Source organism: Actinoplanes sp. NPDC049668, assembly GCF_044465445.1.
GTDB lineage: Bacteria > Actinomycetota > Actinomycetes > Mycobacteriales > Micromonosporaceae > Actinoplanes.
On record NZ_JBITLR010000009.1, the window covers coordinates 1 to 225,066 of the forward strand.

Annotated in this window: 207 protein-coding genes, 1 pseudogene and 2 riboswitches (1 of these 210 only partly in view); of the genes and pseudogenes, 109 read left to right on the top strand and 99 right to left on the bottom strand. The window is 72.1% G+C overall.

All coding sequences use genetic code 11. From position 1 onward, the window contains the following. Window positions 1–799: alkaline phosphatase PhoX (locus tag ACIBSW_RS33420; protein ID WP_354728890.1), on the top strand; the 799-nt coding region annotated here is incomplete at its 5' end. Window positions 800–841: 42 nt separating this feature from the next. On the opposite strand, the gene ACIBSW_RS33425 is transcribed toward ACIBSW_RS33420, so the two are convergent. The 3 genes from ACIBSW_RS33425 to ACIBSW_RS33435 are packed head-to-tail and all read right to left on the bottom strand — an operon-like array spanning window position 842 to window position 3,650. Continuing rightward, window positions 842–1,924, bottom strand: coding sequence for a hypothetical protein (locus tag ACIBSW_RS33425; RefSeq protein WP_354728888.1), 1,083 nt, complete (start codon window positions 1,922–1,924; stop codon window positions 842–844). Continuing rightward, window positions 1,921–2,631, bottom strand: a complete 711-nt coding sequence (locus ACIBSW_RS33430; RefSeq protein WP_354728886.1) for a TIGR03943 family putative permease subunit — start codon at window positions 2,629–2,631, stop codon at window positions 1,921–1,923. Before ACIBSW_RS33430 ends, ACIBSW_RS33425 begins: the two co-directional genes overlap by 4 nt. Continuing rightward, on the bottom strand, window positions 2,628–3,650 hold the full coding sequence (locus tag ACIBSW_RS33435) for a permease (RefSeq protein WP_404799534.1): 1,023 nt from the start codon (window positions 3,648–3,650) through the stop codon (window positions 2,628–2,630). Before ACIBSW_RS33435 ends, ACIBSW_RS33430 begins: the two co-directional genes overlap by 4 nt. Before the next feature lie 156 nt (window positions 3,651–3,806). Here ACIBSW_RS33435 and ACIBSW_RS33440 point away from each other — a divergent pair, with 156 nt between their 5' ends. From ACIBSW_RS33440 to ACIBSW_RS33450, 3 genes are all read left to right on the top strand, one after another. After that, window positions 3,807–4,982, top strand: coding sequence for an acyl-CoA dehydrogenase family protein (locus tag ACIBSW_RS33440; RefSeq protein ID WP_354728885.1), 1,176 nt, complete (start codon window positions 3,807–3,809; stop codon window positions 4,980–4,982). 241 nt (window positions 4,983–5,223) lie between these two features. Next, window positions 5,224–6,240: a serine hydrolase domain-containing protein gene (locus tag ACIBSW_RS33445; RefSeq protein WP_404799535.1), complete on the top strand. Its 1,017-nt coding sequence runs from the start codon at window positions 5,224–5,226 to the stop codon at window positions 6,238–6,240. Window positions 6,241–6,471: 231 nt separating this feature from the next. Continuing rightward, a complete protein-coding gene (locus ACIBSW_RS33450) occupies window positions 6,472–6,642 on the top strand; it encodes a transposase (RefSeq protein WP_354728881.1) in 171 nt (56 codons plus the stop codon). A gap of 68 nt (window positions 6,643–6,710) precedes the next feature. Here ACIBSW_RS33450 and ACIBSW_RS33455 read toward each other — a convergent pair whose 3' ends face one another. Then, window positions 6,711–7,382, bottom strand: a complete 672-nt coding sequence (locus ACIBSW_RS33455; protein WP_354728879.1) for a GNAT family N-acetyltransferase — start codon at window positions 7,380–7,382, stop codon at window positions 6,711–6,713. A gap of 157 nt (window positions 7,383–7,539) precedes the next feature. On the opposite strand from ACIBSW_RS33455, the gene ACIBSW_RS33460 reads away from it, so the two are divergent. The 4 genes from ACIBSW_RS33460 to ACIBSW_RS33475 all read left to right on the top strand — a co-directional run bounded on the left by ACIBSW_RS33460 (window position 7,540) and on the right by ACIBSW_RS33475 (window position 12,319). Then, entirely contained in the window at window positions 7,540–9,483 is a 1,944-nt protein-coding gene (locus ACIBSW_RS33460; RefSeq protein ID WP_354728877.1) for a translation factor GTPase family protein, read from the top strand. Window positions 9,484–9,739: 256 nt separating this feature from the next. Further along, entirely contained in the window at window positions 9,740–10,765 is a 1,026-nt protein-coding gene (locus tag ACIBSW_RS33465) for an HIRAN domain-containing protein (RefSeq protein ID WP_354728875.1), read from the top strand. A 52-nt stretch (window positions 10,766–10,817) separates the two neighbouring features. Then, the gene (locus tag ACIBSW_RS33470) at window positions 10,818–11,672 is read left to right on the top strand and encodes a DUF4041 domain-containing protein (protein WP_354728873.1); all 855 of its coding nucleotides are present in this window, start codon (window positions 10,818–10,820) and stop codon (window positions 11,670–11,672) included. An 86-nt stretch (window positions 11,673–11,758) separates the two neighbouring features. Beyond that, the gene (locus ACIBSW_RS33475) at window positions 11,759–12,319 is read left to right on the top strand and encodes a GIY-YIG nuclease family protein (RefSeq protein WP_354728871.1); all 561 of its coding nucleotides are present in this window, start codon (window positions 11,759–11,761) and stop codon (window positions 12,317–12,319) included. A 28-nt stretch (window positions 12,320–12,347) separates the two neighbouring features. On the opposite strand, the gene ACIBSW_RS33480 is transcribed toward ACIBSW_RS33475, so the two are convergent. From ACIBSW_RS33480 to ACIBSW_RS33495, 4 genes are all read right to left on the bottom strand, one after another. After that, entirely contained in the window at window positions 12,348–12,980 is a 633-nt protein-coding gene (locus ACIBSW_RS33480) for a hypothetical protein (protein ID WP_354728869.1), read from the bottom strand. Between the two features lie 188 nt (window positions 12,981–13,168). After that, window positions 13,169–16,189 carry a bifunctional diguanylate cyclase/phosphodiesterase gene (locus tag ACIBSW_RS33485; protein WP_354728867.1) on the bottom strand — a complete coding sequence of 1,007 codons (3,021 nt, stop codon included), beginning with the start codon at window positions 16,187–16,189 and terminating at the stop codon, window positions 13,169–13,171. 83 nt (window positions 16,190–16,272) lie between these two features. Next, the gene (locus tag ACIBSW_RS33490; RefSeq protein WP_354728865.1) at window positions 16,273–17,319 is read right to left on the bottom strand and encodes a Gfo/Idh/MocA family oxidoreductase; all 1,047 of its coding nucleotides are present in this window, start codon (window positions 17,317–17,319) and stop codon (window positions 16,273–16,275) included. Further along, window positions 17,316–18,347 (bottom strand): substrate-binding domain-containing protein, encoded by a 1,032-nt coding sequence (locus tag ACIBSW_RS33495; protein WP_354728863.1) that lies wholly within the window; start codon window positions 18,345–18,347, stop codon window positions 17,316–17,318. The genes ACIBSW_RS33490 and ACIBSW_RS33495 overlap by 4 nt, the downstream gene beginning before the upstream one ends. A gap of 109 nt (window positions 18,348–18,456) precedes the next feature. Here ACIBSW_RS33495 and ACIBSW_RS33500 point away from each other — a divergent pair, with 109 nt between their 5' ends. Beyond that, window positions 18,457–20,361 carry a discoidin domain-containing protein gene (locus ACIBSW_RS33500; protein WP_404799536.1) on the top strand — a complete coding sequence of 635 codons (1,905 nt, stop codon included), beginning with the start codon at window positions 18,457–18,459 and terminating at the stop codon, window positions 20,359–20,361. A gap of 64 nt (window positions 20,362–20,425) precedes the next feature. Next, entirely contained in the window at window positions 20,426–21,112 is a 687-nt protein-coding gene (locus tag ACIBSW_RS33505; protein ID WP_354725976.1) for a DUF1775 domain-containing protein, read from the top strand. Here the strand turns inward: ACIBSW_RS33505 and ACIBSW_RS33510 are convergent. After that, the gene (locus ACIBSW_RS33510) at window positions 21,109–22,251 is read right to left on the bottom strand and encodes a helix-turn-helix domain-containing protein (RefSeq protein ID WP_354725974.1); all 1,143 of its coding nucleotides are present in this window, start codon (window positions 22,249–22,251) and stop codon (window positions 21,109–21,111) included. The two genes, ACIBSW_RS33505 and ACIBSW_RS33510, sit on opposite strands and share 4 nt — an antisense overlap. Before the next feature lie 85 nt (window positions 22,252–22,336). Here ACIBSW_RS33510 and ACIBSW_RS33515 point away from each other — a divergent pair, with 85 nt between their 5' ends. The 3 genes from ACIBSW_RS33515 (at window position 22,337) to ACIBSW_RS33525 (ending at window position 26,870) form a co-directional block, all read left to right on the top strand. After that, complete coding sequence (locus ACIBSW_RS33515; RefSeq protein WP_354725972.1) at window positions 22,337–23,995, top strand: FAD-binding dehydrogenase; 1,659 nt, start codon at window positions 22,337–22,339, stop codon at window positions 23,993–23,995. A 76-nt stretch (window positions 23,996–24,071) separates the two neighbouring features. Beyond that, on the top strand, window positions 24,072–25,703 hold the full coding sequence (gene pgi, locus ACIBSW_RS33520) for a glucose-6-phosphate isomerase (RefSeq protein ID WP_354725970.1): 1,632 nt from the start codon (window positions 24,072–24,074) through the stop codon (window positions 25,701–25,703). Window positions 25,704–25,775: 72 nt separating this feature from the next. Next, complete coding sequence (locus tag ACIBSW_RS33525; RefSeq protein ID WP_404799537.1) at window positions 25,776–26,870, top strand: winged helix DNA-binding domain-containing protein; 1,095 nt, start codon at window positions 25,776–25,778, stop codon at window positions 26,868–26,870. 4 nt (window positions 26,871–26,874) lie between these two features. Here the strand turns inward: ACIBSW_RS33525 and ACIBSW_RS33530 are convergent, their stop codons facing one another. After that, the gene (locus ACIBSW_RS33530) at window positions 26,875–27,828 is read right to left on the bottom strand and encodes an FAD-dependent oxidoreductase (protein ID WP_354725968.1); all 954 of its coding nucleotides are present in this window, start codon (window positions 27,826–27,828) and stop codon (window positions 26,875–26,877) included. 284 nt (window positions 27,829–28,112) lie between these two features. Between ACIBSW_RS33530 and ACIBSW_RS33535 the strand changes: the two genes are divergently transcribed. Next, window positions 28,113–29,054, top strand: coding sequence for an SCO2521 family protein (locus ACIBSW_RS33535; RefSeq protein WP_354725967.1), 942 nt, complete (start codon window positions 28,113–28,115; stop codon window positions 29,052–29,054). Further along, a complete protein-coding gene (locus ACIBSW_RS33540; RefSeq protein ID WP_354725965.1) occupies window positions 29,051–30,028 on the top strand; it encodes a DUF6879 family protein in 978 nt (325 codons plus the stop codon). Before ACIBSW_RS33535 ends, ACIBSW_RS33540 begins: the two co-directional genes overlap by 4 nt. Here the strand turns inward: ACIBSW_RS33540 and ACIBSW_RS33545 are convergent. From ACIBSW_RS33545 to ACIBSW_RS33560, 4 genes are read right to left on the bottom strand one after another with little or no spacing between them, the layout of a single operon-like run. After that, window positions 30,013–30,972 (bottom strand): SCO2522 family protein, encoded by a 960-nt coding sequence (locus tag ACIBSW_RS33545; RefSeq protein WP_354725963.1) that lies wholly within the window; start codon window positions 30,970–30,972, stop codon window positions 30,013–30,015. The genes ACIBSW_RS33540 and ACIBSW_RS33545 overlap by 16 nt on opposite strands. After that, on the bottom strand, window positions 30,969–31,886 hold the full coding sequence (locus ACIBSW_RS33550; protein ID WP_354725961.1) for an SCO2523 family variant P-loop protein: 918 nt from the start codon (window positions 31,884–31,886) through the stop codon (window positions 30,969–30,971). The genes ACIBSW_RS33545 and ACIBSW_RS33550 overlap by 4 nt, the downstream gene beginning before the upstream one ends. A gap of 2 nt (window positions 31,887–31,888) precedes the next feature. After that, on the bottom strand, window positions 31,889–33,736 hold the full coding sequence (locus tag ACIBSW_RS33555) for an SCO2524 family protein (RefSeq protein WP_354725959.1): 1,848 nt from the start codon (window positions 33,734–33,736) through the stop codon (window positions 31,889–31,891). Between the two features lie 33 nt (window positions 33,737–33,769). Beyond that, a complete protein-coding gene (locus tag ACIBSW_RS33560) occupies window positions 33,770–34,543 on the bottom strand; it encodes an SCO2525 family SAM-dependent methyltransferase (RefSeq protein ID WP_354725957.1) in 774 nt (257 codons plus the stop codon). Window positions 34,544–34,874: 331 nt separating this feature from the next. On the opposite strand from ACIBSW_RS33560, the gene ACIBSW_RS33565 reads away from it, so the two are divergent. Next, window positions 34,875–36,215, top strand: a complete 1,341-nt coding sequence (locus ACIBSW_RS33565; protein WP_354725955.1) for a carbohydrate-binding protein — start codon at window positions 34,875–34,877, stop codon at window positions 36,213–36,215. Window positions 36,216–36,266: 51 nt separating this feature from the next. On the opposite strand, the gene ACIBSW_RS33570 is transcribed toward ACIBSW_RS33565, so the two are convergent. Beyond that, complete coding sequence (locus ACIBSW_RS33570) at window positions 36,267–37,370, bottom strand: NADAR family protein (RefSeq protein WP_354725953.1); 1,104 nt, start codon at window positions 37,368–37,370, stop codon at window positions 36,267–36,269. Between the two features lie 139 nt (window positions 37,371–37,509). Here ACIBSW_RS33570 and ACIBSW_RS33575 point away from each other — a divergent pair, with 139 nt between their 5' ends. The 5 genes from ACIBSW_RS33575 (at window position 37,510) to ACIBSW_RS33595 (ending at window position 42,005) form a co-directional block, all read left to right on the top strand. Further along, a complete protein-coding gene (locus ACIBSW_RS33575; protein WP_354725951.1) occupies window positions 37,510–37,710 on the top strand; it encodes a hypothetical protein in 201 nt (66 codons plus the stop codon). Between the two features lie 43 nt (window positions 37,711–37,753). Then, window positions 37,754–39,580 (top strand): glycoside hydrolase family 76 protein, encoded by a 1,827-nt coding sequence (locus tag ACIBSW_RS33580; protein ID WP_354725949.1) that lies wholly within the window; start codon window positions 37,754–37,756, stop codon window positions 39,578–39,580. 110 nt (window positions 39,581–39,690) lie between these two features. Further along, complete coding sequence (locus ACIBSW_RS33585; RefSeq protein WP_354725947.1) at window positions 39,691–40,797, top strand: LLM class flavin-dependent oxidoreductase; 1,107 nt, start codon at window positions 39,691–39,693, stop codon at window positions 40,795–40,797. Next, a complete protein-coding gene (locus tag ACIBSW_RS33590) occupies window positions 40,794–41,405 on the top strand; it encodes an FMN reductase (RefSeq protein ID WP_354725945.1) in 612 nt (203 codons plus the stop codon). The genes ACIBSW_RS33585 and ACIBSW_RS33590 overlap by 4 nt, the downstream gene beginning before the upstream one ends. 36 nt (window positions 41,406–41,441) lie before the next feature. Further along, window positions 41,442–42,005, top strand: coding sequence for a histidine phosphatase family protein (locus ACIBSW_RS33595; protein WP_354725944.1), 564 nt, complete (start codon window positions 41,442–41,444; stop codon window positions 42,003–42,005). A gap of 4 nt (window positions 42,006–42,009) precedes the next feature. Here ACIBSW_RS33595 and ACIBSW_RS33600 read toward each other — a convergent pair whose 3' ends face one another. Next, entirely contained in the window at window positions 42,010–43,686 is a 1,677-nt protein-coding gene (locus ACIBSW_RS33600; protein WP_354725943.1) for a hypothetical protein, read from the bottom strand. Between the two features lie 162 nt (window positions 43,687–43,848). On the opposite strand from ACIBSW_RS33600, the gene ACIBSW_RS33605 reads away from it, so the two are divergent. Both ACIBSW_RS33605 and ACIBSW_RS33610 read left to right on the top strand, forming a co-directional pair. Continuing rightward, window positions 43,849–44,040, top strand: a complete 192-nt coding sequence (locus ACIBSW_RS33605; protein ID WP_354725941.1) for a hypothetical protein — start codon at window positions 43,849–43,851, stop codon at window positions 44,038–44,040. A gap of 28 nt (window positions 44,041–44,068) precedes the next feature. Further along, window positions 44,069–44,512 carry a hypothetical protein gene (locus tag ACIBSW_RS33610; protein WP_354725939.1) on the top strand — a complete coding sequence of 148 codons (444 nt, stop codon included), beginning with the start codon at window positions 44,069–44,071 and terminating at the stop codon, window positions 44,510–44,512. Here the strand turns inward: ACIBSW_RS33610 and ACIBSW_RS33615 are convergent. The 7 genes from ACIBSW_RS33615 to ACIBSW_RS33645 form a co-directional block, all read right to left on the bottom strand. Continuing rightward, window positions 44,509–46,083 carry a methyl-accepting chemotaxis protein gene (locus ACIBSW_RS33615; RefSeq protein WP_354725937.1) on the bottom strand — a complete coding sequence of 525 codons (1,575 nt, stop codon included), beginning with the start codon at window positions 46,081–46,083 and terminating at the stop codon, window positions 44,509–44,511. The genes ACIBSW_RS33610 and ACIBSW_RS33615 overlap by 4 nt on opposite strands. A 130-nt stretch (window positions 46,084–46,213) precedes the next feature. Then, window positions 46,214–47,422 (bottom strand): D-mannonate dehydratase ManD, encoded by a 1,209-nt coding sequence (gene manD / locus ACIBSW_RS33620; protein ID WP_354725935.1) that lies wholly within the window; start codon window positions 47,420–47,422, stop codon window positions 46,214–46,216. A gap of 1 nt (window position 47,423) precedes the next feature. Further along, window positions 47,424–48,263, bottom strand: coding sequence for an ABC transporter permease subunit (locus ACIBSW_RS33625; protein ID WP_354725933.1), 840 nt, complete (start codon window positions 48,261–48,263; stop codon window positions 47,424–47,426). Beyond that, window positions 48,263–49,156 (bottom strand): sugar ABC transporter permease, encoded by an 894-nt coding sequence (locus ACIBSW_RS33630; RefSeq protein ID WP_354725931.1) that lies wholly within the window; start codon window positions 49,154–49,156, stop codon window positions 48,263–48,265. The genes ACIBSW_RS33625 and ACIBSW_RS33630 overlap by 1 nt, the downstream gene beginning before the upstream one ends. Beyond that, window positions 49,153–50,220, bottom strand: coding sequence for an ABC transporter ATP-binding protein (locus tag ACIBSW_RS33635; RefSeq protein ID WP_354725930.1), 1,068 nt, complete (start codon window positions 50,218–50,220; stop codon window positions 49,153–49,155). Before ACIBSW_RS33635 ends, ACIBSW_RS33630 begins: the two co-directional genes overlap by 4 nt. Further along, window positions 50,217–51,431: an extracellular solute-binding protein gene (locus tag ACIBSW_RS33640; protein ID WP_354725928.1), complete on the bottom strand. Its 1,215-nt coding sequence runs from the start codon at window positions 51,429–51,431 to the stop codon at window positions 50,217–50,219. The genes ACIBSW_RS33635 and ACIBSW_RS33640 overlap by 4 nt, the downstream gene beginning before the upstream one ends. A gap of 27 nt (window positions 51,432–51,458) precedes the next feature. Beyond that, complete coding sequence (locus ACIBSW_RS33645; RefSeq protein WP_354725927.1) at window positions 51,459–52,448, bottom strand: LacI family DNA-binding transcriptional regulator; 990 nt, start codon at window positions 52,446–52,448, stop codon at window positions 51,459–51,461. Window positions 52,449–52,701: 253 nt separating this feature from the next. Here ACIBSW_RS33645 and ACIBSW_RS33650 point away from each other — a divergent pair, with 253 nt between their 5' ends. Beyond that, the gene (locus tag ACIBSW_RS33650; RefSeq protein ID WP_354725926.1) at window positions 52,702–53,187 is read left to right on the top strand and encodes a hypothetical protein; all 486 of its coding nucleotides are present in this window, start codon (window positions 52,702–52,704) and stop codon (window positions 53,185–53,187) included. Between the two features lie 23 nt (window positions 53,188–53,210). Here the strand turns inward: ACIBSW_RS33650 and ACIBSW_RS33655 are convergent, their stop codons facing one another. Further along, complete coding sequence (locus tag ACIBSW_RS33655) at window positions 53,211–53,777, bottom strand: hypothetical protein (RefSeq protein ID WP_354725925.1); 567 nt, start codon at window positions 53,775–53,777, stop codon at window positions 53,211–53,213. 157 nt (window positions 53,778–53,934) lie between these two features. Between ACIBSW_RS33655 and ACIBSW_RS33660 the strand changes: the two genes are divergently transcribed. The 9 genes from ACIBSW_RS33660 (at window position 53,935) to ACIBSW_RS33700 (ending at window position 66,490) form a co-directional block, all read left to right on the top strand. Then, window positions 53,935–55,179, top strand: coding sequence for an efflux RND transporter periplasmic adaptor subunit (locus ACIBSW_RS33660; RefSeq protein WP_354725923.1), 1,245 nt, complete (start codon window positions 53,935–53,937; stop codon window positions 55,177–55,179). A gap of 64 nt (window positions 55,180–55,243) precedes the next feature. After that, window positions 55,244–56,002 carry a response regulator transcription factor gene (locus ACIBSW_RS33665; RefSeq protein ID WP_354725921.1) on the top strand — a complete coding sequence of 253 codons (759 nt, stop codon included), beginning with the start codon at window positions 55,244–55,246 and terminating at the stop codon, window positions 56,000–56,002. Further along, a complete protein-coding gene (locus ACIBSW_RS33670; protein ID WP_354725919.1) occupies window positions 55,999–57,531 on the top strand; it encodes a HAMP domain-containing sensor histidine kinase in 1,533 nt (510 codons plus the stop codon). The genes ACIBSW_RS33665 and ACIBSW_RS33670 overlap by 4 nt, the downstream gene beginning before the upstream one ends. A 65-nt stretch (window positions 57,532–57,596) precedes the next feature. Continuing rightward, window positions 57,597–58,793: an efflux RND transporter periplasmic adaptor subunit gene (locus ACIBSW_RS33675; RefSeq protein WP_354725917.1), complete on the top strand. Its 1,197-nt coding sequence runs from the start codon at window positions 57,597–57,599 to the stop codon at window positions 58,791–58,793. Then, window positions 58,790–59,530, top strand: coding sequence for an ABC transporter ATP-binding protein (locus ACIBSW_RS33680; protein ID WP_354725916.1), 741 nt, complete (start codon window positions 58,790–58,792; stop codon window positions 59,528–59,530). The genes ACIBSW_RS33675 and ACIBSW_RS33680 overlap by 4 nt, the downstream gene beginning before the upstream one ends. Next, window positions 59,527–60,726 carry an ABC transporter permease gene (locus ACIBSW_RS33685; RefSeq protein ID WP_354725914.1) on the top strand — a complete coding sequence of 400 codons (1,200 nt, stop codon included), beginning with the start codon at window positions 59,527–59,529 and terminating at the stop codon, window positions 60,724–60,726. The genes ACIBSW_RS33680 and ACIBSW_RS33685 overlap by 4 nt, the downstream gene beginning before the upstream one ends. A gap of 8 nt (window positions 60,727–60,734) precedes the next feature. Further along, a complete protein-coding gene (locus ACIBSW_RS33690) occupies window positions 60,735–61,268 on the top strand; it encodes a hypothetical protein (protein ID WP_354725912.1) in 534 nt (177 codons plus the stop codon). A gap of 120 nt (window positions 61,269–61,388) precedes the next feature. Next, the gene (locus ACIBSW_RS33695; protein WP_404799538.1) at window positions 61,389–64,175 is read left to right on the top strand and encodes an AAA family ATPase; all 2,787 of its coding nucleotides are present in this window, start codon (window positions 61,389–61,391) and stop codon (window positions 64,173–64,175) included. Window positions 64,176–64,264: 89 nt separating this feature from the next. Then, on the top strand, window positions 64,265–66,490 hold the full coding sequence (locus ACIBSW_RS33700) for a M4 family metallopeptidase (RefSeq protein WP_354723791.1): 2,226 nt from the start codon (window positions 64,265–64,267) through the stop codon (window positions 66,488–66,490). A 57-nt stretch (window positions 66,491–66,547) separates the two neighbouring features. Here ACIBSW_RS33700 and ACIBSW_RS33705 read toward each other — a convergent pair whose 3' ends face one another. Further along, window positions 66,548–67,552, bottom strand: a complete 1,005-nt coding sequence (locus ACIBSW_RS33705; protein ID WP_354723789.1) for a TerC/Alx family metal homeostasis membrane protein — start codon at window positions 67,550–67,552, stop codon at window positions 66,548–66,550. Window positions 67,553–67,669: 117 nt separating this feature from the next. Then, entirely contained in the window at window positions 67,670–68,440 is a 771-nt protein-coding gene (locus ACIBSW_RS33710) for a class III extradiol ring-cleavage dioxygenase (protein WP_354723787.1), read from the bottom strand. A gap of 392 nt (window positions 68,441–68,832) precedes the next feature. On the opposite strand from ACIBSW_RS33710, the gene ACIBSW_RS33715 reads away from it, so the two are divergent. The 4 genes from ACIBSW_RS33715 to ACIBSW_RS33730 all read left to right on the top strand — a co-directional run bounded on the left by ACIBSW_RS33715 (window position 68,833) and on the right by ACIBSW_RS33730 (window position 75,596). Next, complete coding sequence (locus tag ACIBSW_RS33715; RefSeq protein WP_354723786.1) at window positions 68,833–69,480, top strand: GPP34 family phosphoprotein; 648 nt, start codon at window positions 68,833–68,835, stop codon at window positions 69,478–69,480. A 21-nt stretch (window positions 69,481–69,501) separates the two neighbouring features. Further along, on the top strand, window positions 69,502–71,007 hold the full coding sequence (locus tag ACIBSW_RS33720; RefSeq protein ID WP_354723784.1) for an APC family permease: 1,506 nt from the start codon (window positions 69,502–69,504) through the stop codon (window positions 71,005–71,007). Continuing rightward, window positions 71,004–71,594, top strand: a complete 591-nt coding sequence (locus ACIBSW_RS33725; protein ID WP_354723782.1) for a GNAT family N-acetyltransferase — start codon at window positions 71,004–71,006, stop codon at window positions 71,592–71,594. Before ACIBSW_RS33720 ends, ACIBSW_RS33725 begins: the two co-directional genes overlap by 4 nt. Before the next feature lie 297 nt (window positions 71,595–71,891). Then, entirely contained in the window at window positions 71,892–75,596 is a 3,705-nt protein-coding gene (locus ACIBSW_RS33730) for a CHAT domain-containing protein (protein WP_354723780.1), read from the top strand. Window positions 75,597–75,661: 65 nt separating this feature from the next. Here the strand turns inward: ACIBSW_RS33730 and ACIBSW_RS33735 are convergent, their stop codons facing one another. Further along, complete coding sequence (locus ACIBSW_RS33735) at window positions 75,662–76,240, bottom strand: DinB family protein (protein WP_354723778.1); 579 nt, start codon at window positions 76,238–76,240, stop codon at window positions 75,662–75,664. Between the two features lie 137 nt (window positions 76,241–76,377). Next, window positions 76,378–77,124 (bottom strand): GntR family transcriptional regulator, encoded by a 747-nt coding sequence (locus tag ACIBSW_RS33740; protein WP_354723776.1) that lies wholly within the window; start codon window positions 77,122–77,124, stop codon window positions 76,378–76,380. A gap of 165 nt (window positions 77,125–77,289) precedes the next feature. Here ACIBSW_RS33740 and iolC point away from each other — a divergent pair, with 165 nt between their 5' ends. The 14 genes from iolC to ACIBSW_RS33810 all read left to right on the top strand — a co-directional run bounded on the left by iolC (window position 77,290) and on the right by ACIBSW_RS33810 (window position 91,676). Beyond that, the gene (gene iolC, locus ACIBSW_RS33745) at window positions 77,290–78,225 is read left to right on the top strand and encodes a 5-dehydro-2-deoxygluconokinase (RefSeq protein ID WP_354723774.1); all 936 of its coding nucleotides are present in this window, start codon (window positions 77,290–77,292) and stop codon (window positions 78,223–78,225) included. Then, a complete protein-coding gene (locus ACIBSW_RS33750; RefSeq protein ID WP_354723772.1) occupies window positions 78,218–79,087 on the top strand; it encodes an aldolase in 870 nt (289 codons plus the stop codon). Before iolC ends, ACIBSW_RS33750 begins: the two co-directional genes overlap by 8 nt. After that, entirely contained in the window at window positions 79,084–79,959 is an 876-nt protein-coding gene (gene iolB, locus ACIBSW_RS33755) for a 5-deoxy-glucuronate isomerase (protein WP_354723770.1), read from the top strand. The genes ACIBSW_RS33750 and iolB overlap by 4 nt, the downstream gene beginning before the upstream one ends. Then, on the top strand, window positions 79,956–81,815 hold the full coding sequence (iolD, locus tag ACIBSW_RS33760) for a 3D-(3,5/4)-trihydroxycyclohexane-1,2-dione acylhydrolase (decyclizing) (protein WP_354723768.1): 1,860 nt from the start codon (window positions 79,956–79,958) through the stop codon (window positions 81,813–81,815). Before iolB ends, iolD begins: the two co-directional genes overlap by 4 nt. Window positions 81,816–81,827: 12 nt before the next feature. After that, window positions 81,828–83,324, top strand: a complete 1,497-nt coding sequence (locus tag ACIBSW_RS33765) for a CoA-acylating methylmalonate-semialdehyde dehydrogenase (RefSeq protein ID WP_354723766.1) — start codon at window positions 81,828–81,830, stop codon at window positions 83,322–83,324. A 30-nt stretch (window positions 83,325–83,354) separates the two neighbouring features. Further along, on the top strand, window positions 83,355–84,353 hold the full coding sequence (locus ACIBSW_RS33770) for a substrate-binding domain-containing protein (RefSeq protein ID WP_354723764.1): 999 nt from the start codon (window positions 83,355–83,357) through the stop codon (window positions 84,351–84,353). Beyond that, on the top strand, window positions 84,350–85,405 hold the full coding sequence (locus tag ACIBSW_RS33775) for an ABC transporter permease (RefSeq protein ID WP_354723763.1): 1,056 nt from the start codon (window positions 84,350–84,352) through the stop codon (window positions 85,403–85,405). Before ACIBSW_RS33770 ends, ACIBSW_RS33775 begins: the two co-directional genes overlap by 4 nt. Next, window positions 85,402–86,268: an ATP-binding cassette domain-containing protein gene (locus tag ACIBSW_RS33780; protein ID WP_354723761.1), complete on the top strand. Its 867-nt coding sequence runs from the start codon at window positions 85,402–85,404 to the stop codon at window positions 86,266–86,268. Before ACIBSW_RS33775 ends, ACIBSW_RS33780 begins: the two co-directional genes overlap by 4 nt. Further along, window positions 86,265–87,173, top strand: coding sequence for a TIM barrel protein (locus ACIBSW_RS33785; protein WP_354723759.1), 909 nt, complete (start codon window positions 86,265–86,267; stop codon window positions 87,171–87,173). Before ACIBSW_RS33780 ends, ACIBSW_RS33785 begins: the two co-directional genes overlap by 4 nt. After that, window positions 87,170–88,198, top strand: coding sequence for a Gfo/Idh/MocA family oxidoreductase (locus ACIBSW_RS33790; RefSeq protein WP_354723757.1), 1,029 nt, complete (start codon window positions 87,170–87,172; stop codon window positions 88,196–88,198). The genes ACIBSW_RS33785 and ACIBSW_RS33790 overlap by 4 nt, the downstream gene beginning before the upstream one ends. Then, complete coding sequence (locus ACIBSW_RS33795) at window positions 88,195–89,052, top strand: sugar phosphate isomerase/epimerase (RefSeq protein WP_354723755.1); 858 nt, start codon at window positions 88,195–88,197, stop codon at window positions 89,050–89,052. Before ACIBSW_RS33790 ends, ACIBSW_RS33795 begins: the two co-directional genes overlap by 4 nt. Before the next feature lie 343 nt (window positions 89,053–89,395). Continuing rightward, window positions 89,396–89,647, top strand: coding sequence for a hypothetical protein (locus ACIBSW_RS33800; protein ID WP_354723753.1), 252 nt, complete (start codon window positions 89,396–89,398; stop codon window positions 89,645–89,647). 892 nt (window positions 89,648–90,539) lie between these two features. Further along, window positions 90,540–90,848, top strand: a complete 309-nt coding sequence (locus ACIBSW_RS33805) for a hypothetical protein (protein ID WP_354723751.1) — start codon at window positions 90,540–90,542, stop codon at window positions 90,846–90,848. A 603-nt stretch (window positions 90,849–91,451) separates the two neighbouring features. Then, the gene (locus tag ACIBSW_RS33810) at window positions 91,452–91,676 is read left to right on the top strand and encodes a hypothetical protein (RefSeq protein ID WP_354723749.1); all 225 of its coding nucleotides are present in this window, start codon (window positions 91,452–91,454) and stop codon (window positions 91,674–91,676) included. A 758-nt stretch (window positions 91,677–92,434) separates the two neighbouring features. Here ACIBSW_RS33810 and ACIBSW_RS33815 read toward each other — a convergent pair. The 5 genes from ACIBSW_RS33815 to ACIBSW_RS33835 all read right to left on the bottom strand — a co-directional run bounded on the left by ACIBSW_RS33815 (window position 92,435) and on the right by ACIBSW_RS33835 (window position 99,329). Further along, window positions 92,435–93,229 (bottom strand): hypothetical protein, encoded by a 795-nt coding sequence (locus ACIBSW_RS33815; protein ID WP_354723747.1) that lies wholly within the window; start codon window positions 93,227–93,229, stop codon window positions 92,435–92,437. A 273-nt stretch (window positions 93,230–93,502) separates the two neighbouring features. After that, entirely contained in the window at window positions 93,503–95,059 is a 1,557-nt protein-coding gene (locus tag ACIBSW_RS33820; protein WP_404799539.1) for an OmpA family protein, read from the bottom strand. Between the two features lie 22 nt (window positions 95,060–95,081). Beyond that, window positions 95,082–95,942: a phosphotransferase gene (locus tag ACIBSW_RS33825; protein WP_354723796.1), complete on the bottom strand. Its 861-nt coding sequence runs from the start codon at window positions 95,940–95,942 to the stop codon at window positions 95,082–95,084. Between the two features lie 1,194 nt (window positions 95,943–97,136). Continuing rightward, window positions 97,137–98,141, bottom strand: coding sequence for a sugar phosphate isomerase/epimerase (locus ACIBSW_RS33830; protein ID WP_354723743.1), 1,005 nt, complete (start codon window positions 98,139–98,141; stop codon window positions 97,137–97,139). Window positions 98,142–98,162: 21 nt separating this feature from the next. Next, window positions 98,163–99,329, bottom strand: coding sequence for a Gfo/Idh/MocA family oxidoreductase (locus ACIBSW_RS33835; protein ID WP_354723741.1), 1,167 nt, complete (start codon window positions 99,327–99,329; stop codon window positions 98,163–98,165). Window positions 99,330–99,417: 88 nt separating this feature from the next. On the opposite strand from ACIBSW_RS33835, the gene ACIBSW_RS33840 reads away from it, so the two are divergent. The 3 genes from ACIBSW_RS33840 to ACIBSW_RS33850 all read left to right on the top strand — a co-directional run bounded on the left by ACIBSW_RS33840 (window position 99,418) and on the right by ACIBSW_RS33850 (window position 102,128). Beyond that, window positions 99,418–100,410 (top strand): LacI family DNA-binding transcriptional regulator, encoded by a 993-nt coding sequence (locus ACIBSW_RS33840; RefSeq protein ID WP_354723739.1) that lies wholly within the window; start codon window positions 99,418–99,420, stop codon window positions 100,408–100,410. A 69-nt stretch (window positions 100,411–100,479) separates the two neighbouring features. Continuing rightward, entirely contained in the window at window positions 100,480–101,274 is a 795-nt protein-coding gene (locus ACIBSW_RS33845) for a L,D-transpeptidase (protein ID WP_354723737.1), read from the top strand. Window positions 101,275–101,411: 137 nt separating this feature from the next. Further along, window positions 101,412–102,128 carry a YcnI family protein gene (locus ACIBSW_RS33850; protein ID WP_354723735.1) on the top strand — a complete coding sequence of 239 codons (717 nt, stop codon included), beginning with the start codon at window positions 101,412–101,414 and terminating at the stop codon, window positions 102,126–102,128. A 28-nt stretch (window positions 102,129–102,156) separates the two neighbouring features. Here the strand turns inward: ACIBSW_RS33850 and ACIBSW_RS33855 are convergent, their stop codons facing one another. Genes ACIBSW_RS33855 through ACIBSW_RS33870 form a run of 4 tightly spaced genes read right to left on the bottom strand, consistent with a single transcriptional unit; the run spans window position 102,157 to window position 104,381 of the window. After that, the gene (locus tag ACIBSW_RS33855; RefSeq protein ID WP_354723733.1) at window positions 102,157–103,062 is read right to left on the bottom strand and encodes an alpha/beta hydrolase; all 906 of its coding nucleotides are present in this window, start codon (window positions 103,060–103,062) and stop codon (window positions 102,157–102,159) included. Window positions 103,063–103,064: 2 nt separating this feature from the next. Then, window positions 103,065–103,697 (bottom strand): SRPBCC family protein, encoded by a 633-nt coding sequence (locus tag ACIBSW_RS33860; protein WP_354723731.1) that lies wholly within the window; start codon window positions 103,695–103,697, stop codon window positions 103,065–103,067. Further along, window positions 103,690–104,064 carry a metalloregulator ArsR/SmtB family transcription factor gene (locus ACIBSW_RS33865; protein WP_354723729.1) on the bottom strand — a complete coding sequence of 125 codons (375 nt, stop codon included), beginning with the start codon at window positions 104,062–104,064 and terminating at the stop codon, window positions 103,690–103,692. The genes ACIBSW_RS33860 and ACIBSW_RS33865 overlap by 8 nt, the downstream gene beginning before the upstream one ends. Window positions 104,065–104,111: 47 nt before the next feature. Further along, window positions 104,112–104,381, bottom strand: coding sequence for a DUF2277 domain-containing protein (locus tag ACIBSW_RS33870; protein WP_354723727.1), 270 nt, complete (start codon window positions 104,379–104,381; stop codon window positions 104,112–104,114). Between the two features lie 50 nt (window positions 104,382–104,431). Between ACIBSW_RS33870 and ACIBSW_RS33875 the strand changes: the two genes are divergently transcribed. Beyond that, window positions 104,432–106,051, top strand: coding sequence for a phospholipid carrier-dependent glycosyltransferase (locus tag ACIBSW_RS33875; protein WP_354723725.1), 1,620 nt, complete (start codon window positions 104,432–104,434; stop codon window positions 106,049–106,051). Window positions 106,052–106,057: 6 nt separating this feature from the next. On the opposite strand, the gene ACIBSW_RS33880 is transcribed toward ACIBSW_RS33875, so the two are convergent. Beyond that, the gene (locus tag ACIBSW_RS33880) at window positions 106,058–107,182 is read right to left on the bottom strand and encodes a branched-chain amino acid ABC transporter substrate-binding protein (protein WP_354723723.1); all 1,125 of its coding nucleotides are present in this window, start codon (window positions 107,180–107,182) and stop codon (window positions 106,058–106,060) included. Between the two features lie 161 nt (window positions 107,183–107,343). On the opposite strand from ACIBSW_RS33880, the gene ACIBSW_RS33885 reads away from it, so the two are divergent. Next, window positions 107,344–109,302, top strand: a complete 1,959-nt coding sequence (locus tag ACIBSW_RS33885; RefSeq protein WP_354723722.1) for an EAL domain-containing protein — start codon at window positions 107,344–107,346, stop codon at window positions 109,300–109,302. On the opposite strand, the gene ACIBSW_RS33890 is transcribed toward ACIBSW_RS33885, so the two are convergent. Beyond that, on the bottom strand, window positions 109,292–110,077 hold the full coding sequence (locus ACIBSW_RS33890) for a TylF/MycF/NovP-related O-methyltransferase (RefSeq protein WP_354723720.1): 786 nt from the start codon (window positions 110,075–110,077) through the stop codon (window positions 109,292–109,294). The two genes, ACIBSW_RS33885 and ACIBSW_RS33890, sit on opposite strands and share 11 nt — an antisense overlap. Window positions 110,078–110,145: 68 nt before the next feature. Beyond that, entirely contained in the window at window positions 110,146–111,435 is a 1,290-nt protein-coding gene (locus tag ACIBSW_RS33895) for an aminotransferase class V-fold PLP-dependent enzyme (RefSeq protein WP_354723718.1), read from the bottom strand. Window positions 111,436–111,466: 31 nt separating this feature from the next. Beyond that, a riboswitch (SAM riboswitch) is annotated at window positions 111,467–111,583 on the bottom strand. Window positions 111,584–111,714: 131 nt separating this feature from the next. On the opposite strand from ACIBSW_RS33895, the gene ACIBSW_RS33900 reads away from it, so the two are divergent. Genes ACIBSW_RS33900 through ACIBSW_RS33910 form a run of 3 tightly spaced genes read left to right on the top strand, consistent with a single transcriptional unit; the run spans window position 111,715 to window position 114,198 of the window. Continuing rightward, on the top strand, window positions 111,715–112,698 hold the full coding sequence (locus tag ACIBSW_RS33900) for an ATP-binding cassette domain-containing protein (protein ID WP_354723716.1): 984 nt from the start codon (window positions 111,715–111,717) through the stop codon (window positions 112,696–112,698). A gap of 53 nt (window positions 112,699–112,751) precedes the next feature. After that, window positions 112,752–113,351 carry a methionine ABC transporter permease gene (locus ACIBSW_RS33905; protein ID WP_354723794.1) on the top strand — a complete coding sequence of 200 codons (600 nt, stop codon included), beginning with the start codon at window positions 112,752–112,754 and terminating at the stop codon, window positions 113,349–113,351. Window positions 113,352–113,373: 22 nt separating this feature from the next. Then, the gene (locus ACIBSW_RS33910) at window positions 113,374–114,198 is read left to right on the top strand and encodes a MetQ/NlpA family ABC transporter substrate-binding protein (protein WP_354723714.1); all 825 of its coding nucleotides are present in this window, start codon (window positions 113,374–113,376) and stop codon (window positions 114,196–114,198) included. Window positions 114,199–114,247: 49 nt separating this feature from the next. On the opposite strand, the gene ACIBSW_RS33915 is transcribed toward ACIBSW_RS33910, so the two are convergent. Then, window positions 114,248–114,739: a carbonic anhydrase gene (locus ACIBSW_RS33915; RefSeq protein ID WP_354723712.1), complete on the bottom strand. Its 492-nt coding sequence runs from the start codon at window positions 114,737–114,739 to the stop codon at window positions 114,248–114,250. Between the two features lie 130 nt (window positions 114,740–114,869). Here ACIBSW_RS33915 and ACIBSW_RS33920 point away from each other — a divergent pair, with 130 nt between their 5' ends. Continuing rightward, entirely contained in the window at window positions 114,870–115,484 is a 615-nt protein-coding gene (locus ACIBSW_RS33920) for a redoxin domain-containing protein (protein WP_354723710.1), read from the top strand. Here ACIBSW_RS33920 and ACIBSW_RS33925 read toward each other — a convergent pair. Next, window positions 115,438–116,964, bottom strand: a complete 1,527-nt coding sequence (locus tag ACIBSW_RS33925) for a PAS domain S-box protein (RefSeq protein ID WP_354723708.1) — start codon at window positions 116,962–116,964, stop codon at window positions 115,438–115,440. The genes ACIBSW_RS33920 and ACIBSW_RS33925 overlap by 47 nt on opposite strands. Before the next feature lie 87 nt (window positions 116,965–117,051). On the opposite strand from ACIBSW_RS33925, the gene ACIBSW_RS33930 reads away from it, so the two are divergent. Both ACIBSW_RS33930 and ACIBSW_RS33935 read left to right on the top strand, forming a co-directional pair. Continuing rightward, a complete protein-coding gene (locus ACIBSW_RS33930; RefSeq protein WP_354723706.1) occupies window positions 117,052–117,537 on the top strand; it encodes a MarR family transcriptional regulator in 486 nt (161 codons plus the stop codon). After that, on the top strand, window positions 117,534–118,784 hold the full coding sequence (locus ACIBSW_RS33935) for an MFS transporter (RefSeq protein ID WP_354723704.1): 1,251 nt from the start codon (window positions 117,534–117,536) through the stop codon (window positions 118,782–118,784). The genes ACIBSW_RS33930 and ACIBSW_RS33935 overlap by 4 nt, the downstream gene beginning before the upstream one ends. 15 nt (window positions 118,785–118,799) lie before the next feature. Here ACIBSW_RS33935 and ACIBSW_RS33940 read toward each other — a convergent pair whose 3' ends face one another. After that, window positions 118,800–120,302, bottom strand: coding sequence for an IMP dehydrogenase (locus tag ACIBSW_RS33940; RefSeq protein ID WP_354723702.1), 1,503 nt, complete (start codon window positions 120,300–120,302; stop codon window positions 118,800–118,802). Between the two features lie 43 nt (window positions 120,303–120,345). Next, complete coding sequence (locus tag ACIBSW_RS33945) at window positions 120,346–121,449, bottom strand: glutamate-cysteine ligase family protein (RefSeq protein ID WP_354723701.1); 1,104 nt, start codon at window positions 121,447–121,449, stop codon at window positions 120,346–120,348. 180 nt (window positions 121,450–121,629) lie between these two features. Between ACIBSW_RS33945 and ACIBSW_RS33950 the strand changes: the two genes are divergently transcribed. Both ACIBSW_RS33950 and ACIBSW_RS33955 read left to right on the top strand, forming a co-directional pair. Beyond that, window positions 121,630–122,721, top strand: coding sequence for a substrate-binding domain-containing protein (locus tag ACIBSW_RS33950; RefSeq protein ID WP_354723700.1), 1,092 nt, complete (start codon window positions 121,630–121,632; stop codon window positions 122,719–122,721). A 2-nt stretch (window positions 122,722–122,723) separates the two neighbouring features. After that, window positions 122,724–123,407, top strand: a complete 684-nt coding sequence (locus ACIBSW_RS33955) for a hypothetical protein (protein ID WP_354723699.1) — start codon at window positions 122,724–122,726, stop codon at window positions 123,405–123,407. Window positions 123,408–123,513: 106 nt separating this feature from the next. On the opposite strand, the gene ACIBSW_RS33960 is transcribed toward ACIBSW_RS33955, so the two are convergent. From ACIBSW_RS33960 to ACIBSW_RS33970, 3 genes are all read right to left on the bottom strand, one after another. Further along, the gene (locus tag ACIBSW_RS33960) at window positions 123,514–124,581 is read right to left on the bottom strand and encodes a type III PLP-dependent enzyme (protein ID WP_354723698.1); all 1,068 of its coding nucleotides are present in this window, start codon (window positions 124,579–124,581) and stop codon (window positions 123,514–123,516) included. 358 nt (window positions 124,582–124,939) lie between these two features. Then, window positions 124,940–125,155 (bottom strand): DUF397 domain-containing protein, encoded by a 216-nt coding sequence (locus ACIBSW_RS33965; RefSeq protein WP_354730248.1) that lies wholly within the window; start codon window positions 125,153–125,155, stop codon window positions 124,940–124,942. Window positions 125,156–125,214: 59 nt separating this feature from the next. Further along, window positions 125,215–126,105: a helix-turn-helix transcriptional regulator gene (locus ACIBSW_RS33970; protein WP_354730250.1), complete on the bottom strand. Its 891-nt coding sequence runs from the start codon at window positions 126,103–126,105 to the stop codon at window positions 125,215–125,217. A 171-nt stretch (window positions 126,106–126,276) separates the two neighbouring features. Here ACIBSW_RS33970 and ACIBSW_RS33975 point away from each other — a divergent pair, with 171 nt between their 5' ends. From ACIBSW_RS33975 to ACIBSW_RS33985, 3 genes are all read left to right on the top strand, one after another. After that, complete coding sequence (locus ACIBSW_RS33975; RefSeq protein ID WP_184994006.1) at window positions 126,277–126,915, top strand: GPP34 family phosphoprotein; 639 nt, start codon at window positions 126,277–126,279, stop codon at window positions 126,913–126,915. A gap of 62 nt (window positions 126,916–126,977) precedes the next feature. After that, window positions 126,978–128,510: an APC family permease gene (locus ACIBSW_RS33980; RefSeq protein ID WP_354730253.1), complete on the top strand. Its 1,533-nt coding sequence runs from the start codon at window positions 126,978–126,980 to the stop codon at window positions 128,508–128,510. Window positions 128,511–128,542: 32 nt separating this feature from the next. After that, complete coding sequence (locus tag ACIBSW_RS33985; RefSeq protein WP_354730255.1) at window positions 128,543–128,989, top strand: hypothetical protein; 447 nt, start codon at window positions 128,543–128,545, stop codon at window positions 128,987–128,989. Between the two features lie 14 nt (window positions 128,990–129,003). Here the strand turns inward: ACIBSW_RS33985 and ACIBSW_RS33990 are convergent, their stop codons facing one another. Beyond that, entirely contained in the window at window positions 129,004–129,561 is a 558-nt protein-coding gene (locus ACIBSW_RS33990) for a hypothetical protein (RefSeq protein WP_354730257.1), read from the bottom strand. A 647-nt stretch (window positions 129,562–130,208) separates the two neighbouring features. On the opposite strand from ACIBSW_RS33990, the gene ACIBSW_RS33995 reads away from it, so the two are divergent. The 3 genes from ACIBSW_RS33995 (at window position 130,209) to ACIBSW_RS34005 (ending at window position 132,326) form a co-directional block, all read left to right on the top strand. After that, a complete protein-coding gene (locus ACIBSW_RS33995; protein WP_354730269.1) occupies window positions 130,209–130,985 on the top strand; it encodes an SAM-dependent methyltransferase in 777 nt (258 codons plus the stop codon). A gap of 17 nt (window positions 130,986–131,002) precedes the next feature. Next, window positions 131,003–131,881: a helix-turn-helix transcriptional regulator gene (locus tag ACIBSW_RS34000; protein WP_354730259.1), complete on the top strand. Its 879-nt coding sequence runs from the start codon at window positions 131,003–131,005 to the stop codon at window positions 131,879–131,881. A 103-nt stretch (window positions 131,882–131,984) separates the two neighbouring features. After that, entirely contained in the window at window positions 131,985–132,326 is a 342-nt protein-coding gene (locus ACIBSW_RS34005) for an Imm51 family immunity protein (RefSeq protein ID WP_354730261.1), read from the top strand. Between the two features lie 56 nt (window positions 132,327–132,382). Here ACIBSW_RS34005 and ACIBSW_RS34010 read toward each other — a convergent pair whose 3' ends face one another. Both ACIBSW_RS34010 and ACIBSW_RS34015 read right to left on the bottom strand, forming a co-directional pair. Beyond that, window positions 132,383–132,835 carry a hypothetical protein gene (locus ACIBSW_RS34010; protein ID WP_354730263.1) on the bottom strand — a complete coding sequence of 151 codons (453 nt, stop codon included), beginning with the start codon at window positions 132,833–132,835 and terminating at the stop codon, window positions 132,383–132,385. A 3-nt stretch (window positions 132,836–132,838) separates the two neighbouring features. Further along, on the bottom strand, window positions 132,839–133,366 hold the full coding sequence (locus ACIBSW_RS34015; protein ID WP_354730265.1) for a hypothetical protein: 528 nt from the start codon (window positions 133,364–133,366) through the stop codon (window positions 132,839–132,841). Between the two features lie 347 nt (window positions 133,367–133,713). Between ACIBSW_RS34015 and ACIBSW_RS34020 the strand changes: the two genes are divergently transcribed. Next, window positions 133,714–134,949, top strand: coding sequence for a trypsin-like peptidase domain-containing protein (locus tag ACIBSW_RS34020; protein WP_354730267.1), 1,236 nt, complete (start codon window positions 133,714–133,716; stop codon window positions 134,947–134,949). A 145-nt stretch (window positions 134,950–135,094) separates the two neighbouring features. Here ACIBSW_RS34020 and ACIBSW_RS34025 read toward each other — a convergent pair whose 3' ends face one another. Next, complete coding sequence (locus tag ACIBSW_RS34025; RefSeq protein ID WP_354730614.1) at window positions 135,095–135,463, bottom strand: RidA family protein; 369 nt, start codon at window positions 135,461–135,463, stop codon at window positions 135,095–135,097. 217 nt (window positions 135,464–135,680) lie between these two features. On the opposite strand from ACIBSW_RS34025, the gene ACIBSW_RS34030 reads away from it, so the two are divergent. Further along, window positions 135,681–136,283 (top strand): hypothetical protein, encoded by a 603-nt coding sequence (locus ACIBSW_RS34030; RefSeq protein WP_354730616.1) that lies wholly within the window; start codon window positions 135,681–135,683, stop codon window positions 136,281–136,283. 206 nt (window positions 136,284–136,489) lie between these two features. Then, window positions 136,490–136,921: a hypothetical protein gene (locus ACIBSW_RS34035; RefSeq protein WP_354730618.1), complete on the top strand. Its 432-nt coding sequence runs from the start codon at window positions 136,490–136,492 to the stop codon at window positions 136,919–136,921. Window positions 136,922–136,953: 32 nt separating this feature from the next. On the opposite strand, the gene ACIBSW_RS34040 is transcribed toward ACIBSW_RS34035, so the two are convergent. Continuing rightward, the gene (locus tag ACIBSW_RS34040; protein WP_354730620.1) at window positions 136,954–139,155 is read right to left on the bottom strand and encodes a carbohydrate-binding protein; all 2,202 of its coding nucleotides are present in this window, start codon (window positions 139,153–139,155) and stop codon (window positions 136,954–136,956) included. A gap of 103 nt (window positions 139,156–139,258) precedes the next feature. Here ACIBSW_RS34040 and ACIBSW_RS34045 point away from each other — a divergent pair, with 103 nt between their 5' ends. Together ACIBSW_RS34045 and ACIBSW_RS34050 are read left to right on the top strand one after the other, a co-directional pair. Beyond that, the gene (locus tag ACIBSW_RS34045; RefSeq protein ID WP_354730622.1) at window positions 139,259–140,035 is read left to right on the top strand and encodes an isocitrate lyase/phosphoenolpyruvate mutase family protein; all 777 of its coding nucleotides are present in this window, start codon (window positions 139,259–139,261) and stop codon (window positions 140,033–140,035) included. A 10-nt stretch (window positions 140,036–140,045) separates the two neighbouring features. Next, window positions 140,046–140,435 carry a DUF1992 domain-containing protein gene (locus tag ACIBSW_RS34050; protein WP_354730624.1) on the top strand — a complete coding sequence of 130 codons (390 nt, stop codon included), beginning with the start codon at window positions 140,046–140,048 and terminating at the stop codon, window positions 140,433–140,435. Window positions 140,436–140,459: 24 nt separating this feature from the next. Here ACIBSW_RS34050 and ACIBSW_RS34055 read toward each other — a convergent pair whose 3' ends face one another. Continuing rightward, window positions 140,460–142,010 (bottom strand): DUF6114 domain-containing protein, encoded by a 1,551-nt coding sequence (locus ACIBSW_RS34055; RefSeq protein WP_404799540.1) that lies wholly within the window; start codon window positions 142,008–142,010, stop codon window positions 140,460–140,462. Between the two features lie 82 nt (window positions 142,011–142,092). Next, window positions 142,093–142,725 (bottom strand): DUF6230 family protein, encoded by a 633-nt coding sequence (locus ACIBSW_RS34060; RefSeq protein WP_404799541.1) that lies wholly within the window; start codon window positions 142,723–142,725, stop codon window positions 142,093–142,095. A 415-nt stretch (window positions 142,726–143,140) separates the two neighbouring features. On the opposite strand from ACIBSW_RS34060, the gene ACIBSW_RS34065 reads away from it, so the two are divergent. The 4 genes from ACIBSW_RS34065 to ACIBSW_RS34080 all read left to right on the top strand — a co-directional run bounded on the left by ACIBSW_RS34065 (window position 143,141) and on the right by ACIBSW_RS34080 (window position 148,375). Then, window positions 143,141–143,752 carry a hypothetical protein gene (locus tag ACIBSW_RS34065; protein ID WP_354730573.1) on the top strand — a complete coding sequence of 204 codons (612 nt, stop codon included), beginning with the start codon at window positions 143,141–143,143 and terminating at the stop codon, window positions 143,750–143,752. An 89-nt stretch (window positions 143,753–143,841) separates the two neighbouring features. After that, complete coding sequence (locus tag ACIBSW_RS34070; protein WP_354730571.1) at window positions 143,842–145,026, top strand: ATP-binding protein; 1,185 nt, start codon at window positions 143,842–143,844, stop codon at window positions 145,024–145,026. A gap of 1 nt (window position 145,027) precedes the next feature. After that, the gene (locus ACIBSW_RS34075) at window positions 145,028–145,780 is read left to right on the top strand and encodes a HAMP domain-containing sensor histidine kinase (RefSeq protein ID WP_354730569.1); all 753 of its coding nucleotides are present in this window, start codon (window positions 145,028–145,030) and stop codon (window positions 145,778–145,780) included. A 168-nt stretch (window positions 145,781–145,948) separates the two neighbouring features. Continuing rightward, window positions 145,949–148,375: a glycogen/starch/alpha-glucan phosphorylase gene (locus ACIBSW_RS34080; protein WP_354730567.1), complete on the top strand. Its 2,427-nt coding sequence runs from the start codon at window positions 145,949–145,951 to the stop codon at window positions 148,373–148,375. A gap of 40 nt (window positions 148,376–148,415) precedes the next feature. Here ACIBSW_RS34080 and ACIBSW_RS34085 read toward each other — a convergent pair whose 3' ends face one another. The 3 genes from ACIBSW_RS34085 to ACIBSW_RS34095 all read right to left on the bottom strand — a co-directional run bounded on the left by ACIBSW_RS34085 (window position 148,416) and on the right by ACIBSW_RS34095 (window position 151,737). Then, the gene (locus ACIBSW_RS34085) at window positions 148,416–149,330 is read right to left on the bottom strand and encodes a carbohydrate ABC transporter permease (RefSeq protein ID WP_354730795.1); all 915 of its coding nucleotides are present in this window, start codon (window positions 149,328–149,330) and stop codon (window positions 148,416–148,418) included. Then, a complete protein-coding gene (locus tag ACIBSW_RS34090) occupies window positions 149,327–150,268 on the bottom strand; it encodes a sugar ABC transporter permease (RefSeq protein WP_354730797.1) in 942 nt (313 codons plus the stop codon). The genes ACIBSW_RS34085 and ACIBSW_RS34090 overlap by 4 nt, the downstream gene beginning before the upstream one ends. A gap of 116 nt (window positions 150,269–150,384) precedes the next feature. Continuing rightward, window positions 150,385–151,737 (bottom strand): ABC transporter substrate-binding protein, encoded by a 1,353-nt coding sequence (locus tag ACIBSW_RS34095; protein ID WP_354728010.1) that lies wholly within the window; start codon window positions 151,735–151,737, stop codon window positions 150,385–150,387. A gap of 314 nt (window positions 151,738–152,051) precedes the next feature. Here ACIBSW_RS34095 and ACIBSW_RS34100 point away from each other — a divergent pair, with 314 nt between their 5' ends. Continuing rightward, on the top strand, window positions 152,052–153,878 hold the full coding sequence (locus ACIBSW_RS34100; protein WP_354728012.1) for a sensor domain-containing diguanylate cyclase: 1,827 nt from the start codon (window positions 152,052–152,054) through the stop codon (window positions 153,876–153,878). Between the two features lie 21 nt (window positions 153,879–153,899). On the opposite strand, the gene ACIBSW_RS34105 is transcribed toward ACIBSW_RS34100, so the two are convergent. The 4 genes from ACIBSW_RS34105 to ACIBSW_RS34120 form a co-directional block, all read right to left on the bottom strand. Next, a complete protein-coding gene (locus ACIBSW_RS34105) occupies window positions 153,900–154,568 on the bottom strand; it encodes a response regulator transcription factor (RefSeq protein WP_354728014.1) in 669 nt (222 codons plus the stop codon). A 95-nt stretch (window positions 154,569–154,663) separates the two neighbouring features. Further along, window positions 154,664–155,875 (bottom strand): APC family permease, encoded by a 1,212-nt coding sequence (locus ACIBSW_RS34110; RefSeq protein WP_354728055.1) that lies wholly within the window; start codon window positions 155,873–155,875, stop codon window positions 154,664–154,666. Beyond that, the gene (locus ACIBSW_RS34115) at window positions 155,872–156,825 is read right to left on the bottom strand and encodes an alpha/beta hydrolase (protein WP_354728016.1); all 954 of its coding nucleotides are present in this window, start codon (window positions 156,823–156,825) and stop codon (window positions 155,872–155,874) included. The genes ACIBSW_RS34110 and ACIBSW_RS34115 overlap by 4 nt, the downstream gene beginning before the upstream one ends. Before the next feature lie 95 nt (window positions 156,826–156,920). Further along, a complete protein-coding gene (locus ACIBSW_RS34120) occupies window positions 156,921–158,069 on the bottom strand; it encodes a molybdopterin molybdotransferase MoeA (RefSeq protein WP_354728018.1) in 1,149 nt (382 codons plus the stop codon). A gap of 202 nt (window positions 158,070–158,271) precedes the next feature. Here ACIBSW_RS34120 and ACIBSW_RS34125 point away from each other — a divergent pair, with 202 nt between their 5' ends. Beyond that, window positions 158,272–158,718, top strand: a complete 447-nt coding sequence (locus ACIBSW_RS34125) for a hypothetical protein (RefSeq protein WP_354728020.1) — start codon at window positions 158,272–158,274, stop codon at window positions 158,716–158,718. A 3-nt stretch (window positions 158,719–158,721) separates the two neighbouring features. On the opposite strand, the gene ACIBSW_RS34130 is transcribed toward ACIBSW_RS34125, so the two are convergent. After that, the gene (locus tag ACIBSW_RS34130; RefSeq protein ID WP_354728021.1) at window positions 158,722–160,053 is read right to left on the bottom strand and encodes a UDP-glucose/GDP-mannose dehydrogenase family protein; all 1,332 of its coding nucleotides are present in this window, start codon (window positions 160,051–160,053) and stop codon (window positions 158,722–158,724) included. Between the two features lie 34 nt (window positions 160,054–160,087). Further along, a riboswitch (cyclic di-GMP riboswitch) is annotated at window positions 160,088–160,172 on the bottom strand. A 234-nt stretch (window positions 160,173–160,406) separates the two neighbouring features. Here ACIBSW_RS34130 and ACIBSW_RS34135 point away from each other — a divergent pair. Continuing rightward, window positions 160,407–161,207, top strand: a complete 801-nt coding sequence (locus ACIBSW_RS34135) for a hypothetical protein (RefSeq protein ID WP_354728023.1) — start codon at window positions 160,407–160,409, stop codon at window positions 161,205–161,207. Between the two features lie 73 nt (window positions 161,208–161,280). On the opposite strand, the gene ACIBSW_RS34140 is transcribed toward ACIBSW_RS34135, so the two are convergent. After that, on the bottom strand, window positions 161,281–161,406 hold the full coding sequence (locus ACIBSW_RS34140) for a hypothetical protein (protein WP_354728025.1): 126 nt from the start codon (window positions 161,404–161,406) through the stop codon (window positions 161,281–161,283). Window positions 161,407–161,552: 146 nt separating this feature from the next. On the opposite strand from ACIBSW_RS34140, the gene ACIBSW_RS34145 reads away from it, so the two are divergent. Next, window positions 161,553–162,506: a helix-turn-helix domain-containing protein gene (locus tag ACIBSW_RS34145; protein ID WP_354728027.1), complete on the top strand. Its 954-nt coding sequence runs from the start codon at window positions 161,553–161,555 to the stop codon at window positions 162,504–162,506. On the opposite strand, the gene ACIBSW_RS34150 is transcribed toward ACIBSW_RS34145, so the two are convergent. Then, window positions 162,473–163,324 (bottom strand): metallophosphoesterase, encoded by an 852-nt coding sequence (locus ACIBSW_RS34150; RefSeq protein ID WP_354728029.1) that lies wholly within the window; start codon window positions 163,322–163,324, stop codon window positions 162,473–162,475. The two genes, ACIBSW_RS34145 and ACIBSW_RS34150, sit on opposite strands and share 34 nt — an antisense overlap. An 83-nt stretch (window positions 163,325–163,407) precedes the next feature. Here ACIBSW_RS34150 and ACIBSW_RS34155 point away from each other — a divergent pair, with 83 nt between their 5' ends. From ACIBSW_RS34155 to ACIBSW_RS34170, 4 genes are all read left to right on the top strand, one after another. Further along, a complete protein-coding gene (locus ACIBSW_RS34155; protein WP_184994060.1) occupies window positions 163,408–163,716 on the top strand; it encodes a hypothetical protein in 309 nt (102 codons plus the stop codon). An 89-nt stretch (window positions 163,717–163,805) separates the two neighbouring features. Beyond that, entirely contained in the window at window positions 163,806–164,408 is a 603-nt protein-coding gene (locus ACIBSW_RS34160; protein ID WP_354728031.1) for a sigma-70 family RNA polymerase sigma factor, read from the top strand. Then, a complete protein-coding gene (locus tag ACIBSW_RS34165; RefSeq protein WP_354728033.1) occupies window positions 164,408–166,468 on the top strand; it encodes an EAL domain-containing protein in 2,061 nt (686 codons plus the stop codon). The genes ACIBSW_RS34160 and ACIBSW_RS34165 overlap by 1 nt, the downstream gene beginning before the upstream one ends. Window positions 166,469–166,497: 29 nt before the next feature. Next, window positions 166,498–167,289, top strand: a complete 792-nt coding sequence (locus ACIBSW_RS34170; protein WP_354728035.1) for an SAM-dependent methyltransferase — start codon at window positions 166,498–166,500, stop codon at window positions 167,287–167,289. A 1-nt stretch (window position 167,290) separates the two neighbouring features. Here ACIBSW_RS34170 and ACIBSW_RS34175 read toward each other — a convergent pair whose 3' ends face one another. Next, window positions 167,291–168,343, bottom strand: coding sequence for an LLM class flavin-dependent oxidoreductase (locus tag ACIBSW_RS34175; protein WP_354728037.1), 1,053 nt, complete (start codon window positions 168,341–168,343; stop codon window positions 167,291–167,293). Window positions 168,344–168,482: 139 nt separating this feature from the next. On the opposite strand from ACIBSW_RS34175, the gene ACIBSW_RS34180 reads away from it, so the two are divergent. Genes ACIBSW_RS34180 through ACIBSW_RS34190 form a run of 3 tightly spaced genes read left to right on the top strand, consistent with a single transcriptional unit; the run spans window position 168,483 to window position 171,059 of the window. Next, window positions 168,483–169,220 carry a hypothetical protein gene (locus tag ACIBSW_RS34180; protein ID WP_354728039.1) on the top strand — a complete coding sequence of 246 codons (738 nt, stop codon included), beginning with the start codon at window positions 168,483–168,485 and terminating at the stop codon, window positions 169,218–169,220. A 14-nt stretch (window positions 169,221–169,234) separates the two neighbouring features. Beyond that, window positions 169,235–170,479 carry a primary-amine oxidase gene (locus tag ACIBSW_RS34185; RefSeq protein ID WP_354728041.1) on the top strand — a complete coding sequence of 415 codons (1,245 nt, stop codon included), beginning with the start codon at window positions 169,235–169,237 and terminating at the stop codon, window positions 170,477–170,479. Window positions 170,480–170,492: 13 nt separating this feature from the next. Next, a complete protein-coding gene (locus ACIBSW_RS34190; protein ID WP_354728043.1) occupies window positions 170,493–171,059 on the top strand; it encodes a DUF305 domain-containing protein in 567 nt (188 codons plus the stop codon). On the opposite strand, the gene ACIBSW_RS34195 is transcribed toward ACIBSW_RS34190, so the two are convergent. The 3 genes from ACIBSW_RS34195 to ACIBSW_RS34205 all read right to left on the bottom strand — a co-directional run bounded on the left by ACIBSW_RS34195 (window position 171,037) and on the right by ACIBSW_RS34205 (window position 175,211). After that, a complete protein-coding gene (locus ACIBSW_RS34195) occupies window positions 171,037–173,274 on the bottom strand; it encodes an EAL domain-containing protein (RefSeq protein WP_354728045.1) in 2,238 nt (745 codons plus the stop codon). The genes ACIBSW_RS34190 and ACIBSW_RS34195 overlap by 23 nt on opposite strands. Window positions 173,275–173,298: 24 nt before the next feature. Beyond that, window positions 173,299–174,183 carry a SemiSWEET transporter gene (locus ACIBSW_RS34200; RefSeq protein ID WP_354728047.1) on the bottom strand — a complete coding sequence of 295 codons (885 nt, stop codon included), beginning with the start codon at window positions 174,181–174,183 and terminating at the stop codon, window positions 173,299–173,301. 146 nt (window positions 174,184–174,329) lie between these two features. Further along, the gene (locus ACIBSW_RS34205) at window positions 174,330–175,211 is read right to left on the bottom strand and encodes a DMT family transporter (RefSeq protein ID WP_404799542.1); all 882 of its coding nucleotides are present in this window, start codon (window positions 175,209–175,211) and stop codon (window positions 174,330–174,332) included. A gap of 59 nt (window positions 175,212–175,270) precedes the next feature. Between ACIBSW_RS34205 and ACIBSW_RS34210 the strand changes: the two genes are divergently transcribed. Together ACIBSW_RS34210 and ACIBSW_RS34215 are read left to right on the top strand one after the other, a co-directional pair. Continuing rightward, window positions 175,271–176,713: a PLP-dependent aminotransferase family protein gene (locus tag ACIBSW_RS34210; RefSeq protein WP_354728051.1), complete on the top strand. Its 1,443-nt coding sequence runs from the start codon at window positions 175,271–175,273 to the stop codon at window positions 176,711–176,713. Window positions 176,714–176,801: 88 nt separating this feature from the next. Then, the gene (locus ACIBSW_RS34215) at window positions 176,802–177,857 is read left to right on the top strand and encodes a diguanylate cyclase domain-containing protein (protein WP_404799543.1); all 1,056 of its coding nucleotides are present in this window, start codon (window positions 176,802–176,804) and stop codon (window positions 177,855–177,857) included. Here the strand turns inward: ACIBSW_RS34215 and ACIBSW_RS34220 are convergent. The 9 genes from ACIBSW_RS34220 to ACIBSW_RS34260 are packed head-to-tail and all read right to left on the bottom strand — an operon-like array spanning window position 177,838 to window position 184,954. Further along, window positions 177,838–178,623, bottom strand: a complete 786-nt coding sequence (locus ACIBSW_RS34220) for an IclR family transcriptional regulator C-terminal domain-containing protein (protein ID WP_354721641.1) — start codon at window positions 178,621–178,623, stop codon at window positions 177,838–177,840. The genes ACIBSW_RS34215 and ACIBSW_RS34220 overlap by 20 nt on opposite strands. 16 nt (window positions 178,624–178,639) lie before the next feature. After that, on the bottom strand, window positions 178,640–179,020 hold the full coding sequence (pcaC, locus tag ACIBSW_RS34225) for a 4-carboxymuconolactone decarboxylase (RefSeq protein ID WP_354721642.1): 381 nt from the start codon (window positions 179,018–179,020) through the stop codon (window positions 178,640–178,642). Beyond that, window positions 179,013–179,771, bottom strand: a complete 759-nt coding sequence (gene pcaD, locus ACIBSW_RS34230) for a 3-oxoadipate enol-lactonase (protein ID WP_354721643.1) — start codon at window positions 179,769–179,771, stop codon at window positions 179,013–179,015. The genes pcaC and pcaD overlap by 8 nt, the downstream gene beginning before the upstream one ends. A gap of 8 nt (window positions 179,772–179,779) precedes the next feature. Further along, window positions 179,780–181,105 (bottom strand): 3-carboxy-cis,cis-muconate cycloisomerase, encoded by a 1,326-nt coding sequence (gene pcaB / locus ACIBSW_RS34235; RefSeq protein WP_354721644.1) that lies wholly within the window; start codon window positions 181,103–181,105, stop codon window positions 179,780–179,782. Beyond that, window positions 181,080–181,595 carry a protocatechuate 3,4-dioxygenase subunit alpha gene (gene pcaG / locus ACIBSW_RS34240; protein WP_354721645.1) on the bottom strand — a complete coding sequence of 172 codons (516 nt, stop codon included), beginning with the start codon at window positions 181,593–181,595 and terminating at the stop codon, window positions 181,080–181,082. Before pcaG ends, pcaB begins: the two co-directional genes overlap by 26 nt. Beyond that, window positions 181,592–182,263, bottom strand: coding sequence for a protocatechuate 3,4-dioxygenase subunit beta (gene pcaH, locus ACIBSW_RS34245; RefSeq protein ID WP_354721646.1), 672 nt, complete (start codon window positions 182,261–182,263; stop codon window positions 181,592–181,594). The genes pcaG and pcaH overlap by 4 nt, the downstream gene beginning before the upstream one ends. Then, complete coding sequence (locus ACIBSW_RS34250) at window positions 182,260–183,018, bottom strand: CoA-transferase (protein WP_354721647.1); 759 nt, start codon at window positions 183,016–183,018, stop codon at window positions 182,260–182,262. The genes pcaH and ACIBSW_RS34250 overlap by 4 nt, the downstream gene beginning before the upstream one ends. Beyond that, window positions 183,015–183,818 (bottom strand): CoA-transferase, encoded by an 804-nt coding sequence (locus ACIBSW_RS34255; RefSeq protein ID WP_354721648.1) that lies wholly within the window; start codon window positions 183,816–183,818, stop codon window positions 183,015–183,017. The genes ACIBSW_RS34250 and ACIBSW_RS34255 overlap by 4 nt, the downstream gene beginning before the upstream one ends. Continuing rightward, on the bottom strand, window positions 183,815–184,954 hold the full coding sequence (locus ACIBSW_RS34260; RefSeq protein WP_354721649.1) for a 4-hydroxybenzoate 3-monooxygenase: 1,140 nt from the start codon (window positions 184,952–184,954) through the stop codon (window positions 183,815–183,817). Before ACIBSW_RS34260 ends, ACIBSW_RS34255 begins: the two co-directional genes overlap by 4 nt. Window positions 184,955–185,094: 140 nt before the next feature. Between ACIBSW_RS34260 and ACIBSW_RS34265 the strand changes: the two genes are divergently transcribed. Genes ACIBSW_RS34265 through ACIBSW_RS34280 form a run of 4 tightly spaced genes read left to right on the top strand, consistent with a single transcriptional unit; the run spans window position 185,095 to window position 188,513 of the window. Further along, window positions 185,095–186,057, top strand: a complete 963-nt coding sequence (locus ACIBSW_RS34265; protein WP_354721650.1) for an ABC transporter substrate-binding protein — start codon at window positions 185,095–185,097, stop codon at window positions 186,055–186,057. After that, on the top strand, window positions 186,054–186,860 hold the full coding sequence (locus tag ACIBSW_RS34270) for an ABC transporter permease subunit (RefSeq protein ID WP_354721651.1): 807 nt from the start codon (window positions 186,054–186,056) through the stop codon (window positions 186,858–186,860). The genes ACIBSW_RS34265 and ACIBSW_RS34270 overlap by 4 nt, the downstream gene beginning before the upstream one ends. A gap of 55 nt (window positions 186,861–186,915) precedes the next feature. Beyond that, window positions 186,916–187,683, top strand: a complete 768-nt coding sequence (locus ACIBSW_RS34275; protein WP_354721652.1) for an ABC transporter permease — start codon at window positions 186,916–186,918, stop codon at window positions 187,681–187,683. 14 nt (window positions 187,684–187,697) lie between these two features. Then, window positions 187,698–188,513, top strand: a complete 816-nt coding sequence (locus ACIBSW_RS34280) for an ABC transporter ATP-binding protein (protein WP_354721653.1) — start codon at window positions 187,698–187,700, stop codon at window positions 188,511–188,513. Here the strand turns inward: ACIBSW_RS34280 and ACIBSW_RS34285 are convergent. From ACIBSW_RS34285 to ACIBSW_RS34305, 5 genes are all read right to left on the bottom strand, one after another. Beyond that, window positions 188,458–189,918: an aldehyde dehydrogenase family protein gene (locus ACIBSW_RS34285; protein ID WP_354721654.1), complete on the bottom strand. Its 1,461-nt coding sequence runs from the start codon at window positions 189,916–189,918 to the stop codon at window positions 188,458–188,460. The two genes, ACIBSW_RS34280 and ACIBSW_RS34285, sit on opposite strands and share 56 nt — an antisense overlap. Window positions 189,919–190,020: 102 nt before the next feature. After that, window positions 190,021–190,866: a carbohydrate ABC transporter permease gene (locus ACIBSW_RS34290; RefSeq protein ID WP_354721655.1), complete on the bottom strand. Its 846-nt coding sequence runs from the start codon at window positions 190,864–190,866 to the stop codon at window positions 190,021–190,023. After that, on the bottom strand, window positions 190,863–191,789 hold the full coding sequence (locus ACIBSW_RS34295; RefSeq protein WP_354721656.1) for a sugar ABC transporter permease: 927 nt from the start codon (window positions 191,787–191,789) through the stop codon (window positions 190,863–190,865). Before ACIBSW_RS34295 ends, ACIBSW_RS34290 begins: the two co-directional genes overlap by 4 nt. 63 nt (window positions 191,790–191,852) lie before the next feature. Further along, entirely contained in the window at window positions 191,853–193,157 is a 1,305-nt protein-coding gene (locus ACIBSW_RS34300) for an extracellular solute-binding protein (protein ID WP_354721657.1), read from the bottom strand. Between the two features lie 26 nt (window positions 193,158–193,183). Continuing rightward, complete coding sequence (locus tag ACIBSW_RS34305) at window positions 193,184–195,964, bottom strand: family 78 glycoside hydrolase catalytic domain (protein WP_354721658.1); 2,781 nt, start codon at window positions 195,962–195,964, stop codon at window positions 193,184–193,186. A 199-nt stretch (window positions 195,965–196,163) separates the two neighbouring features. Between ACIBSW_RS34305 and ACIBSW_RS34310 the strand changes: the two genes are divergently transcribed. Further along, window positions 196,164–197,126 (top strand): AraC family transcriptional regulator, encoded by a 963-nt coding sequence (locus ACIBSW_RS34310; protein WP_354721659.1) that lies wholly within the window; start codon window positions 196,164–196,166, stop codon window positions 197,124–197,126. Here ACIBSW_RS34310 and ACIBSW_RS34315 read toward each other — a convergent pair. Beyond that, window positions 197,081–198,121, bottom strand: a complete 1,041-nt coding sequence (locus ACIBSW_RS34315) for a BMP family ABC transporter substrate-binding protein (RefSeq protein WP_354721660.1) — start codon at window positions 198,119–198,121, stop codon at window positions 197,081–197,083. The genes ACIBSW_RS34310 and ACIBSW_RS34315 overlap by 46 nt on opposite strands. 9 nt (window positions 198,122–198,130) lie before the next feature. Then, window positions 198,131–199,735, bottom strand: coding sequence for a methyl-accepting chemotaxis protein (locus tag ACIBSW_RS34320; protein WP_354721661.1), 1,605 nt, complete (start codon window positions 199,733–199,735; stop codon window positions 198,131–198,133). Between the two features lie 135 nt (window positions 199,736–199,870). Between ACIBSW_RS34320 and ACIBSW_RS34325 the strand changes: the two genes are divergently transcribed. Continuing rightward, window positions 199,871–200,800, top strand: coding sequence for a 2-hydroxyacid dehydrogenase (locus tag ACIBSW_RS34325; RefSeq protein ID WP_354721662.1), 930 nt, complete (start codon window positions 199,871–199,873; stop codon window positions 200,798–200,800). Between the two features lie 28 nt (window positions 200,801–200,828). On the opposite strand, the gene ACIBSW_RS34330 is transcribed toward ACIBSW_RS34325, so the two are convergent. Then, window positions 200,829–202,619: a carbohydrate-binding module family 20 domain-containing protein gene (locus tag ACIBSW_RS34330; protein WP_354721663.1), complete on the bottom strand. Its 1,791-nt coding sequence runs from the start codon at window positions 202,617–202,619 to the stop codon at window positions 200,829–200,831. Between the two features lie 255 nt (window positions 202,620–202,874). Continuing rightward, on the bottom strand, window positions 202,875–203,927 hold the full coding sequence (locus ACIBSW_RS34335; RefSeq protein WP_354721664.1) for a LacI family DNA-binding transcriptional regulator: 1,053 nt from the start codon (window positions 203,925–203,927) through the stop codon (window positions 202,875–202,877). Window positions 203,928–204,110: 183 nt separating this feature from the next. Between ACIBSW_RS34335 and ACIBSW_RS34340 the strand changes: the two genes are divergently transcribed. From ACIBSW_RS34340 to ACIBSW_RS34350, 3 genes are read left to right on the top strand one after another with little or no spacing between them, the layout of a single operon-like run. After that, on the top strand, window positions 204,111–205,367 hold the full coding sequence (locus tag ACIBSW_RS34340; protein WP_354721665.1) for a maltose ABC transporter substrate-binding protein: 1,257 nt from the start codon (window positions 204,111–204,113) through the stop codon (window positions 205,365–205,367). Next, the gene (locus ACIBSW_RS34345) at window positions 205,367–206,956 is read left to right on the top strand and encodes an ABC transporter permease subunit (protein WP_354721666.1); all 1,590 of its coding nucleotides are present in this window, start codon (window positions 205,367–205,369) and stop codon (window positions 206,954–206,956) included. The genes ACIBSW_RS34340 and ACIBSW_RS34345 overlap by 1 nt, the downstream gene beginning before the upstream one ends. Next, window positions 206,953–207,798, top strand: a complete 846-nt coding sequence (locus tag ACIBSW_RS34350) for a sugar ABC transporter permease (RefSeq protein ID WP_354721667.1) — start codon at window positions 206,953–206,955, stop codon at window positions 207,796–207,798. The genes ACIBSW_RS34345 and ACIBSW_RS34350 overlap by 4 nt, the downstream gene beginning before the upstream one ends. On the opposite strand, the gene ACIBSW_RS34355 is transcribed toward ACIBSW_RS34350, so the two are convergent. The 6 genes from ACIBSW_RS34355 to ACIBSW_RS34380 all read right to left on the bottom strand — a co-directional run bounded on the left by ACIBSW_RS34355 (window position 207,788) and on the right by ACIBSW_RS34380 (window position 212,731). Further along, the gene (locus tag ACIBSW_RS34355; RefSeq protein ID WP_354721668.1) at window positions 207,788–208,753 is read right to left on the bottom strand and encodes an NAD(P)-dependent alcohol dehydrogenase; all 966 of its coding nucleotides are present in this window, start codon (window positions 208,751–208,753) and stop codon (window positions 207,788–207,790) included. The two genes, ACIBSW_RS34350 and ACIBSW_RS34355, sit on opposite strands and share 11 nt — an antisense overlap. Before the next feature lie 11 nt (window positions 208,754–208,764). Beyond that, window positions 208,765–209,706 carry a permease prefix domain 1-containing protein gene (locus ACIBSW_RS34360; protein ID WP_354721669.1) on the bottom strand — a complete coding sequence of 314 codons (942 nt, stop codon included), beginning with the start codon at window positions 209,704–209,706 and terminating at the stop codon, window positions 208,765–208,767. Beyond that, window positions 209,703–210,038, bottom strand: a complete 336-nt coding sequence (locus ACIBSW_RS34365) for a PadR family transcriptional regulator (RefSeq protein WP_354721670.1) — start codon at window positions 210,036–210,038, stop codon at window positions 209,703–209,705. The genes ACIBSW_RS34360 and ACIBSW_RS34365 overlap by 4 nt, the downstream gene beginning before the upstream one ends. Window positions 210,039–210,100: 62 nt before the next feature. Beyond that, window positions 210,101–211,276 (bottom strand): nickel pincer cofactor biosynthesis protein LarC, encoded by a 1,176-nt coding sequence (gene larC, locus ACIBSW_RS34370; protein WP_354721671.1) that lies wholly within the window; start codon window positions 211,274–211,276, stop codon window positions 210,101–210,103. Next, on the bottom strand, window positions 211,273–211,935 hold the full coding sequence (gene larB / locus ACIBSW_RS34375) for a nickel pincer cofactor biosynthesis protein LarB (protein WP_354721672.1): 663 nt from the start codon (window positions 211,933–211,935) through the stop codon (window positions 211,273–211,275). Before larB ends, larC begins: the two co-directional genes overlap by 4 nt. Next, a complete protein-coding gene (locus ACIBSW_RS34380) occupies window positions 211,928–212,731 on the bottom strand; it encodes an ATP-dependent sacrificial sulfur transferase LarE (RefSeq protein ID WP_354721673.1) in 804 nt (267 codons plus the stop codon). Before ACIBSW_RS34380 ends, larB begins: the two co-directional genes overlap by 8 nt. Before the next feature lie 298 nt (window positions 212,732–213,029). On the opposite strand from ACIBSW_RS34380, the gene ACIBSW_RS34385 reads away from it, so the two are divergent. Continuing rightward, window positions 213,030–213,770, top strand: a complete 741-nt coding sequence (locus ACIBSW_RS34385) for a hypothetical protein (RefSeq protein WP_354721674.1) — start codon at window positions 213,030–213,032, stop codon at window positions 213,768–213,770. A 77-nt stretch (window positions 213,771–213,847) separates the two neighbouring features. Here the strand turns inward: ACIBSW_RS34385 and ACIBSW_RS34390 are convergent, their stop codons facing one another. From ACIBSW_RS34390 to ACIBSW_RS34415, 6 genes are all read right to left on the bottom strand, one after another. After that, window positions 213,848–214,588: an ABC transporter ATP-binding protein gene (locus ACIBSW_RS34390; RefSeq protein WP_354721675.1), complete on the bottom strand. Its 741-nt coding sequence runs from the start codon at window positions 214,586–214,588 to the stop codon at window positions 213,848–213,850. Further along, window positions 214,585–215,346, bottom strand: coding sequence for a cobalt ECF transporter T component CbiQ (gene cbiQ / locus ACIBSW_RS34395; RefSeq protein WP_354721676.1), 762 nt, complete (start codon window positions 215,344–215,346; stop codon window positions 214,585–214,587). Before cbiQ ends, ACIBSW_RS34390 begins: the two co-directional genes overlap by 4 nt. Then, entirely contained in the window at window positions 215,346–215,693 is a 348-nt protein-coding gene (locus ACIBSW_RS34400; protein WP_354721677.1) for a PDGLE domain-containing protein, read from the bottom strand. The genes cbiQ and ACIBSW_RS34400 overlap by 1 nt, the downstream gene beginning before the upstream one ends. An 11-nt stretch (window positions 215,694–215,704) precedes the next feature. Beyond that, complete coding sequence (locus ACIBSW_RS34405) at window positions 215,705–216,418, bottom strand: energy-coupling factor ABC transporter permease (protein ID WP_354721678.1); 714 nt, start codon at window positions 216,416–216,418, stop codon at window positions 215,705–215,707. Window positions 216,419–216,518: 100 nt separating this feature from the next. After that, window positions 216,519–217,373 (bottom strand): SCO6745 family protein, encoded by an 855-nt coding sequence (locus ACIBSW_RS34410; RefSeq protein ID WP_354721679.1) that lies wholly within the window; start codon window positions 217,371–217,373, stop codon window positions 216,519–216,521. Between the two features lie 23 nt (window positions 217,374–217,396). After that, window positions 217,397–218,380, bottom strand: a complete 984-nt coding sequence (locus tag ACIBSW_RS34415) for a hypothetical protein (protein ID WP_354721680.1) — start codon at window positions 218,378–218,380, stop codon at window positions 217,397–217,399. A 117-nt stretch (window positions 218,381–218,497) separates the two neighbouring features. Between ACIBSW_RS34415 and ACIBSW_RS34420 the strand changes: the two genes are divergently transcribed. From ACIBSW_RS34420 to ACIBSW_RS34435, 4 genes are all read left to right on the top strand, one after another. Continuing rightward, window positions 218,498–219,106: a TetR family transcriptional regulator gene (locus ACIBSW_RS34420; protein WP_354721681.1), complete on the top strand. Its 609-nt coding sequence runs from the start codon at window positions 218,498–218,500 to the stop codon at window positions 219,104–219,106. 78 nt (window positions 219,107–219,184) lie between these two features. After that, on the top strand, window positions 219,185–220,642 hold the full coding sequence (locus ACIBSW_RS34425; RefSeq protein ID WP_354721682.1) for an FAD-dependent monooxygenase: 1,458 nt from the start codon (window positions 219,185–219,187) through the stop codon (window positions 220,640–220,642). Between the two features lie 35 nt (window positions 220,643–220,677). Then, window positions 220,678–221,172 carry a hypothetical protein gene (locus tag ACIBSW_RS34430; RefSeq protein ID WP_354721683.1) on the top strand — a complete coding sequence of 165 codons (495 nt, stop codon included), beginning with the start codon at window positions 220,678–220,680 and terminating at the stop codon, window positions 221,170–221,172. Window positions 221,173–221,252: 80 nt separating this feature from the next. After that, the gene (locus ACIBSW_RS34435) at window positions 221,253–221,588 is read left to right on the top strand and encodes a hypothetical protein (RefSeq protein ID WP_354721684.1); all 336 of its coding nucleotides are present in this window, start codon (window positions 221,253–221,255) and stop codon (window positions 221,586–221,588) included. A 12-nt stretch (window positions 221,589–221,600) separates the two neighbouring features. On the opposite strand, the pseudogene ACIBSW_RS34440 reads toward ACIBSW_RS34435, so the two are convergent. Then, window positions 221,601–221,738, bottom strand: a pseudogene (locus tag ACIBSW_RS34440) (SsrA-binding protein); the annotation flags it as partial. Between the two features lie 43 nt (window positions 221,739–221,781). Here ACIBSW_RS34440 and ACIBSW_RS34445 point away from each other — a divergent pair. The 3 genes from ACIBSW_RS34445 to ACIBSW_RS34455 form a co-directional block, all read left to right on the top strand. Further along, window positions 221,782–223,419, top strand: a complete 1,638-nt coding sequence (locus tag ACIBSW_RS34445; RefSeq protein ID WP_354721728.1) for a recombinase family protein — start codon at window positions 221,782–221,784, stop codon at window positions 223,417–223,419. 346 nt (window positions 223,420–223,765) lie between these two features. Further along, window positions 223,766–224,467, top strand: coding sequence for a hypothetical protein (locus tag ACIBSW_RS34450; RefSeq protein ID WP_404799544.1), 702 nt, complete (start codon window positions 223,766–223,768; stop codon window positions 224,465–224,467). 239 nt (window positions 224,468–224,706) lie between these two features. Next, a protein-coding gene (locus ACIBSW_RS34455; protein WP_354721686.1) for a hypothetical protein crosses the window boundary here: on the top strand, window positions 224,707–225,066 show its 5' portion. 186 nt of this gene lie beyond the right edge of the window; only the first 360 of its 546 coding nucleotides appear in the window; its start codon is at window positions 224,707–224,709; its stop codon lies beyond the right edge, outside the window.

Consider the following 225,066-nt stretch of genomic DNA (forward strand, 5'->3'; position numbering starts at 1 on the left):
GGTCACCGGCGACAGCCCGCCGTCCGAGATCGACGGGAGCGGCAGGCTGCCGTCCGACGGCGCCTTCGACGGCACCGGGCAGTGGATCAAGCTGGCGTCGGGGGAGCGGTCGTACGTGCCGGGCATGTCGGCGGTGGAGGTGCTGACGTTCACCCGGCTGGCCGGCGACGCCGTCGGCGCCACCAAGATGGACCGGCCGGAGGACGTGCAGCCCAGCCTGCTCACCGGCAAGGTCTACGCGGCGATGACCAACAACGTCAACCGCGGCGTCGGCACCAACGCCCGCGCGGACGAGGCCAACCCGCGCCACGAGAACAAGCACGGGCAGATCTTCGAGCTGGTCGAGGACCGCGGCGACAACACCGCCGAGACGTTCACCTGGTCGCTGCCGATCGTCTGCGGCGATCCCGCCGACCCGTCGACGTACTTCGCCGGCTACGACAAGTCCGCGGTCTCGCCGATCTCCTGCCCGGACAACGTGGCGTTCGACAGCGCGGGCAACCTGTGGATCGCCACCGACGGCAACCAGCTGGGCAGCAACGACGGCCTGTTCGCCACCGCGATCGAGGGCTCGGAGCGCGGGCATCTCAAGCAGTTCCTGACGGTGCCGCCGGGCGCGGAGACCTGCGGCCCGTTCATCACCGGCGACGACCGCTCGGTCTTCGTCGCCGTTCAGCACCCCGGCGAGATCACCGGGGCGACGCTGGACGATCCGGCCTCGACCTGGCCGGACGGCGACTTCGCCAAGCCGGCGGTCGTGGTCACCTGGCGCCTGGACGGCGGCCCGATCGGCAGCTGAGCCGTGCTCCCGGCGCCGCACCCGCGGCGCCGGGACGCGCCGTCAGACCGTGCGCAGGTCCACGGTGTGCCAGACCAGATTGTCCTGATCGCCGGTGGCCCACCACAGCACGCCGTTGCGGAAGAACGCGCCGTTGACCGCCGCGCCGACGCCGACCGTCCGGCCCGCCGCGATGTCGAAGATCAGCAGTGCCGCGTCGCCGGTCAGGTCCGAGTCCGGGCCGGGCTCGGAGAGGATCTCGAAACGGTCCAGCACCGCCACGTCGGCGATCGCCGCGGTCGTAGTGCCGCCCGCGATGCGCCGCCGGGCCGACCCGTCCGGGTGCATCACGTCGATGCGGGCGGGCCCGTCGCCGGTCATCACCAGCACCCGGCACCAGACCGGGCCGCACGTCGCCAGCTCGGCGCCGTTCGTCTTCACCTGGGTCTCGCGGTTGGCCGCCAGGTTGCGCAGCCGGGTCGTGCCGGAGCGGTCCTCGCCGCCGTTCTCGGCCAGCCACGGCCAGGCCGACAGCGCCCAGATGCCGGGCTCCTCGCGCCGCTTGACCGAGCCGCCGCCCAGCGCGACCGAACGAATCTCGGTGACTTCCTCGCCACCGGGTGCGGCCGCGGCCCAGTGCACCTCGCCGCCGTCGATCACCAGGTCCCACTGCGAGCCGAAGAACAGCGCGTTGCCGGTGTCCGTGGTCAGCCGCCGCGCCGGGCCGCCGGCGATCCGGGCGGTCCAGAGCTGCACCGCGACGCCGTCCGCGGACTCGGTCCAGACCAGGTCGTCGCCGCCGGCCGTGAGATTGCCGAACTCCGGGTTCGACTCGAGCGGGCGGCGGCGCAACTCGCGGACGGAGCCGTCCGGCGCGCGCACGAGCAGGCGCACCGCGGTCCCGTCCGGCGTCGGCGCGGTCCCGACGGCGGTGCGGGCGTCGAGGAACACGCCCGGGTGGAAGACCGGCCCGTCGCTCAGGTTCCCGGGCAGGTCGGCGCGCTGCGCGCCGGGCCAGGCCGTGGCGAGCGGGACGGGGCCGGCCGGCGGCGCGGCCGGCCGGTCGTCGTCCGGGGAGAACGCGAGCAGCGCGGCGACGGCGGCGAGCGCGACCGCCGTGCCGGCGAGACCGCGGGCGGCCCTCACTCGTACTGCTGCTTCGGTGCGGTGATCTCCTGCCAGCCGGAGACCTGCAGGTACGGGACCTCGGCCTGGTTGACCGGGTCCTTGGCGACCCGGCTCGTCCAGACGCCGACGACCTGCACCCAGGTGTCCGGCGCGGCGGTGACCCGGGTGTCGCCGTCCAGGCCCACCTTGATCGGCCGGCCGTCGGCGGCGCAGCAGGACACCACCATGCGGGCCAGCATCGGCTCGCCGTCCGGCCCGGGGGTGACGAAGCCGGTCAGCCGCACGTTGCGGCCGGTCAGGCTGCGTCCGCCGTCGAAGACCGCCCGGGACGCGTAGTCGAGCAGCCCGACGTCGACCGGGTCGCCGGCCGGCAGGGCGGGATAGTCCGAGTCGCCGGGCGCGGTGAGCACCGTGCCCGACTGCCCGGCCGCGTACGAGCCGAGCGCGGGCGGCGCGACCAGCAGCAGGCCGAGCACCGGCAGCAGGAGCAGCCAGCCGACCCGGGGCTCGTGGTGGTGCCCGTGCCCGTCGTCGTGCTGGCCGGTCCGGCCCGTCAGCTCGTACCAGAGGGTCAGGACCGCGGCCGCGACCAGCAGGATCCCGGCGCCGATGAGGAAGGGCCGCAGGCCCTCCTTGACGTAGCGCAGGTAGAGGTCGGACAGGCTCGCCTTGAGGATGGCGCCGCCGAAGAGCAGCATGATCACGGCCTGGGCCTGCCGGTTCACAGCAGCACCGCCCCGACGCCGGCGCCGACCAGGACCGCCGCGACGAACGTCGCGGGCGCGAAGCGGACCGCGAACCGGCGGCCGAAGACGCCGGTCTGCATGGCGATCAGCTTGAGGTCGACCATCGGCCCGACCACCAGGAAGACCAGCCGCGAGGTCAGCGAGAACTGCGACAGCGACGCGGCGACGAACGCGTCCGCCTCGCTGCAGATCGACAGCAGCACGGCCAGCACCGCCAGCACGATGACCGACAGCACCGGGTTGTCGGCCACCCGCTGCAGCCAGGCCTCCGGGACCACCACGTTGATCGTGGCGGCGGCCGCGGCGCCGAGCACCAGGAAGCCGCCGGCGTGCATCACGTCGTGCCGGCACGCGGCGACGAACGCCTTCAGGCGCGACCCGTCCTCGTGCGGCCGGGGCGGCAGCTTGATCCACTCGGCCTTGCCCAGCCGCAGCCAGAGCCAGCCCATCGCCACCGCGACGATCAGGCTGGCGACGCCCCGGGCGACGACCATCTCCGGATTGCCCGGGAACGCGACCGCGGTGGCGGTCAGCACGATCGGGTTGATGGCGGGCGCCGCCAGCAGGAACGCGAGCGCGGCCGCCGGGGTGACCCCGCGGCGCATCAGCGATCCGGCGATCGGCACGCTGCCGCACTCGCAGCCGGGCAGCACCACCCCGGCCAGCCCGGCGGCGGGCACCGCGAGGGCCGGGTGTCTCGGCAGGGCCTTGGCCCAGAACGAACGCGGCACGTAGACGGCGATGATCGCGGAGAGCACCACGCCGAAGACGAGGAACGGCACCGCCTGCACCAGCACCGAGACGAAGACCGTCGTCCAGGTCTGCAGCCGCGGGTCGGAGATCAGCGCGGCGAGCGGGCCGCGGAAGACGACGAGCAGCACCAGCAGGACGGCGAGCAGTTCCACGGAGCCGAACCGGCGGCCCCGGGGCGGCACGGCGGGCTCGGTGCTCTCCTCCGGCCGGGTGCCGAGGTCGGTCAAGCCGTCGGTTGCGGTCAAGGGGGGTCACTCCGGGTCTCGGTCGGCGGGCGCGGCCAACCCTACCGGGTACGGCCGCCGCCGCGCCGCTGCGCCAACGGGTGATTTATCCATGGTGAGCTGCGCATATGCACATCTGATGATGGGTGTCGGTGGCCTGCCCTAAAGTATCTGCACGTGACCGTCATCGACTCGCACGAAGCCGCCCTCGCCGCCGCCGTGCGGGTCGCCGCGGCGCTCGCACCCGGCGTCGTCCAGCGCGACCGGGACGGCGCCGCCGCCGTACCGTCGCAGGCCCTCGCCGAGCTGGACGGCTCCGGCCTGCTCGCGCTCACCGTGCCGGCCGCCGACGGCGGGCCGGGCCTCGGGCCGCTGACGCTGGCCGAGGTCACCCGGACCATCGCCGCGGTCGACCCGGCGATCGCCCAGGTGCCGCAGGCGCACTACCTGCTGGTCGACGTGCTGACCCTGCACGGCGCCCCGGAGGTGCGCCGGCGGCTGTTCGCCGAGGTCCTGGCCGGCCGGCGGATCGGCAACGCGCTCGCCGAGCGCGGCGGCCGGCACGCGCAGGACCTCACCACCCGGATCGAGGACGGCCGGCTGAACGGCCGGAAGTACTACTGCACCGGCGCGCTGACCTCCGCCTGGATCGCGGTCAGCGCCCTCGACGGCGCCGGCCGGCTGGTGCTGGCGTTCGTGCCTCGCGACGCGCCCGGCGTAACGGTCGACACCGACTGGGACGTGATGGGCCAGCGCGCCACGATCAGCGGCACCACCACGTTCGTGGACGTCCCCGCCGAGCTGGTCATCGACTACGCGGGCGCGTTCGAGGTGCCGCAGCAGCTCGGGGCGCGCGCCCAGCTCGTGCACGCGGCGATCGAGGTCGGCATCGCCGAGGGCGCGCTGCGCGACGCCCGCGACTACCTGCGCGAGAAGGCCCGGCCGTCCACCGAGGCCGTCCGGGCGGGCGCGGCCACCGCGGCCGACGACCCACACGTCCTGCACCGGTACGGGCGGGCGGCGACCCGCGTCCGGGCCGCGGCCGCGCTGCTCCGCGAGGCGGCCGGGGTCCTCGACGAGGTGGGCCCGGTGCCCGCCGACGCCGCGGCCGCCGCGCGCGGGTCGCTTGCGGTGGCGGGCGCCAAGGCCTTCGCCGGCGAGGTCGCGGTCGAGACGGCGTCGGAGCTGTTCGCGATGTGCGGCACCAGCTCGACCGCGGCGAAGTACGACCTGGACCGGCACTGGCGCAACTCCCGCACGCACAGCGTGCACGACCCGGCGGACTGGAAGTACCACCACCTGGCGGCCTGGGAACTGGCCGACGTCCCGCCACCCAACCACGGCCAGCTCTAAGACCCTGGTAGATAAGGGTTTCCGGTGACCGGCGGGAGGGCGGCCATCGATGTCGGTACCCACGTTCGGCGTGGCGTCGTGACATGAGGAAGGGCCTTCGTGACGACTTGGCCGGTCGGCTTGAGGCGCCAGAGGCGTGTCGGCTGGGGTTCGGACGTCTGTCCGGCTAGCCTTCGTATGGTGACGATACATCGACTGATGTGGATGACTTACCCGGCGGCGGCGCATCATCGACGATTGCGTGTCATTTCACGGATCGCGTGATGTGATGCCGCCGAATCAGGAGCAGCTTCGTCACTTGACCGCCGCTTTGGTCGAGCCGGCAGGCTACGGCCCCACCGATCCGCTCGTGATTGGCGTGCGGCAGGGCAGCGCACCACCGGTCTTTCTGGCCAGTGGACGGACGGCGACCGGCGAGCCGTTGACGGCCGGCACGACCGTCTACACCGCATCACTGTCCAAACAGATCACCGCCGCCTGCGCGGCGCTGCTCGTCCGGGAAGGGCGCCTGGACACCGAGTCGCCCCTGGCACAGTGGATGCCCGAACTCCCCGGTTGGGCCGATGCCGTGCGGGTGCGCCACCTCATCCACCACACGAGTGGCCTGCCCGAGGGCGTCCACATCGACGAGCTCCTCCGCGCGGAGCCCGACCGCACCACCGCCGGCGTCATCCGCGCGCTCGCCCGGCTCGACGACCTCCCCGGCAAGCCGGGGACCGAATTTCGATACTGCAACGCCGGCTACGTCTGCCTGGCCGTGATTGTCGAACGCGCGGCGGGCCAGCCATTGCCTGACTTCGCCCGCGAGCATGTGTTCTTGCCGCTCGCGATGGTCACCACCCGGTACTGGTCCGGTCCGGCACCACATCCGCCCGGAGCTGCGCCGCTCGACCCACTCAGTCCCGCGCCGTTGTCCCTTGGTGACGGCGGAGTCTGGTCGACGGCCCAAGAGCTGATGCGCTGGAACGAGGCACTCGATCGCGACGAGCTCGGCGTCTCCGCGCTGCTGCACACGCCCGGCCACCTGGACGACGGCACCCCGCTCAGCTACGCGTGGGCCCTGGAAGTCCGCACGGAGGCATGTCGCCGGATCTACCGGCACGGCGGTAGCTGGCCCGGGCTCAGCACCCAACTCGTCCGTATCGCCGACCAGGATGCCAGCTTTGTCATCGTGGCGCTGGACGACGACACCGACCGCACCGTCACCCTGGCCATTGCCATGGTCGAGGAACTCGCACCATCATCTGAGCCCTGGTAAATGAGGGTTCCGGTGACCGACGGGAGGGCGGCCATCGATGTCGGTGCCCGCGTTCGGCGTGGCGTCGTGACATGACAAAGGGCCTTCGGTAGGAGCGAAGGCGACTAAACCAGCACGACCGAAGGCCCAGCCCTGTCTGTATACCTGGTCGCCGGGGTCGCCGCATCAGCCATCCCCGGCCACCTTCGCCGAGCATCTGCCGACCGCCCGGCCCCGGAATTACCGTCCGACATGAGCGACCCCGAATGGGCCGTGCTCGCCCCGCACGTCGCGGCAGGGACCGGCCACGGCCGGCCGATCATCTATCCGCGCCGCGACATCGTCGACGCGATCCGTTACCTCGACCGGACCGGCTGCCAGTGGGACGCGTTGCCCGCTGACTTCCCGCACCGAAACTCGTAAACCACTACTTCGCGACCTGGGCTGCCGACGGCACCCTCAATCGGATGCGCAACCTTATTTGCGAGGGTCTAAGGCACGCGGTACGCGGCGAACTCCATGTCGGTGCGGAGCGCGAAGCCCAGCTGCTCGTAGAGGCGGATCGCGCCCGTGTTCTGCGCGGCCGTGTGCAGGAAGGGCACCGCGCCGCTCTGCTGGATGCCGGCCGACACGGCCCGGATCAGGCGTGAGGCCAGGCCGGCGCCGCGGAAGGCCGGGTCGGTGCAGACCGCGGAGATCTCGGTGTAGCCGGGCAGCCGCATCCGCTCGCCGGCCATCGCGATCAGCGCGCCGTCGCGGCGGATGCCGAGGTAGGTGCCGAGGTCGATGGTCCGCTTGCGGAACGGGCCGGGCTGGGTGCGCTCGACCAGGTCGAGGATCTCCGGCACGTCGGCGCCGGTCAGCACGACCGCCTCCGGGTCCGGCGCCGCCGCGACGGACGCCGCGACCAGCTGCACGCCCGGCACGCCGCCGGTCCAGGTCCAGCCGGGCGGCGGCGTCTGCGTCGGCGCCGCGACCAGCACCTCGCCGCCGGGCCCGGCCAGTCTGCCCAGGTCGTGCCACGCCTCCGGGTCCGCCGGGTCGTCCAGCGCCGCGAACATGCTCACGTCGGCGGGGAAGCGGGCGCTGCGGCCGTACCGGTCGGCGAAGGCCGCCTGCGGCCCGGTGAGCGCGGCCCACGCCGGGTTGTCCAGGATCTGCACCCCGGAATTCTTTCAGGGCCGTCGACCGAAATTCGGTGGCCGGCCTGTGACTCCCGCCCTACGGTGGCGGTGACTGCTCGGACCAGGGAAAGGACGGACATGCGAAACCTCGGTGTGTTCAGGCCGACCATCCGTTCCCTGATCTCCGAGGACTCCCTTGACCGTCCGAACTCTCAATCTCGGCATCCTGGCGCACGTCGACGCCGGTAAGACCAGCCTCACCGAGCGCCTGCTCTTCGCGCACGGCGCCGTCGCCGAGCTCGGCAGCGTCGACGCCGGCAGCACCGCGACCGACAGCGGCGCGCTCGAACGCGAGCGGGGCATCACCATCCGCGCCGCGGTGGCGTCGCTGACCGTCGGTGACCTGCGGGTCAACCTCATCGACACCCCCGGCCACCCCGACTTCATCGCCGAGGTGGAGCGGGCCCTTGCCGTCCTCGACGGCGCGGTGCTGGTGCTCTCCGCCGTCGAGGGCGTGCAGGCGCAGACCCGGGTGCTCCTGCGCTCGCTGCGCCGCCTGCGCATCCCCACCCTGGTCTTCATCAACAAGATCGACCGGGCCGGCGCCCGGACGGACGCGCTGCTCCCCGAGGTCCGTGCCCGCCTCGGCGCCGGCGTCGTCGCGATGAACGCCGTACGCGACCAGGGCACCGCCGCGGCCCGCGTCGTATCCCGGCGGTGGGCGCCGGCGGCGGCGGAGACCCTCGCCGACCACGACGACGAGCTGCTCGCCCGGCTCGTCGACGGCGCCGAGCCCTCGCCCGCCGAGCTGCGCGCGCTGCTCGCCGAGCAGACCGCCGCCGGGCGGGTGCACCCCGTGTTCTACGGCTCGGCGACCACCGGCGCGGGCACCGGCGACCTGACCGGCGGCATCGTCTCGATGCTGCGCCCGCGCGAGGCCACCGGCGACGGGACCACCGGGCTGGTCTTCGCGATCGAGCGCGGCGCGGGCGGCGAGAAGGTCGCCTACCTGCGACTCTTCTCCGGCGCGCTGCGCGAACGGCAGCGCGTCGTCCTGCGCCACCCGGCCGGCGGCGACACCGTCTCCGGCCGCCTCACGAGCGTCGAGGTGGTCGGCGGCGGGCCCGGGGAACTCACGGCCGGCAGCATCGGCCGGGTGCGCGGCCTGCCCGGCATCCGGGTCGGCGACCGCCTCGGCGCGACCACCGAGGCCGTGACGCCGCAGTTCTCCCCGCCCGGCATCGAGTCCCTGGTCCGGGCGGCGCGGCCGGACGAGCAGGCCCGCCTGCACGCGGCGCTGAACATGCTCGCGGACGAGGACCCGCTCATCCGCACCCGCGCGGTCCCGGGCGGCGGCACCTCCGTGCTGCTGTACGGCGCGGTCCAGCGCGAGGTGCTCGCCGACCGCCTCGACCGCGACTTCGGGGTCGCGGCCGTCTTCGGCGAGATCCGGCCCGTCTACTTCGAACGGGTGACCGGCACCGGCGAGCACGTGGTCGCGTTCGACCCCCGCCGCCCCAACGACTTCTGGGCCACCGTCGGCCTGCGCGTCGAGCCGGGCCCGCCCGGATCGGGCCTGCGGTACGTCCGCGAGGTGCAGTGGGGCGCCGTCCCACCGGCGTTCCACCGGGCGACCGAGGAGGCGGTGCGCCGAACCGCCGAGCAGGGCCTGCACGGCTGGGAGATCCTCGACTGCACGGTGACGGTCATCCGCACCGGCTACCGCGCGCCGACCTCCTCGGCGGCGGACTTCCGCGGCCTGGCCCCGGTGGTCTTCCTGCGCGCGCTGCGGACGGCGGGCACGGTGACCTGCGAGCCCTGCGCGGCGTTCGAGCTGGAGGTGCCGGCGGACACCCTCAGCGCGGTCCTCGGCCTGCTGTCCGGCCTCGGCGCCGACGTCACGGGCTCGGACATGAGCGGGGCGGCCTGGACCGTCACGGGTCGCCTACCGGTGCGGCTGGTTCCCGAGCTCACCGCCGCCCTGCCCGGCCTGACCCGGGGCGAGGGCGCACTGTGGAGCCGGCCGGGCCCGGACCGCCCGGTGCGCGGAGCCGCCGTCGGTCGGCCCCGGCAGGACGGCAATCCGCTGAACTACAGCGAGTACCTACGCTTCCTCAGCTCCCGGCTGCCGGTCTCGTGATCCACGCCGACCCGAATCGTGAGTCATTGCGGTATCGGTTGAGTCGCAGGTCGAAATCGCCGGCAGCCCGTCACCCCAGAGCAATCGAACCTTTCACGAAAGGTCCCAACAATAGGAGGTGTCCTAGTACTCGTCATGAAGGCTATTGTCGACACCTGATCGGCTGGCCTTCGTCGCCTGCTGGACTACCACTGCGGGCGGTTTCGAGGAACATTTGTATGCGTGGCCGACGTGCTTCGCCAGTACGCTTTCGGCCATGTCGATACCGCTTGATTTGTGGGGCCGCGGTTGGTCCCGCGTGGACGTCGTCGGCGAATCGCACTATACGAGATCAATCCGCGGATTGTTGGGTGCGGACCTCAAGGCTGACGGAGCCGAGATTGTAACGACGGTGCAGCTTGTGCCTGATCCGCAGAACAAGTTCGACCGCAATGCCGTTGGTGTTTGGGCGGGCTCCCGTCAGCTTGGACATCTCTCCCGTGACGACGCGTCCCGATATGCCCCGGTGCTATCGGTGCTGGTGGCCGAAGGCTGGGCGCCGCAGGTACCAGCACGGATCTGGGCGTCACAGTGGTCGGACTACGGGGACCGTGACGGCTTCAGAGCATCTGTGCAGCTTGAACTCGCCGAACCGCACATGCTCGTGCCGGTCAACGCGGCGCCGAGTGGGGCGCATCGGATGCTGCCTGTCGGTTCGGCCATCCAGGTGACCGGCGAGGATCGGCATCTCGACGCGATCCTGCCGTGGCTACTTCCAGAGGGAGAATGCTGGGTACACGTGACGCTGCACGAGATGACGGAGCAGTTGGCGCGTAGCGCGCGCACCGTGGTGGAGGTGCGGATTGATGACGCCCGGGTAGGTCAACTCACACCCAAGATGAGCGGCGAACTTCTGGCCGCCATCCGACATCTCGGTGAGGGCGGTCAGCTCGCGGTTGCCAGGGCCGTCGTCAAGGGCAATCGGATCAAGGCGGAGGTAGTTCTCTACGCGGCGCGAGCCCACGAACTGCCCGACAGTTGGCTGTCCGCCGCCCCTGCCGCAACCGAAAGCGCAACGCAAGCGCCCGCTTCCGTAATGCCAGTGACCACCCCGTCGGCCGCAATGCCTGCGACCGTCGAGCATGGCCTGATCCCGACGCCGCCTACGGGGATCAAGTTCGTCGTGCCGCCGGATTGGCCCCAGCCGCCTGAGGGCTGGACTCCGCCACTTGGCTGGCGCCCCGATCCCGCGTGGCCTCCGGCTCCCTACGGCTGGCAGTGGTGGGTGCCGGTCTGGAACTGATCAGCGGAAGTCTGCGCGCAGGCCGTACCGGCGATCGATGATTGTTGTGGGGATGAGTTATGGGTTTTCGCTTCAACACACCACCGAATTGGCCAACACCCCCAGCTGGTTGGGTGCCGCCCGCCGGGTGGGTGCCCGACCCCGTATGGGGGCCGCCGCCCCGGGATGGCAGCTGTGGGTTGAGGAGGCTCCGGCAGCTCCGGCAGTGCCGCCGCCAGTGGTAGCGCCGGCGCCAACCTCGGCGGCGTCCGCCCCTGCACCGGCGCAGGACGCCGACATTCCGTTGTTCGGAGCACGCGGCAAGGCACGCGAGCTGGCAACGGAGGTGACGCAGCTACGCGCGGACCTGGAGCGGCTTCGCGCAGAGATGGGCAGGCTCGGCGTGCTCTCGGCGATCGAGCTCGAGCAGTACCGCGAGAAATTGGGACGTGAGGTCGCCGAACAGACAGCTCGGGCCCAGGCGGAGCAGGCCGCGCTGCAGCAGCGGCTCGGTGAGCTTCGCCAGCAGATCGTGGTGACCGAGGAAACGGCTTTGCTGCAGGAAGCCGGCGTGTATCAGTACCGGCATCCGCTCAGCGACGCTGTGGCCTACCAGGCAGAACTCGCGCGTTTGCAAGCGCAGATCAAGGCCATGGCCAAGTCTGACGGGGAAGCGGTCCTTGCCGCGAGCGGCTGGTCAGTCAACGGTTCCGAGGCGCAGGGGCGCACCATGCTGCGCGACTACTCCAAGCTGATGCTGCGGGCATACAACGCCGAGGCCGACAACGCGGTCAGAGGCTTGAAACCCTACAAGGTAGACGCGGCGATCGAGCGTCTCGACAAGGTAGCGTCGACCATCGCCCGTCTCGGTAAGACGATGGACATCCGCATAGCCGTGGACTACCACCGACTAGAGTTCGGGAGCTGACCCTCACGGCCGACTATCTGCAGAAGGTCGCCGAGGAGAAGGAACGCGAACGCGAGGAGAAGGTCAGGCTGCGCGAGGAACGACGCGTGCAGCAGGAGATCGACCGCGAACGCGCCCGGCTCGACAAGGAACGCCAGCACTACGCCAACGCGCTCGCCACTCTGCAGGCGAAGGGTGACGCCGAGGGAGCCGCGCAGATGCGGGAGCGGCTCACCCAGATCGACACAGCGATTCAGGACGTCGACTATCGAGCTGCCAACGTCCGGGCAGGTTACGTCTACGTCATCTCGAATCTCGGCGCATTCGGCGAAAGGATGATCAAGGTCGGAATGACGCGCCGCCTCGATCCGCTGGACCGGGTGCGCGAACTCAGCGACGCCTCAGTGCCGTTCAACTTCGACGTCCACGCGCTGTTCTTCTCAGACGATGCGGTCGGCATCGAGACCCAGATGCATGCCCGGTTCGCCGACCGGCGGGTAAACCTGATCAACCAACGACGCGAGTTCTTCTACGCCACACCGGCAGAAGCCAAGCAGCACCTGATGGAACTGACCGGCAGTCTCTTGCAGTACGAAGAGATTCCCGAAGCGCTGGAATATCGCCAAAGCCTCACTCAGGTGCAGCACCAGGGCCTGGCACAGGTCTGAACCGGTGTAGCCAGAGCGCGTCGATGGCTCACCCGGCAAGGTTCAGCACTCGCCCATAACCGATCCGGTGATACACCTCCGGTTCGAGCGTCCCGATCACGCAGCGGTAGTGCAGCGCCAGCAGTGCCGTGTGCATGGTGTCGAGACGTTCTCCGGTGTTCAGCTGTGTGATGACGTCGACCTGCCGGAACGTCAAAGGCGGCACGTCGACCACCGCCGGCGACGCCGGGGTCTCGTCCGCCGGCCGGTGCCGCAGTACCCGGTGGAGTCGCTGATCGGCGCCGCGGGCGGCCGCCAGCTGGTCGGCGATGTGCAGGTACGCGAGTGGTGAAGCGATGACCTGGCATGAGCTGTCCGCGACCGCGTCGATCAGCGCCGCACCGACGGTCCGGTTGTCCATTCGGGCGAACGACAGCAGCACGCTGCCGTCGATGACGAAGTTCGGCCAGGGCGTCACCGGGTCTCGGTAGTCGGCGAACCCGAGCCGGCTGATGTCCGCGAGCAGTTGTGCGTACTCCCTCGGTTGTGGATCCGCCTGTCGGTTCTCCCGCAGGTGGGTCAGCAGCATCTGGTAGATGCCGTCGAACCGGAGACCTGCCTGCTGGTACTGGCCGAGGATGTGCGCGGAAGCGAACTCACGGGGCGAAGGCTGTTGATCCACGACGGGAGACCCTAGACCGGCGCTCTCATTCGATCAAATGTATGAAACCGCAGGTCAGGCCGGTGTATTTCCGGCGACGCAGGTCAGCGCCGCTCGCTGTCGGTGAGGTTGCCACGATGCGGGAGAACCGATCTTTGAGATGGATCGGAGACGCGGCAGACAACCTGGAGAATCGGGCACGCGGGGTGTCAGGCCGCCACCGGTGTCGGGCGGTCGAGCAGTGCGGGGATTTCGGACGGCCAGAGGGGGGCGGCGAACAGGTAGCCCTGGCCGTACGGGCAGCCCATCATGTCGAGCAGTTCGCGTTGGGCGCCGTCCTCGATGCCCTCGGCCACGACCGTCAGGTCGAGGTTGTGTGCCAGGGTGACGATCGCGTCGACCAGGGCGCGTTGCTGGCGGCTGGCCAGGATGTCGTCGATGAAGGTCTTGTCGATCTTCAGGACGTCGACGGGCATGTGGCGCAGGTAGCCCAGCGAGGAGTAGCCGGTGCCGAAGTCGTCGATGGCGATGCGCACGCCGAGCGCGCGCAGCTCCTTCAAATCGGCCCAGACCTGGTCGGCGTCGTGGAGCACCAGGCTCTCGGTGATCTCCAGCAGCAGCCATTCGGGGCGGGCGCCGGCGTCGGCGAGGGCCCGGCGTACCTGGTCGACGAAGCCCGGCTGGCGGAACTGGCGGGGTGAGACGTTGACGCTGACGTAGCGCAGCGGGTGGTCCGGGTCCGCGGCGCGCCACGAGGCGAACTGTTGCAGCGCCTCGCGCAGTACCCAGGCGCCGAGGCGGACGACGGCGCCGCTCTCCTCGGCGAGTTCGATGAAGTGTGCCGGGCTCAGCGAGCCGCGCTCGGGGTGCTGCCAGCGCAGCAGCGACTCGACTCCGACGACTTCGCGGGTGCGCACGTCGACGATCGGCTGGTACTGGAGCACGAACTGCTCGTCGTCGATCGCCTCGAGCAGCGAGGTGCGCAGCTCCAGCCGCTCGACCATCTCCGTGTGCAGCTCGTTGCGGTAGCGCCGCCAGGTGGCCTTGCCGACGCCCTTGGCCAGGTAGAGGGCCAGGTCGGCGTGGCGCAGCAGCTCGGTCGGGCTGGCCGCCTCGTGGCTGGTGGCGACGCCGACGCTGCCCGCGCCGCCGAGCAGGTGTGTGCCGCCGAGGCCGTCGCTGACCTCGACCGGTTCGGACAGGGCCAGGACGATGCGCTCGGCGACCTCCTCGGCCGCGGCCGGGTCGGTGGCCTCCTCGATGAGGATGGCGAACTCGTCGCCGCCCATCCGGGCCGCCATGTTCGACGCGCCGATGGCGTTCGTGATCCGCTCGCCGATGGCGATCAGCAGCTGGTCGCCGACCGCGTGGCCGAGGGTGTCGTTGACGCCCTTGAAGTCGTCGAGGTCGATGAAGAGGACGCCGATCTTGGCCGCCTCCTGTTCGGAGCGGACGAACGACTGCTCGAGCCGGTCGCGGAACAGCACCCGGTTGGCGAGCCCGGTGAGCCCGTCGTGGAAGGCCTGGTGTGCCAGGTCGTTCTCCAGGCGCCGGCGTTCGGTGACGTCCCGGATGGTCAGGACGAGGCCGGCGACGGTCGGGTCGTCGCGCAGGTCGCGGCCGGCGCACTCGACCTGGCGCAGCCGGCGGTCGGCGCAGACCACGGTGAGGTCGACGGCGTCCGGCCCGCCGTTGCCCGAGCGGGCCAGGTCCAGCGTGCGGGCCAGGGCCGCGCGGTGGGTGTCGGCGATCAGGCCGGACAGGTGCTGGCCGGGCAGCTCGGTCCAGCCGAGGACGGTGGTCGCGGACGGGCTCGCGTACCGGATCCGGTCGTCGTCGCCGACGATCAGGATGACGTCGGACGCGCTCTGGATCAGGGTCCGGAAGTAGGCCTCGCCGTCGCGCCGGCTGATCTCGCCGGCCAGACCGATCCGCTCGATCACCATGGCGACCTGGTCGAACAGGGCCCGTACCGCGGGCATCACGGCGTGCAGGACCGAGTCCGGCGCCGACAGGTGCATCGAGGCCAGCCGCGGCGGGCCGCCCGAAATGATCACCCCGGCGCGCAGGGCGTGGCCGGAGCCGCCACCGGGCGCGGGCACCAGGCTGATGCCCACCTCGGCCGCCGCCGCGGGCTCGAGCGGCACCGGCTCGTCGGCGGTCAGGCGGTAGCGCCGTCCGGGCGGCATCAGCTCGCCGATCGCGGTCCCTATCGCCGTCCGGATGTCGTCCTCGGTCGTGGCGGCCGAGAGCGCGGCGTTGGCGCGGCGCAGGGCGCTCTCGCGCAGGTTGGTCTGGCGCTGGTCGGTGAGCAGCCCGTAGACCCGGCCCATCACCAGCAGGAAGATCAGCGCGGAGACGGCCGCGATGACGGGCGCGTTGGTGACGCCGCCGTCGAGGTGCTCCGCGAGCAGGACGGCCGGGGCGATCAGCGCGGCGGCCGCCAGCAGGACCAGGCGGCGGCCGCCGGTCTCGACGGTGTCCACGCTGGGCGCGGTGTGCTCGGTGAGCCGGGTCATCGACGGGTGCAGCGCGGCGTATCCGGCGGCGCTGTAGAAGGCGATCCAGCCGAGGTAGACGGGGCCGCCGACGGCCCAGTCGCCGTCGAGGCGGGCCATGCCGTAGACGACGTCGGAGACCAGCGCGCCGAGGATGCTCACCGACAGCAGGCGCATCGCGAGCGGCTTGCGGCCCGGTGCGGTGAGCAGGCGCAGCATCAGGGCGAGGGCCAGCACGTCGCCGAGCGGGTACCCGATGGCGATCGCCTTCTCCTGCAGGGTCAGGTCGGCGACCTTGACGTAGGGCACGATCAGGTAGATCCAGGCGAGCAGGCCGAGGCTGACCGTGGGCAGGAGCGCGTCGAGCAGCGCGGCGCGGTTCGCGTTGCCCGAGCGGGTCCGGATGAAGATCGTCAGCGCGGCCGCGAGCGGCGGGTAGACCAGCAGGTAGCAGATGTCGGACGGTCCCGGGAACGGGGTGACCAGGCCCAGCGCGTCCTGGAGGTAGGAGAGCGTGTCGCCGAAGATGTAGCAGGCCACGGCGACGGCGAGTAGATACCAGGGCAGGCGGCGGGCGGGCCGGTTGACCCGTACGCCGACGACGATCGCCGCGGCGCCGGAGAGCCCGATCAGGCCCCACGTGAAGGCGTGCCCGGCCGGCCAGGCGTAGTTGACGGCGGTCAGCACCGCCATCCACGCCGTGAAGCATGCGCGAGCGGGTCGCGTGGTCATCTGGGGCTCCGATCGGAAGGTGACAGCCTTCCGTTCGGTGTGTCGTCAACCCGGCTGAACGCGAGACCTTCTTCGCAACCGGACTACGCCCAGGGCTCGGTGCCGGTGGTGACGGTGCGGTCGGTGTCGGCGGCCTCCTCGACGGCGAGCGCGAGCAGGTGGTCCTGCGCGCCGTCGGCCAGCGGGTACGGCGCCTCGGCCTCGCCGCGCACCCAGGCGGCGGTGGCGTCGAGCAGCGTCGCGATGGCGATCTCCTCGTCGCTCCAGCGCCGCCCCGGGTACGGGTTGCGGTAGAGCACGTCGCCGCCGTACGTGATCGTGTCGGTGTCGAAGCCGTCCAGGTCCAGGTCGTAGCCCGTCTGGCGGCGTACCAGAGGCGTGCGCACGACCGTGCGCGGCGCGGGCAGCCGGACCACCTCGTCGTCGCGGAGCTCCCCGTGGCTGCCGCGGACCAGGAGGCGGCGGAAGCGCAGCTGGTTGTGCCACTGGTTGGTGGTGAAGTCGTAGAGCCCGGAGCGCCCGTCGCCGAAGTCGAGGGTGGCGATGGTGGTGGTCGCGGGTCTCGGGCCGGGGTCGTCGGTCCAGCCGTCGCGGGTCAGCGGGTCGAGCAGCGGCGCGGTGGTGCGACTGGCCCGCACGCTCACCGGTCCGCGGCCGGCGCCGAGTATCCCGCGGATCAGCGAGACGGCGTGGTACTGGTGTGTCGAGGAGACCTGCACCTGGGCCGGCGCGCCGATGAGCCCGGCGCGCACCGCCGCGAGCCGGGCGGCGTGCGCGGGCATCAGCAGGTACTGCTCGGCCACCTGCACCAGCCCGGACCCGCCGACGGCGGCCCACAGCTCGCGCAGCCCGGCGACGTCCGGCGCCGGGGGAGTCTCGGCCAGCACGGGCAGCCCGCGCTCGGCCGCCTCGACGATCAGCGCGGGTCCGGCCTGCCAGGTCACGGCCGTCACCACGAAGTCCGGCGCGGCGCCGGCCACGCACTCGGCCAGCGAGCGATAGGTCGGCACGGGCAGGTCGCGCGGGCTGCGGACCACCGCGCCCACACACTCCAGGCCGGGCAGGCCGGCCGCGATCCGCCAGAACATCTCGGCGCGCCAGCCGGCGCCCACCACCGCGAACGAGGTCACCCGGGCACCCTATCGGTGGAGTCCCGCACCACCAGCTCGGTGGCGAGCTCGACGTGCAGCGCCTCGAGCTCGTGCCGTTCGAGTAGGCGGGCCAGCAGGGAGACCGCCATCCGGCCGAGCTCGGCGAGCGGCTGGCGCACGGTGGTCAGCGTGGGGCTGGTGGCCCGGCTCAGGTCGATGTCGTCGAAGCCCGCGATCGAGACGTCCTGCGGCACCCGCAGCCCGCGGGCGCCGGCCGCCTGCAGCGCGCCGACGGCGGCCTTGTCGTTGAAGCCGACCAGCGCGGTGGGGCGTTCGGGCAGGTCGAGCAGCTCGCCGGCGGCCCGCCTGCCGCGCTCGACGGTCGGCTCGACGTGCCGGATCAGGCCGGGCGCGCTCAGGACGCCGGCGTCGGCGAGGGCGGCGTTGTGCCCGGCCAGCCGGGCGTCGCTGGCCAGCCACTCGCGCGGGCCCGCCACCACCCCGATCCGGCGGTGGCCGAGCCCGGTGAGGTGCGCGGTGAGGCTGCGCGCCCCGGCGGCGTGCGCGGCGGACACGGCGACGACGTCACGTGGCGGCGGCAGCCGGGGATCGACCACGACGAAGGGGAAGCGGTGTGCGCGCAGCGCCTCGATGTCCGCGGCGGGCTCCGGCGGCAGGATCAGCACCGCGCCGGCCAGGCCCGAGCGGCCGGGCAGCTTCGCCAGCACGGGGGAGCGCTGGGCGGACTCGCCGGCGTCGAGCACGAGCGGGCGGCCGTACAGCAGCAGGGTCTCGGCGATCGAGGAGACGATCACGCCGAAGTAGTCCGTCAGCACGTACGGGCAGCGCACGAAGACCGAGCCCGCGATCGGCCGGGCCGGGCCGCGGGGTCTCGGCCCGGGGCCGTTCAGCCGGGCCACGGTGCTCTCCACCAGCTCGCGGGTCTCGGGTGCGACGTTGCCGCGGCCGTTGAGGACGCGCGAGACGGTGGCGATCGATACGCCCGCCGCGGCGGCGACATCCCGGACGGTGTTGCGCCCAGAGTTTGTTACATCGCCTTGTTTCACAAAAGTGCAGCTTACCGGCGTGCAGAACATCTTGACAGAGACGATTCGAGATTGTTTCCTATCGATGTAGATGGAGCAGTTTGTTTCATTTGTTTCAAGGGAGTGGACCATGCGGAAACTCGGTGCGGCGGTCGGTGCCACCCTGCTGATCCTGACGACCGCGCCCGCGCAGGCGCACCCCCGATCCCGCGCGCCGCAGGCCCGGGTCTGGGTCACCACCCCGGACCGGGCCGAGCAGCTGCACGAGCGGGCACCCGTGACGTTCACCCGCGGCGCCAGCCCCGAGACCACCATCACGGTCGACCCCGGCACCCGTTACCAGAGCATGGACGGCTTCGGCGCGTCCCTGACCGACTCGGCCGCGAGCGTGCTCCACCGCCTCGACCCGGCGGCCCGCGACCGGGCGATGCGCTCGCTGTTCGACCCGCGCGAGGGCATCGGCGTCGGCTTCCTGCGCCAGCCGATCGGCTCCTCCGACTTCACCGCGGCCGGCGCGCACTACAGCTACGACGACGTGCCGGCCGGCGAGACGGACTTCGCGCTGCGGCACTTCAGCATCGACCACGACCGGGCGCAGATCCTGCCGCTGCTGCGCCGGGCGCGGCAGCTCAACCCGCAACTGAAGATCATGGGTACGCCGTGGAGCCCGCCGGCGTGGATGAAGACCAGCGACTCGCTGATCGGCGGCCACCTCAAGGACGACCCGCGGATCTACGACGCGTACGCCCGCTACCTGGTCCGCTACGTGCTCCAGTACGCCGAGGCGGGCGTGCCGATCGACTACCTGACCGTCCAGAACGAGCCGCAGAACCGCCACGACGGCGGCTACCCGGGCGCCGCGGTGCCGGTCGGGCAGGCGGCGAAGGTGATCGAGGCGCTCGGCCCGCTGCTGCGCCGGCACAGCCCGCGCACCCGGATCCTCGGCTACGACCACAACTGGGCCACGCATCCCGGCGACGTCGCCACCACCCCGCCGGGCGAGGATCCGGAGACCGACTACCCGTACCGGCTGCTGGACTCGCCGGCCGGGCGGTGGCTCGCCGGCACCGCCTACCACTGCTACTCGGGCGAACCGAGCGCGCAGACCGCGCTGCACGAGGCGTACCCGGAGAAGGGCATCTGGTTCACCGAGTGCTCCGGCTCGCACGGCGAGCAGGACACCCCCGAGCAGATCTTCCGGGGCACGCTCACCTGGCACGCCCGGACCCTGGCCATCGGCACCACCCGCAACTGGGCGAAGTCCGTGGTGAACTGGAACATCGCCCTGGACAGCACCGGCGGACCGCACCTGGGCGGCTGCGGCACCTGCACCGGACTGCTGACCCTGCACCCGGACGGCTCGGTCAGCCGCGACGCCGAGTACTTCACGATCGGGCACCTGGCGAAGTTCGTGCGGCCGGGCGCGTACCGGATCGCCAGCACGTCGTTCGGCACCACCGGCTGGAACGGCCAGATCATGGACGTGGCGTTCCGCAACCCGGACGGCTCGACCGCCCTGGTGGTGCACAACGAGAACGACGACCCGCGCACGTTCGCGGTCGCCGTCGGCGACCGCTCGTTCGAGTACACGCTGCCCGGCGGCGCCCTGGCCACGTTCACCTGGCCCCGCGGCCTGGACACCGACCTCGACCTCGTCGACCTCGAGGGCGCGACGGCCACCGCCGCGCCGGCGGGCGGGGACCCGGCCGCCGCGATCGACGGCGACGGCTCGACCCGCTGGTCCAGCGGCGCGGCGCAGGAGCCGGGGCAGTACCTCCAGGTCGACCTCGGCGCCGCCCGCCGGCTGCGCCGGGTGGCGATCGACAGCGGCGGCAACACCGGGGACTACGCCCGCGGCTGGGCGCTGTCCGTCAGCAGCGACGGCGTCGCCTGGCGCACCCTCGCGCGGGGCGAGGGCGCCGGCCAGCTGACCAACGTCGACCTGCCGCCCACCCGGGCCCGCTTCCTGCGGGTCACGTCGACCGGCACGAGCGGCAGTTGGTGGAGCGTCGCGGATCTGCGCGTCTACCGGTGAGGATTTCCGGCATGTCGCGGAAATTCCTGGCCCCGTGGGCGATTGTGGGGGAATGGTTCCAGGCGTGCGTAACAGGTCCCGGTTGACGACGATCGGCGCGCTCGCCGCGCTGGGCGTCCTGGCGCTCGCCGTGCCCGCGGCCGCCCACGTCGAGGTCAGCGCGGACAAGGCGCACGCCGGCGCGACGGACGTGACGCTGAGCTTCCGCGGCGAGGCGGAGAACCCGTCCGGCATCGTCAGCGAGCGGGTGGTGCTGCCCGCGGGCATCGCGCCGGCCGACGTCACACCGGTGACGATGCCGGCGGGCTGGGAGTTCGCGACGACCTCCGACGGCTTCACCGTCGGCGGCAAGGCGCTCGCCAAGGACCAGGACGCCGAGTGGAGCGTCAAGGTCGCGGCGCTGCCCGCCGACGAGACCCGGCTGTCGTTCAAGACCGTGGAGACGTACGCGGACGGCGAGGTCTCCCGCTGGATCGAGATTCAGCAGGAGGGCGCCGCGGAGCCGGCGGACCCGGCGCCGCTGCTCGTCCTGCAGCCCGGCCCGCCGGTCGCCTCGGCGCCCGCCGCCGAGTCGTCCGCGCCGGAGATCTCCGGGGCGCCGACGCCGGAGTACGTCGGGCCCGTGAACACCGACAGCGGCGACGGCCCGAACCCGGTCTGGATGTGGTGGATGTGGGCCGTCTTCGCCGTCGTGCTGGTCGGCGGCGTCGCGTTCGGGTGGCGGTACTTCCACCGCAACTCCCGCCGTTAGCCCAGCCGGTGCCGCAGAGCCAGCTCCAGCGCCAGCCGCTGGTCCGGGTCGTCGAGGGCGGCGCCGAACAGGCGCCTGATCTTGCGCATCCGGTACCGCACGGTCTGCGGGTGCGCGTGCAGGGCCGCGGCGGCCGGGATGACCTGGCCCTGCGCCCGCAGCCAGGCCAGCAGCGTCGGGCCGAGCACGTCGCCCTCCGCCGCGCCGAGCGGCGCGAGGTGGCGGGCCGCGAGCCGGTCGCCGAGCCCCGGCTCCCAGGCGGTCACCAGCGTGACCAGGTGCTCGTCGCAGCGCAGCGGCGCACCCGCGGGCAGCACGCCGTCCTGCTGCAGCAGCAGCGCGCGCCGCGACAGCCGGAACGACAGCCGGGCCGCGGCCAGCTGCACCGACGGCCCGATCGCCGCCCGCCGCCCCGACAGCGCCGAGGCCAGGTGCGCGAGCCGGCCCGGGGTGTCCGGCTCCGGAACGACCAGCCGGGTGGCGTCGTCGATGACCGTGGCGATGGTGCCGCTGCCGGCGAGCCGGGCCACGTGCTCGCCGTCGGTGCCCTCGACGCTGACCACCGCGACGGTCTCCGGCAGCGGCCAGCGGGCGGCGGCCGCGGCCGCCCGGATCGCGGCGGCGCCGGGGTCCGGCTGCACCAGCAGGGTGATCAGCCGGCGCCGGGTGGTGTCCCAGTCCCGGGCGTGGCGGCGCTGCTCGTCCAGGTACCCCTCGGCCGCCGCGCCGGCCAGCATGTCGGTGAAGCCGAACAGCGCCGACGCGAGCACGTAGAGCACGTCCGGCGGCAGGTCCCGGTCGACCAGGTACGCCCACATGTCGCGGCCGCCGAGCATGAGGATCGAGCGCAGCGCGTCGACGGTGTGCCCCTCGCGGTACTCGGTGCGGCCGAGCCGGACGAACACGTCCCGGGTCGGCGCCAGGTCGGCGCCGGGCTCGGCCACCGCCTCCGCGAACGCGTCGACGGCGGTACGCACCCCGAGGGCCAGCCCCCGCCCCTGCCCGCCGCCCAGCGGCCGGCCCTGCGCGCCCATGGCCGCCTGGACGGTCGCCAGCACCCGGTCGAGGAGCTCGCCCCGGACGGCCCGGACCTGCTCGCCGACGTCCGCCGGCAGGGATGCGAGTCGGGGTTCCAGCAAGCCTTGTCACCTCGGTGATAAATCAACGGAGAAAGTCCGCGCTTCGGGACCACCATGTTGGCATGATCATGCCTACCGTGGGGGCATGGACGCAGATGTGATCGTCGTGGGCGCGGGACTGGCCGGCCTGGCGGCGACAGCCGAACTGGCCGACGCGGGACGAAAGGTGCTGCTGCTCGACCAGGAGCCCGAGCAGAGCCTCGGCGGGCAGGCGTTCTGGTCGTTCGGCGGGCTCTTCCTGGTCGACTCGCCCGAGCAGCGCCGGATGGGCGTGCGCGACAGCGTCGACCTCGCCTGGCAGGACTGGCTCGGCAGCGCCGCCTTCGACCGCGACGAGGACCACTGGCCGCGCAAGTGGGCCGAGGCGTACGTGCAGTTCGCGGCCGGCGAGAAGCGGTCCTGGCTGAGGGCCATGGGCCACCGGCTGTTCCCGGTGGTCGGCTGGGCCGAGCGCGGCGGGGGCGCCGCGGACGGCCACGGCAACTCCGTGCCGCGCTTCCACCTGACCTGGGGCACCGGCCCCGGCCTGGTCGAGGTGTTCGAGCGGCGGGTCCGGGCCGCCGCCGAGCGGGGCCTGGTGACCTTCGGCTTCCGGCACCGGGTCGACGGCCTGGTCAAGACCGGCGGCGTGGTCACCGGGGTGCGGGGGCGCACCCTGGCGGCCAGCGACATCCGCCGCGGCGAGTCCAGCTCGCGGGAGGAGACCGGCGACTTCTCGTACGCGGCGCAGGCGGTGATCGTCACCTCGGGCGGCATCGGCGGCGACCACGACCTGGTCCGTGCGGCCTGGCCGGAGCGCCTGGGCGCGCCGCCGAAGCGGATGGTCTCCGGGGTGCCCGCGCACGTTGACGGCCGGATGCTCGGCATCACCGAGGCCGCCGGCGGCCAGATCATCAATCCGGACCGGATGTGGCACTACACCGAGGGCCTGCGCAACTGGGACCCGATCTGGCCCGGCCACGGCATCCGGATCCTGCCCGGCCCGTCGTCGCTGTGGCTGGACGCCACCGGCCGGCGGCTGCCGGCGCCGCTCTTCCCCGGCTTCGACACGCTCGGGACGCTCAAGCACCTGATGGCGACCGGCTACGACTACAGCTGGTTCGTGCTCACCCAGAAGATCATCGAGAAGGAGTTCGCCCTGTCGGGCTCCGAGCAGAACCCGGACCTGACGAACAAGAGCATCCGCCAGGTGCTGGGCCGGATCCGGCCGGGCGCGACCCCGCCGGTGGAGGCCTTCAAGCGCAACGGCGCCGACTTCGTCGTCGCGCCGACCCTGCCCGAGCTGGTGGCCGGCATGAACAAGATGGCCGCGCAGGAGGGCGGCCCGGAGCTCGACCTCGATTCGGTACGCCGGACGATCGAGTACCGCGACCGCGAGCTGGCCAACCCGTTCAGCAAGGACGCCCAGATCACGGCCATACACGGGGCCCGCCGGTACCGGGGCGACAAGCTGATCCGGGTCGCCACGCCGCACCGCCTGCTCGACCCCGCCGCGGGCCCGCTGATCGCGGTCCGCCTGAACATCCTCACCCGCAAGACCCTGGGCGGCCTGCACACGGACCTCTCCGGCCGGGTGCTCACCGCCGCGGGCGAGCCGCTGCCCGGCGTCTACGCCGCCGGCGAGGTCGCCGGGTTCGGCGGCGGCGGCATGCACGGCTACAACGCGCTGGAGGGCACCTTCCTGGGCGGCTGCCTCTTCTCCGGCCGGGTCGCCGGGCGCAGCGCCGCCGCGGCCACCGCCTGAGGTGTCCAGCGGCGGGCGGATTCGATCCATGCCACGATGAACGCGGAATCTCAGGTCCAGGCGGGAGTCAAGGCAGATGAGCGAACACGTTTCCGACAGCGCCGAATGGCAGACCGTGCAGGTGCACGCCGAGAAGTTCGCCGGCGTGCACCTGCGCGAGCTGTTCGACAGTGATCCGCGGCGCGGCGAGCGGCTCACCGCGGCGATGGCGGACCTGCACGTGGACTACAGCAAGAACCTGGTCACCGACGAGGTGCTCGCCGCGCTGTTCGCCCTCGCGGAGCGGGCCCGGCTGCGCGAGCGGATCGAGGCGATGTTCTCGGGCGAGCACATCAACGTCACCGAGGACCGGGCGGTGCTGCACACGGCGCTGCGGCTGCCGCGCGACGCCGCCCTCGTGGTCGACGGGCAGGACATCGTCCACGATGTGCACGAGGTGCTCGACCGGATGGGTGATTTCACCGACCGGGTGCGCTCCGGCGACTGGCGCGGCGCCACCGGCGAGCGGATCAAGACGATCGTCAACATCGGCATCGGCGGGTCCGACCTCGGGCCGGTGATGGCGTACGAGGCGCTCAAGGCGTACGCGGATCCGGGTCTGACCTGCCGCTTCATCTCCAACATCGACCCGACCGACCTGTACGAGAAGACGCACGACCTCGACCCGGCGTCGACGCTGTTCGTGGTCGTCTCGAAGACGTTCGGCACCCAGGAGACGCTGACCAACGCCACCGAGGCGCGCAACTGGCTGGTGGCCGGGCTGGGCGGCGACCCCGCCGCGGTGGCCCGGCACTTCGTCGCGGTCAGCACGAACGCCGCCCGGGTCGCCGACTTCGGCATCGACACCGAGAACATGTTCGGCTTCTGGGACTGGGTCGGCGGCCGCTACTCGCTGCCGTCCGCGGTCGGGCTCTCGGTGATGCTGGCGATCGGCCGGCAGCGCTTCGGCGAGCTGCTGGCCGGCTACCACGCCGTCGACGAGCACTACCGCACCGCGCCGCTGGAGCAGAACGTCCCGGTCCTGATGGGCCTGCTGAACGTCTGGTACGACACGTTCCTGGGCGCGCAGTCGCACGCGGTGCTGCCGTACTCGCAGTACCTGCACCGCTTCGCCGCCTACCTGCAGCAGCTCACCATGGAGAGCAACGGCAAGCGGGTGCGCCTGGACGGCGCGGCCGTGGACTACCAGACCGGCGAGGTCTTCTGGGGCGAGCCGGGCACCAACGGCCAGCACGCCTTCTACCAGCTGATCCACCAGGGCACGAAGCTGATCCCGGCGGACTTCATCGGCTTCAGCGTGCCCAACCACGACACCGGCGAGATGCACGACCTGTTCATGTCGAACTTCTTCGCGCAGACCGGCGCGCTCGCCTTCGGCCGCACCGCCGAGCAGATCGAGGCCGAGGGCGTCGCGGCGGCGATCGTGCCGCACAAGGTGATGCCGGGCAACCACCCGACCACCACCATCCTGGCCGAGAAGCTCACCCCGGGCGTGCTGGGCCAGCTCATCGCCCTGTACGAGCACATCACGTTCACCCAGGGCGTGATCTGGGAGATCAACCCGTTCGACCAGTGGGGCGTCGAGCTGGGCAAGGTCATGGCCAACCAGCTCGCGCCGCTGCTCACCGCCGCCGAGGCGCCGGCGGCGTCGATCGACTCGTCGACGGACGCCCTGATCGCCCGGTACCGCGCGCAGCGCGGCCGCTGATCGTCTGATCCGGATGGGGTGGCCCGAGCGGGCCACCCCATTTCTGTCGGTGCCCCGGCATAGGCTGCCGAGGTGGACTTGACCGACTCGCAGGCGCTGGCCCTGCGGATGCGCAGCCTGCTGCTGGAACCCGGCGCCGGACCGGACTCGGTGGCGGGCGTCGTGGAGTGGTTCGGCGCGATGCAGGCGCAGGACATGGCGAGCGGCCTGTGGTCGCTGGGCGTGCGGCTGCCCGCGTTCACCCTCGACGACGTGAACGCGGCGCTGGAGCGCCGCGAGGCGATCCGCACCTGGCCGATGCGCGGCACCGTCCACCTGGTCCCGCCCGCCGACGCGCACTGGATGCTCGAGCTGACCGGCGTGCGCATGCTGGCCGGCGCGGCGAAACGCCGCGCGGTCATCGGCCTGACGGAGCGGGACGCCGACCGCGGCGTGGAGGTCCTCGGCACCGTCCTGAAGGGCCGCCGGCTCACCCGCTCGGAGTGCCTGGCCGCCCTGGCCGACGCGGGCATCGAGCTCGCCGGCCAGAAGGGCTACCACCTGATGTGGTATTCGAGCCAGAAGGGCGTCACCTGCATCGCGCCGCACGTCGGCAAGGAGCAGACGTTCGTGCTGCTGGACGAGTGGGTCCCCGAGCCGAACCGGCCCTCCCGCGAGGAGGCGCTGGGCATCATCGCGCTCCGCTTCTTCCGCGCACACGGCCCGGCCACCCGGGCGGACCTGGCGCGCTGGACCGGCCTGACGATGACCGACGTCAAGGCGGGCGTCGCCGCGGCGGGCGAGGGCCTGACCACGGTCCGGGTCGACGGCACCGAGATGCTGGTCGCGCCGGAGCTGCTGGACGCACCCGCGGCGCCGCCGGCCGGGCGGTGGACGGCGCTGCCGGGCTTCGACGAATACATGCTGGGCTACAAGGACCGCCGCCTGATGATGGACGACGCGCACCTGCAGGCGGTCGTGCCGGGCGGCAACGGGGTGTTCCAGTCCACGATCGTGCGCGACGGGCGGGTGGTCGGCACCTGGAAGCGCACCCTCGGCGCGAAGGCGGTGACCATCGACGTGTTCCCGCTGGTGCCGCTCGGGCCCGCCGAGCGCGAGCAGGCCGAGGCGGCGCTGCTGCCGTTCTCGCGGTTCGTCGGGCTGCCACCGCGGATCCGCTGGCCGTAGCCCGCTAGACCAGGGCGCGGACGAGCTCCAGCACGCTGTCGGCGCAGCCCCAGGAGAGGCTGACCCCCGCGCCGCTGTGCCCGTAGTTGTGCACCAGGTGCCGGCCGCCCAGGTCCTCGTGCTCCAGCCGGATCTGCGGCCGGTCCGGGCGGATCCCGGTGCGGTGCCCGAGCACCCGCGCGGTGGCGATCGCCGGCACGATGCCGGTGCAGCGTTCGATGATCCCCTTGGCCACGGCGAGGTCGGGCTCCGGGTCGAACTGGCCCTTCTCGGCGCTGCCGCCGAGCAGCAGGACCTCGCCCTGCGGCAGCAGGTAGGTCATCTCGTCGAGCTGGGCGGTGTGCTCGGCGAAGAACTCGGTGACCCCGGGATTGCGGACGGCCACCAGCTGCCCGCGGATGGGTTCCACCTCGGTGTCCGGCACCAGTTGGCGGGCGCCGATCCCGGTGCAGTTGACCACGACCGGCCCCGGCGCCTCGCTCAGGCTGCGCACCTCGGCGAGCTCCAGCTCGCCGCCGGCCGCCTTCAGCCGCCGCTCCAGGTAGCTCAGGTAGGGCGGCATGTCGATGATCGGCGCGATGTAGTGCCAGCCGCTGACGAATCCGCTCGGCAGCTCGCCGGGGTCGCACTCGCGGTAGCCGGGCAGGTGGTGCGCCCAGTCCGGCGACGGTATCGGCGTCCGGGAGGCCTCGACGCCGTCGACCAGCCGCACCTCCGGGCGTCCCGCCTCGGCCAGGCCGCGAAACACCTCGTAGGCGCGGGCGCTCCACTGTGGCACCTGTGGATGGTTGGCGTAGATGGGGTCCCAGATCGCGCCGGCCGCCGCCGAGGTGGTCTGCTCGGGTCTGCCGCGCGCCCGGACCCGGACGCGCATCCCCTCCTCGGCGAGCCGGACGGCCGTGGTCAGGCCTGATACACCGGCGCCGATGATGGTGACATCGGGTCGGGCAGAGGTCATCGTCCGACGCTAACCGCGCGTTCGCCGTAATCACGTAGAAGGACATAAATGTACGACGGCTGCGGACTATGGCACTCGCGGGTTGTCGGAGGCCCCAGGGAATGCTAGCAACGGTGCGTTCGGCCCCAGATACTGAGCGTGTTGCATTCCGGGATCGAATGCGGTGCAATCGACTGGCTGGCGACATGCGCGGCACGGGGCCGCGCCGCTGGGGAGTCATCGGTCACCGCTGACCCTTGCGTGTGCGCGTCTCCCCGGTTCGCGCAGCCGAGCATGGGGGGCCGATGCTGATCGCCGGTGAGGTGCACACCGGACTCCTGCGTGGACCGGATCCGGTCACGTCCGACCAGGCCCGGCGCCTCGTCGACCTGGTGGTCGGCGAGCCCGTCCTGGTCTCGGAGCGGCCGATCGCCTACGTGCGCTCGCCCGAGATACCCGTCGGGGTGGACTGCGGGCTCGGCGCGGCCGGCCCCGCCCGCCAGGTGCGGGGCGTCGGCACGGCGCTGCAACGGGCCGCGATCACCGGCGGGCACGTCGTGCAGGGCTCCGCGTACGCCGCCATCGTCCGCGGCACCGGCGGGGCCCGGCAGCCGTGGTCGCACTACCTCACCCGGCCGGGCGTCATCGAGACGCTCGGCCGGACCCGCTGGGACGAGACGGCGGCCGCGCTGGCGGCGCCGGAGCGGCCCGGCGCCGCGCTGGATCTCGGCGCGATGGCCGGCCGGGCGGCGGACCGGGTGCAGCGCGCGGTCGCCACCCGGGGCGCTGTGCGGCTCAGGTCGCCGCGGACCCGGCTGCGCTGGGTGGCCAGCGTGGCGGAGGACGCGGGGCCGGGCACGACCTGGGTCGGCTTCTCCGTCGGCGGCGGCGACCTGCGCGTGCTGCGGCTGACCGTCCCGGGCGTGGCGGCGGCCGAGCTCGCCGCGGTCTGCGAGGACGTCGCGATGCACGACTGGCTCCTGAGCGCGCTGCTGGAGATCATCGGCAAGAGCGCCATCGGCACCATCCCCCGGCAGCAGGCCCTCGAGCGTCTGCTGCCCGCCATCGATTACCTGCTGCACCTCTGGATGCCCGGCGCCCGCGGCGACGAGCTGACCGCGGACGTGTGGGAGGCGCTCGAGCGGCGCCCCGGCTTCAGCCGGCAGTGGGACACCCTGGTGCACCGGATCCGCGACCAGCTGTCGGTCGGTGCGGTGGCGGCGCTGGCGGCGGCGGGCGGCCGATGATGGGCTTCGGCGCGGGCGCGTCCGACCAGACCAGCGTCACCCGCAAGGCGCTGCTCGCGGTCGTCACCGGCGGGCTCACGTTCCTGATCACCAACGCCCTCGACCAGCCGCAGGCCGTGCAGATAACGCTGTCCATCCTGATCGGTGGCATCGCGCTGATCGTGCGCTTCCTGTACGACTTCGAGAAGCGGCTCGCCGCGGTGGAGAAGCTCGAGAAGGACGGCATGGCCGAGATGAAGCAGATGGTCGGCGACGTCTTCTCCGAGATCAGCGAGGCCACCGAGCTGTTCGGGCTGATCGAGGCGTCCGCGCTGCAGACCGACCTGGTCACCCAGCTGGTGCGCAACTCGACCCAGATCTCGCCGACGTCGCCGCCGATCGTCTACCACTTCGTCCAGGCCAAGATCAAAGAGACGTCGGAGTTCCTCAAGCAGCTCTCCGAGGGCGGCACCGTCACCTACTACGGCGAGGACCGCGACTGGCTGCTCGGCCTCACCCGCAACGCCACCAGCAGCATCGACGCGATCAGCCTCTCGGCCGTCGACCACGGCCTGTGGCACAGCGAGATCGGCCAGCGCTACCTCGACGCGCAGCGCCGGGCCGCCGGCAACGGCAAGCGGGTCCGGCGGATCTTCGTGCTCGACTCGCCCGAGATGGCGGACGACCCGGCGGTCCGGCAGGCCTGCGAGGAGCAGCGCCGGATGAGCATCGACGTCCGGCTGCTCGACCGCGAGGCGGTGCCGCCGCCGTTGCAGGTGCAGGTGCGCGACATGATCGTCTTCGACGACACCCTGGCGTACGAGACGAACCCGACCACCGCCGACCCGCAGCACGCCCAGATCGCCGAGACCCGCCTGGTGCTGACCGACTCGCGGGTCAAGGAGTGCGCGCGGCTCTTCCGCGAGCTGTGGGAGGTGTCCCGCGCCTTCGACGGCTCGCCGCACGAGCCGCCGCTGCACTACAGGAACGCGTAGCGGATCCGGTCGACCACCTCGGCCGGCAGGGTGAGCCCCTCGCCCTCGGCCCGCTCGCGCACCTGCGCCGAGACGGCGGCGTCGACCGCCACCTGACCCAGGATGGTGCGCACGGCCAGCTCGATCGGCAGGAAGCGCGCGTCCAGCGCGGAGAAGGTCCGGTACGCGCGGAACGGCGCGGCCCGGGGATTGAGCTGCACCACCGCGGGCATCCGGTCCCAGTCGTCGGCCAGGTCGTCCGCGGTACCCGGGCGCGGCTCGGCGACCGGCTCGCCGAGGTGCCGGAGCAGGCCGAGCCGCTGCAGCTGCCAGACGGCCGCGAGGAACGGGCACGACCAGAGCACCTCGGCGGTCGGGCCGTTCCACAGCTCGATGTCCACGAAGATCGAGTGGTTCTGCACGGCGCTCTGCCGCGGCGGCTGCCAGGGGCGCGGCGCCGCCATGGCCGCCGTGGCGCCGGTGCCGCCGGCGCGCTCGCCGTTGCTCAGCCAGCCGCTGACCGCCGTCGCGGGCCGGCCGCCGTTGTCGCCCTCGGGCGGCTCGGCCACCAGGTGCTGGCGCACCAGGGTCGCCAGGTCGACGCCGTCGGCCGCCGCGCACCCGGACTCCCGGGCCACGTAGTCGATCGTCAGGCCGCTCTCCTCGGCCGCCCCGACCAGGGCGCGCACGACCTCGGCCGGGGTGCCGAACCGGGTGAAGTAGTCGTCGACGAGGAAGCAGGTGCTCACCCGCGGGCGGCCCCGCGGCACCTCGGCGGTGCAGGCCTGCTCCGCGGTGCGCACCCAGGGCAGCACCCGCCGGAAGTGGTCCCGCAGCCGCTGCTCGCCGGCGCGGAAGTCGTCCATGTAGAGGTGGCCGAGCTCGATCGAGAGGTGGGACAGGGCCACCTTGCGCACCACCGGCGTGGCGCTCTCCTCGGTGAACACGCCGGGGTAGGCGGTCACAGTCCGATCCAGGCGGAGTCGTCCACGATCTTCTTGGCGAGATCGTCGAACGCGTCGACCGTGCGCTGGTTCGCCGTGCGGTGCAGCCACACGTCGTCGTTGGACAGCAGCTGCTCCTGCCACTGCAGCACCGGGTCGAGGGGGATCTCGGCCAGCACGTTGGTGCGCCCGACCTGCCGCCGGCTCGCCAGCTCCTGCAGCCGCTTGTTGCAGACGTCGAGCCAGGCGAGCTGCTCCGGGCGCAGGCCGGCCTGGCCGGGTGAGGCCACATCGAGCACCGCGGTACGCACGAAGCGGATGTTGTCGCGGACCGTCACCGGGTCGTGGCCGAGGTCGGTCGCGGTCTCCAGGATGCCGTGCTTGCCGTGCACGAGGCCGCTCGCCGCGACGATGTGCTGCCGGGTCCAGCGGTGGAACACCAGCCAGCGCGCCACCACGCCGTGCAGCGCGGCGGCGGCGGTGGCGGCGAGCACGATCTCGGTGGCGTACGAGCGGCCGGCGCTGAGGTCGACGATGACCAGGTCGAACTCCTCGTCGGCGCGCAGCAGCAGGTCCACGCAGCGCCCGACGATCTCGGGCGAGGAGCGGAACTCGCCGCCGCCCCGGTCACCGGGCAGCAGCGTCAGCCGCCCGGCGCCGGCCGGCCGGCCGCGCAGCACGTCACGCTCCGACTCGGCCCAGACGTCGATGCGACGGGGGTCGGGCGTGCCGTCCGTCAGATGGCTGTGCAGGCCGCCCTCCGCCACGCCGGCGACCGCGTCCGGCAGGTCGAAGATGGCGCCGGAGGTCGGCGAGCCGAAGTCGAAGTCCACATAGCAGCAGTCGCCGCCCTGCAGGGCGTGGCGGTAGGCCACGTTACTGCTGGTGACGGATCGTCCGGTGCCACCCTTGTCGGAGGTCGCAAAGACGATCATGGCTAGGTGAGCCCGCTGTCGGCGCGCCGGGCCGCCGACAGGCGGTCGAGCCGGCGCAGTACGTCCTCGGTGACGGCGACCGCGACGCCGGGACGCTCGCGGCGCACCGTCCTGGCCCGCTCCAGCTCGACGCCGATCTGCTTGAGCTCCTCCCGCAGCGTCTGACCACTGTAGGTGGACCCGTTGAGGCGCTCCCGGTCGTAGAGGTGCGCGGCCTCGTTGAGCAGCTCCGCGGCGACGTTGGCCAGCAGCTCGCTGCGCAGCGGCGGTTCGTTGATCACCCGGGCGGCGGTGACGAGGCAGTCGACGACCCGCTTGGTGTAATACCAGGAGGGCTCGTTGTACTTCACCTCCAGCTGGGGGAAGGCGCCCGCCGGCTGGTCCCAGATGCCGTGCGGGGTGCCGTCGGTGATGAGCCGCTGCCGCAGGTGCGTCCACAGGTCGTCGGAGAGGTCGAGCAGCCGGCTGCGGGACGTGCCGTCCGACAGCAGGCTGGCCAGGTTGAGCGTGCGCTTGAGCAGCAGCGGCGAGATGTCCGCGACCGTCCACGACAGCATCGGCCCGCCGACGTTCTCGCTGCCCTCGAGCGGGAAGCGCAGGCCTGGATGGTGCACGTTGTGCGCGGTCTCCAGGGCGGTCGAGCGCCGGGTGATGCGGCTGCGGTTGGCCAGCTCGTCCAGCACGCCGGCCACCCGGGTGAGGTCCGCGTTGGTCGCCCGGACGGCCACCATGTTCTGCACGACCATGCCGCTGACCAGCAGGCTGAAGTAGTCGAACTCGACGCCGTCGGTGGTGCGCCAGGGCAGGTCCTCCAGCGGCCACCGGCCGGAGCCGAACGTGGCGATGGTCGCCCAGTACGACCGGGTCAACTCGAAGCGCAGCTGCAGCGCGGACGCGAGCTTGAGCTGAGCCTCGTCCAGCAGACCGAGCAGCCGGGTGCGCTCGGACGACAGCGCCTGGATCGCCTCGAGCGCCACGGTGGTGAAGTACAGGTAGGGCGCGTTCTGCGCCATTCCCTCGCGTTGCAGGCCGACGTCGGCCGTCGTCTCGATCTGGGGCGCGTCGGTGACCAGCCCCCAGCTCCAGCCACACTCGAAGAGCCGGTTGGGCAGGTCGAGCTCGCTGCCCTCGGCGGCGCCGGAACCGATGGTGACGTCGTCGCGGAGCCGGGCGTTGATCTCGCGCAGCGCCTCGCGGAGCTCGTCGACGACCTGCCGGGCCGGGCGGCGCTCCTGGTTGACCGTCCGGACCAGCTCCCGGCCGTACGGCTCGTCGGCGGAGAAGACGTTGACGGAGAAGCTGCGCAGCAGGCCGACCATGGCGGCGGTGAGCCGCTGACCGGCCCGCTCCTCGAGCTCGTTCACCTGATCGAGCAGCCGCGGCCGGGTGACCACCTGCCGGAAGATCTTGGTGAAGCCGACGACGGCGAGCATCAGCGTGACGGAGATGGAGAACGAGTCGACCACGTCCAGCTCCTGCTGCGCGGTCTTGACCTCCTCGCCCTCCAGGTCGGGGCGGAAGTAGGTGCCGCCGGCGAAGCTGGGCGTCCCGTCCGGCGCCGTGTAGCGCTTGATGTAGCCGGTGAGCGCCTCCAGCAGCCGCTGCGGCACCTGGATGTCGTCGCCGAGCACGCCGAGCGCGTCCAGCACGTCCCGGTTGGCGGCGTCCGGGTTGTCCAGTCGGAAGATCGGTAGCTCGGTCGCCGGCGCCATCAGGACGAGCAGCTGCTCGGCGTCGCTGATGGAGTTGGCGCCGTCGCGGCCGCCGAACTGCCACGATCCGTCGATGTAGGAGAGACGCGCGGTGGTCCGCCAGATATCGAGGAGTTGTTGACGTGGCTGGATCTGCATCGGTGCGCCGTCACCTACCCGTCCGTGGGTCTGTTACATCCTCTTGTGGCCCGTGGCCACAATCATCCCGCAGTAGCCCTCGCGCAGGCCCTTGCTCTCCACTGTCTGAATTTTGACATCCGTGGCAACCGGGTCGAGCGCGTCGCGGATGTCGCCCTCGTCCACCGAACAGGCCGGAAAGCTGCGGCCGCCGACGCGGTAGCCGGAGGAGTCGCGCATGAAGGCCGCCGCGAAGGATCCGCGCGGCACCAGTGAGTTCACGAAGGACTGTGTGGCCCGGACGAACTCGTCGTTGCGGGTGGTGATGGACTCCGCGACGAAGAACATGGTGCCCATGTCGTACTGCCCGGGCTTGAGGCTGAAGATGTTGCCCTTCTCCACCTTGGCCCGCCGGCTGAGCAGATCGAACGGCTCCTTGATCGGCTGATACGCCGAGCGCCCCGCGTTCATGTGCGACCAGAACTGCCACCACGACGGGTAGGGGTCCTTGATCTGGGCCTGCAGCCACTCGCGGTTGGTGAACGCGCGCTCGAAGAGGATCACCTCGCCGGCGAACGGCAGCATGGCCAGGGCCGGGTAGAGGTTGGCGCCGGCGCCGACGTCGATGGCGCGCGTGCCCCAGGTTCGGCGGTCGGACTGGAAGAAGTCGGCGACGATCTCGATGATCCGCTCGTCGTCGCTGCGCAGGGTGCCGTAGTTGTGTTCGAAGTAGGCCGCCGAGTCGAAGGCGTCCCAGTTGAAATCGGCGTTGCCCACCCGCCGCGCTATGTCCATCGCGGAGTCGAGACGCTGGTCGGGTCGGGTCACGGATTCCTCCGGCGTCGTGGGAAGCGTCCGAGAACGGCCACTTCCTCCAGTTTAGGGGCTTGGTTCGGCCCATGCGGCTGGCCTGCAACTTACGACATCCTCGGCGCAGCAGAGGGCGCCGCGCCGCCAGGCATTCTCCCTGCATTGTTACGTAGCCCGCCAACCTCGTCCCCCGTATGAGGTAACTCCGTTGGCACGGAAGGGAAAGAGGGGATCACACCGAGCGCGCGGACGTCAATGAACCCCGATCTGTTAACAAGCCTTGATATTTAAGTTCACGAACGTGAAGATGTGGGGGACCGAGCCGGTCATCGATGCGTCAGGAGTGGCCATGAGAAGACGACGGACCGTATTCGCGCTGGTAGCCGGTGTCGCGATGACCGTGGCGACCGCCCTGGCCGCCGCTCCGGACGGCCTGGCCGCGGTGTCCGGTGCGCCGCTGCGGGCCGCCGTCGTCTGCTCGGCGCCGGGCTGGGCCGAGGGCAACACCTACACGGTCGGCACCCAGGTGACCTACGCCGGCCGGCTCTACTCGGCGCTGGTCACTCATACGGCGTACGCCGGCGCCGGCTGGAACCCGGCCGCCACCCCGTCGCTCTGGCGTGATCTCGGCGCCTGCACCGGCGGCACCACCCCGCCGACCACGCCGCCCACCACTCCACCGACGACACCGCCGACCACCCCGCCCACGACGCCGCCGACCACCCCGCCCGGGGGTGAGACCTGCGCCGTCAAGTCGCGGCCGGCCGGCAAGGTCCTCGTCGGATACTGGGAGAACTGGGACGGCGCGAGCAACGGCGTGCACCCCGGCTTCGGCTGGGTGCCGATCAACGACAGCCGGCTGCGGCAGCACGGCTACAACGTCATCAACGCCGCGTTCCCGGTGATCCGCTCGGACGGCACGGTGCTGTGGGAGAACGGCATGGATGCCACCGTGCGGGTGTCCACCCCGGCCGAGATGTGCTCGGCGAAGGCGGCGGGCTCGACGCTGCTGATGTCCATCGGCGGCGCGACGGCCGGCATCGACCTGAGCTCCAGCACGGTCGCCGACCGCTTCGTGGCGACGATCGTGCCGATCCTCAAGCGGTACAACTTCGACGGGATCGACATCGACATCGAGACCGGCCTGACCGGCAGCGGCAACATCAACACCCTGTCGGCGTCGCAGTCCAACCTGATCCGGATCATCGACGGCGTGCTCACGCAGATGCCGTCGAACTTCGGCCTGACGATGGCTCCGGAGACCGCGTACGTCACCGGCGGCAGCGTCACCTACGGCTCGATCTGGGGCTCCTACCTGCCGATCATCAAGAAGTACGCCGACAACGGCCGCCTCTGGTGGCTGAACATGCAGTACTACAACGGTTCGATGTACGGCTGCTCCGGCGACTCGTACTCGGCGGGCACGGTGCAGGGCTTCACCGTGCAGACCCAGTGCCTCAACAACGGCCTGACCATCCAGGGCACCACCATCCGGGTCCCGTACGACAAGCAGGTCCCGGGCCTGCCCGCCCAGTCCGGTGCCGGAGGCGGTTACATGACGCCGGCGCTGGTCAGCCAGGCGTACAACAGCGTCCCCGGCATCAAGGGCCTGATGACCTGGTCGGCCAACTGGGACGGCTCACGCAGCTGGACCTTCGGCGACAACGTGAAGGCCCTGCAGGGCCGCTGACCGAACACTCGAATCACCGGTCCGGGCACCTCCGGGCCGGTGATTCGCATTTCACCGCCCCGCGAGCTCCGACCGCACCAACTCCAGCAGCCGCCCCAGCCAGTTGGTGCCGTCCGAACTCCAGTACCGCGATCCCCAATCGCTGTAGAGCAGTCGAGCGTCGCCGGTCTCTCTCAGCTGTCGAGCCATCGCCGGATGCCGGTCGAACTTGTCCCGTATGAGCGCGGCCATCACACCGAGCCGGATTGCGGTCCAGTCGTCCCGCCGGGGTGCCTCCTCGGCGATGACCCGGGCGTCAATGCCGTGCTCAGCGGCGGCGATCCGGTCGTGCCAGGCGGCGTCGTCTGTGGACAGCGCCCAGTATGCGTGCGCGACGGTGGGGTACTCCCGCCCGCCGTGCACGACCAGCGCCGGATAGTCGGTCTGCAGCACTTCGGGACCCGGGGGCTCCGGCCAGCCGTTCGGGTAGACGTGTACGCCCATCCGCAGCGGAATCGCGATCGCGGTCTCCGGCCCGTCCGCCGCGCTCCGCTTCCGCGACTCGGCGATTGCGCGCTCGCTCCGGCGGAAGTACTCCAGCGCCCACTCTCGCTCCTCGGGCGTCACGGTGAGCGTGTGGTCCGGGTGCCGGGCCGGGACCGTCTCGCCCAGTTCGGCGAGCAGGGTCCGCACGGGTACGTCGTTCTGGTCCATGTCGCCGAGCATGTAGATCCGCCGGTGTTCGGGCACCGCGTGGTATCGCTCGCGGACGATCTCCAGGTTGGCAGGGGTCGGCTCGGCGGCGTAGGCGATCAGTGCGTCCCAGCAGCGTTCGGAGGAGTCCGGCCGGTCATTGAGCCGGTCCAACTCGTCGACGAGGTCGCCGATCACCAGTTCGACTGTCAGCCAGGACTCCAGCCATGCTGGGCCGGCGGCAGTACCGGCAACGATGATCTTCGCGTTCTCGGGCGGCGCCAGGGTCAATGTGCCGTCGTCGAACGCGGCACGGAGGCCGTCGAAGTCGGTCCACTTCCACCGCCAGGCGACGACGCCATCGGCGTAGACGCAGAGTGTGGTCAGGACGTAGTGCTCTCGTTCACGGACGAAGATCAGGCGTTGCCGCCCCCGCACGACATCGTCCTCGACGATGCGCCAGGTCGGAGTGGTGTCCGGCATGTGGCGACTCTAGTGGCCTTGGGCGCTCCGGTCGTATCGCTCTTATTCCCAGCTACCTCAATGCTGTGGCGGCTCAACATGCGGTACTACAACGGCTCGATGTACGGCTGCTCCGGCGACTCCTACTCGGCGGGGCACCGTGCAGGGCTTCGTCGCGCAGACGACCTGCCTCAACAACGGACTGGTCATCCAGGGCGCGACGATCCGCGTCCCCTACGACAAGCAGGTGCCGGGCCTGCCGGTGCAGCCCGGCGCGGGCGGCGGCTATCTGGCACCCGCGCTGGTGTCGCAGTCGTGGAACAGCTTCAACGGCAGCCTCAACGGGCCGTCGATCTGTTAACAACCATTGCCAAAATAAGTCGACGGCTATCAATATATGAAGCATGAAGCGAGCCGTCCTCGTCCTCACCCTCGCGCTCACCGGGCTGTTCGTGCCGGCGGCGCCCGCCGTCGCCGCCGCGCCGGCCGTCTGCTCGGTCTCCTGCGACACCCGGGACCCGTCGACCGCCCGGCAGGACACCTTCCCCGTGCCCGACCGGATCCAGAACGGGCGGCGGATCTCCCTGCATCTCTCCGCGGCCGACGCGATGGCCTGGGGCAGCATCGACCTCGGCGCCGTCGGCGACGCCGTCTGGCTGGACCGGACCTGGGACGGCGGCGCCACCTGGGACGGCCTGCTCGGCAAGGCCGCCGTCCCCGGCACCTGGACCGGCACCCGCACGCTCATGTACAACCTCGCCGACCCGGCGGGCCACCGGCGCGGCATGATCCGGGCCTGCGGCGACGCCGCCGGCATCCAGTGCACCGACTGGGTCCGGGTGCGCGCCTGCGACGTGGCCTGCGACGGCGAGGCCGGCAACTCCGGCGACACCCAGCCGGTCGGCCCGGCCGCCCTCGCCGGGCGGACCATCGCCCTGCACGTCGACGGCCGCGGCATGGCCTGGGCGACCATCGGCAACGGCGCCGCCGGCGACGAGATCTGGCTCGACCGGTCGTGGAACGAGGGCGCGAGCTGGCCCGGCGGCTCCTCGCTCGGCCGCACCACGACCCCGGCGGGCGCGAGCTCCGCGCGCACCGCGCTCTTCGCGGCCCGCGAACCCGGTTCCCTGCTGTACGGCGGCGCGCTGCGCGCCTGCGGCCGGGCGGTCACGGGCGCCAACGGCGCCTGCACGGCCTGGGCCCGGCCCGCGAACGACCGGGCGGCCGCGGCGGCCGACGCGCTGATGTACGCGTACCGGCCGGACACGGCGTGGTGGCCGTCGAGCTGGTGGAACTCGGCGGTGGCCGTCACGACGCTGATGGACTGGATGAAGCGCACCGGGCGCACCGACCACCGGTGGATCGTGGAGCGCACCTTCGAGGTCAACAAGGTCGCGTTCCCGGCCGGGGTGAAGAGCAGCGACCCGATCGAGGGCCACTTCATCAGCCGGGCGATCGACGACGCCGCCTGGTGGGGCCTGGCCTGGGTGCGGGCGTACGACCTGACCGGCGAGGCGAGGTACCGCGACGAGGCGGTGACGATCGCGAACTACGTGCACGGCTTCTGGGACACCTCCACCTGCGGCGGGGGAGTGTGGTGGGACCGCGAGCGCACGTACAAGAACGCGGTGACCGCCGGCCTGTACGTCCGCCTCGCCGCCGCGCTGCACAACCGGCTGCCGGGCGACACCGCCTGGCTTAACCGGGCGCGTACCGGCTGGAACTGGTTCGCGGCCAGCGGCATGATCAACTCTGCCGGGCTGGTGAACGACGGCCTCACCCGCGGCTGCGCGAACAACGGGCAGACCGTGCACACCTACAACCAAGGGCTGGCGATCGGCGCCTCGCTCGAGGTGTGGCGCGCCACCGGCGACGCGAACGTGCTCGCCGCGTCCCGGCGGCTGGCGGACGCCGCCATGGCGAGCCCGGTGCTCACCAGGAACGGGATCCTCACCGAGTCCTGCGACTCGCCGACGGCCACCTGCGACGACAACGGCAAGCAGTTCAAGGGCATCTTCATGCGCTACCTGGGCGACCTCGCCGACGCGACGGGCGTGGCGGGCTACCGTGCCTATGCGCGTACGCAGGCGGACAGCATCTGGGCCGCCGACCGGGACTCGCTCAACCGGCTCGGGCAGCGCTGGAACGGTCAGTCGCCCGCGGGATACCCGAACGCCCGGGACTGGCGCACCCAGGCCTCGGCGCTGGGTGCGCTGATCGCCGCGCTGTGATCCGGCCCTCGCTTCCTTACAACTCTCTGACTATGAAATAGTTGACGAGTCAAAGACGTTGTGCGGGTCAGTCCGGGCGCTCCAGCCCGGGCCGGAGCTCAGGAGCGGTCATGCAATTCGGGATCTTCACCGTCGGCGACGTCACGCCCGACCCCACGAACGGGCGGGCGCCGAGCGAGCAGGCGCGGATCAAGGCGATGGTGACGATCGCCAGGAAGGCGGAGGAGGTCGGCCTCGACGTCTTCGCGACGGGCGAGCACCACAACGAGCCCTTCGTGCCGTCCTCGCCGACCACGATGCTCGGCTACATCGCCGCGCAGACCGAGCGGCTGTTGCTCTCGACGTCCACGACGCTGATCACGACGAACGACCCGGTCAAGATCGCCGAGGACTACGCGATGCTCCAGCATCTCGCCGACGGCCGCGTCGACCTGATGATGGGCCGGGGCAACACCGGCCCGGTCTACCCGTGGTTCGGCAAGGACATCCGCGCCGGCATCCCCCTCGCGGTCGAGAACTACGCGCTGCTGCACCGCCTGTGGCGCGAGCACACCGTCGACTGGGAGGGCCGCTTCCGCACGCCGCTGCAGTCGTTCACCTCGACGCCGCGCCCGCTCGACGGCGTACCGCCGTTCGTCTGGCACGGCTCGATCCGCAGCCCCGAGATCGCCGAGCAGGCCGCGTTCTACGGCGACGGCTTCTTCGCCAACCACATCTTCTGGCCGGCCTCGCACACCCAGCGGATGGTCGAGCTCTACCGGGAGCGCTACGCGCACTACGGCCACGGCGGCGCGGACCAGGCGATCGTCGGCCTCGGCGGGCAGGTCTTCATGCGCCGCAACTCCCAGGACGCGGTGAACGAGTTCCGGCCCTACTTCGACAACGCGCCCGTGTACGGCCACGGCCCCTCGCTGGAGGACTTCAGTCGCGAGACCCCGCTGACGGTCGGCAGCCCGCAGCAGGTCATCGACCGCACCCTGGGCTTCCGCGACTACGTCGGCGACTACCAGCGCCAGCTGTTCCTGCTGGACCACGCCGGCCTGCCGCTCAAGACGGTGCTCGAACAGCTCGACCTGCTCGGCGAGGAGGTCGTCCCGGTGCTGCGCAAGGAGTTCGCGGCGCTGCGGCCCGCGCACGTGCCCGAGGCGCCGACTCACGCGTCGCTGCTCGCGGCGGCCCGGCGCAAGGAACAGCAGCAGGAGGGTGAGCAGGCATGAGGGAGCGCAACCTGGTAGTCGTGTCGGCGGGCCTGGGCCGGCCGTCGTCCACCCGGCTGCTCGCGGACCGGTTGTCCGCGGCGGCGGTGGGCGCGGCCGCCGGCCTCGGCGTGCGGCTGAACGTCCGCGTGGTCGAGCTGCGCGACCTCGCGCACGACCTGATGAACCACCTGCTGACCGGCTTCCCGCCGGCCGAGCTCGGCGCGGCGCTGGACGCCGTCCGGTCCGCCGACGCGCTGATCGCGGTGACCCCCGTCTTCAACGCCTCCTACAGCGGGCTGTTCAAGTCGTTCTTCGACGTGCTCGACGGCGACGACCTGGCCGACAAGCCGGTGCTGATCGCGGCGACCGGCGGCACGGAACGGCACTCGCTCGCGCTGGAGCACGCCATGCGGCCGATGTTCGCGTACCTGCGGGCGGTCACCGTGCCGACCTCGGTCTTCGCGGCCACCCAGGACTGGGGCGGCGAGGAGTCGCAGGTCCGGCTGCGCGGCCGGATCGACCGGGCGGCCGGCGAACTGGCCCGCGAGATCGACCGCCGGGAGCCGGCCACCGTCGCGGATCCCTTCGCGCTCACCACCTCGTTCGAGGACCTGCTGGCCGGCTGACACGGTACAACTGGACGGGAGCGAGAGGGGACCGTCATGGGGGAGATCGTGCTCATCCGGCACGGGCAGACCGAGTGGAGCGCGGTAGGGCGGCACACCTCGTACACGGATCTCGATTTGACCGGTGACGGCGAGCGCCAGGCGCGGGCCGCGGGACAGCGGCTCGCGGGCAGGTCGTTCGCGGCCGTGATCTCCAGCCCGCGCCGGCGGGCGCTGCGCACCGCCGAGCTCGCCGGGCTCGCCGTCACCGAGACCACCGAGGACCTCGCCGAGTGGAACTACGGCGAGTACGAGGGCATCACCACCGCGGTCATCCACGAGACCCGGCCCGGCTGGTCCCTGTGGACCGACGGCGCACCCGGCGGCGAGTCGCCGGAGCAGGTCGCCACCCGGGTCGACCGTGCGCTGGCCCGGGCCCGGACCTTCCTGGACGGCGGCGACGTCGCCCTGGTCGCCCACGGCCACTCGCTGCGGGTGACCGGCGCCCGCTGGATCGGCCTGCCCGCGAGCGGCGGCGGCCTGCTCAAGCTCGGCACCGCGACGCTGTCCACGCTCGGCTTCGAGCACGGCAACGAGGTCATCGACGCCTGGAACGCCTGAACGGTTACCGGAGCCCGACCAGGACGTTGCCGGAGCCGTCCCGGCCGTCGATGCCGGACCAGACGATCACCGCGCCGTTGGCCGCGACCAGCTCCAGCGGGCGGTCGACGTCGCGCTTACTGCGTGGCCCGAGTTCCACCGGCAGGTCGACGGGCTGTTGCGTCGCCAGCGGGGTGAGCGTCAGGGTGGCCTTACCGGTGTCGAGGAACGTCGTGACCCAGCTGTAGTCGCCACGCAGCACGCACAGGACCATGCTCTCCAGCAGGACGCCGGAGAACGCACAGCTGCTGACCTCCTGCTGGTAGCGCACCTCGCCGGTCCGGGCGTCGCGCAGCAGGGGCGGTTTCGAGATCTTGCCGTCCGTCGCCAGGCCGTGCCCGATCAGTCTGTACAGCGGAACCGGCATCGGCAGGATCCGGTCACTCTCGCCGTCGAGCAGCTGGACGGCCTGTTCCGGTCGTACCGCCTCGTAGGCCTTCAGCAGCGCCAGGGACCGGTCCGGTGCGATGACCACCTCCGGCGGCAGGCTTCCCCGCTCCGAGATTGCGACGACATGCTCGGCGACCTGACGGCCGGTGGCGCTGTCGAGCACGACGAACCTCGACTCGGCGCCGCACTTCGCGGAGATGATGATCCGGTGGTGCAGCGCGCCCACCGCGCGGATCCCCTCGCCGCGACAGCCTTCCGGCCGGCGCCAGGTCCACGCCGTGCTGCCGTCACGCAGCGAGAACGCCGGGTAGTCGCGGTCGTTGTCCCACAGCCCTCGGCCCACCAGGACGTCGTCGGTGATCATCTCCTGGTGTGGGTTCGCGAGGTCGGCGGAGTAGCCGCCGGTGGACCGGACGGCACCGGTCACGGCGTCCAGGATCAGCATCGTGTCGGCGCCGCCGTCCCCCGGCGGGAGCATTCCCAGCACCACCGACCCGCCGTCGGGGCTGGCCACCATCCAGGCCGCCCGTGCGCCCAACCGCCGGTAGGACCAGCGGATCGCGCCGCTGAGGCCGTCGACGCCGACGACGCCGTCCGAGAGCAGCACGACCGCGCCCGCCCCGGCCGGGCGTACGTCGCGCACCGGTCCCGGCATCGGGGTGGTCCAGCCGACCCTGGACACCGTTGCTGGTACGGGCGGCACGGCCGCCGCGCTCGCGGTGGCCGACCTGACCGCCCAGCCGCCGGAGGTGAGCGCCACCGGCACGCACGCGGCCACGAGCAGCGCCGATACGCAGGCGACCGCGGCGAGCCGCCGGACGCTCCACCGCCGCCAGCGCCCATCGGCCGGCCGGACGGCGCCGAGCAGCAGGCCGGCGATGACCGCCACTCCGCCGACCACGCCGAGCGGGGCCACCACGCCCGGGTAGCCGTCACCGTAGCGGCGCAGCCCGTCGACGACGTGGAACGTGGTGGCCGCCAGCACGGCGAACACGGTGACCGCGGTGATCACCCAGCGGCGGCGAGTCGCCGTCCCGGGCGTCTCCTGGTGCCGCACCGCCGCGACTAGGGCGCACAGCAGCACCACGAGCACTCCCAGCCACCGGCCGGCGACCGGAGGCAGGCCGTGGTCTCCCACGCCCTCGTCGCGGACCCAGCCGATAAGCAGCAGTAGCGCTCCGATGGTCACCAGCGTGCCGGCCGCCGTGAGCCGCGTCTCCGGCCCGGAGGGGCCACCTTCGTCGTCCGGCATGCGACCTCCCCAGGTGCCATGAGCCGGACCGATGATCGCAGACAGCCCTCGCCGCACCGACCGGCACTCCAATCGATGGGACAGCCGTCACCAGCCGCGCAGCGTGCCGTCCAGTCGGTGCCGCCGTGTACAACCCTGTAGCGGCGGCGCTACCGTAGTCACATGAACAGCGACGCCGACCAGGGCCAGGGCCAGGGCCAGGAGCAGAGCGCCTCGCAACGGTTCGCGGCTCTCGCCGGCCTGGACTGGACCGGCCCGTCCCACCAACAGCGCACCGAGTTCGCCGCCTGGATCGCCGCCGGCAACGCCCTGCACGCCGCGACCACGGCCGGCCGCACCCCCCGCGCGGCCTGACCCTCCGGGGATCGGCGATCCTCGATCGGTGAGCGACTACAGCCCGCCCAGGGTCCTCGACGCCAGCGCCATCGTCGAGCTCTTCCACGGCCATCCGATGCTGATGCAGCTGCTGGACCGGGCCGCCGCCGGGCAGGTCGCCATCGGTGTGCCGACTGCTGCGATCGCCGAAGCGCAGGCCGTCCTCGGCGTCAACGCGGCCATGTGGGACCACATCCTGCGGTTGCGCGGCCTGGTCGAACTCCCGCTAGGAGCGCACGGCGCGCTCGAGGTCGGCCGGCTGGCCAGGCCGCGGATCATCAACCCGGTCGCGTACCGCCCGCTCACCAGCCCGTTGCAGGTCGCTCACGTGCTTCATGAGGCTCGCGGTCTGGCGGGGATCGTGGTCACGGGCATTCCCGAGGCGTACGGCGGTCATCCCGACATCACTGTCCACAGTCTCACCCCGCCGCCCGGCCCGGGTGCCGCCTAGATCTTGAACTCGGCGATGGCGGTGTGCAGGGCGTGGCTGGCCTGGGCGAGTTCGGTGGCGGCGCTGCCGGCCGACTCCACGTCGCGGGCGGTCTCGTCGGTGGTCTGGGCGAGGTGGGTCATGGCGTCGGCGATCCGCTCGCCGCTGCCGGCCGCCTCGTCGAGGCTGGCGCTGATGTTCGCCGACGCGACGGTCTGTTCGTCGATGGCGGCGCTGACGGTCTCCTGGAAGCCGTCGATGCGGCGGATGACCTCGCTGATGGTGTTGATCGCCTCGACGGCCGAGTCGGTGTCGGCCTGGATGGCCCGGACCTTCTCGGTGATGTCGCCGGTGGCGCGGGCGGTCTCCTGCGCGAGGTCCTTGACCTCGCCGGCGACGACCGCGAAGCCCTTGCCCTGCTCGCCGGCGCGGGCCGCCTCGATGGTGGCGTTGAGCGCCAGCAGGTTGGTCTGACCGGCGATGCCGTTGATCAGCCGGACGATGTTGCTGATCTCGGTGGACGAGGTGCCGAGCCGGCCGATCGTGTGGCCGGTGTCCTCGGCGGTGCTGACCGCCTCGCCGGCGACCTGCGCCGCCGCGTCGGCGCTGGTGGCCATCCGGGCGATCGCGCTGCCGACCTCGCCGCTGCCCGCGACGACGGTGCGCAGGTTGCCGAGCACGTTGTCGGCCTCCGCCGACACCTCGGTGGCGCGCAGGCGCGCCCGCTCGGCCGAGGTGGCCATGCGCTCCGCGACGCTGGACAGCTGCCCGGAGACGTCGCCGACGGCGCCGGCGCCGGACTGGACCTGCCGCATCGCCGTCTGCAGTGCCGAGGTGCTCCGGTCGACCGCTTCCGCGAGTTCGCCCAGCTCGTCGCGGCGGCGCAGGCCGACCCGGGCCCGCAGGTCGCCGTCCGCGAGCCGGGCGAGGGTGTCCATCACCGTGCGCAGGGGGCGCACGATGGAGCGGCTGACGGCCACGCCGGCGATCAGCGCCAGCAGCACCGCCGCGCCCAGCGTGCCGGCCAGGGCCAGGTTGCCGACGCGCCGGGCGGACTCCATGTCGGCGCGCAGGGCGACGCCCCGGGCCGCGCTGGCGGCCTGCAGCCGGTCGGTGATCTCGATGGTGTCCGTGTAGGCGTCGCTGGAGTCGCCCTCGTTGATCGACTTCAGCGCGGCGGCCCGCGCCGGCGCCGTCTCCTGGCGCAGCAGCGCCACGATCTCGTCGTCGGCGCGGAAGAAGCCGTCCCAGATCTCCCGCAGCGGCGCCGCGGCGGCGCGCTCGTCGGCCGGCATCGGCGCCGCGTCGAGCGCGTCCAGCGCCTGGTAGATGGTGGTCTTGGTGCTCAGCACGCCGGCCCGGTTGTAGGAGTCCGGCGCGGTCGCGGCCGCGCCGCCGATCACGCCGGCGTCGGCCACCACCAGGCCCTGCCAGCCGGTGACCTCGCCGACGTTGTACAGGAACCGCAGCACCGCCTCGCGGGACACGGTCAGGTCGGCGATCTCGCGCTCCACCCGGTCCTGGGTCCGCATGCCCCACCAGCCGGCCCCGGCGGTGACCGCCAGCAGCGCGATGAGCAGGCTGAACGACACGGCGAGGCGTGCTCCTACCCGAAGACGACCCAACATGCCCCGTGCCCCTAACAACGCTGATCGGAAACCCCCATTTCGGCTTCGGATCCCGCCGGTTGAGACTGGTTGACGCAGGACACACTCCGCGTCGTCACCAGCTGTGCAGCGTGCCGTCCTCGAGGCGGTTCAGCGGCAGCGACGCCGGGCGGTACGGGTACCGCGCGGCGAGCTCCTCGTCGATGTCCACGCCGAGGCCGGGCTCCTGCGACGGGTGCAGGTAGCCGTCGGCGAAGCGGTAGCCGTGCGGGAACACCGCGTCGGTCTCGGCGGTGTGCGGCATGTACTCCTGCAGGCCGAAGTTGGGGATGGCGATATCGACGTGCAGCGCGGCGGCCAGGCACACCGGCGACAGGTCGGTCGCGCCGTGCGAGCCGCTGCGCACGTGGTAGAGGCTCGCCAGGTCGAAGATGCGGCGCAGGTGGCTGATCCCGCCGGCGTGCACGACGCTGGTCCGGATGTAGTCGATCAGCTGCTCCGTGATCAGCCGCCGGCAGTCCCAGATGCTGTTGAACACCTCCCCGACGGCCAGCGGCGTGGTGGTGTGCCGGCGGATCAGCCGGTAGCCCTCCTGCAGCTCCGCGGGTACCGGGTCCTCCAGCCAGGTCAGCCGGTACGGCTCGAGGTCGCGGCCGAGCGCGGCGGCCTCGATCGGGGTGAGCCGGTGGTGCGCGTCGTGCAGCAGGCGCAGGTCGGGGCCGAACTCGGCGCGGACCCGGGCCAGCACTCCCGGCACGTGCGCCAGGTAGCGCGGCGTCGACCACACCGCCTCGGCGGGCAGCGCCGAGCCGGCCGGCTCGTAGGTGCGCGGGTCCGCGCTCACCCCGTACGTGGTGGGCAGGCCGGGCACGGCGGTCTGCACGCGCACGGCCCGGTAGCCCGCGGCGGTCAGCCGGGCCACGTCGGCCAGCAGCCCGTCGACGGTCTCGGCGGCGGCGTGCCCGTACACGGTCACGCCGTCGCGGGACCGGCCGCCGAGTAGCTGGTAAACCGGCAGACCCGCGACCTTGCCCTTGATGTCCCAGAGCGCGGTGTCCACGGCCGCGATCGCGCTCATCGTGACCGGACCCCGCCGCCAGTACGCGCCCTTGTACAGCGCCTGCCAGGTGTCCTCGATCCGGGCCGGATCCCGGCCGATCAGGAACGGCACGACGTGCTCGGCCAGGTACGCGGCGACGGCCTGCTCGCGCCCGTTCAGGGTGGCGTCGCCGACCCCGGTCACGCCCTCGTCGGTGACGATCTTCAGCGTCACGAAGTTGCGGCCCGGGCACGTCACGATCACCCGCGCGGCGGCGATCCGCACCTCAGTCACCGTCCTCGCGGACCCGGGCGACCAGCTGGGTCGGGTTGACGAAGCGCAGCGCCAGCACGAGCAGCACCAGCATCATCGAGGTGTAGATGACCGCCATGGCGTCGATGGACTGCTGCGCGCGGATGCCGGCGGCGGACATCGAGTAGTAGAGGGCGACGACCAGCGTCTGCGAGTCCGGGCCCGCGGTGAGGAAGGTCAGCTCGAACATGCCGACGGTGCGGACCAGCACCAGGATCGAGGCGGCCAGGATGCCGGGCACCAGCAGCGGCGCCAGGATCCGGGTGAACACCTGCCGGGTGCCGGCGCCGCACATCCGGGCGGCCCGCTCGACCGCCGGGTCGATCTGCTCGATGAACGGCGTCATGGTCAGGATCACGAACGGCACCGACGGCACCAGGTTCGCCAGCACCACCCCGGAGAGGTTGCCGGCGAAGCCGTACTTGTAGAGCACCGTGGCCAGCGGGATGCCGTAGGTGATCGGCGGCATCAGGATGGGCAGCAGGAACAGCAGGTAGAGCAGCCGGCGGCCGGGGAACGCCCGCCGGGCCAGCACGTACGCGGCCGGCACGCCGATCAGCAGGGAGAGGCCGACCACCAGCGCCGACACTTCGAGCGTCACGATCAGCACCGGCAGCAGGGTGAACTCCTCCCAGGACTGCCCGTACCACCGGGTGGTCCAGCCGGCCGGCAGCCAGGTGTCGAACCACTGGGTGCCGAACGAGCTCACCACCACCGAGGAGATCACTCCGGCCAGGACGACGAAGAACGCGATGACCGCGCCCCACACCAGCCAGGCCGCCGGGGTCGCGACGATCGCGCGCCGGGCGGCCATCAGCCTTTGCCCCCGGCCGTCGATCCGGTGTAGAGCAGCGCGCGCCACCCGAGCACCGCCGCGATGACCAGCAGCTCCACCAGGCCCATCAGCACCGCGACCGCGGCCGCGAGGGGGTAGTCGTACCGGACGTACGCAGCGTCGTACGCGGCGATCGACATCACCCGGGTGGTGCCGGAGGGGTCGCCGACCAGCACCGCCGACGGGAACACGCTGAACGCCAGCACGAACGTCAGGCAGAACGTGGTGGCCAGGCCGGGCGCCAGCAGCGGCAGCGTGATCCGCCGGAAGCGCTGCCACGGCCCGGCGCCGAGGGTCGCCGCCGCCCGCTCCAGGCTGGGGTCGATGCCCGACAGGTACGACAGCACCAGCAGGAACGCGAACGGGAAGCCGGTGATGATCAGCGAGAGGAAGACGCCCCAGTAGTTGTTGGTCAGGCGCACGGGCGCGTCGACGAGGCCGGCGCTGAGCAGTGTCCGGTTGAACCAGCCGGTCGGGCCGAGGAAGTTCAGCAGGCCCTGCGCGGTCAGCACGGTGCCGAGGGTGATCGGCACGACCAGCACGGTGGTCAGCAGCCGCCGGCCCCGGAACCGGCCCCGCATCCGGTACGCGATCGGCACCGAGGCGAGCACGTTGAGCAGCGCCGCCGGCAGCGCCAGCCCCAGCGTCGTCGCGATGGTGTCCCGCAGGTACGCGTCGGTGAAGAACTCCCGGTACGCCCCCAGCGGCCCGCCCTCGACCGGCTGGAACGACAGGCCCAGGCCGTACAGGAAGGGGTAGATGAAGAGGGTGAGCACGAACAGCGCCGCCGGGATCAGCAGGAGCAGCTGCCGGTCGATGCCGCGCTCGGCGAGGCGGTGCCGCAGCGCCGGCCGGTCGGCGACGGCGGTCATCGATCGCCGCCGGCGGGGAAGACCAGCAGCCGCGCCGGCTCGACGGTGACGGTGATGCGGTCGCCGACCGCCGGGCGGTCGGCCGCGCGCAGGTTGAGCGGCACGCCGCCGTCGGTGCGCGCCTCGACGGCCACCTCGCGGCCCTGGTACTCGACCACCTCGACCACGGCCGGCACCCCCGTGCCGCCGGCCGGGCCGATCCGCAGGTCCTCCGGGCGTACCCCGGCGATCACGTCCGCGCCCGGCGCGGGATCGTCCACCGGGGTGCCGACCAGCTCGCGGCCCTCGAACTCCACGACGATGCCGGCGCCGCGGCGCGGCCCGGCGCGCAGCGGCAGCAGGTTGCGGTAGCCCATGAAGTCGGCGACGTGCCAGTTGGCCGGCTCGGTGTGCAGCTGCTCCGGGGTGCCGATCTGCTGCACGCGCCCCGCACGCAGCACCACGAGGCGGTCGGCGAGCGACAGCGCCTCCTCCTGGTCGTGGGTGACGTAGACGGTGGTCAGCCCGAGCGACTGGTGCAGGCGGCGGATCTCGGTGCGCATCTCCAGCCGCAGCTTGGCGTCGAGGTTGGACAGCGGCTCGTCCATCAGCACCAGCGACGGCTCGAGCACGACCGCCCGGGCGATGGCCACCCGCTGCTGCTGGCCGCCGGAGAGCTGGCCGGGCAGCTTCCCGGCCTGGTCCTCCAGGTGTACCAGGCGCAGCGCCTCGTCGACCCGGCGGCGGATCTCCGCGCGGGGCACCCGGCGCATCTGCAGGCCGAACGCGACGTTGCGGCGGACCGGCAGGTGCGGGAAGAGGGCGTAGTTCTGGAACACCATGCCGAAGCCGCGCCGCTCCGGCGGCAGCAGGTCGAGCCGCGCCTCGTCCTGCCAGATGCTGCCGCGGGTCAGCGGCAGCAGCCCGGCGAGGCAGTTCAGCGCCGTCGACTTGCCGCAGCCGGACGGGCCGAGCAGGGCGATGAACTCGCCCCGCTTGATCGTCAGGTCCAGCCCGGCGAGCGCCTCGTGGCCGCCGAAGCTGCGGCTGACGCCGTCCAGCCGCAGGGTGTTGAATCCGGTCACTTGGACACCTTCGCGCCGCCGATCTCGCGGTCCCACCGGTCGAACGCGGCTACGAGGTCCTTCGAGCCGAGCGGCACCTCGAGGGGGTTGCCGGCGATCAGGGCGGTGTACTCGGGCCGGCCGAACTCGTTGATGGCCGCCTGGCTCTCCGCCGGCGCCATCGACAGGTCGACGTCCTTGATCGCCGGGCCGGGGTAGAAGTAGCCCTTGTCGTACGCCTTGGCCTGCTGCTCCTTGGTGAGCATGTGGGCGAGCAGCAGCAGGATCGCCGCCTGCTTGTCGGTCGAGACGCCCTTGGGCACGACGGCGTAGTGCGCGTCGGTCACCCAGTGGAAACCCTCGAGGGTGCCGACGGCCGCCTCCTTCGGCACCGTGCCGAGCACCCGCGGGTTGATGTCCCAGCCGGTCGTCGAGGCGATGATCTTCGCCGAGCCGTTGGCCAGGTTCTTCATCGTCTCGCCGGTGCTGGACGGGTAGAGCGTGACGTACTTGTTCAGCTCGGCCAGGTAGGCCCAGGTCTTGGCCCAGCCGTTGACCGGGTCCTTGGGGTCGGAGTCGCCGAGCAGGTAGGGCAGGCCCATCAGCAGCGTGCGGCCCGGCCCGGAGTTCGACGGCCGCGCGTACTGCACGGCGCCGGGGTTGGCCTTGGCGTAGGCGAGCAGCTCGTCCGCGGTCCGCGGCGGATTCGGCACCTTGGCCGGCAGGAACTCGATCAGCGGGCCGGACGGATAGTAGGTGACGGTCACCCCGGAGTCCCCGGCCAGCTTCTGCATGGCCGCGGCGCCGGGCAGATAATCCCGTACGCCGGGCAGCCGGTCGCCGTACCGCGTCAGCAGCGGGTTCCACAGGCCCTGTTCGATGCCGGCGGAGAGCCCGTCGACGCCGGTCAGCACGAGGTCGATGTCGACCCGGCCGGCGTTCTGCTGCGCCTTGACCTTGCCGACCAGCTCCGGCGCCGGCGACTTGGAGTACGTCACCTTGCTGATCACACCGCCGTTCTTGCTCACGAAGTCGTCGATCATGGGCTGGGTGAGCTGCAGGTTGCCGGCGACGTCGAGGATGTTGAGGGTCACCGCCTTGCCGGGCTTGGCGGGTACCTCGCCGTCGGTGTCCAGGGCGGTTCCGCCGGAGTCGGGTGCGCCGCAGGCGGCGAGGAGCAGCAGGGCGGCGGTCGCGGCGGCGGCGGTGGCGCGGCGGGCGGATGTCGGCATGGGGAGGCCTCTCTTCCGGAGATGGGTTCAGGCGTTCGGCGGCGCTGCGGTCGAGCCGCGGACCATCAGCTGCGTGCCCAGCTCGCGGCGGGTGGCGCCGTACCGGTCCGGGTCCTGCAGCAGGCCGAGCAGCAGGTCGACGCCGGCCCGCCCGCAGCTCTCCATGGGCAGCCCGACGGTGGTGAGCGAGGGGTGCACCATCGCCGCCATGGGTATGTCGTCGAAGCCGATCACGCTGATCGCGGCGGGCACCGCGATCCCGCGCGCGTGCAGGCGGCTGAGCAGGCCCAGCGCGATGACGTCGTTGTAGGCGATGACGGCGGTGACGCCGGCGGCGAGCACCGGGTCTGCGGCGGCAACCCCGCCGTCGAACTGCGGCAGGACCGGGCCGATCTCGACGAGGGTGGCGCCGGCTGCGGCGGCCGCGGCCCGCAGGCCGCGCGCGCGTTCGCGGTTGGACCATGAGGTACGCGGCCCGGCGACGTACGCGATCCGCCGGTGGCCCAGCGCGGTGAGGTGGGTGACGGCCTGCCGCATGCCGTCCACGTTGGCGAAGGTGATCGCCGGCAGCCGGCCGACCCGGCGGTTGAGCATCACCAGCGGTGTCTCCGCCGCGAAGCCGCGCAGCTCCTGCTCGGTCATCCGCGGCGAGCACAGCACGAGGCCGTCGACCTGCTTGGCGAGCGTGCGGACCAGCTGGGTCTCGGCGGCCGGGTCCTCGTCGGTGTCGGCCAGGAAAACGGCGTAGTCGGCCTCGCGGGCCCGCGCCTGAATGCCCTTGACGACGCCGGGGAAGAACGGGTTGCCGAGGTCGGGCACGATCAGCCCGATGTTCGCGGTGCGCCCGGTGATCAGCCCGCGGGCCGCCCGGTTGGGGGAGTAGCCGAGCTCGGCCGCCGCGCGCCGGACCCGCTCGCAGGTCTCGTCGCGGACCAGGTTCGGCGTCGAGAGCGCGCGGCACACCGTGGACGGCGACACCCCGGCCACCCGGGCCACGTCCTTGATCGTTACCGCCATCGATGCCTCCGCGACGTCCGGAAAGGAGTCGGCGTGCTGCGGAGAGTGTGAAATCCATTGCGGACGGTTGTCAATAGATGGCGGTCGAATGCTCCTGACGTTTCCGGACGCGGATGAAATCGTTTGCGGCACGGCGTCGCGCCGCCGGAGCGCCGCCGCGCATTGCCAACAGACACACAGCCGGCGCCCATGGTGACCTCAGCCTGGCGGCGAAGGGTGGTGGGGTAACCAACCCGAACCGGGGGAAGCGGACATGCTACTGCAGCTGAACCTCAACGAGACGAACCGCTCGTTCCTGCCGAACTCCACGGCCGTGCCGGCGCTGGACCTGAACCCGGGGCCGAGCCGGCCGGTGGTCGCGGTGCTCGGGTACCAGGGCCGCGTCGCCGGGCTGGCCCAGCACCTGCCGCCCGGCTGGTCGGTGCGCCACCCCGTCGACGTGTGCGAGGCGCTGGACGCCGAGATCGTGGTCGTCAGCGGCGCCACCGCCGAGGAGATCGGCGCCGCGCGGGCCGCGCTGCCCGCCCGTACCCGGATCGTCGCGCTGGTCGACGACGCCGCCGGCGGCGCGCTGGTCGCCGGGGTGCTGACCGCGGGCGCGGACATCTGCGTCCGCGGCGGGCAGCCGGCGATCCTGGCCAGCCACCTGGTCGCCTGCCGGCGCCGCCAGCAGGCCGAGCGGCGCGGCGGCCGCCGGCACGAGGTGCGGGACACGCAGGACCTGCCGCCCCGGCCCTGAGCGGGAGCCGGGGCGCGCGGGGGTCAGCCGGCCGGCGGCGTGCTGGGCGCGAGCGCGCGGCAGGCCTCGACGGCCTCGGCCACCGCCGGGTCGTTCGTGGCCGGCGCGCCGCGGTCCAGCGTCACGCCGTGATCGCTCAGGCAGGTGCGGTAGGCCGCGCTCATCCCGCCCCGGTTGCCGCCGCCCGGCCGGTTGCCCGGCCCGCCGCTCGGCCGCAGCGAGGCGCACGCGGACTGCGCCTTCTCCCAGGTCGCGTCGTCGACGCCCGCGGGCCGGCCGAAACCGCCGCCGCCGGGGAAGCCGGCGCCGCCCGGCCCGGCGCTGCCCGAGGGCCGCGGCATGCCCGACGGGAACGCGCCGCCGGACGGCCGGTTCCTCGGCCCGCCGGACGGCATGGTGATCGTGACCCCGTTCTCCTTCAGGCATTCCGTGTACGCGGCGAACGCGGAGTTGCCGCCCCCGCCGTCGCCGGATTCCCCGGTGCCGGCGTCGTCCGATCCGCCGCAGGCGGTCGCGGTGAACAGCAGCGCAACGGCCGCGAGGCCCAGCCCCGCGATCCGGCGGGGTGACGTGTTCCTGAGTTTCGGCACGGTCTCTCCTGTCTCACGCGGATACGACCGACCACGCAAGCCCCCCGACCTCGCCGCAGCGTCGGACGTTGCTCGGAATCCGCTATGAACCGGCTCCGAGGCAACTCCGAGGTGGGACCGAGCCGGCGGCGAGGACGCCCGGCAACACTTCCCGACCATGGGTAACGGCCTGACCGCCTGGGGCGGGAGACACCGGCGGTGGCTATGGCCGGCGGCCGGGATCGTCGCGATCCTGCTGCTCGCCGCGGGTGCTGTTGGCGTGCTGACCGCGGGCTCCGACAAGAGGCCGGCCGCGGCGGCCGGCGTCGCGGTGGATCGCGGCGCGGTGACCACCGAGGTGGCGACCACCGGCACGGTGGAGCCGGCGCAGACGCGCGGCCTCTCGTTCGCGGTGGCGGGCACCGTCGACGCCGTCAAGGTCCGCGCGGGCACGATGGTGACGCCCGGCCAGGTGCTGGCGAGCATCGACGACACCGACGCCGCCGAGGCGGTCGACTCCGCCCGCGACGCCCTCGACGAGGCGCGGGACTCGCTCGCGAAGGCGGAGGACGACGACGCGTCACCGGCCTCGGCCGACTGCGGCGTGGCGGCCGCCGCGTACACGGTGCCCACGCCGACCGCCGCGTCCGCGTCGCCGAGCGTGGGCCCGAGTAGCCCGGCGCCGACCGCGACCATCGCACCCACCCGGACCACGGCGCCCGCCCGCGGCGGTGCGCCGGCGACCTCGCCCACCCGGGGCGGCGACGCCGGCGCGCCCTGCGCCGCCGGCGCCGGACCGGCGGGCGGCGCTCAGGGCTCCGGCGACGCGGTGCTCAACGCCCGGCAGCGGGTCAACCAGGCCGAGGTGGCCGTGCAGAAGGCCGAGGACCAGCTCGAGGGCGCCACTATCACCGCGCCGATCGCGGGCCGGATCCTGTCGGTCGCCGCCAAGGTCGGCAGCCAGGTCGGCGCCGGCAGCACCGTGGTCACCCTGGCCGACGTCTTCGACATGCAGATCAGCGCCGACTTCCCGGAGGCCGACGCGGACCGGCTCGCCGTCCGGCAGCAGGCGAGCGTCACGCTGGCCGACCGGGCCGGGGAGAGCTTCGGCGCCACCGTCGTGCAGGTCGACCCGGTCGGCACCGACGACGGCACCATGGTCCGCTTCGGCGCGCTGCTGTCGTTCGACGACGCGCCGCAGGAGCTGCTGGTCGGGCAGAGCGCGGCGGTCCGGGTGACCACCGGCTCGGCCGCCGACGTGCTGCGGGTGCCGAGCACGGCGGTGCACGACGTCGCGGGCGACACCGGGACCGTGCTACGCGGCGGCGTGCCGGTGGCCGTGGGCGTCGGCCTGCGCGGCGACCAGTACACGGAGATCACCTCCGGTCTGGCCGAGGGCGAGGCCGTCGCCCGGTCCTGGTGATCGGCACAGGCCGGTCCAAGAGGATTCATACGGAATTCAAAGGAAGCGCTGATATTTCTTCCGGGTGCAGACAGATATACGCGGCTCCGTCGCCCTCAGTGATCCGCCCTCGCCGGCCCGCCCGACCCGGGTCCTGGTGGTCGACGACGAGCCCAATATCTCCGCGCTGCTCTCCGCGACGCTGCGGCTGGTCGCGTTCGACGTCCGGGTCGCGGAGTCCGGGCACGGCGCGCTGATCGCGATCGAGGACTTCGAGCCCGACCTGGTCGTCCTCGACGTGATGCTGCCCGACCTGGACGGCTTCGACGTCGCCCGGCGGCTGCGCGCCTCCGGACGGAGCACGCCCGTGCTGTTCCTGACCGCGCGGGACGCCGTCGAGGACCGGGTCGCCGGGCTCACCGCCGGGGCCGACGACTACGTCACGAAGCCGTTCAGCCTCGAGGAGGTGGTGCTGCGGATCCGGGCCATCCTGCGGCGCAGCCAGCCGGAGCTGGACCTGCCGGACGCCGCCGGCGTGCTGCGCTACGCGGACCTGGAGCTCGACGAGGACGCGCACGAGGTGCGCCGGGCCGGCCGCCTGATCGACCTCTCGCCGACCGAGTTCAACCTGCTCAAGTACCTGATGATCAACGCGGGCCGGGTGGTCAGCAAGGCGCAGATCCTGGACCGGGTGTGGAAGTACGACTTCGGCGGCGACGGCCGCATCGTCGAGTCGTACGTGTACTACCTGCGCCGCAAGATCGACAAGACGGACCCGCCGCTGATCCACACCGTGCGCGGCGTCGGCTACGCCTTACGCCTGCCGCGGGGCGGCGAGGAGTGAGCCTTCTGAGGCCGCGGCGGTGGGGGCACTGGACGTTGCGCTCGCGCCTGGTCCTCGTCGTCGGTGCGCTCGCCGCGCTCGCGCTGATCGCCGCGAACGTCGCGGGCCTGCTGCTGATCCGCAGCTACCTGCGGGACCGCATCGACGACCAGCTCATCGCGATGTCGCGCCCGTTCGCCAACGCCGCACAGCGCGCCGAGCAGCCGCCCGGCGGCCTCCCGCCCCGGGCCCGGCAGTTCCGGGTCGGCGCCGACCAGGTCGCCTACGTCTACACCGCGGCCGGCACGCTGGATCCGTACCGAAGCTCGGCCGCCGACGCGACCCGGCCACCGGTCGCGCCGCTCGCCGAGGTGCTGGAGCACGCCGGGCGGGGGCGCCCGTACACGGTCGCGGCGGCCGACGGCAGCGCCGACTGGCGGCTGCTCGCGCTGGCCGTGCCGGACACCGGCACCGGAACCGGCGGGGCGGTGGTCCTCGGCTCCTCGCTGGACGAGGTGGCCAAGACCGGCGACCGGCTGCTGCTCATCGACGTCGGGGTGACCGTGCTGATGCTGGCGCTGCTCGGCGCCGGCTCCGCGTTCGTGGTACGGCTGGGGCTGCGCCCGCTGACCGAGATGGAACGCCTCGCCGCGGCCATCTCGGCGGGCAGCCTCTCCGGCCGGGTCGCCGACACCGACCCGCACACCGAGCCCGGCCGGCTCGGTGGCGCGCTCAACCTGATGCTGGACCGGATCGAGGCCGAGGTCTCCGCCCGGACCGCCTCCGAGCAGCGGCTGCGGCAGTTCGTCGCGGACGCCTCGCACGAGCTGCGCACCCCGCTGACCTCCATCCGCGGCTTCGCCGAGCTGTACCGCCGCGGCGGCGCACCGCCCGGGCCGCAGCTCGACGAGACGATGAGCCGGATCGAGGGCGAGGCCGGCCGGATGGGCGTGCTCGTCGAGGACCTGCTGCTGCTCGCCCGGCTCGACCTGCAGCGGCCGCCGGTGCTGCGGCCGGTCGACCTGCTCGAGATAGCCGCCGACACCATCCGCGACGCGCACGCCCGGGTGCCGGACCGGCCGGTACGGCTGGCGGCGCTCGACGACCACACCGACACCTTCGTGCCGCCGACCGTGCTCGGCGACGAGCACGGGCTGCGCCAGGTCGCCACCAACCTGGTCTCGAACGCGCTGCAGCACACCGCCGGCGGCGCCCGGGTCACCGTACGGGTCGGCCGGGTCGCCGGGCACCGGTCGCCGGCCGGCGCCGTGCGCTCCGGAACGGTGACCACCGGCGTACCGCTGGCCGTCCTCGAGGTCAGCGACGACGGCCCGGGCGTGCCCGCCGCGCACGCGCCCCGGGTCTTCGAACGGCTGTACCGGGCCGACTCCAGCCGGACCCGCGGGCGCGGCGGCGGCTCGGGCCTCGGGCTCTCCATCGTCGCGGCGATCGTGCACGGGCACGGCGGCTGGGTGGAGCTGGAACCCGGCGACGGCCGCGGCGCCACCTTCCGGGTGCTGCTGCCCGTCGAATCTCACGACGCGCCGTGAGGTTCCGAGGTGGCTCCCAGCAAGACCCGAAGCTTCTCCGAGGGCGTGTCGCCACAGTGTCCGTCATGCCTGTGCCCCACCCGCGTTCCCTGCTCCGAGGCTCGGCGGCGGTCAACGCCGCGCTCGGACTGCTGCTCGTCGCCGGCGCCTACTGGGCGTACGAGATCGTGTCCGGCCCGGACGCCGGCGCCGCGGCCGCGACGTCCACGCGCACGGTCGCGGTCCGGCAGGGCACCGTCACCGCGTCGGTCACCGCCGACGGCTCGGTGGCCAGCGCCGCGACGGCCGACGCGAGCTTCGTCACCGGCGGGACGGTCACCTCGATCTCGGTCCGGGTCGGCGACAAGGTCAAGAAGGGCCAGGTGCTGGCAAAGGTCGACCCCGCGGAGGCGAAGCGGACCCTCGCGGCCGCCGAGGCCGACCTGGACGCGGCCCGGGACGCGGTCACCCGCGCCGAGGACGCCGGCACCGACACCTCGTCCGCGGAGAACGAGGTCACCCAGGCCGGGCTCGCCGTCGACGAGGCCGAGGCGGCGGTCGCCGGCACCGTCCTCAAGGCGCCGATGGCCGGCACGGTGGTCGCGGTCAACGGCACCCTCGGCAGCTCGTCGTCCGGCAGTTCCTCGTCCGGCTCGTCGTCCGGCGCCGGGCCGTCCACGGGAGACTCGTCCTCGTCCTCCGGCGGTTTCATCGGCCTCGCCGACCTGAGCCGGCTGCAGGTCACCGCCGCGTTCGCCGAGGCCGACGCGACCCGGCTCAAGGAGGGCCAGGCCGCCACCGTCACCTGGAACGCGCTCAGCGGCACCACGCAGACCGGCAAGGTGGTCGCCGTCGACCCACAGGCCACCACCGCGAACAACGTGGTGACCTACGGCGTGACGCTGAGCCTGGACAAGGTGCCCACCGGCGCGAAGCCGGGCCAGACGGTCTCGGCGTCCGTCGTCACCGGCGAGGTCGCCGACGCCGTCTACGTCAACGCCGCCGCCGTGACCACCGTCGGCAACCGGCACAGCGTCACCGTGCTGACCGGCGGCGTCCAGGAGGTCCGCTCCGTCGAGATCGGGCTGGCGGGCGACCAGGCCGTCGAGATCACCTCCGGGCTGACCGCGGGGGAGCAGGTGGTGATCACCACGGCGAGCAGCACCACCGGCAGCGGCACCGGCGGCTTCCCCGGCGGCGGCCTGCCGGGCGGCGGCCTCACCGGCGGCGGCCCGCCCGGCGGCGGCTTCAACGGCGGCGGTACGGGCCGGGGCACCCGGTGACCCGCCCGGTCCTGGACGTCCGCGACCTCACCAAGGTGTACGGCGCGGGCGAGGCGACGGTGCACGCGCTGCGCGGCGTCTCGCTGACCGTGGCCCGCGGCGACTACGTGGCGATCATGGGGTCCTCGGGCTCCGGCAAGTCGACCCTGATGAACATCCTCGGCGCGCTCGACGCGCCGACCGCGGGTACCTACCTGCTGGACGGCGTCGACGTGAGCCGGCTCGCGGACCGGCAGCTCGCGCTGGCCCGCAACCGCCTCATCGGCTTCATCTTCCAGGCGTTCAACCTCATCCCGCGGACCAGCGCGGTGGCCAACGTCGAGCTGCCGCTCGCGTACGCCGGCGTCAAGCCGCGGCAGCGCCGGGAGCGGGCGATGGCCGCGCTGGAGATCGTCGGGCTGGCCGACCGGGCCCGGCATGAGCCCAACCAGCTCTCCGGCGGCCAGCAGCAGCGCGTCGCCGTGGCCCGGGCGCTGGTCACCGACCCGGCGCTGGTGCTCGCCGACGAGCCGACCGGCAACCTGGACACCCGCTCGACCGCCGACGTGCTGGAGGTCTTCGACCAGCTCAGCGCCGCCGGCCGCACGATCGTGCTGATCACCCACGAGCCCGAGGTCGGCGACCGGACCAAGCGGCTGGTCCGGCTGGTCGACGGCCGGATCGTCACCGACGTACGCCAGTCACCGCTCGACCGCGTCCCGGTCGGTGCCCGCACCGGGAGGCACAGCACCACATGAGTCTTCTTGAGGTGGTCCGGTTCGCGTTGCGCGGGCTGTCGGCCAACAAGCTGCGGTCCGCGCTGACCATGCTGGGCATCCTGATCGGCGTCGCGGCGGTGATCCTGCTGGTCGCGGTCGGCAACGGCTCGGCGCAGGCGATCAGCGAGCGGATCGAGGCGCTCGGCACGAACACGATCACCGTGATGAGCGCCGGCCGCGGCGGATCGAGCGGCACCGCGCTGACCACCGGCATCGCGGACGCGCTGACGGATCCGGAGCTCGCACCCGACGTCGCCTCGGTCTCGCCGGTGGTCAGCGCCGCGGCGACGCTGACCTACGAGGGCACCGACCACGAGGTCAGCCAGTTCGTGGGCACGACGCCGGGCTGGTTCGCCGCCTCGAACACGCCGGTCGGCACCGGCGCCGGCTTCACCGCCGACGACGAGGCGCAGGGCCGGCGGGTGGTGGTGATCGGACAGACCGTCGCCGAGGAGCTGTTCCCCGGCACCGACCCGCTCGACCAGCAGGTGACCGTCGGCGGGGCGTTGTTCACGGTTGTCGGGGTGCTGTCGCCGAAGAGCTCGACCGGGTTCCAGGACGGCAACGACACCGCGGTCGCCCCGCTCTCCGCGGTGCGCCAGGTCCTCACCGGGTACGGCGCGCTGAACTCGATCCTGGTCGAGGCGCGCAGCCCGGACCGGGTCGACGCGGTCCAGTCCCAGGTGGCGACCATCCTCAACCAGCGCCTCGACGTGCAGCCGGGTGCGGCGAGCACGCCGTACCGGATCCAGAACGCGTCGCAGCTGCTCGCGACGCAGACCGAGACGGCGGACACGTTCACCACGCTGCTCGGCGCGGTCGCCGCGATCAGCCTGCTGGTCGGCGGGATCGGCATCACCAACATCATGCTGGTCACCGTCACCGAGCGGACCCGCGAGATCGGCATCCGCAAGGCGCTGGGCGCGCCCCGCCGGGTGATCCTGACCCAGTTCCTGATCGAGGCGACGGTGCTCAGCGTGCTCGGCGGCGCCCTGGGCGTCGCGGCGGCGCTGATCGGCAGCAGCTTCGAGATCGTCGGGGTGCGACCGGTGATCGTGCCCAGCTCCATCGGGCTCGCCCTCGGCGTGTCCATCGCGATCGGACTGTTCTTCGGCGGCCTGCCCGCCGGCCGGGCGGCCCGGCTGCGACCCATCGACGCGCTGCGCTACGAGTGAGGATTCCCGTGACACCTTCCATCGAGGACACCGCGGTGCTGGCGCCGGCCGTCGACCGCGACGACGATCTGGCCGCCGAGCTCGCCCGGGCCGCGCCGCGCCGCTGGTGGAACCGCGGCACGCTGGTACTCGGCGCGGTCGCCCTGCTGCTCGCCGGCTTCCTCGGCGGGCTGCAGGTGCAGCGCCACTACGGCACGAGTGCCACTGCGGCGACCGGCCGCCCGGGCGGCGGCGGAACCGGCGAGGGTGGCGCGCGGCCCGGCGGCTTCGGTGGCCTGCCCGGCGGCACCGGGGGGCTGCCGACCGCGGCCGCCGCGGGTCCCACCACCGGAAAGGTGAAGCTGGTCGACGGCACCACGATCTATGTGGAGACCGCCGACGGCACGGTGGTGACGGTCCGGACCGGCGGCGACACCGCGGTGCGTACGGCGAAGCCGGGCAGGCTCAAGGACGTGAAGGCCGGCGACACGGTCAGCGTCCAGGGCGCGGCCGCCGCCGACGGCACGGTCACCGCGACCGCGGTAACCAAGAACGCGGGCTGAACGTGATGTGACGAAGAGCAAGAATTGACACATGCACAGGCATTGATGGGCGGGTGCCGCGCTTCCTAGGCTGAGGTCGCTCGTTACGGCCTACCTGGGGAGACGGCCCTGGATACCCGCGTGCAGTTCGGCGCGACCGCCCTGTTCGGCAGGGCGTCGCTGCTCGCGGCCGTCGAGGCGCGGCTGGCCGCCGGGGGCGGGGTCGCCCTGCGCGGCCCCGAGGGGATCGGCAAGACCGCGCTGCTCGACGCCGTCGCCGCCACCGCCGCCGCGCGGGGTGACCTGGTCGTGCGGCTGCGGCCCGCCGCGGCCGAGCGCCGCCTGCCCTACGCCGGCCTCGCCGACCTCGTCGCGCAGCTGCCGCCGGACGCCGTCGCCGCCCTGCCGCCCGCCTACCGCGCCGCGCTCGCCGTGCTGCGGCACGGCACCGCACCGCGCGCCGGCGCGCCCGCCCTGGCCCGCCGGCTGGTCCTGCCCGGGCTGCTCGCGCACTGCGCCCGCGGCCGGTGCGTGCTGCTGGTCGTCGACGACGTGCAGTGGCTCGACGCCGAGTCCGCCGAGCTGATCGGCTTCGCCATGCGCCGCCGGCCGGGCCCGCGGGTGCGGGTCGTCGCCGCGCAGCGGTTCCCCGACGAGCAGCGGCGCTTCCGGGCCGCCCGGCTCTGCCCCGCGCCCGTCGCGGACCTGCCCGTTCCGCCCCTGGACGCCGACGCCCTGACCGCCCTGCTCGAGGCGCGCGGGCTGCCCTGCCGCACGGCGTCGCGGCTGCACGGCGCCAGCGGCGGCAACCCGTTCCTCGCGCTGGAGCTGGGCGCCGCGGTCGCGCCCGGCCCGGCCTGGCGCCCCGCGGCGCTGCCCGAGCCGGCCCGCGCCCTGCTGCGCCGGCGGATCGACGCCCTGCCGCCCGCGGTGGCCGGGACGCTGCTCGTCGCCGCGCTCGCCACCGAGCCGACCCGGACCGTGCTGGTCCGGGCCGGGCACGAGGACGCCGACCGCGACCTGCGCGCCGCCGCCGCGGCCGGGCTGGTCGAGGTCGACGGCGAGGCCGTGCGGTTCACGCCGCCCGCACTCGCCGCCGTGCTCGCCGAGGACGCCGGCGCCGCCCGCCGCGCCGGGGTGCACGACGCGCTGGCCAACGCGGCGCTCGACGAGACCGACGGCGTGCGGCACCGCGCGCTGCGCAGCGGCCGGCCCGACGCCGACGTGGCCCGGGACCTGGTCGCCGCCGCCGAGCGCGCGCTGGGCCGCGGCGACGGCCGCACGGCCGCCGAGCTGCACCTGCTGGCCGCCGACCGGTGCCCGCGGAGCCTGGCCGCCGAGCGCACCGAATGGCTCGTCACCGCCGCCGGCACCGCCGCGACGGCCGGCGCGCCCGCGCTGGCCGGGCGGGCCGCGGAGGCGGTGCTCGCCACCGCCGACGCGCCGGCCCGGCACCGGGTCACCGCCCGGCTGGTGCTGATCGACCTGGCCGGGCAGGCGCTCGCCGACATGGGTGAGATGTTCGCCGCCGCGCTCAACGAGGCCGGCGACGACGACGCGCTGGTCGCGCCCGTCCGGCTGCGGCAGACCTGGGCCGCGATGCTCACCGGGGACGCGGGGACCGCCGCGACCTGCGCGGCCGAGTCCGCCGCCGCCGCGCTGCGCGCCCGGGACCCGGGCACCGCGGCGATGGCGCTGAGCGCGCTCGCCCAGGTGCAGCGGATCCGCGGCGAGTCGCGGTGGTCGAGCACCCTCGCCCGGGCCCTCGAGCTGTCCGCGCCGCAGGCGCCCGGCTGGCTGCACATGGGACCGCGCTACCTTGCGGCACGGTTCGCCATGATGGACGACCGGCTCGACGAGGCCCGGGCCGAGCTGCTCACGCTGCTCGCCGTCGCCGAGCACGACCGGGCCGGGGAGGCCCTGGTCGAGGTGCTGCGCAGCCTCTCCGAGGTGGCCACCCGGGCGGGCCGCTGCCCGGACGCCCTCCGGTACGCACACCGCGCCGTCGCCGCGGCGCAGCAGGCCGGGCTGAGCCCCGGCCCGACCTGGTACACGGCCGCGATCGCCGAGCTGACCGGCGGCAGCCTCGCCACCGCGGCCGGGTACGCCCGGCGCGGCGTGCGCGCCTCCGAGCAGGAGGGCGACAGCCTCTACCTGCGGCGCAACCTGCACGCCCTGGGCCAGGCCGAGCTGCGGGCCGGCGACACCCGCGCCGGGGTCGCCGCCCTGCGCCGGCTGCGCGACCTGCAGGGTGGCACCACCGATCCGATGATCGTGCGCTGGCAGGGCGATCTCGCCGGCGGGCTGGCCGCCCTCGGCGAGCACGCGGAGGCCGCCGAGACCCTGGCCGAGGCCCGCGCGGCCGCACAGCGCCTCGGCGTCGCGCAGGGCGTCAACGGCTACCTGGACCGGGCGACGGCCGTGGTGCTCTCGGAGAGCGGGCACCCCGACTCGGCGGTGCCGCTCTCCGCGGCGGCGGCGCGCTACTTCGCCGAGCTGCACCAGCCCATCGAGCAGGCGCACGCCCTGCTCGTGCAGGGCGGTGCCGAGCGGCGCCGGCGCCGGTACGCGGCCGCCCGGGCGGCGATCGGCGCCGCCCTGGCGATCTTCACGGCCGCCGGGGCCAAGCCGTGGGCCGAGCAGACCGAGCGGGCGCTGGCCCGCACGGAGGGCACCTCGGCGCAGCCGGCCGACTTCGGGCTCACCTCCACCGAGGCGCGGATCGCCGGGCTGGTCCGCGACGGCGCCAGCAACCGGGAGATCGCCGGCCGGCTGTACCTGAGCGTCAAGACGGTCGAGGCGACGCTCACCCGGGTCTACCGCAAGCTCGGCGTACGCTCGCGCACCCAGCTCTCCTCCCGGCTGCCGGCGGCGGACCCCGCAGCGACAAGGGTTTTCCCTGATTCGGTGACGGTCGTCGATGCATAGCGTCACAGCAAAGTCAGCCTGGTGCCTCCCGACCCCGGGACACCGAGCCCAGGTCTCGCCCTGACCGGGTCGAGAAAAGGAGTACTAGCGTGGGACGTAAGAAGCTCATCACAGCCTCGGTGGCCCTGGCCACCGGCGCGGCCCTGGCGCTGGCGGCACCGCCCGCCACGGCCGCTCCGGTGCGGGCGCCGAGCCCCGCACCCGCCCCCTCGGCCCTGGCCGCCGCCTCCGCCGACCGGCTCGTCGACAGCGCCGCCGCCGACAGCGTGCTGCACCGCTCCGACGGCGACGACCTGTACCGCACCGGCGTCGTGCAGGGCACGCGTGGCCTGCAGTACGTGACGTACGCGCGGTCCTTCGAGGGCCTCGCGGTGGTCGGCGGCGACGTGGTGGTCACGACCGACGCCGCGGGTACGGTCAAGGGCACCGCGGTCGCGCAGACCGCGGAGATCTCCGTCGGCACCGAGGCGAAGATCACCTCGAAGCAGGCGGCGGCGACCGCCGCGGCACAGCTGGCCAAGGTGGACACCGCGTCGGCGCCGGTCCTCAAGGTGCTCGCCTGGGGCACCCCGAAGCTCGCCTACGAGGTGGCCGTCGAGGGCCGCAGCGCCGAGAACAAGCCGAGCAACCTGCACATCTTCGTCGACGCCGCCACCGGCGCCGTGCTGGACCAGGTCGACCTGGTGCGCGAGGGCACCGGCAACGGCTACTACTACGGCAACGTCACCATCAACACGTCGGGCTCCGGCACCTCGTACTCGATGACCGACACGACCCGGCCCGGCCTCAAGTGCGGCGGTCAGAACGGCTCGGCGTACACCGGCACCGATGACGCGTGGGGTACCGGCTCCGGCACGAACCTGGAGACCGCCTGCGTCGACGCGCTCTGGGCCGCCCAGCGTGAGAAGGACATGCTCACGAGCTGGTTCAACCGCAACGGCATCCTCGGCAACGGCAACAACCCGCCGATCCGGGTCGGCCTGGCCGACGTCAACGCCTACTGGAACGGCAGCTACACCAACTTCGGCCACAACCAGGCCAACACCCGCCAGGCCACCCCGATCGACGTCGTCGCACACGAGATGGGTCACGCCATCTTCCAGACGACCCCCGGCGGCGCCGGCAGCGGCAACGAGAACGGCGGCATCAACGAGTCCACCGGTGACATCTTCGGCGCGCTGACCGAGGCGTACGCGAACAGCCCGCTGGACCCGCCGGACTACCAGGTCGGCGAGGAGGTCGACCTGGTCGGCCAGGGCCCGATCCGCTACATGTACAACCCGTCTCTGGCCGGCGACCCGAACTGCTGGTCCACCTCGATCCCGTCGACCGAGGTGCACGCCGCGGCCGGTCCGCTGAACCACTGGTTCTACCTGGCCGCCGAGGGCTCGGCGCCGTCCGGTGGCCAGGCCAGCCCGACCTGTAACTCCTCCACGGTCACCGGCATCGGCATCCGCAAGGCCGGCGAGGTCTACTACAACGCGCTGCAGGCGAAGACCTCGACCTGGAGGTACGCCAACATCCGCACCGCGACCCTGGCCGCGGCGAAGAACCTCTACGCGCCGAGCTGCGCCGAGTTCGACGCGGTCAAGGCGGCCTGGAACGCGATCAGCGTCCCGGCGCAGTCCGGCGAGGCCACCTGCACCACCAACCCGGGCAACGACTTCTCCGTCGCGGTGTCGCCGACCTCCGGCAGCGTCGCGGCCGGCTCGTCGGCCACCACGACGGTCAGCACCGCCACCACCGCGGGCTCGGCGCAGACCGTCACGCTGAGCGCCTCCGGCCTGCCGACCGGGGCCACCGCCTCGTTCAGCCCGGCCTCGGTGACCTCCGGCTCGTCGTCGACCCTGACGATCGCCACCACGACGTCGACCCCGTCGGGCACCTACGCGGTCACCGTCACCGGTTCCGGCTCGGCGACGCGTACGGCGACGTACTCGCTGACCGTCACCGGCGGCCCCAGCGGCAGCTGCGCCGGGACCAACGGCACGGACGTGTCGATCCCCGACGCGGGCACCGCCGTCACCAGCACGATCACGATCAGCGGCTGCGGGCGCAACGCGTCCTCCACGTCGAGCGTCGCGGTGAACATCGTGCACACCTACCGCGGTGACCTGGTCGTCGACCTGGTCGCCCCGGACGGCACCGCGTACCGGCTGAAGAACAGCAGCAGCTCGGACAGCGCCGACAACGTCAACACGACCTACACGACGAACCTGTCCTCCGAGGCGGGCGACGGGGCCTGGAAGCTGCAGGTCCGCGATGTTTACAGCGTCGACACCGGGTATATCAACACCTGGACGCTGACCCTCTGACGGTCTCGCCCCTTACCCGAAACGGCCCCGGCAGCGTCGCCGGGGCCGTTTCGGCCGTCACTGCTCGGGGTGCGGCGGCTTGGGCTCGCGGGCGCGCAGGGCGCCGGCGTGCGCGATCGTGTCGGGATCCTTGCGCACCTTGATCAGGCTGGCCACGGTCGTGACGACGAGCACCACGAGGATCACCAGTAGCGAGACCGGCGTGCTGATCTCCGGAACCGAGGTGCTGATGTCCGAGTGCGCCCAGTGCAGCACCAGCTTGACGCCGATGAACGCCAGGATTATCGACAGCCCGGTCGAGAGGTAGACCAGCCGGTCCAGCAGGCCCTTCACCAGGAAGAAGAGGGCGCGCAGGCCGAGCAGCGCGAACGCGTTCGCGGTGAAGACGATGAACACCTCCTCGGTCACGCCGAACACCGCGGGGATCGAGTCGAGCGCGAAGAGCAGGTCGGCGCTTCCGATCGCGATCAGCGTGATGAACAGCGGCGTCGCGGTCCGCTTGCCGTCGATCTTCGTGAAGAACTTGCCGCCGACGAAGTCGTCGGTGACCGGGAAGATCCGCTTGCTGGCCCGCACCACGGCGTTGTCCGGATCGGGGTCCTCGTCGCGGTGCCGGAAGAGCTGCACCGCCGTGTAGATCAGGACCAGGCCGAAGATCAGGAACATGAACGAGAAGAGCGACAGCAGCGTCGCGCCGAGCGCGATGAAGATGACCCGGAGCACCAGCGCGATGATGATGCCGAAGGTCAGCACCTCCTGCTGGTACTTCTCCGGCACGGCGAACGTGCTCATGATGATCACGAAGACGAAGAGGTTGTCGACCGACAGGCTCTTCTCGACGATGTAGCCGGCGAAGTACTGGGTGCCGTAGTCCCAGCCCGCGACGGAACCGAACACGACGCCGAACGCGATGGCGACGGCGATGTAGAAGACCGACCAGGCGGTGGCCTCACGGAAGCCGACGGCGTGCGGTCGCAGCACGCCGAGGGTCAGGTCGAGGGCGAGCAGGGCGACGATGAGCGCGATGGTCAGCGTCCAGCCGAGCGCGGTGACCTCCAGCATAGGGGCGGGACCTCCGGGCGTCTGATGCGTGAATCGGCGGAATGACCTCACAAGATTCCCTGCTCACGCTGGGAGAATCCTGAAAGACCCCGGATTTCACACCCGGACGGTACGCGCTCAGGCGACCTGGAACGAGCGCTTCGACAGGCCCATCCAGAAGCCGTCGATCGGCTGCTCGGGGCTCTGCCCGGGGTCGCCGGAGGCGCCCAGCGTGAGGAACATCGGCGCCATGTGCTCGATGGTCGGGTGCGCGTACGGCATGCCGGGCGCCCGGTCGCGGAAGTCGGCGAGCTCGTCGACGGCGCCGCGGGCGAGGGTCTCGGCCGCCCAGGCGTCGAACTCGCGGGACCAGCCCGGCGCCGGCGCGTCGGTGCGGAAGTCGCGCAGGAACGGCAGCCCGTGCGTGGTGAAGCCGGAGCCGACGATGAGCACGCCCTCGTCGCGCAGCGGTGCCAGCCGGCGGCCGATCTCCAGCAGGCGGTCGGGCTCGAGGGTGGGCAGCGACATCTGCAGCACCGGGATGTCCGCGTCCGGGTACATGACGGTCAGCGGCACGTAGGCGCCGTGGTCCAGGCCGCGCTCGGTGCGGGTGACGCGCTCGTGGTCGGGCATCAGCTTCTCGACCCGCGCGGCCAACTCGGGCGCGCCGGGCGCCGGGTACTTCACCTCGTAGTAATGCTGGGCGAAGCCGCCGAAGTCGTAGACCAGCGGCACGGTCTCGGTGGCGCCGAGCATCAGCGGCGCCGACTCCCAGTGCGCGGAGGCCATCAGGATCGCCTTGGGCCGGGGCAGGCCGGCGGCCAGGTCCTTGAGCTGGGCGACCCAGGCCGGGTCGTCGACCAGCGGCGGTGCGCCGTGGCTGAGGAACAGGGCGGGCATCGTGCTCATGGCGGCCTCCAGGTTGACGCTTCAACTACCAGGCCTACCGTACGCCGATTTAGTTGAGTCGTCAACTAAAAGTCGACCCGGCCGCGTCGATCTCGGCGGCGGCGCAGCGGGTGGGACGCGGTTGCACGGTCCGTCATGACGGCGACGCCACGGCGGGCGTGTGAGCGCTCGGTAAGGACGGCGTTCACGTGACGACCGTGTTAACTATGTCGATCATGTTGACGGATAAATGCCAGCTCAGCGCGTTTGTCCAAGATGCATTCAAGCTCCGACCACTCTGGACATTGCGCGGCGTGCGAGGCGCTGGCAAGCTACGCAAGGTTGCGCGGGCACCGCTCACCGTGACAGTCAGCGGTGGTCCCGCATCACACACGGGGAAGGGGGACTTTCGAGTGGCGTCCAGCCTGCTGCCGCTCGCCGACGACCTCTACCTCGCCGCACACGACTCGGCCCGCGGCCGGTGCCTGCTCAGCCCGGCGACCCTCGGCCTCGGCCTCGCCGCCGGCCTGCTCGCCGAGCTCGTCCTCTGGCGCCGCCTCGACGTGCAGGACGCCAAGCTGGCGGTGATCGACGAGCGGCCGACCGCGGAGCCGGCCACCAACGCGGTCCTCGAACAGCTGCTGCGCGAGAGCCACCACCGGCTGGTCCGGGAGTGGATCTCGTTCCTGGCCACCGGCATCGCCACCGAGCTGGTCGAGCGCCGGCTCGCCCGCGCCGGGCACCTGCGGCGCGAGGAGAAGCGCGGCCTGCTCGGCACCAAGATCCGGTTCGTGCCCACCGACACGTCCGTCGCCGGCTGGCCCGGCACCCGCATCCGCATCGCCACCAGCCGGGGCGAGCTGCTCGACCGCCCCGACCTCGTGCTGACCGGACTGGTGCTGGCCACCGGCCTCGACCAGCACATGCTCGTCACGCTCGAGCCGCGTGAGCGTGAGTACCTGTTCGACCAGCTACGCCGGCGGCTGCCGGCCGAGCTGCAGCACCTCATCGGCCACGCAGAGGCCGCAGTCGGCGACGCCGTGATGGCCCGCCGCGCCTGACACCCCCCTTTGGAGACCCCCGTGTCCACCACCTCCACCAGACCCGCCGGACCGAGTCAGCTGTCGACCGCCCTCGCCCGCGACCGGCTGGGCGTCGCCGCCGTCGTCTTCTTCGTCATGTCCGCGGCGGCACCCCTCACCGTCGTCGCCGGCGTCGTGCCCACCGGCCTCGCCGTCACCGGACTGACCGCCATCTCCATCGCCTTCCTCGCCGTCGCGATCGTGCTCGCCGTCTTCTCGGTCGGCTACGTCGCCATGGCGAGGCACATCGCCAACGCGGGCGCGTTCTACGCGTACGTCGCCCGCGGCATCGGCCGGCCGGTCGGCGTCGGCGCCGCGTGGGTCGCGCTGCTGGCGTACAACAGCTTCCAGGTCGCCTCGTACGGCGGCTTCGGCGCCATCGCGGCACCGCTGTTCGCCGACTGGTTCGGCGTCGAACTCGAGTGGTGGATCATCGCCCTCGCGGCCTGGGCCCTGGTCGCCGTGCTCGGCGTCCTCGACGTCGCCGTCAACGGCAAGGTCCTCGCCACCCTGCTGGTCGCCGAGATCGTCCTCGTCGTCGTCTTCAGCATCGTCGACCTGACCGTCGACGGCTTCGCGCCCTCCTCGGCGGCGCTGGACCCGAGCAGCCTCGTCGGCGCCGGCGCGGGCGCCCTGCTGGTCATGGCCGTCACCGGCTTCGTCGGCTTCGAACAGTCCGTCGTGTTCAGCGAGGAATCCCGCGACCCGCGCCGCACCGTGCCACGGGCCACCTACATCGCCGTCGCGCTGATCGCCGTGCTGTACGCGTTCTCGTCCTGGGCGATGATCTCCGCGACCGGCGGCCAGGCCGTCGACCGGGCCCGGGCCGAGGGCCCCGAACTCTTCTTCAACCTGGCCTCCGAGCGCCTCGGCGCCACGGCTCTGCATCTGGGCCACGCCCTGTTCCTGACGTCCCTGATCGCCGCGATGATCTCCTTCCACAACATCATCGCCCGGTACGCGTTCTCCCTGGGCCGCGAGGGCGTCCTGCCGCGCGCCTTCGGCCGCACGGTCCCCGGCACCGGCGCACCGAAGAACGGCTCGCTCGCCCAGTCCGCGTTCGGCCTGACCGTGATCCTGGTGTACGCGATCGCCGGCTGGGACCCCCTGGTACAGCTGTTCTTCTGGGGCGGCACGACCGGCGGCATCGGCGTGCTGCTGCTCATCACCGTCACCTCGGCCGCGGTCGTCGGCTACTTCGCCCGCCACCGCGAGGGCGAGGACTTCTGGCACCGCGTCGGCGCCCCGGTGCTCGGCACGGTGCTGCTGCTGGTGATGACGTACCTGGCACTGACCAACATCGCCGTGCTCTTCGGCGTCGAGCCGGGCTCGACACCGACGTGGGCGGTGCCGCTCGCGTACGGGGTGCTGACCGTGGCGGGCATCGTCTGGGCACTGATCCTGCGCAGCGGCCGGCCCGAGGTCTACCAGGGCATCGGGCTGGGCGCGCGCAGCGCCTCCACCGGTGTCTCCTTCCGCGAGGCCACCGCGGAGGGACAGCGGTGACGTCGGACATCCGCCCCGCGACCGAGGCCGAGCTGCCGGCGGTCGGCAGCCTGATCGCCCTCTCCTTCGACCACCTGGAACAGAACGCGTCCCTGGTCCCGGACCCGGCGGCCCGCCTGCGGGTGATGGGCGACTTCTTCACCATGCTGACCGTGCACGCCCCGCTCTGCGGCAAGGTCGACGTCATCGACGACCCGAACGACGGCGGCCTCGCCGCGGCCGCGGTCTGGTTCGACCGCACCGGCGAGCAGCCGGAGCTGGTCGGCTACGAGGATCGCCTGGCGGAGCTGGCGGGGGAGTTCCTGCCCAACTTCCAGGCACTCGACGAGGTCTTCGAGAAGAACCACCCGGTCGACCCGCACTGGCACCTGGCCTTCCTGGCGGTGCATCCGGGGTGGCAGAGCCATGGCCTCGGCAGTGCGCTGATGGACAGCACGCACGAGGACCTGGGCCGCACCCCGGCCTACCTCGAGGCGACGAACGACGCCAACATCCGGCTGTACCGCCGACACGGCTACACGCCGCTGGAACCGTTCGACATCCGGCTGCCGGACGGCACCCCGTTCTACCGCATGTGGCGAGCCTGACCGACGCCCTGCGGGTGCGGCCCGGTCCGCCGGCCGCACCCGCGGGCCGTCAGGTTTGGGGCCGGCGGGTGCACAGACTGCCTCGACCGACCTGACGGAAGCGTCAATCCTGTCTCGACACCAGAAACGATTGGGTGGATTGGGGTGTCCGGGTGCGGGGTGTGGTTGTTCGACGGTTTGGTGTTGACTCGTAGGTCACCGCGGGTGATCGGCGGGTAATGCTGGGTGGTTGGGTCGGTGGGTGTGATGTTGACGTTGCAGGTGAGTCAGTCGGCGAATGCCGATGGGTCGCATCGGGTGCAGGCCACGCTGACCGGTGGGCGGGTGAACGAGCAGGCGGTCAGCCGGGTGGAGTTCGTGGTGTCGGCCGCGGCTCGCGAGCGGATGCGCTGGTACCTCGAGGACTTTCTGGAGTATCCGGTGCAGCCGGCGCCGACGATCGCGGCGGGAGTGGAGAAGCAGCTGGCTGAGTTGGGTGAGCAGCTGTTCAGCGAGGTGTTCGACGGCCGGGACGGGCAGCGGTTGTGGGGACGGTTACAGGATCGGCTGGCCGAGACCCGGGTGGAGATCGCCAGCGAGGTGGAGGACGCGACCGCCCTGCCGTGGGAGCTGTTACGGGATCCGGCCACCGGTACCCCGTTGGCGTTGGAGGCGGCCTCGTTCGTGCGGGTCAACCAGCAGCCGGCCCGCCCCCATGGGGAGCCGCCGGGGGGAGACCGGCTGCGGGTGCTGCTGGTGATCTGCCGGCCGAAGGGCGGGATGGATGTGCCGTTCCGGTCGGTGGCCAGTCACCTGGTGCGGTTGAGCGCCGACGCCCGGCAGGTGCTCCAGCTGGATGTGCTGCGCCCACCCACGTTCGCCAATCTGGACAAGGTGCTCAGCGCCGCGAAGCAGGCCGGCCGGCCGTATCACGTGGTGCATTTCGACGGGCACGGCACCTACCTGACCACCGACCCCGCCAGTGACCACACCGCCGAGGACGACGACGGGGGCGGCGCGGGGAACGCCGGGCCGGGGGACGGCGGGTTCAGCCCGTACCGGTATCAGCCGAACTTCGTGTCCCCGCCGCGGGCGGGTAGCCACGGCTACCTGCTGTTCGAGGATCCGGCGGTGAAAGGCAATGAGCAGTTGGTGGATGGGCCGGCGCTGGGGGATCTGCTGAACCGGACCGGAGTGTCGGTGCTGGTGCTCAACGCCTGCCGCTCGGCCTACGCGGAAGCCCCCACCCGACCCGCGGTCGCCGACGACCACGCAGACGGCACCGACCCGGCCGGCGAGGCGGAGGCGGCGGATGTGCATGCCCGGGTGCGCGGCTACGGGTCGTTGGCGTTGGAGGTCACCGACGCCGGGGTGCCCGGGGTGGTCGCGATGCGGTACAGCGTGTACGTGGTGACCGCGGCCCGGTTCGTCGCCGACCTGTACGCGGCGTTGCTGGACGGGCAGCCGTTGGGTGCGGCGGTGACGGCCGGGCGGCGACAGCTGGCCGCGCAACCGAACCGGGCGATCGCCTTCGACCCGCGCCCGTTGCAGGACTGGTCGGTGCCGGTGGTCTACGAGTCGGCCCCGATCGCCCTTTTCAGCCCGGCCGCGCACCGTCGGGTGACCATCCGGGTCGGCCAGCCCGGTCAGCAACCCGCCGCGGGGGAGCCGGCCGGGGTGTCCGGGTTGCCGCGCCGCCCGGACGTCGGGTTCTTCGGCCGCGACGAGACCCTGTTGGCGCTGGATCGGGCCTTCGACGACGCCCGGATCGTGCTGCTGCACGCCTACGCCGGGGCGGGGAAGACCACCACCGCGGCGGAGTTCGCCCGCTGGTACACCGAGACCGGCGGGCTGACCGACCCCGACCTGGGTGCCGGGCCGGTGATCTTCTCGTCGCTGGAACACCACACCCCGCTGGCCCGGCTGCTCAACCAGATCGGCGAGGCCTTCGGGCCGCTGCTGGCCGGCAACAACATCGCCTGGGCCGCCCTGGAGCAGGCTGACCGCCGTGACGTCGCGGTGCAGGTGCTGCGGCAGGTGCCGGTGCTGTGGATCTGGGACAACGTCGAACCGGTCGCGGGGTTCCCCGCCGGCAGCCCGTCGGACTGGACCGGCGCCGAACAGGCCGAGCTGGCCGACTTCCTACGCGACCTGGCCGACACCAAAGCCCGAGTGCTGCTGACCTCGCGCCGCGAGGAACACGACTGGCTCGGCCAACTCCCCGCCCGGGTCGAGTTGCCGCGGATGCCGATGCGGGAACGCATCCAACTCACCCAAGCCCTCGCCCACCGACACCGCCACCGGATCACCGACGTGCAAGATTGGCGGCCGCTGCTGCGCTACACCGCCGGCAACCCGCTGACTATCACCGTGCTGGTCGGCCAAGCCCTGCGCGACGGGCTGACCAGCAAAACCCAGATCGACACGTTCGTCGCGGCGCTGCGCGCCGGCGAGGCCCCGCTGGACGACGATGCCGCCCAGGGACGCAGCAAGTCGTTGGGCGCTTCGCTCAGCTTCGGCTTCGAACACGCCTTCACCGACACCGAACGCGCCCAGATCGCCCTGCTGCACCTGTTCCAAGACACCGCCGACGTCGACGCCCTTACTGCCATATGCAACCCCGGCGCCGACGCCGCGCTGCCGCAGCCGGCCGGGCTGACCCGCGAGACCGGCATCGCGCTGCTCGACCGGGCCGCCGACATCGGCCTGCTCACCCCGCTCGGCGGCGGCTACTACACCATCCACCCCGCCCTGCCCTGGTACTTCACCCACCTGTTCACCACCCACCACGGTGCACCCGACACCCCCACCGCCCAGCAGGCCCAACGCGCCTACACCGGGGCCATCGCCCGCCTGGGCGACTTCTACCACAATCAGTACAACGCGGGCCGGCATCAGGTCATCGACGCCCTCGCCATCGAGGAGGGCAACCTGCTACATGCCCGCGCCGTGGCCCGCCAGCACCACCGGTGGAGAGAGGTCATGGGCTGCATGCAAGGCCTGCGCGTCCTCTACGAGCACTTCAGCCGGGGGATGGAATGGGCCCGGCTGGTCGACGAACTCATCCCCGACCTCGTCGACCCCACCACCGGCGGACCACTCCCCGGCCGCGACAACCAATGGAGCGTGTTCACCGAGTACCGGGTCGGGCTCGCCGACGGCGCCCGGGACTGGACCACCGCCGAACGCCTGCAAACCGCCCGTGTCGCGTTCAACCGTGACCGCGCTGCCGGCGCCCTCACCACTCCACCCGATCAACTCGACGAGCAGCAGCGCGACCAGATCCGCCGGCTCGCGACCAGCCTGGTAGGCCTCGCACGCGAAGTGCGCGAACAGCAACGCCCCGACTGCATCGACTACTACCGGGAAGCCGCCGAGCTGTGCCAGCGCATCGGCGAACGCCGTGGCGAAGCCGTCATCGCGTTCAACCTCGGCAACGCCTACCTGGCCATTCCCGCACTACGCGACCTCGGCCAGGCCGAACACTGGTATCGCCGCCGCCTCGAACTCACCGACGACCACGACCGACTCGGCCAAGCCCGCGTCACCTCCCAGCTCGGCGAAATCGCGTACCAGCAGTTCAAAGACGCCCGTGACGCCGGCGCCCCGGACCAGGTGCTGCTTGACCACCTCAACGTCGCCGTCGCCTACCGCCTCCAGGCCCTCGATCTCACCCCTGCCGACCACCTCAACGACCGCGCCATCGACCACGCGGCACTCGGCACCATCTACGCCGCAGCCGGCCACATCGACACCGCGCTCAGCTACTACCAGAAAGCCATCAAATACTACGAAGACACCGAAGACCGGCACTGGGCTGGGCGCGCCCGCCACAGCGTCGCGAGTGCGATGGCCGTGGCCGGGCGGTACGACGACGCGCTGCTCTACGCCCACGCCGCCCTCCGCGACTTCGAGGCCCTGGACCCAGCCGCCGCCGCCGACATCGAGCGAGCCCAGCAGCTGATCGCCGACCTCGAACCACTGAGAAAGCAGTCGCGCGGGGGTGGCCCTCCTGGCCGGTGAAGGCAAGGTGACCGCACGGTCAGAGGCTCGCTGGGATTCGACCGCGGCGTCGCATTCGCTCGTCGTCAAGGTGCTCCGGTGAACGTGCGCGCCGTGGACTCCAGTCGCTCGCGGTACGCGGACCACCATGCCTGGTCCCCCTCGACCATGTTGTCGCCGGGGGAGCGCCAGCCGACCTCGCCGTCGACCAGCTCCCGCACGATGTCGGCGTGGCCGGCGTGCCGGTTCAGCTCGGCGAGCATGTGCACCAGGATGAGGTGCAGGGTCACCGGCTCCTCGTCCCACCACCGGACCGCGCCGGGCGCGTCGACCGCCAGCGCCTCGATCGTCGCGTCCGCGTGTGACCATGCCCGGTGCCAGAGGCCGATGATGTCGTCGCGGGACTCGTCGGCCGTCGCCCACATGTCCGCGTTCGGCTCGTCCGCCAAGGACAGGCCCACGACGGCCTCCGGGAACGGCCGGTGGAACGTCTCGCCGAAGTATCCGGCGGCCATCGCCGCCACGTGCTTGACCAGCCCGAGCAGGTTCGTGCCGGTCGGCACCAGCGGCCGCCGCACGTCGTAATCCGACAGCCCGTCGAGCTTGCCCAGCAGGGCCACGCGCGCTTGCCGCAGGTACCGATGAAGATCAGCCTTGGCGTCCATGCCCTCAGGATCTCACGCGTGGATCAGGTGACTGCCGCCGATGTGCGGGAGGCCGACGCTGGTCTGGGCGACCGGCCGGGCCACGCTGCCGGGCCGGGAACGCCGAAGCTCCTGGCGGTGGGACGGCACGCCCTGGCTCAGCCCGCCGACAGGTTGATCTCGAAGTTGTAGCGGCTCGCCCGGTACAGGTGTGAGCCGTACTCCAGCGTCCGCCCGCCGGCGTCCCAGGCGGTGCGGGTCATGGTCAGCAGCGACGCGCCGCGCTTCTCCTGCAGGGTCCGTGCCTCCGCCGCGGTCGCCGACCGGGCCCCGATGACCTGGGTCGCGATGCGCGGCACGAACCCGGCACGGCGCAGCAGCTCGTAGAGGCCGCGCTCGGCCAGTTCGTCGCGGTCGAGCCGGATCAGGTCGACCGGGATCGCGTTGTGCATGAGTGCGAGCGGCTCGCCGCCGGCGTACCGCAGCCGCTCGATCCACGTCACCTCCGTGCCCGGGTCCAGCCCGAGCGCCGCCGCGGCGTCCGCCGGTGCCGGGATCACCCGCAGGTCGAGGACCTCGGTACGCGGTTCGCGGCCCGAGCCGACCAGGTCGTCGTACAGGCTGGACAGTTCCACCGGGCGGCGGACCTTGGGGTGCACCACCTGGGTGCCGACGCCGCGCTTGCGCACCAGCATGCCGCGCTCCACCAGGTACTGGATCGCGCGGCGGGTCGTCGGCCGGGAGACGCCGAGGCGTTCGGCGAGGTCGACCTCGTTCTCGATGCGGGCGCCGACGCCGATCTCACCCTTCTCGATCAGCGCCTGCAGGCGGGTCGCCACCTGAAAGTACAGGGGCACAGGGCTGGTCCGGTCCACCTCGACCGGACGGTATAGATCAGCTGCCATGAGGACCCCCAGGTTTTTCAGTTTGTCATGACAAACTATTGACGTAGAAGCACTCACGTTATTACATCGAAACGAACCGAGATACCCCACCAAGGTCCATTTCTCCGCGCTGTGACCAACCGTCTACCGCTTGGGGGGCACATGCCCGCAGACGAGGTACTGACCATGGGACGTATCGGCGTCGACCTGTATCCACAACAGATCGGCGTGTCGCTGCGCGAGGTCCGGACGTTCGCGAAGTTCCTCGGCGGCAGCCCGACCAACGTCGCCGTCGCCGCCGCCCGCTACGGGCGCCGCAGCGCCGTGATCACCCGCACCGGCGCGGACCCGTTCGGCGAGTTCCTCCACGATGCGCTGCGCGGCTTCGGCGTGGACGACCGCTTCGTGACGTCCGTGGCGGGCCTGCCGACGCCGGTGACGTTCTGCGAGATCTTTCCCCCGGACGACTTTCCGCTCTATTTCTACCGGTTCCCCAAGGCGCCGGACCTGGAGATCTCCGAGTCCGAACTGGATCTCGAAGCGATCCGCGCCGCGGACATCTTCTGGGTCACCGGCACCGGGCTGTGCCGCTCGCCCTCGCGGGAGGCGACCCTCGCCGCGCTGCGGGCCCGCGGCGGCGCCGGCATCACCGTGCTCGACCTGGACTACCGGCCGATGTTCTGGCAGTCGCGGCAGGAGGCCCGGCACTGGGTCCGGCAGGCCCTGCCGCACGTGAGCGTCGCCGTCGGCAACCTCGACGAGTGCGAGACCGCGGTCGGCGTCCGCGACCCGCGCGGCGCGGCCCGGGCGCTGCACGACGCGGGCGTCGGCCTCGCCGTCGTCAAGCAGGGCCCGCGCGGCGTGCTCGCCTCGGGCGAGCACGGCAAGGAGGAGGTGCAGGTGCCGCCGGTCCCGGTCGAGGTGGTCAACGGGCTGGGCGCGGGCGACGCGTTCGGCGGCGCGCTCTGCCACGGCCTGCTCGCCGGCTGGGACCTCGAGACGGTGATGCGCTTCTGCAACGCGGCCGGCGCGATCGTCGCCACCCGGCTGTCCTGCGCGGACGCCATGCCGACCGAGGCCGAGGTCCGCGACCTGATCGGCGGTGGGAGCGCCCGTGCTTGACGTCGGAGAGCTCGTCGCCGCCCGCGCCGACCGGCCCGGCGCGATCGCGGCCGCCGCGGCCGAACGCCGGCGGCCGGTCTCCTGGCGCGGCGAGCACGGCCGGATGATGATCATCGCGGCCGATCACCCGGCGCGCGGCGCGCTGCGCGCCGGCGCCGACCCGCTCGCCATGGGCAACCGGGCCGACCTGCTGCGGCGCATCTGCACCGCGCTCGGGCGGCCCGGCGTCAACGGCGTGCTCGGCACCCCGGACATCCTCGAGGACCTGCTCCTGCTCGGCGCCCTCGACGACAAGGTCGTCATCGGGTCGATGAACCGGGGCGGTCTCGCCGGCACCAGCTTCGAGATGGACGACCGCTTCACCGCGTACGACGGGGAGAGTCTCGCCGCGGCCGGGTTCTCCGGCGGCAAGATGCTGCTGCGCATCGACCCGGACGACGCCGGAACCGTGGCCACGCTGGAGAGCTGCGGGCGGGCCGTCGGCGACCTCGCCGCGCACCGGCTGATGGCGATGGTCGAACCCTTCATCTCGCACCGCTTCGACGGGCGGGTCCGCAACGAGCTCACCGCCGAGGCGATGATCCGGGCCATGACCGTCGCGGCGGGGCTCGGCCCGACCTCGGCGTACACCTGGCTCAAGGTGCCCGTGGTCGACGAGATGGAGCGGGTCATGGCCGCCACGACGCTGCCCGCGCTGATCCTCGGCGGCGAGGTGTCCGAGGACGCCGACGCCGCGTACGTGCAGTGGGGCAAGGCCCTGGTCCTGCCGACCGTGCAGGGCCTGGTGATCGGGCGCAGCCTGCTGTACCCGCCGGGCGGCGACGTCGCGGCCGCGGTCGACCGGGCGGTGAGCCTGCTATGACGCACCTGCGCAGGGGCACCGCCGGCGCGCGGCCGTTCGAGACGATGGTGACGCCGGAGAGCGCCGGCTGGGGCTTCAGCGGGCTGCGGATCCTCGACCTGGCCATCGGCACCCGGGCCACCTTCCACACCGGGGACGCGGAGATGATCGTCCTGCCGCTGACCGGCGGCTGCGACGTGACCTGCGACGACGAGCGGGTCACCCTGACCGGGCGGCGCTCGGTCTTCTCCCGGGTCACCGACTTCGCGTACCTGCCGCGCGGCTCGTCCGTCGTCATCCGCACCCCGAACGGCGGGCGGTTCGCGCTGCCCGCGGCCCGCGCCGAGCGGCGGCTGCCGTTCCGCTACGGGCCGGCCGACGCGGTGCCGGTCGAGCTGCGCGGCGCCGGCCAGGCCAGCCGCCAGGTCAACAATTTCTGTACGCCGGAGTCGTTCGACGCCGACCGCCTGATCGCGGTCGAGGTGCTCACCCCGGGCGGCAACTGGTCGTCGTACCCGCCGCACAAGCACGACGCGGCCGGCGACGGCGAGTGCGCCCTCGAGGAGATCTACTACTACGAGGTCGCCAACTCCCCGGTCGGCGCGCCCGGCGTCGGCTACCAGCGCGTGTACGGCCACTCCGACCGCCCCATCGACGTCTGCGCCGAGGTGCGCAGCGGCGACGTCGTGCTGATCCCGTACGGGTGGCACGGCCCGTCGATGGCCGCGCCCGGCTACGACCTCTACTACCTCAACGTCATGGCGGGCGCGGGGGAGCGCCGCTGGCTCTTCTCCGACGACCCGGAGCACGCGTGGGTCCGCGCCTCGTGGAACCACCAGGAGCCGGATCCCCGGCTGCCGCTCACCTCGACCAGGGAAAGGAGACGCCCGTGAGGCTCACCGTCGCCCAGGCCCTCGTCACGTTCCTGTCGAACCAGTGGACCGAGCGTGACGGCGTGGAGCAGCGCACGATCGCGGGCTGCTTCGGCATCTTCGGCCACGGCAACGTCGCGGGGGTCGGCCAGGCCCTGCTGCAGGCGCAGCGCACCGGCCGGGACGGCCCGGGCCTGCCCTACCACCTGGCCCGCAACGAGCAGGCCATGGTGCACGCCGCGGTCGGGTACGCCCGGATGCGCGACCGGCTGTCCACGATGGCCTGCACCGCCTCGATCGGGCCCGGCTCGACCAATATGCTGACCGGCGCGGCCCTGGCCACCGTGAACCGGATTCCGGTCCTGCTGCTGCCCAGCGACGTCTTCGCCACCCGGGTCGCGTCCCCGGTGCTGCAGGAGCTGGAGGATCCGCGCTCGTACGACGTGTCCGTCAACGACGCGTTCCGGCCGCTGTCGCGCTTCTTCGACCGGGTCTGGCGGCCCGAGCAGCTGCCGTCGGCGCTGCTGGCCGCGATGCGGGTGCTGACCGACCCGGTCGAGACCGGCGCGGTCACCCTCTGCCTGCCGCAGGACGTGCAGGCGGAGGCGTTCGACTTCCCGGACGCGCTCTTCGCCCGGCGGGTGTGGCATGTGGCCCGGCCGGTGCCGGAGCCGGCCGCGGTCGCGCGGGCCGCCGAGGTGATCCGGTCCGCCCGGCGGCCGCTGATCATCGCCGGCGGCGGGGTGATCTACTCGCGGGCCACCGCGGAGCTGGACGCCCTCGCCCGCGCCACCGGGATCCCGGTCGCCGACACGCAGGCCGGCAAGGGCGCGCTGAGCTGGGATCACCCGAACTCGGTCGGCGGGATCGGCTCGACCGGCACGCCGGTCGCCAACCGGCTGGCCCGGGACGCGGACGTGGTCATCGGCGTCGGCACCCGCTACAGCGACTTCACCACCGCCTCGCGGACGGCCTTCGCGAACCCCGCCGTCCGCTTCGTCAACGTCAACATCGCGTCGTTCGACGCCGCCAAGCAGTCGGCCGTGCCGGTGGTGGCCGACGCGCGGGAGGCGCTGCCCGCGCTCGCCGCGGCGCTCGGCGGCTACCGCGCGGACGTGGCCTTCGCCGGCGACGTCGCCGCCTGGCAGCGCACCGTCGACGAGGCGTACCACCTCGGGCACGGCCCGCTGCCGGCGCAGAGCGAGGTCATCGGCGCGGTCAACGACGCCTGCGGCGAGCGCGACGTCGTGGTGCAGGCGGCCGGCAGCATGCCCGGTGACCTGCAGCTGCTCTGGCGGGCCCGGGACCCGAAGCAGTACCACGTCGAGTACGGCTACTCCTGCATGGGCTTCGAGATCGCCGGCGCGCTCGGCATCAAGCTCGCCGACCCGGACCGCGAGGTCTTCGCCCTGGTCGGCGACGGCTCCTACCTGATGATGGCGCAGGAGATCGTCACCGCCGTCGCAGAGGGCGTCAAGCTCGTCGTCGTCCTGGTGCAGAACCACGGCTTCGCCTCCATCGGCGCGCTGTCGGAGTCGCTCGGCTCGCAGCGCTTCGGCACCAGCTACCGCTACCGCGGCGCCGGCGACGACTACGACGGCGCCCGGCTGCCGGTCGACCTGGCCGCCAACGCCGAGAGCCTCGGCGCCGCCGTCATCCGCTGCCGCACGATCGCCGAGCTGACCGAGGGGCTCAAGCGTGCCCGGGAGGCCGAGCGGCTCACCGTCGTGCACATCGAGACCGATCCGCTCTCCCCGGTGCCGTCGAGCGAGAGCTGGTGGGACGTGCCCGTCTCCGAGGTCTCCGAGCTCGACAGCACGCGCGCCGCGCGCACCGCGTACGACGCCGCCAAGCAGGGCCAGCGTTCGTACCTTTAGGAGGTACCCGAGTTGACAACCATCGAGCACTGTATCGGCGGCCGTACCACCGCCGGAGCCGGGAACCGCCGCGCCGCGGTGTACAACCCCGCGACCGGGCGGCGGCAGCACGAGGTGGTGCTGGCCGAGCCGGGCGACGTCGACGCGGCCGTCGCGGCGGCGAAGGCGGCGTTCACGGGCTGGAGCCAGGCGTCGCTGAGCGCCCGCACGAAGATCCTGTTCAACTTCCGGGAACTCGTCAACGCGAACATCGGGCGGCTCGCGGAGATCGTCTGCGACGAGCACGGCAAGGTGCTCAGCGACGCCGCCGGCGAGGTGCAGCGCGGCCTGGAGGTGATCGAGTTCGCCTGCGGCATCCCGCAGCTGCTCAAGGGCGACTACTCGGACCAGGCGTCGACCGGCGTGGACGTGTTCAGCTTCCGCGAGCCGCTCGGCGTCTGCGCCGGCATCACCCCGTTCAACTTCCCGGTGATGGTGCCGATGTGGATGTACCCGGTCGCGATCGCCTGCGGCAACACGTTCGTGCTCAAGCCGAGCGAGCGCGACCCGTCGGCGTCGAACTTCATCGCGGACCTCTGGCGCCGGGCCGGGCTGCCGGACGGGGTCTTCAACGTCGTGCACGGCGACAAGGTCGCCGTCGACGCGCTGCTGGAGCACCCGGACGTCGCGGCGGTCTCGTTCGTCGGCTCCACGCCGATCGCCCGCTACCTGCACAGCAAGGCCTCGGCCGCCGGCAAGCGGGTGCAGGCGCTCGGCGGCGCGAAGAACCACGCGGTCATCCTGCCGGACGCCGACCTGGACTACGCCGCGAACCACCTGGCGGCGGCCGCGTTCGGCTCGGCCGGCGAGCGCTGCATGGCGATCTCCGCGGCGGTCGCGGTCGGCGCCGCCGGCGATCCGCTGACGGACATCCTGACCCGCAAGGCGAGCGAGGTCGTGGTCGGCTCGGGCCGCGACCCGAAGAGCGAGATGGGCCCGGTGGTCACGGCCGCGGCCCGGGACCGCATCGAGGGGCTCATCGGCACCGGCGAGCGGCAGGGCGCCAAGCTGCTGGTCGACGGCCGCGGCTTCCAGGTGCCCGGCTTCGACGACGGCTTCTTCGTCGGCCCGACCGTCATCGACCAGGTGCAGACCTCGATGGAGGTGTACACCGAGGAGATCTTCGGGCCGGTGCTCTCGGTGGTGCGCAGCGACACCGTCGAGGCGGCGATCGACCTGATCAACGCGAATCCGTACGGCAACGGCACCGCGCTCTTCACCGGCAGCGGCGAGGCCGCGCGCCGGTTCCAGCGCGGCGTCCGCGTCGGCATGATCGGGATCAACGTCCCGGTCCCGGTCCCGATGGCCTACTACTCCTTCGGCGGCTGGAAGGACTCCCTCTTCGGCGAGCGGCACATCCACGGCCCCGAGGGCGTCTCGTTCTACACCCGCGGCAAGGTCGTCACCTCCCGATGGCCGCACGTCGAGTCGGCGCACGGCGCCAGCATGCACTTTCCGACCGCTTCCTGACCCCCACCGTCCCCCCAACCGGAGGCACTAATGTCCAGGAGATCCCTTCGAACGGTAAGCATCGCGCTGATCGCCAGCCTCGCGGTGGTCACGGCCTGCAGCAGCCAGGGTGGCGCGCAGGAGGAGGAGAAGAACTCGGGCGGCGGCGGTACCAACTCCGCGGCCGGCCCCCGGCTGAAGATGGCCATGGTGACCCACGCGCCGGCCGGCGACACCTTCTTCGACATCATCCGCAAGGGCGCCGACGCGGCCGCCGCCAACGACAACGTCGAGTACACGTACTCCAACGACGGCGACCCGACCCGGCAGGCCACGCTGATCGAGAACGCGGTCAACTCCAAGCCGGACGCGCTGCTGGTCTCCGTGCCGGCGCCCGATGCGCTCAAGGCCTCGATCCAGAAGGCCGTCGCGGCCGGCATCCCGGTCATCGGCTTCAACGCCGGCCGGGAGGCGTTCCAGGAGTGGGGCGCCGTCATGTACTTCGGCCAGGACGAGGGCATCGCGGGCAACGCGGCCGGCGTCCGGCTCAAGGAGGAGAGCGCCGGCAAGGTGCTGTGCGTGATCCAGGCACAGGGCCAGTCGCAGCTCGAGGCGCGCTGCAACGGCGTGAAGGCCGGCTTCGGCGGCGAGGTCGAGAACATCAACGTCAACGGCACCGACCTGACCTCCGTACGCTCGACGCTGGAGTCGAAGCTGCGCCAGGACCCGTCGATCACCCACGTCATCACCCTCGGCGCGCCGTTCGCCCTGACCGCGCTGCAGGCCAAGCAGGACTCGAGCAGCAAGACGACCATCGTCACCTTCGACACGAACTCCGAGCTGGTCGGCAAGATCGAGTCCGGAGAGATCGCCTGGGCGGTCGACCAGCAGCCGTACCTGCAGGGCTACATGTCCGTCGACGCCGCGGCCTTCTACATCCGCAACGGCAACGTGCTCGGCGGCGGCAAGGAGGTCCTGACCGGTCCGGCCTTCATCGACAAGAGCAACATCGCCGCCGTGAGCAAGTACGCCAAGGCGGGTACCCGATGAGCCAGACCCTGGTGGCGCCGACCCCGGCGCCCTCCACCGACGAACGGCTCGCCCGCAAATCGATGCTCAGCCGGCTGCTGGCCAGGCCGGAGGTCGGGGCGCTGGCCGGCGCGATCGTCATCTTCCTGCTGTTCTTCATCGTCGCCCCGCCCTTCCGCGAGGCGCCCTCGCTGGCGACCGTCCTCTACCAGAGCTCGCTGTACGGCATCCCCGCGGTCGGCGTGGCCCTGCTGATGATCGGCGGCGAGTTCGACCTGTCGGCCGGCGTCGCGGTCATCACGGCCTCGCTTGTCGCCTCCATGACGGCGTACCAGCTCAGCGTGAACGTCTGGGTCGGCGTGCTGGTGTCGCTGGTGGTGGCGCTCGCCATCGGGTTCTTCAACGGCTACCTGCTGGTCCGGACGAGGCTGCCCAGCTTCCTGGTCACCCTGGCCACCTTCTTCATGCTCACCGGCCTCAACCTGGCCGTCACCAAGATCGTCTCGGGTGGCGTGGCCACCAAGGACATCTCCGACATCGACGGGTTCGACAGCGCACACGCGTTCTTCGCCTCCAGCGTCGTGATCGGCGGGATGAACCTGCGGATCACCCTGTTCTGGTGGGCGCTCTTCGTCGGCGTGGCGACCTGGGTGCTGCTGCGCAGCCGTACCGGAAACTGGATCTTCGCCGTCGGCGGCGCCGACGCCAGCGCGCGTGCGGTGGGCGTACCGGTGCGGAGGGTCAAGATCGGGCTGTTCATGACGGTGTCGTTCGTCTGCTGGTTCACCGGCATGCACATCCTGTTCGCGTTCAATACCGTGCAGTCCGGTCAGGGGCCCGGCAACGAGTTCCTCTACATCATCGCGGCGGTTGTCGGCGGCTGCCTGCTCACCGGCGGGTACGGCTCGGCGGTCGGCGCCGCGATCGGCGCCTTCATCTTCGGCATGACCGAGCAGGGCATCGTGCTGGCCGGCTGGGAGGCCGACTGGTTCAAGTTCTTCCTCGGCGCGATGCTGCTGGGCGCGACCCTGCTCAACGTGTACATCCGGCGACGGGCGGAGACCAGGAAATGACCACCGAAGAGAGAGTCGAGACCCCCACGCCGCTGGTCCGGCTCGTCGGCGCGGGCAAGAACTACGGCAACATCAACGCCCTCAGCGGCATCGACCTCGAGGTCGGCGCGTCCGAGGTGACCTGCGTACTCGGCGACAACGGCGCCGGCAAGTCCACCCTCATCAAGATCATCGCTGGGCTGCACCAGCACTCGTCCGGCACCTACGAGGTGGCCGGCGAGGAGGTCCACCTCAGCTCGCCCCGCGAGGCGCTCGAACTCGGCATCGCCACGGTCTACCAGGACCTCGCGGTGGTGCCGCTGATGCCGGTCTGGCGCAACTTCTTCCTCGGCAACGAGGTGCGCCGCCGCTTCGGCATGGACATCGCGTTCATGAAGCGGACCACCAAGAAGGAACTGCTCGACATGGGCATCGACCTGCGCGACGTCGACCAGCCGATCGGCACCCTCTCCGGCGGCGAGCGCCAGTGCGTCGCCATCAGCCGGGCCGTCTACTTCGGCGCCAAGGTGCTGATCCTCGACGAGCCGACCGCCGCGCTCGGCGTCAAACAGTCCGGGGTGGTCCTCAAGTACATCCTGCAGGCCCGGGAGCGCGGCCTCGGCGTCATCTTCATCACCCACAACCCGCACCACGCGTTCCCCGTCGGCGACCGGTTCCTGCTGCTCAAGCGCGGCCGGCCGCTCGGCTACTACCGCAAGAACGAGATCACCCGCGACGAGCTGACCGCGCTGATGGCCGGCGGCGCCGAGCTGGAGGAGCTCAGCCACGAGCTCAGCGCCCAGGAAGGCGCGGTGTCGGCCGCCGCGGCCAAGATGCTGGAGGACGAAGTGCACGACCTCGGGATCACCGGGAAGACGCCGTGACACAGTTGCGGCTCGGCAGCTGCCCCGACTCGTGGGGCGTCTGGTTCGCCGACGACCTGCGGCAGACGCCGTGGCAGCGGTTCCTCGACGAACTGTCCGGCGTCGGCTACCGGTGGCTGGAGCTGGGCCCGTACGGATATCTGCCGACCGACCCGGCGCGCCTGGCCGACGAGCTCGCGTCCCGGGAGCTGCGGGTCTCGGCCGGCACCATGCACGGCTACAGCGGGCTGCACCGCTCGGAGGCGTACCCGGAGATCCTGGAACGCACCCGGGCGGTGGCCGAGCTGACCGCGGCCATGGGCGCCCGCGACCTGGTCTTCGTGCCGGTGCCGGGCTTTCGCGACGACAACACCGGCGAATACCTGGAGGCCGGCACCCTCGACGACGACGGGTGGAAGACCCTGGCGCGCTCCACCAACGACCTCGGCCGCGTGCTGGCCGAGGACTACGGGATACGCCTGCAGTTCCACCACCACGCCGACAGCTACGTCGAGACCCGGCCGCAGATCGACCGGCTGCTCGCCGACACCGACCCCGCGTACGTGTCGATCTGCCTGGACACCGGGCACCTCGCGTACGGGGGAGGCGACGCGGCGCGGCTGATCGCCGACCACCCGGACCGGATCGGCTACCTGCACATCAAGCAGATGGACCCGGCGATCGTGGCCCGGGCGCGGGCCGAGGACCTCGCGTTCGGGCAGGCGGTGGCGCTCGGCGCCAGCTGCGAGCCGCCGGCCGGCATCCCGGACATCCCCTCGGTGGTCAACGCGCTGCAGCAGAGGGGAACGGACACCTTCGTGATCGTCGAACAGGACATGTACCCCGTCGCGTTCGACGTGCCGGCGCCGATCGCGGCGCGCACGTACGCCTACCTCCGCGCCGCCGGGGTCGGAGGGACGCCATGACGCTGCGGGTGGGTGTGATCGGCACCGGCATGATCGGCCGCGACCACATCCGGCGGATGACCACGGTCCTGGCCGGGGTCTCGGTCACCGCCGTCACCGACGTCGACGTGGCCACGGCCAAGAAGGTCGCCGAGGGCCTGCCCGGCGCCGCCCTGCGCGCCACCGGCGAGGACCTGATCGCCGATCCGGCGGTCGACGCGGTCGTCGTCTGCTCGTGGGGCCCGACCCACGAGCAGTACGTGCTCGGCTCCATCGCGGCCGGCAAGCCGGTCTTCTGCGAGAAGCCGCTGGCCACCACGCAGGACGCCTGCCGGCGCATCGTCGAGGCCGAGGTCGCGGCCGGCCGCCGGCTGGTGCAGGTCGGCTACATGCGCCGGTACGACGCGGCGTACCGGGCGCTCAAGGAGGTGGTCGACAGCGGCCAGATCGGCAATCCGCTGATGATGCACTGCGCGCACCGCAACGCCGACGTGCCGTCCTTCTACGAGAAGGAGAGCGCGATCACCGACACCGCCGTCCACGAGATCGACATGGTCCGCTGGATGTTCGGCGAGGAGATCACCGCGGCCCGGGTGCTGATCCCGCGCAAGAGCCGCAACGGCGGCCCGCTGCAGGACCCGCTCCTGCTGATCCTGGAGATGGCCGGCGGCGCGCTCGTCGACGTGGAGATCTCCGTCAACATCCGGTACGGCTACGACATCCGCGGCGAGGTCGTCGGCGAGGACGGCACCGCCGCCCTCGGCGACCAGAGCCCGGTGCTGGTACGCAGCACCGGGCAGGCGGCGACGCCGGTGCCGGTCGACTGGCGGGAACGGTTCCTGCGCGCGTACGACGTGGAGATCCAGGAGTGGGTCGACTCGATCGCCGGCGGGGGAGTGCCGCTCGGCCCGAGCGCCTGGGACGGCTACGCGGCGGCGGCGGTCTCCGACTCCGGGGTCGAGGCGCTGCGCAGCGGCACCCGCGTACCGGTGACCCTCGCGCCCCGCCCCGCGCTCTACGACGCCGAGCTGGGGGTGCCGCGGTGAGGATCGCGCTGGATCCGTACATGCTGCGCCGGGTGCCGCTGCTCACCCTGCCGCGGGTCGTCGCCGACCTCGGCTACCACCACATCGAACTGTCGCCCAGGGACGACTTCATGCCGTTCTTCCTGCACCCGCGCGCGTCCTCGGCGGACGTGACGGCGTTCCGCCGCGAGCTGGCCGCGGCGGAGGTCTCGGTGGCGTCGGTGCTGCCGCTCTACAAGTGGTCGGGCCCGGACGAGGACGAACGCCAGGCGGCGGTCCGCTACTGGAAGCGCGCCATCGAGATCACCGTCGACCTCGGCGTCGACGTGATGAACTCGGAGTTCAACGGCCGCCCGGAGGCGCCGGCGGCGAGCGAGGCCCAGTTCTGGCGCTCCCTGGACGAACTGCTGCCGATCTTCGAACGCGAGGGCGTCCGGCTGGTCCTGGAACCGCACCCGGACGACTTCGTGGAGGACGGCATCGCCGCGGTGAACCTGGTCAAGGGGATCAACTCGCCGCTGGTCACGTTCCTGTACTGCGCGCCGCACACGTTCCACCAGGGCGGAGACCTGGCGGCGGTGATACGGCACGCGGGGCCGCTGCTGACACACGTACACATCGCGGACAGCTTCGACCATCGCAGCTCGTCCGGGCTGCGATACATCGTGAACCCGCCGGGGTCGACGGTCCGCGTGCATCAGCACCTGGACATCGGGCAGGGCGAGGTGGAGTGGGATCTGTTCTTCCGGACCCTGGCGGAGACGGGTTTCGACGGCATCGCGACGGTCTGCGTCTTCGCCTGGGAGGAGAGGGCGGAGGAGAGCAGCCGATACAACCTGGCGCAGGTCGATCAGTACCTTTCCAAATACGCGTGAGGGAGGTTGCCCTAGCTGGGATCTTCGGTGATCAAGATCAAGATCAAGATCAGGACCATTTCGTGCCTGGTTGCATGGTGCTGACCGTCACTCCCGTCGAGACCGGTCGCTTCGCTCCCTGCCAGCTGCGTGAGTGGTTGGGACGGCCGGCTTCGCCGGGCCGTGGAGGGTCAGATCGCCTGCGGCCGTTGCCGCAGTGCGGCTCATGGCTGCGCGTAACGCGGCGCCCACGCGAGGTGCACGCCGAGCCTCGATGGGTCGGTGTCGGCTTCGTGTTGTTTCCGTGGGCCGTTCGGGTGCCTGGTCGCCGGAATTACCGTGGTTGCCGCTGCGTGATGGTTGAATGTGGCCGGTGAGCGATCCATGGGATGAGGAGTTCGCCCCTTCAACCGCGGCCCGGAGCACCTTGCGCTGGGCGCACGCGTTGGGTGCTTCGACACTGGGTGAGGCCTACGACATGCTCGAACAGCTGGAACTCGGCAACGATGTTCCCGAGGTGCTCGGGCACGACGACACCGTCGAGGGTGTGCGGGAGGAGCTCGAAGTCGGTATCGAGCTTGCCGGGCCGGACGCCCTGATCACGACGTTGCTTTAGGTCGAGGCGTCGGCCGTCGTTCGCTTTGCCGTCTGAGTGTATCGGCGCGTGGACCGGGCTAGAGGCAGGCGGGCCGTCGACTGCCGTCGGGCGGTCGGGCGGTCGGGCGGTCGGGCGGTCGGGCCATATTGACGGCTCAATCGTGGGCGCTCATTGCGGGCCGCCTACCCGTTCGCCTGAGTGTCTCGGCTGCCGTCGCGGCGGTCTTCTGCACCTCGTTGTGGTCCGGTGCGGGAGGAACTCGAATTCGGCATCGGGGTCCGCCGGGCCGGGCGTCCTGCTCACGGCGTTGCTTTAGGTTGAGGCGTCGGCCGTCGTTCGCTTTGCCGTCTGCGTGTATCGGCGCGGTCGCGGGATTCCGGCGTGGACCGGGCCAGAGGTAGGCGGGCCGTCGACTGCCGCCGGGCGGTCCGGCCCAGGCCTCAATCGTTGGTGGGCGCTCATTGCGGGCGGATGGTCAATGTGATGGATCCAGTGCATCGTGATGCTGATCGATTTACTTCGAGTTGTCGGCCGTGACACCCCGGCCAGCGCCGCGATGTCCTTCTTCATCTGACCCTCGGCATGCCACAACACGAACCGGGCCCGCGTCCCGACCGCCGCCGACACCTCCGCACTCGTGGTCAGCGCACGCAGCTCGGCACCTTGGTCAGCCGTCAGCTCCACCTGGACAGCCGACTAGGTTCCGGTAGTGAGCCGGGAAGGGTGTCGATGTACGGACTACGGCATTCGAGTGCGGATGGCCTTGATGGGGGCATTGCCGGGACAAACCATGGCTCTGCCAGTCTTGCCGACAGCAAATCGAGTCCTCGGGAACGCCCGGGAGCGCGACTTCGTCGAGCTCACCACAGTCCTTCGAGTCGATATGACAGGGCTCTCTACAGTGGGTCCTGTGCAACCTCACCCACCCCGCGCACCGCAGCCATCGTTCCTCGAGCAGGAGATCGGCGGTGTCCCAATCTGGGGCCATCTCATAGCCGGCTTCGCGACTTGCGGGATATATTTTGTTTTCCTGCCTTTCGCTCTCGTCCACCTCGCGATCGAGCGCCGGATCGACCGGGCTGTGGACCGGGTGGTCGACCCATTGATGGACCGAGTAGTCAAGGTGGCACTGGCGATCGTGACCGTGCCGGCCTACCTGGTCTATCGGCTCGGGCGGCTGATCTACAACCGCATCATCGTGCGGCAAAATAGATCCTGAAACAGGCTTTCTGTCAGGAATCTCGCGAGTCGCAGTTGTTGGCGGTGCTTCAGCAATGGCGCCTCCATCCTCGGCAATTCGGCCACGCCTGGGGCAACCGCGATCTCCGGTCGCCTCGCTGCTCGCGACCAGTCAACGCCGCGCCAGCTGCAGATCCGTTCGCCACCGCCGCCAGGCAGACCTACTCTCTGCCCATGGACCCAGCCAGCGCTCTGGCGATCGGGATCGAGCTTGACCTCGTGCCGACGGAGGACGGCGGGCGCGCAACACCCCTGCGCAGCGGCTGTGCCAAGGAGAACAGGTTCACGTATCGACCCATTGGGGACTACCCGACTGGCGGAGCGATCCTGGTCGCTCTGTTTTCTCGACCACGCCCCAGGCTGGTGGGATGTGGGACCGAATGACGTGCTCCGGATGTGCGAGGGCTCGCGAATCTGCGGTCACGGGCGCGTCGGGGTCGAGTCCGCGACCTGGTACATGCCGGAGCAAAAGCAGGAGCGTTTGGTGGCGCGGTTGGTGTAGACCTGATGTGCCCAGCCTGACCGCTCATGCCGTGGGCGGACAGCGACCCGCCAGGCCATCCGCCGTGGCACCTTCGCCTCCGTGCAGGTCCTCATCCGGACCATCCGGGCCTACATCGCCTCCTGGAACACCAACCCGCGACCGTTCCAGTGGACCGCAACCACGGACGAGATCCTCGCCAAGGCCCGCCTCACCCAGCTCAACATCAAGAAACTCGTCGCGAACAACTCGAAGAAGGGCGTCCGACTCAGGGTTGTTGAATTGGACTACCTTTGGGGCTCGCGCCGGTTCCCGCCATCTCCATGATGTGGTGTGTGTGCCGTGAATCTATGTGGAATGCCGACTCCAGCCTGGATCGAATGTCGTGAAATGCGGCGGCAGTCGTCCCGCCGGTCCAGGAATGAAGAATCGAATTCCTACCCGTTTGCTCATTCATGTAGAACCGGCCAGGTAATCGACTCGGCGTAATGCGGCCTGCGGTCAGGTGACCGGGACGTCGGCACTGCGCAGGCGGTGCGGGTGCCGGCCGGCGGCGCCGCGAAGCACAATGACAGGTGCTGTTCGCCCGCGGTGGGATCGCCTGGTTGAGCAGGGGATGGCAGAGCAGCGGAGCCTACGCGGCCGAGGATCGTCGCCATACGGTCGCTGGTGTTGCGAATCCGCGAGATTCGCCCGGCGGGAACGGTCGGCGGACGGTCGCCACTTCGGGCGCGAACCGGTTGAGGGCGGCGCGACCTCCACCCGTCCGGTGCCCTGTCCTCTTGAGCAGGGCACCGGCGTCGGTGCCATCGAGGGCGTGCGGGGGTACTCGAATCTGATGTCGAGGTCGCATTGCACCGAACCTGCTCCGGGCCCGACGTGCGCGCGTCCACGGCATGCCGGTGTGGCCCTTTCCGGACGTGTCGGCCGGCAGCAGGCGGGGCGGGCGGAGACGCAGGCCCGGTCATCCAATGTGGCCCCGGCCGGAGGTGTCCGGGCCGAGGCCACCGCCGGGCACTGCGGCCCGGGCGAAGCTGGCAAGGCTCAATCGCCGGCCATAGTCGTGCCGCTCAGGGCGGTCCGGTCTACTTGTTCGGCTGGAGCTTCTTTGCCGCCTTGGCGGCGATCTTCTCCACCTCGTGCTGGTCCGGTACGTCCGTGCCCAGGTACATGAGGACGAGGGACAGATCCTGCCACGCGACCGCGACCAGCTTGATCTGAACGGCGGAGGGCGGTTCGCCCGTCTCGAAGACGATCTGAAGGCCGGACGAGGCGTCCCCGAGTGACGGCACCTTCAGCGAAGACTGCGTCACGCGAGCCTTATCGTCGCCCTCGCCCGACTTGATGACCGGGCAGCGCTTCGGTGCTTTGACGAATTGGTCGACGACGGCCCGGGCCTTGTCCTCGCCGATGACGGCGATGTGTTCGAGCACGATCTGAGAGTCGTTCATGAACATGACCATCGCGGAGTCGTCATCGGCCGCCTTGGCGGCCGTCAGCCTGCGCAGCGACTTCGACGCATCGTCGGATTCATCGCCCCACATCGCGCACACGTCGTCGAACGAGGTCGCATCGCTGGGGCTCGGCTCCAGCGCGACGGAGTAGCCCGAGGGCAGGTCAGGCGCGGTGAGCAGGGAGTCCTTCAGCCGTTTTGAGATGTCAGCTTTGTCTTCGCCGTTCGGGGCAGCGCCGGTAGCGCCGGTAGCGCGAGTCGCGTCGGCCGATGCCGATGCCGATGCGGATGTCGAGGACGCGGCCGCGGCGCGTGGGGACGCGGCGACGTCGGCCGCCGTGGCCGTCAGGCCGACTCCGGCGGAAATGGCGATCGCCGCCGGGAGACCGATGGCCAACTTGACGGATCTTTTGGTGAATATACGCATTTGGTCACCGTAAACGGTGTCCGGCCTGCGGGTCGTTGAATTGGATCAACTCCGGGGCCCCGCTCCGATTCCGGACACTTCCTCGATTTGGCGGGTACGTGGCGAAGGCCCTACGTAGAATGCCGTCTCCTGCCCTGAATCGGATCCCGCGAAATGCCCGGCACGGGCGAAGCGCGCGCCGACCCTCCCGGGCAGATCCGGGATTCGCTTGTGCCTGGAACCGAATGAGCGGATCGTCCACCGCAAATGCGGCCGGGGCGCTTCGCCCGGTGGTCAGGTGACCGGGACGTCGGTGATGCGCAGGCGGTCGGGGACGTCGATGGTGACGGTCCGGGTGCCGGCCGGCGGCGCCGGGAACCACAGCGTCAGGACCTGTTCGCTCCGCGGTGGGATCGCTCGGTTGAGCAGGCGATCGCAGAGGCAGCGGTGCCGACCCGGCTCGAGCTCGTAGTCGAGACCGTAGGCGGCGGTGTCGCCGTGCAGCAGCCGGACGCCGGCGGCGCCGTACCGCGCGTACGGGTCGAACTCGTCCCGGACCGTGAAGACGCCCTGGCCGAGGAAGTCGAGGATCGTCGCGTTGCGGTCGCCGGTGTTGCGGGCCGCGAGACTCACCAGCAGGAACGGCCCCCGAACGGTCGCCGGCCCGGGCACGAACCGGATTGTTCCGCGGTTCAGGGGCAGCGCGACCTCGACCCCGTCCGGCGCTTTACCCTGCGCGCCCTCGGTACGGGGAAGGGCGTCCGGCGCCGCGGTTCCCGCCGCCGCCCCCTGCTCGCGGAACGTGATGGTGACCCGGCGGTTCAGCGCCCGGTTGGCCGCCGAGTCGTTGGGCGCGGCCGGCTCGCTCTCGCCCCTGGCCGCGACGCTCATGGCCCGGTCGCCGCCGTCCGCCAACCGCACCCGGAGCGCATCGGCGACAACCCGCGCCCGCCGCTGCGAGAGGGCCTGGTTGTGCGCGGCGGAGCCGGTGCTGTCGGTATGCCCGGTGACCGTCAACGGCCCGGGCCCGGCCGCGGCCACATCGGCGGCCGCCGCGGCGATGGTCTTGGCGGCGCCGCCCGTGAGCTCCGCACTGTCGAGGCGGAACAACACGTCGGTGTCGAGACTGATGTCGACCCGCCCACCCGCCCGCCGAGTACGAAGCCCGACATCGAGCCGCTGCGTGTACGCGCCGAGCGCCGCCGCATGGGAGGGAGCGACGTCGGCCAGATCGAGAGGCCCCCGCACCCGCCTGGCGCCGCCCCGCCCGGCGGCCGGCACCGGCACGGTCCCGTCGACGACAGGCACGTCGGCGAACACGCCGGCATAGGGCAGCATCACGGACAACCGCTCCACGCCCGCCGGCACCCCGCCGAACGCCGCCTGCAGCGACCCCGTCTCACCCGGCTCGACCCGCAACAATCCGGTGCAGGCACAACCGCCGCCCGCTCGCCTCTCCGAGACCAGATAGACCCGCCGCCCGGCCTCGTCCACGAGCCGCGGCGCATCGAACGTCGTGGACTGCACCGCCGAGAAGTGCCTGCTCACCACGGCCCCGCCACTCGCGCCCGGGTCAAGTGTGGTCTGAACCGTCAGAACGACCACATCCCCGGACCGGATCAACGGCCCGACACTCATCCGAAGCCTGTCCCCGGCAGCATCGACGTCCCGCGCCTGCACCGGCCCGCCCACCGCCGGATCGCCCGCCGCCGGCCCGCCCGCCGCCGGCCGGCTCGCCGTGGCGTCGGCGATCTCCGGCGCGGCCGGGTCGCTTGTGCACCCGACGGCGGCGAGCATCACCAACCCCGCGGTGGCCGCCGCAAGCATCCGCCGCACCTGACCCTCCCGCATCCGTCGGAGACTCCCGGCAAGCTTAGGTCCCGCCCCAGACCCGGCCGTATCCGTCCGACCCGGACCGCCCGCCGCCCGGACCGCCCGGTCCGCTGAACCAGGCGTGCGCGTCCGCCAACCCGTCTTCATTCCCGACGGCACTCTCGATACCGGTGAGATCACCCGTCGCGATCCGGCGAGCGAAGTAATCGGCCTGCACCGCCCACCGAAACCGGAGCATCACCGGCAGCCCTCGCTCCACCTCGTCCCCCGAAACCACCCCCTGATCGAGGTAGCCCTCGATCAGCGACCCGGCACGTTCCGGACCCCCGGCATACATGACCGCCGAAGCCAGGTCGTACAGCAGCGGCCCACTCATACCGGTACTCCAGTCGATCAGCCCGCATACACCACGCGCCCGATCCAGGCGAAACGCCTCCGGAGCCGGATCGGTATGCAGCAGCCCCCACGACAGATCTCGCGCACCGAACTCGTCATAGGCCGCGACGGCCCCCGCAACGGCACCCCGAATCCATGGGCGAACGCCCAGGTGCTCACCCCGCGGATCGACCCAGTGAAACCGCTCCATGCCCGGCACCGACACGCCGAGCAACGCCCGGTGCACCCGCGCGAGAGTCACCCCGATCAGCCGCTGGTCGCCCGGATCCGCTCCCGACAGCTCCTCACCCGGCACCCAGCTCAGCAACGCCACCGGAACCCCGTCAACGTCAACGACCGTTCCCCCTTGGCGAGTCACCACCGGCGCCCCCGCCGGAACCCCACTGCCCTCAAGCGCAGAAGCCACCGCAAGCCCCGCCGCGAAGGACCGCCACGAGCCAGGAACGACAGCCTTGGCAACCCAACGCCGACCACCCACCCCGACAAACCACGTCGCCGAGTTCATCCCGCCGTTGTGCACATCAACCGTCGCCTCGGCCAGCCCCCACGAGTCCTCAATGCACCTGCGAAGCCTCCGCTCACCGATCACACGCGGCAGTCAAACAGCCACACCCCCACCCGGCCACCGACTTCCCCACCAACACAGCCGTCGGTCCGCACCACCGCACCAGCCACTCCGATCGCCGCCGCCAGCCGCCTCTCCACCCCACCACTCCACGAAACCCAAGAACATTCGCACCCACCCTGCCTGGCCCGCTCCGGCCTGGCCCGCAACGGCCCGCTGGCATGGCCCGACGAGGGCTGGCCTGGCTCGACTTGTTGTGGTCCGGCTTTGGGTGCCCGGTGCGGCTCTGGCCGGCATGGACTGGCCTGGCCCGATCTAACCTGCCGCGGCGCGACAGGGTCCGCTCCGGCCCGGCGCGGCCCAGCGCGGCCCAGCGCGGTGCGGCCCGGCTCGGCGCGGCACGAGGGCGCCTTCTGGGCCGATTAGTTCGAGTTCGTCGGCTCGGAGGAGGTCCAGGGCCGCGTCGAAGGTGGCCAGTGCGCCGTCGGGAGGCGGAGGAGGGCGGAGAAGCGGATGTCGACACCGGCGACGCCGTCGATGGTGTCGAAGAGGGCCTCGGCGGTTGGCTGGGTGGGCTCGTCGCCGAAGAGGCGGATGGCAGTGGTGCAGTAGCAGCCCAGGTCGGCGAGGGCGTCGCCGGCCAGGGTGAGCGAGCGGCGGATGTCGGTCGGGCGGTCGGGTTGTGGAGGGCGGTGCGGATGTGGGCGGTGCGGCCGATCGCGCCGGCGGCGACCAGGTTGCGGGCCAGGGTTGTCTGGGGGTGCAGGCGCCGCATGAAGCCCTCGGTCAGGGCTCGGCCGGGTTCGGCGGCGGCGTCGAAGCAGCGGACGGCGTCGGCCCGGGTGGTGGCGATGGGTGTTCGCAGAGGGCATGTTTGCCGGAGCGGAGGGCCTTGATGGTCCATTCGGTGTGGTGGGGTGTTCGGGAGGACTACGTAGATCGCGTCGATGTCGGGGCGGACAGCAACGCCTCGTAGGAGCTGTAGGCGGTGGGGGTGCCGGTCGACGCCGCGAAGGCCGACGCTTTGCCCTTGTCGCGGATGGCGATTGCGACGAAGGTGCCTGGGTTGGCGGGGGTGGCGGTGCGGACTGTCGCGGCGGTCGACGGCAGGGCTTAGCGGACTGCGGCCATGGGTCAGACGCCGGCCTTCGCGCCGGCGGCCAGGAGGTTTTCCGCGGCGAGGCGTAGGCCATCGACCTGGTCGAACTCCTGGTCCTCGTGCTCGATGTTCACCGCCATGTCGGGGTCGACGTCGTGCAGGGCGCGCAGGAACGGGACCCAGAAGTCCTCGATGCCGTGTCCGCGGCCGACGGCCACGAACTCCCACGACGGGTTCGGCGGCCACTGGTTGAGGGTGTTGTCGCCGCCGAGGTTGAGTGGGCCCGCGTCGGCCGGTGTGCGGGTGAAGCGGTCGTCGAGGACGCCGTAGAGCTTGACGTTGTCGGCGTTGATGCGGGTGTCCTTGGCGGCGGCGTGGAAGACCAGGTCGCCCAGGTGGCGCACGCAGGCGACCGGGTCCATGCCCTGCCAGAAGAGGTGGCTGGGGTCCAGTTCGGCGCCGACGTGGGTGGCGTTGGTCTGCTCGACGAGGCGCTGCAGGGTCGCCGGGTTGAAGACGAGGTTCTGCGGGTGCATCTCGATGCAGATCTTGACGTCGGCGGCGGCCGCGCGGGTGTCGACGTCCTTCCAGAACGGGACGGCGACCTGTTGCCACTGGTAGTCGAGGATGTCGAGGTACTGGCTGTCCCAGGGGTTGACGATCCAGTTGGCGGCGGTGCTGCCGGGGTGCGCGGCGGGCAGGCCGGACATCGCCACGATGCGCTTCACGCCGAGCGCGGCGGCCACGTCGATGGCGCGGTGCAGGTCGGCGGCGTGCCGTGGGCCGACGCGCGGGTCCGGGTTGAGGGGGTTGCCGTTGACGTTGAGGCCGGTCAGGGTGATGCCGGCCTGGGCGAAGCGGCCGAGGTAGTCCTGGGCGGCGCCGGTGCTGGCCAGGATGTCGTCGATCGGCAGGTGCGGGGCGGGGACGAAGCCGCCCGCGTTGATCTCGGCGCTGGTCAGGCCCAGCTCACCGAGGATCTTGAGGGTCTCGTCGAGGGAACGGTCGTGCAGGCACGCGGTGTAGGCGCCGAGCTTCATGGGGGCGGGCCTTTCCGGGGGTCAGAGGTGTGCGGGCTTGTCGGTGGCGGAGACGATCGCGTCGAGCACGCGCAGGTTGTGCAGGCCGTGCGCCAGGTCGGGGCAGGGCGGGAGCTGCTCGATCCCGGCGATCTGGTCGAGGAAGGCGCGGGCCTGGAACACGAAGAAGTCGTTCTGGCCGTGGCCGACCGTGGGGAAGTCCATGGGCAGGCCGCGCGCGACGTACGGATGCCAGGGGCCGATGTAGACCTGCCGGGCGCCGTTGACCGCCTGCCCTGGTCCGTCGTCGATGATGCTGAACTCGGCTGGCCGGGTCAGGTCGAACGAGGCGGTGCCGTTCTCGCAGAACAGGTCGACACGCAGCGAGTTGGCGTGCCCGTAGGCGACCCGGGACAGCGAGAACGTGCCGAGCGTGCCGCCGCCGTACGTCGTGGTGAAGGTGCAGAGGTCCTCGTTGGTCACCGGGACCCGCTCGTCGCTGAGCTCGACGCCGCCGGCGTGCCCGACGGCCACCCCGATCGGCTTGCGCCGGGAGGTGATCAGCGTGCTGAACGAGGTGCCCTGCACCCCGGTGGTCGGTCCGCAGAAGAACTCGGCGAGGTCGACCATGTGGCTGCCGATGTCGGCGAGCACGCCGGAGCCCGGGCCGCCGGTGTAGCGCCAGCTCATCGGGCGCTGCGGATCGAATCCGTAGTCGGTCCAGTAGTTGCCGACGATGTGCCGCACCCGGCCGAGCGTGCCGCTCAGCACCTGCTCGCGCAGGGCGTTGAGGGCGGGGGAGCGGCGGAAGGTGAAGCCGACCGCGGCTATGCGGTCGGTGGCCGCGGCGGCGTCGACCATGGCCTGGGCGTCGCCGACGCTGGGTGCGAGCGGCTTCTCGCAGAGGACGTGCTTGCCGGCGGCGAGGGCCGCCTCGACGATCTCGCGGTGCAGGTCGTTGGCGACGGCGACGCTGACGGCGTCGACGTCGGGCGCGTCGATGACGGCGCGCCAGTCGGTCTCGGCGCGGGAGTAGCCGTAGCGCCGGGCGGCGTCGACCGCGAACGGCTCGTGCAGGTCGGCGATCGCGACCAGGCGTGGGGCGGGGCCGGCCTCGAAGACGGTGGCGGCGTTGCGGTAGGCGTTGGCGTGGGCGCGGCCGACCATGCCGGCGCCGATGACGGCTACGCCGAGGGGTGGATGTGCCATGTCGGGGGAACCTCCCGGGACGCTCTTAAAGCGCTTTAACTTCGAGTACTATCCGAGTCGATCTCGTTGGATGTCAAGGGGGGCCATAGTGGATCAAAGGCCGCGGCTCGATGATGTCGCCGCCCGCGTCGGCGTCTCCACCGCGTCGGTCTCGCTGGTGCTGCGCGGCGCTCCCGGTCCGAGCGCGGAGACCCGCCGCCGGGTGCTCGAGGCGGCCGCCGAGCTGGGCTATCGCGCCGACCGCACGGCGAGCATGCTGGCGCGCCGGCGCCGGCATCTGCTCGGCGTCATGCTCGACATCCGCAGCGCCTTCCACGCCGAGCTGGTGGAGGAGATCCAGGCCGAGGCCGACCGGATCGGCTACGAGGTGGTGCTCTCCACGCTCACCCGGCATCGCGATGAGAACCGGGCGGTGGAGACGCTGCTCGACTTCCGCTGCGAGGCGCTGCTCCTGCTCGGGCCCGACGCGGCGGATCGGCGGCTGGCCGCGCTCGCCGCGCAGGTCCCGGTCGTGTCGATCGGCCGCCGGGTCGCGGTCGGGGACGTCGACGTGGTCCGGTCCGCCGATCACGTCGGGGTGTCGCAGGCCCTGGACCATCTGATTGGTTTCGGTCACCGGCGCATCGCGTTCGTCGACGGCGGCCGCGGCGTGGTCGCCGCCGCGCGGCGGCGCGGCTACCGCGACGGCATGCGTCGCGCGGGGCTCGCCGACGAGATCAGGATCGTGCCCGGCGACCACACCGAGGAGGGCGGGATCCGGGCGGGCCGGCTGCTGACCGCCGCCCACGACCGGCCGTCGGCCGTCGTGGCCTCCAACGACCGCTGCGCGGTCGGCCTGATGGACGCGTTCCTGCGCGCCGGCCTGGACGTTCCGGGCCAGATCTCGGTCATCGGGTACGACGACAGCACGCTCGCGCGCCTCGCCCACATCGACCTGACGACGGTCAACCAGGATCCGGCGGCCCAGGCCCGGCACGCGGTGCTCGCCGCGGTGCAGCGGCTGGACGAGGGCCGTGAGCAGCGCATGGAGGTGGTGCTCAACCCGCGCCTGATCGTGCGCGGGAGCACGGCAGGCGCGTGAAGGCTCAATTCGGTAACGGCGGGTGAAGTCGGACAGTTCGGCGCGGGTGCCGTCACTAGCGTGGTGCGGATGCGCTGGAGGTGGACCTGTCTTACCGTTGTCGCCGCGTCCGTTCTGGCGGCGAGCGTGCCGTTGCCGTCCGCCGCGGTCTGGCAGCGGATCGCCGCGCGCCCGGCGGTCGTCGATATCCCGCCGGCCGCGCCGGCGCCGCCCGGGCTGCCGGTGATCGACTACCTGACCGGGCCGCGTGGGCTGCCGGCGGACGCGGGCCCGCTGTCCACCACGGGCGTGCAGCCGGCCGGGAACCTCGTCGTCTACGACGCGCCGGGCGGCCGGCCGCGGGCCGTGCTCCCGCCGGTGATCAGCGGGCTGCCGGTGGTCCTGCCGGTGGTCTCGCGGCGCTCCGGCTGGGTGGCGGTGCTGATGCCGACGGCGAACCGGCGGATGGGCTGGCTGCCGCCGCACGGGTGGTCCGCGCGGACGCTGCGCGACCACCTGGTGGTGCGGCGCCGCGCGCACGAGCTGACCTGGTTCCGCGACGGCGTACGCCGGCAGAGCTGGACCGTCGCCACCGGCGCGGCCGCGACGCCGACCCCGCTGGGGCGCACCTTCGTGCTGGGTCGCACGGGCACCCGCGGCGGCGCCTACGCCGGGCTGGACGCCCTGGTGCTCGGCTCGGTGCCCGAGGACCGGGACGCGGTCGCGTGGTCACTGCGCGGCGCGCACACCGGGGTGCACGGCTGGCGCAGCGACGCCGCGTTCGGCCGCAGCGTCTCCAACGGATGCGTCCGGATGCCGCCGGCCGGCCAGCGCAAGCTGCTGCGCAACATCGCACCGGGCACCCCCGTCACCGTCGTCGACTGAGCGACGCCGGAGGCCAGGTTGACACTCGCTCGTCGAGCCCTGGCCGGGTACCGAAAATGGCGGGAACTTTTGTGGGAAGGTCAGCGACCAATGACCGTGCCCGGCGCTCCGGCCGGGTTTGATCTGGAAGGTTTTCGATGTCGCTGTTGAAGCGTTCGGCGGTGGTGGCCGGTACGGTCGCCGCGTTCACCCTCGCCCTCGCGGTGCCCGCGTCCGCGCACGTCACGGTGAATCCGAGCACGGCCGTCCAGGGCGGCTACACCAAGGTTACGTTCCGGGTGCCGAACGAGAGCGACGACACCAACACCGTCAAGGTCGAGGTCAACCTGCCCGCCGACGCCCCGTTCGCGTCGGTGTCGCTCAAGCCGGTCGCCGGGTGGACCATGGTGGCCGAGAAGACGAAGCTGGCCAAGCCCATCGAGGCGCACGGCACCCAGCTCAACGAGGCCGTCTCGAAGATCACCTGGACCGCGACCGGCGACGCCGCGATCAAGCCCGGGCAGTTCCAGGAGTTCGACGTCTCGCTCGGGCCGCTGCCCGAGGTGCCGCAGGTGGTCTTCAAGGCGCTGCAGACCTACTCCGACGGCACCGTGGTGCGGTGGATCGACGAGCCGACCACCGACGGCACCGAGCCGGAGAAGCCCGCCCCGGTCCTGAAGCTCACCGCCGGCGGCTCCGACTCGCACGCCGCGGCGAGCGCGCCGGCCGCGGAGGCCGCCGCCCCCGCGGAGACCGAGTCCGAGACCGTGGGCGTGAACTGGGCCGGCCTGGTCGGCATCGCGCTGGGCCTGGCCGCCCTGGTGGTCGGCCTGCTCGCCTACCGCCGCTCCGGAGCGGGCGCGGCCAAGGAGTAGCGAACAAACCGGGGCGGGGAGGCGAAGGCTACGGCCGCGTGATGCGGTCGCGTAGCCAGGACTCGACCCCGCCCAGGGCCGTCCTGGCCATCGCCGTCGGGTGACCGGTGAAGCCGTGCGGCGCCTCGGGGTAGACCCGGAGCTCGACGTCGTTGCCGGCCGCCGCCAACCGGCCGGCCATGGCCAGGTTGTCCTCCAGCAGCACGTCCGTCGCCCCGACGATCAGCAGCGTCGGCGGAAGCCCGCGCAAGTCACCGTAGACGGGGGAGACGTCGGGGGCGGTTCGATCGGCCACGTGGCCGGCGTAGGCCTGGATGAAGTACTCGTCCGCGATGCGCCGGCCGGCCGGGGTGAGCGCGCTCAGGTCGTAGGTGCCGAACTGGAGTGCGGCGCCGGCGAACCGGCCGGCGGCGCCGCCGTCCCGGAGCCGGAGCAGCGTCGCCACGGCGAGGGTGGCCCCCGCGGAGCTGCCACCGATCGCGAGCCGGGTGGTGCCGAACCGGGCGCCGGCCTCCTCGACGAGCCAGCGCGCCGCAACCTCGCAGTCGTCGGGCGCCGCCGGCCAGGGGTGCTCGGGCGCCAGCCGGTAGTCGACGCTGACCACGACCAGGCGCAGGGCCTCCGCGAGCCGGCGGTTGCGCTCGTCCCCGCGCGCCGCGGAGTCCAGGTAGAAACCGCCGCCGGGTATGTCCAGGTAGACGCCGCGCGGCGGGCCGCCGGTGGGGGTGAGGACGCGCACCCGTACGCCCTCGATCGTCTCCGTCGCGGCGGGCGGATCGGCGGTGGGAGGCGCGGGCCGCTTCGCCCGCGCCTCCATCAGCTCCGCCCGGGACCCGGGGCCGCGGCCCGCGACCCTGGTCCGGTAGAAGTCGCGGGCCTGCGAGACCTGCTCCGCCGGCACGTCGGCGAACAGCGCGTCCAGCGCCAACCGCAAGGTCAGGCCCCGGTGTACGCCGCGTAGCACCGGTCCGCGCGCTCGCGGGCGACCACCGGGTCGGTGCCGTCCGCGATGGCCACCTCGGCCCAGGCGTCGCTGCTCAGCCGGGAGAACAGCTTGCCCTCGTCGGAGAGCATCCAGGCCATCCCGTCCTTCGGGTCGAGCGCCGTGGCCGGGTCCGTCAGGTGCATGTTGAGGCCGTGCAGGCCCATGTCCCAGCCGATGCCGGTCGCGCTCGGGCCGAACTGGTCCCACAGCTCCTGCGCCACGTGCCCGACGTGCTCGAGCTCGAAGCGGGTGCGGCCGTCGCCCTCCGGGGTCAGCCGCACCTCGATCCAGCTGACCTCGCCGCCGTACTCCCAGGTCGCGGAGTAGCCGTTCGGCGCGTCGCAGCGCGAGATCGTGCCGCCCGCGTTGCCTTCCAGCTGGTACTTGCCGCCCTCGCGCAGCTCGCCCGAGATCGGCATGAACCAGCGGGGGATCCGTTCGGCGCTGGTGACCGCGTCCCACAGGTCGTCGATGCCGGTGTCGTACACCTGGCTGATCGTCGAGATCCGGGCCTCGCCGGCCTCGAGCTGCCGGGTGCCGACGGTCCGGCGTACCGAATTTATCTGCTGTTGCACGTCAGCCATCGATTTCTCCTTGATCGGGTGTATCGGGTCGGTCGGCGGCGAGGCGGCGGGCGCGTTTACCGCGGGCCACCTCGGTCGCGAGGGCGGCGAGGTGCGGTGTCCAGTACCGCCGGAACCGCCCCAGCCACTCGTCGGCCTCGCGCAGCGCGCTGTCGTCGACCGCGTAGATCCGCCGGGCGCCGTCCGGGCGGACGGTGGCGAAGCCGTTCTCCCGCAGCACCCGTAGGTGCTGTGAGACGGCCGGCTGGGAGATGCCGAACTCGGCCCGGATGACCTCGGTCACGGCGCCGGAGGGCTGCTCGCCGTCGGCGAGCAGCTCCAGGATCCGCCGGCGAACCGGGTCGCCGAGCACGTCGAACGCATGCACGACCGTACGCTATCAGCGTGCCCTTATATAAGTAAAGCCTTAGAGGATCAGGAGGCGTACCGCTTGGCGGCGCGCTCCCGGGCCTTGGCGGCCTCGACCTCGCGGTCCTTCGGTGGCGCGCTGGTCACCAGCGCCTCGAGCAGCGCGGCCGTGGCCTGCGCGACCGCGTCGACCGCCAGGTCGAAGGCCTCCTGGTTGCGCAGCGACGGCTGGGTCGTCCCGGCCACCTTGCGCACGTACTGCAGGGCGGCGGCCCGCACCTCGTCCGTCGTGGCCGGCGGCTCGAAGTTGTGCAGCTGGCGAATGTTTCGACACATGCCTCGAGCCTAAGTCGTGTTCCACCAAACGGGGCGGATAGGTTTTCCGGGTGACCGTTGATCAAGTGGAGGCCCCGGCCGCCGCACCGCCGAGTCCGCGCCGCCGCCCCCGCTGGCTGGTTCCGCTGCTCGTCGTCGTGCTGCTCGGCCAGATGGCGGCCGCCATGGTGGTCACGGCGGTGCAGCAGACCCCGACCATCGACGAGCCGGTCTACGTCGGCGCCGCGGTCACCTACCTGGAGCAGCGCAGCCTGCGCTACAACCCCGAGCACCCGCCGCTGGGCAAGATGATCATCGCGCTCGGGGTGGCGTTCGCGGATCCGCAGCTCGATCCGGCGTTCCGCGGCAACCAGACCGAGCTCGGGCGGCACGTGCTCTACGAGGCCGGCAACGATCCGTACCGGCTGATGTTCCTGGCCCGGCTGCCGATGATCATCCTTACGCTGCTGTTCGGGCTGGTGGTGTTCGCGTTCGCCCGCGATCTGGTCGGTCCGCTCGGCGGCCTGCTCGCGCTGGCGCTCTACACCTTCTCGCCCGACGTGATCGCGCACGGCTCGCTCGCCACGCTCGACGTGCCGGCGGTCGGTTTCCTGCTGACCGCCGTCTGGCTGTCCTGGCGTGCGCGGGCGCGCCCGTACCTGTATCTCCCGCTCGCCGGGCTCGCGCTCGGCGCGGCCGTCGCCACCCGGATGAACGCGCTGCCCGCGGTCCCGCTGCTGATGCTGCTGGCCTTCCTGGCGCTCAAGCGCCTGCGCGGGGTGGCCGCCGCGGTCGGGGTCGCGGTCATCGCGTTCGCCGTCATCTGGGTGTCGTACCTGATCGTCGACCCGTGGCTGGGCTGGGTCGAGCCGACCGGCATGCCCGTCGTCTCGGGGCTGCGCGGGCTGCTCGTCGACGTGCTGCCGGTGCCGGAGCCGTACCGCGACGGCATCCGCATCCAGTTCGCCTTCGAGGACCGGGCGTTCCGCGGCTTCCTGTTCGGGGAGCTCTACCGGGGCTCGCTCTGGTACTACCTGCCCGCCGCGCTGCTGGTGAAGACGCCGATCGGCACGATGCTGCTCGGGCTCGCCGGCACCGCGGCGCTGTTCGCCGTGCCCCGGCTGCGGGCGGCGGCGCTCTACCTGGTGCTGCCGGTCGGCCTGCTGATGGCGGTCGCGATGACCGGCTCGCGAGACTTCGGCACCCGGTACGTGATCTTCGTGCCGATCTTCGGCGCGGTGATCGCGGCGGCCGTGGTCGCCGTGAAGTGGCGCTGGGCGCGGCTGAGCGCCGCGGCGCTGGTGCTGTTCGTCGCGGTGAGCTCGCTGCGCACGTTCCCGTACTACCTGCCCTACTCCAACGAGGCGTTCGGTGGGCCGTCCGCGACCCACCTGCGGCTGCACGACTCGAACGTCGACTGGGGTCAGGACCTGGGGCGGCTGGCCGACCGGCTGCGCGAGCGCTACCCCGGCGAGAAGGTCTGGCTGGTCTACCGGGGCGCCGGGATGCCGCCCGCGTACGGCATCACCGCGACGAGCCCGACCGGCGTGCCCGACGCCGAGGTGCGCGGGCTGCTAGTGGTCTCGAACAGCTCGGCGGCGAAGGCCGGCAGCCGGCTCAAGGCGCTGATCGCCTCCAGCGGGGAGCCGATCGACCAGGTCGGCCACTCGATCACCATCTACCGCCGCTGACGCTGTTCAGCCGCCGGACGGGTGCAGCCGGAAACTCTCGCCGTCGGCCTTGAGCAGCAGGAACTTCGCCGTCTTGCGGGTGCCGTCGGCGTTGAAGCTCATCCGGCCGGACAACGCCGGCATGTCCGTGGTGCTGATCGCCTTGCGGATCGCCTCGGGGTCGAGGCTGCCGGCCCGCTTGATCGCGTCCAGCGCCACGTTCACGGCGTCGTACGGCTCGACCGTCGAGGGGCCGGGCGAGCTGCCGACCGCGGCGAGGTAGCGGGCCGACCACTGGGCCAGCTCCGGCATGAACTCCGGGTAGAGCATCGCGGTGCCGTACACCTCCCGGCTCTCCGCCCGGGTGAGGTCCGCGAGCAGCGGGCCGTCCGTCGCGCCGTCACCGACGACGATCTTGCCCCGGAAGCCCTGCCCGCGCAGGTCCTTGATCAGCTGGGCGGCCTCGGCGTAGTAGCCGGTGTAGTAGACGGTGTCGGCCCGGTCGGCGATCACCGACCTCGCGGTCCGGGCATAGCTCGACGAGCCCTGGCTCAGCGCCGGCAAGCTGTTCGTGGTGAGGCCGCCGGCGCGCTTTGCCGCGGCGACGGTCGACTGCGCCAGAGTGATCGGGAAGCTGGTGCCGTCGTGCACGACCGCCAGCCGCTTGGCGCCGGTCCGCTTCATCCAGCCGACGGCGAAGTCGGCCTCGGCCGCGACCGTGCCGCAGACCAGGAAGACGCTGTCGTACTTCGGCCCGAGCAGGTCCGTCGAGTTGGACTGCGCCACGACCATCGGCACCTTCGCCGCCCGGAACGACTTCAGGGTCGGCAGGGTCGCGCTGCTGCAGTAGCCGCCGACCGAGACCGCGATACCCTTGTTGATCATGGTGCGGGCGGCGGTGACCGCGGTGCCCGGGTCGCAGGCGTCGTCCTCGACGACCAGCTCGATCTGCCGGCCCAGCACCCCGCCGGCCGCGTTGGCCTCGTCGACCGCGAGCTGCGCCGCGGCGACCATCGCCTTGCCGGAGGGGCTGTTGCGCCCGCTGAGCGGCACGAGCGTGCCGAGGCGGACGACCTCCGGCGCGGCCGCGGCCGGGTCGCCGGCCGGCTCCGCGCCGCCGCACCCGGTCAGGGCGGCCAGTACGACTGCCACCGCGGCAGTGGAAAGCAACTGTCGGCTGCGCATGGACACCCGCCCTTCTCGGTCGGTGGTCTCATCGGTACCGGGCGCAGCCACTTGAGCCCATTCGCCTACACCCTTGCCGTTCGCTGCCGAACTTGAGGGCCGTGATCAGGCGCATACGGGGACGCAGCGTGGCGACGACCGCCGCGCTGGCCGGCGTGCTGCTGGCGCTGGCGGCGTACGTGATCCAGGGGACCGTGCACACCACCCGCGCGACCGAGCAGCAGAGCCACGCGCTCGTGGTGGACTCGCTGTTCGCCGAGGCCCGGATCGCGATCGCGATGCAGGAGGTGAACCTGCGGCACTACCAGGTGGAGCCGTCGGTCGCCGTGAAGCAGCGCTTCGACCAGGTCGTGCGGACGGCCAACGAGACCCTCACGCAGATCGCCGCCGGCGACGACGGCCAGGCCGCCCGGGACGCGGTGCGGCTGCACCAGGAGCAGCTCGCCTACCAGGAGCTCGCCGAGCGGCTGATCCTGCTGATCGCCGACAGCGATCCGGCCCACATTCAGCTCGACCGGCTCGAGGTGACCCCGGCCTTCTACACCCTGCAGGACGACGTCGACATGGTGGCGCGCGCCTACCACGACGCCGCGCAGCTCGAGGTGGCGGCGCTGCGCCGGACGCAGGGGCAGCTGCTGATCGGCACCTGTCTCGGCTTCGGGCTCGGCCTCGTCCTGGTCGGCATGATCCTGCGGCTGACCCTCGGCCACCAGCGCCGGCTGGTCGACCAGGCCGCGGCGAGCCGGCACCAGGCCCTGCACGACCCGCTGACCGGCCTGCCGAACCGCACGCTGTTCACCCAGCGGATGCAGGAGGCGCTGGACGACGCCGAGCCGGCGGGAGACCGGCAGGTCGCCCTCATGGTCGTCGACCTGAACGGCTTCAAGGCCGTCAACGACACCATGGGCCACCACGCCGGCGACCGGGTGCTGGTCGAGTCCGGCCGGCGGCTGGCCGTCGGGGTCGGCGGCGACGGCGTCGTGGCCCGGCTCGGCGGCGACGAGTTCGCGGTCCTGCTGCCGCGGGTGACCGGCGTCGCCGCGGTGACCGAGCTCGCCGAGGCGCTGGTCGCCGCGCTGCGCCGCGACTTCGTGCTGGACGAGGGCCCGGCGGCGATCAGCGGCAGCCTCGGCATCGCGTTCGGCCCGATGCACGGCATCGGCGACGAGCTGTTCCGGCACGCGGACGCGGCCATGTACCGGGCCAAGGGCAACGGCGGCGGCGTCGCCGTCTACGACGCCGCGGCGGACGCCGAGACCCCGGACCGGATGCAGCTCTTCGCGGACCTGCGGTCCCTGCTCGAGACCGGGGACCCGGGCGGTCAGCTGCGGCTCTACTACCAGCCGCAGGTACGCCTGAGCGACGGCGCCGTCGCCTCGGTGGAGGCGCTGGTCCGCTGGCAGCACCCGACGCGCGGCCTGCTGATGCCCGGCACATTCCTGCCGATCGCGGAGAGCAGCGGCCTGGAGGTGCGCCTGACCTACCACCTGCTCGGGGTGGCCGTGCGCCAGGCGGCCGGCTGGCTGGGCGACGGCCGTCGCTACAGCGTCTCGGTGAACGTCTCGGCGGGCTGCCTGATCGACCCGGGCTTCGTGGCCCGGGTGCTGAGCACCGTCGACGAGGCCGGGCTGCCGCCGGAGCTGCTGCGCCTGGAGCTCACCGAGACCAGCATCATGGCCGACCCGGACCGGGCGGTGCGCGCCCTGCACGAGGTCCGCGAGCGCGGTGTGAGCGTCTCGGTGGACGACTTCGGCACCGGCTTCAGCTCCCTCGCCCAGCTGCGCCGGGTGCCGGCCGACGAGCTGAAGATCGACCGCACCTTCGTCCGCGACCTGACGGCGGGCACCCCGGACGCGGTGATGGTCCGCAGCGCGATCGACCTGGGCCACAACCTCGGCCTGTCCGTGGTCGCCGAGGGCGTCGAGGACGTGCAGGCGCTGCTGCGGCTGCGCGAGATGAGCTGCGAGTTCGCGCAGGGCTACGTGCTGAGCCACCCGGTGCCCGCGGAGGCGCTCCCGCAGGCCTGCCGGCAGGCACAGCACGTCGTCACGGAGGCGATCGCGCCGCTCGGCTCGCTCAGGGCTTGACGGCGATCCGGCCCGGGCCGATCGGCACCAGCAGCAGCCGTACGCCGGTCTGCTCGACGAATTCGTCCACCGCCTGCCGGGCGCCCTGGTAGGTGCCGTAGTCGTCGATGATCAGGACGCCGCCGGACGGCAGCCGGTCGTACATGGTGAGCAGCTCGTGGCGGGTGGACTCGTACCAGTCGGTGTCCAGGCGCAGGATCGCGATCTGTGCCGGGGCCTGCTCGGGCAGGGTGTCCTCGACCGGACCCTTGACATAGTGGATCTTCTCGCTGGGGTACGGCACCGACTCGAAACCCTGCTGGACGTCCTCCAGGCTGGCCACGGCCCAGATCCGTGCGGTCTTCGGCTGGGCGCTCAGCAGCTCGGCGACCGGCCGCCCGCCGTTGGTGACGTCCTTCTCGGTCGGTGGGGTCATGCCCTCGAAGGTGTCGAAGAGGTACAGGTCGCGCGAGGTGTCCCCGATCGCGGCCAGCGTGCGGGCGACCACGTGCATGCTGCCGCCGCGCCACACTCCACACTCCACAATGGCACCCGGGATGTCGTGCTTCACCACGTAGCGGGTGGCGAGGTAGAGGGCGTACTGCTTCTCCCGCCGGGTCATCGAGTACGGCCGGGCGGCGGCCATGATGGGCCGCGCCATCTCGTCGTAGTCCGCGGGGAACCCGGGCTTCGCGGCCTTCTTCTTCGGGGGTGACGCCTGCTTGGCCTCCGTCCGGACGATCCGGTATCCGACGGTCCGGGTCAGTGCCTTGTTGATCTGCTGTTTCCACGGCATGTGCGGGATCGTAGTCGAGACTTACCCGGCCGCTCGAGAGATTGAAGCAAGTTGGTTCGGCCCGGCCGCTATCGTCCGGCGCGCCCGCCGACGAGCTGCCGGCCGGCGTCGCCCGACGTCAACCCGGCGATGGCGGTCACGAACCGGTCGATGTCGCCGTCGGTGGTGCCCAGCCCGAAACTCACCCGTAGGAGGGCCGCCGCGGTGTCGCAGCCGGCCACGGCGGCGGCGCCGGTGAGGCGGCGGGTGAGCGGGTGCGCGCAGAACTGGCCGGCCCGCACCCCGATGCCGTGCTCCTCGGCGAGCCGCTCGGCGACCGCCGCGGCGTCGCCGCCGGGCAGCGCGAGCGACACGATGCCCACCCGGGGCTGCGCGGCGCCGAAGACGCTGACCTCGGCGACGCCGGGCAGCCCGGCCAGGCCGCCGCGCAGCCGGGCCAGCAGGCTCTGCTCCCGCTCGTGCAGCGCGGCCCGGTCGGCGCGGCCCAGCGCCGCGCAGACCGCCGCCAGGGATACCGCGCCGAGCAGGTTCGGCGTGCCGCCCTCGTGCCGGGCGGGCCCGGTGGCCCAGGTGACCTCGCCGGCGGCGCCGACCGACGAGCTGGCACCGCCGCCGCGCAGGTAGGGCGCCGCCGCGTCCAGCCAGTCGGCGCGGCCCGCCAGCACGCCCGCGCCGAAGGGCGCGTACAGCTTGTGGCCGGACAGGGCCAGATAGTCGGCGCCGAGGGCGGCGAGGTCGACAGGGGAGTGCGGCGCGAGCTGCGCGGCGTCGACCACGACGCGGGCGCCGTACCGGTGTGCGACGTCGGCCAGGCGCCGGACCGGCCAGACCTCGCCGGTCACGTTGCTCGCGCCGGTGACGGCGAGCAGCGCCGGACCGCGCAGCGACCGCAGCGCCCGCTCCACGGCCTCGACGGCGGCGTCCGGGCTCGACGGTGTCGCCAGCCGCAGCGGCGCGGGCCAGGGCAGCAGGTTCGCGTGGTGCTCGCCGTCGAAGACGATCGTGGTGACGCCCGCCGGCAGGCAGCGGGCGAGCAGGTTGAGTGCGTCGGTGGTGTTGCGGGTGAAGACCACGGTGTCGCCCGGTCGCGCGCCGACGAAGCCGGCCACGATGTCGCGGGCGCGTTCGTACTCACACGTCGAGGTGCGGGACCGGACGCCCGCGCCCCGGTGGACGCTGCCGTACCAGGGCAGCAGACCCTCGACGGCGTCGGCCGCGGCGCGGACGCAGGGCGCCGACGCGGCGTAGTCGAGGTGGGCGAAACCGACGGTGTCCCCGCCCGGCAGCCGGACGGTGAGCCCGGCGCCGATGACATCGAGCTCGGTGTGCTGCGGCGTGTGCTGTGGCAACAGGGACATGTGCGCCTCCGCGAGGTCGGGGACCCCACGGGGCCCGCGCTTGCCCGCGTCGTTGTCGACGCAGGCCCGGTCCTCACCCGGAGCACCCCATCGCGAACACAAGGGTTGCCGGCCAGCAAGCCGGGGCTTTGCGCTGGCACTCATGACCAGTCCGCACCGTATCAGGTTCGGCCGTACCGGGCGGTGATGATCGTTACAGCCGGTTGGCCCGGGCCGCGTCGACGGACTAGCTTTCCTCCTCGCATACCTATCGGCTTTATAGGATTCGACGGAGTATCCGTGATTCAGATCGAGGGTCTCCGCAAGACCTACCACTCGCGGCGGCGCGACGTCGTCGCCGTCGACGGCGTCGATCTCGGCGTCCGGCAGGGCGAGATCTTCGGCGTGCTCGGCCAGAGCGGCGCCGGCAAGAGCACCCTGCTGCGCTGCGTCAACCTGCTGGAACGGCCCGACGCCGGAACGGTCGTCGTCGACGGCGTCGACCTGACGGCGCTGCGCGAGCGGCCGCTGCGGGCGGCCCGCCGCCGGGTCGGCATGGTGCACCAGCACTTCGCGCTGCTCTCGTCGCGGACGGCCGCCGGCAACGTGGCGTTCCCGCTCGAGGTGACCGGCATGTCGCGCGCCGACCGGGCCCGCCGGGTGGCCGAGCTGCTCGAGCTCGTCGGGCTCGCCGAGCGCGCCACCGCGTACCCGGCGCAGCTCTCCGGCGGCCAGAAGCAGCGCGTCGGCATCGCCCGCGCGCTCGCCGCCGGGCCGCAGGTCCTGCTCTCCGACGAGGCGACCTCCGCCCTCGACCCGGAGACCACCGGATCGATCCTCGACCTGCTGCTCGACCTGAACCGGCGGCTCGGCCTGACCATCCTGCTGATCACCCACGAGATGGACGTGGTCAAGCGGATCTGCCACTCGGCGGCGGTCATGCGCGAGGGCCGCCTCGTCGAGTCCGGCCCGGTCGCCGACCTGCTGGGCCGCCCCGGCTCCGAGCTCGCCCGCGACCTCTTCCCGCTGCCGCCGGTGCGGCACCGGCCGGGCGAGACCGTCGTCGACGTCACGGTCAGCGGCGAGCCGGCCGACGAGCCGATCCTGGCCGGGCTCGCCCGCGCCCTCGACCTCGACGTGCGCATCCTCGACGGCGCCGTGCAGAGCCTCGCGGCGACCCGCGCGGGGCGCCTGCGGATCGCGCTGCCCGGCACCGCGGACGACAACGCCGCGGCGCTGCGGCACCTGCGCGAGCGGGGCGCCCTGGCGGAGGTGGCCGCGTGACCTGGCCGGAGCTGAACGAGTTGCTCTGGGCCGGGCTGCGCGAGACGGCCTGGATGGTCGGCTGGGCCGCCCTGCTCACCGCCGTCGGCGGCCTGCTGCTCGGCATCCTGCTGGTGCTGACCGACCGCGGTGGGCTGCTCGCCGCGCCGCCGCTCAACGCGCTGCTCGGCCTGATCGTCAACGTCGGCCGGTCGCTGCCGTTCATCATCCTGCTGGTCGCGGTCATCCCGTTCACCCGCGCGGTGGTCGGCACCACCATCGGCACCACCGCGGCGATCGTGCCGCTGACCATCGGCGCCATCCCGTTCTACGCGCGCATCGTCGAGACGGCGATCCGCGAGGTGCCCGGCGACGTCGTCTCGGCCGCGGTCGCCATGGGCGCGTCCCGGCGCCAGGTCGTCGGCAAGGTCCTGCTCCGCGAGGCCCGCCCGGGCCTGGTCGCCGGCCTCACCATCACCGTCGTCGCGCTGGTCGGCTACTCCGCCATGGCTGGCGTGGTCGGCGGCGGCGGCCTGGGCGACCTCGCCATCCGGTACGGCTACCAGCGCTTCGAGACCGAGGTCATGATCGCGACGGTCGTGGTCCTCGTCGTGTTCGTGCAAGCCATCCAGACGCTGGGCGACGTCCTCGTCCGGCGCCTGTCACACCGATAACCCCTACCGAAAGGCACCACTCATGCGCCGCCGCTCGATCGCCGCCGCCCTCGCCGCCACCGGGCTCGTCCTCGCCCTCGCCGCGTGCGGCGACTCCGGCTCCGACTCCGGATCCACCGCGCAGGACACCCTGAAGGTCGGCGTCAGCCCGGTACCGCACGCCGAGATCCTGAACTACGTCAAGGACAACCTGGCCGCGGCCGAGGGCCTCAAGCTCGAGGTGGTCGAGTTCAACGACTACATCCAGCCCAACGTCGCGCTGCGGGAGAAGCAGATCGACGCCAACTACTTCCAGCACGTCCCGTACCTGGAGGAGGAGGTAGCGGCGAAGGGCTACAAGTTCACCGCGCTCAAGCCGGTGCACATCGAGCCGCTCGGCCTCTACTCCAAGAAGTTCAAGACGCTCGCCGAGATCCCGGCCGGCGGCGTGATCGCCATCCCCAACGACCCGTCCAACTCCGGCCGCGCGCTGAACCTGCTCGCGAAGAACGGCCTCATCACGCTCAAGGACGGCGTCGGCGTCAAGGCGACCGAGAAGGACATCGCGACCAACCCGAAGAACCTCGAGTTCAAGGCCCTCGAGGCGGCCCAGCTGCCGCGCAGCCTCGAGGACACCGCGGCCTCGGTGATCAACGGCAACTACGCGATCGAGACCGGCCTGAGCCCGGCCAAGGACGCGCTCGCGCTCGAGGCCGGTCAGGACAACCCGTACGCGAACCTGGTCGTGGTCCGCACGGGCGACGAGGGCGACGCCCGGGTGGTCAAGCTGGAGAAGCTGCTGCACTCCGCCGAGGTGAAGAAGTTCATCGAGGACAAGTACCAGGGCTCGGTCCTGGCCGCGTTCTGAGCGATCCCGGTATCCCCGTAGCCCCGCGTCCGGGGCTACGGGGAGCTCCTCACTCGACCTCGCGCAGCTTGCCGGTCTCGACCTCGTAGACGAAGCCCCGCACCGAGTCCTTCACCGGGATGAACGGGTCCTCGAGCACGCGGCGCACCGACTGCCGTACGTCCTCGTCCAGGTCGGGGAAGGCCTCCGCCGCCCACGGCGGCCGGATGCCGACGTCCTGCCGGATGCTCTCCTTGAAGTCGTCGTCGGTGAAGGTCAGCATCCCGCAGCCGGTGTGGTGGATCAGGATGATCTCGACGGTGCCGAGCAGTCGCTGGCTGATCGCCAGGCTGCGCAGCTGGTCCGCGGTGATGACGCCGCCCGCGTTGCGGATCACGTGCGCGTCGCCCTCGGCGAGCCCGAGCAGCCCGTACGGGTTCAGCCGGGCGTCCATGCAGGCGACGACCGCGACCCGCCGGGCGGGCGGCAGCGGCAGCGTGCCCTTGTCGAAGGTGGCGGCGTAACGCTCGGCGTTGGCCAGCAGTTCGTCGGTGACGGTCATGGGTTTTCGCTCCTGTCGGGGGTACGTGCGAAGAACCGCATACTATCCCCGTCTGCCGACTAGGATATCGGCCCACGGTGTTTACCCCGCCGCCACAATGCCTATTAATTTGGTAGGTATGGTGGCGCGCATGACGACGACACCGGTGCGCCTGCGGGCCACTGAGGAGACCGCCTTCCGGCGCCAGTTCGAGAAGGACGCGGTCTGGAGCCGGATGATCGCTCCCGGCGGCCGCGTCCCGGCGATGCCCCTGGTCGAGGTCGACCTCGGCCCGATCCATCTCGACCTGATGCTGCGCACCGGGCCGATCGTGCTGGTCTTCTTCCCGTACGCGGGCGCGGCGTCCTGCGACGAGCTGCTGGACGGGTACCAGCGCACCCTGCTGCCGTCCTGCACCGACGCCGGCGCACACCTGGTCGCGGTGAGCCCGCAGCGCGCGGACCTGCTGGCCCCGGTCAAGCATCGGCACGATCTCGGCTACCTGGTGGCGTCGGACCCCCGGCACGCCCTGATCGACGCGTTCGGGATCGGCTACCGCAGCCCGCAGGCGCGCGGCGTGCTGGGCACCGGCCGCGCCGTGCTGCCGTATCCGGCCGCGGTGGTGGCCGACCGCACGGGAACGGTCCGCTACGCGAGCATCCGCCCGGAGGCGGCCCCGCCCACCTCGGCCGCCCGGATCATCGCGGCTCTCGACCGGCTCACCCCGCCGCGGCCGCGCGGCCGGGTGGCGCCGTCGCGGGACTGACGGCTTCCGGGCCGGCTTCGGCGGTGAGCGGCAGCAGGATGCGGAACCTGGTGCCGACGTCGGGCGCGCTGGTGACGGTGATGACGCCGCCGGCCGCGGTGATGATGCCGTACGCGGTGGCGAGGCCGAGCCCGGTGCCGTCGTGTTTGGTCTTGGTGGTGAAGAAGGGTTCGAAGACGCGGGCGACGACGTCGGGGGACATGCCGGTGCCGTTGTCGGCGACGGTGAGGTCGGCGTAGGCGCCGGCGGGCAGGGCCGGCTGGCGGGTGGGATCGTCGGTGAGGGTGGTCGTGCCGCATTCGATGACGATGCGGCCGCCGCCGGGCATGGCGTCGCGCGCGTTGATGACCAGGTTGCACAGGACCTGTTCGATGCGGCTGCGGTCGGCGCGGACCGGCACGGCGTGGCCGGGCAGGCCGGTGATCAGCTCGATGTGGGTCCCGAGGGTGCGGCCGAGCAGGGCGCGGGTGTCGTCGACGACGGTGTTGAGGTCGATGGTCTGTGCCGCGGCGGGTTCCTTACGGGCGAAGATCAGGAGTTGCCGGGTGAGATCGCGGGCCCGTTCGGCGCTGACCCTGGCGCGGGCGAGGTCGCTCCTGGTGTCGGGGTCGGTGGTCCGCTCGAGGGCGAATTCCAGGTAGCTGAGGTTGATCGCCAGCATGTTGTTGAAGTCGTGTGCGATGCCGCCGGCGAGCTTGCCGAGGCTCTCGAGCCGTTCGGCGTGTGCGGAGCGCTCCAGGATCTGCCGGCGTTGCTGCTCGGCGCGCTTGACGGCGCCGATGTCCCGGGAGATGCCGGCGGTGCCGACGATGGTGCCGTACCGGTCGCGGATCGGTGAGACGCTGATCGACACGTCGAGGAGGCGGCCGTCCTTGTGCCGCCGCCGGGTCCGGAAGTGGGAGACGCTCTCGCCGTTGAGGACGCGGGCGATGATGTGGAGCACGTGCGGCTCCTGCTCCGGCGGGCTCAGCCTGGCGATGCTCTGGCCGATCATCTCGTTCGCGGTGTACCCGTATACCCGCTCGGCGCCGCGGTTCCAGGCGACGACGATCCCGTCCCGGTCGGTGGCGGTGATCGAATCCTCGGACGACTCGACGATCCCGGCGAGCATCGACTTCTCCTCGGCGCCCCGGCCGGAGCGGCGCTCCAGCGCCCGCTGGCCGTAGGCGACCGCGACGCTCACAGCGGTCACCGCGCCGGTCACCCACAGGCGCGACTCCTGGTCCACGACGCCGCCGAGCGCCCAGGTCACCGACATGGCGAGAACGCCGATGGCGGCCACCGCCAGCGGGCGGCCCGATGCCGCCGCCAGCGCCGGGCCGACCACGACGACCAGCCCGAAGGCGGTCGATCCTGACGGCGACGCGACGTACAGGACGCCGATGACGATGACGATCAGTGCCGAGGACGACAGCAGCCCCACCCGCCACCAGCCGGGGTCGGGCGAGCCGCGGTCATGCCGCCAGTCCTCGTACCTCATGCACTGCTCAGGATGACACGCGGAGGCGGGCGGCCCGTCGCACTCGCCGATTTCGGCGATTTATATAAGCGCTGTTATATTGGCGCGGTGACGGAACCCGATCTGCTCGACAGCAGTTACTACGGCGACCTGTTCCGGCTGCTCGCCGACATGGACCGGGACATCGCCGGCCTCTACGCCGAGGCCGGCATCGAGGGGGTACGCACCCGGTTCGTCGGGCCGCTCATCGAGCTCGGCCGGCGCGGGCCGCTGACCATCCAGGAGCTCGCCGACGCGCGCCGGGTGACCCACTCGGCGATGAGCCAGACCGCGGCCGCGATGCGCAAGGCCGGGCTGGTGGAGCGCGCCGACGACGCCGACGGCCGGACCCGCCGGGTGCGGCTCACCGCGCGGTCCCGGGAGCTCGTCCCGTTCCTGCAGGCCGAGTGGCGGGCGACCGAGGCGACCGTGCGCGCGCTCGACGCCGAGCTGGCGTACCCGCTGATGCGGGCCGTCGCCGACGTGCGCGCCGCGCTCGCCGCCCGCCCGTTCGCCCAGCGGCTGCGCGACCACCTGCCCGGGCAGCTGCCGTGAGCGCGGTCGTCGACCTGCGGCCGCTGCGGGAGAACCCGGTCTTCCGCCGGCTCTGGCTCGGCACCACCGCATCGGGCTTCGGCGGGCAGCTGGGCGCCTTCGCGGTCACCTTCTACGTCTGGGAACGCACCCACAACCCCGCCATGGTCGGCCTCGCCGGGCTGGTCACCGCCGTGCCGCTGATCGTGCTCGCGCTGGCCGGGAGCGCGTTCGTCGACCACGTCGACCGGCGGCGGCTGGCGCTCGGCTGCGCGTGGGGGCAGATCGCGGTCAGCTCGGCGATGGCCGCCGTCGCCGCGACCGACGCCGGCGGCGTGCCGTTCATGCTGGTGCTCGCCGGCATCGGGTCGGGGCTGTCGGCGCTCGGCGCACCCGCCAAGCGCACCTTCATCCCGGCGCTGCTCGCCGGCGAGCGGCTCGCCGCCGGCCTCGCGCTCAACCACCTGTCGTTCCAGCTGTCGCTGCTGCTCGGCCCGGTCGCGGCCGGCCTGGTCACCGCCGGCTGGGGTACGGCCTGGTGCTTCGCGCTCGACGCGGCGACCTTCGGCTTCGCCCTGATCGGCATCGCCGGGCTGCCCCGCGGCCTGCCGGGCGCCGAGGGCCGTCCCGGCGCGGCGGCGGTCGCCGACGGCTTCCGCTTCGCCGTGCGTACGCCGCAGGTGCGCGGCGCGTTCCTCGTCGACCTGGCGGCGACCATGCTGGCCATGCCGTTCGCGCTGTTCCCGGTGATCAACGAGGAGCGGTTCGGCGGCCGGCCGGAGATCCTCGGTCTGTTCTCCGCCGCCGTCGCGGTCGGCGGCGTGCTGGCCTCGGTGCTGTCCGGGCTCGCCACGCACCGCCGCCACCCGGGCACGGTGCTGCTCGCCTGCGCCACGGTCTGGTCGGTGGCGCTGGCGCTGGTCGGCCTCGGCGGCCCCCTGCCGGTCGTGCTGGCCCTGCTCGCGGTGGCCGGCGGCGCCGACACCTGGGCGGTCGTCTCCCGGGGCACGGTCGTGCAGTCCGCGACGCCGCCGGCGTACCGCGGGCGGGTCTCGTCGCTGGAGCACATCGTCGGATCGGCCGGCCCGCAGTTGGGCAACCTGCGCGCGGGCCTGGTCGCGGCGGCGACCTCCAGCGCGGCGTCGCTGGCCGGCGGCGGCCTGCTGAGCGCGGCGGCGATCGGGCTGATCGCGGTCACCACCCCGGCGCTGCGCCGTTTCACGGTTTCCGATCAGGCCGCCGAAGGGGTGCGGGCCCCGGCGTCGTGACCCGCACCCCGACCGTCAGCGTCCCGCGTCGCCGGGGCGGTCGCGCAGCCGGATCTCGGCGCTGTTCTGCAGGAAGCTCTGCTGCGACACCGGCACCAGGACCGCGCCGTCGTGGAAGCTGCGCAGGTCCGTCGCGCCACAGCTGATCATCGTGGCCTTGAGCTTGGCGATGGTCAGGTCGACGTTGTCGTAGAGGCTGCCCGCGTACGGGACGTAGCCGTCGACGCCCTCCTCGAAGGTGAGCCTGCTGCCGCCGCCGTGCTCATACCGCGACACGTTGCGCGCCCGGCTCGAGCCCTCGCCCCAGTACTCCTTGAAGAACTGGCCGCCGAGGTGCACCAGCGGCGCCGGGCTCTCGTCGAAGCGGGCGAAGTAGCGGCCCAGCATGACGAAGTCCGCGCCGAGGGCGAACGCGATCGCCATGTGCGAGTCGGTGAGCAGGCCGCCGTCGCAGCACAGCGGCACGTAGACGCCGGTCTCGCGGGCGTACGCGTCGCGCTCGGCGGCGACGTCGATCAGGGCGGAGGCCTGCCCGCGCCCGATGCCCTTCTGGTCGCGGGTGGTGCAGATCGAGCCGCCGCCGATGCCCACCTTGACGAAGTCGGCACCGGCCTGCGCCAGGTACCGGAAGCCACGGCCGTCGACGACGTTGCCGGCGCCGATCCGCACGTCGTCGCCGTAGTTCTCGCGCACGAAGCCGAGCGTCTCCGCCTGCCACACCGAGTGACCGTCGGACGAGTCGATGCAGAGCAGGTCCGCGCCGGCCGCGACGAGCGCGGGGATCCGCTCGCGGTAGTCGTGGGTGTTCACCCCCGCGCCGACCCGGAACCGCTTGTCCGCGTCGATCGACTCGTTGCGGAAGCGCTTGTGCAGCTCGTAGTCGCGGCGCAGGACGATCGAGTGCAGCAGGCCGGCGGCGTCGACCACGGGCAGCACGTCCAGCCGGTGGTCCCAGATCAGCGTGTTCGCCTCGGACAGGGTCACGCTCGGCGGCGCGGTCACCAGGTCCGCGGCGGCGCGCATCCGGGAGGCGACCGAGTCGTCGAGGTCGTGGCGTCCCGGATGGAAGTCGTCCGTGGAGATGAGGCCGACGAACAGGCCGTGCGGGCTGCCGTCGTCGGTGACCACGGCGACGTCGCGCTCGGCGGACTCCAGCAGCGCCGACACCTCGCCGAGGGTGGCCGACGGCTTGATGTTGATGTCGGAGAAGCGGAAGCCGGCCTTGTGCCGCTTGACCGCCTCGACCATGGCGGCCTGTTCCGGGTACGGCTGGTTCTGGTGCACGAAGCTGAGCCCGCCGCACTGTGCCAGGGCGATGGCGAGCCGCGGCGAGGAGACCGCGCCCATGATCGCGCTGGTCAGCGGGGTGGCGATGCGGATCGGGGAGGTCTCGCCGACCCGGTGGCGCACCAGGGGCGCGCTCAGGTCGATGTTGTCCGGGGTGCAGGCGGCGGTGGTCAGGCTGGGTACGAGCAGGAATTCATTGAGCGTGCGCGACACTTCGTCGAGGATCTTCACGAGGCTCCTGAGCTGTGGGCCGGTCCGACATAAAGGTACGAACCTACCATTGAGCCTCTTTTGCCGTCGCCCGGGCGACCCGGTCCAGCACGTCGTCGGCGGGGCAGCGGCCGCGCAGCACGTACCGCTCGGTGAACGCGGCGACCGCGTCCCGGATCTCCCGGGAGACGCCCTGGCGGGCGAGGGCCCCGTACGCGGCGACGAAGCACTCCCGCGCGGCGGCCGCCAGCTCCGGGTCGGTCAGCGCATCGCGGGCGGCGCGTTCCCACAGCCGCGGCGTGCCGGCCAGCGGCCGGGTCGCGCACTCCGCCTCGGCGGCCGCGTACGCGTCGTCCAGCAGCGCCGCGGTGACCGCGAGCGGCACCACCCAGCCGTCGCCGGGCTGCGCGTCGGCGACGTCGAGCTCCAGGTGTCCCCGGGCGGCGACCGGCGGCCGCAGCGCCGCGAGGTGCCGGTCGAGGTCCGCGGCGCCCGGCCGGTCGCCCGGCGTGCGGCGGGTCAGCTCCCGGAACGTGCGCCCTCCGCTCGGCTCGTCGCGGACTCCGCCGGTCGGCCGGCGGTACGGCGAGTCCAGCACCAGGGCCGCCCAGGCGGCCCGCGGGTCGGCGCCGGGCGGCGCGGGCGGCAGGTCGCGGCGCGGCGCCTGGCGCACGCTGCGCCAGCCGGAGGGCCGGCCGTGCCGCAGCGGTGCGTTGGCGAACGCCGCGGCCAGCACCGGCGCGAGCGCGTGCGCGAGATGCCACCGCCGGATCAGCCCGTACGGCCCGGCGCCGTCGACGCCGGCCTCGAGCCCGATCCGGATGCCCGCCGTCGCCGCGTCGGCGGCCGCGCCCGGTACGGCCGCGCGCGCCCCGATCAGCGGCAGCGCCAGCCGCAGGTCCTCGGTCATCCGCGCGGCGCTCGACTCGATCCCCGGCGACGGCGGCCCGCTGACCGTCACTACCCGTGCCGGCCCGGTGGTCAGGAAGCCGTGCCGCAGCGGCCGGCGTGCCAGGAGCGGCTCGCCCGGGTCGCCGTCCGGGACGGGGTCGTGCTCGTGCTCGTCCGGAAGCAGGTCGACGGCGACGCCGACGAAGCCGGGCAAACCGGGGGCGAATGCGCGGTCGGCGACGAGGCGCTCCGCGGCCGACTCGGACAGCGAGGTCATCGCGACATCCTACTCACCCGACAGGAATTGTAGGTTTCGCGGCCGTGACCCGGTCCCACCTTCGCTGGCCGGGGCCGCGACCAGGCAATTCATGGCCGCTGGGATTTTTGTCACCGCGGATTCCGGTGGGGTTTACCGACTGTTACCCTGGCCCGGCTTTGTCGCGGGAGGAGAATCGGTATGCGTAGGAAGCTGGTGGCGGTCGCCACGGCGGGTCTGCTGACCCTGGGTGGCCTGGCCGGCTGTGACGACGACGATGCCGCTGCCGTCTCCGGCGGCGTGGGCAAGGTCGGCGTGATCCTGCCGGACACCACCACGTCGCAGCGCTGGGGTAGTGACGACCCGAAGCTGCTCAAGGCCGCCTTCGAGGCCGCCGACGTGCCCGTCGACATCCGCAACGCGCAGGGCGACGTGGCGAACTTCACCAAGATCGCCGACGAGATGATCGCCGGCGGCGCCAAGGTCCTGATGATCGTGAGCCTGGACTCGGTCAGCGGCCGGGCCGTGCTCGAGAAGGCGAAGGCCGCCGGCGTCAAGACGATCGACTACGACCGGCTCACCCTCAACGGCGGCGCGGACTACTACGTCAGCTTCGACAACGTCGCGGTCGGCCGGTTGCAGGGCGAGGGCCTGGTCAAGTGCCTGAAGGCCAAGGGCGTGGTGAACCCGCGCATCGTCTACCTCAACGGCGCGCCGACGGACAACAACGCGACCCTCTTCCGCGAGGGCTACGACGAGATCCTGCAGGCCAAGTACGACGAGGGCACCTACCTCAAGGGCCCGGAGCAGTCGGTTCCCCGCTGGAACAACGACGACGGCCGGTTCATCTTCGAGCAGATGTGGTCGCAGACCGAGGGCAAGATCCACGGCGTGCTCGCCGCCAACGACGGCCTCGGCAACGCCGCCATCACCGTGCTCAAGCGCGAGCGCGTGAACGGCACGATCCCGGTAACCGGCCAGGACGCCGAGACGCAGGGCCTGCAGAACATCCTCGCCGGCGACCAGTGCATGACGGTCTACAAGCCGATCAAGAAGGAGGCCGACGCGGCGGCCAAGCTCGCGATCAGCCTGTACAAGGGCGAGAAGGCCACCGACGCGACCGACCGGATCAAGGACCCGGAGTCGGGCGGGTACGTGGACTCGGTGCTGCTGGAACCGATCCCGATCTTCAAGAAGGACGTCGGCAAGGTGATCGCCGACGGCTTCGTCAGCCGGCGGACCGTCTGCACCGGCGCCTACGCCGACTACTGCACCGAGAACGGCATCGCGTAGCGGTGGCACCCCCCGCCCGGCGGGTGTCCGGCGTGCTGGTGCGCTGGTACGAGCGGCGCGACCGCTCGCCGGACATCGTCGCGCGCTGGCTCGACGCCGCCCGGGCGCACCTTCCGGAGGCGGTGCCGCGCCGGTTCGGCGACACCGAACCGCTGCGCGGCCGGTTCGACCGGGACGGCCCGGCGGCGCTCGCGCGGGCATACGCCGACGCGGACCAGCTCCTGATGCTGGACGGGACCCCGCCGGTGCGCCACGCGTCGCTCGCCGCGCCGGCGCGACGCCGTGGGCCGATCGCCGTGCACTCCCTGCACGCGGGTGCGCACCCCGGCGACGACCGGCTGCGCCGCTTCGCGCTCGCCCTGACCCACCCCGGCACGGTGTACGTGTCCGCGTCGGCCGCCGGCACCCCCGAGCCCTACGTCGCCGCGCTGGGTGACTGGTCGGGGTTGCCGCCGGAGCCGCCGGACTGGTGCTGGCTCGGCGCGCCCTACGCCCGGCTCGCCGGTCGGCACCTGGCCGCGGAGCGGGTCGCGGGCGGCCTGCTGTACACGGGTGGTCCCTGGGTGCCCGGGCACCTGCGCGCCCGGCTGTCGGAGGTCGATCCCGCGCACCGGCACGCCCCACGGATGCCGAGGGGCCTGCGCCGGTCCACCCTCCGGCTGATCGTCGACGGCCTCTCCCGGTAGGGGTTCGTGGGGGTGTCAGGGAACGGCGACATATTCCCTGACACCCACCACTGTGTCCCGCGGGCGTGCCGGGCCGGTGCTGCGGCCCGGACGCCCGGGAACGGCCTCAGATCACCAGGACCTGAGGCTGGGCGAAGCCGTTGAAGCGGGAGGCGTACACCGTCGTGTACGCGCCGGCCGAGCCGATGTGCACCTCGTCGCCCTCGCGCAGGTCCGCGGAGAGCGGCACGTCCCGGGCGTACGTGTCCTGGCCGTCGCAGGTCGGCCCGGTCACGTGGAAGCGGCGCCGGTCGGCCGAGCCGCGGTTGTCCCAGATCGGATACCGCAGGCCGCCGCCGGACTCGAGGACCTCCATCATCCCGTTGAAGACGCCGAGGTCGGTGTGCACCCAGTGGCCCGAGGGCCGCTGCGCGATGCCGATCACCCGGCACCGGAACGTGCCGGCCTCGGCGACGATGCAGCGCCCCGGCTCGGCGAAGACCTCCACCGGGTACGGCAGCTGCGCGATCCCGTCCGCCGCGGCGCGCCCGAACACCGCCAGCGCGGGCACGGGCCGGTCGTAGGAGGCGGGGAAGCCGCCGCCGATGTCCACCATCTGAAGGCGGATGCCGGCGCTGATCAGTCTCGACAGGACGGTGTACACGTCCGTCAGCGGCGCCTGGAGCGCGGCCGGCCGCAGCGTCTGCGAGCCGATGTGGAACGTGATCCCGTACGGGACCAGCCCGAGGTCGCGGGCGCGGACCAGCAGGTCGATCGCGCCGCGGGCGTCCACACCGAACTTTCCCTCGCTCGGCACCACGCTGGCCGCGGCGCCCGTGGCGAGCCGGGCGTACACGCAGCTGCCCGGCGCCTCCTCGGCCACCCGGTGCAGTTCCTCCCGGGAGTCCACCGCGAACCGGTACACCCCGGCGCGGGCCGCCTGTCTGGTCTGTTCGCGTGCGCGTACCGGATTGCTGAAGATCAGATCCTGTCCGCGCACGCCGAGGGTTCGGAGAATCTTGATTTCTTCGATGGATGCGACCTCGAAACGCGATCCGGCCCGGTGCAGCACCCGCAGTACGCCGGGATCGGTATTGCATTTCGTGGCGTAGAAGGGCCGCACCTGGGGAAATGCGTTTCGGAATTCGTCGAGGGCGGCGACGATGCGCGCGGCCCTCATCTCGAGCAGCGGCACCCCGGGCAGGGGAGGGGCGCCGGGTGCTCCGGCCTCCGGATCGGCTTCCGGAGAATGGGGCGATATGGTGCGCAACGGGAGACCCCTTCACGCTGGGTTATGAATTAACTCCTGAGCGTACACCCCGCATATGACCCGGTGAATACCTCCGATGTGCCGAGAATTGCCTGCCCAGGGGCCGGAAAGCAGGTTCGGGGCGCCCGGCCGGGCGCCCCGAACGTCACTACCGCACGGATCCGATGGCACGCAATCCGAAGGCCGCTGACAGTCGTTTCACTATCTTGAAACGGATCATGCATCGGTTGGAAGTTGATTTTGATTCACCACTTCCCATCGTCACGCACCGATCGGTATTCTCTCACCTGTTCAGATCAAACTCGCCGCTCTTGGCTGAGTTGACAAACTCAGTCCAGTTGGACGGGTTGAAGATGAGAGCTGGACCCGTAGGGTTCTTGCTGTCGCGAACGGCAACGACTGTGTCGAGGAATGCGACCTCGACACAGTTGTTGCCGCCGTTTCCGTTGCTGCGACTGCTTTTCTTCCACACGGCAGCGTTGAGATGGTGCGCAGGCATGCCAAGCACCTCCCTTCAATATGCGGTTGTAGTTCTCACTGCGCGTTTCCCGCGCAGGCCTAGCTGTGTAGCAGGCCCTCGATCATCTTGATCGTCAGACGACTGTCGAGGGCCTTGGCGCTCAGTCGCTCGAACTCGTCTCGGTAGCGGGCGACCTCTGAATGTTGCTCTTCGTAGTAGTCTCCCGCAAGACCCTCTAGGTAAACTACATCCAAATGAGTGGTCTCCCGGAACTCCAAAAGCGCTGCTGAGCCCCCCAGGAAGGGGTGTTCGCCGGCGTCGAACGGCAAGATCTGAATCGTCACCGTCGGTAGTTGGGCAGTGTCTAACAGATGCCGTAGCTGTTCATTCATGACCTCTGGGCCACCGACGACGCGGCGCACCGCGGATTCGTCTATGAGCGCGACAAGGTTCAGCGGGTTCACGGCGGTCAGCCGGCCCTGGCGCTTCAGGCGCAACGCGACCCGGCGATCGATGTGGTGCGGCGGGTCGGAGGCCCGGCCGGTACGCATCAGCGCGCGCATGTATGCCTCGGTCTGCAGCAGGCCCGGCACCAGCACGGGCTCCCACGCGCGCAGCACCGACGCCTCCGCCTCGAGCCCGACGAAGTTGCCGGGGCGCATGATGTCGCGGTAGTCCGTCCACCATGTCCGCTCGCGCGACAGCCGGGCCAGCGCCATGAGCGCCTCGCGGTAGGCCTCGTCCTCGACGCCGTACAGCGTGAGCAGGTCTTTCACGTCGCGCGCGGTCACCGCGACGCGCGCGGTCTCGATCCTGGTCACCTTCGCCGCGTGCCACTCGAAGTGGCGTCCGACGATTTCCTGGGTCAGTCCGGCCTCCTCGCGGCACCGCTTCAGCTCGGCACCTAGGCGGCGCCGCCGCAGGGTGGGACCCTCGTCAGTGGCCAATGTGGCCCCCTCGGCTCTCGGGTAGGGATACACGTTCAGCACCGTCCCATGCTCCGCCAAGAACATCACGACCGGATTCCGAGTCTAGTACTTCTTGTGTTGACCTTAGAGCTGGGTACATGATGCGCGAGACAAGGAGTAAGTGGTGTGTATACGGGCAGTTGTTGCTGTCCACGACGTATCTCATGTCGATGTGTACTAGGGAGTGGCGGCGTGCTGGCTGACCAGTTCTACTTGATCGCTCACGAGGATCGGACCGGCCGATCGCGGCTGCATCCGCGGGCCACCGGCATCGGTCTGGCTGCCTCGTTACTGGGGGAGCTTATCCTCGACAATCGGCTCCGTATCTTCGCGGGTGATTTGGAGATCGTGAGCAACCATCCGCCCCGTGACGCCCTCACCCATTCTATTCTCGACCTGCTGATAGCCCAGCCCCAGCACCGCGACGTGCGCACCTGGCTGGCCTATCTCTCGCAGGACGCGGCAGTGCGGGTGGGCGAGCGGCTGGAGCGTTGTGGCGCGGTCGAATCCGTGACCCGGCGCCGGATGCTGAGCACACAGACCTTCTACATGCCCAACAACGAGCTGCAGCGCAACGCGGCGGCCTGGGCGCCCATGCGGCTGGCCAACATCCTGGTCCGCGGCATGGACATGTCGCTCGGCGACCGGGTGCTGGCCGGCCTCGTCGCCGCGACCGGGCTCACCCGCCACGTGCTGTGGGACTTCGAGGCGCATCGCTCCGCGCTCACCGTGCTGCCCAACACGGTGGCGTCACTACCAGAAGACCTGCGACAGCTCATCGAGTACACCGAGTCCAGCGTCGGCTCGGTGCTGGCCGTCGGCCGTCGGTGAGCTCACGTGGGCGGCACCACCGCCGACCGGACAACTTCGATCAATGGGCCGGGAGGCTGTTGATGGCGCGTAAGGAAATCGCCGAGCCGGACATCATCTCCACCGCACTCGCTCGAAACCGGCTCGGCGTGCCCTCCGTGGTCTTCTTCGGCGTGGCGGGTGCCGCACCGCTGACGGTCATCATCGGCTCGATCTCGGCCATCTACGCCCTCATCGGCAGCACCGCCGTTCCGGTGATCTACCTGGTGGTGGCCGGGATCCTGTCCATCTTCACCGTCGGGTTCGTGGCGATGAGCCGGCACATCGTCAACTCCGGGGCCTTCTACGCGTACATCAGCCACGGGCTCGGGCGGGTGACCGGCGTCGGCGCCGCCTTCGTGGCGCTGCCGGCGTACGCGTTGATGCAGATCGGACTGTTCGGGCTCTTCGGCTCGGCGGCCTCCGAGATCCTCGCGGCGCTCGGCGTGACGGTCGGCTGGTTCACCTGCGCCCTGGTGGCCTGGGCGCTGGTCGCGGTCCTCGGCCTGCTCTGGGTCGACCTCAGCGGCAAGGTCCTGGCCGTGCTGCTGATCGCCGAGATCAGCGTGGTGGTCCTCTACGACCTGGTGATGGTCGGCAACCCGGCCGGCGGGCACATCAGCTTCGAGACGCTCGCCCCGGCGCAGCTCTTCACCCCGGACGTCGGCCCGATGCTGGTTCTCGCGGTCGCCGGGTTCGTCGGCTTCGAGGCGACGGTCGTGCTCTCCGAGGAGGCCAAGGACCCGAAGAAGACGGTCGCCCGGGCCACCCACCTCGCGGTCATCCTGGCCGGGCTCCTGTGTGGACTCTCCGCGTGGGCGATGGCGGTGAACACCGGGGCGAACCAGATCGTCGCGACCGCGCAGGAACACCGGACGGACCTGGTGTTCGCGCTGGTCACGCCGCACCTGCCAAGGATCTTCGTCGACCTCGGCTACATCCTCTTCATGACCAGCGTCTTCGCGGCGTTGCTCGCGTTCCACGCGGCGGTGGCGCGTTACCAGTTCGCGCTGGGCCGCGAGGGCGTGCTGCCGTCGGTCTGGGGGCACACCCATCCGCGTACGGGGGCGCCGCTGATGGGGTCGATCACCCAGAGCGTGCTCGCGCTCGGCGTGCTGATCGCCTTCGCCGTGGCGGGCGTCGACCCGCTGCTGTACGTCTTCGCCTGGCTGACCACCATCGGCGGGCTGGGCGTGCTGCTCCTGATGTGGAGCGCGTCCTTCGCGGTGCTCGTGTTCTTCGTGCGCAACCGCGGCCTGGAGAACGTCTGGCGGTCCATGATCGCCCCGATGATCGCGTTCCTGCTGCTCAGCGCCGTGCTCGGGATCACCGTGATCGGCTTCGGCGAGCTGCTGCAGGTCGACGGGAACTCGGTGTTCCAGTGGCTGGTCCCGGTGCTCTACATGGGTGTCGCACTGATCGGCGTCATCTGGGCGCTCGGCATGCGCGCCGCGCGGCCGGAGGCGTACGCGGCGATCGGCCGCGGCGCCGACGGAGGCGTCGTGGCGTTACCGGAGGGCCCGCCGATGACCAGGGGTTCGCATGAACCCGTCGGCGCCCGGGGCTACCACTACTGATCCGACCACCCGCGACCCGAGAGAGGATCCCGATGACGAACGCCACCCAGGAACCGGCGATCCGTGACGACGCCATTGTCGGCACGGACGGCACCGCCTGGACCGCGGCCGCCGTCAACCGGGGGCTGATGAGCACACCGCCGCCCCGCCCAGGGCGGCGGCCGGAGGAAGTGGCCGGGCCGCCGTACGAGCGCGCGGGTGGGGTTCCCGCGGCGTTCGATACGCACAACCCGCCCGACCCGCGCCACTACCTGGCGTTTCGCGGGGTGCGCCCCGATCCGCAGAATCGGGGTATCGGCAGCGCCCTGCGCAATCGCCACCACGCCCGGCTCGACCGAGCCGGACTCCCGGCACACCAGGAGGCGAATGACCACCACAATCGCGATGTTCATCTCCGGCAGGGTCACCTGAGCCGGCCGGTCAACCAGACGGCGGGCGGCTCTTGGCTGTGGTCGAAGCGGAGGTCGCCTATGGTTTGAGGTCGGGTGATCACTCAGGCCGCATCCTCGCTGTGGAATTGATAGAGCCAGTACGACTGCTGGTCGATCCGCTGGAAGCGCATGTTGGCGGTGAGACGCTCCGCCTGGGCCCGGAAGACGTGCGAGAAGTTCAGCACCTCGTCGTTGTAGCTGCAGATGTCTATGCCGACGAGTCCGTTCTGGGTGGCGGCGACGACGTACATCTCTTCGCACAGCTGACGGAACATGTGCCGCCCCTGCGCCTGAGGATGCACCGCGACGAAGCCGATGTACCAGATCCTGCGTGCCAGATAATGCTCGGGCCAGTGCCGCTCGAAGTACTCCGGAGCGATCAGTGGCACCGCGTTGAGATCGTTCGTGTACGTGGACAATCCGCAGAGGGTCCCGTCATCGTCCACGCACAGGTACTTCTGGACGCGCTGATCGTTCATGACCTCGTCGAACTCATGGCGGTACATGAGGTGTCGCTGCACCGCCATCGCGTTCAGTTCGCGGAAGGCGTGGAGGTAGAGGTTCCACGCCGATTCGAGGATCTCGTCGTCATTGATCTGATCGACAACCTTGATGACCATGCTCTGCTCCCCGCAATGCTGCTGGTCGTTCCACCGATTCGCCTCTGCGACTGAAGTTGATCGATGGCTTATTGACCAACAGCGTACGGAGAGTGACTCAAGAACAACAGACCGTTAGAAGGGGTTTATTGGTCTTGAGCGGCGTCCACGTGCGTCGTGGACGAATTTGGCATGCCATGGTCATGTACTCGATGCAAGTTGCACGAAATGAGGGTTCCCCCGAGCGTCCGGGCCGCCCCCGAGTCCCTGTAGGACGGAGGCGGCGGCCCGGGCCGCATCGTCCCTACCGAATGTCGCCCCCGCTGCCCAGGCGCCGGATCGTCGATCACTTATGATCGACGATCTTGGATGATTGTGTTCACGCGCCCGCGGTTGCGCTGATCGTCGCCGTGCCCGCCTACTCGATGCGGGCCGGGCCCGCGTTGCTCTCCTGGCCGTCGCGGCCTCGGCCGTCGGCATCCGGCTGCCCGGCTGGATGGTCCCCTGACCGTCCGCGGCCGGGTGCGCAAATGATCATCGCTTTGGGCGTGCCTATTATGACCGTTCGGCGCGTCCATGCGATCGATGGGCGGTTTATGCTTGCGCCGATCATTCGTCGGTACCCCGGTCGAGCAAGGGATGTGCAAGTGGCAGACGGTCAGCAGGAGATGCCCAAACTGGACACCACCGTCCCGCAGACGGCCAGGATCTGGAACCACCTGCTCGGCGGCAAGGACAACTTCGCCGTCGACCGCGCCGTCGGCGACCAGATCCTCGCGTCGCTGCCCCAGCTCGCCGAGAACGCCCGGCTCTCCCGGGCCTACCTCGCCCGGGTGGCGAAGTACCTGGCCGGCGAGGCCGGGGTGCGGCAGTTCCTCGACGTCGGCACGGGCCTGCCGACCGCGAACAACACCCACGAGGTCGCACAGCGGGTGGCACCGGAGTCCCGGGTCGTCTACGTGGACAACGACCCGCTGGTCCTCGCGCACGCCCGGGCCCTGCTGACCACCAGCCCCGAGGGCGCCACCGACTACATCGACGCCGACCTGCGCGAGCCCGACCGGATCCTGGACGAGGCCGTCAAGACCCTGGACCTGTCCCGGCCGACCGCACTGTTCCTCATGGGCATCCTCGGCCACATCGAGGACGACGCGGAAGCCAAGTCGATCATCGACCGCATCATGGGCCGGCTCGCGCCGGGCAGCTACCTGGCGACCTACGACGGCAGCGACACCAGCGAGGCCAACAACGAGGCCGTACGGATCTGGAACATCTCGGCCAACCCGAAGTACCACCTGCGCAGCCCCGCCCGGATGGCCGCCCTCTTCGACGGCCTCGAGCTGGTCGAGCCGGGCGTGATCTCGGTGACCCGCTGGCGGCCGGAGCCCGGCGCGGAGGACACCCCCGAGATCGACCAGTACGGCGCCGTGGGGCGTAAGCCGTAACGACGACGGGATCACCGGTGGTGACGGGACAACAGAACGAGGGGCCGACGGTCCGTCGTCTGCAGCTCGGTGCGCGCCTGCGCAGCCTGCGACTGGCCAAGGGCGTCACCCGCGACCGGGCCGGCTACGAGATCCGCGCCTCCGAGTCGAAGATCAGCCGGATGGAGCTCGGCCGGGTCAGCTTCAAGGAACGCGACGTCACCGACCTGCTCAAGCTGTACGGCGTCGACGACCCGGGCGAGCACGAGCGGCTGCTCACCCTGGCCCGCGAGGCCAACACGCCCGGTTGGTGGCACTCCTACGGCGACGTGCTCAGCAGCTGGTTCCAGAACTACCTGGACCTGGAGCAGGCGGCGGAGCTGATCCGCACCTACGAGATCCAGTTCGTGCCGGGCCTGCTACAGACCGACGCGTACGCCCGGGCGGTCATCATGCTCGGTCACGGCAGCGCCACCGCCGCGGAGATCGACCGGCGCGCCGAGCTGCGCATGGCCCGCAAACAGATGCTGGCCAACGACGACCAGCCCCGGCTGTGGGCCGTGCTCGACGAGGCCGTGCTGCGCCGCCCGATCGGCGGCCGGGCCGTGCTCCGCGAGCAGATCCAGTCGCTGATCGACATCTGCGAGCGTCCGAGCGTACGGCTCCAGGTGATCCCCTTCGAGTCCGGCGGTCACGCCGCGGCCGGCGGCGCCTTCACCATCCTGCGCTTCCCGCACCCGGACATGCCCGACGTGGTCTACATCGAACACCTCACCAGCGGCCTCTACCTCGACAAGCCCGACGAGGTGGACCACTACGCCGCGGCGATGGGCCGCCTGACGATCGAGGCGGAACCACCGGCCCGCACCCCCGAACTCCTCCGCGCAGCACTCCGCGACCTCGACGACGATCACTAGGGCGGTCACTGCCGCGGCGCGCCATCCCGCGTCCACTGGCTCGCCACCGAGATCATCCGCTCCTGGACCAGCCACGTCGTCGCACGAGCCCTACCATGCCCGAGTGACTGACGACTTCTCGCTGGCTCCGTTTCGCATCCACACCCTTGATGACGGATCACAGCAGCTCTGGCTCTTCGACGGCGACATGGAGGAAGTCGCGGACGTCTTCGAAGATCTCGATGCCGAAGGCAACGGGCACGGATGGGAGAACTTCGCCGGCCGGCTGGTCGAAGCCGAGATGCCCGACAAGGCTGAGCTGATCTGGTTCGGTTCCGAGGGCGGCACCTTCGTGGCCGGGAGCTCCGTCCCGACAGCTCTACGCCAGCTCGCCGAGCGCTTGCACGCCGCGTTCCATGACCGTTCGCTGCTCGCACGACTCCTCGCCCAAGCCGAACTCGACTGACTGGCTCTGGTCGTCAGCGGCGGGCTCCGACGCGTACCGGTGCTTGATCCAGGTGGCTACGTCGCCGCCTGGGCATCGTCTCGCCGGCTTCGGACGTAGTCCATGTACTCCTCGCCGGCCACAGCGTGGTTGACCCAGCGGTCGGGGCGGGCGTCGGCGAGATGCTCAGCGAGCGATACCGCATCTGCCTCGTCCTCCGTGACGCCCACCTCGCGGCCTTCACCGACGTACTCCTCGTCGACCGGGTCGAGCGAGATGAGATTGGACAGGTCGCCCACACCGTCGTCGTCGGGATCTTGAACGGTGTGAACCGAGATGCGGTATTGCCCGTTCCTCGGGCTGATCTCCACCCACCGGATGGCGGGCTGGCCCTCGATCCGAGCACCGCCGAGGAACTGTTCGATGCCGTTGCCACGGCGCAGGGCGCCGACGGCGAACTGCCGGGTGAGGTAACGCATCCGGAAAGCGTAGTGCTGAACAGCTCGACGGTTGACCTCGATGATCACCACGGCTCAGTTGGGATTTACAAGATCGATCCGACTCCGCAACGGCTGCGCCCGGCTCAAGGTCAGGACAAGTTCCTCGGCCTCGGCTAAGTCTTCGGCGGCGAACTCACCGCTGCGAGCAGCGGTCCAGACGTCGTCGACCTCCGCGGTGATGTCGCGGGCGAACGTCAGTTCGAGCTCGATCTGCACGGTATCTGCAAGGTCCAGATCGAGGTCGTCCTCGTCCTCGTCGTCTGACGGCTCGCCTGGCCTGCCGTCATGCCATTCGAGGGACGGCACATCGAAGCGTCGGACGAGCAGTAGGCCGGGCAGGTCGTCCTCCCCGCCGAACACGCCAAAGTCGACGATGAGCGTGTCCGCCTCGACATCAACGCTCTCCCGGCGGTCGAAGAGCCCCGTCAACGGCACGGCCAGGAACGCCCGGAAGGCACGCCAGGCGAGACCCACGTCCTCGATCCGGTCCGGGACGCCGTTCTCCGCCACGACCAAGCGGCGTAGTTCCTGCACCCCGTCACGCCACGCCACGGCTGTCATGAGCGCTATTTGATCACCCCCGGCCGCCGCCGTCGCAGCAGACCACGAACAGATCCAATGCAAGCCGAATACCACCCCCCGTCATCGCACATGAGGCACCCCAGCTCATGGGCCAATGCCTGCCTCAACAACTGGCCGCCGGTCGGGGAGGCCGGTGGGTTGGTTCGGCCGCCTGTTCGGGCTCGGCGGAGGGTGCGTCTACCTGCATGTTGCAGCCGTATCACGCGGCGGCGTATGAGTCGAGTGCTATCTACCGACGTCTATGTATTGCTCGTAGCGTGGCGCTAACTTGGTCGGCCTCCGACAGGCGGAAACACCGACCGGTGCTACTGCTGGGAGGAACAGCCATGGCACATGCTTTGCGCTCGCTTCGGACGGCGATGGTCGTGGTCGGGGCCTGTGCGCTTGGGCTGGGACTGCTGTCGACGGCGCCCGCTCAGGCCGATGTGCAGTCAGCACGACCGCTCGCGCCGGACTCGGTGCGCGCGCCCGAACCGGATCAGTTCTCGGTGGAGGGTGTCACCACCGTCGGCGAACTTCGCACTCTCAGTGCCTCGCTGTCCGACTACGGCAGTAGCCGCACACAGATCATTCGGCATCCCGGTGCGACGTACATCAAGGTCCACGTCAGTGCGCTACGACTGGCCCCCGGCGACTTCGTCACCGTGTCGAGCCCTGACGGCCGTGAGAGCTACCGGTACAACCGTGGCCTTGACCGGGCCACCAGCTCTGACTTCACCACCGACGGGCAGCCGGGCTTCTGGGCGATGTCGGTGGAGGGTGACACCGCGGTGGTGACCCTGCACAGCAGGCGCGCTCGCAACGCCAGTGCCGTGACCATCGACCGTTTCTGGCGGGGCTACGACCAGGCGGAGATCACCCAGTACAACGTCTCGCTCATGTCCGTCTGCAGCACCGATGCTCGCCGCGACGTGGTCTGCTACCAGAGCAGTCATCCAGCCGAGTACGCCCGCGGCGGGGCCGTGGCGCGGCTGCTGATCAGCGGCGGTGGACTGTGCACCACCTGGCGAGTCGGCAACACCAACCGGATGCTGACGAACAAGCACTGCTTCTCGACGCAGGCCGCGGTCAGCGGCAGCGAGATGCAGTTCGACTATCAGTGCGCCACCTGTGGAGGCGCGAATCCCGGGGCGGGCACCAAGGTCAGCGGCGCCACCCTCTACCGGGTGAGCAGCGGCAGTTCCAATCAGCTGGACTACACCTTGTACTCGGTGAACAACTTCGCCAACATCCAGAGGTTCGGCACGCTGTACCTGGCGACGGCCGCTACCACCACCGGCACGCGCATCTACATTCCCGGACACGGCGACGGCACCGCGAAGCGGGTGGCGATCTACGAGAACGCCCAGAACGGCCCGACCTGCGCCGTGCGGAGCGCGAACTTCAACACGTGGAACATCAGCTACAGCTGCGACACGTCCGGTGGCAACTCGGGCTCGCCGGTGCTGGACGGCAGTCACCGCGTGGTCGCGCTGCATCATCTTGGCGGCTGCCCGTCCAACCAGGGCGCGAAGGCACATCTCATCTACAACGAGATCGCCAGTCTGATCGACAACGGCTGACGGCTTGCAGGCTCTCGCCGAGCGGGCGCCACGGGTCCGGTACCCGTGGCGCCCGCTACGACTCTGGGCACCCTCGCGGCCGGGCGTGTCCACCAAGCGGAAGCCGCCGCGTGCCCGCAAGTTCAGGGGTGGGTCGGATCGGGCTTCACGCGACGGCGATCGCCTCGATTTCCAGCAGCCACGCCTCGTCGTAAATACCGGTGATGATGACGGTGAGAGCCGGGCTGTGGCCACCGAGGACCTCGTGACGGATCTTCGCGTTGGCCTCTCGGTATCGCCGATCCGATAGGAAGATCGTCACCTTGGCCAGGTTATGTACGGCCATACCCGCATCGTCCAGGAGAGCCAGCACGTTCTGCCACGCGAGGCGACATTGAGCATCGAAGTCGTCGGGAACCCCGCCTTCGACAGCTACCGGAACCTGCCCGCTGATGAAAAGCATCCGGCTTGCCCCGGTGACGAGAGCGCCCTGGGCGTAGGACCGGGGTTGGGGACTGAGGCTGGTGACCTGCATGCGAAGGACCATATGAACATGTCGGCCGCTGTGTCGAGGCTATTGCCGAGCGTCATCGGGTGGCATGCGTCAGCATTCCACTCGGACGGCGACGGGTTGTACCGTGTCGTCCTGCCGGCTTTTCGGCGGGTGCTTAGATGATCGCGTGAACGTACATGACCTGCTTCCACTCCTGCCTGCGCCATCCGTCCTTCGGGAACACTGCCGTTCGTTCGCGGTGCTGGACGCCGTTTTCGGGGGGCGGTACCCGCGGCACAGCTACCACGAGAAGTGGGCGCCGGACGGGACGTCCCTGGCCCGCATGGACAACGGCGGCGGCGACTCGTACGGCATCGCCTTCGCCGAGGCGGGCACGTTTCTGTTCGGCTTCGACCACGAGTGCGCGATTTCGCCGTACGTTCAAGATCCGCCCGCGCATTGGCCGGGCCTCCTGGACGGGTTGCCGGATTCTCTGGCGCATTTCACCCGGGAGCCGTCGTTCCTCTTCGAGGACATCCTCGAGGCGACTGTCTGCGCCTGGCACGAACCCGGCGACTCGGGGTGGCGGTGCGGCACGCTCGACTTCAGCGGCCCGCTCGCCGAAGGGGACAGCGACCCCGACGGCGCCATGTGGCTCTTCCCTATGGTGGCGGTCGGCTCGCCCGCGGAGTACACGCAGTGGGCCAACGGCTACTTCTCGGTGGAGACCGATGAGGCGGCGGTGGCGGCGATCCTCGCCGGGCGACCGCTGACCGAAGTGTTGGTCCACGCCATTCATGAGCCGGCCGACTTCGCCACCGTCGCGGCCAAGGCCGCGGAGATGGGATACCCGGTCGCCTGAAGCGCTGCCCTTCGTCGAAAAAAGAGATTCATTGTCTCTGATCGACCCTCGCTATGCTGTCACTCTCAGGAGGGATGGGGACTATTCTCCTCTGTGTCCAGAATTGATCCAGGAAGTGCCACTGGGGAGCGGAGACAAGGGTCATGCCTAGCGCGCGAGTTGCCAGCAAGAACGCTGTTCGGACTCTCGTCGCAGGCGGCGTCGCCGTGGCGTTGACACTGCTCGGCGCGGTGCCGGCCAAGGCTGATCCCAGCTTCAACACCCGCGAAGGTGTGACCACATTCGGGGTCACCCGATGCCTTGCAGGGCACTGCGCCCCGCAAGGCCTGTTCAGCATCTCCTACGACTACGTCGGATCCGGCGGGCACATGCCTTGGCGCATTCGAAGCGGCTTCGAATATGCGGGGAACGTCTGCAATTGGTGGATCGACTTTGAAGCGACCCACCGCGGCGTGCGGACATTCCACTCGCAAGGAGGCGAACAGCGTTGCACTTGGAAGGGGTCGCGGACTCACGTCGAGCCGACGCTGCCCAGCACTTGGCTGCCGAGCGGTAACATGTGCGCCATTCTGTATCGCGACGCCTCTGGGGGACCGACGGAAGTCAAGAGGGCTTGTGTCGCAATCGATCCGGAATAGCAACCGCCGGGTGGCGTGTTGTCGGCGGCGCGCTATCCGGTCAGGCGGAGGTAGTCGACGTTGAAGCCGCCGGTCTCGCAGAAGAGGGTCACCTGCTGATCGCCGGCCGGCAGGGTGACCTGGGCGTGCACCGACCGGTACGCCGCCCATCCGCCGGTGTCCGGGACCGAGACCGTGGCCAGCGTGGCGCCCGCCGCGTCGCGCAGTGACACCGCGTCCGGCGCGGTCGTGCCCGTGCCGTTGGCGACCCGCAGCTCCAGGTCGTACGTGCCCGCCTGGGCCACGTCCACCCGGTACCGCAGCCAGTTCCCCGGCGCGGTCCAGCCGACGTTGCGGCCGCCGCTGGCCGTAGGGGTGTTCTCCACGAAGTTCGCGCCGCCCTCGACCCAGCCGTGCTGGGCGACGTACGACTCGGCCTCGATCTTCTCGCCGATCGGTGCGCCGCGCGGGCGCACCGTCAAGCGGACCGTCACCTCGTCGTGTGCGGCGCCGTCGGTGACCCGGAACGTCAGGTTCCGCTGGCCGGCGACGGTCGGGTGGATCCGCACGGTTCCGGTGGCGGCGTCGACGCTGACACCGTCCGGTAGATCGGTGGCGTAATAGGCGAGCCGGTCGCCGTCGGGGTCGTCCGCCGACAGGCGCAGCTCGGTCGTGGCGTACTGGTCGGCGACGACCTCCGGCACCGGGCGCAGGGCCGGCGGGCGGTTGCGGTGCGGGGACGGCACGGCGCCGCGCCAGCGGTAGGTGGCGTACGAGTTCGCCGGCACCGTCGTGGTGAACGACCCGCCGGCCAGGACGACCCGCACGGTCCTCGCCTCGGCGTCGCCGTTGCCGAGGATCGCGACGAAGTGGTCCCGGCGGTCCTTGAAGATCACGTTGCTGATTCCGTCGGCCGTCGCGCTGGACTCGACCCGGACGTGTTCCGGGCCCAGGTAGCGGGCGAACTGGCCCATCGCGTACAGCTCGTCGCGGACGGTGAACGTGCGGGCGGTGGTGTCGACCTTGACCAGGCGGTCGGGCCATTTGGTGGTGCGGCCGACCTCCGCCCAGTCGACGTCGTTGTCCCGCGACGGCGTCCAGTGCAGGGTGCCGCCGTCCTGGTCGGTGGTCTGCGCCCACATCACGTAGGACGAGGCGTCCAGCCGCAGGTAGCTCAGGATGGTGGCGGGGGACAGGTCGCTGGTCTCGGTCAGGTGCACCGGCTTGCCGGTCTGCTCGTACGCGTCGCGCATGACGGCCGGGTCGCCCCAGTACGGGTGGAACGCGATCGCGTCGGCGGCCGCGTCGGTCCGCGGGTCGTCGAGGACGCGGTGGTAGTTCTTGGTCTCCGTGCTGTTCGGGTCGCGCCAGTCCCAGAAGTTGAAGTCGTGCACGTACAGCTGGGTGTCGAGGCCGGCGCGGCGCACCTCGCGCTGGACGGCCACCGCGAGCCGCTGCTGCTGGGCGATGCTGAGGTCCATCGCCGGGTAGACCACGTCGATGCCGGGCTCGTTGAGCAGGGTCAGGGCGTCGATCTTCACCCCGTGCTCCGCGTACGCGCGCAGGTATTTCACGTAGTAGCGCGCGAACACGTCGATGCAGTCGTCGCGGAGCCGGCCCACCTGGTAATACGCGCCGGTGCCGTCGGGCCGGGGCGCGACCTCGCCGGTGAACCGGTTGTTGGTCTTCATCCAGGCGGGCGCGCTCCACGCCGAGGCGAAGAAGGTCGCGCGCGGGTTGTGGCGCTGGATCAGCTTGATCGTGTCGATGATGTGCGCGTCGATGTCGCGGCGGATGGAGAAGTGCCGGAGGCCGAAGTCCTCGGTCACCCCGGCGGGGAGCTCGTCGTAGGACCAGAACGGCAGGTGCTCGATGAGGTCGGGGCTGCCGATGGTCAGCCGGAAGCGGTCGAGCCCGGCGCCGGTCCGCGGGTCGACGAGCAGCCGGACGGCCCGGTCGCGCTCGGCCGGTGTCAGCTTCCACAGGTTGGAGACGCTCGTCTCGTCCAGCGAGAAGCCGAGGCCGGCGTAGCGTTGCCGGGGCGCGCTCGGATCGATGACGACGGTCGCGTCGGTCGCCGGGCCGTGCGCGGGTCCGATGTGGGTGGCGGGCAGCGGCTGCCAGGCCCGGGCGGCGCCCGCGGAGTAGGTGCCGGTGACGGCGGTGCGGCCGGCGGTCGCGGCCGGTCCGGTGGCGGCGAGCACTCCGCCGGCCGCTGTCGCGGCGACGACCGCCGCGGTGATGGAACGCCTCACGGTGCCTCCTCTGGTCGCTACCGAGAGGAAACCTTACTGTTCCGGTACGCCGCAGCGCATCCATGGTCACCGATGTTTTCGCGGAAACCGTAAAGTGGGGCCTATGAACGACTTTCGAGCCCTGCACCTGCCCGGCGATCCGCTCGTGCTCCCGAACGCCTGGGACGTCGCCTCCGCCGCCGCACTGGCGCGGGCCGGCTTCGCGGCGATCGGCACGACCAGCCTCGGCGTCGCCGCGGCGCACGGCCTGCCCGACGGCCGGGGCGAGGGCCGCGCGGAGACCATCGCCCTGATGCGGCGGCTGGGGCGGCTGCCGGTGCTGGTCACAGTGGACGTCGAGGGCGGATTCGGCGGCGGGCCCGACGCGGTCGCCGACCTCGCCGCCGACCTCGCCGAGGCCGGCGCGGTGGGGATCAACCTCGAGGACGGCCACGCCGACGGGACGCTCGCCCCGGTCGCGGACCAGGTCGCGCTCATCGCGGCCGTCAAGGCCCGGGTGCCCGGGCTCTTCGTGAACGCGCGTACGGACACGCGCTGGCTGGACGCGGGCGACCTCGACGAGACGCTGGCCCGCACCCGCGCCTACGCGGCCGCGGGCGCGGACGGCGTCTTCGTGCCGGGCCTCGCGGACGAGGACGACATCCGGGCGGTCGTCGCCGGCGTGGACGCCCCGCTGAACGTGCTGCTGCTGCCCGGGATGACGGTGCCGGCGCTGGCGAAGCTGGGCGTCGCCCGGATCAGCACCGGCTCGATGCTCTTCCGGACCGCGCTCGGCGCCGCGGTCGCCGCCGCCCGCGCGGTGGCCGCCGGCGAGCCCGGCCCCACGGGCATCCCCCCGTACGCCGAGGTCAACGCCCTGGCCGCCGACCGCCGGAACTAAACTGGTACGCATGGCGAGCTGGTACGAGTCGCATATCGACCGCAAGATCCGTGAGGCGCAGGAGCAGGGTCAGTTCGACAACCTGCCGGGCGCGGGCCGGCCGCTCAGCGACCACGGCCGGGAGTACGACGAGGACTGGTGGGTCAAGGACTGGCTGCGTCGTGAGGGCGCGAGCTCGGGGGCGCTGCCGCCGACGCTCGCGCTGCGCCGCGAGGCACAGGACCTGCGGGAGACCATCGATCGTTGCGCCTCGGAGGCCGACGTGCGGGGCTACGTGGCGCGGCTGAACGAGCAGCTGCGCAAGGCCCGGGCCGGGCTGCTGGAGGGTCCGCCGGTGCTGCTGCCCCCGCTCGACGCGGACGAGGCGGTCCGCGGCTGGCGCGCCCGCCGCGCCGGCTGACCGGGGCGGCGCCGGCGGCGTCGCTCAGGACGGCTCGGTCAGGGTCAGGGGTACGCCGGTCAGGGTGTCGCAGCGCACGAACGCCAGGTCGATCTCCACGTCGGTGAACCACAGGACGGGCAGCGTGAGCGGCGGCGGGGAATCCGGGGTGAAGGTCACCGGGATGACGCCGAAGAGCTTGCCCTTGAACCTGGGCGTGTAGAAGCGGACGTCCCCCTCGGTGGTCAGCTCCTTGCTGTCGATCACCGTGCGGGCGCCGCTCGGCTCGGGAACGGTCAGCTTGAACGGCTTGTTCACGGCCTTGCGCATGCTGAACTTGAGTGCCTCGATCGTGCCCTTGGCGGTCCGCAGCCGGGTCACGCCGTCGTAGGTGGAGTCGTACATCGTCAGCGACGCGGTCTTCAGCGTGCCGCCCTTGACCGAGACGGTCGGCACGTCGTCCGGGCCGGCCTCCTTGAAGACCGGCGGGCCGAGGCAGGGCACGTCCGGCAGGCTCGGCGTCGCCGACGGCGTCGGCGAGGCGCTGGGCGTGGGGGAGCCGGACCCGGACGGCGTCGCGGTGGGTGCGGCCGACCCGGTCGGCTCGGGGCTCGCGGTCGGGGACGGCGTCGCCGACGGACTGGGGGTCGCTTCCTCCTCACCGCCGATGCCGAACAGGTCTCCGACGCCCTCGACGAAGTCGTTCAGGCCGTCGACGATGGGGTTGCCGGAACCCTCGGTCGGCGTGGGGGAGGCTCCTGCGGAGGCGCTGGGGCTCGGCTTGGCGGGCGCCGGCTTCGTGGGGGTCCTCTTCGGCGCCGGCTTGGCCGACGACTGCCGCGACGCCTCCCTCTTCGCCGCGGCGGCGGGCCGGGACGGCAGGCCCTCGGGGCACTCGGGCTCGGCGCGGGCCGGGGAGGGTGCGGCGGCGGCCAGGACCGCCGCCGCCGTCACCGCCAGCGGCACCAGCATGATGGCCAGCGCCTTGTGGGAGACGCCGCCGGACGGCGGGCGCGCCTGCGACTGGCCCGCCGGGTACCACTCCGCCCGCGGCCGGAACACCGAGCGGTGCCGGCCGTCGCCCGGTGCGTCGCCGAAACCCGGCAGGATCAGGCCGGCGGCGGCCGGGTCCGAGGCGTCGCGGCGCTCGTCGTCGCGCGGGTCCTCGGGCTCGGGCTCACGGTGCGGCGGCCCTTCGGGATCCTCCGGCGCGGTGTCGGTGGCACCCGGTTGCGGTCGCCGCGGCGACCAGGCCAGGACGAGGGCGCCGCCGACGATGCCGAGCAGCATGCCGACGAAGAAGCCGCCGAGGTTCAGGCCGATCAGCGAGTACACCGCGGTGAGCAGGCCGAGGATGCCGTAGAAGAGCCGCTGCGCCGGCGTGACCCAGGTGAGCGCGCCGCAGAGGATGAGCATCAGCGGGAGTAGGTAGGACAGGAAACCCTCAGGACCGAAATGCAGCTGCAGGTCGCCCAGCGACAGGTTGGCGCTGAGGAACAACTCCAGCCCGGCGATGAGGAGCAGCAGCCCGCCCCAGAACGGCCGGGCTCGCCGCCAGCGGCGGAATTCGCCGCCCGACGCACTTGTCGTTGCCACTTGCTCCTCCAGAAATGGTGCCTTACCCCGGCAGGATGGAGGCCCGCGGGGTGGTGCGCCCCGCGGGCCTCCCGCAATTACGTCAGAAACATTCGGTCGGCCTGCCGTCGCCGCCGCCGGGCCAGTTGACCTTCATGTTCAGGCCGGTCAGCGTGAACGTGCCGGCCGACGTGGAAACGGCGGTCTGGCGCAGCCCCGTGATCGTGACGTGCTTCGCCTCCTGGCCGAAGGCGCCCGCCTCGCCGTGCGCGTCCTCGCCGCCGAGCTCGAGGGTCGAGGCGTCCTGGCCGATGTTGATGTCGGTGAACTCCGCCTCGCCGCTGAGCTCGTCAAGGCCGATCAGCAGGTTGGTGGCCTTCGCCGGGTGCGCCTCGTCGCGGCCCGCGCGGATGGTGAGGGTGATCGGCACGCCCGGGGTCTTCACCGACTGGCACAGGTTGTAGAGCGTCGCCGAGGAGATGCCGGAGACCGCCACGGGGATCGCGTCTCCGTTCTTCTTGTGCACCGAGTCGCCGTACTGGGCGAAACCCGTGCCCTCCAGCCGGTCGGCCGAGATCTTGAACGACTGGCCCGACACCGCGAACGTGGCGGCGAACGCGCCGTTGGCCAGGCCGAAGACCAGCGCGCCCGCGGCGGCGGTCGGCACGGCCACCGCTACGGCGAAACGGCGCCAGTTGGTGCGACCGTAGGCCGGTTCGCCTTGCGCATCCTTCACGGATCCTCCTTGCCAAACTGGGAACGGCCGTCGCATACAGGCACGTCGATGCGGCCGTCCTGATGTGCCGGGAATGTTGCCGCTACCCGGTGATCAGGACAAGGGCGTTGGCTACCGGCCGGTAACCACGGAGAAACATTGATCGCTACGGATAGTAAGCAATGGTCGCGATGAATTCCTGAAGATGCGTCACCAATGGACACATCGGGCGGTCCACTGGGGCGTGACGGTCACCACACGTGTGCGTTTGGCCATAGTTACGGATCGGTAACAACTTCTCGAAATCCCGGAATGGAACTGAGTGTCGAACCATTTCCGAGGGCCGAGGTGCAACCGTTCGGCAACCGGGCGCGACACGGTTTGCACCCCGTCATCCGCAGGCTGTGTGCTTCCCCCGAGCAAGGAGATCGCTCAGATGCGTCTGCCCCGTACCGCTGCCGCCGCCGTGCTGGCCGTCGGGATCATGGTCCCCGCCGTCTCCGGGACCGCCGTTGCCCTGGCCTCGCCCTCGTCGCACGGCGCCGTAGCCGCCGCGAAGGCCGGGCACAAGCCGGTCGAGTCCGGGAAGCCGGGCAAGCCGCACAAGCCGCGCAAGCCCGTCCGGGTGCCCTTCGCCGCCAACGGCAAGGTCACCGCCGTCGACGCCGAGGCCGGCACCGTGACGCTGCTGGCGAACGGCGGCACCAAGGACGTCCGCAGGAAGACCGTCACCGTCACCGTGCCCGAGCGCGCCAAGATCAGGGTCAACGGCAAGCGCGCGACCGTCGCGGGCATCCTGGCCGGCGCCCGGATCACGGTGACCGGCATCCGCGTCGGGGACGTCTACACCGCCGTGGTGATCAGCGCCACCCGGCCGAAGCCGGCGCCGACGAAGAGCCCGGTCACGCCGAGCCCGAGCGTCACGCCCAGCACCGACGTGTCCCCGAGCCCCAGCGTCACGCCCAGCACGGACGTGTCCCCGAGCCCGACCGGCAGCGCGACCCCGACCCCCTCGGTGAGCCCCAGCGCGGACCCGGACGAGCTGTAACAGACCCCGCCGGCATCTTTCAAGTCGTCGTCGCCGGTGCCGAAATACCTCTCGTCGGAGTCGGGCGTGGGGCAGTGGAGGCAGGCGGGGTGGGCACAGACGAGCGGCAGCGCCTCGCGGCGCTGCACGGGTACCGCGTGCTCGACGGCCCCGCCGACGACGAGCTGGAGGCCGTGGTCCGGGTCGCCGCGACGGTCGCCGGCGTGCGGACCGCGGCGCTCAACCTGATCGACGAGGACCGCCAGTGCCAGCTCGCCGGAGCGGGCCTGGCGGGCACCGTCTCGCCGCGCGCCGACTCCCTGTGCGCCGTCCACTTCCGCGCGGGCGAGTTCGTCTGGGTCGCGGACGCCGCCGCGGATCCCGCGTACAAGGGCAACCCGTGGGTCGACGGCCGGCGCGGCGACATCCGCTTCTACGCCTCCGCCCCGCTGGTCACGGCGCAGGGCCACGCGCTGGGCACCCTCTGCGTCTTCGACGCCGAGCCGCGCGAGCTCGATGACGAGCAGATCGACCGGCTCAAGGACCTCGCCCGGGTGGTGCTCGCGCTGCTCGAACGTCGCCGGCAGGCCCGGGTGCACGGCGAGCTGCTGCGCTCCAACGGCGAGCTGGAGCAGTTCGCCGCCGTGGTCAGCCACGACCTGGCGGCGCCGCTGAGCGTCGTCGGCGGCTACCTGGACCTGCTCGCCGACGAGTACGCCGAGGCGCTCGACGAGCGGGCCGGCGGGTGGATCACCGGCGCGGCCCGGGCGGTCGGCCGGATGCAGGGCCTGATCGAGGCGCTGCTGACCTACGCCCGGGTGGGCGGCGAGCCACGGGCGCGCGGCGACGCCGAGCTGGGCGAGGCCGTGCACCAGGCGCTGCTGGACCTCGGCGACCTGGTCCGGCAGGGCGGCGCCGTCATCGGCGCCCCCTCGGCGCCGGTCACCCTGGCGTGCGACCCGACCCTGCTGCGCCAGCTGCTGCAGAACCTGATCGGCAACGGGATCAAGTACCGCGACCCGGCCCGGCCGTGCCGCGTCGAGGTCGCCGCCGAGCGCGGCGACGCCGGCGACTGGCTCGTGACCGTGACGGACAACGGCATCGGCATCCCGGCGGACCAGCGCCACCGGGTCTTCGAGATGTTCGCCCGGGTCGACCCGCGCAGCGGCGCCGGGCACGGCATCGGCCTGTCCACCTGTCGGCGCATCGTCGAACGCCACGGCGGCCGGATCTGGGCCGCCGCCGCACCCGGCGGCGTGGGCACCACCGTCTCCTTCACCCTGCCGGGCGCCTGACATGGCCGCGACCAGCGCCCGCATGCGGGCCGCGCTCCGCCGTGGGTTCCGGCCGGCCGGCGCGCCGAGCGGGCTCGACGAGCGCGTGAACGCCCTGGTGGCGACGGTGACGCACGAACTGCGCACGCCGCTGACGAACATCCTCGGCTACGCGGAGCTGCTTGCCGACGGCGACGGGGGCGAGCTGTCGCCGGCGCAGCGGCGCGGCGTCGGCGCGATCCTGCGCAACGCCCGCCGCCTGCAGGACATCGTGTCCGACCTGCTGCTGCTCGACCGCGCGGCCGGTGCGCCCGGCGCCGGCGCCGTACCCGTCGGGCTGTCCACAGTGATCGCGGCGCTGCACGCGGAGTTCGCGCCGGTCGCCCGCGAGCGCGGGATCGCGCTGGCGGGCGAGGCCGAGCCGGTCCGGGTCGCCGGCGACGCCCGGCAACTGGAGCGGGCCCTGCGCAACCTGCTGGACAACGCCATGAAGTTCACCCACCGCGGCGAGATCCGCTACCGGCTGCGCGCCGACGGCGCCCGCGCGGTGCTGACGGTGACCGACACCGGCATCGGCATCCCGGCCGGCGACCTGGCCGGTCTCTTCACGCCGTTCCACCGGGCGTCGAACGCGATGGAGCAGGCCGTGCCGGGCCCGGGCCTCGGCCTGGCGGTCGTCCGCGGCATCGTGACCGAACACGGCGGCACGGTGACGGCGCGGTCGCGGCTGGGACACGGCAGCACGTTCACCGTCACGCTGCCCCTCGCGGCCTGACCGGCCCCACCCTTACCCGGCGCAACAGCGGCATCCCCAGCCCCGCCCGGGCACCGGTTCCACTCTCGACGAAACCCGCCCCGAGCGCGGCGTTTACGATCACCGTCGACGTTCATCGTGAGACCGTCGAGGGATGGCGTACCCCGAGCGCCCGGAGGGAACACCGCCGTGACCTACGGAACGACGCAGTCCGGCACCACGCCCGGAGACTTCGGGCGTGAGCTGCTCAGCAACCTCTACTACCAGCGCGGCACGACGCTGGAGTCGGCCAGCGCGCGGGACGCGTACCACTCGCTGGCGCTGACCGTGCGGAACCGCCTGGTCGACCGCTACATCCGGACGGCGGCGGCGCATTACCAGGAGAACCCGAGGTTCATCTACTACCTGTCCGCCGAGTACATGCTCGGCAAGCAGCTCGACCAGAACCTGCTCTACTCCGGTACGCAGGAGTGCGCGAACAGCGCGCTGGCCGGGCTGGGCCTGTCCGGCGAGGAGCTGGACGCCCTCGACGCCGAGCCGGGCCTCGGCAACGGCGGCCTGGGCCGCCTGGCCGCCTGCCTGCTGGACGCCATGGCCACCCAGGACATCCCGGCGGTCGGCTACGGCATCCGGTACGACTACGGCATCTTCCAGCAGGAGTTCCAGGGCGGCGCACAGGTCGAGCACCCGGACGACTGGACCTTCTACGGCAATCCGTGGGAGTTCCAGGCCTCCGACGACCAGCAGACCGTCGGCTTCTACGGCCACACCGAACCGCTCGACGGCCTGCGCAGCAAGTGGGTGCCCGGCGAGATCGTCCTCGGCGAGCCGAGCCACATGCTGGTGCCCGGGTACGGGACCACCACGGTCAACATCATCCGGCTGTGGAAGGCCCGCGCCAGCCCGCAGTCCTTCGACCTGTCGCGCTTCGGCGCCGGCCACTACGGCGAGGCGGTCGAGGAGATCGTCCGCTCGGAGAACATCAGCAAGGTCCTGTACCCCGACGACAGCACCGAGCTCGGCCGCGAGCTGCGCCTCAAGCAGCAGCACTTCCTGGTCACCTGCGCGCTGCGCGACATCGTGCGGCGCTTCCGGCTGTGCAACAGCGACTGGGACCACTTCGCCGACAAGGTGGTGATCCAGCTCAATGACACCCACCCGGTCATGGCGATCGCCGAGCTGATGCGGATGCTGGTCGACGAGGAGGGGCTGGACTGGGACCGGGCCTGGTCGATCACCCGGCGCACGTTCGCGTACACCTGCCACACGCTGCTGCCCGAGGCGCTGGAGACCTGGCCGGTCGAGCTGATCCGGCGGCTGCTGCCGCGGCACCTGGAGATCATCTTCCTGATCAACCACCTGTTCCTGCAGGAGGTCGCGGACCGCTACCCCGGCGACGACGCCAAGCTGCGCGAGCTCTCGATCATCGCGGAGGGTGCGGAGCAGCGGGTCCGGATGGCGCACCTGGCGGTGGTCGGCAGCTCGGCGGTCAACGGCGTCGCGGAGCTGCACTCGCGGCTGCTCGCCGCCACCACCCTGCACGGGTTCGCCAACCTGTGGCCGGGCCGCTTCCACAACGTCACCAACGGCGTCTCGCCGCGCCGGTTCGTCCGGCTCGCCAACCCGCGGCTCGCCGAGCTGATCACCGAGCGGCTGGGCGGTGGCGCCTGGCTGACGGACCTGGACCGGCTGAGCGGGCTCGAGCCGGGCGCGACGGATCCGGAGTTCCGGCGGCGGTGGCGCGAGGTCAAGCGGCTCAACCGGCTGGACCTGGCCGAGCAGACGCGGGCCACGACCGGGGTCGTCCTGGACCCGGACGCGCTCTGCGACGTGATGATCAAGCGGTTCCACGAGTACAAGCGCCAGCTGCTGCGGGTGCTGCACGTGGTGACGCTCTACCACCGGATCAGGCGGGGCGAGACCGCGGACGTGGTGCCGCGCTCGATCGTCTTCGGGGGCAAGGCGGCGCCCGGCTACTACGTGGCCAAGCGGATCATGAAGCTGGCGAACCAGGTCGCCGACGTGGTCAACGCGGACCCGGCCGTCTCGCCGTACCTGAAGATGGTCTTCCTGCCCGACTACAACGTGTCCCGGGCGCAGCTGATCATCCCGGCCGCGGACCTCTCCGAGCAGATCTCGCTGGCCGGCAAGGAGGCCTCGGGCACCAGCAACATGAAGCTGGCCCTCAACGGCGCGCTGACCATCGGCACCCTGGACGGCGCGAACGTCGAGATCCGCGACCGGGTCGGCCCGGAGAACTTCTTCCTCTTCGGCCTGGACACCGCCGAGGTGGCCGCGCTCCGCGGGCGGGGCTACCGGCCGCGGGAGTACTACGAGCACGACGCGGAGCTGCGCGAGGTGCTGGACACGGTCGCCGGCTGGGACCGCGAGCTCGCCGACGACCTGCTGAACCGCGACGAGTACCTGACGCTGGCCGACTTCCGGGCCTATGTGGACTGCCAGGACCGGGTGGCCCGGGCCTGGCGCGATCCGGAGGACTGGACCCGGATGTCCATCCTGAACACCGCGCGCAGCGGCTTCTTCTCGGCCGACCGCACGGTGCGCGACTACTGCCGCGACATCTGGCACGTCACGCCGGTGCACGTGCCGCGCTGAGACGGCGGCGGGCCCGGTAGCGGGCCCGCCGCCGTGCGCCTCAGCCCTTGACGCTGCCCGCGAGCAGGCCGCGGACGAAGTAGCGCTGGAGCAGCAGGAAGATCGTCACCGGCACGATGATCGAGACGAAGGCGCCCGCGGAGAGCAGGTGCCACGCCGAGTCGCGGGTGCCGCTGAGGTTGGCCAGCGCGACGGTGATCGGGGCGACGGCGTCGCCGCCGCCGGCGAAGGTGAGCGCGACCAGCAGGTCGTTCCACACCCAGAGGAACTGGAAGATGGCGAACGCCGCCAGCGCCGGCCGCAGCAGCGGCAGCAACACCCGGAAGAAGATCGACACATGGCCGGCGCCGTCCACCCGGGCCGCCTCGAGCAGCCCGGCCGGGATCTCCTTCATGAAGTTGTGCAGCAGGTAGATCGCCAGCGGCAGGCCGAAGATCGAGTGCGACAGCCAGATCGTCCAGAACGTGTTCGCCAGGTCCGCCTTCACATACAGCGTGAGCAGCGGGATCAGGGTCACCTGCAGCGGCACGATCTGCAGCGCGAAGATGCTCAGGAACAGGATGTTGCGGCCCGGGAACTTGATCCACGCGAACACGTACGCGGCCAGGCAGGCCAGGCTCAGCGGGATGATCACCGAGGGAATGGTGATCACCAGCGAGTTGATGAAGAAGGCACCGAGTCCGGCGCCCTCCTCCGAGTCCAGCACGGCCCGGTAGTTGTCCAGGGTGAACTGCGGGTCGCTGAACGCCGTCCACCAGCCCGTCGTCTTGATCTGCCGCTCGGGGCGGAACGAGGAGATGAACAGGCCGAACGTCGGCACGGTCCAGAGCACCGCGATGACGATCGCCGCGAGCGAGGCCCAGGGAGAGGTGAGCTTCTTCTTGGCGATGGCCGCGGCGGTGGGCTTCTCGGCCTCGAGCGCGTCGAGGGCGCTCGGCGGTGCGGCGGTGGTCATAGCGACTCCGATTGGCGGATGTGCCGGACGTTGTAGGCGACGATCGGGATCACCAGCACGAAGAGCAGCACCGCGAGCGCGGAGCCGAGTCCCTGGTTGTCGCTGCGGAAGCTCTGGCTGTAGAACTCGTTCGCGATGACGCTGGTGTCGTACTGGCCGCCGGTCATCGTGCGCACGATGTCGAAGACCTTCAGCGTGCCGATGCCGATGGTGGTCAGCACGACCACCACGGCCGGGCGGATGGACGGCAGGGTGACGAACCGGAACATGCCCCACGCGCCGACGCCGTCGAGGCGGGCGGCCTCGATGATGTCGCCCGGGATCGCCTTGATGGCCGCCGACAGCACGGTCATCGCGAAGCCGCACTGGATCCAGATCATGACCACGATCAGCAGCAGCGTGTTCAGCGGCCAGTCCAGCAGCCACAGCTGCGGCGTGCCGCCCATCCAGACCACGATCTGGTTCAGCAGGCCGATCTGCTTCACGTTGGCCTGGTCGGGACGGTACGCGTAGACGAACTTCCAGATGATCGAGGCGCCGACGAACGAGATCGCCATCGGCATGAAGATCAGCGCCTTGGCGAACGACTCCATCCGGGCCTTGTCGACCAGGACGGCGTAGAGCAGGCCGATGGCGGTGGCCACGAACGGTGTCAGCAGGACCCACACGGCGGTGTTGGTCAGCACCGTGAGCTGGTCCTTGTCCGTGAAGATCGTCTGGTAGTTGTCCAGGCCGATGAACACGTCGCCCGCGGCGTCGAAGAAGGACTCGTAGATGGTGCGGACGCCGGGGTAGACGAGGCCCACGAGCAGCATCAGCAGCGTCGGGGCGAGATAGGAATAGGCGACGACCCGGTCACCGCGACGGCCGCCGAAGCGCCCCGCGATGAACAGGATGATGCCCACGACCGCGGCGAAGAGAAGGATCGCGGCGAACATCTGCGAGAACTTCTCGGCGGTGGTGTCGGCGGTGTCGAACACTCGACCCGTACCTCCTCAGGAGAGCGGTGGGGCCGGTCGCCAGACGGCGACCGGCCCCGAGGTGAAGACTCAGATCACTTCGGCCAGGCCTTTTCGATGTTGTTCACCGTCGTGACGGTGTCCTGGCCGGTGATCCAGCTCGTCGCCTGCTTCCAGTACGCGTTCGAGCCGACGGCGGCCGGCATCATGTCCGAGCCGTCGAAGCGGAACGTGGCCTTCGGGTCCAGCAGGATGACCGCGGCCAGCTTGTCGACCGGGTTGCTCAGGTTCTCCGGCTTCAGGCCCTTGTTCGCGCTGACCCAGCCCTGCGACACCTTCGCCTTGATGTTCGCCCAGGTGTCGGTGGACAGGTAGGTCTGGAAGGCCTTGACCTCAGGCCGGTCCGCGAACGCCACGTTGAACTCGCCGCCGCCGAGGACCGGCTTGGACGTGGCGTCCTTGCCGGGCAGGTAGAAGGCGAAGACGTCGCCGTCCTCGGCCACCTTGGTGCCCTTGGTGAAGTTCGCCGCGTAGAAGCTGGCCTGGCGGTGCATCGAGCAGGTGCCGTCGAGGATCGGCAGGCCGCCCTCCTGGAACGCGGTCGTGGCGATGCTCTTGACGTCGCCGAGGCCGCCGTTGACGTAGGCGGGGTTCTTCAGGTACCCGCCGACCGCGTCCAGCGCGGCCGTCGACTCGGGGCCGTTGAACGGGATCTCGTGCTTGACCCACTTGTCGTAGGTCTCCGGCCCGTACAGCCGGAGCATGAAGTCCTCCTGCCAGTCGGTGATCGGCCAGCCGGTGGCCTCACCGCTGGCGATGCCCGCGCACCACGGCTTCTTCTTGTCCGCGACCATCTTGTCGCTGAGCGCCTTGAGCTCGTCGAGCGTGGTGGGAATCGTGTAGCCGGCCTCCTTGAACTCGCTCGGCGAGTACCAGACCAGCGACTTGACGTTGGCGCCCGACGGCGCGCCGTAGAACTTGCCGTCGACGGTGGCGTAGGCCCGCCAGTCCGGGCCCCACCACTTGTCGACGTTCGCGGAGACGGTGGCCGGCGCCTCGACGGCCTTGCCGGTGGCCACCAGCTGCGCGAGCAGGCCGGGCTGCGGCACGATCGCGATGTCCGGCGGGTTGCCGGCCTTGGCGCGGACCAGGATCTGGGTCTCGAAGGACTTGTCGCCCTCGTACTTGATCGTTACACCGGTGCACTGCTCGAAGGGCTTGTAGGAGTCCTTGTACGCCTTGTCCTCCGGCGTCACGATGCTCGCGAAGACGGTCACCGTCTTGCCCTTGAGATCGCCGAACTCCTTGAACAGGTTGCAGTCGATCGACGACTGAGCTGCCGCGTTGGAATCGTCGTCCGAGTCGTCACTGCCGCCGCAGGCGGCGAGACCGAGCACCAGGCCTACGCCCAGGGTGCCGGCGAGCGCGCTCCTGAAGCGCGGACTCATGGATTGACCGAACATCCTTCTCCCTATGTCACATCACGCCGGGGCGTGACAACACCGTCACCGTCTCCGGTTCCCCCGCGTGCCAGTCAAGTTGGTCGAAACGATGTTCCGCAACGTTTCCGAATGATCCGCCGAGTAACGATTCGGCACCGGGCCAGCGCAGATCTGAAACGGTTAAGAAGCTTAACCGCTGATCGCGCGGGCCCGAGGTGATCCTCGGACGCCCCTGGGCGGCACCTCATCGGCAACGTTCACCCGGTGTATTGGATTGCGTGCGGCGTGGCCGCGCTGATGCCCGTTCACCGAGGAGTCTGATGCAGCCCGCCCGGCCCGCCTCGCTCGCACGCACGGCCGCCTCCGACCCATGGGTACGCGCGGTCGTCGGTGTGGCGGTGGCGGCCATCCTCTGGCTCCTCTACGGCCCGGGCAACATCACCGCGGACGTGCTCGTCCGCGCGTTCTCCGGCGTGTTCCTGAACCTCGTCGGGGTGATGTCGGCGATCCGGCTGGCCCGTCGCCCCGGCCTGGCGCCCGCGATCCGCCGCTTCTGGCGCTCGCTCGCGGCGATGGCCACGCTGCTGCTGGCCGGCAACGTCGCCAAGCTCGTCATCACCCTGCAGCACCCGGACGCCGGCGCCGTGCCGGTCGGCCGGTTCCAGACCGTCTGCATCCTGACCGGCGTGGCCATCCTGATGGTCACCGCGATCCTGCACCCGCACCCGAAGTCCACCCGTCAGGCCCGGCTGCGGTACTGGCTGGACTCGAGCGCCGTGATGACGGCCTCCGCGGTGGTCATCTGGTTCATGTTCGACCACACCACCGAGCTCGGCGCCGGTCACACGGGGCCGGTGGCGGCGACCGTCATCGCGGTGGCCGTCGCGTTCACCCTGACCCGGCTGACCATCAGCGGGCTCAACCCGATGAACGCGATCCCGGCCGCGCCGGTGATCGCCGCGGCGCTGCTGGAATGTTTCAGCGTCGCGGTGCTGCGCGCCACCGCGGGACCCGCGGAGCAGATGGCCCTTCAACTGACCGCCGTCTCCCTGGTCAGCCTCGGGCCGCGGCTGCAGGAACTGTTCGACCGGGTACGGGCCGACCGCCCGCCCGTCGCGCGGCGGGCGTGGAGCACGCTGCCGTTCGCGATGCTGGGCATCGTTCTGGTGATCCTCCCGGCGTCGCTGCCGGCGGGCCTGAGCGGCACGGCGATGGTGGTCTTCGCCGGCCTGTTCGTCATGACCGGCATCGTCGTCGCGCGCCAGTGGGTCGCCTTCCGCGAGAACTCCGCCCTGGTGGAGCGGCTGAGCCGCCAGGAGGAGCGGGTACGCCTGATGCTCGAGTACTCCACCGACATCACGACGCTGATCGACGTGAACGGCGCCATGTCGTATCTGACCCCGGGCAGCCGGGCGCTGGGCTACGAGCCCGCGCAGCTGCTCGGCGTGCGGATCGTCACGATGATCCACCCCGAGGACCTGCCGGGCCTGCTGCCCGACATGCAGCGCCTGATGATGACGCCGGGAGCGAACCTCACCTACCAGGCGCGCTACCGCCACGCGGACGGCTCGTGGCGCTGGCTCGAGGTCACCAGCCGCAACCTGATGCACCTGCCCAGCGTCTCGGCGGTGGTCAGCAACTCGCGCGACGTCACCGAGTCCCGCGAGCTGCAGGACCGGCTGCGCCACCAGGCGACGCACGACGAGCTGACCGGGCTCGCCAACCGGGCGCTCTTCGGCGAGCGCCTGGCCGCCGCGGTCGACGACGGCGTCGCCGTGCTCCACGTCGACCTGGACGGCTTCAAGCCGATCAACGACACGTACGGGCACCACGCCGGCGACGCCGTCCTGACCTGGGTCGCCGACCGGCTGCGCGCGGTCGTGCCGGCCGACGCGATGCCGGCCCGGCTGGGCGGCGACGAGTTCGCGGTCCTGCTGCCCGGCGCCAGCCGGCCCGCCGCCGAACTGGTCGCCGAGCGGTTCCGGGCCGCCCTGGCCCAGCCGATCGAGGTGGACGGGCACAGCCTGCGCGTCGCCGCCAGCGTCGGCGTGGTCGCCGGCGCCGGCGTCGACCCGAACGCCCTGCTGCGCCAGGCCGACGCGGCGATGTACCGGGTCAAGAACGCCGCGCGCGAGAACGCGGCGTGAACCGCGCGGCGGCCGGGCGGCTCACGGCAGCCCGGCGCGCAGCGCGTGGCCGAACCCTCGCTGGGTGACGATCAGCGGCGCGCCGAACCGGTCCAGCTCGCACCGCAGCGAGCGGACCACGGCGTCGGCGTCCGCCGCGCCGGTCGCCGCCTCGATCTGCGCCCGGGACAGCACCCGCCCGGGGTTGCGCAGCAGGCACCGCAGCACCTCGAACTCGGTCCGGGACAGCGGCACCGGCTCGCCCGCGCGCCGGACCTCGTGGGTGTCCTGGTCCAGCTCGACGTCGCCGTAGCGCAGGACCCGCTCGCCGGGCGGCGCGTCGTCGCGGCTCAGCAGCGCCCGGACCCGGGTGAGCAGCACGTCGACGTCGAACGGCTTGGTGATCCAGTCGTCGCCGCCGTACGCGATGCCGTTGACCAGGTCCTCGCCGGCGTCGCGGGAGGCGAGGAAGACGATGTCGGCGCCGGAGCCGTCCGCGCGCAGCCGCCGCCGGACGTCCATGCCGTCGCCGTCGGGCAGCTTCGCGTCGAGCAGCACCAGGTCGGGGTGGCCCTCGGCGGCCTTGCGCACCGCCTGCTCGGCGGTGCCCGCGGTGTCCACCGCGAAGCCGTGGTAGGCGAGCACCGCGGCGATCATGTCGACGACGATGGGCTGGTCGTCGACGACCAGAATTCGGGCATTGTCCGTCATAGTGCCCCCGTGCAGACGCGGCGTGATAATCCGACGGTGCTCCCTGCGGCCACCTTGTGAAAGGGGCCGTCCACATGGCAGGACATCGGTCCTGCTCAGCGCCGGTTCCTGCGGATGATCCACACCGCCGCGCCGACCGCGAACACGGCGAGTCCGGCCGCGACCGAGGACGGCGGCAGGGCCGCCGCCAGCAGCAGGCAGCCCGCCAGCCCGACGACCGGCACGGCCCGCCGGGGCGCGCCCTCGTCGGCGCGCAGGGTCAGCGCCGAGGCGTTCGCGATCGCGTAGTAGACCAGGACGCCGAACGACGAGAACCCGATCGCGCCGCGCAGGTCGACCGTCAGCACCAGCAGCGCGACGGCGGCGCCGACGGCCGCCTCGGCGCGGTGCGGAACCCCGGCCCGCTCGCTCACCGCGTCCAGCGCGGCGGGCAGGTGCCGGTCGCGGGCCATCGCGAACGTCGTGCGGGACACGCCGAGGATCAGCGCGAGCAGCGAGCCGAGCGCCGCCGCGGCCGCGCCGGCCCGGACGACCGGGGCGAGCCAGTCCGGCCCGACCTCGGCCAGCGGCGCCGCCGCGGCGGCCAGCCGGGCGGGGCCGAGCGTGCCGAGCAGGACCAGGGCCACCGCGGAGTACAGGACCAGGGTGACGGTCAGCGCGATCGGGATGGCCCGGGGGATCGTCCGGGCCGGGTCGCGGACCTCCTCGCCGAGGGTGGCGATCCGCGCGTAGCCGGCGAACGCGAAGAAGAGCAGCCCGGCGCCGCGCAGCACGTCCCACGGCCCGACGTCGGGGCCGCCGCCGAAGCGGTGCAGCCCGCCCGCGGCGCCGGCGACCACGACGGCGAGCAGCACGGCGACGACCGCGGTGACCAGGATCCGGGCCGCCAGCGTCGAGCGCCGCACGCCCAGCAGGTTGAGCGCGGTCAGCGCGACCACCGCGGCCAGCGCCGGCAGCCGCTCGTGGCCCGGCGCGACGTACGCGCCGAAGGTCAGCGCCATCGCCGCGCAGGACGCCGTCTTGCCGACCACGAAGCCCCAGCCCGCGAGGTAGCCCCAGGGGTCGCCGAGGCGCTCCCTGCCGTACACGTAGGTGCCGCCGGAGGTCGGGTAGCGGGCCGCGAGCCGGGCGGAGGACACCGCGTTGCAGTAGGCGACCAGCGCTGCGAGGGCGAGCGCGAGCGGCAGCCAGGAGCCGGCGGCGGCGGTCGCCGGGCCGAAGGCGGCGAAGACCCCGGCCCCGATCATCGCGCTCAGGCCGACCACCACCGCGTCGGTCGTGCCCAGGCGGCGGGCCAGCGCGGTCACGGCGCCAGGCGCCGCGCGCTCAGCCACCCGGCGATCGCCGCGTTGGTCTGCGCCGGTGCCTGGAGCATCACCTCGTGCCCGGCGTCGACCGTCGCCTCGGTCAGGTCGGCGCAGGCGGCCCGCATGGGGTCGGCCAGGCGGCTGTGCCGGGTCTCGCAGATGCCGTCCCAGGCCGCGTGCACGAACAGCACCGGCATCTCCAGGCGCGGGTGCGGCGCGCGGGCCGCGTACGCGAGGTTGGCCTCGTCGTTGGCGTACCACGAGCAGGGGCCGCGGAAGCCCGTCGCGCTCAGCGCGGCCACCAGCGCGGCGTGGTCGGCGGCGGAGAGCAGCGAGGCGTCGCGCTCCAGCAACGGCGTGCGCCGGGCCGGGCCGAACCAGCCGCCGTTCGCCCGCACCTGGGAGCTGCGGGTCGGCCGGCCGACCGAGTCCGGGCGGCCGCCGCGGTAGAGCAGCGAGACGGTGGCGGCGACGTCCGCGTCGAAGTCCGCCACGGCGGTGTCGAAGTCCTCGGCGTAGTAGCGGTAGTAGTCCCACTGGCCGTACGGGAACCGCCGCTCCGGATAGAGGTCGCGGTCGACGAGGTCGACCAGCGTCTCCAGGGCGAAACCCGCCGGCAGGTACGGCACGCAGAGGCTGGCGGCCGCCCGGACCCGCTCGGGGTGGTGGGTGGCCAGCGACCACACCACCGGGCTGCCCCAGTCGTGCCCGACCCAGACCGCGGGCGCGCCGCCCAGGCTGTCGTGCAGCTCCAGCATGTCGCCGACGATGTGCTCGAGCGCGTAGTCGCCGGGCCGCTCGGGCACCGCCGCGGTGCCGTAGCCGCGCAGGTCCGGCGCCACGCAGTGCCAGCCGGCGGCGGTGAAGTGCTCGACCTGGGCGCGCCAGACCAGGCCCAGCTCGGGCCAGCCGTGCACGAAGATCATCAATGGCGCGTCGCGCTGGGTCACCGGGGCAGTGAATCACGACCGGCCCGCGCCGGGACAGGTGCGCGGTCGGGCCGGGCCCGCCGCGGCCCGGCCGCGTCTCCCGAGCAGGCCCTGGGTCAGGTCAGCATCATCAGGTCGGCGGGGGAGCCGCTGGACCAGCCCTCCTCGAGCACGGCCAGGGCGTCGGCGAGCGCGGCGCCGGCCAGGCTCGCCGGGCGGCTGCCGGGCACGACCGTGGCGTGGTCGCCCGCGAGGCGCACGGGCACGAGCAGCGTCGCCGGCGGCGTGAGCGTCACGTCGCCCACGACGCTCAGCCGCGGCGCCGGCGGCCGGGCGGCGCCGGTCAGGCCGTACAGCAGCGGCTGGAGCAGGGTCACGCAGGCGACCAGCCCGGCGTACGGGTTGCCCGGCAGGCCCGCGACCCACCGCCCGCCCGGCAGCGCCGCCAGCGACTGCGGGCGCCCCGGCCGGCACGCCACCCGGTCCACCAGGCGCCGCGCGCCGAGCTCGTCCAGGACCCGGTGCAGGTGGTCCGCGGCGCCGGCCGACGACGAGCCGGTCACCACGACCACGTCCGCGTCCGTCGCGGCCAGGCACTCGGCGAGCAGGCCGGCGTCGTCGCGCAGCAGCACCCGGTCGGCGACCACGCCGCCGGCCGCGGTGACCAGCGCCGACACCATCGGGCCGAACACGTCACGGACCTGCCCGGCGCCGGGAACCCCGGCCGCGACCACCTCGTCGCCGGTCACCACGAGCCGGACCACCGGCCGCCGGCGCACCGGCACGTCGTCCACGCCGGCCTGCGCGAGCAGGCCCGCCACGGCCGGGGTCACGACCCGCCCGGGGCGCAGCAGCTCGTCGCCGGCGCGCGCGTCCTCGCCGGCGCGCCGGATGTGCGCCTTGGTCCAGCCCGTCGCGCCGGTCAGGTCGGCCGTCTCGTACGGCAGCACCGCGACCGCGCCGGGCGGCACCACGGCGCCGGTCATGATCTCGACCGCCTGACCCGGGCGCAGCACCCCGGCCCAGGGTTGCCCGCCGGCCAGGACCCGGCCGACGACCCGCCACGGCCCGGCGCCGGACACGGCGTACCCGTCCATGGCGGCGGTGTCGGTGCCCGGCAGGTCGGCGCCGGCGTGCACCGGCGCCGCGAGCACCCGGCCGGCGGCCGCGCCGAGCGGCACCCGCTCCGGCGGGAGGGCGGTGGCGGCCGCACCGGCGACCTTCAGGGCGGTGCGCCACGGTACGGGGCTGTCGACGGATCGCATCGCTGTCAGTGTCACATCAGCACTGCACCGCGGCACCGTCACGTCCGCGTGCCGGTACCGGGTCCGCGCGGCGACGGGAACCTCACCGCGGCGCCGGCGCGAATGTGAGGCCGGGGGCCTCATCCGTTCGTGTGACGGCGTGGCTGATCGCACTCGCGCGTGTCTAGGGTCGAGCGCGGGCGGCGAGCGGAGGGGTGTGGCTGTGCGTACCGGTGCGGATGTCGTCCGGGACGTGCTGGCCGCGCTGGCCCCCGCCGAGCTGCCGTTCCTGGAGTCGGTGCTGGAGGCGTACCGGATCGATCCCTGGACCCTCGACGGGCGCCGGGCCGGCGTCCCGGCCGACCAGGTCCGCGCGTGGTCGGCCTTCGTGCTCGGCTTCGTGGCCGAGACGGTGGTCGCACAGCAGCCCGCCGGGGAGCCGGGCCGGGGCCGGCTGAGGATGATGCTGACCCGCCGGCGGTCGCGGATCGGCGAGCTCGCGAACGTGCCGGACGCGCCGGTGCCCGCGTTCGAGGCGGAGCAGCTGCGCCGGGCCTGGGCGTCCGCCGTCGGCGCGGCGGCCGGCCGCGGCCACCCGCCGCGGGACACCGAGGCGTTCGCCGTCGCGGTGGTGGCGGCCCTGGCCGCCCGGCGCCCGCCCGCGGACTAGTGGTCAGGGGCGGCCGAGGGCCCGGTACTCCCAGCCCGCCGCGCGCCACGCGTCCGGGTCGAGGGCGTGCCGCCCGTCGAGGATCCGCCGGGCGCCGACGACCTGGGCCATCGCCTCGGGGGCGATCTCGCGGAACTCGGTCCACTCGGTCAGCAGCACGACCACGTCGGCGTCGCGGGCCACGTCCAGCGCGCCGGTGCCGTACGCGAGCTCGGGGTGCGCCCGGCGGGCGTTCTCCATCGCGGCCGGGTCGAAGACGTGCACGCGGGCGCCGAGGCCGGCGAGCGTGCTCGCCACCTCGAGCGCGGGCGCGTCGCGGATGTCGTCGGAGTCGGGCTTGAACGACGCGCCGAGCGCGGCGACCTTCTTGCCGGCCACGTCGCCGCCGCACAGCTCGACCACCAGGTCCACCGCCCGCGAGCGGCGGCGCCGGTTGATGCCGTCGATCTCGCGCAGGAAGCCGACGGCCCGGCCGACGCCCAGCTCCTCGGCCCGGTGCGCGAACGCCCGGATGTCCTTGGGCAGGCACCCGCCGCCGAAGCCGAGCCCGGGGCGCAGGAACTTGCCACCGATCCGCTCGTCGTACGCCAGGGCCTCGGCCAGGTCCCGCACGTCGGCGCCGGTGGCCTCGCAGACCTCGGCCATCGCGTTGATGTAGGAGATCTTGGTGGCCAGGAACGAGTTCGCGGCGACCTTGACCAGCTCGGCGGTCTGCAGGTCGGTGACCTTGACGGGTACGCCCAGCGCGAGCACCGGCTCGAACGCGGCCCGCAGCCGCTGCTCGGCCCAGTCCGAGGTGACGCCGAAGACCAGCCGGTCGGGCCGCATGGTGTCGTCGACGGCGAAGCCCTCCCGCAGGAACTCCGGGTTCCAGGCCAGCTCGACCTGGTCGCCGGCGGGCGCGGTGGCCCGGATCAGCCCGGCGAGGCGGGCGGCGGTGCCGACCGGCACCGTCGACTTGCCGACCACGAGGGCGCGGCGGCGCAGGTGCCGCGACAGGGCGGTGACCGACGCGTCGACGTAGGTCAGGTCGGCGGCGCCGGAGTCGCCGCGCTGCGGCGTGCCGACGCAGATGAAGTGCACGTCGCCGAACTCGCCGGCCTCCTGGAACGAGGTGGTGAAGCGCAGTCGGCCGGTCTCGAGGGCCTTGGTGAGCAGCTCGGGCAGGCCGGGCTCGAAGAACGGCACCTCGCCGGAGTTGAGCCGGGCGACCTTGTCCGCGTCGACGTCGACACCGAGCACGTCGAAGCCCAGCACGGCCATGCAGATGGCGTGGGTGGCGCCGAGGTAGCCGGTGCCGATGACCGTGAGGCGGGGGCGCAGGGTCGTGCTCATCAGACGAAATCCTCGGAAGTCAGCGGAGTGGCTGTACCAAGGACGCCGGTTTCGCCGCTGGCTCCCCGCCGGACATGGGCGACCAACTCGCCCGGCGGATCAACACCTCGCCCACGGCTCGGTGCGAGCCGCCCGGGGGATACTGCCATCCCGGTACCGGCCTCACCTCACCTGACCAGTCAGGATTGCCGGCATGGGCGGCCCGCCGCCGGTCGCGCGACCGGCCGAAAATTTGGCATGAGAAAGTCCATGGAATTTTGAACCGGATGAATTCGGCGCAGATCTGAACCACCACGCCGGGCGGTCGCGTACCTGCTTTCGTACGCATTGACGTCCGACGACTAGGAGTGGTGATGAGACTGCGACAGCGACGACGCACCGGGGGCAGGAGCACCGGGGTCAACCGCAAGGCGATCGGCGGCGCAGTCATCGCTGGTGTGCTGGTGGTCGGCGGTATCACGGGCCTGCAGCTGGCGTCGGCCGGCGAGCAGACGGCACCCGGGGAGATCGTCGTTGTCGACGGTCAGAATTTCGACATCGCCGGTTGCGAGAAATTGGAAATCAACGCCGGCGCGGTTATCTGCGACGGCGAACCATTGGCGCCGGAACAGGAGATAGGCGCCGCCGAGGCCGCCGCCGCATCGGCGCAGGCCCTCGAGGAATCGTGCGACCAGTTCGCGATCGACCAGGCCGCGGCCGCCGAGGAGGCGGCCGGCGCCGCCGAGGACGAGGGTGCCGCCGAGGACGCCGCCGCCGAGGAGGAGGAAGCGGCCGCCGCCGCGGCGCACATGTCCAAGCGGGCCAAGAAGGCCGCGGCCAAGAAGTGGGCCAGGGCCATGGGCAAGGAGAAGGGCGCCGCGAAGGAGAAGGGCGCCGCCGAGGAGGCGGGTGCCGCCGAGGAGGCGGAGGACGCCGCCGCTCAGGAGGACCTGGACGCCGCGGTGACCGACGCCCGGGCGGCGCTGCTGGTCGCCTGCCTCGACCTGGCCGGCAAGAAGGCCGCCGCCGCCGAGGCCGCGGGCGACGCGGGCGCCGGTGAAGAGGCCGGCGCCGGCGAGGAGGCCGGTGCCGAGGAAGAGGCGGGTGCCGAGGAAGAGGCCGGTGTCGAGGAGCAGGCGGGCGCCGAGGAGCAGGAGGCTCCCGCGAAGAAGTAGAAGAAGTAGGCGTTACAGCGCACTGGCCCCGCCCGCGTCTACCGCTGGCGGGGCCGGTGCGTCGCGGCCGACATCAGCACCGGCCGCGCAGGCCGTCGACGGTCGGCTTCCAGTCGGCGCTGTCGCGGCTGTCGGCGGTCAGGCCGAGGCCCGAGGCGATGGCGATGGCGACGAAGAACAGCAGTACGGCGATTCCCATGACGATTCACACCCTTGATCCGGCGGGTTCTGGCCGGTGCGCACCGGGTTGCTGATACCAAGCATGAACCGGCCGGGCGGCCGCGGACAGTGGCAGAGATGCCATACATCTTCAAAATCCTGCCAGTTCGTCGTAGGCTGGCGGACATGCTGAACAGCGTCGCCGTCATCGTCATGCCAGAGGTCGCCGTGTTCGAGCTCGGCGTGCTCTGCGAGCTGTTCGGCTACGACCGCACCGCGGAGGGGCTGCCGGCGTACGAGTTCGCCGTGTGCAGCGCGGACGGCGCCGCCGTGCGTACCCATGCGGGCTTCTCGATCTCCCCCAGCCACGACCTGGCGCCGGCCGAGGCGGCCGACCTGGTCGCGGTCGTGCCGAGCAACGCCGAGCTGGAGCCGCCCGCGGCCGTCCTCGACGTGCTGCGCCGCGCGCATGCCCGGGGCGCGTGGGTGATGAGCGTCTGCACCGGCGCGTTCGCGCTCGGCGCGGCCGGCCTGCTCGACGACCGCCGCTGCACTACGCACTGGCGGCACACCGACGCCCTCGCGGCCCGGTTCCCGGCCGCGAAGGTCGACCCGAACGTGCTCTACGTCGCCGACGGCAACCTCATCACCAGCGCGGGCACCTCCGCCGCCGTCGACTGCGGACTGCACCTGATCCGCGAGGAGCAGGGCTCCGCCGTGGCCACCCAGCTCGCCCGGCGGATGGTCGTCCCGCCGCACCGCGAGGGCGGCCAGGCGCAGTTCATCGAGCGGGCGGTGCCGCCGATCGAGTGCGAGACGCTGCAGCCGCTGCTGGCCGAGGTCCTGCAGAGCCTCGACCGCCCGCACACGGTGGACACCCTGGCCCTGCGCGCGCACATGGCGCCGCGCACGTTCGCCCGCCGGTTCCGGGCCGAGACCGGCGCGACGCCGCACGACTGGCTGACCGGCCAGCGGGTGCTGCTCGCCCGGCGCCTGCTCGAGGACTCCGACCTGGGCGTCGACGCGATCGCCGTGCGCGCCGGCTTCGGCAGCGCCGCCACCATGCGGCACCACTTCGGACACCGGCTGCACACCACGCCGCAGGCCTACCGGTCGGTGTTCCGCAACCGGACCGCCTGACCGAGGATCGGCCTCGGCAGCGCGGGCGGCTCCGGCCGGGCGCCCCACTCGCGCGGGTAGCCCAGCGAGACCTCCTCGAAGCGCACGCCGTCCTGCCAGGTGGTGCGGGGGATGTGCAGGTGGCCGTAGACCGCGGCGGCGGCCCGGAAACGCAGGTGCCAGTCGGCGGTGAGCTCGGTGCCGCACCACTGCGCGAACTCCGGGTACCAGAGGACCTCGGTCGGGTGCCGGTGCAGCGGCCAGTGCGAGACCAGCACGGTGGGCAGCTCCGGATCGATCGCGGCCAGCCGCCGCTCGGTCGCCGCGACGCGGTCCCGGCACCAGGACTCCCGATCCGGGTACGGGTCGGGATGCAGCAGCCGCTCGTCGGTGCAGACCACCCCGGTCCGGTACGCGTACGCCAGCGACTCCTCTTTCGTGGTGGTGCCGGGAGCCCGGAACGAGTAGTCGTACAGCAGGAACAGCGGCACGACCGCCGCCGGGCCGCCCGCGCCGCGCCAGACGGCGTAGTCGTCCTCGGGGGTGAGCACGTCGATCTCCCGGCACATCTCGACCAGCCGGTCGTAGCGCCGCGCGCCGCGCAGCTGGACCGGATCGTCGCGGTGCGTCCACAGCTCGTGGTTGCCGGGCGCCCAGATCACCTTGGCGAAGCGCCCGCGCAGCAGCCGCAGCGTCGCCTCGACGGAGCCGAGCAGCTCGCCGACGTCACCGGCGACGATCAGCCAGTCGTCGGGCGAGGCGGGGTGCAGGGCGTCGACGATGCGGCGGTTCTCGGCGTAGGAGACGTGCAGGTCGCTGACCGCGTACAGGGTGGACATCGGTCCTGAGCATGCCAGGCCGTGTCCGGCGCCGCCGGGGGTGGCGCCGGTCGTTACTATCTCCCGGTCGGAAGGTGGGAGAAGTGACGGAAGACCCGACGCGGTCGTTGCGGTGGTTCGGCGGGTTCGCCGTGCTGGTCTTCGGCATCGTGCCGGCGGTGATGCTCAGCATGCTCGTCGCGCAGGGCCGCACGCCCGGCTCGGTCGGCGTCCTGCTCATCTTCGGCATCCCGCTCGTGCTGCTCGGCCTGTTCATCGCCGTGCTCGGCATGCGGGGCGGCCCGGACCCGGAGCTGACCAGCCGCCGGATGCACCTCTCGATGGCGCTGGTCGCCGGCGCGGACGTGCTGATGCTCGGCGGAAACGCCATCATCCGGATGATGGCGGAGTAACCCGAAAAGAATCTTGGCCGCCGGTGTCACGCCGAGGGGTTCCCCGAGACCTAACTTAGGTGGGAGCTCAACGGCGGACGGAGGCACCGGTGGTCGAAGCGGGCGACGTGGACGACTCGATTACGCCCGCACCGCCCCCGGGGGCCATCGCCGACCCGCCACCCGCCGCGGAGATCGAGGAGTTCTTCCGGCGTTACTGGGAGGGCCTGGTGCGCAGCCTGCTGCGCGAGGGCGCCAACCGCTGGGAGGCGCAGGACGCCGTCGCCGAGGCGATCCGTGAGGCGCTGCGCCGCTGGACGGAGCTGACCCACCCGGTCGCCTGGGTGCGCACCGCGGCCCGGTCGCACTGGCTCAAGCAGCGGCGCGGCGCCGGGCCGGCGGACGCGGAGGTGCTGGTCGCCGACGTCGCCGAGCTCGGCGAGGCGCAGGCCGACCCCGACCTGGTGGCCTACGAGCTGGCGGAGTGGTTCGCCGGGGTGCTCGCCCAGTTGCCGCCCGCCCGGCGGGAGGCGCTCGAGCTGTCCGCGGAGGGGCTGACCCCGGCCGAGATCGCCGGGCTGGTCGGCAAGACCCCGGAGGCCGTCCGCACGGCGCTCAAGCTCGGCCGCCGCCAGGCGGTGGCGATGTGGCGGCAGGCGCCCGAGCAGCGCCAGCAGTCGCCGGCCACGGAACCCGAGGCGGGGGAGCGCTGATGACGCACGACGACCACTCCGACGACGACACCACCTTGACCCACGCCATGATGATCGCCGCGCTCAACCAGATCCTCTGGGAGTGCGGCTACGACCCGGTCGCCGAGGACAAGGTGGAGCCGGCCGGCACCGGCGCCGCGGACCGGCTCATCGAGGACGCCCGGCAGCGCGCCGACGGGATCGTGGCCGCCGCGCTCGAGACCGCCGTGCAGTACACCGACGCGGCCCTCGACCAGGCGGCCCAGATGGTGGCCAGCGCCCGGCGCGCGCTCCCGCCCGGCGCGGCCGCGCCGGTCGAGCTGGCGCCGATGCCCGCCGCCGCGCCCGTCGGCAGCACCGTCGGCGCCGCCTGGTTCGCCGCCGCCAAGGCGGCCGGGGTCTACCTGCCGATCGCCGACCAGGTGGCGGTGCAGACCCTCGACCTGTTCGCGGCCTGCCTCTACGACGCGGCACACGCCGTCCCGCCCGACCTGGAGGCCGCCTACCGGGTCGGCGTCGAGCTGGTCGCCCTCGGCGTCAGCCGCCACGAGGCGCTACCCGCCACCATGGGCGTCGTCCTCGACCACGTCGGCGACGGCGAGGTCATCCGCCGCCCGGCCCGGCAGGTCGCCGGCGCGTTCGCCGCCGGCTTCGCCGCCGCGCTGCAGGCCCGCACGCTGGCGCAGCAGGAGTCGCTGCACCGGGCCGCGCAGCGCGCCACCCGCGAGTTCCAGCTCGCCCTGCAGGACAGCGAGGCCCGGTACCGCCGGCTCGCCAACTACGACCCGGTCACCGGCCTGGCCAACAAGACCCGCCTGGTGCAGCGGCTGCGGCAGGCCGCCAACGGCGGTGACCCGGCCCGGCACGTCGGGCTCTGCCTCGTCGACGTCGGCGGCCACCCGGCCGTCTGCGAGCAGTTCGGTGCCGACGCCGGCGACCACGTGCTGACCGAGGTGGCCCGGCGGCTGCGGCAGGTCGCCCGGCATCCCGACTACCTGCTAGCCCGGCACGGCGGCCGCACCTTCGTGGTGCTGGTGCAGGACAGCGCCGGCCTCGCGCACCTCGCCGAGCTCGCGGAGCGCATCACGGCCGGGCTGGCCGAGCCGGCGTCGCTGCCCGGCACCGGCCTGACCGCGGCGCTGCGGGCCGCCGTCGGCGTCGTCGACGTGCCGACCGGCGGCCTCGACGTCGCCCGCGTCCTGGTGGACGCGGAGATCGCCCTGCGGCAGGCGCGGGCCGGCACGACCGGCTGGGCCAGCTACGACCCGCGGCCGGCGCGCCCCGGCCGGGCGCGGGCCGCGACCAGCGTCTCCGGCCTGGTCACCGGGCCGCCGTCGTACCAGCCCATCGTCGCGGTCGGCACCGGCCGGGTCGCCGGCCTGCACACCCGGATGGCCTGGCGGCACCCGCACCTGGGCACCCTCGACCTGAGCCGGATCGGGCAGCTCACCGGCGACCGGGACACCATCACCCGGCTCGCCGGCGGCCTGCTGCGGCAGGCCTGCCGGTCGGCGATGAGCTGGGACGGCGGGAAGAAGGGCCCGTTCATCGGCCTCGACCTGCCGGTGCACCAGATCGGCTACCCCGACATCGTCGAGCTGGTCCGCGAAGGGCTCGCCGACAGCGGCCTGCCGGCGAAGCGGCTGCACCTGCACCTGTCCGGGCTCGCCGCGGTGCCGGCCGGCACGCACAGCCATACCGTGCTGGCGGCGCTCGCCGCACTGGGCGTGCGGCTGATCCTCGACGACTTCGGCACGGGCAACAGCAGCATCGCCTACCTGCGGGACCTGCCGGTGCACGGCCTGCGCACCCCGGCGTCGCTGCTGCGAGGCTCGCCGGGCGGCCTCGACGCCGACCGCGAGCTGCTCGCCGGCATGGCCCGGGTGGCGCACGCGCTCGGCCTGACCCTGACCGTGCACGGCGTCGACGACGAGCGGGGCGCCGCCGCGCTGGCCGGCACGGGCTGCGACCGCGCGCAGGGCCTGCGCTTCGGCCCGCCGAGCACGCCGCACCAGGTGCCCGCGCTGCTGCGGCCGCCGGCGTTGCTCGTCGCCGTGCCCGACCGGCTGGTGGCGTCGTGACCGACCACAGTGGAGTAGGCTTCCCCGCCATGGTGAACGCGGACGCCGACTACTCCGGCCGCCCCAGCAGTGCCCGGATCTACGACGCCCTGCTCGGGGGCAACCACAACTTCGAGGTGGACCGCGAGGCCGCCAAGCGGCTGCTCTCGATGATCCCGGCCGCGGGCGAGATGGCCCGCGCCAATCGCGCGTTCCTCAACCGGGCCGTGCGGTTCCTGCTCGACGCGGGGGTGCGCCAGTTCCTCGACATCGGCAGCGGCATCCCGACGGTCGGCAACGTGCACGAGATCGCGCAGAGCCGGGAACCCGGCGCCCGGGTGGTCTACGTCGATATCGACCCGGTCGCGGTCGCGCACGCCGGCGAGATCCTGCGGGACAACCCCCTCGCCACGGCCGTGCAGGCCGACATGCGTTTCCCGCAGGCGATCCTCGAGCACGCCGAGGTGGGCAAGCTGATCGACCTGGACCGTCCGGTCGGGCTGCTGCTGGTGTCGATGCTGCACTTCGTGCCCGACGACGACGCGTTCGACGCCGTCGACCGGCTGCGGGAGGCGCTGCCGCCCGGGTCTTACGTGGTGGTCTCGCACGGCGTCTCCGAGACACCCGCCGACGCGGCGGGCGCGGGCGTCGCGCAGCTCTATCAGCGTACGGACGTGTCGACGGCGACCGGCCGCAGCCGGGAGCAGATCATGCGCTTCTTCGGCGACGCGGAGCTGGTGCCGCCCGGCCTGGTCTGGGTGAACGAGTGGCCGGACGGCCCGCAGGACGGCGACGGGCCCGGCGAGATGGCCGTGGTCGCCGGGATCGGCCGCAAGCCGTAGCTCAGTCGCCGGGCTCGAGCAGGTCGGCCTCGAGCAGCTCGCGGACCCGGGGGATCACCTCGGTGCCGTAGAGGCGGATCGCTGTCATCATCGCCTCGTGCGGCAGCGTGCCCGCCGAGTACTTGAGGTCGAAGCGCTGCGCGTCGAGCACGGTGAGCGTACGGGCGATCTTGCGGGCGACCGTCTCCGGCGAGCCGACGTGCCAGGCGCCCTGTGCGATGTCCGCCTCGAAGGCCTCGCGGGTCAGCGGCGGCCAGCCGCGCTCCGCGCCGATCCGCGTCATCACCGCCCGCGCGTGCGGCCACAGCGTCTCGATCGCCTCGGAATCGGTGGCGGCGACGAAGCCCGGCGCGTGCACGGCGATCGGCAGCTGCTCGCGCTCGTACTGGTCCAGCGCCCGGTGGTACAGCTCGACGTAGGGCGCGAAGCGGGCCGGGTCGCCGCCGATGACGGCCAGCACCAGCGGGAACCCGTGGCGGGCCGCGCGGACCACCGACTCGGGGGTGCCGCCGACGCCGATCCAGGCGGGGATGCGGCCGGACTCGGTCTTCGGATAGACGTGCTGCTCGGTCAGCGGCGCCCGGACGGTGCCGAGCCAGGTCACCGCGTCCTCGGTGAGCAGCTCCGCCATCAGGCCGACCTTCTCCGCGAAGAGCCGGTCGTAGTCGGCGAGGTCGTAGCCGAACAGCGGGAACGACTCGGTGAAGGAGCCGCGGCCCAGGGTGAGCTCGGCCCGGCCCTGGGAGACCGCGTCCAGGGTGGCGAAGCGCTCGAAGACGCGGACCGGGTCGTCGGAGCTCAGGACCGTCACCGCGGTGCCCAGCCGGATCCGCCGGGTGCGGGCGGCGATCGCGGCGAGCACGATCTCCGGCGCCGACACGGCGTAGTCGTCGCGGTGGTGCTCGCCGATGCCGAAGGCGTCCACCCCTACCTCGTCGGCGAGCACGGCCTGCTCGACGACGTCGCGGATGACCTGCGCGTACGGCAGCGGCGTTCCGTCCGGCCCGGCGGTGACGTCGCCGAAGGTGTCCAGTCCGAATTCCACGGGCAGCATGACGTCGATCATGCCGGGCCGCCGTGGCCCCCTTTCGGGCGGCATCTTGTTTCGGCGTGGATCTGGGCATTGAATGGTAAGCATCGGTAATCGGGCGTTATCGGGGCAAACCTCACTTCGATCTCACGGGGGCGGAGTCGTGGCAGGAAGATCGGCATCGGCGCGGCTGTTCGTCGCGGCGGCAACGGCGCTGGCCGCGTTCGGCGTGGTCGAGTGGCAGGCGAACGCGGCGCCGCCGGGGCCCGGCGCCCCGCCGGCCGCGGCGACCGCCGAGCCGGCGCGGGTCACCGACCCGAGCACGCCGCCCGAGCCCGCGGCCGGCACGGGCGGCGACCCGCTCACCACCGCCGAACTCGCGCGAGCGCGCGCGGTCGCGCTGACGCCGAGGCTCGCGGCCGGCGCGCGGGACGTCACCGGCGCCGCCGGCCCCGAGTACCTGTCGGCCGAGACGGCCGCCGACGGCGCGACCCGCCAGGCCGAGGTCTACTACTACGACTACCGGGCCGACCGGCTCGTCAAGCAGGTCGTCGACCTCGCCGGCGGCAAGGTCACCGGCTCGTACGCGGCCGCCGGGATGCAGCCGCCCGCGTCGCGCCGCGAGGTCGACGCCGCGCTCGGCCTCCTGCTCGCCGGGCCGTTCGCCGCCGACCTGCGCGAGCGCTACGCCGCGGCGACCGGGCGCGCGTACGCCGGCGCGGGCGACGTCGTCGTCACCGCGCACGTCTACCGGGCCCGCCCCGCCGACACCACCGGCGCCCGCCAGTGCGGCGCCCACCGCTGCCTGCAACTGGTCGTGCAGGCAGCGGACGGCCCGTTCATCGACCTCGACCACCTCATCTTCGACCTTTCCGGGCGCTCGGTCGCCCGGCTGAGCTGACGGGGGACCCGGCGATGAGAACCATCGGAGCCGCCGCCGCGGCCGTCCTGATCCTCGCCGGCGGACTCGTCGCGGCCCCGCCGGCGCCGGCCGCGGCGCGGTGCGCGGCCGCGACCACGGTCCGGGAGACGCTGCCCAACGGCACCACCTGGCAGCTCTGCTGGCGCATGCACCGCCAGACCGGGCTGGTCCTGGAGGACGTGCGGATCTCCTCCCGGCACCACCCGGAGCCGGTCCGCGTCCTGCGGTCGATGACCCTGGCCCAGCTCAACGTGCCGTACGACTCCGGGGTGATCGAGTACAACGACATCACCGACTACGGCTTCGGCGGCGACTACCTGCAGACCCTGGGCGGCGAGGACTGCGCGGGCGGTTCCGCCCGGGTCGGCTCCGACGGCGGCGCCGAGCCGCGGCGCCGCAAGGTGCTCTGCGTGAGCGCGGAGGCGTCCGGGCCCGCCTACCGCCTGCGCAACGAGCGGGAGCCGGCGAAGCCGTACGCCGAGCAGGGCCACGACCTGGTGCTGCGCGCGGTCAGCAAGGTCGACTCCTACGAGTACGTCACCGAGTACCGCCTGCACGACGACGGCGAGATCTCGGCGCGCCTCGGCGCGACCGGCGACCTGTCGCCGCAGGGCTACGGCTCCGCCGACGACGGCTGGCCGGTCGGCAAGCGCGCCCGCGACTTCGCGACCAGCCACTTCCACAGCGCCTTCTGGCGGGTCGACTTCGACCTGGCCGGCCGCGGCGGTGAGCGGGTCGAGCAGTACGACACCAAGGTGTCCGGCCGGGGGAAGAAGGTCGCTACGCTCCGGACCAGCCGCAAGGTCATCGCCCGGGAGGGCAGCTTCTCGAAGGCGAACCGCCGCTGGTGGCGGGTCGTGAGCCGGACCGCGCGCAACGCCGACGGGCACCTCCGCTCGTACGAGCTGGTCACCGCCGCGAGCGAGGTGTACGAGGCGCACCCGGAGACCAGGCCGGACGTGACCTTCACCGAGCACCACGGCTGCGAGCGGTACGCGATGGACAACACCGACCCGCAGTGCGCCGGGCGCCGGTCCATCCTGGACTACGCGCGAAACGCCGAGACCATGACGGACCCGGTGATGTGGGTCCGGGTCGGCTTCCACCACGTGCCGCGCGACGAGGACCAGAGCCCGATGCCGGTGCACTGGCAGGGTTTCGACCTGGTGCCCCGGGACTTCACCGAGATCAACCGGCTCGCGCCGGACGCGCGCGCCCGCGTCAACGGGCGGGACTGACGTGCGCGTACCCGTGACCCTGTTGCTCGTCCTGGCCGCCCTGACCGGCTGCGGTGCCGAGGCGCACCGGCCCGGACCGGTCGCGGGGCCGCGCGCGGTCGAGGTGCTGTTCGCCCGGATGATGGTCGCGCACCACGCGCAGGCGGTCCGGCTGAGCCGGATCCTGCTCGCGCGGACCGGGGTGCCCGAGCGGGTGCACCACATCGCCGGCTTCATCGCGCAGGACCAGCAGCGCGAGCTCGACGAGATCAACGCCTGGCTGGTCGCCTGGGGGCACCCGGCCGCCGACCCGGCCGACCCGGCCGCGCGGCGGATGCACGGCGGGGACGCCGCGGCGCACGGCATGCTGACCGAGGACCAGGTGCGCGAGGTCGGGTCCGCGGCGCCCGCGGCGGCGGCCCGGTCGTTCCTGCGGCAGATGATCGCGCACCACGCGGGCGCGATCATCATGGCCCGCTCGGTGCTGGAGGCCGGCCGGAACCGTTACATCCGGGCCCTGGCGGCGCACATCGTCAACGAGCAGACGGCGGAGAACGACGCCATGCGCGCCCTGCTGGCTAAGCCGCCGCCTCCAGGGTGACCGGGCGCGCCGGGGTGAGCATGCGGTGGAAGTCGTCGGCGGTGACCGGCGGGCTGAAGAAGTAGCCCTGGATGGCCGGGCATTCGGCGGCCCGCAGCGCCTCCCAGTCCGCCAGGTCCTCGACGCCCTCGGCGACCACCGACATGCCCAGCGAGTGCGCCAGCCAGAGCACGGCGGAGATGATCGACGCCTTGCGGGTGTCGTCGGCCAGGCCGGCGACGAACGAGCGGTCCAGCTTCACGATGTCCGCGGGCACGGACTGCAGCCAGGTCAGCGAGCTGTACCCGGTGCCGAAATCGTCGAGGGCGATGCGTACGCCGAGCGCCTTGATGGCGTGCAGCCGGTTCCGCAGGTCGAGGGAGTTGGACAGCAGCGCCGTCTCGGTGATCTCCAGGACCAGCCGCGACGGGTCGTCGAGGCCGCTCGCGGAGAGCATCCGGGCGAGCCTCGGGACGAAGTCCGGCTCGGACAGCTGCCGCGGGCTGACGTTGACCGAGACGTAGCCCAGCTCGTGGCGCCACCGGCGCAGGTGGCGCAGCGCCGACCCGAGCACGTGCTCGCCGAGCGGCACCACCAGCCCGGTCTCCTCGGCGGCCGAGATGAAGTGGCCCGGCGCGAGCAGCTCGCCCTCGGTGGTCCACATCCGGACCAGGGCCTCGGCGCCGACGATGAGGCCGGTGGCGGGCGAGACGATGGGCTGGAACCAGACCGGCAGGGTCGCCACCCGGTCGCCGTCCAGCGCCTGGCGCAGCCGGGACTCCGCGGTGATGCGCTGCTGCACGGCGACCCGCATCTCGTCGTTGAAGAGCTCCAGGCGGTTGCCGCCGGCGCGCTTGGCCGCGTACATGGCGGTGTCGGCGGCCAGCACGGCCTGCTCCGCCTGCTCCGGCCGGTGCGCCTGGGCGAGGCCGATGCTCACCGCCAGCTGCAGGCGCCCGCCGGTGACCGGCAGCGGCTGCGCCAGCGACGCCAGCACCGCGCGGCCGGTCTCGCGGCCGGACTCGACCGGGCCGGGGTGGGCGACCACGAACTCGTCGCCGCCGAGCCGCGCGATCACCGAGCCGGGCGGCACGGTCAGCTCCAGCCGGGCGGCCAGTGCGCGCAGCACGTCGTCGCCGACGGAGTGACCGGAGCCGTCGTTGATCGCCTTGAACCGGTCCACGTCGAGGTAGAGCACGGACACCGGGCCGTCGCTCGCGCCGAGGAGCTGCACCAGGTCGACCTCGAACGCCGACCGCGACAGCAGCCCGGTCAGCGAGTCCTGCCGCACCTGGCGGCGCAGCGCGGCCTCGTGTTCCTGCTGCCGGGTGACGTCCAGGCAGTGCAGGAAGACGGACTGGATCCGGCCCTTGCGGTCGCGCAGGCCGTTGCTGTGCGTCTCGACCCACATCAGCGAGCCGTCGTCGTGGCGCCGGTACGCCTGGGTGACCGTGGTGGTGGCGCCGGGCGCGCCCATCAGCTGTTCGATGAGCCGGCCGGTCTGGTGGCCCTCCGGGGTGACCGGCAGGTCGGCCAGGGAGTAGCCCGGCGCGAGCTGCTCGGGCAGGCCGAGCCAGCCCCGGAACGCCGCGTTGACGCGCAGCAGCGCGCCGTCGGGCGCGACCATGGCCATCGGCACGGGTGTCTCGTCGAACGCCACGCTCAGCTGCGCCTGGCTCGCGGCGAGGCTGTCCTGTGCCCGTCGCTCCTCGGTCTCGGTCAGCCGCCAGGCCACCACCTGGAACGTCGCGGCCGCCAGCACGCCGAGGCCGTGCAGGACCGCCCAGAGCCAGGGGCGCGCCACGGCGCTGTGGTGGTCGTAGGTGCGCTCGCTGACCACGGCGCCGAAGACGGCGTGGTGCAGGGTGGTGCCGACCAGGAACACGCCGAACGGGGTCCAGTCGCGGTACAGCGCCAGCGCGGCGATGGCGATGAAGAACGAGAAGTGCGCCTCGGTCTGCCCGTCGGACATGGCGACGAAGCCGCCACATGCGACGGTCATGCCGACGGCGACGAAGATCGAGGGCAGCCGGCGCGGGCGCAGCAGCACCGCGCCGACCACGCACGGCAGGATCAGGGCGACGGTGAGCAGCCAGGCCGAGTCGAGCCGGTCCTGCGTGTAGCCGAAGACGGTGAGCGCGACCACGGCCGCCGCGAGCAGCAGGGTCAGCAGCCGATGGCGGCCGGCCCAGTCCTCGTCGCGCAGGCCACCGCCGGCCGGAAGCCAACCACGCATAGTCGAACTCCCGTCTCGCGAACCTTATTGGGCAGGATCGGCGTGCCTGGCACCGGCCTGAGCGAACGGGCGGTTGCCACCTGGTTGTGGCCGGACCGGCCGCCCGGGCGGCCGGACCAGGGTCCTCGGTGCGATGCGCGGGCGCCCCGTCGTGGCGGGACGGGACGGGCCGGCGAACGGGGCGGCCGGGTGGACGATGCGGGGCCCGGCCGTGTGCGGCCGGAGCGCGGGGGCGGCGGCCGGGCGCGGAGCCGTGCGGCCGGCGGTCGTCATGACCCAGCACACGACCAGGGCGGCGGCCAGGCCGACGGACGCGGAGAGCCAGACCGCCACCTGACCGGTGGCCACGCCGTACGCGCTCCAGCAGGCGGTGCAGGCCGCCGTGAGCCACCAGCGCAGCGGCGAGAGGCCCGCCAGGTCCTGGGTGCGGTCGCGCAGCAGCGACAGCGGCTGCGGCACCGCCGAGAGCGTCGCGGCGACCGCGAGCACCAGCCCGAGGGCCGTCGCCACCCGCTGGATTCCGAGGTCGGTCGTCGCGGCCAGCGCCGCGCTGAGCGCCACCGCGCCGAGCACCGCCGCCGCTCCGGCCGCTCCGGTCAGCAGCCGGCGCCCGGTACGCAGCTCACTCCGCTTGACCAGCAGTACCGCCAGGATCAACAGCCCGGCGAACCCGGTCACCGTGTTCGTGACCACCTGGACGGCCTGCTGGGTCAGCAGCCCGTAGACGATCCAGCCGACCGGCATCGCCACGCCCTGCCAGCAGGCGACCGCGCAGAGGCCGTTCGTGTGGCCCTTGGCGACCGTACGCCAGACCTGGGGCCAGAGGAGGGTCATGGACAGGGCGGCGCCGAGCCAGCCGAGAACAGCAGAGGAGAGCATGATCCGTTTCCGGTAGAGGGTGTGCGGCATCGGCCGGTCGATACCCGCGGCCACCTTCCCCATCGCCCCCTGCGCGGCCGGCCTGACCAGATCCCTCCGTGACGGGTGACACGGGCGGAAACCACCGTTTCGCACCCAAGTTCGGCGGGATCTCGCCGACGTTGTGGCAGCTCCGCTCAGTCGGCCGCGACCAGCGGAGCCGGGGCGGCGCGCAGGCCGATCACGAGGCCCGCCGACACCACGGCGATGCCCATCCAGACCCCCGCCCGCGGCGCGGGCCCGCCGAGCGCCACCCCGGCCAGCGCCGCCGCGATCGGGGCGATGCCGGTCAGCAGGCCGGCCCGGCCCGCGCCGAGCCGGGACACGCACGCGTACCAGAGCACGAACGCCACCGCCGTCACCGCGACCGCGAGATAGGCGCCGGCGAGCAGGTCCGTCCGGCTCAGCCGGGTTATCGCGGCCGGGCCCTCGTGCAGCGGGCCGAGCACCGCGAGCATCGCCACCGCCAGCCAGGTGGTGTGCACGGACACCCCGACCGGGCCGTGCCGTCCCAGCACCGGCACGGCGAGCAGCGTGAACGCGGCCTCGCAGCCGAACGCCACCGCCGCCCAGGCCACACCGGTACCGTCCGTGCGGCCCAGGCCCTGAACCAGCACCGCGCCGAGGGTCACCACGAGCGCGCCCGCCAGGACCGTGCGGCGCGGGCCGTGGCCCGCAAGCTTCGGCCCGGCCGCCGCCAGCAGCAGCGGCACGCAGGCGACCGCCACACCGAGGACGGCCGGCTCGGCGTGCTTCGCGCCCTGCACCAGCGCCAGGTTGAAGACGACCAGGCCGGTCGCGGCGATGCCGGCGAGCCAGAGCCACTCCGTGCCGCGGGGCCGGACCAGCCCGGACCGGCTGAGCCGGGCGAACGCGATCAGCAGCAGGCAGGCCAGTGCGTAGCGAACCGCCTGGGTGGTGAACAGGGGAGCGTCGGCGAGGACGCCGGAGACGGCGACGCTGCCGCCGACGCAGCACATGCCCGCCGAACCGGCGGCTACGGACAGTGATCGGGTCACGCAAACCATGCTCCGGGGCGATATGGTCCCTCGATAAGAACCAATCCGGGGACGGGGAGGTGGACCAAGTCGACTTCCTGGAGCTCTACGCCGGCGCCGCCCCGGCCAAGGGCGTCACCACCTGGCTGGTGGACGTGCTGCGTGCCGCGATCGCCGGCGGCAGCCTCCCGGCGGGTGCGCGGCTGCCCGCCACCCGGGTGCTCGCCGCCGAGCTCGGCCTCTCCCGCGGCGTGGTCGTCGAGGCCTACCAGCGGCTCACCGACGAGGGGCTGCTCAGCGGGCGTACCGGCGCCGGCACCGTGGTGATCGCGCCGGCGAGCGCGCCCCGCGGTGAGAGCCGCCCGCGGGACGCCTCGGGGATGCGGCTGCCGCTGCCGCCGTCGGCCGACATCGAGCTGGACCTGTCCCCGGGCGTGCCGGACCTGTCGGCCTTTCCCCGCGCTGCCTGGCTGCGCGCCGAGCGGATCGTGCTCGCGGGCGCCAGCAACGCCGACCTCGGCTACGGCGACCCGCGCGGCAGCCCGCGGCTGCGCGGCGAGCTCGCCGGCTGGCTCTCCCGGACCCGCGGCGTGCGGGCCACCGCCGACGATCTCATCGTCACCGGCGGGGTCGCGCAGGCCCTGGCGCTGCTGTCGCAGTCGCTGCGGTCACGGGGGGTCGCCGAGGTCGCGATCGAGGACCCCGGATCGCGCGGCACCCGCGAGGAGCTCGAGCACTGGGGGCTGCGGACCGTGCCGATCCCGGTCGACGAGCAGGGCATCCGGGTGGCCGAGCTCGACGCCGCCGGCGCGCGGACCGTGCTGCTCACCCCGGCGCATCAGTTCCCGACCGGGGTGGTGCTGAGCCCGGCCCGCCGCCGCGCGCTGCTGGACCGGCCCGGCGACCCCTCCGGCCTGATCATCGAGGACGACTACGACGCCGAGCACCGCTACGACCGCGCGCCGGTGGCCGCGCTGCAGGGCTCGGCCCCCGAGCGGGTCGCGTACGCCGGCAGCGTCTCCAAGTCGCTCGCGCCGGGCATGCGCCTGGGTTGGCTGATCGCGCCCCGCCGCCTGCACGCCGAGCTGGTCACCGCCAAGCACGCCAGCGACCTCGGCAACCCCGCCCTGCCGCAGCTGATCTTCGCGCACCTGCTCGCGGCCGGCGACTACGAGCGGCACCTGCGCACGGTCCGCCGCCGGCAGCGCGCCCGCCGCGACGCCCTGCTGAGCGGCCTGGCCGAGCACCTGCCCGCGGCCCGGGTCGAGGGCGTCGCCGCCGGGCTGCACCTGCTGATCACCTTGCCGGGCGCGGGCGACGACACCGAACTCGCGCGGCGGATCGAGCGCGCGGGCGTACGGGTGCATCCGCTCTCCTGGCACCGGCAGCTCGACGGGCCGCCGGGCCTGGTCCTCGGCTACGCCGCGCTGCCGCCGGACCGCCTGCAGGAGGCCGCCCGCCGCATCGGCGCCGCCCTGAGACGCGCGACACGCCCGGACCAGCGGCGGCGTTCTCCCACCTGAGCTGAGCTCGCGCGATCCAGGGGCTCCACGAGCTGTATGCGCATGCACTACGGTCGGTTGATCACGAAAGCGGTGAAGGGAGCCAGGTTTGACCCCCTCCGATCCGCAGTTGCAGGCCCTGCGGGCGCTGCACGCGGTCACCAAGCGCGTGCACGCCAGCCTCGACCTGACCGAGACCCTCGACGCGGTCGCGTGTGGAGTCGTCGAGGCGGCCGGTTTCGGCCTCGCGGCGGTCAACCTGGCCGAACCGAACGGCGACTACACCACCGTCGCGGTCGCCGGCAGCGACGACGTGCGCCGGGAGCTGCTCGGCAAGAGCGGCTCGGCGGAGAACTGGCGCGAGCTGTTCCGCCGGGCCGAGCGCTGGGGCTCGCTCTACTTCGTCGACCACCGCTTCGGGGTGCCGGAGGAGCTCTACGTCTGGGTGCCCGACATCGAGGCCAGCGACGACCCGGCGCGGTGGCACCCGCTGGACTGCCTCTTCGCGCCGCTGATGGCGCCGTCGGGGGAGTGGCTGGGCGTGCTCAGCGTCGACCTGCCGCGGGGCGGGCTGCGGCCCGGGCCGCAGCAGCAGGAGATCCTGGAGTTCTTCGCCGAGCACGCGGCCATCGCCATCCAGCACGCCCGCCTGCACTCCCGCCTCGAGCGCAGCCAGGCCGCGGCGGAGTACGCGGCGACCCACGACAGCCTCACCGGGCTGGCCAACCGCGCCCTGCTGATGTCCGGCATCGCCGCGCTGCCGGGGCTCGGCGCGCGGCAGGCCGGGGTGCTCGTGGTCGACCTGGACGGCTTCAAGAAGGTCAACGACGCGGCCGGCCACGAGGCGGGCGACGAGGTGCTGCGGATCGTGGCCGAGCGGCTGCGGCACCACCTGCGCGGCGCCGCCGTGCTCGCCCGGACCGGCGGCGACGAGTTCGTCGCGGTGCTGGCCGGCGACGACCTCGAGGCGCTGCTGCCGGCGACCGCGCAGCGGCTGCGCGCCGCGATCGCCGAGCCGATCTGCGGCGCCACCGGCGTGCACCGCGTCGGCGCCAGCATCGGCTACGCCATCGGCCGGGCCGGCGAGGACTTCTCCCGGCTCGTCGCGGCCGCCGACGCGGCGATGTACATCGAGAAGCGCCGCGCTAACGCCCCGGTGCCGTGATCCGCAGGTCGGCGGTGATCCGCTCCGCGACCGCCAGCAGCGGCGGCAGCAGGTCGGCCCGCATCGCGGCGACCGACGTGCGGCTGGCGTGCACGGAGACGTTCACGGCCGCGGTCACCGCACCGGAGCGGTCGCGCAGCGGTGCCGCCATCGACCGCAGCCCCTCCTCCAGCTCCTGGTCGACGATCGCGTAGCCCTGCTCGCGGATCCGCCCGAGCTCGGCCTCCAGCGCCTTGACCGACGCGACGGTGCGGCCGGTGAGCCGCTCCAGCCGGATCCGGTCGAGGTACGCGCCGACCTGGTCACCGGGCAGGTTGGCGATCAGCACCCGGCCCATCGACGTCGCGTACGCCGGGAACCGGGTGCCCACGTTGATCGCCACCGTCATGATCCGCCGGGTCGGCACCCGGGCCACGTAGACGATGTCGTCGCCGTCGAGCACCGACACCGACGACGACTCGTGCACCTCGGCGACGAGCCGCTCCAGGTGCGGCAGGGCCACCTCGGGCAGCGACAGGCTGGACAGGAACGAGTAGCCGAGCTCGAGCACCCGCGGCGTCAGCGAGAAGAGCCGCCCGTCGGTGCGCACGTAGCCGAGGTCGGCGAGGGTGAGCAGGAAGCGCCGGGCCGCGGCCCGGGTGAGGTCGCAGATGCGCGCGACCTCGCTGAGCGTCAGCTCGGAATGATGAGCGTCGAAGGCCCGGATGACGGCGAGCCCGCGCTCCAGCGACTGCACGAAGTGCGGCTCGCGGACCTGGTCTGTCATTGTCTGCACCATAGCGTCAGGCGGTGGCTTCGTCGTCGGCCAGGGCGCCCTGGGCGATCTTGAACGCGGCGTTGGCGGCGGGCACCCCGGCGTAGACGGCGGTGTGCAGCAGCACCTCGCCGATCTCGTCGGGCGTCAGGCCGTTGCGGCGGGCGGCGCGTACGTGCATGGCCAGCTCCTCGTGGCAGTGCAGCGCGGTCAGCACGGCCAGGGTGACGCAGCTGCGGGTGCGCCGGTCCAGGCCGTCGCGGGCCCAGACCGCGCCCCAGGCGTAGCGGGTGATGAAGTCCTGGAAGTCCGCGGTGAGCTCGGTGGTCGCGGCGATGGCGCGGTCGACGTGCGCGTCGCCGAGCACCTCGCGCCGCACCGCCATGCCGTCGGAGTGAACGTCACCCATCGAGCGCCTCCAGGATCAGTCGGTTCGCGGTATCGGCCTGCTCGAGGCTGGCCAGGTGCGCGGCGTCGGCCAGCACCTCGAGGCGGGCGCCGGGCACGGCCGCGGCGATCGCCGCACCGTGCGCGGGCGGCGTCGCCGGATCGTCGGCACCGGCGACCACCAGCGTCGGCGCGTGGATGCGGGGCAGGTCGGCGCGCAGGTCCATCTCCTCGATCGCGGCGCACGCGCCCGCGTACCCGATGGCGGGGGTGGCCGCGACCATGTCCCGCAGCCGGCCGGCCACCGCGGGGTGTTCCGCCGCGTAGCCGGGCGTCACCCAGCGGGCGACGACCGCGCCGGCGACCGCGGCGGTGCCCTCGGCCCGGACCAGCGCGGCCCGCTCGGCCCACGCCGAGGCCGGCCCGAGCAGGGCCGACGTGCAGAACAGGATGAGCCGGTCGACCCGCTCGCCCGCGTGCGCGGCGAGCCACATGGCGGTCATGCCGCCGAGCGACAGCCCGCAGACGTGGGCCCGCCCGACGCCGAGGCGGTCCAGCAGGTCGAGCGCGTCGCGCCCGAGCTCGGCGAGGGTGTAACGGCCCGGGGGTACGGGCGAGCGCCCGTGCCCGCGTGCGTCGTACCGGATGACCCGGAACCGCCCCGCCAGCGCGGGGATCTGCGGCTCCCACATGGACAGGTCCGCGCCGAGCGAGTTGATCAGGAGCAGCGCGGGCGCGTCCCGCGGCCCGTCCTCGCGGTGATGCACCGTCACGGCCGCGCTCATCGCGCCGCCGCCCGCAGCGCGCGGTCGATCAGGGCGCCGGCGCTGCCGACATAGCCGCCGGGATCGAGCAGCGCGGCCAGCCGGGCCGGGTCCAGGTGCGCGGTGATCTCGGGGTCGGCGGCCAGGTCGCCGCGGGCGGCCGCCGCGCGGACCACGGCGCTCGCCCGGTCGCCCAGCGCCGGCGCCAGCGCGGCGGCGACCCGCTCGGCAAGCAGCGCGCCGTGGGTGAGCTCGAGGTTGGCGCGCATCCGACCGGCGTCGACCCGCAGGCCGTCGAGCGCCGCGCGTAGCTGGAACGCGGCGGAGCCGGTGCAGGACAGCAGCGCGCGCAGCGGCAGCCACTCGGCGTGCCAGCCGCCGGCGGCGCGCTGGTGCTCGTGCGCCATGGTGGAGAGCAGGGTCGCCACCAGGCCGGGCGCCTGCGCCGCGGCGGCGCACGCGCTGATCGCCCGGATCGGGTTGTGCTTGTGCGGCAGGGTCGAGGAGCCGCCGTCGTCGCCGCCCTCGGCGACCTCGCCGACCTCGGTCTGCGCGTGCAGGACCAGGTCGCGGGCGACCTTGGCGATCGCGCCCGCCGCGGTGCCCAGGGCGGCGGCGAGCTCCGCGATCCGGGTCCGCTCGGTGTGCCAGGGCAGCTCCGGCTCGGCCAGGCCCAGCTCGGCGCTGTAGGCGGCCAGCATCGCGATGCCGGATTCCGGCGCGTACGCGGCGAGGGTGCCGGCCGCGCCGCCGAGCTGGGCCGCGAGACGGTGGTCGCGGACCTCGGCGAGCCGCCGGTGCGCGGTGTCCAGACCGGTCAGCCAGCCCGCGGCGATCAGGCCGAACGTGGTCGGCAGCGCCTGCTGCAGCAGCGTGCGGCCCGCGACGAGGGTGCCCCGGTGCTCCCGCGCCAGCGCAACCACCAGGCCGGTCGCGGCGCCCAGGTCGGCCAGCAGCGGCTCCAGCGCGCGCCGGGCGACCAGCATCGCGGCGGTGTCCACGATGTCCTGGCTGGTGGCTCCGCGGTGCACGAGGCCCGCGGCGTCGCCCGGCACGGCCGCGCGCAGCCGCGTGATCAGCGGGACGACCGGGTTGCCGGTGCCGGCGGCCTCGGCGCCCAGCTCGCCCGGGTCGACGACGAGTGCCGCGCAGGCCGCGGCGACGGCCTCGGCGTCGGCGTGCGACGCCAGCCCGGCCCGCGCCGCCGCCCGGGCCAGGGCCGCCTCGGCGTCGAGCAGGGCGCGCACCCAGGCGGCGTCGCCGACCTCGGCCCGGACGCCACCGGCGGCGAGCACGCCGTCGAAGAGCCCGGCGGGCTCAGACGGCGAAGAAGACGGTCTCATCGGGACCCTGCAGGGTGATGTCGAAGCGGTAGCCGTCGTCGGTCCGCGGCGCGACGAGGGTGGCGCGCCGCTGCTCGGGCACGGCCGCGAGCCCCGGGTCGGCCGCGTTCGCCGTGGGCTCGTCGGCGAAGTAGACGCGGGTCATCACCCGGTGCAGCAGCCCGCGGGCGAAGACGGTCACGTCGATGTGCGGCGCGTGCCCGGCGACCGCGCCGGGCTTGACGGTACGGATCGCGTACCGCCCGTCGTCGTCGGTCGGGCAGCGGCCGAAGCCGCGGAACCCCGCCGCGTGGAACTCGCCGCCCGGCCCGGCCTGCCACGTCTCCACCAGCGCGTCCGGTACCACCGCGCCGGCGCCGTCGCGGATCTCGCCGCGCAACCACACCGCGCCGGGCGCGTCGTCCGGCACCACCAGTGGACCCTCGTCCCAGGTCAGCCCGATCGACAGGTACGGGCCGACCGTCTGCGACGGCGTCTCGGGCTCGCTCACGGCGTCTCCATCGGGGTCGCGGCCGCCCCGGACAGCACGATGTCGAAGCGGTAGCCCAGCGCCCACGACTCGACCGTCGCCGACAGGTCGAAGCCCGAGACGAGCCGGTCCCGGGCGAACTCGGGCACCGAGTTGTAGATCGGGTCGTAGGCGAAGAGCGGGTCGTCGGGGAAGTACATCTGGGTGACCAGGCGCTGGGTGAACGCCCGCCCGAAGACCGAGAAGTGGATGTGCGCGGGCCGCCACGCGTTGGGATGGTTGCCCCACGGGTAGGCGCCCGGCTTCACCGTCACGAAGCGGTACCGGCCCTCGGCGTCGGTCATGGCCCGCCCGACCCCGGTGAAGTGCGGGTCCAGCGGCGCGTCGTGCCGGTCCCACCGGTGCCGGTAGCGGCCGGCCGCGTTGGCCTGCCACACCTCCAGCAGCGTGTCGCGGACCGGCCTGCCGTCCGCGTCGCGGACCTGCCCGTGCACCACGATCCGCTGGCCCTGCGCCTCGCCGTCCGGGCCGGCGGTCAGGTCCGCGTCGGCGGCCGCGACCGGGCCCTCGCCCAGTGCCGGGCCGGTCAGGTCGGCGAGCGAGTGCGCCAGCAGGATCGGCGCCTGCCGCGGCGCTCGCAGGACCGTCGAGGAGTAGCCGGGGGAGAGCAGCGGGGGGTGTGGATTCATGTCGTCTCCTGCGATCCGGTCAGCGCGCGCAGCGCGGTCAGCTCCGCCTCGCTCGGCGGTTCGGTGGTGGTCAGCGTGCCGGCGACCCGCAGCGGCCAGCCCGTCGCCGCGACGGCCTGCTCGGCGGTCACGCCCGGGTGCACCCGGGTGAGGGTCAGCTCCCGGTCGTCCGGGTCCGGCTCGAGCACGCCCAGGTCGGTGATCACCAGGACCGGCCCGCGCCCGCGCAGGCCGAGGCGTTCCCGGTCGCCCGGGCCCTTGCCGTGTCCGACGGAGGTGACGAAGTCGACCCGGTCGACGAACGTCCGGGCGCTCTGGCGCACCACGACGATGACCTCGCCGCAGGACGCGGCGATCTCGGGCGCGCCGCCGGCGCCGGGCAGCCGCACCCGGGGGTCGGCGTAGTCATCGCCGATCACCGTGGTGTTGATGTTGGCGTAGCGGTCGATCTGCGCGGCGCCGAGGAAGCCGATGCCGATCCGCCCGGGCTGCAGCCAGTAGTTGAACATCTCCGGGACGCTGACCACGGCGTCGGCGGTCTGCGCGAGCACGCCGTCGCCGATGGAGAGCGGCAGCCGGTCCGGCTTGGCGCCGATGGTGCCGGACTCGTAGACCAGGACCAGGTCCGGCGCGTGGGTGCGGCGGGCCAGGTTCGCGGCGGTGCTGGGCAGGCCGATGCCGACGAAGCAGCGGCTGTCGCCCCGCAGCGCCCGCGCCGCGGCGACGGTCATCATCTCGTCCGCACTCCACGTCATGCCATCACCCCCGCAAGCCACTCCTGGAACGACTGCCGGTCCCGGCTGATGGCGTCCCAGGCCTGGTAGTAGTCGTTGTCGCGGTCGCTGAAGCCCATCGCGTACGAGGGGTGCGCGCCGCCGGGCACCACCGAGACCCGGGTCAGCGCCCAGCCGGGCAGCACCACCGCGCCCGGCACCGGGGTCAGCTCGTCGACCAGCTCCTCGACCGTGACCAGGGAGCGCGCGGAGGCGAGCACGACCTCCTTGTGCACGCCGGTGATGCCCCAGTACTGCACGTTGCCGCGCCGGTCGGCGCGCTGCGCGTGCACGATGCCGACGTCCGGGTTGAGCGCCGGCACGGCGGTGAGCGTCTCGCCGGTGAACGGGCACCGGATCGGCGCGATGGTGGCCGTGTGCTCGCTCAGGTCGGTGCCGAGGTAGCCGCGCAGCACGGCGAACGGCAGCCCGGACGCGCCGGCCACGTAGCGGTTGGCCATCCCCGCGTGGCTGTGCTCCTCGATCTCCAGCGGCGCCGGCCAGGAGTTCTGCACGGCGTCGCGGAAGCGGTGCAGCGAGCCGACGCCGGGATTGCCGGCCCAGGAGAAGACCAGCCGGGCCGCGCAGCCGGCGCCGATGAGCTGGTCGTAGACGATGTCCGGGGTCATTCGCACCAGGGTCAGCCCGCGCCGGCCCTGCCGGATGATCTCCTGGCCGGCGGCGACCGGGATGAGGTGGGTGAAGCCCTCGAGGGCGACGGTGTCGCCGTCGTGGACGAGGTCGGCGACCGCCTCGGCGAGCGGGACGATGCGGGCGGTCAACGCGGCAGCCCGACGTAGTTCTCAGCGAGGGTGGTCGCCGCGGCCGTCGAGCCGGTCACGTACGCCAGCTCGGCGAGCTGCACCCGGTGACCGAACCGGTCGTCGCCGGCGTGGCGGTGCAGCATCGTGGTCATCCAGTTGGAGAAGCGCTGCACCTGCCACACCCGCTTCAGGCAGGTGTCCGAGTACGCGTCGAGCAGCCCGTCGTCGCCGTCGCGGTAGTGCGCCGTCAGCGCCTCGGCCAGCACCCGGACGTCGGCGACGGCCAGGTTGAGTCCCTTGGCGCCGGTCGGCGGGACGATGTGCGCCGCGTCGCCGGCCAGGAAGAGCCGGTCGTGCCGCATCGGCTCCACCACGATGCTGCGCATCGGCGTCACGCCCCGTTCCAGCACTTCGCCCTCCTCCAGCGGCAGCCCGAGCCGGGTACGCAGCTCGTCCCAGATCCGGGCGTCGGGCCAGTCGGCCAGGTCGGTGCCCGGCTCCACCTGCAGATACAGCCGCACTATGCCGGGCGTCCGCATGCTGTGCAGGGCGAAACCCCGTTCGTGGTACGCGTAGACCAGTTCCTGCGCGGCGGCGGGCGCGCGGGCCAGGATGCCCAGCCAGGCGTACGGGTGCACGCGCTCCGCGGCGGTCAGCGCCCCGGGCGGCGCGGCGGACCGGGCGACGCCGTGCGAGCCGTCGCAGCCGGCCACGAAGTCGCACTCCAGCCGCCGCTCCACCCCGTCCTGCTTGAAGGCGATCGCCGTGCCGTCGACGCCGGTGACCTCGGCCTCGAAGTGCAGCGGCCCGGCGGGTATCCGGGCGGCGATCAGGTCCTTCACGACCTCCTGCTGGCCGTACACGGTGATGGTCTTTCCGGTCAGCCCTTCGAGGTCGATGCGGTGGCCGGCGCCGTCGAACCGCAGCTCGATGCCGCGGTGCACCATGCCCTCGCGGCGCATCCGGGCGCCGACGCCGAGCTCGTCGAGCAGGTCGGCGGTGCCGTGCTCGAGGACACCCGCGCGAACCCGGCTCTCCACATAGGATCGGGAGCGGCGCTCCAGCACGACCGAGTCGATGCCCTGCCGCTCCAGCAGCCGGGCCAGCACCAGACCAGCCGGGCCGGCCCCCACGATGCCGACTTGGGTACGCACTTCCGACCTCCCGGGTTACTGATCGATCTCGATCGTTGACGCGGGCCACGGCCCGCGCCTACGTTCTCCATGAGAACTTACGTGCGGAGAGCGCACAACAACACCCCCATGATTTGCAGCTTCCAGTAGGAGGTCATGACATGCGCCGGTTCATCGCGGGGATGGCCGTGCTCGCCCTCGTCGCCGGCGGTGCGGGCTGCGGCTCGTCCGACGACGGCGACACCCCGGCCGACGGAGGGATCGCACAGGTCAAGGTCGGGGTCATCCCGATCGTCGACGTCGCGCCGATCTACCTCGGGCAGCAGAAGGGCTTCTTCAAGTCCCGCAACATCGAGCTGACCATGGAGAGCGGCCAGGGCGGCGCGGCCATCGTGCCCGGCGTGGTCAGCGGCCAGTTCCAGTTCGGCTTCAGCAACATGACGTCGCTGATGATCGCGCAGACCAAGAACGTGCCCGTCAAGGTCGTGGCCAACGGCGTCGCGTCGACGGGCGAGGCCGGCAAGGACTTCGGCGCCGTGGCGGTGCGCAAGGACAGCCCGATCACCAAGGCCGCCGACCTGGCCGGCAAGAAGATCGCCGTCAACACCCTGAAGAACATCGGCGACACCACGGTGCGCGAGTCGGTGCGCAAGGCCGGCGGCGATCCGAGCGGGATCAACTTCGTCGAGATGCCGCTGCCCAACATGCCGGCCGCCGTCGAGAACGGACAGGTCGACGCCGCCTGGGTGGTCGAGCCGTGGCTGTCGGTCGTGACCGCCGCGGGCGGCCGGGCCGTGGCGTGGAACTTCGTCGACGCCGCGCCGAACCTGACCGTGGCGGGGTACTTCGCCTCGACCAAGCTCATCGCCGACGACCCCGACCTGGTCAAGCGCTTCACCGAGGGCGTCAACGAGTCGCTCGCCTACGCCGACGCGCACCCCGACGAGGTGCGGGCCGTGCTGGCGTCGTACACGAAGATCGATCCGAAGGTCCGCGAGACGCTCACCCTGCCGAAGTGGCCTGCCGAGATCAACGAGCCGTCGGTGCAGACCCTCGCCGACCTGGGCGTCAAGGACGGCATCTTCGGCAGTGCGACCCCCGACCTGTCCAAGATTCTGCCGTGACCGCACCGGACGCGGCAGCGCCGCGGACGTTGGTGGGAGGCCGGGCGCTGCTCGGCCTCTCCGGCCTTGCCGGGCTGCTCGTGCTGGTCGAGGCGCTGCCCCGGACCGGCCTGGTCTCGGCGGACTACCTGCCGCCGACCAGCCGCATCCTCGCCGCGCTCGCCGACGAGGCGGCGACCGGCGCGTTCTGGGCCGCCGTCGGCGACACCCTGACCGCGTGGGCGGTCGGCCTGGCCATCGCGGTCGCGGCCGGGGTCGCCGTCGGCATCCTGATCGGAGCGGTGCCGGTGCTGCGCGCCGTCACCGCCTCGACTGTGGAGTTCCTGCGGCCGATCCCGTCGGTCGCGCTGATCCCGCTCGCCGTCCTGCTGTTCGGCTCGGACCTCGGCTCGAGCCTGCTGCTCGTCGTCTACGCGGCGTTCTGGCAGGTCCTGGTCCAGGTCCTGTACGGCGTGGCCGACGTCGACCCGGTCGCCGACGAGACCGCCCGCAGTTTCCGCCTCGGCGGCCTCGCCCGGGTGCGCCACGTGCTCTGGCCGACCGCGCTGCCGTACGTCTTCACCGGCGTCCGGCTCGCCGCCGCGGTCGCCCTGGTGCTCGCGGTCACCGCCGAGATGATCATCGGATCGCCGGGCCTCGGCTCGGTGATCGCGGTCGCGCAGACCTCCAACGCGATACCCACCATGTACGCCCTGATCGTGGTCACCGGCCTGCTCGGCGTCACGATCAACATCGGCGCCCGCGCCGCCGAGCGGCACTTCCTGTCCTGGCACCAGTCCGTACGCGGGGAGATACCGGCATGAGCGACTGCACCGAGCGCAGCGAGGGCCAGGAGGGCATGCCGAAGGTGAGCACAGCATGATCAAGCGGCTCCTGCTCGTCCTCGGGCTGCCGGTCGTTCTCTTTGCCGGCTGGTACGTGGCCAGCGCGAACAGCGAGAACTTCTACGCGCCGCCGCTGCGCCAGATCCTGGTCGCGTTCGCGGACACCTGGACGCCCGAGCGGCTGCGCACGGACGTGCTGCCCAGCCTGGCCCGGCTCGGCGCCGGCTACCTGCTGGCGGCCGTGCTCGGCATCGCGCTGGGCGTCGCGATCGGCATGAACCCGCGGCTGCGCGCCGCCTTCGAGCCCGTGCTGGAGTTCTTCCGGGCCATCCCGCCGCCGGTGCTGGTCCCGGTGATCATGCTCTTCGCCGGCATCGGCAACGGCATGAAGGTCATCGTGATCGTCACCGGCTGCGTCTGGCCGGTGCTGCTCAACACCGTGGAGGGCGTCCGGGCCATCGACGGCGTGCTCTCCGACACCACCCGCGCGTACGGCATCACCGGCGCGGCGCGGCTGCGGTACCTGGTGCTGCCCTCGGCGTCGCCGCAGATCTTCGCGGGGCTGCGCCAGGCGCTGTCCATCGCGATCATCCTGATGGTGATCAGCGAGATGTTCGCCGCGAGCAACGGCCTGGGCTTCACCATCGTGCAGTTCCAGCGCAGCTTCGCGATCCCGGAGATGTGGAGCGGCATCATCCTGCTCGGGCTCCTGGGCTTCCTGCTCGCGGAGTTGTTCCGGCTCGGCGAGCGTTACACACTTGCCTGGTATCACGGCCTGCGCGACGCGCAGCGCCGGTCGTGAGGAAGGACGACGCCATGCTCAAGGTCGATGGCCTGCGCAAGGTCTACCGCTCCGGCAGCCGCGAGGTGGAGGCGCTGCGCGACCTCACGTTCACCGTGGAGGCCGGCGAGCTGGTCTGCCTGGTCGGCCCGTCCGGCTGCGGAAAGACCACGCTGCTGCGGTGCATCGCGGGCCTGCTGGAGCCGACCGGCGGCGAGGTGTTCGTCGACGGCGGTCCGGTCGCCGGCCCGCCGCCGGGCATGGCGGTCGTCTTTCAGGAGTACGGCCGCAGCCTGTTCCCGTGGATGAGCGTGCGCGACAACGTGGGACTGCCGCTGCGGCGCAAGCGGCTGCCCCGGTCCCGGCGGCGCGAGCTGGTGGCCGAGGCGCTGGCCGCGGTCGGCCTGGACGGCACGGAGTCCGCCTACCCGTGGCAGCTCTCCGGCGGCATGCAGCAGCGCGTCGCGATCGCCCGCGCGGTGGCGTACGAGCCGAGCATCCTGCTCATGGACGAGCCGTTCGCGGCGGTCGACGCGCAGACCCGGGCGGACCTGGAGGACCTGGTCCGGTCGCTGTGGCGGCGCCTCGGGGTGACCATCCTGTTCGTCACGCACGACATCGACGAGGCCGTCTACCTCGGACAGCGGGTCCTGATGCTGTCGTCCTCGCCGACGGTCGTGCAGGACGAGCTGACCGTCGACCTGCCGGCCGAGCGCGACCAGCTGCACACCCGCGCCGACCCGCGCTTCACCACCCAGCGCGCACACGTCTACGCCCAGATCCAGGCCGCCAAGGCTAGAACGGGAACTGCTTCGGGCGCTGCTGGAGAGTTATCCAGCGCAGATCGGTGAACGCCTCGACGCCGGCGCGGCCGCCGAACCGGCCGTAGCCGGAGTCGCCGACCCCGCCGAAGGGCGCGGTCGGGTCGTCGTCGACGGACTGGTCGTTGACGTGCGCGATGCCGGTCCGCAGCCGCCGGGCGACGCCGAAGCCGCGGTTGAGGTCCCGGGTCAGCACCCCGGCGGTCAGCCCGTACGGGCTGTCGTTGGCGATCGCGATCGCGTGGTCGTCGTCGTCCACGGTGAGCACGGTGGCGACGGGGCCGAAGATCTCCTCGGTGTGTATCAGCATGTCCGGCGTCACGCCGGCGAGCACGGTCGCCGGGTAGTGCGCGCCGTCCGGCGTGCCGCCGCCGCTGAGCACCCGGGCGCCGCTGGTCGCGGCCTGGTCGACCAGCCCGGCCACCCGGTTCGCCGCCTCGGCGTTGATCAGCGGCCCGATCACGGTGTGCGGGTCGGTCGGGTCGCCGGCGGGCAGGCCCTTGGCCTTCTCGGCGAGCCGCGCGGCGAACTCGTCGGCGATCGAGCGGTGTACCAGGATCCGGTCGGCGGACATGCAGATCTGCCCCGAGTTCAGGTAGGCGCCGAACGCGACGGCGTTGACCGCGTAGTCCAGGTCGGCGTCGTCGAGGACCAGCACCGAGTTCTTGCCGCCGAGCTCGAGGACCGCCGGCGTCAGGTGCCGGGCGGCGAGCTGGCCGATGCGCCGGCCGACGCCGGTCGAGCCGGTGAAGTTGACCCGGCGCACCCGCCGGTCGCCGATCAGCGCCTCGGCGACGGCGGCCGCGTCGGCGCGGTCGTTGGTCAGCACGTTGAGCACCCCGGGCGGCAGCCCGGCGTCGCGCAGCGCCTCGGCGACGAACAGCGCGCAGGCCAGCGGCGCCTCCTCGCTGGCCTTGAGGACGACGGTGTTGCCGGCGGCGAGCGGCGAGGCGACGGCGCGGGCGCCGAGGATCAGCGGCGCGTTCCACGGCGCGAACGCGGCGACCACCCCGGCCGGCTGCCGGATCGCCAGCGACAGGGCGCCCGGGTCGGCGCCGGCCAGCACCTCGCCGACCGGCAGTGTGGCCAGGGCGCCCGCCTCCCGGAGCAGGGCGGCGGCGAACCCGGCGTTGAACATCGACCAGCCCAGCGTGCCGCCGGTCTCGCCGGCCATCAGCGCCGCGGCGTCGGCGGCGCGCTCCTCGATCAGGTCGCCGGCGCGGGTCAGCACCCGCCGGCGCTCGGTCGGCGCGGTGCCGGCCCAGCCGTCGAAGGCGGCGGCGGCCGCGTCGACGGCGCGGGTCACGTCGACGGGCGAGGCGGCGGCGACCCGGGCGACGACGCCGCCGGTGTGCGGGTTGAGGTCCTCTGTGGTCCGCCCGTCCGCGGCGGCAACCTCCGTGCCACCGATGAACAGGCTCCTGGTCTCGGTCACGGGGCTACCTCCCGGGGGATGGGGGCGTGTTCGGCATGCGAACACATGTTCGGGCCGAATCTGGTGGAGACGCTAGTGCCGCCGGGTGGTCCGGTCAATGGATCAGCCCTTGATCGCGCCGGCCGTCATGCCGGCGACGATCTGGCGGTTGAAGGCCACGAACATCAGCAGCGGCGGGATCGTGATCAGCAGGATGTCCATGAACAGCAGGTTGTACTGGGTGTTGAACTGGCTGTTGAAGTTGTAGAGCGTCAGCTGCACGGTGGCGTTCTGCTCGCCGGGCAGGAAGTACAGCGGGTTGACGAAGTCGTTGTAGACGAAGACCGACTGCACCAGCACGACCGTGACGATGACCGGGCGCAGCAGCGGGAGGATCACCCGGAAGAAGAGCCGGACCGGGCCGGCGCCGTCGATGATCGCGGCCTCGTCCAGCTCGCGCGGGATGGTCGCGATGAACGCCCGGAAGAGCAGCACGCAGAAGGCCAGGCCGAACGCCACCTCCACCAGGATCAGGCCGGACATCGTGCGGAACAGGCCGAGGCGCTGCAGCACCCAGATGGTCGGCACCACCGCCGGGGGGATGATCAGCCCGGACAGCACCAGGAAGTCGACCAGGCCGTTCCACCGCCCGCGCCGGCGCTGCAGCACGTACGCGACCATGGCCGAGGTGATCACCATGATCGTCACGCTGGCGACGGTCAGGATGGTGCTGTTGATGTAGGCGATGATCAGCAGGTAGTCGCGGGCCTGCACCACGTCGACGAGGTTCTGCACCAGCTGGAACCGCTCCGGCCAGGCGAAGTCGAAGTCGGACGCCTGGCGGCGGTCCTTCACCGCGGTCAGCACGATGAACACGAACGGCACCACGAAGACGACCAGCGCCGCGACGATCGCGACGGCGCTGAGCAGGTAGTTCGGGCGCGGTCCGCGGTTCGGCGCGGCGCTCACAGGTCCACCTCCCGGCGGTTGAGCAGGCGCGAGAGCGGGAACACGATCGCGGTCACCACCAGGAACAGCACGACGTTGCCCGCGGTGGACAGGCCGTAGAAGCCGGCCTGGTACTGCTTGTAGATGACCGACGCGATGACGTCCGAGGTGAAGCCCGGCCCGCCGCGGGTCATGGCCCAGATCAGATCGAACGAGCGCAGGCCGCCGATCAGCGACAGCAGGATCACCGTGACCGTCGCCGGGCGGGCCAGCGGCAGGATGATCCGCCGGAAGTTGTCCCAGCCGCCCGCGCCGTCGACCCGGGCGGCCTCGAAGTACTCGGTCGGTATGGACACGATGCCGGCGATGTAGATGACCGTGGCCAGCCCGACGCCCTTCCAGACGTCGACCAGGGCGACCGAGAGCAGCGCGTACCGCGGATCGGTGAGCCAGGCCGGCCCGTCGATGCCGACCACGCCGAGCGCGTCGTTGATCAGGCCCTGGTCCGGATTCATCAGCACGGTGAACGTCAGGCCGACGCCGATGGTGCTGACCAGCACCGGGAAGAACACCACCGAGCGCAGGAAGCCGCGCCCGACGATCCGCGAGGTGAGCGGGAGCGCCAGCAGCATGCCGAGCACGACCTTGGCGGCGGAGGTGACCACCGCGTAGATCAGTGTGTGGGTCAGGCCGGAGACCAGCGCCGGCTCGCGGAAGAACGTGACGTAGTTGTCCAGGCCGATGAACTGGGAGTCGAAGATGGTCCAGCGGGTCAGGCTGAAGTAGAACGCGGTGACGGTCGGGACGACGAACAGCACGCCGTAGATCACCGCCGCCGGCAGGTAGAACCAGTACGGGTACGGGCTGCGGGCCCGGCGGCGCGGGCCCGGCGCGGCCGCGGCCCGCGGTCTGGCCGGTGTCTTGTCGATGGTTGTCGTCGCCATGCGTTCCTCCCTGGCGGCGTGCCCGGCCCGTCGTCGCCGGCGGGCCGGGCGCCGCGGCGGTTCCTACCAGCCCTCGAGCCCGAGCTGCTGGGCCTGCTTCCGCACGTCCTTGTCGTAGAGCGCCGCGCCGTCGGCGGCCTTGCGGATGCCGGAGCCGACCTCGACGGTGATCTGCTCGAGCGCCGGGCCCTTGATCGGGGAGAGGAACTCCAGCGCCAGGCTGGAGCCGCCCGGGCGGTCCAGGTACGGCTGGGTGTCCTTGGCCACCTGGGTGACGTCGGCCGGCAGCTGGCAGCCCTTGACCGCGTAGGGGCCGACCGGCGGGCTGGCGGTGCCGGTCGACGCGCAGCCGGCGGGACTGGCGATGAAGGCGAGGAACTTCTTGGCCGCGTCCAGCTTGGCGCCCTCGGTGGAGGTGGGAATGTAGACGCCGGCCGGTGACCAGACCGTCAGGCCGTTGCGGGCCGGGTCGTCGCTCGGGATGGCGAACAGGCCGACGTCCTTGGCCTTGTCCGGGTAGTTGGCCACGATCGTGCTGATCGCCGAGGAGAGCATCGGGTAGTGCGCGCCCTCGCCCTGCGCCAGCTTCTTCAGCCCGTCGTCGAACTTGGCCGCCGCGAAGTCCTTGTTCTGGTATCCGGCGTCGTGCACCTCCTGCAGATGCTGGAAGCCCTTGATCGCCGCTGCCGACGTGGCGTACTTGGCCTGGTTCTTCGTGTACCTCTCGGCGAAGTCCGGCTCGGCGGCCGAGACGTTGTGGAAGTCGCCGAGCACGAACAGTTGAGAGGTCCAGGTGTCCTGGTAGGTCTGGATCACCGGCGCGATCCCGGCCGCCTTGATCTTGGCGTTGTTCGCCATGAACTCGCTCCAGGTCTTCGGCACCTGCAGGCCGAGCTTGGCGTAGATCGCCCGGTTGTACATCACGGCGCCGGCGATGAAGCCGCCCCACGGCGCGCCGTACACCTTGCCCTCGCTGGACACCGTCGTCTTGAAGTTGTCGTCGAGCCGGCCGGTCCACGCGTCGTCGAGGGCGACCAGGTTCTTCTGCGGCGCGAGAGCCTGGAACAGCGACCCGGAGTTGTACTGGAACACGTCGGTCATGTCGCCGGTGGACAGCCGCGTCTTGACCAGGTTGTCGCCCTCGGTGCCCTGCGGCCGGGTCTCGACCTTCACGGCGATGGCCGGGTTGGCGGCGGTGAAGTCCTTGGCGAGCTGTTCGCCGATCCGGACGCCGTCCTCGGAGTTGTCGACCAGGAAGGACAGCGACACCGCGCCGCCCTCGTCGTCGCTGGAGCCGAGGCTGCCGGCGCTGCAGGCGGAGAGCGCCAGCGACGCGGCGGCGAGGATTATCAGTGGACGGAATCTCATGGGGACCTCCGGGGAGTTGAAACGATTTACAGGAAGGGCAGGCGCTCCAGGCGGGCGCGCAGTTCGGCGGTGCCGGGCGCGAACCCGCCCGCGGTGGCGGCGTCGGCCAGGCCGCTGGCGGGGGTGTCGAGGTAGGCCGCGAGCCGGCCGGCCAGTTCCGCCTCGTCGCCGAAGCCGGCGGCGCCGGCCGCGGCGACCACCTGGTCCCACGCGGCCTCGTCGTCCATGACCTCGCGGATCGTCGGCTCGGCCGACAGCTCGGCGTCCGTGGCGCACGGATCGGCGACGGTCCACTCGTGCGCGCCGTGCCGCACCTCGACGGGGTCCGCGCCCGGCACGTGCACCTCGGCCTCGGCGCCGACGGGCACGGTCACCCGCAGCGTCAGCCGCCCGCCGGCGCGCTGCCAGGAGACCGCGGCCTTCCCGTACGGCGTCAGGTGCGCCGCCGACGCGGCGGTGAGCCGGCGGTTCGGCACCGGCCGCACGAGCAGCCGCCGCCAGCCCGGCGCGGCCGGCGCCAGCCCGGCGACCCGCCGGTGCAGCCAGTCGGCGACCGCGCCGAGCGCGTAGTGGTTGAACGAGGTCATCTCGCCGGGGTTGACCGAGCCGTCCGGCAGCATGCTGTCCCAGCGCTCCCAGACCGTCGTCGCGCCCATCGTCACCGGGTAGAGCCACGACGGGCAGCCGGTCTGCAGCAGCAGCCGGTACGCCAGCTCCGGCTCGCCCGCGTCGGTCAGCGCGTCGGTCATCAGCGGGGTGCCGACGAAGCCGGTGCCGATCCGGAACCCGGCCACCCGCACCAGGTCGGCCAGCCGCCGCCCGGCCCGGCGGCGCTGCGGCTGCGACGGCAGCAGCGACCACTGCAACGCCAGCGCGTACGTCGTCGCGGCGTCGCCGAGCACCCGGCCGGACGTGGTCACGTACTCGCGCGCGAACGCGGCCCGGACCTGGGCGGCGAGCAGGTCGTAGCGCCGGGCGCCGGCGTCGTCGCCGAGCAGCCCGGCCGCCCGGGCGACGATCTCGGCCGACCGGGCCAGGTGCGCGGTGGCGATGACGTCGGGGTCGGCCCGGGCCTGGAACGGCGAGTCCGGCGGCGCGGCCGGGTCCAGCCAGTCGCCGAACTGGAAGCCGCCGGCCCAGATCCGGTCCGGTCCGGCCAGCTCGGCGACCCGGTCCACCCAGGCGCGCATGCTCGGCAGCTGGCGCTCCAGTAGGCCGAGGTCGCCGGTGCGCCGGTAGAGCACCCAGGGGACGATGGTGGCCGCGTCGCCCCAGGCGGCGGTCGCCGGGCCGGGCCGGCGCAGCACGTCGGGGATCACGAACGGCACCGAGCCGTCCTTCTGCTGCTCGGCGGCGAGGTCCTTGAGCCAGCCGGTGAGCAGGCCGGCGCTGTCGTACAGGAACGCCGCGGTGGGGGAGAAGACCTGGATGTCGCCGGTCCAGCCGAGCCGCTCGTCGCGCTGCGGGCAGTCCGTCGGCACGTCGACGAAGTTGCCGCGCATGCCCCACACGACGTTCTCGTGGAAGCGGTTGAGCAGCTCGTGCGAGGAGGAGAACCAGCCCGTGCGGCGCAGGTCCGAGCCGACGACGACGGCGGTCAGGTCCTCGGCGCGCAGGCCGGGAACGCCGGTCACCTCGGCGTAGCGGAAGCCGTGCAGGGTCAGCTCCGGCTCGAGCTCGACCTCCTCGGGCCCGGCCACCACGTACGCGTCGGTCGCCTCGGCGGTGCGCAGCGGCCGCACGCCCAACTCGCCGTCCTCCAGCACCTCGGCGTGGCGGAGCCGGACCTCGTCGCCGGCGGCCAGGCCGCGTACCCGCAGCCGGACCCGGCCGACCAGGTTCTGACCGAAGTCGGCGAGGGCCCGGCCGGCGGGCGACGTCCAGACCCGGACCGCGGGAACCGTGCCGGTGACCCGCACGGGCGGGCCGTCGGGCGCGACCAGCAGGCCGAGGTCGGCGTCGATGACCTCGACCGGGCCGGTGGCGCCCGCCCGCGGCCGCAGGTCGGTGCGCTGGCCGTCGTAGAGGTCGTCGGCGAGCACGCCGCTCTCGGCCGCGGTCCAGGAGCCGTCGGTGACCAGCCGGTGCACGGCGCCGTCCGCGGTGGTCACCTCGAGCTGGGCCAGCAGGGCGAGCCGGTCGCCGTAGAGGCCTCGGCGGCCCTGGAAGCCGAGCCGGCCGCGCCACCAGCCGTTGCCGAGCAGCACGTCGAGGCGGTTCTCGCCGGGCCGGACCAGGGCGGTGACGTCGTAGGCCTGGTAGCGCAGCCGGTGCTGGTAGCTGCTCCAGCCGGGCGCCAGCTCGTGGTCGCCGACCCGCGCGCCGTTGAGCTCGGCGCGGTAGACGCCGTGCGCGGTGGCGTAGAGCCGGGCGCGGACGATGTCCTCCGGCAGCACGACCGTGCCGGTCAGCACGGGCGCGGGCGCGCCGAGCCCGCCGAGCGTCGCGGGGCTGATGAACCGGGCGGCCCAGTCGTCCGGGCCGGCCTCGACGACGGCGTGCCCGCTCCACTCGCTCCACACCTCGCCGGGCCCGCAGACCCGGATCCTGACCTGCGCCGACTCGCGCGGCGCCAGCGGCGCGCCGGGCCAGGGCACCAGGACCTGTGCGTCGCCGTCGACAGTGGTCAGCTCGACCGGGCGCCCCGCCCGGACGATCTCCACCTGGTACGCGCACTGCCGGAAGTCGGCGCCGGCGGCCGGCACGTACCAGGACAGCCGCGGCGCGGCGACGCCGATGCCGAGCACCGGGCCGTCGGCGGCGTGGTGCTCGAAGCGGATGCCCACGGGGGCGGCGGCAGGTGACATGGGCATCTCCAGTGGCTGAAACGATTCAATCACGACATCGCGGAATGCCGGGACAGAGGTTTCGGCGAGGTGGCGAGGATATTTCGTCCGCACCCCGATCCTGCGACCGCGGCCGGGCGCGGCCATAGCCCGCAGTGCACCGGAGGTAGCACGAAATTCACCTGGCGGCGGATTCCCGGCGGTGTCGTACTGTCGGCGGATGGCCGATCCACCGGTGGAGAACTCGCACGCGATGCTGTACTTCTCCGACGGCTCGCTGGCCTACGCCGGGCACTATCTGCACGAGGGGATGCACCCCGTGCACACGCACAGCTTCGTCGAGGTGGCCGTGATGATCGGCGGCTCGGGCGTGCACCACAGCCTGGCCGGGCGCCAAAGCCTGGAGATCGGCGACGTGGTGCTGCTGCGCCCCGGCGTGTGGCACGGCTACGAGGACTGCGACCGGCTCGACCTCTACAACTGCTGCTTCTCCACCGAGCTGCTGCAGCGCGAGCTGGCCTGGACCCGGGCCGATCCGCTGCTGGGCTACCTGCTCTGGACCGGGCCGTACTCCGACCAGCGGCGCGGCATCCTGACCGCGCGGCTCGGCCCGGCGGTCCTCGCCGAGGCCGTCGAGCACCTGGACGCGCTCGACCGGCTGCGGTTCCGCCCGGTCAGCATGCACCGCGGCGACATCATCGGCCGGCTCTCGCTCTTCCTCAGCTGCGTCGCCCGGGCGGTCGCCGGCGGGGTGGAGGCCGGCGCCGGCCAGACCCACCCCGCGGTCGTCGACGCGATGAGGATGATGGAGGCCCGGCCGGCACACCACTGGACGCTCACCGAGCTGGCCGAGGCGCTGCACCTGGCCCCCGGCTACCTGGTCCGGCTCTTCAAGTCCGCGACCGGGCTGCCGCCGATGGCGTACCTGTCGCGGCACCGCGTCGAGGTGGCGGCGGCGCGGCTGCTGCACACCGACGACGCGATCAGCCGGATCGGCGAGTCGGTCGGCTGGCCGGACCAGAACTACTTCGCCCGCCGGTTCCGGGCGCACTACGGGCTGAGCGCGTCGGCGTACCGGACCCGGTTCGCGCACAACTCGGTGCGGCTACGGTCCTGGACCGACGCGCCCAAGCCGCGTCAGGGCGTCGTGGGCACCTTCACCGAGCCGGCGAGGATGCGGTAGCGCGCCGCCTCCATCGCGGCCTGGTACGGCTTGACGTCCGGGTTGGAGGTCGCGTACCCGACGCCGTCGACCTCGAGGTCGTAGCGCTTCACGCCGCCGGACCGGTCGCCCTTGATGAACGCCTGGATCTCCTGGAACACGCCGTTGTCGACCCGCTTGAGCATCGACGTCAGGATCTGGGGCTTCACCGCCTCGGCGGCGCTGGCGTACTGGTCCGAGTCCACCCCGATGGCCCAGGTGCCCGGCGCGGCCGACACGGCCTCGAACACTCCCGCGCCGGAGCCGCCCGCCGCGGAGTAGACCACGTCCGCGCCGCCCGCGAGCATGCGCGCGGCGGCCGCCTTGCCCTTGTCGGGGGAGCCGAAGCCGCTGAAGTCGGGCGGCGCGCTCAGGTAGCGCACGTCGACGCGGATGCCGGGGTCGACGCTGCGCGCGCCGGCGATGTAACCCGCCTCGAACTTCTTGATCAGCGGGACGTCCACGCCGCCGACGAAGCCGACCCGGCTCTTCTTCGACGCCTTGGCCGCGGCCACGCCGACCAGGTAGGAGCCCTGCTCCTCGGAGAAGAGCAGGGAGACCACGTTCTTGGCCTCGACGGAGGAGTCGTCGATGATCGCGAACAGGGTGCCGGGGTACTCCTTGGCGACCGTGCCGATCGCCCCCGCGTACAGGAAGCCGACGGCGATCACCGGGTTGTTGCCGCCCTGCGCAAGCTCGCGCAGGGTCGCCGCCCGGCCCTCGTCGGTCTCCGCCTTGGCGGTCAGCTCGGTCGCCTCGACCAGCAGCTCCTTGCGGGCCCGGTCCATGCCCATGCCGGCGGCGTCGTTGAAGCTCTTGTCGCCGCGTCCCGCGCTGTCGTAGGCGATGCCGACCCGGATGCTTTCGCTGCCCAGGCCGGTCAGTGTCTGCGTCGAGACACCGGCCGGAGGGGCGGCGCACGCCGACAGGGTGGCGACCGCGAGAACGGCCAGGGCTGCTGTGATCTTCTTGCGCATCTGCATTCCTCAGTACCGGAACTGGCCGACGGCGTCGCGCAGTTTGGTGGACATGCGGGTCAGCTCGGCGGCGGCCTCGCGGGCACGGACGATGTCGGCGGAGGTGGCCGACGTTGCGGCGGCGACCGAGCGGATGTTCTCGGCGATGGTCGCGGTGCCGCTGGACGCGGCGAGCGCGCCCCGGTTCATCTCGCCGGTGGTGGCGGTCTGCTCCTCCACCGCGCCGGCGATGCTCGTCTGGTAGTCGCTGATCCGGGCGATGACCCCGCCGATGTGCCCGATCGCGGTGACCGCGGCGTCGGTGTCGCCCTGGATCGCCTTCACCAGGGCGTCGATCTGCTCGGCCGCCTTGGCGCTCTCCTGCGCCAGGTCCTTGACCTCGCCCGCGACGACGGCGAAGCCCTTGCCCATCTCGCCGGCGCGGGCCGCCTCGATGGTGGCGTTGAGCGCGAGCAGGTTGGTCTGCCCGGCGATGCTGGTGATCAGCCGCACCGCGTCGCCGATCGCCGACGACGAGGTGCCCAGGCTCGCCACGGTCCGGTTCGCCTCCGCCGCGGCGGTGACGGCCTCGGCGGCCACGCTGGCGGCGTCGGTGGCGTTGCGGGAGATCTCCTCGATCGAGACACCCATCTGCTCGGAGCCGGCGGCCATCGTGTCGACGTTGCGGCTCACGTCGTCGGCGGCGACCGCCACCAGTCCGGCCTGGTCGGACGTGTCGCCGATGGCCCGGGCGAACGCGCCGGAGACGGCGTCCAGCTCGGTGGAGGTACGGGACAGCGCGTCCGCCTGCTCCGCCACGTCCGAGACGATGGTGCGCACCGCGGTGACGGCCTGGCCGAGGGCGGCCGACATCTGAGCCACCTCGTCGTGCCCGTCGCCGGCCGGCACGCCGGTCAGGTCGCCCGCGGCGACCTCGCGCAGCGAGTCGCGGGCGGCGCCGATCGGCCGGACGATGCTGCGGGTCACCACGAACGCGGAGGCCGCGCCGAGCAGCAGCGCGAGCGCGCTCGCCACGCCGATCACCCACTGCGCCCGGGTGGCGTCGTCCGCGGACTGCCGGACGGCCTCCACGCTGCGCGCGTCGACCGAGCCGGCGAGCTTCTGGGCCGCCACCATGATCCGGTAGTAGCTGTTCCAGCTGTCGTAGATGGCGATCTGGTCGGCGCGCCACAGCGCCTGCGGCGTGCCCGGCTTGTACGCGGCCACGAGCTTCTCGTCGACCTTGACGTAGGTCTCCAGCTCCGCGCGCACCTGGTCGAACGTGGCGCGCTCCGCGGAGGTGAACGCGCCGGCGTCCACCTGGCCGAGGAACTGCTGGAACGTGTCCCGCTCCTGCCGCCAGGCCTTGTACGCGACCGAGTCGCCGCCCAGCGCCCGGCCGGCACCGAGCCGGTAGATGTCGTTGATGTAGCCCGCCTGCCAGCCGTTCAGCGTCGCGGCATGAGTCTTGATCTCCTCGGCCTGCCGGGTGACCACCGCGAGCCTGCGCACGTCGTTGGCCGACGCGCGCTGGTCCACGATCGTGGCGAACGCCATAGCGGCGACGCCGAGCAGAAGCAGGAGTACCGCCGCGAAGGTTCCGGAGAGCCGGGCGCCGATGGTGAACCGCCGCACGTCGATGTCCTTTTCCCGAGCGAGACGGGCGGCGGATGCCGTCCGGTCTGCGTAATCGGTCCCCGGGTAGATCACCTGAGAGTTTGCTTGGCGTCCTGGGTGAAGAATGGATCACGTCGAGGTGCGGAGGAACAGATGGACGACGACGGCCGGCTGAGCGTCAGCCTTCCCGGTGCCCGGCTCGCCGGAGCGCTCGGCGCCGTACCGCCGGGGGTCGAGCTGCTCCGGTGGGACCTGACCGGGCCGGCGCCGGCCCGCAGGATCGATCTCGTGGTGCTCCCGTACGTGCCGGGCTCGGCGCACCTGCGGTGGCTGGACGGGGTGACCACCCGCCTGGTGCAGGCGCAGTACCTCGGCTACGACGGGGTGGCCGAGGCCCTGCCGCCGGGCCACGTGTACGCCAACGCCCGTGGGGTGCACGAGACCTCGACCGCCGAGCTGGCGCTGGCGCTGCTGCTGGCGGCGCAGCGGGGGATCGGCGACTTCGTCCGCGCCGCCGGGGTGCGGACACCCGAGCCCGCCTGGTACCCGAGCCTGGCCGACCGGCGGGTGCTCGTGCTGGGCCAGGGTGGGGTGGGCCGGGCGATCGAGGCGCGGCTGGCGCCCTTCGAGGTCGACGTGGTGCGGGTGGCGCGGACGGCCCGCGACGACGAGCGCGGGCGGGTGCACGGCATCGCCGAGCTGCCGGAGCTGCTGCCGTCCTGCGAGGCGGTCGTCGTCGGGGTGCCGCTGACCGGGGAGACCGCCGGCCTGGTCGACGCGGACTTCCTGGCCCGGCTGCCGGACGGCGCGGTCGTGGTGAACGTCGCGCGGGGCCGGGTGGCGGACACCGGTGCGATCCTGGCGCAGGCCCGCACGGGGCGGCTGCGCTTCGCGCTCGACGTCACGGATCCCGAGCCGCTGCCCGTCGACCACGAGCTGTTCACCCTGCCGAACGTCCTGATCAGCCCGCACGCGGGCGGGATGTCCAGCGCCATGCTGCCGCGGGTGGCCCGGCTGGTACGGCGCCAGATCGACCTGCTGCGCGACGGCGCCGGGCCGGTCAACGTCGTGCTCCGAAGTTGACCGGCCCGGGTTGCCGCCGCGCGGGGGATCAGCGCCAGGTGTCGCACCAGGTCGCCGTGCACGGCGACGCGGCGGCGGTGGTCCGGGTGCGGTTGGGGTCGCTCTCCCAGATCACCGTCGAACCCTCCTTCTTGATGTACTTGTACTGCACCGCGGTGTTGCCGGGCAGCGACACCGTCGCGGTCCACACCGGGTAGGTCGCCGAGGAGAGCGCCACCGCGCTCGCCGGGTTCCAGTTGCCCAGCGCGGCCGTGTTGCCCGTGACGAAGACGTTCTGGCCGAAGGTGGTGGTGACGTTCGCCGCGAACGAGGTCGCCGCGGTCGCGCAGCCCGTCGTCGGCGGCGTGGTCGTGCCGTTGCCGCGGGCGTTGATGTGCAGGGCGAGCGCCGAGTTGGCCGCGACGGTCGCGGTCACCTGGCCGCTGCTGTTGACCGTGTACGAGGGCCCGGTGCACGAGCCGCCGGAGAAGTCCCCGGCCATCACGTCGCAGTAGGTGCCGGCCGGCAGCGACGTCTGGAAGGTACGGGTCAGCGCCGAGCCGGAGCGGTTGAACGCGGCGTAGCCGGCGCTGCCGCGGCCGAACGCGATCTGGTTCGAGCCGTTGGTCCACCAGTTGGTGACCGCGGCGCCCGCGGCGGCGTTGCGCAGGCCGACCATGTTGGCGGTGGTGCGCCAGCGGTGCTCGCACTCCCAGCCGCTGCCGCAGCTCACCGCGTTGGTGGTGCCGTTGCCGGAGGCGGGCGGGCCGGCGTCGTTGTTGGAGAACGTGAAGCTCGACATGACCTGCGGCACGCCGTACGGCCAGGCGATCATGAACGCCTCGGCGAGCGCGTACGGGGTGCCGTTCTTGTAGGTGAGCTTGGCCTTGCCGTTGCGCTGGGTGTCGTGGTTGTCGACGAACGCCACCGCGTCGCCGCTGGCGAGCCGCATCGAGGAGGCCAGGTTGTTGAGGTTGGACAGGCCGCCGCTCTGGAACGCGCCGCCGACCACGTCGCCGTAGCGGAACTCGGTCACGTCGCCGAAGCCCTGGTACTCCTCCGGCAGGGGCTCGCCGGAGCCGCCCTCGATGACCTCGGAGAAGACGTACGGGTCACCGGTCACCGGCTCGATGAACGCCGACATGTCGCCGGGCGGCATGTGCTTGGCCGCGTCGACCCGGAACCCGTCCACGCCGAGCCCGACCAGGTCGTTGAGGTACGCGGTGAGCTTGCCCCGCACGTAGGACGATTCGGTCTTGAGGTCCGAGAGGTCGACCAGCTCGCAGTTCTGCACCTCCCACCGGTCGCCGTAGTTGGCGATGTCGTCGTTGCCGTTGCGGCCGCAGTGGTGGAAGTCGTCGTTGCCGTACGGCACGGCCGGATACGCGTAGTGGCTGTAGCTGGAGCCGCCGCTGCCGGTGCCGGTGGAGGCGCCGCCGGCCATGTGGTTGACCACCGCGTCCACATAGATCTTCACGCCCGCGGCGTGGCAGGTCTGCACCATGCTCGCGAACGCCGCGCGGTTGCCGCGCCGGGTGGTGAGCTGATAGCTGACCGGCTGATAGTCCTGCCACCACGGATAACCGCTGCCCGGCAGCACCACGTGCTCCTGTGGCGGCGATACCTGCACGCCGCCGAAGCCCTTGGGGCCGAGCGTGTTCGTGCACTCGCTCGCGATCGAGGCCCACGGCCACTCGAAGAGGTGGACGATGACGTCCTTGGCGCCGGGTGATGCCGTGGAGGCCTCCGCCTGGTCGCCGTGGCGGATGACGCCGACGGCCAGCAGCGCTGCGGAGAGGACGGCGGTCGTCGCGACGGCGACGACCTGACGGGTACGCATGGAGGACCTCCAAGGGGGACACCGTTGAAACTTCTTGCGCAAGTGCGGGGGAAGTTATCAGGGTGTTTCCCGACGGTAAAGCGACCGTCCTCTATTCAAGCGCCCACTTGGTGGCTTTTGTGCATTTGAACTTGCAGGACGGGGTCCTAACTGCCCGGCGTGTCGGACAGTCGCGCCAGCTAGGCGAGGTTTAAGGGCGCCTCATCCGCGTAAGAACTTTCATTGATCAGGTCGGCCAATCATTGCGAGATGATGTCAGGCCGCGGTGACGTTCACGCTCTCCGCGGTGCGGCCGGCCTTGTGGATCGCCGTCGAGCCGCGCACCACCAGCTCGGGGGCGTACACGTACTCCGACCGGGGCGAGCCCTGCCCGTTGATCTCGTCGACCAGCTGCCGGATCGCCGCGTTGCCCATGGCCGCGACCGGCTGGCGCAGCGTGGTCAGCGGCGGATCGGTGAACGCGATCAGCGGCGAGTCGTCGAAGCCGACGACGGAGACGTCGCGCGGCACGCTCAGGTCGCGGCGCCGCGCCGCCCGGATGGCGCCGAGCGCCATCAGGTCCGAGCCGCAGACCATGCCGGTGACGCCGCGGCTGAGCAGCTGGTTGGCCGCCACCTCGCCGCCCTCGACGCCGAACAGGGTCAGCGCGATGAGCTCCTCGAGCTCGCGGTCGCCGGTGCCGAGCTCGCGGCGCATGGCCGCGCGGTAGCCGTCCAGCTTGCGCTGCACGTTGACGAAGCGGTCCGGGCCCGAGACGAAGCCGATCCGGGTGTGGCCCAGCGCGACGAGGTGCGAGACGGCCAGCTCGCCGGCGAGCCGGTCGTCGCAGGAGATGAACGGCGCGTTCAGGTTCGCGGCGTACCCGTTGATGAGCACGATCGGCAGCGGCCGGCTCAGCAGGCGCCGGTAGCGCTCGTGGTCGGCGCTGGTGTCCGCGTGCAGGCCGGAGACGAAGACGATGCCGGAGACCTGCCGGTCGAGCAGCATCTCCACGTACTCGTCCTCGGTCACGCCGCCCGGGGTCTGCGTGCACAGCACCGGGGTGAATCCGCTCTGCGACAGCGCCGACTCGATCGTCTGCGCGAAGGCGGGGAAGATCGGGTTCTCCAGCTCCGGCACGATCAGCCCGACCAGCCCGGCGCTGCGCTTGCGCAGCCGCTCGGGGCGTTCGTAGCCGAGGACGTCGAGGGCCGTCAGTACCGCCTGACGGGTTTCGGCGGACACGCCCGGCCGGTCGTTGAGGACCCGCGACACCGTCGCCTCGCTGACCTCGGCCTGGCGTGCGATGTCGGACAGTCGCGCACGCATGGGCGTCACTATAGAACCTGGAACTTCTTGCGGAGGGCATGCAAGGTCTTCCATCGAAGGAAATCCCTTGCTAACGTCCCGGCAACAGCCCGGCCGAGACCTATCGAGGTCTTGCTCCGGTTCCCCCCTCTCTGCCCCTGAACGTTCTTCGGGCGTCGTTTCTGTGCCCGATAGGAGAAGATTATGCGCATCCGAACCTCGGGTGTCGTCCTGACCGCCATCGCCCTGACGCTCGTCGCGTCGGGTTGCGGCGGCGGTGGGGAAGAACCCAAGACCTCCGCGTCGGCCAAGGCCGACGGCGCCACCGGCAAGCTCGTGATCTGGGGCGACGACAAGCGCGCGGCCGCGCTCAAGCCCTTCGCCGAGAAGTTCGGCAGCGAGAACGGTGTCACCGTCGAGGTGCAGGCGATCTCCAAGGACCAGCAGACCACGTTCGTGACCGCGTCCCAGCAGGGCAGCGGCCCCGACGTGATGATCGGCGCGCACGACTGGATCGGCAACCTCGTGCAGAACGGCGCGATCGACCCGGTGCAGCTCACCACCGAGCAGCAGGCGGGCCTCGCTCCCAACGCGCTCAAGGCGGTCACGTTCAACGGCCAGGTCTTCGGCGTGCCGTACGCGACCGAGAGCCTCGCCCTGATCCGCAACACCAAGCTCGCCCCAGAGGTGCCGGCCACCATCGAGGACCTCGTCAAGTCGGGCAAGAAGCTCAAGGCCGACAAGAAGGCGAGCGAGATCCTCTGCCTGCAGGTCGGGCAGAACGGCGACGCTTACCACTCCTACCCGCTGTTCACCTCGGGCGGCGGCTACCTGTTCGGCACCAACGCGGCGGGCGACTACGACAAGAACGATCTGGGCGTCGGCAAGCCCGAGTCCATCGCCGCCTTCGAGAAGATCCGCAAGCTCGGTGAGAAGGGCGACGGCGCGCTGAAGCGCTCCATCACCGGGGAGAACTCCATCGCCACGTTCGCCGCCGGCAAGTGCGCGTACCTGGTCTCCGGGCCGTGGGCGATCACCGACGCCAAGAAGGCGAACATCGCGTACGACATCTCGCCGGTGCCCGCCTTCGCCGGGGCCAAGCCCGCGCAGCCGTTCCTCGGCGTGCAGTCGTTCTACGTCGCCGCGAAGGGCAAGAACAAGGCCCTGGCGCAGGAGTTCGTCACCAACTACGTCACCACCCCCGAGGTGGCCGTGGCGCTGTACCAGGCCGAGCCCCGCCCGCCGGCGCTCACCGCCGCGTTCGACCAGGTCAAGGGAACCGACCCGGACCTGGCAAAGTGGATCGAGGCGGCCAAGGACGCGGCCCCGCTGCCCGCGATCCCGGAGATGGCGACCGTGTGGGACCCGTTCGGCAAGGCCGAGGCCGCCGTGGTCGGCGGCGCCGACCCGAAGACGGCGCTGACCGCCGCCGCCAAGACGATCTCCGGCCAGATCAAGTAATGACTGCTCTTCTCGAGCGGGAGACCGCCCCGGACGTGGCCCGCCAGCCCGCCCGGGGCGGCCTCACCGGCACCGTCCTCAAGGTCGTGCTGCTCGGGCTGGTCGCCGGGATCGCCGTCTGGGCGGCGTTCCCGCTGATCGCCGACGGGGCCTGGCTCGGCCTGGCAGTGCTGCTGGCCACCACCGCCGGGCTCTTCTACCTGTACCTGACGCCCCGGCACGTGCCGCTGAAGTACCTCGTGCCCGGCACGCTGTTCCTGATCGTGTTCCAGCTGTTCCCCGTGCTGTACACGGCGGCGACCGCCTTCACGAACTTCGGCGACGGGCACCGCGGCGACAAGCAGGACGCCGTCGTGGCCATCCAGACCGCCTCGGTCATCCGCGTGCCGGGCTCCATCGAGTACGCGCTGACGGTCGCGACCACCGGCGACCCGGCCACCGGCCCGCTCACCTTCCTGGTCACCGACCCGGCCACCCGCGCGGTCTCGGCCGGCACCCTCGACGGCCTGGCGCCGCTGCCGGCCGGCACCGTCACCGTGAACGCCTCCGGGCGGGTCACCGCCGCGGACGGATACACCGTCCTCAACGGCGGGCAGGCCAGCGCGCGCAGCCAGGAGATCACCGACCTGGCCGTGCCGACCGCCGGCGGCGCGATCCGGTCGCAGGGCCTGTCCCGGGCGTACGAGGGCCGGGCCGCCCGGGCCTACGACGCGGTCTGCGACTGCATCCGGGACACCGCCACCGGCAAGACCTGGGCCGCCGACGAGGAGATCGGCGCGTTCGTCGCCACCGACGGCGAGCGCCTGGCGCAGGGTTGGCGGGTCGGCGTCGGGCTGAGCAACTTCACCCGGCTGCTCAGCGACTCGGCGATCTCCGGCCCCTTCGCCACCACGCTGGTCTGGAACCTGTTCTTCGCGATCGCGTCGACGGGCGGGACCTTCGTGCTCGGCCTGGCCTGCGCGCTGGCCATGCACACGCCGCGGATGCGCGGCCGGGGCGTCTACCGCCTGCTGCTGGTACTGCCGTACGCGATGCCGTCGTTCGCGATGCTGCTGGTCTGGCGCGACATGTTCAACACGGACTTCGGCCTGATCAACAACCTGTTCGGCCTGGAGGTGGACTGGTTCGGCACCCCGGCGTCCGCGCGGGTCGCGGTGATCCTGGTGCAGCTCTGGCTGGGCTACCCGTACATGTTCCTGGTCGCCACCGGCGCGCTGCAGGCGATCCCGTCCGAGCTGTCCGAGGCGTCCCGGCTCGACGGCGCGTCGCCGTGGCAGTCGCTGCGGCAGGTCACCCTGCCGCTGCTGATGATCGCCCTGACGCCGTTGCTGATCTCGTCGTTCGCGTTCAACTTCAACAACTTCAACGCGATCTACCTGACCACCGAGGGCGCGCCGTTCCCGGTGGACAACCCGCTGAACGGCGCGACGGACCTGCTGATCACGTACACCTACCGGCTGGCGTTCGGCGGCTCCGGCGCGCAGTACGGCTTCGCCGCCGCGGTGTCCCTGTTCATCTTCCTGATCGTCGCCATCATCTCCATCGTCAGCTTCCGCCGTACCCGGGCGCAGGAAGAGGTCTACTCATGAGCCGCTGGATCGCCCGGGTGGGGTGGCGGCACGGCGTCGCCGTGGTGGCCGTGCTCTTCTCGCTCTTCCCGATCGTCTTCGTCGTCTCGGCGGCGCTGAACCCGCAGGGCACGCTGTCGTCGACGACCGCGATCCCGACCGGCGCGTCGAGTGTCAACTTCAGCAACCTGCTGAGCCAGACCGAGTTCACCCGCTGGTTCGGCAACTCCGTGCTGATCGCGGGCGTCTCGGCGGCGGCGTCGGTGTTCCTGTCGGCCCTCGCGGCGTACGCGTTCAGCCGGATGCGATTCCACGGCCGCCGGGTCGGCCTCATGGCGCTGCTGCTGATCCAGATGTTCCCCCAGTTCCTGGCGATCGTGGCGATCTTCCTGATGTTCTCGCGGATCACCGACCTGTGGCCGGCGATCGGCTTCAACCAGTCCTGGGGCCTGATCCTGCTCTACCTGGGCGGGGCGCTGGGCGTGAACACCTGGCTGATGAAGGGCTTCTTCGACACGGTGCCCCGCGAGCTCGACGAGTCGGCCACCATGGACGGCGCGTCGCACGCGCAGACGTTCTTCCGGATCCTGCTGCCGCTGGTGGCGCCGATCCTGGCGGTGACCGGCCTGCTGGCCTTCATCGGCACGATCAACGAGTTCCTGATCGCGAACGTCTTCCTCACCGACTCCGACGCCAAGACCCTGTCGGTGGGCATGTGGGGCATGGTGGCGGGGGAGCGCAACAACAACTTCGGGATGTTCTGCGCGGCGACCCTGCTGACCGCGATCCCGACGGTGCTGGTCTTCCAGTTCCTGCAGCGCTTCATCGTCGACGGCCTGACCTCGGGCGCGGTCAAGGGCTGAGCACGATCTTGCCGCGGGCGTGGTCCTGTTCGAGACGCCGGACCGCGTCCGCGGCGTCCCGCAGCGGGTAGGTCGCCTCGATCGCCGGGGTCACCGCGCCCCGCTCCACCAGCGCGGCGACCTCGGCGAGGTCCGCGGCGCTGTACCGCACGACCAGGTTGCGCAGCCGATGGCGGGTGAACGGCGCGGTGGCCAGCACGGTGAAGACGCGCGGCATCGGGCCGAGCACCGGCCCGCCGTTGCCCGTCGACGCGACGTAGACGCCCCGCGGCGTGAGGATCCGGCGCATCGCGCTCACCCGGTGGCCGCCGGCCAGGTCGATCACGGCGTCGAAGCGGTCCGTGCCCCGGGTGACGTCCTCGCCCGCGTAGTCGATCACCCGGTCGGCGCCCAGCGAGCGGACCAGCTCGGCGTTGCGGGCGCTGCAGACGCCGGTGACCCGCGCGCCGAGCATCCGGGTCAGCTGGACGGTGAACGTGCCGACCCCGCCCGAGGCGCCGTTGACCAGCAGTGTGCGGCCGGGCCCGGCCTCGGCGGCGCGTACCGCCCGCAGCGCGGTGGTCGCCGCGATCGGCAGCGTCGCGGCCTGTTCGAACGTCACCGCGCCGGGCTTGCGGACCAGCCGCGCCGCCGGGCCGGCGACGTACTCGGCGAAGCAGCCCGCGGTGAGCTCGCCGAACACGTCGTCGCCGGCCCGCAGGTCGGTCACGCCCGCGCCGACCGCCGTGACGGTGCCGGCGACGGCGCGGCCGAGCACGGTCGCGCGGGGCCGCCGCAGGCCGAACGCCAGCCGCCCGATCCGGGGAGCGCCGTGCAGGGTGAACAGGTCGGCGTGGTTGATCGAGGCCGCGCGGACCCGGACGAGGACCTCGCCGGCGCGCGGCTCGGGCCGGTCGAGCTCGGTGCCGCTCAGCACGTCGGCCGTGCCGTACTCGTGATAGGTGATGGCCAGCATGATCGCTCCTCTCAGCGGAGTCGGGCTTGGCGGAACGATTCGGTGACCGTGTGCAGGAGCGTGCCGATCGCGACGACGATCAGGCCGACATTGATCCAGTTCGCCGCCTCCGCGGGCCAGCCCGCCGCCGCCACGAAGGCCGGGTTGATCATGTGGTCGGTCGCGACCGCCCAGATCAGGGTGACCGCCGCGGCGACGTTGACCAGCGCCCCGGCGATGGCGAGCGGCAGGGACCAGCGGACGTAGTACCGGACGAACGAGAAGGCCAGCGTCGCGGCGGCGAGCGCGAGGAAGGCGTACACGAAGCCGGTCTCCCACAGCCAGGGGTCGAAGATGTTGATGGGCTCGCCGTCGGCGTCGGTCTCCGGGCTGACCACCGGCGCGAGCAGCACGAACGTGCTCACCAGGACCAGCGCCACCGACTCGGCGACCAGCTCGCCCCACCGCGCACGCCGGCTCGGCGGCGGCGCGGGCAGCGAGTCGGGGGTCCAGGCCCGGTCCGGCAGCCGCAGCGCCGGGGTGCGCTCGATGACGGCGAACACGACCGTCGTCCAGAAGGCGATCTGCACGGCCGTGGTGAACGCGGCGCTCAGGGTGTCGCCGATGACGGTGAGCACCGGCAGTTCCTGCACGCCGTGGGTGAAGCCGACCACGCCGGCGACGGCCGGCACGACCGTCGCGAGCAGGGTGGTCAGCAGGCGGGTGTAGTCGAGGTACAGCCCCGGGCCGATGAGGTGCAGCGGCCGGTCGGCGTAGCCCGCGGCGAGCCGGGCCGGGTCGCCCAGCTCGGTGAGGGCGGCGACCTCCGCCGCGTCCGGGTCCGCGCCGGCGGCCAGCCGGTCGTCGACGGCGTCGGCGATGGCGGCGCGCAGCTCGCGTTCGATGTCGGTGCGCTGGCGCGGCGGCAGGCGCCGCAGGGTGATGTCGACGTAGCGATCCGAAAGGCTGGTCATGAGTCCCCCTTCAGGGTGCGCAGTGCGGTGTCGAGCTGATCCCAGTCGCGGCCCAGCTCGCCGGCGAGGGCGGTGCCGCGGTCGGTGGCGCGGTAGAACTTGCGGGGCCGGGCCTCGTCGGTGTTCCAGTCGCTGGTCAGCAGGCCCTGCTTCTCGAGGCGGCGCAGCAGTGGGTAGAGGGTGTTGGCGTCGACGGCGAAGCCGTGCCGCTCCAGCAGGTCGAGCAGCGCGTAGCCGTAGTTCGGCCGCTCGAGGATGAGCAGGCAGGCCAGCACGACGGTCCCGCGCCGCAGCTCCTGCAGGTGCGTCGAGAGCAGTTCATCCTCAGGCATGACTCACACTATAGTGTGTGGCACACAATATAGGAACAGCGCCAGGCATCTATCTGTTGGCGTCAATCCTTTGGCGCCGCCGACCCGGGAGCGAGGCCGGCGGTGGCCGCCGCGGCCAGGGCCTCCTGCAGCACCGCGTGCTCGGGGCGTCCGGTGCGGCGGGCCAGCGCGGCCACGTCCTCGAACTCCGGCGTCGCCTGGACGATGACGCCGTCCGCGTACCCGATCTTGACGGCGACGGTCCCGCCCGCGAGCGCGACCTCACGGGAGGTGCGCGGCAGCGCCGTCTTGCTCCGCCGGCCCTCCCGGACCCCCAGCGTGCTGGTGTCCCGGAAGATCCTGGCCCGCAGCGCGGCGGCCCGGTCCGGGCCGCACAGCACCGTCAGCGTGTGCGCCGGCCGGCCCTTCTTCATCAGGATCGGCACCAGCCACGCGTCGTCGGCGCCGGCGGACAGCAGCCCGGCCAGCACGCCCGGCCACAGCCGCGGATCGAGATCGTCCACGTTGGCCTCCAGCACGACCGCCTCCGCGGTGCCCGGCTCCGGCGCGCCGATCACCACCCGCACGACGTTGGCCCGCCCGGGCGTGTCCCGGCCACCCGCGCCGACGCCGACGGAGTCGACAGTCATCGGCGGCAGGTCCTCGCACCGCGCGGCGAGGGCCCGGATCACCGCCAGCCCGGTCGGGGTGGCCAGCTCGTGGCCGCCCCTGCCGCTGACCCGCCAGCCGCGGGCCAGCTCCAGCACCGCCGGCGCGGGCACCGGCAGCTCGCCGTGCGCGGTGCGGACCCGGCCCGAGCCCAGCGCCACCTCGCCCGCGCTGACCGACGTCACGCCCAGATCCCGCAGGGCCGCGCAGACACCCACCACGTCGGCGATCGAGTCGAGCGCGCCGACCTCGTGGAAGTGCACCTCGCCGGCCTCCGTGCCGTGCACCCGGGCCTCGGCCTCGGCGAGGCGCCCGAACACGGCGAGGGCGTCGTCGTGGCCGGCCAGCAGCGGCCGGATGTCCCGCCAGGTCCGGTGCGGCGGCGCCGCCACCAGCGGCTCCACGTCGGCCTTCAGCGCGCGCAGCCCGGCCCGGGTCACCTGCGCCACGGACAGCGCGACCGAGCCCGGCAACACCTCGTCGATCGCGCCGCGCACCGCGTCGAGCCGGGCGCCGGCGTCGAGCAGCGCGGCGAGCAGCATGTCCCCGGCCACCCCCGCGGACGCGTCGATCCACGCGTGCCGGCTCACCGGGGAGCGGCGATCTGCGCGGCGAGGTGCCCCGCCCCGTACCCGTTGTCGATGTTGACCACCGCCACCCCCGGCGCGCACGCGTTGAGCATCGCCAGCAGCGCGGCCAGGCCCTCGAACGCCGCACCGTAGCCGACGGAGGTCGGCAGCGCGACCACGGGCGCGCTGACCAGCCCGGCGACCACGCTCGGCAGCGCGCCGTCCATGCCGGCGGCGACCACGATCGCCCGCGCCGCCCGCAGCTCGTCGAGCCGGGCCAGCACCCGGTGCAGGCCGGCGACGCCGACGTCCGCCGTCAGCGACGCCTCGCGCCCCAGGTAGCGGGCCGTGAACAGGGCCTCCCGCGCGTACGGCAGGTCCGAGGTCCCGGCCGCCAGCACCACGACCCGGCCGCCGTCGGCGCGCGGAACCGCCGGCGGCCAGGCGAGCAGCCCCGACTCCGGATCGTGGAACGCCGACGGCAGCACCCCGAGCACCGCCGACGCGTGCGCGGGCGTGGCGCGGGTGAAGAGCGTGACGTCGCCGGTCCGGCCGGCGAGCGCGGCGGCGATGCCCGCGACCTGCGCCGGCGTCTTGCCCGCGCAGTAGACCGCCTCGGGATAACCGCGCCGCCGGGCCCGATCCAGATCGAGGTCGGCATAGGACGACAGGTCAGCCACGCCGCACCAACGGCAGGGTGAACGCACCGGACTGCACGCCCGCCACATCGAGCGCCGCGAACCGGAAACCCGCCGCCAGCACCGCCGCGCGCAGCCGCGAGCGCAGCGGATCCCGGACCGCCCGCTCGAGATCGTCGGCCGGCAACTCTATCCGCGCGACGTCGCCGTGATGGCGTACCCGAAGATCACCGAAGCCCAGGCCGCGCAGCGCGGCCTCGGCCCGCTCGACCTGGGCCAGCTTCTCCGGGCTGACCGGCTGAAAATGCGGGATGCGCGAGGCCAGGCACGGCGCCGCCGGCTTCTCGGCGCAGGGCAGCGCGAACTCCCGGGCCAGGCGCCGGACCGCGGCCTTGTCCAGTCCCGCGTCCGCGAGCGGCCGCAGCACCCGGTGCGCGGTCGCGGCCCGCCCACCGGGCCGGTCCGCCCGCCGCGCGTCGTCGGCATTCTCCCCGTAGGCGACGGCATCCAGCCGGTACGCCGTGACGACCTCGTCCGCGATCCGCGTGAACAACTCGTCCTTGCAGTGGAAACACCGGTCCGGCCCGTTCGCCCGGTACGCGTCCCGCTCGCCCTCGAACGTGTTCACCTCGGCGACGGCGACCCTGATGAACCGGGCCACGGCGTGCGCGGCCTCCCGCTCGTCCGCGGCCAGGCTCGGCGAGACCCCGAGAATCGCCACCACCCGATCCGCCCCCAGCTCCCGCACGGCCAGAGCGAGCAGCACCGAAGAGTCCACGCCACCGGAGAAAGCGACACCAAGCCGGCCGACGCCGGAGAAGAGGTCCATGGTGAACATGTAAGAACCGGCGACGGCCGACTGGCAAGCATCTGCCGGACATCTGCCCCCAGCCCAGGACAAGCCCGACGAGGTATTGACAGGGAGCGTCGACTACCGGCGCTTGCCGATACCTCCGCCGGGGCGGCTCTTCCCCGCCGCGAGCAAACCTGACTCGCGCTGGTCCGCAGCCAGGCTCGGCGAGACCCTGAGGATCCCGACCACCCGATCCGGCCCCAGCTCCCGCACGGCCACCGTGCATGCAGGTTTGCAGGCCGGGCCGTGGAAGCTGCGCATCTGATGGGTTGATACTCGCTGGATGCCGACCGGATCGAACCGTCACCGAATACTGGAAGCCTTACGCCGCAGCGGACAACCGTTGGACGATGACCGGCTCTCGGCTGTCGCCCAGGTCAATCCGCGACAGCAGGTCAACCAGATCTGTCGGGCACTGGAACAAGAGGGTATCGTCCGCCGCTACCCAGGACCTGATCAGAAGCTGGTCAATGAGTTGGTCGGCGCCGACATCACGTTTGTGGAGACGGCGAGCGATCAGCGTCGATATCCCCGAAGTGTCGAATCCGTAGACCCGATCGTAATAACCGGCGAGGCGGCGATCGAATCCCCGCCGGGGAACTCCCGCGAGCAGCGTGACGCCGAGCGGGTCATGCTCGACCTTCTAGGCCTTCAACTGGGAGTAGCACTCGATCCGACCCGTATCGTCGTGGCCAATGGTACGCGAGTCGAGCTGGACGGGGCTGACGCCGAGCGCACGGTGCTGGTGGAATGCTGGGCTCATCAGGGGCCGCCCAAGGTCGCGCAGAAGCACAAAGTTCTCGCCGACGCGCTGAAGTTGACCTGGATCGCTACCAAAATCGAGCCGAAGCCGAGGCTGTACCTGTGTCTCGGTGATCCGCTTGCTGCGAGGCCGTTTCTGCCGGCGTCGAAGTCGTGGGCGGCCTATGCGCTGCGGGATCTCGGGGTCACGGTCGCGGTGGTCGATCTCCCTTCCGAGGTGCGGGACAAGGTGCAAGCAGCCCAGCAACGTCAATACCGGTAGCTGTCAATTACGTCGCCGCGCAGCCAAGGTCCACGACCAATGCAGGCACAGCGACCCAAGCGGTAGCCGCCAGCTGGTCAGGGGCGGGTCGGGTGGAAGCCGAACGGTAGTTCGAGGCGGTGGGCGTGCAGGAGGGGCTCGTCGGCGAGCAGGTCGGGGGTCTTGCCGTCGGCCACGATGCGGCCGGCGTCGAGGATCACCGCGCGGGGGCACAGCTGGAGGGCGTACGGCAGGTCGTGGGTCACCATCAGGACCGTCACCGGCAGCCGCTCGAGGATCTCGGCGAGCTCGCGCCGGCTGGCCGGGTCCAGGTTGGACGAGGGCTCGTCGAGGACCAGCAGCTCGGGCCGCATCGCCAGCACGGTGGCGACCGCGACCCGGCGGCGCTGGCCGAACGAGAGGTGTTGCGGTACCTGGTCGCGGTGGGCGGTCATGTCGACGGCGGCCAGGGCCTCGTCGACCCGGGCGCTCAGTTCCGCGCCGCGCAGGCCGAGGTTGGCCGGGCCGAAGGCGACGTCCTCGGCGACCGTCGGCATGAACAGCTGGTCGTCGGGGTCCTGGAAGACGATGCCGACGCGGCGGCGGATCTCGGCGAGCCGGGCCCGGTTCGCCGGGTCGACCCGCAGGCCGCCGACGTCGACGGTGCCGGCGCCGCCGTGCAGGATGCCGTTCAGGTGCAGTACCAGGGTGGTCTTGCCGGCGCCGTTCGGGCCGAGCAGCGCGACGCGCTCGCCCTGGGCGACGCTCAGGTCGACGCCGTGCAGCGCCACGCTGCCGTCCGGGTAGGCGAAGGTCAGCCCGGCGATCTCGAGGCTCATCGCAGCACCGCCGCGATCGCGATGGCCGTCGCCGCGGCCGGCAGCGTCGCCGCGGTCGCCCAGTCGGCGGTGGTCGCGCCGCCCGCCTCGGTGCGGGGCAGCCGGCCGTCGTAGCCGCGCGAGACCATCGCCAGGTAGACCCGTTCGCCCCGCTCGTACGCCCGCAGGAACAGCGCGCCGACGCCGACCGCGAACGCCTTGACCTGCCACAGGAATCTCGGGTCGTAGCCGCGGGAGAGCCGGGCGATCCGCATGCGGCGGGCGTCGTCGGCGAGGATGTCCAGGTAGCGCAGCATGAACGTGGCGATCTGGGTGAAGGCGCGCGGGCAGCGCAGCCGGTCCAGGCCGAGCAGCAGGTCGCGCATCGTGGTGCTGGCGGCCAGCAGCAGGGAGGCGACCACGCCGAGCGTGCCCTTGACGAAGATGTTCCACGCGCCGTACAGGCCGTCGACCGACAGGGACAGGCCGAGCCAGGTGATCCGCTCGCCGTGGCCGGCGAACGGCAGCGTGACGGCGAGCAGGACGAACGGCAGCTCGATGGTGGCGCGCTTGGCCAGCCACGGCAGCGGCACCCGGGCCAGCGCGGTCACGGCCGCGAGCAGCAGGGCGTAGCCGGCGAACGCGGCGAACTCGGTCCGCGGCGTGGCCACCACCACGATGGTGAACAGCAGGGTGGCGACGATCTTCACCTCGGGTGCGAGCGCGTGCACCGGGCTGCGGTGGTCCAGGTGCAGCGGATGCGCGTGGCCCGCGCCCATCAGGCCTTCTCGGGCGCGCGGCGGCGCACGAGCCAGAAGAGTCCGCCGCCGATGGCGAACGTGACCAGGACGCCGAGCACGCCGGAGAGGCCGGTCGACACGTACTCGTTGTCGATGCCCTTGATGCCGTAGTCGGCCAGCGGGCTGTCCGCCAGTTGGTGGTCCCGCTCCCGTTGGGCCATGCAGGTGCCGCCGGTGATCTCGTCGTCGGCGTTGAACGTGCAGCCTTCGCGGGCGGCCGCGTCGAGGCCGTCCGGGCTGCCGGAGGCGAAGTTGCTGACCACCCCGGCCAGCAGCAGGGCCACGAGCAGGCCGCCGGCCAGGAACCATCCGAGTCGCTTGCTCACGTCGTACCCCTTCAGACGCCGGCGGGCATCGTCGTCGCCGCGGGCATCGCGACCGGCGGCTTGCGGAAGCGCCGCAGCGCATAGACCAGATCCGGGCGTACGCGGGCGACGGTCGCCACCGTCGTCGCCGCGATGATGCCCTCGCCGATGCCGATGAGCACGTGCGTGCCGGCCATCGTGCCGGCGATCAGGGGCAGCGACAGCTGGGTCGTGCCGCCGAGCCAGTACTCGAACACGAAGCCCATCGAGGCCGCCACGACGCCGACGACCGAGGCGATCAGGGCGGTCGCCCCGAGCCCGGTGGGAGTCTTCGGCAGCACCCGCATCAGGCCCGCCACCAGCAGGTAGCCCGCCGCGGTGCCGATGATCGCCATGTTGGTGATGTTCAGGCCGAGGGCGGTCAGGCCGCCGTCCGCGAAGAGCAGGCACTGGATGATCAGGACGGTCGCGACGCAGAGCGCGCCGACCCACGGTCCGACCAGGATGACGGCGAGGGTGCCGCCGAGCAGGTGGCCGGAGACGCCGGGCAGCACCTGGAAGTTGAGCATCTGCACCGCGAAGATGAACGCCGCGACGAGCCCGGCCATCGGCGCGAGCCGGTCGTCGAGGTCGGCGCGGGCCCGCCAGACGCAGAAGGCCAGGGCGAGAGCGGAGAAGACGGCGAAGAGCGCCGACACCGGTCCGTTCACGATCCCGTTGGCGATGTGCATCGCCTCGATCTGCATGGCAACCCCTCCCCGGCCCGGCAAAGTACGGCCAGCATATGGGGAACGAGTTGTAGTTGCACAGTCTTGGCAACAAGGTTTGTCAGGTCTGGGATGTTGATCACTTCGTGGGCGCCACCGCGGCCAGGAATCCGGCCTTGACCAGCGTCCGGCTCAGCGGCCGGGCCAGCTCCGCGAGCCGCCCGCAGCGCTGCTCGCCCAGCGCCTGGTACGCCGGAGCCGCCAGCCGGTCGGTCTCGGTCTCGATCCGGGCGCGCAGCTCCCGGCCCTGCTCGCTGAGCTCGTCCCCGTCGAGCAGGCCGCGCCCGCGCAGCGCCTCGGCCTCCGCCGCCCACTGCTCCTGGCTCCAGCCGCGGCTCCGGCGCAGGAACTCGCCGTTGGTCTGGCCGGAGGCGGTGTGCAGGATCATCGACTGCAGGCCGGTCAGGCCCGCGACCAGCAGCGCGGCCACGTGCCCGTCGCCGCGGAACTCGCGCAGCACGGTCACGGCGTGCCAGAGCACCAGGTGCGGCTGCTCCGGCCAGTCGAGAGTGGCGTGCGCGGCGAACAGCGGCCGGCCCGCGGCGTACGCGGTGGCGGACTCGGCGGCGAGCCGGGCCAGCTCCGCCGCCTCGGCCACCTCCGGGCTCTTGATCGCGTCGCCGAGGCCGCGGGTCAGTGCCGCGTCGGCCGCGTCCAGCCGGGCCGCGAGAACGGCCGCCGGCGTGGTCTGCCGCCAGACCGCGGGCAGCGCGCGGGCCACCCGGCCCGGGTGGAAGTTGTAGAAGGTCGCGACGACCAGCTCCGGCCCGACCGGACCGAAGACGCCGCCCCGGGAGGCGAAGTAGCCGTCGGAGGCCCGGATGCCGAGCGCCTCGAAGCGCTCCCGGGACTCGGGTACGAAATAGATCATGGCGTGCAGCGGCTCAGCGAGCCGCCAGGCCTCGCGAGCGATGGCGGGGGTCACCTCGGTCATGCCCGGCATCCTGCCATTACCGGCTAGTAGGGTGCGACCGTGAGCGCGGACATGCCGGCCGCCGCGTCCACGTCGACGCGGTCGACGGCGCCGTCCCAGGCCGCCGGGGTGAAGGTCTTGCCGGCCGCCACCCCGGCGTGGCGCAGACCGTCCACAGTCACCTGGCCGGCGCCGGCGCCGATCCGGACCCGCACCGGTACCCCGCCCGCGGTCCGCACGTCGAAGAGGCTGACCCCGCCGCTCATCCGTACGCCGAGCGTCCCGTCCGGCCGGGGCAGGGTCAGGCTGATCCGGCTCGCGCCGCCGGTGAGGTCGACGCCGCCGACCCGGCCCGCGCTCAGGTCGATGGTGCTCAGGTCGGCACCGCCGGCCATCCGCAGGTCCCACCGCACCGCCGAGTTCAGGGCGATGTCGACCGACTGAGCGTCGCCGTCGAGGCGCAGCCGGATGCGGCCGTCCAGCTCCTCGGCGCGCGGCACCGCGTCGCCGGAGTCCGGCGTGCTGATCCGGTAGAGGGCGTCGCCGAGGTCCACGGCCCGCAAGGTCACCTGCTTCGCGCCGTCGACCAGGTCGAAGCCGGCGGCGGTGCGTCCCTCGCGCGCGGCGGTGGCGGTGTGTGCGGCCGCCGCGGCGGCCGGTGGGCCCCAGTCGGCGGCCGGGGCGCCGCCGTCGCGGCCCAGCACGAAGACCGCCGTGCCGGTCAGCAGCAGGGCGCCGGCGGCGATGCCCGCCCCGATCAGCCAGCGCCGGTCCGGCTCCGCCGGGGGAGCGGCCGCCAGGTCCTCGACCGGCTCCGGCTCCGGGTCCGCCGCCGCCGGTGCCTGCCGGGTAAGCCTGGCCAGCGCCGGTACCCGCCGCGCCGGCCTGGTCAGTGCCAGCGCGAGCGCGGCCTGCGCCATCCGCGGGGTCGAGGTCGACGGGCCCGCCGCGACGACCGGCAGCTCCATCGTCGGCTCGTCCTCCGGCAGGGGCGTGCCGGGCTCGGGCCAGTCGGGAATTCCGGGCATGGTCCACCTCCGTGTCGGTGAGCGGTACGCGGCGCGGCGCCCCGCGGATCGGAAGTCGGCAGAAACTTGCGTGCCACGCATATTTGCGGACCACGCAAGTTGAGCTACGGTGGGCGCATGGGACTCCGCGAGCGCAAGAAGGCCGAGACGCGCAGCGCGCTCAGCTGGGCCGCGATCCGCCTCACCGTCGAGCGCGGTTTCGACAACGTCCGGGTGGAGGACATCGCCGCCGCCGCGGGCGTCTCGCCCCGCACGTTCAACAACTACTTCTCCAGCAAGGGCGAGGCCATCGTGTCCCGCCACCTCCAGCGCCTCCAGCGCGCCGCCGACGAGCTGGAGGCGCGGCCCGAGGGCGAACCGCTCTGGGAGTCGATCACCCACGCCGCGCTGAGCCAATTCGAGCCCGGCCCCGAGCTGACGGCGCATCCGGTCACCGACCGCGGCGCCTGGGTCGCCGGCCTGCGCACCATGGTCGCCGAGCCCGCGCTGCAGGGCGATTGGCTGCGCGCCGGTGCGCGGGCCGAGGCGGTGTTCGCGGCCGCGGTGGCGCGGCGCACCGGCACCGATCTCGAGACCGACCTGTACCCGCATCTGGTGGCCGCCGCCGTGGCGGCCGCGAACAACGTCGCGCAGAACCACTTCCTGCGCGGCGACGGCACGGCCTCCATGGAGGCGCTGCTCACGGAGGCGCTCGCCCGGATCGCCGCGGGCCTGCCCCCGCCCTAGCTCTCCAGCCCTTCCACGACCATCGACAGCCCGGCGCGGTGCCGGGCCGATGGCCCGTACCCGAAAGCGGGTTTCACCATGATCGATGTCGTCATCGCCGGTGCCGGGCCCAACGGGCTCATGCTCGCCTGTGAGCTGGCCCTGGCCGGCGTCCGGCCGCTGGTCCTGGAGCGGCTGACCGGGCCGACCACCGAGCAGCGGGCCAACGGCCTGGTCGGCCAGGTCGTGCGCATGCTCGACCGGCGCGGGTTGCACGAACGCCTCACCGGCACCCCCGACCCGCCGGTGCCCGTGCCCCGCTTCATGTTCGGCGCGTTCCCGCTGCCGCTGCACGACCTGCCGGACAACCCGCTGTACACGCTGATGGTGCCGCAGGCCCGGATCGAGGCGATGCTCGCCGAGCGCGCCGCCGAGCTGGGCGTCGAGATCCGCCGCGGGCACGAGGTGCTGGGCGTCGCGCAGGACGCGACGTCGGTGACGGTCGAGGTCGCCGGCCGGGAACCGATCGAGGCCGGCTACCTGGTCGGCGCCGACGGCGGGCACAGCCGGGTCCGCAAGCTCGCCGGGATCGGCTTCCCGGGGGTCACCACCGACGACACCGTCTCGCGCACCGGGCACGTCAGCGTGCCGGCGGACCTGGTGGACGCGCACGGCGGGCTGCGGGTGCCCGGCTTCGGGGTGCTGCCGCCGTTCCAGCACGTCCGCACGGAGCGCGGCCTGATCACCTGGGCGCCGTTCCCCGGCGGCCGGCCCGCCCTGGTCAGCGTGGCGGAGCGGGCCGAGGCCGGCGACGCCGAGATGACCCTCGGCGAGCTGCGCGCCGCGGCCGCCCGGGTGCTCGGCGCGGACCTGCCGGTCGGCGCGCCGGTCGGCGCCGGCCCGCACCTGCTGCGCCGGACGGCGGGCGGCAACACCCGCCTGGCCGACCGGTACCGGGCCGGGCGGGTGCTGTTGGTCGGCGACGCCGCGCACGTGCACTCCGCGATCGGCGGTCCCGGGCTCAACCTCGGGCTGCAGGACGCGATCAACCTCGGCTGGAAGCTGGCCGCCGAGGTGCGCGGCCACGCACCGGACGGGCTGCTGGACACCTACGAGTCGGAGCGGCGGCCGGTCGGCGAGCGGGTCAACATGCACACCCGCGCGCAGTCGGTGCTGGTCGGGCCAGGCGGCGAGATCACCGCCCTGCGGCAGCTCTTCGGCGAGCTGCTCGATTCGCCGCAGAGCCGGGGGCGGATCGCCGCGCTGCTGGCGGGCGCCGACATCACCTATGACATGGGTACGGCGACCGGACCGCACGTCGGCCGCTGGGCGCCGGACGTGCCGGGGCTGGCGGCGCTGACCCGCACCGGGCGGCCGCTGCTGCTCGACCCGACCGGCCGGCTCGACGCCGGCGCCTGGGCCGACCGGGTGGACGTCGCCCGTACCGAGGGGCACGGCACCGCGCTGCTGCTGCGGCCGGACTGCTACGTCGCCTGGGAGGGCACCGCCGCCGACGGGCTGGATGAGGCGCTGGGCCGATGGTTCGGCAAGCCCTGACGGTGCTTGTCACAGGGTGCGGCTAATCTGCCGCAATGGACGACCTGGCGGCCTGGCTGGCGCGACTGACCTTCGCGGACCTCACGCAGGACGAGGTGACCGCCCGGATCATCGACGCGGTGGCGGCCTGGGGCGACGCGCAGGGCTGGCGGGTCTACCGGCGGGCGCCCAGCGTCGTGACCCTGCCGCCGCCGATGGACCGGCAGCACTCGGTGCTCGACGTCGCGCTGGCCCGCCCCGGCGCGCCGCCGGTCGTCGTGGAGGTGGACCACACCGACCGCAGGCGCACCATCGACAAGCTGCTGGCCGAGGCCGGCGCGGGCCGGGTGGCCGTCTGGGTCCGCTGGGGGCCGGGGCGCCTGGCCGAGCCGCCCGCCCCGATCCGCATGGTCGCGCTCCCGGTGACCCGCCACCAGGGCCGCTACGCCCGGCGCACCGAGCCGGACCGGCCCGCGCCGGAGCACTCGCCGCAGGCGGCCGCGGCGGGCGAGGCGATCGAGTTGCCGCTGCCGGGTCAGGACGCGACCTGAACAGCGGCGATCCGATTGTGAGCGGCGCCGGGGCGGCGTAGCGTCCAGGACAGAGCCCCTGACTGGAAGGTGGCCCACAGATGAGCTCGTCCCTGCCGGGTCCTGTACACCTCATCCCGGACCCGATGCCTCTCACCCCGCCCATGCCGGGTCTGCGTCGCCCCCTGTTCCCGCGCGGCAAGCTGGCGCGCTGCCAAGCCGAGGGCTGCTCCTGGCGCAACTTCCTGAACGATCTGACGCCGGAGCACACCTGCCGGCGCCATCCCGGCCAGACCGACTTCGTGCCGGACGGCACCAAGCTGCGGGTGCGCTGCTTCCACGACGGCTGCCTGCAGAACTCCGTCGAGGTCACCTACTGGCGCACCATGCACCACGCCGAGAACTTCCAGTGCTACTCGCATCTCATGCACGGCTGAGCGCCTCGGCGGTCAGGCCCGGGTGCGGCCCTTCAGGTGCCGGCCCATGGCCCGGGAGATCTCCCGGTTGGCGTCCCGCTCGGCGAGCGCCTGGCGCTTGTCGTACTCCCGCTTGCCCCGGGCCAGGGCCAGCTCGACCTTGGCCCAGCCGAAGGTTGCCTTTTGTCAAACGACAAGAGGTACTTTCATGTCTATGCGCGCATTACGGGCAATCCGCCTGTCTCGCGTGACCGACGAGACGACATCCCCAGAGCGCCAGCTCGAAGCAACTACGGCCGAGGGCTTGCGGCGCGGATTCGACCTACTCGATGAGGTCGCCGAAGACCTGAACGTCTCCGCTTCCAAGATCGACCCCATGCGCCGACCAGGACTCGGACCCTGGCTGAAGGAGCGCTACCACGAGTTCGACGCCGTCATTTGGTGGCGCATGGACAGGGCAGTCCGCTCGATGTCCGATCTCCACGAGCTAGGTAAGTGGGCAAGGGAGCACAAGAAGCGGTTGATCTTCGCTCAAGGGCCGGGCGGCGGTTCGATGGAACTGGATATGTCCAACCCCATCGCTGAGTTGATCGTCCTCATCCTGGCCTTCGCCGCCCAGATGGAAACTCACGCCATCTCCGAGCGAGTCACCGGCTCCCACGCCTACCTCCGCCAGCACGGACGCTGGGGCGGCGGCCCTATCCCGTTCGGTTACATCCCAGTGCCAGCAGGCGAGAAGGGCTGGAAGCTCGTTCAGGACCCGGTTACTGCTCCGCTGGTTCGAGAGATGGTCGATCGCATTACGGCCGGCGATTCCATGCTCGGCATAGCGAGGGACTTCCAGGAGCGAGGTATCCCGACCCCTCGGGACTACCAGGACAAGCTCAGGGGCCGGGCGCCGAAGAACCGTAAGTGGCAGCCCGAAGCAGTGCGGAAGATCTTGACCAACAGATCCTTGCTGGGCGAGACCTCCTACGAGGGAGTGACCCTCCGCGACGCTAAAGGCGTGGCTCTGATGCGAGCTGAGCCGCTGGTCACCCGCCAAGAGTGGGCACAGGTTCAAGCAGCTGTCAGCGCCAGGGGCTTCACGCATACACGGGTCCGAACACCGAACGCTCTGCTGGGCGTCCTCAAGTGCGGCAACTGCGGCTGCAACATGTATCGACAAGAGATGATGGACAAGGGCAAGCTCTACCTCTACTACCGCTGCCCCGGCAAGAACATCCTGGAGGGCTCGAAGTGCAAGGCACGCTTCCCCGGCAAGGTCATCGAACGAGAGTTTGAGCGCGTCTTCCTCGCCAACTTCGGCCACGACGAGGTCTACAAGCGCGAGTATGTCGTCGGCTCCGACAACTCCGAAGAGTTGGCCGACGTGGAACGGCTGATCATCGAGCTGGAAGAGGAATGGGATCTCGGGCTCGTGACCGACAGGGCGCGGTACCTGGAGCGTAAGAGGGCCATGATCACCCGTCGGGAAACTCTGGCCGCACAACCCTCAACGCCTTCCGGCTACCACTGGGTTCCCACAGGCATCACCTACCGCCTGTGGTGGGAGAACGCTGACCCCATCGCTCGCCGAAAGCTCCTACTCGACGCCCAGGTCGAGGCGTTCGTGGCCCGGACCAGCGCCAGGGAGTGGATCGAGCTGGACTACTGGGAGCATGCCGCGGACCTTCTAGCTACGAGCAACGAGGGCCTGCCTGCTGATGTGTCCTCAGCACCCGACAAGTTCGGGCAGGACATGGCTCATGGCATGGGCGGTGTTCACCTGACCCCCGAGGACATGGGCACTGATGATCTACACATGTACTTCATCTGGTACCACGTCCGCCAGGAGCAGCTCAGACACTAAGGAGGAGGTGGCTGGCTGCCGATCAGAACGCCGGATCGGTGGCCACCATCCCCTTGTACGGCGTCGGGCGTTTGTCTCCGGCTAGCAGTCCATGCCAGCGGCGTAAGACCCGCGTGCAGCGCGCTGGTGTAACACCCCTACCGGAGAAGACGCCGGGAGCCGCTAACGCGAGCGGCGATACAAGAACGCGCCGCAGGGTGTAAGAACCCTCCCCACCCGAGGGACAGAGGGAGTAGGCAACCCTGCCGAACATACGGGTGCCGGAGCAACGCTCGACGTCACAAAGACGATCGGGCATATCTGTGTTGCTCTGGAGGATTCAGTGATCTCAGCTCGTGAGTGGCACTTGCTCGCCCTCAAGGCCGAGGCCAGCCGTCGGAACTTCGATCCGGCGAGCCCAGTTGACATCAGGATCAAGCGCCCTCCGGTCGAGCGCAACCCCAGCGCCGATGTGGTGTCCCAGTTTCCGGACGGTAATCCCGAACAGGACGAGCTTGAGGCTCTGCTGAGCGCTCCGCCGAAGCCACGACCCACGTTCTCAGATCAGATCATGGACGTGGAGCTGCTCCGAATGTTCCTCGAGCAGGTAGACGAGGAACGCGAGGCGGACGCACGGCGTGTCTGGGTCAGAGCGGAGTACAAGAAGTACGTACGCCGGATTAAGGCAATCCCGGGTGCACGCTGCAAGTGCGACCCAACCGAGTTGCACAGATTCGACCGGATCAACGGCCTTGACGTAGTGGTCAAGTCTCCAGCTTGGGGCAACATCTGCACCACCTGTGCTCTTGACCCGGTGCACCTCCTGCCGGTCAAGGAGCTTGCCATGCTCTTCGGCCGGCGGTTTCGCAGAGAGGCTGGGCTGTATTTGCCCAAGTGGTGGAGGATCTCGGATTATTTAGAGCGGCAACCGGAGGAGCGCTTCAAATGGGTGGATTCCAAGACGCCGCCATACCTGAGGCCGGGTAAGCGATCGCATGCCCGCGATAAGCAACGTAGGACCTTGGAAAGGGATAAGGCTAAGGGGACTAAGGTCAAGAAGACTCCTTAGCCCTAGGGCCACTCAGCCAGGTTGCCATTCGTCATCCCACACACCCTGTTAGCGCGGGTAGTGGGGAAGCGGATCACCTGGTCTCGGCTCAACGGAAGACGTAGTACAGGTCAGAGTCCGTGGTGGGACCGGTGCGGAGGGGAGGCCTACGCCTCCCCTCCCACGCACATTGCCATTGGCCTCACCCACCACGTATGCGATAGAAGGAAAGCGCGCGACTCACCACCACGGAAGTCAACATGTCGAACGACGAACTCAACCGACGGCGCGAAGCCGCCATGCGTTGCGCGGTCATCTACATCCGCAAGTACCCGAAGATGCTCACGCACCCGGCCGAGAACAAGGAAGCGTGGTACCTCTTCTCGATCGACGGGGCGGTCACACCGTACGTCGAAAGCCAGGTACGCAGGGACCCCGACGAAGTCCGCCGCGAACTGCTGGAGGACGCCGACGACTTCCTCCACGGCCCCGAAGGACAGGTCAAGAAGATCAAGGCCTGGTACGACCACGTCTCCAAGGCGAAGCTGACCCCACGCGAAGCCAAGCTGGTCTACACGCTCTGGATGCTTGCTCGGCTCGACGGCCCCAACATCCTGGCC

Bases quoted from the DNA above. Each gene is read 5' to 3' on its own strand.
- ACIBSW_RS34145 (WP_354728027.1), top strand. From the start codon at position 161,553: ATGCTGAACAGCGTCGCCGTCATCGTCATGCCAGAGGTCGCCGTGTTC.
- ACIBSW_RS34200 (WP_354728047.1), bottom strand. From the start codon at position 174,183: ATGCCGCACACCCTCTACCGGAAACGGATCATGCTCTCCTCTGCTGTT.
- ACIBSW_RS34100 (WP_354728012.1), top strand. From the start codon at position 152,052: ATGCAGCCCGCCCGGCCCGCCTCGCTCGCACGCACGGCCGCCTCCGAC.
- ACIBSW_RS34015 (WP_354730265.1), bottom strand. From the start codon at position 133,366: ATGACAGCCGTGGCGTGGCGTGACGGGGTGCAGGAACTACGCCGCTTG.
- ACIBSW_RS34150 (WP_354728029.1), bottom strand. From the start codon at position 163,324: ATGTCCACCCTGTACGCGGTCAGCGACCTGCACGTCTCCTACGCCGAG.
- ACIBSW_RS33910 (WP_354723714.1), top strand. From the start codon at position 113,374: ATGCGCCGCCGCTCGATCGCCGCCGCCCTCGCCGCCACCGGGCTCGTC.
- ACIBSW_RS33465 (WP_354728875.1), top strand. From the start codon at position 9,740: ATGTCGATACCGCTTGATTTGTGGGGCCGCGGTTGGTCCCGCGTGGAC.
- ACIBSW_RS33530 (WP_354725968.1), bottom strand. From the start codon at position 27,828: ATGACCTCTGCCCGACCCGATGTCACCATCATCGGCGCCGGTGTATCA.
- ACIBSW_RS34025 (WP_354730614.1), bottom strand. From the start codon at position 135,463: ATGCAGGTCACCAGCCTCAGTCCCCAACCCCGGTCCTACGCCCAGGGC.
- ACIBSW_RS33950 (WP_354723700.1), top strand. From the start codon at position 121,630: ATGCGTAGGAAGCTGGTGGCGGTCGCCACGGCGGGTCTGCTGACCCTG.
- ACIBSW_RS33630 (WP_354725931.1), bottom strand. From the start codon at position 49,156: ATGACCGCCGTCGCCGACCGGCCGGCGCTGCGGCACCGCCTCGCCGAG.
- ACIBSW_RS33675 (WP_354725917.1), top strand. From the start codon at position 57,597: ATGCCTGTGCCCCACCCGCGTTCCCTGCTCCGAGGCTCGGCGGCGGTC.
- ACIBSW_RS34220 (WP_354721641.1), bottom strand. From the start codon at position 178,623: ATGACAGACCAGGTCCGCGAGCCGCACTTCGTGCAGTCGCTGGAGCGC.
- ACIBSW_RS33585 (WP_354725947.1), top strand. From the start codon at position 39,691: ATGCAATTCGGGATCTTCACCGTCGGCGACGTCACGCCCGACCCCACG.
- ACIBSW_RS33990 (WP_354730257.1), bottom strand. From the start codon at position 129,561: ATGGTCATCAAGGTTGTCGATCAGATCAATGACGACGAGATCCTCGAA.
- ACIBSW_RS33450 (WP_354728881.1), top strand. From the start codon at position 6,472: ATGAGCGACCCCGAATGGGCCGTGCTCGCCCCGCACGTCGCGGCAGGG.
- ACIBSW_RS34065 (WP_354730573.1), top strand. From the start codon at position 143,141: ATGCGTCTGCCCCGTACCGCTGCCGCCGCCGTGCTGGCCGTCGGGATC.
- ACIBSW_RS33830 (WP_354723743.1), bottom strand. From the start codon at position 98,141: ATGAAGCTCGGCGCCTACACCGCGTGCCTGCACGACCGTTCCCTCGAC.
- ACIBSW_RS34120 (WP_354728018.1), bottom strand. From the start codon at position 158,069: ATGCGATCCGTCGACAGCCCCGTACCGTGGCGCACCGCCCTGAAGGTC.
- iolB (WP_354723770.1), top strand. From the start codon at position 79,084: ATGACGCACCTGCGCAGGGGCACCGCCGGCGCGCGGCCGTTCGAGACG.
- ACIBSW_RS33780 (WP_354723761.1), top strand. From the start codon at position 85,402: ATGACCACCGAAGAGAGAGTCGAGACCCCCACGCCGCTGGTCCGGCTC.
- ACIBSW_RS34360 (WP_354721669.1), bottom strand. From the start codon at position 209,706: ATGACCAGCCTTTCGGATCGCTACGTCGACATCACCCTGCGGCGCCTG.
- ACIBSW_RS33860 (WP_354723731.1), bottom strand. From the start codon at position 103,697: ATGGCTGACGTGCAACAGCAGATAAATTCGGTACGCCGGACCGTCGGC.
- ACIBSW_RS33815 (WP_354723747.1), bottom strand. From the start codon at position 93,229: ATGCGTATATTCACCAAAAGATCCGTCAAGTTGGCCATCGGTCTCCCG.
- ACIBSW_RS33595 (WP_354725944.1), top strand. From the start codon at position 41,442: ATGGGGGAGATCGTGCTCATCCGGCACGGGCAGACCGAGTGGAGCGCG.
- ACIBSW_RS33590 (WP_354725945.1), top strand. From the start codon at position 40,794: ATGAGGGAGCGCAACCTGGTAGTCGTGTCGGCGGGCCTGGGCCGGCCG.
- ACIBSW_RS34075 (WP_354730569.1), top strand. From the start codon at position 145,028: ATGGCCGCGACCAGCGCCCGCATGCGGGCCGCGCTCCGCCGTGGGTTC.
- iolC (WP_354723774.1), top strand. From the start codon at position 77,290: ATGGGACGTATCGGCGTCGACCTGTATCCACAACAGATCGGCGTGTCG.
- ACIBSW_RS33535 (WP_354725967.1), top strand. From the start codon at position 28,113: ATGCTGATCGCCGGTGAGGTGCACACCGGACTCCTGCGTGGACCGGAT.
- ACIBSW_RS34425 (WP_354721682.1), top strand. From the start codon at position 219,185: ATGATCGATGTCGTCATCGCCGGTGCCGGGCCCAACGGGCTCATGCTC.
- ACIBSW_RS33485 (WP_354728867.1), bottom strand. From the start codon at position 16,189: ATGACCACGCGACCCGCTCGCGCATGCTTCACGGCGTGGATGGCGGTG.
- ACIBSW_RS34305 (WP_354721658.1), bottom strand. From the start codon at position 195,964: ATGTCACCTGCCGCCGCCCCCGTGGGCATCCGCTTCGAGCACCACGCC.
- ACIBSW_RS34350 (WP_354721667.1), top strand. From the start codon at position 206,953: ATGAGCCGCTGGATCGCCCGGGTGGGGTGGCGGCACGGCGTCGCCGTG.
- ACIBSW_RS34165 (WP_354728033.1), top strand. From the start codon at position 164,408: ATGACGCACGACGACCACTCCGACGACGACACCACCTTGACCCACGCC.
- ACIBSW_RS34185 (WP_354728041.1), top strand. From the start codon at position 169,235: ATGAGAACCATCGGAGCCGCCGCCGCGGCCGTCCTGATCCTCGCCGGC.
- ACIBSW_RS33825 (WP_354723796.1), bottom strand. From the start codon at position 95,942: ATGAACTCGGCGACGTGGTTTGTCGGGGTGGGTGGTCGGCGTTGGGTT.
- ACIBSW_RS33580 (WP_354725949.1), top strand. From the start codon at position 37,754: ATGAAGCGAGCCGTCCTCGTCCTCACCCTCGCGCTCACCGGGCTGTTC.
- ACIBSW_RS33470 (WP_354728873.1), top strand. From the start codon at position 10,818: ATGAGTTATGGGTTTTCGCTTCAACACACCACCGAATTGGCCAACACC.
- ACIBSW_RS34355 (WP_354721668.1), bottom strand. From the start codon at position 208,753: ATGCTGGCCATCACCTATCACGAGTACGGCACGGCCGACGTGCTGAGC.
- ACIBSW_RS33625 (WP_354725933.1), bottom strand. From the start codon at position 48,263: ATGGCCGCCCGGCGCGCGATCGTCGCGACCCCGGCGGCCTGGCTGGTG.
- ACIBSW_RS33980 (WP_354730253.1), top strand. From the start codon at position 126,978: ATGGCGCGTAAGGAAATCGCCGAGCCGGACATCATCTCCACCGCACTC.
- ACIBSW_RS33570 (WP_354725953.1), bottom strand. From the start codon at position 37,370: ATGCCGGACACCACTCCGACCTGGCGCATCGTCGAGGACGATGTCGTG.
- ACIBSW_RS33895 (WP_354723718.1), bottom strand. From the start codon at position 111,435: ATGTCCCTGTTGCCACAGCACACGCCGCAGCACACCGAGCTCGATGTC.
- ACIBSW_RS34280 (WP_354721653.1), top strand. From the start codon at position 187,698: ATGCTCAAGGTCGATGGCCTGCGCAAGGTCTACCGCTCCGGCAGCCGC.
- ACIBSW_RS33845 (WP_354723737.1), top strand. From the start codon at position 100,480: ATGCGCTGGAGGTGGACCTGTCTTACCGTTGTCGCCGCGTCCGTTCTG.
- ACIBSW_RS33790 (WP_354723757.1), top strand. From the start codon at position 87,170: ATGACGCTGCGGGTGGGTGTGATCGGCACCGGCATGATCGGCCGCGAC.
- ACIBSW_RS34315 (WP_354721660.1), bottom strand. From the start codon at position 198,121: ATGCGCAAGAAGATCACAGCAGCCCTGGCCGTTCTCGCGGTCGCCACC.
- ACIBSW_RS33605 (WP_354725941.1), top strand. From the start codon at position 43,849: ATGAACAGCGACGCCGACCAGGGCCAGGGCCAGGGCCAGGAGCAGAGC.
- ACIBSW_RS34295 (WP_354721656.1), bottom strand. From the start codon at position 191,789: ATGGCGACGACAACCATCGACAAGACACCGGCCAGACCGCGGGCCGCG.
- ACIBSW_RS34275 (WP_354721652.1), top strand. From the start codon at position 186,916: ATGATCAAGCGGCTCCTGCTCGTCCTCGGGCTGCCGGTCGTTCTCTTT.
- ACIBSW_RS34310 (WP_354721659.1), top strand. From the start codon at position 196,164: ATGGCCGATCCACCGGTGGAGAACTCGCACGCGATGCTGTACTTCTCC.
- ACIBSW_RS34385 (WP_354721674.1), top strand. From the start codon at position 213,030: ATGCCGACCGGATCGAACCGTCACCGAATACTGGAAGCCTTACGCCGC.
- ACIBSW_RS34050 (WP_354730624.1), top strand. From the start codon at position 140,046: ATGGCGAGCTGGTACGAGTCGCATATCGACCGCAAGATCCGTGAGGCG.
- ACIBSW_RS33705 (WP_354723789.1), bottom strand. From the start codon at position 67,552: ATGCTGGAGGTCACCGCGCTCGGCTGGACGCTGACCATCGCGCTCATC.
- ACIBSW_RS33660 (WP_354725923.1), top strand. From the start codon at position 53,935: ATGGGTAACGGCCTGACCGCCTGGGGCGGGAGACACCGGCGGTGGCTA.
- ACIBSW_RS34340 (WP_354721665.1), top strand. From the start codon at position 204,111: ATGCGCATCCGAACCTCGGGTGTCGTCCTGACCGCCATCGCCCTGACG.
- pgi (WP_354725970.1), top strand. From the start codon at position 24,072: ATGAGCGAACACGTTTCCGACAGCGCCGAATGGCAGACCGTGCAGGTG.
- ACIBSW_RS34365 (WP_354721670.1), bottom strand. From the start codon at position 210,038: ATGCCTGAGGATGAACTGCTCTCGACGCACCTGCAGGAGCTGCGGCGC.
- cbiQ (WP_354721676.1), bottom strand. From the start codon at position 215,346: ATGGGCGCGGGCCACGCGCATCCGCTGCACCTGGACCACCGCAGCCCG.
- ACIBSW_RS33820 (WP_404799539.1), bottom strand. From the start codon at position 95,059: ATGCGGGAGGGTCAGGTGCGGCGGATGCTTGCGGCGGCCACCGCGGGG.
- ACIBSW_RS34330 (WP_354721663.1), bottom strand. From the start codon at position 202,619: ATGCGTACCCGTCAGGTCGTCGCCGTCGCGACGACCGCCGTCCTCTCC.
- ACIBSW_RS34135 (WP_354728023.1), top strand. From the start codon at position 160,407: ATGAGACTGCGACAGCGACGACGCACCGGGGGCAGGAGCACCGGGGTC.
- ACIBSW_RS33710 (WP_354723787.1), bottom strand. From the start codon at position 68,440: ATGAGCACGATGCCCGCCCTGTTCCTCAGCCACGGCGCACCGCCGCTG.
- ACIBSW_RS34175 (WP_354728037.1), bottom strand. From the start codon at position 168,343: ATGCTGCCCGTGGAATTCGGACTGGACACCTTCGGCGACGTCACCGCC.
- ACIBSW_RS33995 (WP_354730269.1), top strand. From the start codon at position 130,209: ATGCCCAAACTGGACACCACCGTCCCGCAGACGGCCAGGATCTGGAAC.
- ACIBSW_RS33645 (WP_354725927.1), bottom strand. From the start codon at position 52,448: ATGGCGGTAACGATCAAGGACGTGGCCCGGGTGGCCGGGGTGTCGCCG.
- ACIBSW_RS34345 (WP_354721666.1), top strand. From the start codon at position 205,367: ATGACTGCTCTTCTCGAGCGGGAGACCGCCCCGGACGTGGCCCGCCAG.
- ACIBSW_RS34445 (WP_354721728.1), top strand. From the start codon at position 221,782: ATGCGCGCATTACGGGCAATCCGCCTGTCTCGCGTGACCGACGAGACG.
- ACIBSW_RS33850 (WP_354723735.1), top strand. From the start codon at position 101,412: ATGTCGCTGTTGAAGCGTTCGGCGGTGGTGGCCGGTACGGTCGCCGCG.
- ACIBSW_RS34105 (WP_354728014.1), bottom strand. From the start codon at position 154,568: ATGACGGACAATGCCCGAATTCTGGTCGTCGACGACCAGCCCATCGTC.
- ACIBSW_RS33945 (WP_354723701.1), bottom strand. From the start codon at position 121,449: ATGACCTCGCTGTCCGAGTCGGCCGCGGAGCGCCTCGTCGCCGACCGC.
- ACIBSW_RS33550 (WP_354725961.1), bottom strand. From the start codon at position 31,886: ATGATCGTCTTTGCGACCTCCGACAAGGGTGGCACCGGACGATCCGTC.
- ACIBSW_RS34420 (WP_354721681.1), top strand. From the start codon at position 218,498: ATGGGACTCCGCGAGCGCAAGAAGGCCGAGACGCGCAGCGCGCTCAGC.
- ACIBSW_RS33985 (WP_354730255.1), top strand. From the start codon at position 128,543: ATGACGAACGCCACCCAGGAACCGGCGATCCGTGACGACGCCATTGTC.
- ACIBSW_RS34095 (WP_354728010.1), bottom strand. From the start codon at position 151,737: ATGAGTCCGCGCTTCAGGAGCGCGCTCGCCGGCACCCTGGGCGTAGGC.
- ACIBSW_RS33775 (WP_354723763.1), top strand. From the start codon at position 84,350: ATGAGCCAGACCCTGGTGGCGCCGACCCCGGCGCCCTCCACCGACGAA.
- ACIBSW_RS34415 (WP_354721680.1), bottom strand. From the start codon at position 218,380: ATGCCCGGAATTCCCGACTGGCCCGAGCCCGGCACGCCCCTGCCGGAG.
- ACIBSW_RS34130 (WP_354728021.1), bottom strand. From the start codon at position 160,053: ATGAGCACGACCCTGCGCCCCCGCCTCACGGTCATCGGCACCGGCTAC.
- ACIBSW_RS33640 (WP_354725928.1), bottom strand. From the start codon at position 51,431: ATGCCGACATCCGCCCGCCGCGCCACCGCCGCCGCCGCGACCGCCGCC.
- pcaH (WP_354721646.1), bottom strand. From the start codon at position 182,263: ATGAATCCACACCCCCCGCTGCTCTCCCCCGGCTACTCCTCGACGGTC.
- ACIBSW_RS33540 (WP_354725965.1), top strand. From the start codon at position 29,051: ATGATGGGCTTCGGCGCGGGCGCGTCCGACCAGACCAGCGTCACCCGC.
- ACIBSW_RS33685 (WP_354725914.1), top strand. From the start codon at position 59,527: ATGAGTCTTCTTGAGGTGGTCCGGTTCGCGTTGCGCGGGCTGTCGGCC.
- ACIBSW_RS34085 (WP_354730795.1), bottom strand. From the start codon at position 149,330: ATGACCACCGCCGCACCGCCGAGCGCCCTCGACGCGCTCGAGGCCGAG.
- ACIBSW_RS33925 (WP_354723708.1), bottom strand. From the start codon at position 116,964: ATGAGGTACGAGGACTGGCGGCATGACCGCGGCTCGCCCGACCCCGGC.
- ACIBSW_RS33500 (WP_404799536.1), top strand. From the start codon at position 18,457: ATGCGGAAACTCGGTGCGGCGGTCGGTGCCACCCTGCTGATCCTGACG.
- ACIBSW_RS34325 (WP_354721662.1), top strand. From the start codon at position 199,871: ATGGACGACGACGGCCGGCTGAGCGTCAGCCTTCCCGGTGCCCGGCTC.
- ACIBSW_RS33915 (WP_354723712.1), bottom strand. From the start codon at position 114,739: ATGACCGTCACCGACGAACTGCTGGCCAACGCCGAGCGTTACGCCGCC.
- ACIBSW_RS34250 (WP_354721647.1), bottom strand. From the start codon at position 183,018: ATGACGTGGAGTGCGGACGAGATGATGACCGTCGCCGCGGCGCGGGCG.
- ACIBSW_RS34390 (WP_354721675.1), bottom strand. From the start codon at position 214,588: ATGAGCCTCGAGATCGCCGGGCTGACCTTCGCCTACCCGGACGGCAGC.
- ACIBSW_RS33740 (WP_354723776.1), bottom strand. From the start codon at position 77,124: ATGGCAGCTGATCTATACCGTCCGGTCGAGGTGGACCGGACCAGCCCT.
- ACIBSW_RS34170 (WP_354728035.1), top strand. From the start codon at position 166,498: ATGGTGAACGCGGACGCCGACTACTCCGGCCGCCCCAGCAGTGCCCGG.
- ACIBSW_RS34435 (WP_354721684.1), top strand. From the start codon at position 221,253: ATGAGCTCGTCCCTGCCGGGTCCTGTACACCTCATCCCGGACCCGATG.
- ACIBSW_RS33870 (WP_354723727.1), bottom strand. From the start codon at position 104,381: ATGTGTCGAAACATTCGCCAGCTGCACAACTTCGAGCCGCCGGCCACG.
- ACIBSW_RS33735 (WP_354723778.1), bottom strand. From the start codon at position 76,240: ATGGACGCCAAGGCTGATCTTCATCGGTACCTGCGGCAAGCGCGCGTG.
- ACIBSW_RS34335 (WP_354721664.1), bottom strand. From the start codon at position 203,927: ATGCGTGCGCGACTGTCCGACATCGCACGCCAGGCCGAGGTCAGCGAG.
- ACIBSW_RS34140 (WP_354728025.1), bottom strand. From the start codon at position 161,406: ATGGGAATCGCCGTACTGCTGTTCTTCGTCGCCATCGCCATCGCCTCG.
- ACIBSW_RS34265 (WP_354721650.1), top strand. From the start codon at position 185,095: ATGCGCCGGTTCATCGCGGGGATGGCCGTGCTCGCCCTCGTCGCCGGC.
- ACIBSW_RS34300 (WP_354721657.1), bottom strand. From the start codon at position 193,157: ATGAGATTCCGTCCACTGATAATCCTCGCCGCCGCGTCGCTGGCGCTC.
- ACIBSW_RS34405 (WP_354721678.1), bottom strand. From the start codon at position 216,418: ATGCAGATCGAGGCGATGCACATCGCCAACGGGATCGTGAACGGACCG.
- pcaB (WP_354721644.1), bottom strand. From the start codon at position 181,105: ATGAGACCGTCTTCTTCGCCGTCTGAGCCCGCCGGGCTCTTCGACGGC.
- ACIBSW_RS34020 (WP_354730267.1), top strand. From the start codon at position 133,714: ATGGCACATGCTTTGCGCTCGCTTCGGACGGCGATGGTCGTGGTCGGG.
- ACIBSW_RS34410 (WP_354721679.1), bottom strand. From the start codon at position 217,373: ATGACCGAGGTGACCCCCGCCATCGCTCGCGAGGCCTGGCGGCTCGCT.
- ACIBSW_RS33905 (WP_354723794.1), top strand. From the start codon at position 112,752: ATGGTCGGCTGGGCCGCCCTGCTCACCGCCGTCGGCGGCCTGCTGCTC.
- ACIBSW_RS33890 (WP_354723720.1), bottom strand. From the start codon at position 110,077: ATGCCGTGGAAACAGCAGATCAACAAGGCACTGACCCGGACCGTCGGA.
- ACIBSW_RS34430 (WP_354721683.1), top strand. From the start codon at position 220,678: ATGGACGACCTGGCGGCCTGGCTGGCGCGACTGACCTTCGCGGACCTC.
- ACIBSW_RS34380 (WP_354721673.1), bottom strand. From the start codon at position 212,731: ATGTTCACCATGGACCTCTTCTCCGGCGTCGGCCGGCTTGGTGTCGCT.
- ACIBSW_RS33555 (WP_354725959.1), bottom strand. From the start codon at position 33,736: ATGCAGATCCAGCCACGTCAACAACTCCTCGATATCTGGCGGACCACC.
- ACIBSW_RS33650 (WP_354725926.1), top strand. From the start codon at position 52,702: ATGCTACTGCAGCTGAACCTCAACGAGACGAACCGCTCGTTCCTGCCG.
- ACIBSW_RS33835 (WP_354723741.1), bottom strand. From the start codon at position 99,329: ATGGCACATCCACCCCTCGGCGTAGCCGTCATCGGCGCCGGCATGGTC.
- ACIBSW_RS34195 (WP_354728045.1), bottom strand. From the start codon at position 173,274: ATGCGTGGTTGGCTTCCGGCCGGCGGTGGCCTGCGCGACGAGGACTGG.
- ACIBSW_RS33600 (WP_354725943.1), bottom strand. From the start codon at position 43,686: ATGCCGGACGACGAAGGTGGCCCCTCCGGGCCGGAGACGCGGCTCACG.
- pcaC (WP_354721642.1), bottom strand. From the start codon at position 179,020: ATGGGTGACGTTCACTCCGACGGCATGGCGGTGCGGCGCGAGGTGCTC.
- ACIBSW_RS34090 (WP_354730797.1), bottom strand. From the start codon at position 150,268: ATGTTCGCCGCGATCCTTCTCTTCGCCGCGGTCGTGGGCATCATCCTG.
- ACIBSW_RS33770 (WP_354723764.1), top strand. From the start codon at position 83,355: ATGTCCAGGAGATCCCTTCGAACGGTAAGCATCGCGCTGATCGCCAGC.
- ACIBSW_RS34045 (WP_354730622.1), top strand. From the start codon at position 139,259: ATGAACGACTTTCGAGCCCTGCACCTGCCCGGCGATCCGCTCGTGCTC.
- ACIBSW_RS33920 (WP_354723710.1), top strand. From the start codon at position 114,870: ATGACGACGACACCGGTGCGCCTGCGGGCCACTGAGGAGACCGCCTTC.
- ACIBSW_RS33565 (WP_354725955.1), top strand. From the start codon at position 34,875: ATGAGAAGACGACGGACCGTATTCGCGCTGGTAGCCGGTGTCGCGATG.
- ACIBSW_RS33800 (WP_354723753.1), top strand. From the start codon at position 89,396: ATGTGGCCGGTGAGCGATCCATGGGATGAGGAGTTCGCCCCTTCAACC.
- ACIBSW_RS33965 (WP_354730248.1), bottom strand. From the start codon at position 125,155: ATGCCTGCGCACCATCTCAACGCTGCCGTGTGGAAGAAAAGCAGTCGC.
- ACIBSW_RS33515 (WP_354725972.1), top strand. From the start codon at position 22,337: ATGGACGCAGATGTGATCGTCGTGGGCGCGGGACTGGCCGGCCTGGCG.